212 protein-coding genes and 2 tRNA genes (2 of these 214 cut by a window edge) are annotated in these 226,123 nt (G+C 70.3%); 111 read left to right on the forward strand and 103 right to left on the reverse strand.

What is annotated here, in order from left to right; all coding sequences use genetic code 11:
- The 6 genes from E9232_RS20395 to E9232_RS20420 form a co-directional block, all read left to right on the forward strand.
- On the forward strand, positions 1–320 hold the 3' portion of the coding sequence (locus tag E9232_RS20395; protein WP_309796909.1) for an ABC transporter substrate-binding protein. Its footprint begins 889 nt before the window's first position; 320 of the gene's 1,209 nt are visible here — the last part of the coding sequence; its start codon lies off the left edge, out of view; its stop codon occupies positions 318–320.
- A 138-nt stretch (positions 321–458) separates the two neighbouring features.
- Complete coding sequence (locus tag E9232_RS20400) at positions 459–1,328, forward strand: branched-chain amino acid ABC transporter permease (RefSeq protein WP_309796911.1); 870 nt, start codon at positions 459–461, stop codon at positions 1,326–1,328.
- A gap of 38 nt (positions 1,329–1,366) precedes the next feature.
- On the forward strand, positions 1,367–2,395 hold the full coding sequence (locus E9232_RS20405) for a branched-chain amino acid ABC transporter permease (RefSeq protein WP_309796913.1): 1,029 nt from the start codon (positions 1,367–1,369) through the stop codon (positions 2,393–2,395).
- Between the two features lie 2 nt (positions 2,396–2,397).
- Positions 2,398–3,120 (forward strand): ABC transporter ATP-binding protein, encoded by a 723-nt coding sequence (locus E9232_RS20410; protein ID WP_309796915.1) that lies wholly within the window; start codon positions 2,398–2,400, stop codon positions 3,118–3,120.
- Positions 3,117–3,851 carry an ABC transporter ATP-binding protein gene (locus E9232_RS20415; RefSeq protein ID WP_309796917.1) on the forward strand — a complete coding sequence of 245 codons (735 nt, stop codon included), beginning with the start codon at positions 3,117–3,119 and terminating at the stop codon, positions 3,849–3,851. The genes E9232_RS20410 and E9232_RS20415 overlap by 4 nt, the downstream gene beginning before the upstream one ends.
- Before the next feature lie 23 nt (positions 3,852–3,874).
- Positions 3,875–5,170 carry a nickel-dependent lactate racemase family protein gene (locus E9232_RS20420; RefSeq protein WP_309796919.1) on the forward strand — a complete coding sequence of 432 codons (1,296 nt, stop codon included), beginning with the start codon at positions 3,875–3,877 and terminating at the stop codon, positions 5,168–5,170.
- Positions 5,171–5,321: 151 nt separating this feature from the next.
- Here the strand turns inward: E9232_RS20420 and E9232_RS20425 are convergent, their stop codons facing one another.
- Positions 5,322–6,077 carry a FadR/GntR family transcriptional regulator gene (locus E9232_RS20425; RefSeq protein ID WP_309796921.1) on the reverse strand — a complete coding sequence of 252 codons (756 nt, stop codon included), beginning with the start codon at positions 6,075–6,077 and terminating at the stop codon, positions 5,322–5,324.
- Positions 6,078–6,203: 126 nt separating this feature from the next.
- Here E9232_RS20425 and larC point away from each other — a divergent pair, with 126 nt between their 5' ends.
- Genes larC through larB form a run of 3 tightly spaced genes read left to right on the forward strand, consistent with a single transcriptional unit; the run spans position 6,204 to position 8,883 of the window.
- Complete coding sequence (gene larC, locus E9232_RS20430) at positions 6,204–7,403, forward strand: nickel pincer cofactor biosynthesis protein LarC (protein WP_309796922.1); 1,200 nt, start codon at positions 6,204–6,206, stop codon at positions 7,401–7,403.
- Positions 7,400–8,206, forward strand: coding sequence for an ATP-dependent sacrificial sulfur transferase LarE (larE, locus tag E9232_RS20435; protein ID WP_309796924.1), 807 nt, complete (start codon positions 7,400–7,402; stop codon positions 8,204–8,206). Before larC ends, larE begins: the two co-directional genes overlap by 4 nt.
- Positions 8,203–8,883 (forward strand): nickel pincer cofactor biosynthesis protein LarB, encoded by a 681-nt coding sequence (gene larB, locus E9232_RS20440; protein WP_309796926.1) that lies wholly within the window; start codon positions 8,203–8,205, stop codon positions 8,881–8,883. Before larE ends, larB begins: the two co-directional genes overlap by 4 nt.
- A gap of 4 nt (positions 8,884–8,887) precedes the next feature.
- On the opposite strand, the gene E9232_RS20445 is transcribed toward larB, so the two are convergent.
- The 4 genes from E9232_RS20445 to E9232_RS20460 form a co-directional block, all read right to left on the reverse strand.
- On the reverse strand, positions 8,888–9,664 hold the full coding sequence (locus E9232_RS20445) for a FadR/GntR family transcriptional regulator (RefSeq protein WP_309796929.1): 777 nt from the start codon (positions 9,662–9,664) through the stop codon (positions 8,888–8,890).
- Between the two features lie 4 nt (positions 9,665–9,668).
- On the reverse strand, positions 9,669–11,108 hold the full coding sequence (locus E9232_RS20450; RefSeq protein WP_309796932.1) for an FAD-binding oxidoreductase: 1,440 nt from the start codon (positions 11,106–11,108) through the stop codon (positions 9,669–9,671).
- A 127-nt stretch (positions 11,109–11,235) separates the two neighbouring features.
- Positions 11,236–12,549: a bifunctional folylpolyglutamate synthase/dihydrofolate synthase gene (locus E9232_RS20455; RefSeq protein WP_309796934.1), complete on the reverse strand. Its 1,314-nt coding sequence runs from the start codon at positions 12,547–12,549 to the stop codon at positions 11,236–11,238.
- Positions 12,550–12,592: 43 nt separating this feature from the next.
- Complete coding sequence (locus E9232_RS20460; RefSeq protein WP_309796936.1) at positions 12,593–12,994, reverse strand: hypothetical protein; 402 nt, start codon at positions 12,992–12,994, stop codon at positions 12,593–12,595.
- A 287-nt stretch (positions 12,995–13,281) separates the two neighbouring features.
- Between E9232_RS20460 and E9232_RS20465 the strand changes: the two genes are divergently transcribed.
- Complete coding sequence (locus E9232_RS20465) at positions 13,282–14,952, forward strand: MFS transporter (RefSeq protein WP_309796938.1); 1,671 nt, start codon at positions 13,282–13,284, stop codon at positions 14,950–14,952.
- Positions 14,953–15,061: 109 nt separating this feature from the next.
- On the forward strand, positions 15,062–15,706 hold the full coding sequence (locus E9232_RS20470) for a response regulator (protein WP_309796940.1): 645 nt from the start codon (positions 15,062–15,064) through the stop codon (positions 15,704–15,706).
- Here E9232_RS20470 and E9232_RS20475 read toward each other — a convergent pair.
- Together E9232_RS20475 and E9232_RS20480 are read right to left on the reverse strand one after the other, a co-directional pair.
- Complete coding sequence (locus E9232_RS20475; RefSeq protein WP_309796942.1) at positions 15,703–19,542, reverse strand: NahK/ErcS family hybrid sensor histidine kinase/response regulator; 3,840 nt, start codon at positions 19,540–19,542, stop codon at positions 15,703–15,705. The genes E9232_RS20470 and E9232_RS20475 overlap by 4 nt on opposite strands.
- A 93-nt stretch (positions 19,543–19,635) precedes the next feature.
- A complete protein-coding gene (locus E9232_RS20480) occupies positions 19,636–20,529 on the reverse strand; it encodes a LysR family transcriptional regulator (RefSeq protein WP_309796944.1) in 894 nt (297 codons plus the stop codon).
- Positions 20,530–20,649: 120 nt separating this feature from the next.
- Between E9232_RS20480 and E9232_RS20485 the strand changes: the two genes are divergently transcribed.
- The gene (locus E9232_RS20485; protein ID WP_309796946.1) at positions 20,650–21,069 is read left to right on the forward strand and encodes a DoxX family protein; all 420 of its coding nucleotides are present in this window, start codon (positions 20,650–20,652) and stop codon (positions 21,067–21,069) included.
- Between the two features lie 57 nt (positions 21,070–21,126).
- Here E9232_RS20485 and E9232_RS20490 read toward each other — a convergent pair whose 3' ends face one another.
- The 7 genes from E9232_RS20490 to E9232_RS20520 are packed head-to-tail and all read right to left on the reverse strand — an operon-like array spanning position 21,127 to position 28,502.
- A complete protein-coding gene (locus E9232_RS20490; RefSeq protein WP_309796948.1) occupies positions 21,127–22,899 on the reverse strand; it encodes an adenine deaminase in 1,773 nt (590 codons plus the stop codon).
- On the reverse strand, positions 22,896–23,846 hold the full coding sequence (locus E9232_RS20495; RefSeq protein WP_309796950.1) for a nucleoside hydrolase: 951 nt from the start codon (positions 23,844–23,846) through the stop codon (positions 22,896–22,898). Before E9232_RS20495 ends, E9232_RS20490 begins: the two co-directional genes overlap by 4 nt.
- Positions 23,847–23,851: 5 nt before the next feature.
- A complete protein-coding gene (locus E9232_RS20500) occupies positions 23,852–24,874 on the reverse strand; it encodes an ABC transporter ATP-binding protein (RefSeq protein ID WP_309796952.1) in 1,023 nt (340 codons plus the stop codon).
- Positions 24,867–25,640 carry an ABC transporter permease gene (locus tag E9232_RS20505; protein WP_309796954.1) on the reverse strand — a complete coding sequence of 258 codons (774 nt, stop codon included), beginning with the start codon at positions 25,638–25,640 and terminating at the stop codon, positions 24,867–24,869. The genes E9232_RS20500 and E9232_RS20505 overlap by 8 nt, the downstream gene beginning before the upstream one ends.
- Positions 25,640–26,470 (reverse strand): ABC transporter permease, encoded by an 831-nt coding sequence (locus tag E9232_RS20510; RefSeq protein WP_309796956.1) that lies wholly within the window; start codon positions 26,468–26,470, stop codon positions 25,640–25,642. The genes E9232_RS20505 and E9232_RS20510 overlap by 1 nt, the downstream gene beginning before the upstream one ends.
- A 29-nt stretch (positions 26,471–26,499) precedes the next feature.
- A complete protein-coding gene (locus E9232_RS20515) occupies positions 26,500–27,528 on the reverse strand; it encodes an ABC transporter substrate-binding protein (RefSeq protein ID WP_309796957.1) in 1,029 nt (342 codons plus the stop codon).
- Positions 27,525–28,502: a LacI family DNA-binding transcriptional regulator gene (locus tag E9232_RS20520; protein ID WP_309796959.1), complete on the reverse strand. Its 978-nt coding sequence runs from the start codon at positions 28,500–28,502 to the stop codon at positions 27,525–27,527. Before E9232_RS20520 ends, E9232_RS20515 begins: the two co-directional genes overlap by 4 nt.
- A 163-nt stretch (positions 28,503–28,665) precedes the next feature.
- Here E9232_RS20520 and E9232_RS20525 point away from each other — a divergent pair, with 163 nt between their 5' ends.
- The 8 genes from E9232_RS20525 (at position 28,666) to E9232_RS20560 (ending at position 38,129) form a co-directional block, all read left to right on the forward strand.
- Complete coding sequence (locus tag E9232_RS20525; protein ID WP_309796961.1) at positions 28,666–29,682, forward strand: LacI family DNA-binding transcriptional regulator; 1,017 nt, start codon at positions 28,666–28,668, stop codon at positions 29,680–29,682.
- 44 nt (positions 29,683–29,726) lie between these two features.
- Positions 29,727–31,049 carry an ABC transporter substrate-binding protein gene (locus E9232_RS20530; RefSeq protein WP_309796963.1) on the forward strand — a complete coding sequence of 441 codons (1,323 nt, stop codon included), beginning with the start codon at positions 29,727–29,729 and terminating at the stop codon, positions 31,047–31,049.
- A gap of 35 nt (positions 31,050–31,084) precedes the next feature.
- Positions 31,085–31,927 (forward strand): carbohydrate ABC transporter permease, encoded by an 843-nt coding sequence (locus E9232_RS20535; RefSeq protein ID WP_309796965.1) that lies wholly within the window; start codon positions 31,085–31,087, stop codon positions 31,925–31,927.
- Positions 31,924–32,757 (forward strand): carbohydrate ABC transporter permease, encoded by an 834-nt coding sequence (locus tag E9232_RS20540; protein ID WP_309796967.1) that lies wholly within the window; start codon positions 31,924–31,926, stop codon positions 32,755–32,757. The genes E9232_RS20535 and E9232_RS20540 overlap by 4 nt, the downstream gene beginning before the upstream one ends.
- 33 nt (positions 32,758–32,790) lie before the next feature.
- Positions 32,791–34,926, forward strand: coding sequence for an ADP-ribosylglycohydrolase family protein (locus E9232_RS20545; RefSeq protein ID WP_309796969.1), 2,136 nt, complete (start codon positions 32,791–32,793; stop codon positions 34,924–34,926).
- A gap of 519 nt (positions 34,927–35,445) precedes the next feature.
- On the forward strand, positions 35,446–36,987 hold the full coding sequence (locus E9232_RS20550) for a sensor histidine kinase (protein ID WP_309796971.1): 1,542 nt from the start codon (positions 35,446–35,448) through the stop codon (positions 36,985–36,987).
- Positions 36,984–37,628, forward strand: coding sequence for a response regulator transcription factor (locus tag E9232_RS20555; protein WP_309796974.1), 645 nt, complete (start codon positions 36,984–36,986; stop codon positions 37,626–37,628). The genes E9232_RS20550 and E9232_RS20555 overlap by 4 nt, the downstream gene beginning before the upstream one ends.
- 108 nt (positions 37,629–37,736) lie before the next feature.
- Positions 37,737–38,129: a response regulator transcription factor gene (locus tag E9232_RS20560; protein ID WP_309796976.1), complete on the forward strand. Its 393-nt coding sequence runs from the start codon at positions 37,737–37,739 to the stop codon at positions 38,127–38,129.
- 167 nt (positions 38,130–38,296) lie between these two features.
- Here the strand turns inward: E9232_RS20560 and E9232_RS20565 are convergent, their stop codons facing one another.
- The 4 genes from E9232_RS20565 to E9232_RS20580 form a co-directional block, all read right to left on the reverse strand.
- Positions 38,297–38,821: a GNAT family N-acetyltransferase gene (locus tag E9232_RS20565; RefSeq protein WP_309796977.1), complete on the reverse strand. Its 525-nt coding sequence runs from the start codon at positions 38,819–38,821 to the stop codon at positions 38,297–38,299.
- 256 nt (positions 38,822–39,077) lie between these two features.
- Positions 39,078–41,375 (reverse strand): FdhF/YdeP family oxidoreductase, encoded by a 2,298-nt coding sequence (locus tag E9232_RS20570; protein WP_309796979.1) that lies wholly within the window; start codon positions 41,373–41,375, stop codon positions 39,078–39,080.
- A 45-nt stretch (positions 41,376–41,420) separates the two neighbouring features.
- Positions 41,421–42,254 carry a formate/nitrite transporter family protein gene (locus E9232_RS20575; RefSeq protein ID WP_309796982.1) on the reverse strand — a complete coding sequence of 278 codons (834 nt, stop codon included), beginning with the start codon at positions 42,252–42,254 and terminating at the stop codon, positions 41,421–41,423.
- A 120-nt stretch (positions 42,255–42,374) separates the two neighbouring features.
- Positions 42,375–43,598: an oxalate decarboxylase family bicupin gene (locus tag E9232_RS20580; RefSeq protein WP_309796983.1), complete on the reverse strand. Its 1,224-nt coding sequence runs from the start codon at positions 43,596–43,598 to the stop codon at positions 42,375–42,377.
- Between the two features lie 605 nt (positions 43,599–44,203).
- On the opposite strand from E9232_RS20580, the gene mdcA reads away from it, so the two are divergent.
- From mdcA to E9232_RS20660, 16 genes are all read left to right on the forward strand, one after another.
- The gene (gene mdcA / locus E9232_RS20585; RefSeq protein WP_309796985.1) at positions 44,204–45,844 is read left to right on the forward strand and encodes a malonate decarboxylase subunit alpha; all 1,641 of its coding nucleotides are present in this window, start codon (positions 44,204–44,206) and stop codon (positions 45,842–45,844) included.
- A 5-nt stretch (positions 45,845–45,849) separates the two neighbouring features.
- Positions 45,850–46,725 (forward strand): triphosphoribosyl-dephospho-CoA synthase, encoded by an 876-nt coding sequence (locus E9232_RS20590; RefSeq protein WP_309796987.1) that lies wholly within the window; start codon positions 45,850–45,852, stop codon positions 46,723–46,725.
- Positions 46,713–47,006: a malonate decarboxylase subunit delta gene (locus E9232_RS20595; RefSeq protein WP_309796989.1), complete on the forward strand. Its 294-nt coding sequence runs from the start codon at positions 46,713–46,715 to the stop codon at positions 47,004–47,006. The genes E9232_RS20590 and E9232_RS20595 overlap by 13 nt, the downstream gene beginning before the upstream one ends.
- Complete coding sequence (locus E9232_RS20600; RefSeq protein ID WP_309796991.1) at positions 47,003–47,845, forward strand: biotin-independent malonate decarboxylase subunit beta; 843 nt, start codon at positions 47,003–47,005, stop codon at positions 47,843–47,845. The genes E9232_RS20595 and E9232_RS20600 overlap by 4 nt, the downstream gene beginning before the upstream one ends.
- Positions 47,842–48,675 (forward strand): biotin-independent malonate decarboxylase subunit gamma, encoded by an 834-nt coding sequence (mdcE, locus tag E9232_RS20605; protein ID WP_309796993.1) that lies wholly within the window; start codon positions 47,842–47,844, stop codon positions 48,673–48,675. The genes E9232_RS20600 and mdcE overlap by 4 nt, the downstream gene beginning before the upstream one ends.
- A gap of 92 nt (positions 48,676–48,767) precedes the next feature.
- Positions 48,768–49,454 (forward strand): malonate decarboxylase holo-ACP synthase, encoded by a 687-nt coding sequence (locus E9232_RS20610; protein WP_309796995.1) that lies wholly within the window; start codon positions 48,768–48,770, stop codon positions 49,452–49,454.
- Positions 49,436–50,383: a malonate decarboxylase subunit epsilon gene (mdcH, locus tag E9232_RS20615; protein ID WP_309796997.1), complete on the forward strand. Its 948-nt coding sequence runs from the start codon at positions 49,436–49,438 to the stop codon at positions 50,381–50,383. The genes E9232_RS20610 and mdcH overlap by 19 nt, the downstream gene beginning before the upstream one ends.
- A gap of 103 nt (positions 50,384–50,486) precedes the next feature.
- Positions 50,487–51,254: a superoxide dismutase gene (locus E9232_RS20620; RefSeq protein ID WP_309796999.1), complete on the forward strand. Its 768-nt coding sequence runs from the start codon at positions 50,487–50,489 to the stop codon at positions 51,252–51,254.
- Positions 51,255–51,435: 181 nt separating this feature from the next.
- Positions 51,436–51,810 (forward strand): hypothetical protein, encoded by a 375-nt coding sequence (locus tag E9232_RS20625; RefSeq protein ID WP_309797001.1) that lies wholly within the window; start codon positions 51,436–51,438, stop codon positions 51,808–51,810.
- Positions 51,811–51,832: 22 nt separating this feature from the next.
- On the forward strand, positions 51,833–53,197 hold the full coding sequence (tagH, locus tag E9232_RS20630) for a type VI secretion system-associated FHA domain protein TagH (protein WP_309797003.1): 1,365 nt from the start codon (positions 51,833–51,835) through the stop codon (positions 53,195–53,197).
- Positions 53,198–53,343: 146 nt separating this feature from the next.
- Positions 53,344–54,669, forward strand: coding sequence for a type VI secretion system baseplate subunit TssK (gene tssK, locus E9232_RS20635; RefSeq protein ID WP_309797004.1), 1,326 nt, complete (start codon positions 53,344–53,346; stop codon positions 54,667–54,669).
- Between the two features lie 11 nt (positions 54,670–54,680).
- Positions 54,681–56,051 carry a type VI secretion system protein TssL, long form gene (gene tssL / locus E9232_RS20640; RefSeq protein WP_309797006.1) on the forward strand — a complete coding sequence of 457 codons (1,371 nt, stop codon included), beginning with the start codon at positions 54,681–54,683 and terminating at the stop codon, positions 56,049–56,051.
- Positions 56,051–59,548 carry a type VI secretion system membrane subunit TssM gene (gene tssM, locus E9232_RS20645; RefSeq protein ID WP_309797007.1) on the forward strand — a complete coding sequence of 1,166 codons (3,498 nt, stop codon included), beginning with the start codon at positions 56,051–56,053 and terminating at the stop codon, positions 59,546–59,548. The genes tssL and tssM overlap by 1 nt, the downstream gene beginning before the upstream one ends.
- Complete coding sequence (tagF, locus tag E9232_RS20650) at positions 59,530–60,096, forward strand: type VI secretion system-associated protein TagF (RefSeq protein ID WP_309797009.1); 567 nt, start codon at positions 59,530–59,532, stop codon at positions 60,094–60,096. Before tssM ends, tagF begins: the two co-directional genes overlap by 19 nt.
- Complete coding sequence (locus E9232_RS20655) at positions 60,093–60,806, forward strand: PP2C family protein-serine/threonine phosphatase (protein ID WP_309797012.1); 714 nt, start codon at positions 60,093–60,095, stop codon at positions 60,804–60,806. The genes tagF and E9232_RS20655 overlap by 4 nt, the downstream gene beginning before the upstream one ends.
- A 175-nt stretch (positions 60,807–60,981) precedes the next feature.
- Positions 60,982–61,557, forward strand: coding sequence for a hypothetical protein (locus tag E9232_RS20660; RefSeq protein ID WP_309797014.1), 576 nt, complete (start codon positions 60,982–60,984; stop codon positions 61,555–61,557).
- Between the two features lie 82 nt (positions 61,558–61,639).
- On the opposite strand, the gene E9232_RS20665 is transcribed toward E9232_RS20660, so the two are convergent.
- From E9232_RS20665 to tssH, 3 genes are all read right to left on the reverse strand, one after another.
- Positions 61,640–62,293: a hypothetical protein gene (locus E9232_RS20665; protein WP_309797016.1), complete on the reverse strand. Its 654-nt coding sequence runs from the start codon at positions 62,291–62,293 to the stop codon at positions 61,640–61,642.
- Between the two features lie 155 nt (positions 62,294–62,448).
- Positions 62,449–62,925, reverse strand: coding sequence for an Hcp family type VI secretion system effector (locus tag E9232_RS20670; RefSeq protein ID WP_309797017.1), 477 nt, complete (start codon positions 62,923–62,925; stop codon positions 62,449–62,451).
- A gap of 21 nt (positions 62,926–62,946) precedes the next feature.
- Positions 62,947–65,559: a type VI secretion system ATPase TssH gene (gene tssH / locus E9232_RS20675; protein ID WP_309797019.1), complete on the reverse strand. Its 2,613-nt coding sequence runs from the start codon at positions 65,557–65,559 to the stop codon at positions 62,947–62,949.
- Between the two features lie 207 nt (positions 65,560–65,766).
- Here tssH and tssA point away from each other — a divergent pair, with 207 nt between their 5' ends.
- The 13 genes from tssA to E9232_RS20740 all read left to right on the forward strand — a co-directional run bounded on the left by tssA (position 65,767) and on the right by E9232_RS20740 (position 82,221).
- A complete protein-coding gene (gene tssA, locus E9232_RS20680) occupies positions 65,767–66,876 on the forward strand; it encodes a type VI secretion system protein TssA (RefSeq protein ID WP_309797021.1) in 1,110 nt (369 codons plus the stop codon).
- Positions 66,877–66,997: 121 nt separating this feature from the next.
- Positions 66,998–67,504: a type VI secretion system contractile sheath small subunit gene (gene tssB, locus E9232_RS20685; RefSeq protein ID WP_309797024.1), complete on the forward strand. Its 507-nt coding sequence runs from the start codon at positions 66,998–67,000 to the stop codon at positions 67,502–67,504.
- 3 nt (positions 67,505–67,507) lie between these two features.
- Positions 67,508–69,010 carry a type VI secretion system contractile sheath large subunit gene (tssC, locus tag E9232_RS20690; protein WP_309797026.1) on the forward strand — a complete coding sequence of 501 codons (1,503 nt, stop codon included), beginning with the start codon at positions 67,508–67,510 and terminating at the stop codon, positions 69,008–69,010.
- Position 69,011: 1 nt separating this feature from the next.
- Positions 69,012–70,574 (forward strand): type VI secretion system contractile sheath large subunit, encoded by a 1,563-nt coding sequence (gene tssC, locus E9232_RS20695; RefSeq protein WP_309797027.1) that lies wholly within the window; start codon positions 69,012–69,014, stop codon positions 70,572–70,574.
- Between the two features lie 57 nt (positions 70,575–70,631).
- Positions 70,632–71,417, forward strand: a complete 786-nt coding sequence (locus tag E9232_RS20700; RefSeq protein WP_309797030.1) for a type VI secretion system accessory protein TagJ — start codon at positions 70,632–70,634, stop codon at positions 71,415–71,417.
- The gene (gene tssE, locus E9232_RS20705) at positions 71,414–71,929 is read left to right on the forward strand and encodes a type VI secretion system baseplate subunit TssE (RefSeq protein ID WP_309797031.1); all 516 of its coding nucleotides are present in this window, start codon (positions 71,414–71,416) and stop codon (positions 71,927–71,929) included. Before E9232_RS20700 ends, tssE begins: the two co-directional genes overlap by 4 nt.
- A gap of 3 nt (positions 71,930–71,932) precedes the next feature.
- Entirely contained in the window at positions 71,933–73,756 is a 1,824-nt protein-coding gene (gene tssF / locus E9232_RS20710; RefSeq protein ID WP_309797033.1) for a type VI secretion system baseplate subunit TssF, read from the forward strand.
- Positions 73,753–74,922 carry a type VI secretion system baseplate subunit TssG gene (tssG, locus tag E9232_RS20715; protein WP_309797035.1) on the forward strand — a complete coding sequence of 390 codons (1,170 nt, stop codon included), beginning with the start codon at positions 73,753–73,755 and terminating at the stop codon, positions 74,920–74,922. Before tssF ends, tssG begins: the two co-directional genes overlap by 4 nt.
- The gene (locus E9232_RS20720; RefSeq protein ID WP_309797037.1) at positions 74,919–76,409 is read left to right on the forward strand and encodes a class I SAM-dependent methyltransferase; all 1,491 of its coding nucleotides are present in this window, start codon (positions 74,919–74,921) and stop codon (positions 76,407–76,409) included. Before tssG ends, E9232_RS20720 begins: the two co-directional genes overlap by 4 nt.
- A gap of 28 nt (positions 76,410–76,437) precedes the next feature.
- Positions 76,438–77,739, forward strand: coding sequence for a caspase family protein (locus E9232_RS20725; RefSeq protein WP_309797039.1), 1,302 nt, complete (start codon positions 76,438–76,440; stop codon positions 77,737–77,739).
- Between the two features lie 4 nt (positions 77,740–77,743).
- Positions 77,744–78,616: a Tll0287-like and HAMP domain-containing protein gene (locus E9232_RS20730; RefSeq protein ID WP_309797042.1), complete on the forward strand. Its 873-nt coding sequence runs from the start codon at positions 77,744–77,746 to the stop codon at positions 78,614–78,616.
- The gene (locus E9232_RS20735) at positions 78,609–80,147 is read left to right on the forward strand and encodes a serine/threonine-protein kinase (protein WP_309797044.1); all 1,539 of its coding nucleotides are present in this window, start codon (positions 78,609–78,611) and stop codon (positions 80,145–80,147) included. The genes E9232_RS20730 and E9232_RS20735 overlap by 8 nt, the downstream gene beginning before the upstream one ends.
- A gap of 124 nt (positions 80,148–80,271) precedes the next feature.
- Positions 80,272–82,221, forward strand: a complete 1,950-nt coding sequence (locus E9232_RS20740) for a type VI secretion system Vgr family protein (protein ID WP_309797046.1) — start codon at positions 80,272–80,274, stop codon at positions 82,219–82,221.
- Positions 82,222–82,372: 151 nt separating this feature from the next.
- Here E9232_RS20740 and E9232_RS20745 read toward each other — a convergent pair whose 3' ends face one another.
- Together E9232_RS20745 and E9232_RS20750 are read right to left on the reverse strand one after the other, a co-directional pair.
- The gene (locus E9232_RS20745; RefSeq protein ID WP_309797048.1) at positions 82,373–84,412 is read right to left on the reverse strand and encodes a beta strand repeat-containing protein; all 2,040 of its coding nucleotides are present in this window, start codon (positions 84,410–84,412) and stop codon (positions 82,373–82,375) included.
- A gap of 311 nt (positions 84,413–84,723) precedes the next feature.
- A tRNA-Met gene (locus E9232_RS20750) sits at positions 84,724–84,798 on the reverse strand.
- 172 nt (positions 84,799–84,970) lie between these two features.
- On the opposite strand from E9232_RS20750, the gene E9232_RS20755 reads away from it, so the two are divergent.
- Genes E9232_RS20755 through E9232_RS20765 form a run of 3 tightly spaced genes read left to right on the forward strand, consistent with a single transcriptional unit; the run spans position 84,971 to position 88,695 of the window.
- Complete coding sequence (locus E9232_RS20755; protein ID WP_309797051.1) at positions 84,971–86,413, forward strand: M16 family metallopeptidase; 1,443 nt, start codon at positions 84,971–84,973, stop codon at positions 86,411–86,413.
- A gap of 22 nt (positions 86,414–86,435) precedes the next feature.
- On the forward strand, positions 86,436–87,755 hold the full coding sequence (locus E9232_RS20760; protein WP_309797053.1) for a M16 family metallopeptidase: 1,320 nt from the start codon (positions 86,436–86,438) through the stop codon (positions 87,753–87,755).
- A gap of 28 nt (positions 87,756–87,783) precedes the next feature.
- Complete coding sequence (locus E9232_RS20765; RefSeq protein ID WP_309797055.1) at positions 87,784–88,695, forward strand: aldo/keto reductase; 912 nt, start codon at positions 87,784–87,786, stop codon at positions 88,693–88,695.
- 4 nt (positions 88,696–88,699) lie between these two features.
- Here E9232_RS20765 and E9232_RS20770 read toward each other — a convergent pair whose 3' ends face one another.
- Positions 88,700–89,617, reverse strand: a complete 918-nt coding sequence (locus E9232_RS20770) for a DMT family transporter (RefSeq protein ID WP_309797057.1) — start codon at positions 89,615–89,617, stop codon at positions 88,700–88,702.
- Between the two features lie 197 nt (positions 89,618–89,814).
- On the opposite strand from E9232_RS20770, the gene E9232_RS20775 reads away from it, so the two are divergent.
- On the forward strand, positions 89,815–91,347 hold the full coding sequence (locus E9232_RS20775) for a class I adenylate-forming enzyme family protein (protein WP_309797058.1): 1,533 nt from the start codon (positions 89,815–89,817) through the stop codon (positions 91,345–91,347).
- A 21-nt stretch (positions 91,348–91,368) separates the two neighbouring features.
- On the opposite strand, the gene E9232_RS20780 is transcribed toward E9232_RS20775, so the two are convergent.
- The 6 genes from E9232_RS20780 to E9232_RS20805 form a co-directional block, all read right to left on the reverse strand.
- Positions 91,369–91,671, reverse strand: coding sequence for an SCP2 sterol-binding domain-containing protein (locus tag E9232_RS20780; RefSeq protein WP_309797060.1), 303 nt, complete (start codon positions 91,669–91,671; stop codon positions 91,369–91,371).
- Between the two features lie 35 nt (positions 91,672–91,706).
- Complete coding sequence (gene mnmA / locus E9232_RS20785; protein ID WP_309797062.1) at positions 91,707–92,834, reverse strand: tRNA 2-thiouridine(34) synthase MnmA; 1,128 nt, start codon at positions 92,832–92,834, stop codon at positions 91,707–91,709.
- A 332-nt stretch (positions 92,835–93,166) separates the two neighbouring features.
- Positions 93,167–93,862 carry a hypothetical protein gene (locus E9232_RS20790; RefSeq protein ID WP_309797063.1) on the reverse strand — a complete coding sequence of 232 codons (696 nt, stop codon included), beginning with the start codon at positions 93,860–93,862 and terminating at the stop codon, positions 93,167–93,169.
- 197 nt (positions 93,863–94,059) lie between these two features.
- On the reverse strand, positions 94,060–94,626 hold the full coding sequence (locus tag E9232_RS20795) for a GNAT family N-acetyltransferase (RefSeq protein ID WP_309797065.1): 567 nt from the start codon (positions 94,624–94,626) through the stop codon (positions 94,060–94,062).
- A gap of 19 nt (positions 94,627–94,645) precedes the next feature.
- A complete protein-coding gene (locus E9232_RS20800; protein WP_309797068.1) occupies positions 94,646–95,002 on the reverse strand; it encodes a cupin domain-containing protein in 357 nt (118 codons plus the stop codon).
- A 223-nt stretch (positions 95,003–95,225) separates the two neighbouring features.
- Complete coding sequence (locus E9232_RS20805; protein WP_309797069.1) at positions 95,226–95,660, reverse strand: cupin domain-containing protein; 435 nt, start codon at positions 95,658–95,660, stop codon at positions 95,226–95,228.
- A gap of 538 nt (positions 95,661–96,198) precedes the next feature.
- Between E9232_RS20805 and E9232_RS20810 the strand changes: the two genes are divergently transcribed.
- Both E9232_RS20810 and E9232_RS20815 read left to right on the forward strand, forming a co-directional pair.
- Positions 96,199–96,681, forward strand: a complete 483-nt coding sequence (locus E9232_RS20810) for a VOC family protein (protein WP_309797071.1) — start codon at positions 96,199–96,201, stop codon at positions 96,679–96,681.
- A gap of 151 nt (positions 96,682–96,832) precedes the next feature.
- Entirely contained in the window at positions 96,833–99,160 is a 2,328-nt protein-coding gene (locus E9232_RS20815) for a P-loop ATPase, Sll1717 family (RefSeq protein ID WP_309797073.1), read from the forward strand.
- A 70-nt stretch (positions 99,161–99,230) separates the two neighbouring features.
- Here the strand turns inward: E9232_RS20815 and E9232_RS20820 are convergent, their stop codons facing one another.
- The 4 genes from E9232_RS20820 to E9232_RS20835 form a co-directional block, all read right to left on the reverse strand.
- Positions 99,231–100,403, reverse strand: a complete 1,173-nt coding sequence (locus E9232_RS20820; RefSeq protein WP_309797075.1) for a Gfo/Idh/MocA family protein — start codon at positions 100,401–100,403, stop codon at positions 99,231–99,233.
- A 180-nt stretch (positions 100,404–100,583) separates the two neighbouring features.
- Positions 100,584–101,393, reverse strand: coding sequence for an ATP-binding cassette domain-containing protein (locus E9232_RS20825; RefSeq protein WP_309797076.1), 810 nt, complete (start codon positions 101,391–101,393; stop codon positions 100,584–100,586).
- Entirely contained in the window at positions 101,390–102,532 is a 1,143-nt protein-coding gene (locus E9232_RS20830; protein ID WP_309797078.1) for an ABC transporter permease, read from the reverse strand. Before E9232_RS20830 ends, E9232_RS20825 begins: the two co-directional genes overlap by 4 nt.
- A 205-nt stretch (positions 102,533–102,737) precedes the next feature.
- Complete coding sequence (locus E9232_RS20835) at positions 102,738–103,685, reverse strand: sugar ABC transporter substrate-binding protein (RefSeq protein ID WP_309797080.1); 948 nt, start codon at positions 103,683–103,685, stop codon at positions 102,738–102,740.
- A 265-nt stretch (positions 103,686–103,950) separates the two neighbouring features.
- Between E9232_RS20835 and E9232_RS20840 the strand changes: the two genes are divergently transcribed.
- The gene (locus E9232_RS20840) at positions 103,951–104,601 is read left to right on the forward strand and encodes an NnrU family protein (protein WP_309797083.1); all 651 of its coding nucleotides are present in this window, start codon (positions 103,951–103,953) and stop codon (positions 104,599–104,601) included.
- 15 nt (positions 104,602–104,616) lie between these two features.
- Here the strand turns inward: E9232_RS20840 and pseC are convergent, their stop codons facing one another.
- The 5 genes from pseC to E9232_RS20865 form a co-directional block, all read right to left on the reverse strand.
- Positions 104,617–105,834 (reverse strand): UDP-4-amino-4,6-dideoxy-N-acetyl-beta-L-altrosamine transaminase, encoded by a 1,218-nt coding sequence (gene pseC, locus E9232_RS20845; RefSeq protein WP_309797084.1) that lies wholly within the window; start codon positions 105,832–105,834, stop codon positions 104,617–104,619.
- Positions 105,835–105,900: 66 nt separating this feature from the next.
- Positions 105,901–106,941 carry a UDP-N-acetylglucosamine 4,6-dehydratase (inverting) gene (pseB, locus tag E9232_RS20850; RefSeq protein WP_309797086.1) on the reverse strand — a complete coding sequence of 347 codons (1,041 nt, stop codon included), beginning with the start codon at positions 106,939–106,941 and terminating at the stop codon, positions 105,901–105,903.
- A 389-nt stretch (positions 106,942–107,330) separates the two neighbouring features.
- The gene (locus tag E9232_RS20855) at positions 107,331–108,350 is read right to left on the reverse strand and encodes a hypothetical protein (protein ID WP_309797087.1); all 1,020 of its coding nucleotides are present in this window, start codon (positions 108,348–108,350) and stop codon (positions 107,331–107,333) included.
- Positions 108,351–108,458: 108 nt separating this feature from the next.
- A complete protein-coding gene (locus tag E9232_RS20860; protein WP_309797089.1) occupies positions 108,459–109,340 on the reverse strand; it encodes a ricin-type beta-trefoil lectin domain protein in 882 nt (293 codons plus the stop codon).
- Positions 109,341–109,473: 133 nt separating this feature from the next.
- Entirely contained in the window at positions 109,474–109,971 is a 498-nt protein-coding gene (locus tag E9232_RS20865; RefSeq protein ID WP_309797091.1) for an anthrone oxygenase family protein, read from the reverse strand.
- 254 nt (positions 109,972–110,225) lie between these two features.
- Here E9232_RS20865 and E9232_RS20870 point away from each other — a divergent pair, with 254 nt between their 5' ends.
- On the forward strand, positions 110,226–110,873 hold the full coding sequence (locus tag E9232_RS20870; protein ID WP_309797092.1) for a TetR/AcrR family transcriptional regulator: 648 nt from the start codon (positions 110,226–110,228) through the stop codon (positions 110,871–110,873).
- Here E9232_RS20870 and E9232_RS20875 read toward each other — a convergent pair.
- Positions 110,870–111,016 (reverse strand): hypothetical protein, encoded by a 147-nt coding sequence (locus tag E9232_RS20875; protein WP_309797460.1) that lies wholly within the window; start codon positions 111,014–111,016, stop codon positions 110,870–110,872. The genes E9232_RS20870 and E9232_RS20875 overlap by 4 nt on opposite strands.
- On the opposite strand from E9232_RS20875, the gene E9232_RS20880 reads away from it, so the two are divergent.
- The gene (locus E9232_RS20880) at positions 110,981–111,187 is read left to right on the forward strand and encodes a zinc-binding dehydrogenase (protein ID WP_309797094.1); all 207 of its coding nucleotides are present in this window, start codon (positions 110,981–110,983) and stop codon (positions 111,185–111,187) included. The genes E9232_RS20875 and E9232_RS20880 overlap by 36 nt on opposite strands.
- Before the next feature lie 16 nt (positions 111,188–111,203).
- Here the strand turns inward: E9232_RS20880 and E9232_RS20885 are convergent, their stop codons facing one another.
- Complete coding sequence (locus tag E9232_RS20885) at positions 111,204–111,344, reverse strand: hypothetical protein (protein WP_309797096.1); 141 nt, start codon at positions 111,342–111,344, stop codon at positions 111,204–111,206.
- A gap of 447 nt (positions 111,345–111,791) precedes the next feature.
- On the opposite strand from E9232_RS20885, the gene E9232_RS20890 reads away from it, so the two are divergent.
- From E9232_RS20890 to E9232_RS20905, 4 genes are all read left to right on the forward strand, one after another.
- The gene (locus E9232_RS20890; protein ID WP_309797098.1) at positions 111,792–112,037 is read left to right on the forward strand and encodes a hypothetical protein; all 246 of its coding nucleotides are present in this window, start codon (positions 111,792–111,794) and stop codon (positions 112,035–112,037) included.
- 8 nt (positions 112,038–112,045) lie between these two features.
- Entirely contained in the window at positions 112,046–112,363 is a 318-nt protein-coding gene (locus tag E9232_RS20895; protein WP_309797100.1) for a YkgJ family cysteine cluster protein, read from the forward strand.
- A gap of 47 nt (positions 112,364–112,410) precedes the next feature.
- The gene (locus tag E9232_RS20900; RefSeq protein WP_309797102.1) at positions 112,411–112,887 is read left to right on the forward strand and encodes a tetratricopeptide repeat protein; all 477 of its coding nucleotides are present in this window, start codon (positions 112,411–112,413) and stop codon (positions 112,885–112,887) included.
- 171 nt (positions 112,888–113,058) lie between these two features.
- Positions 113,059–114,072 (forward strand): fatty acid desaturase, encoded by a 1,014-nt coding sequence (locus E9232_RS20905; protein ID WP_309797104.1) that lies wholly within the window; start codon positions 113,059–113,061, stop codon positions 114,070–114,072.
- Between the two features lie 30 nt (positions 114,073–114,102).
- Here the strand turns inward: E9232_RS20905 and E9232_RS20910 are convergent.
- Together E9232_RS20910 and E9232_RS20915 are read right to left on the reverse strand one after the other, a co-directional pair.
- Positions 114,103–114,189, reverse strand: a tRNA-Leu gene (locus E9232_RS20910).
- A 59-nt stretch (positions 114,190–114,248) separates the two neighbouring features.
- A complete protein-coding gene (locus E9232_RS20915) occupies positions 114,249–114,746 on the reverse strand; it encodes an Lrp/AsnC family transcriptional regulator (protein ID WP_309797106.1) in 498 nt (165 codons plus the stop codon).
- Between the two features lie 112 nt (positions 114,747–114,858).
- On the opposite strand from E9232_RS20915, the gene E9232_RS20920 reads away from it, so the two are divergent.
- The 4 genes from E9232_RS20920 to E9232_RS20935 all read left to right on the forward strand — a co-directional run bounded on the left by E9232_RS20920 (position 114,859) and on the right by E9232_RS20935 (position 117,456).
- Positions 114,859–115,839, forward strand: a complete 981-nt coding sequence (locus E9232_RS20920; RefSeq protein ID WP_309797108.1) for a threonine ammonia-lyase — start codon at positions 114,859–114,861, stop codon at positions 115,837–115,839.
- A 98-nt stretch (positions 115,840–115,937) separates the two neighbouring features.
- Complete coding sequence (locus tag E9232_RS20925; RefSeq protein ID WP_309797110.1) at positions 115,938–116,429, forward strand: disulfide bond formation protein B; 492 nt, start codon at positions 115,938–115,940, stop codon at positions 116,427–116,429.
- The gene (locus E9232_RS20930; RefSeq protein WP_445351990.1) at positions 116,426–116,977 is read left to right on the forward strand and encodes a demethoxyubiquinone hydroxylase family protein; all 552 of its coding nucleotides are present in this window, start codon (positions 116,426–116,428) and stop codon (positions 116,975–116,977) included. Before E9232_RS20925 ends, E9232_RS20930 begins: the two co-directional genes overlap by 4 nt.
- A 17-nt stretch (positions 116,978–116,994) precedes the next feature.
- Positions 116,995–117,456 (forward strand): CreA family protein, encoded by a 462-nt coding sequence (locus E9232_RS20935; protein WP_309797112.1) that lies wholly within the window; start codon positions 116,995–116,997, stop codon positions 117,454–117,456.
- A 238-nt stretch (positions 117,457–117,694) separates the two neighbouring features.
- Here the strand turns inward: E9232_RS20935 and E9232_RS20940 are convergent, their stop codons facing one another.
- Positions 117,695–118,258: an HNH endonuclease gene (locus E9232_RS20940; protein ID WP_309797114.1), complete on the reverse strand. Its 564-nt coding sequence runs from the start codon at positions 118,256–118,258 to the stop codon at positions 117,695–117,697.
- Between the two features lie 147 nt (positions 118,259–118,405).
- Positions 118,406–119,086, reverse strand: coding sequence for an alpha/beta hydrolase (locus E9232_RS20945; RefSeq protein ID WP_309797116.1), 681 nt, complete (start codon positions 119,084–119,086; stop codon positions 118,406–118,408).
- A 196-nt stretch (positions 119,087–119,282) separates the two neighbouring features.
- Here E9232_RS20945 and E9232_RS20950 point away from each other — a divergent pair, with 196 nt between their 5' ends.
- Both E9232_RS20950 and gluQRS read left to right on the forward strand, forming a co-directional pair.
- Complete coding sequence (locus E9232_RS20950; RefSeq protein WP_309797118.1) at positions 119,283–119,519, forward strand: hypothetical protein; 237 nt, start codon at positions 119,283–119,285, stop codon at positions 119,517–119,519.
- Between the two features lie 159 nt (positions 119,520–119,678).
- Positions 119,679–120,554: a tRNA glutamyl-Q(34) synthetase GluQRS gene (gene gluQRS, locus E9232_RS20955; RefSeq protein ID WP_309797120.1), complete on the forward strand. Its 876-nt coding sequence runs from the start codon at positions 119,679–119,681 to the stop codon at positions 120,552–120,554.
- Here gluQRS and clpS read toward each other — a convergent pair.
- The 3 genes from clpS to E9232_RS20970 all read right to left on the reverse strand — a co-directional run bounded on the left by clpS (position 120,532) and on the right by E9232_RS20970 (position 122,076).
- Entirely contained in the window at positions 120,532–120,837 is a 306-nt protein-coding gene (gene clpS / locus E9232_RS20960; protein WP_309797121.1) for an ATP-dependent Clp protease adapter ClpS, read from the reverse strand. The genes gluQRS and clpS overlap by 23 nt on opposite strands.
- A 107-nt stretch (positions 120,838–120,944) precedes the next feature.
- Positions 120,945–121,145 carry an SHOCT domain-containing protein gene (locus E9232_RS20965; RefSeq protein ID WP_309797123.1) on the reverse strand — a complete coding sequence of 67 codons (201 nt, stop codon included), beginning with the start codon at positions 121,143–121,145 and terminating at the stop codon, positions 120,945–120,947.
- Positions 121,146–121,158: 13 nt separating this feature from the next.
- Complete coding sequence (locus E9232_RS20970) at positions 121,159–122,076, reverse strand: NUDIX hydrolase (protein ID WP_309797124.1); 918 nt, start codon at positions 122,074–122,076, stop codon at positions 121,159–121,161.
- A 191-nt stretch (positions 122,077–122,267) separates the two neighbouring features.
- Between E9232_RS20970 and E9232_RS20975 the strand changes: the two genes are divergently transcribed.
- The 4 genes from E9232_RS20975 (at position 122,268) to E9232_RS20990 (ending at position 125,394) form a co-directional block, all read left to right on the forward strand.
- The gene (locus tag E9232_RS20975) at positions 122,268–123,353 is read left to right on the forward strand and encodes a hypothetical protein (RefSeq protein ID WP_309797126.1); all 1,086 of its coding nucleotides are present in this window, start codon (positions 122,268–122,270) and stop codon (positions 123,351–123,353) included.
- Positions 123,354–123,419: 66 nt separating this feature from the next.
- On the forward strand, positions 123,420–123,611 hold the full coding sequence (locus E9232_RS20980) for a twin transmembrane helix small protein (RefSeq protein WP_309797127.1): 192 nt from the start codon (positions 123,420–123,422) through the stop codon (positions 123,609–123,611).
- A 34-nt stretch (positions 123,612–123,645) separates the two neighbouring features.
- Positions 123,646–124,224: a cob(I)yrinic acid a,c-diamide adenosyltransferase gene (locus E9232_RS20985; RefSeq protein WP_309797128.1), complete on the forward strand. Its 579-nt coding sequence runs from the start codon at positions 123,646–123,648 to the stop codon at positions 124,222–124,224.
- A 297-nt stretch (positions 124,225–124,521) separates the two neighbouring features.
- A complete protein-coding gene (locus E9232_RS20990) occupies positions 124,522–125,394 on the forward strand; it encodes a 3-hydroxybutyryl-CoA dehydrogenase (RefSeq protein ID WP_309797130.1) in 873 nt (290 codons plus the stop codon).
- Between the two features lie 159 nt (positions 125,395–125,553).
- On the opposite strand, the gene E9232_RS20995 is transcribed toward E9232_RS20990, so the two are convergent.
- Positions 125,554–126,051 carry an Lrp/AsnC family transcriptional regulator gene (locus E9232_RS20995; RefSeq protein ID WP_309797131.1) on the reverse strand — a complete coding sequence of 166 codons (498 nt, stop codon included), beginning with the start codon at positions 126,049–126,051 and terminating at the stop codon, positions 125,554–125,556.
- A gap of 118 nt (positions 126,052–126,169) precedes the next feature.
- Here E9232_RS20995 and glyA point away from each other — a divergent pair, with 118 nt between their 5' ends.
- The gene (gene glyA, locus E9232_RS21000; protein WP_309797133.1) at positions 126,170–127,528 is read left to right on the forward strand and encodes a serine hydroxymethyltransferase; all 1,359 of its coding nucleotides are present in this window, start codon (positions 126,170–126,172) and stop codon (positions 127,526–127,528) included.
- Here glyA and proA read toward each other — a convergent pair.
- From proA to fsa, 5 genes are all read right to left on the reverse strand, one after another.
- On the reverse strand, positions 127,495–133,371 hold the full coding sequence (gene proA, locus E9232_RS21005) for an anti-phage protein ProA (protein WP_309797135.1): 5,877 nt from the start codon (positions 133,369–133,371) through the stop codon (positions 127,495–127,497). The genes glyA and proA overlap by 34 nt on opposite strands.
- A gap of 102 nt (positions 133,372–133,473) precedes the next feature.
- The gene (locus E9232_RS21010) at positions 133,474–134,685 is read right to left on the reverse strand and encodes a trans-sulfuration enzyme family protein (protein ID WP_309797137.1); all 1,212 of its coding nucleotides are present in this window, start codon (positions 134,683–134,685) and stop codon (positions 133,474–133,476) included.
- A 20-nt stretch (positions 134,686–134,705) separates the two neighbouring features.
- The gene (locus E9232_RS21015) at positions 134,706–135,689 is read right to left on the reverse strand and encodes a tyrosine recombinase XerC (RefSeq protein WP_309797138.1); all 984 of its coding nucleotides are present in this window, start codon (positions 135,687–135,689) and stop codon (positions 134,706–134,708) included.
- Positions 135,690–135,701: 12 nt separating this feature from the next.
- Positions 135,702–136,406 carry a DUF484 family protein gene (locus tag E9232_RS21020; RefSeq protein ID WP_309797450.1) on the reverse strand — a complete coding sequence of 235 codons (705 nt, stop codon included), beginning with the start codon at positions 136,404–136,406 and terminating at the stop codon, positions 135,702–135,704.
- Between the two features lie 19 nt (positions 136,407–136,425).
- Positions 136,426–137,118: a fructose-6-phosphate aldolase gene (gene fsa, locus E9232_RS21025; RefSeq protein WP_309797141.1), complete on the reverse strand. Its 693-nt coding sequence runs from the start codon at positions 137,116–137,118 to the stop codon at positions 136,426–136,428.
- Positions 137,119–137,230: 112 nt separating this feature from the next.
- Here fsa and E9232_RS21030 point away from each other — a divergent pair, with 112 nt between their 5' ends.
- Positions 137,231–139,417, forward strand: a complete 2,187-nt coding sequence (locus E9232_RS21030) for a primosomal protein N' (protein WP_309797142.1) — start codon at positions 137,231–137,233, stop codon at positions 139,415–139,417.
- Here E9232_RS21030 and E9232_RS21035 read toward each other — a convergent pair.
- The 5 genes from E9232_RS21035 to E9232_RS21055 form a co-directional block, all read right to left on the reverse strand.
- Positions 139,412–139,825, reverse strand: a complete 414-nt coding sequence (locus E9232_RS21035; RefSeq protein ID WP_309797452.1) for a type II toxin-antitoxin system VapC family toxin — start codon at positions 139,823–139,825, stop codon at positions 139,412–139,414. The two genes, E9232_RS21030 and E9232_RS21035, sit on opposite strands and share 6 nt — an antisense overlap.
- Positions 139,821–140,060 (reverse strand): type II toxin-antitoxin system VapB family antitoxin, encoded by a 240-nt coding sequence (locus E9232_RS21040; protein ID WP_309797145.1) that lies wholly within the window; start codon positions 140,058–140,060, stop codon positions 139,821–139,823. The genes E9232_RS21035 and E9232_RS21040 overlap by 5 nt, the downstream gene beginning before the upstream one ends.
- 93 nt (positions 140,061–140,153) lie before the next feature.
- Positions 140,154–141,662, reverse strand: a complete 1,509-nt coding sequence (locus tag E9232_RS21045; protein WP_309797147.1) for an MDR family MFS transporter — start codon at positions 141,660–141,662, stop codon at positions 140,154–140,156.
- Positions 141,659–142,093: a MarR family winged helix-turn-helix transcriptional regulator gene (locus E9232_RS21050; protein WP_309797148.1), complete on the reverse strand. Its 435-nt coding sequence runs from the start codon at positions 142,091–142,093 to the stop codon at positions 141,659–141,661. Before E9232_RS21050 ends, E9232_RS21045 begins: the two co-directional genes overlap by 4 nt.
- A gap of 87 nt (positions 142,094–142,180) precedes the next feature.
- The gene (locus tag E9232_RS21055) at positions 142,181–142,990 is read right to left on the reverse strand and encodes an AraC family transcriptional regulator (protein WP_309797150.1); all 810 of its coding nucleotides are present in this window, start codon (positions 142,988–142,990) and stop codon (positions 142,181–142,183) included.
- 96 nt (positions 142,991–143,086) lie between these two features.
- Here E9232_RS21055 and E9232_RS21060 point away from each other — a divergent pair, with 96 nt between their 5' ends.
- The gene (locus E9232_RS21060) at positions 143,087–143,524 is read left to right on the forward strand and encodes a hypothetical protein (RefSeq protein WP_309797152.1); all 438 of its coding nucleotides are present in this window, start codon (positions 143,087–143,089) and stop codon (positions 143,522–143,524) included.
- Positions 143,525–143,533: 9 nt separating this feature from the next.
- Here the strand turns inward: E9232_RS21060 and E9232_RS21065 are convergent, their stop codons facing one another.
- The 3 genes from E9232_RS21065 to gpmI form a co-directional block, all read right to left on the reverse strand.
- On the reverse strand, positions 143,534–144,022 hold the full coding sequence (locus E9232_RS21065) for an RNA pyrophosphohydrolase (RefSeq protein WP_309797153.1): 489 nt from the start codon (positions 144,020–144,022) through the stop codon (positions 143,534–143,536).
- Between the two features lie 17 nt (positions 144,023–144,039).
- Entirely contained in the window at positions 144,040–145,452 is a 1,413-nt protein-coding gene (locus tag E9232_RS21070) for a S41 family peptidase (protein WP_309797155.1), read from the reverse strand.
- A gap of 162 nt (positions 145,453–145,614) precedes the next feature.
- Positions 145,615–147,177 (reverse strand): 2,3-bisphosphoglycerate-independent phosphoglycerate mutase, encoded by a 1,563-nt coding sequence (gene gpmI / locus E9232_RS21075; RefSeq protein ID WP_309797157.1) that lies wholly within the window; start codon positions 147,175–147,177, stop codon positions 145,615–145,617.
- 111 nt (positions 147,178–147,288) lie between these two features.
- Between gpmI and E9232_RS21080 the strand changes: the two genes are divergently transcribed.
- Together E9232_RS21080 and E9232_RS21085 are read left to right on the forward strand one after the other, a co-directional pair.
- Positions 147,289–147,660, forward strand: coding sequence for a hypothetical protein (locus tag E9232_RS21080; RefSeq protein WP_309797159.1), 372 nt, complete (start codon positions 147,289–147,291; stop codon positions 147,658–147,660).
- A gap of 118 nt (positions 147,661–147,778) precedes the next feature.
- The gene (locus tag E9232_RS21085; RefSeq protein ID WP_309797160.1) at positions 147,779–148,237 is read left to right on the forward strand and encodes a hypothetical protein; all 459 of its coding nucleotides are present in this window, start codon (positions 147,779–147,781) and stop codon (positions 148,235–148,237) included.
- A 76-nt stretch (positions 148,238–148,313) separates the two neighbouring features.
- On the opposite strand, the gene rlmH is transcribed toward E9232_RS21085, so the two are convergent.
- From rlmH to E9232_RS21115, 6 genes are all read right to left on the reverse strand, one after another.
- A complete protein-coding gene (gene rlmH / locus E9232_RS21090; protein WP_309797161.1) occupies positions 148,314–148,772 on the reverse strand; it encodes a 23S rRNA (pseudouridine(1915)-N(3))-methyltransferase RlmH in 459 nt (152 codons plus the stop codon).
- Positions 148,773–148,784: 12 nt separating this feature from the next.
- Positions 148,785–149,213: a ribosome silencing factor gene (gene rsfS, locus E9232_RS21095; protein WP_510184261.1), complete on the reverse strand. Its 429-nt coding sequence runs from the start codon at positions 149,211–149,213 to the stop codon at positions 148,785–148,787.
- Between the two features lie 100 nt (positions 149,214–149,313).
- Positions 149,314–149,952, reverse strand: a complete 639-nt coding sequence (locus E9232_RS21100; RefSeq protein ID WP_309797164.1) for a nicotinate-nucleotide adenylyltransferase — start codon at positions 149,950–149,952, stop codon at positions 149,314–149,316.
- 90 nt (positions 149,953–150,042) lie between these two features.
- Positions 150,043–151,317 carry a glutamate-5-semialdehyde dehydrogenase gene (locus E9232_RS21105; RefSeq protein WP_374710645.1) on the reverse strand — a complete coding sequence of 425 codons (1,275 nt, stop codon included), beginning with the start codon at positions 151,315–151,317 and terminating at the stop codon, positions 150,043–150,045.
- 61 nt (positions 151,318–151,378) lie between these two features.
- Positions 151,379–153,322 carry a glycoside hydrolase family 15 protein gene (locus E9232_RS21110; RefSeq protein ID WP_309797167.1) on the reverse strand — a complete coding sequence of 648 codons (1,944 nt, stop codon included), beginning with the start codon at positions 153,320–153,322 and terminating at the stop codon, positions 151,379–151,381.
- 74 nt (positions 153,323–153,396) lie between these two features.
- The gene (locus E9232_RS21115; protein ID WP_309797169.1) at positions 153,397–154,560 is read right to left on the reverse strand and encodes an MFS transporter; all 1,164 of its coding nucleotides are present in this window, start codon (positions 154,558–154,560) and stop codon (positions 153,397–153,399) included.
- Between the two features lie 226 nt (positions 154,561–154,786).
- Here E9232_RS21115 and E9232_RS21120 point away from each other — a divergent pair, with 226 nt between their 5' ends.
- Positions 154,787–155,350 (forward strand): tetratricopeptide repeat protein, encoded by a 564-nt coding sequence (locus E9232_RS21120; RefSeq protein ID WP_309797171.1) that lies wholly within the window; start codon positions 154,787–154,789, stop codon positions 155,348–155,350.
- Between the two features lie 39 nt (positions 155,351–155,389).
- Positions 155,390–155,950, forward strand: a complete 561-nt coding sequence (locus E9232_RS21125; RefSeq protein WP_309797173.1) for a tetratricopeptide repeat protein — start codon at positions 155,390–155,392, stop codon at positions 155,948–155,950.
- Positions 155,951–155,999: 49 nt separating this feature from the next.
- Here E9232_RS21125 and E9232_RS21130 read toward each other — a convergent pair whose 3' ends face one another.
- The 5 genes from E9232_RS21130 to E9232_RS21150 all read right to left on the reverse strand — a co-directional run bounded on the left by E9232_RS21130 (position 156,000) and on the right by E9232_RS21150 (position 160,479).
- Positions 156,000–157,025: a MerR family transcriptional regulator gene (locus E9232_RS21130; RefSeq protein ID WP_309797175.1), complete on the reverse strand. Its 1,026-nt coding sequence runs from the start codon at positions 157,023–157,025 to the stop codon at positions 156,000–156,002.
- Positions 157,026–157,135: 110 nt separating this feature from the next.
- Positions 157,136–157,525, reverse strand: a complete 390-nt coding sequence (locus tag E9232_RS21135; protein WP_309797176.1) for a nuclear transport factor 2 family protein — start codon at positions 157,523–157,525, stop codon at positions 157,136–157,138.
- 6 nt (positions 157,526–157,531) lie between these two features.
- Positions 157,532–158,971, reverse strand: a complete 1,440-nt coding sequence (gene pyk / locus E9232_RS21140) for a pyruvate kinase (protein WP_309797178.1) — start codon at positions 158,969–158,971, stop codon at positions 157,532–157,534.
- Between the two features lie 231 nt (positions 158,972–159,202).
- Entirely contained in the window at positions 159,203–159,592 is a 390-nt protein-coding gene (locus E9232_RS21145; protein ID WP_309797179.1) for an ACT domain-containing protein, read from the reverse strand.
- On the reverse strand, positions 159,589–160,479 hold the full coding sequence (locus E9232_RS21150) for a DMT family transporter (protein WP_309797181.1): 891 nt from the start codon (positions 160,477–160,479) through the stop codon (positions 159,589–159,591). Before E9232_RS21150 ends, E9232_RS21145 begins: the two co-directional genes overlap by 4 nt.
- Before the next feature lie 164 nt (positions 160,480–160,643).
- Between E9232_RS21150 and E9232_RS21155 the strand changes: the two genes are divergently transcribed.
- Entirely contained in the window at positions 160,644–161,573 is a 930-nt protein-coding gene (locus E9232_RS21155; RefSeq protein ID WP_309797183.1) for a DUF6454 family protein, read from the forward strand.
- 49 nt (positions 161,574–161,622) lie between these two features.
- Here E9232_RS21155 and E9232_RS21160 read toward each other — a convergent pair whose 3' ends face one another.
- Entirely contained in the window at positions 161,623–162,408 is a 786-nt protein-coding gene (locus E9232_RS21160) for an SDR family NAD(P)-dependent oxidoreductase (protein ID WP_309797185.1), read from the reverse strand.
- Between the two features lie 151 nt (positions 162,409–162,559).
- Here E9232_RS21160 and E9232_RS21165 point away from each other — a divergent pair, with 151 nt between their 5' ends.
- The 5 genes from E9232_RS21165 to E9232_RS21185 all read left to right on the forward strand — a co-directional run bounded on the left by E9232_RS21165 (position 162,560) and on the right by E9232_RS21185 (position 165,973).
- Positions 162,560–163,348 carry an N-formylglutamate amidohydrolase gene (locus E9232_RS21165; RefSeq protein ID WP_309797187.1) on the forward strand — a complete coding sequence of 263 codons (789 nt, stop codon included), beginning with the start codon at positions 162,560–162,562 and terminating at the stop codon, positions 163,346–163,348.
- Positions 163,345–164,517, forward strand: a complete 1,173-nt coding sequence (locus tag E9232_RS21170; protein WP_374710641.1) for a carboxylate-amine ligase — start codon at positions 163,345–163,347, stop codon at positions 164,515–164,517. Before E9232_RS21165 ends, E9232_RS21170 begins: the two co-directional genes overlap by 4 nt.
- 16 nt (positions 164,518–164,533) lie before the next feature.
- Positions 164,534–164,836: a DUF1244 domain-containing protein gene (locus E9232_RS21175; RefSeq protein WP_309797193.1), complete on the forward strand. Its 303-nt coding sequence runs from the start codon at positions 164,534–164,536 to the stop codon at positions 164,834–164,836.
- 202 nt (positions 164,837–165,038) lie between these two features.
- Positions 165,039–165,287 carry a DUF2312 domain-containing protein gene (locus E9232_RS21180; protein WP_309797195.1) on the forward strand — a complete coding sequence of 83 codons (249 nt, stop codon included), beginning with the start codon at positions 165,039–165,041 and terminating at the stop codon, positions 165,285–165,287.
- Positions 165,288–165,430: 143 nt separating this feature from the next.
- Complete coding sequence (locus tag E9232_RS21185) at positions 165,431–165,973, forward strand: GNAT family N-acetyltransferase (RefSeq protein WP_309797197.1); 543 nt, start codon at positions 165,431–165,433, stop codon at positions 165,971–165,973.
- A 30-nt stretch (positions 165,974–166,003) separates the two neighbouring features.
- Here E9232_RS21185 and E9232_RS21190 read toward each other — a convergent pair whose 3' ends face one another.
- The 3 genes from E9232_RS21190 to E9232_RS21200 form a co-directional block, all read right to left on the reverse strand.
- The gene (locus tag E9232_RS21190; RefSeq protein WP_309797199.1) at positions 166,004–166,309 is read right to left on the reverse strand and encodes a hypothetical protein; all 306 of its coding nucleotides are present in this window, start codon (positions 166,307–166,309) and stop codon (positions 166,004–166,006) included.
- Positions 166,310–166,749: 440 nt separating this feature from the next.
- Positions 166,750–167,739 (reverse strand): alpha/beta hydrolase, encoded by a 990-nt coding sequence (locus tag E9232_RS21195; protein ID WP_309797201.1) that lies wholly within the window; start codon positions 167,737–167,739, stop codon positions 166,750–166,752.
- A 213-nt stretch (positions 167,740–167,952) separates the two neighbouring features.
- Positions 167,953–168,804: a helix-turn-helix domain-containing protein gene (locus E9232_RS21200; protein WP_309797203.1), complete on the reverse strand. Its 852-nt coding sequence runs from the start codon at positions 168,802–168,804 to the stop codon at positions 167,953–167,955.
- Positions 168,805–169,010: 206 nt separating this feature from the next.
- On the opposite strand from E9232_RS21200, the gene E9232_RS21205 reads away from it, so the two are divergent.
- The 3 genes from E9232_RS21205 to E9232_RS21215 all read left to right on the forward strand — a co-directional run bounded on the left by E9232_RS21205 (position 169,011) and on the right by E9232_RS21215 (position 171,778).
- Complete coding sequence (locus E9232_RS21205) at positions 169,011–169,451, forward strand: MarR family winged helix-turn-helix transcriptional regulator (protein WP_309797204.1); 441 nt, start codon at positions 169,011–169,013, stop codon at positions 169,449–169,451.
- A 226-nt stretch (positions 169,452–169,677) separates the two neighbouring features.
- Entirely contained in the window at positions 169,678–171,069 is a 1,392-nt protein-coding gene (locus E9232_RS21210) for an MFS transporter (protein ID WP_309797205.1), read from the forward strand.
- 76 nt (positions 171,070–171,145) lie between these two features.
- On the forward strand, positions 171,146–171,778 hold the full coding sequence (locus E9232_RS21215) for a LysE family translocator (RefSeq protein WP_309797206.1): 633 nt from the start codon (positions 171,146–171,148) through the stop codon (positions 171,776–171,778).
- 6 nt (positions 171,779–171,784) lie between these two features.
- On the opposite strand, the gene E9232_RS21220 is transcribed toward E9232_RS21215, so the two are convergent.
- Positions 171,785–172,561, reverse strand: a complete 777-nt coding sequence (locus E9232_RS21220; protein WP_309797208.1) for a FadR/GntR family transcriptional regulator — start codon at positions 172,559–172,561, stop codon at positions 171,785–171,787.
- Positions 172,562–172,701: 140 nt separating this feature from the next.
- A complete protein-coding gene (locus E9232_RS21225) occupies positions 172,702–173,541 on the reverse strand; it encodes an oxidoreductase (protein ID WP_309797210.1) in 840 nt (279 codons plus the stop codon).
- A 111-nt stretch (positions 173,542–173,652) separates the two neighbouring features.
- On the opposite strand from E9232_RS21225, the gene E9232_RS21230 reads away from it, so the two are divergent.
- Positions 173,653–174,558 (forward strand): LysR substrate-binding domain-containing protein, encoded by a 906-nt coding sequence (locus tag E9232_RS21230; RefSeq protein ID WP_309797211.1) that lies wholly within the window; start codon positions 173,653–173,655, stop codon positions 174,556–174,558.
- Here E9232_RS21230 and E9232_RS21235 read toward each other — a convergent pair whose 3' ends face one another.
- On the reverse strand, positions 174,559–175,536 hold the full coding sequence (locus tag E9232_RS21235) for a lysozyme inhibitor LprI family protein (RefSeq protein ID WP_309797213.1): 978 nt from the start codon (positions 175,534–175,536) through the stop codon (positions 174,559–174,561).
- 206 nt (positions 175,537–175,742) lie between these two features.
- On the opposite strand from E9232_RS21235, the gene E9232_RS21240 reads away from it, so the two are divergent.
- Entirely contained in the window at positions 175,743–176,687 is a 945-nt protein-coding gene (locus E9232_RS21240; RefSeq protein WP_309797215.1) for a methylenetetrahydrofolate reductase, read from the forward strand.
- A 195-nt stretch (positions 176,688–176,882) separates the two neighbouring features.
- Positions 176,883–178,058 (forward strand): IS481 family transposase, encoded by a 1,176-nt coding sequence (locus E9232_RS21245; RefSeq protein ID WP_309797217.1) that lies wholly within the window; start codon positions 176,883–176,885, stop codon positions 178,056–178,058.
- 126 nt (positions 178,059–178,184) lie between these two features.
- On the opposite strand, the gene bioD is transcribed toward E9232_RS21245, so the two are convergent.
- The gene (gene bioD, locus E9232_RS21250) at positions 178,185–178,832 is read right to left on the reverse strand and encodes a dethiobiotin synthase (RefSeq protein WP_309797219.1); all 648 of its coding nucleotides are present in this window, start codon (positions 178,830–178,832) and stop codon (positions 178,185–178,187) included.
- Between the two features lie 173 nt (positions 178,833–179,005).
- The gene (locus tag E9232_RS21255) at positions 179,006–180,043 is read right to left on the reverse strand and encodes a GlxA family transcriptional regulator (protein WP_309797221.1); all 1,038 of its coding nucleotides are present in this window, start codon (positions 180,041–180,043) and stop codon (positions 179,006–179,008) included.
- A 236-nt stretch (positions 180,044–180,279) separates the two neighbouring features.
- Here E9232_RS21255 and E9232_RS21260 point away from each other — a divergent pair, with 236 nt between their 5' ends.
- The 12 genes from E9232_RS21260 (at position 180,280) to E9232_RS21315 (ending at position 193,885) form a co-directional block, all read left to right on the forward strand.
- Positions 180,280–181,956, forward strand: coding sequence for a formate--tetrahydrofolate ligase (locus E9232_RS21260; RefSeq protein ID WP_309797223.1), 1,677 nt, complete (start codon positions 180,280–180,282; stop codon positions 181,954–181,956).
- A gap of 95 nt (positions 181,957–182,051) precedes the next feature.
- A complete protein-coding gene (locus E9232_RS21265) occupies positions 182,052–182,618 on the forward strand; it encodes a tyrosine phosphatase family protein (RefSeq protein ID WP_309797226.1) in 567 nt (188 codons plus the stop codon).
- 193 nt (positions 182,619–182,811) lie between these two features.
- Complete coding sequence (locus E9232_RS21270) at positions 182,812–184,062, forward strand: sarcosine oxidase subunit beta family protein (protein WP_309797227.1); 1,251 nt, start codon at positions 182,812–182,814, stop codon at positions 184,060–184,062.
- Between the two features lie 13 nt (positions 184,063–184,075).
- Positions 184,076–184,450, forward strand: coding sequence for a sarcosine oxidase subunit delta (locus tag E9232_RS21275; RefSeq protein ID WP_309797229.1), 375 nt, complete (start codon positions 184,076–184,078; stop codon positions 184,448–184,450).
- On the forward strand, positions 184,447–187,488 hold the full coding sequence (locus E9232_RS21280; RefSeq protein ID WP_309797232.1) for a sarcosine oxidase subunit alpha family protein: 3,042 nt from the start codon (positions 184,447–184,449) through the stop codon (positions 187,486–187,488). Before E9232_RS21275 ends, E9232_RS21280 begins: the two co-directional genes overlap by 4 nt.
- Positions 187,481–188,116: a sarcosine oxidase subunit gamma gene (locus E9232_RS21285; protein WP_309797233.1), complete on the forward strand. Its 636-nt coding sequence runs from the start codon at positions 187,481–187,483 to the stop codon at positions 188,114–188,116. Before E9232_RS21280 ends, E9232_RS21285 begins: the two co-directional genes overlap by 8 nt.
- A gap of 380 nt (positions 188,117–188,496) precedes the next feature.
- Entirely contained in the window at positions 188,497–189,387 is an 891-nt protein-coding gene (locus E9232_RS21290; RefSeq protein WP_309797236.1) for a hypothetical protein, read from the forward strand.
- Between the two features lie 378 nt (positions 189,388–189,765).
- The gene (locus E9232_RS21295; RefSeq protein ID WP_309797238.1) at positions 189,766–190,125 is read left to right on the forward strand and encodes a GFA family protein; all 360 of its coding nucleotides are present in this window, start codon (positions 189,766–189,768) and stop codon (positions 190,123–190,125) included.
- A gap of 113 nt (positions 190,126–190,238) precedes the next feature.
- Positions 190,239–190,694: a MarR family winged helix-turn-helix transcriptional regulator gene (locus E9232_RS21300; RefSeq protein WP_309797239.1), complete on the forward strand. Its 456-nt coding sequence runs from the start codon at positions 190,239–190,241 to the stop codon at positions 190,692–190,694.
- 23 nt (positions 190,695–190,717) lie between these two features.
- Positions 190,718–192,790 carry an FUSC family protein gene (locus tag E9232_RS21305; protein WP_309797240.1) on the forward strand — a complete coding sequence of 691 codons (2,073 nt, stop codon included), beginning with the start codon at positions 190,718–190,720 and terminating at the stop codon, positions 192,788–192,790.
- Positions 192,787–192,984, forward strand: a complete 198-nt coding sequence (locus tag E9232_RS21310; RefSeq protein ID WP_309797242.1) for a DUF1656 domain-containing protein — start codon at positions 192,787–192,789, stop codon at positions 192,982–192,984. The genes E9232_RS21305 and E9232_RS21310 overlap by 4 nt, the downstream gene beginning before the upstream one ends.
- Before the next feature lie 13 nt (positions 192,985–192,997).
- On the forward strand, positions 192,998–193,885 hold the full coding sequence (locus E9232_RS21315; RefSeq protein ID WP_309797244.1) for an efflux RND transporter periplasmic adaptor subunit: 888 nt from the start codon (positions 192,998–193,000) through the stop codon (positions 193,883–193,885).
- A 13-nt stretch (positions 193,886–193,898) separates the two neighbouring features.
- On the opposite strand, the gene E9232_RS21320 is transcribed toward E9232_RS21315, so the two are convergent.
- The gene (locus E9232_RS21320; RefSeq protein WP_309797246.1) at positions 193,899–195,743 is read right to left on the reverse strand and encodes an ABC transporter ATP-binding protein; all 1,845 of its coding nucleotides are present in this window, start codon (positions 195,741–195,743) and stop codon (positions 193,899–193,901) included.
- Between the two features lie 239 nt (positions 195,744–195,982).
- Here E9232_RS21320 and E9232_RS21325 point away from each other — a divergent pair, with 239 nt between their 5' ends.
- On the forward strand, positions 195,983–196,546 hold the full coding sequence (locus E9232_RS21325; protein ID WP_309797248.1) for a hypothetical protein: 564 nt from the start codon (positions 195,983–195,985) through the stop codon (positions 196,544–196,546).
- Between the two features lie 36 nt (positions 196,547–196,582).
- Here the strand turns inward: E9232_RS21325 and E9232_RS21330 are convergent, their stop codons facing one another.
- Together E9232_RS21330 and E9232_RS21335 are read right to left on the reverse strand one after the other, a co-directional pair.
- A complete protein-coding gene (locus E9232_RS21330; RefSeq protein ID WP_309797250.1) occupies positions 196,583–198,184 on the reverse strand; it encodes an OpgD/OpgG family glucan biosynthesis protein in 1,602 nt (533 codons plus the stop codon).
- Between the two features lie 324 nt (positions 198,185–198,508).
- Positions 198,509–198,712 carry a DUF1674 domain-containing protein gene (locus E9232_RS21335; RefSeq protein WP_309797251.1) on the reverse strand — a complete coding sequence of 68 codons (204 nt, stop codon included), beginning with the start codon at positions 198,710–198,712 and terminating at the stop codon, positions 198,509–198,511.
- Positions 198,713–198,808: 96 nt separating this feature from the next.
- Between E9232_RS21335 and htpX the strand changes: the two genes are divergently transcribed.
- Positions 198,809–199,684: a zinc metalloprotease HtpX gene (htpX, locus tag E9232_RS21340; RefSeq protein WP_309797253.1), complete on the forward strand. Its 876-nt coding sequence runs from the start codon at positions 198,809–198,811 to the stop codon at positions 199,682–199,684.
- A gap of 249 nt (positions 199,685–199,933) precedes the next feature.
- Positions 199,934–201,226 (forward strand): MFS transporter, encoded by a 1,293-nt coding sequence (locus tag E9232_RS21345; RefSeq protein ID WP_309797254.1) that lies wholly within the window; start codon positions 199,934–199,936, stop codon positions 201,224–201,226.
- Between the two features lie 101 nt (positions 201,227–201,327).
- Here E9232_RS21345 and purH read toward each other — a convergent pair whose 3' ends face one another.
- The 7 genes from purH to E9232_RS21380 form a co-directional block, all read right to left on the reverse strand.
- Positions 201,328–202,908 carry a bifunctional phosphoribosylaminoimidazolecarboxamide formyltransferase/IMP cyclohydrolase gene (gene purH / locus E9232_RS21350; RefSeq protein ID WP_309797453.1) on the reverse strand — a complete coding sequence of 527 codons (1,581 nt, stop codon included), beginning with the start codon at positions 202,906–202,908 and terminating at the stop codon, positions 201,328–201,330.
- 79 nt (positions 202,909–202,987) lie between these two features.
- On the reverse strand, positions 202,988–204,652 hold the full coding sequence (locus tag E9232_RS21355) for a heparinase II/III family protein (RefSeq protein ID WP_309797255.1): 1,665 nt from the start codon (positions 204,650–204,652) through the stop codon (positions 202,988–202,990).
- A gap of 3 nt (positions 204,653–204,655) precedes the next feature.
- Positions 204,656–205,321 (reverse strand): ribulose-phosphate 3-epimerase, encoded by a 666-nt coding sequence (rpe, locus tag E9232_RS21360; protein WP_309797257.1) that lies wholly within the window; start codon positions 205,319–205,321, stop codon positions 204,656–204,658.
- Positions 205,322–205,428: 107 nt separating this feature from the next.
- Positions 205,429–206,376, reverse strand: a complete 948-nt coding sequence (locus E9232_RS21365) for a sugar-binding protein (RefSeq protein WP_309797259.1) — start codon at positions 206,374–206,376, stop codon at positions 205,429–205,431.
- A 52-nt stretch (positions 206,377–206,428) separates the two neighbouring features.
- Positions 206,429–207,466 carry an ABC transporter permease gene (locus E9232_RS21370; RefSeq protein WP_309797261.1) on the reverse strand — a complete coding sequence of 346 codons (1,038 nt, stop codon included), beginning with the start codon at positions 207,464–207,466 and terminating at the stop codon, positions 206,429–206,431.
- On the reverse strand, positions 207,466–208,206 hold the full coding sequence (locus tag E9232_RS21375) for an ATP-binding cassette domain-containing protein (RefSeq protein ID WP_309797264.1): 741 nt from the start codon (positions 208,204–208,206) through the stop codon (positions 207,466–207,468). The genes E9232_RS21370 and E9232_RS21375 overlap by 1 nt, the downstream gene beginning before the upstream one ends.
- Before the next feature lie 211 nt (positions 208,207–208,417).
- Complete coding sequence (locus tag E9232_RS21380; protein WP_309797265.1) at positions 208,418–209,713, reverse strand: RsmB/NOP family class I SAM-dependent RNA methyltransferase; 1,296 nt, start codon at positions 209,711–209,713, stop codon at positions 208,418–208,420.
- A gap of 142 nt (positions 209,714–209,855) precedes the next feature.
- On the opposite strand from E9232_RS21380, the gene E9232_RS21385 reads away from it, so the two are divergent.
- Entirely contained in the window at positions 209,856–210,320 is a 465-nt protein-coding gene (locus E9232_RS21385; RefSeq protein WP_309797267.1) for a MaoC family dehydratase, read from the forward strand.
- Here E9232_RS21385 and E9232_RS21390 read toward each other — a convergent pair whose 3' ends face one another.
- The gene (locus tag E9232_RS21390) at positions 210,321–211,040 is read right to left on the reverse strand and encodes an HAD family hydrolase (protein WP_309797269.1); all 720 of its coding nucleotides are present in this window, start codon (positions 211,038–211,040) and stop codon (positions 210,321–210,323) included.
- Between the two features lie 41 nt (positions 211,041–211,081).
- Positions 211,082–211,720: a LysE family translocator gene (locus E9232_RS21395; protein ID WP_309797271.1), complete on the reverse strand. Its 639-nt coding sequence runs from the start codon at positions 211,718–211,720 to the stop codon at positions 211,082–211,084.
- A 145-nt stretch (positions 211,721–211,865) separates the two neighbouring features.
- On the opposite strand from E9232_RS21395, the gene E9232_RS21400 reads away from it, so the two are divergent.
- Complete coding sequence (locus tag E9232_RS21400; protein WP_309797273.1) at positions 211,866–212,657, forward strand: GNAT family N-acetyltransferase; 792 nt, start codon at positions 211,866–211,868, stop codon at positions 212,655–212,657.
- A 19-nt stretch (positions 212,658–212,676) separates the two neighbouring features.
- Here E9232_RS21400 and E9232_RS21405 read toward each other — a convergent pair whose 3' ends face one another.
- The 6 genes from E9232_RS21405 to E9232_RS21430 form a co-directional block, all read right to left on the reverse strand.
- On the reverse strand, positions 212,677–213,435 hold the full coding sequence (locus E9232_RS21405) for an SDR family oxidoreductase (RefSeq protein ID WP_309797275.1): 759 nt from the start codon (positions 213,433–213,435) through the stop codon (positions 212,677–212,679).
- A 75-nt stretch (positions 213,436–213,510) separates the two neighbouring features.
- Complete coding sequence (locus tag E9232_RS21410; protein ID WP_309797277.1) at positions 213,511–214,458, reverse strand: polysaccharide deacetylase family protein; 948 nt, start codon at positions 214,456–214,458, stop codon at positions 213,511–213,513.
- Between the two features lie 43 nt (positions 214,459–214,501).
- Positions 214,502–215,137, reverse strand: coding sequence for a CoA transferase subunit B (locus E9232_RS21415; RefSeq protein WP_309797279.1), 636 nt, complete (start codon positions 215,135–215,137; stop codon positions 214,502–214,504).
- Between the two features lie 16 nt (positions 215,138–215,153).
- Positions 215,154–215,858 (reverse strand): CoA transferase subunit A, encoded by a 705-nt coding sequence (locus E9232_RS21420; RefSeq protein WP_309797281.1) that lies wholly within the window; start codon positions 215,856–215,858, stop codon positions 215,154–215,156.
- A 137-nt stretch (positions 215,859–215,995) separates the two neighbouring features.
- Entirely contained in the window at positions 215,996–217,882 is a 1,887-nt protein-coding gene (locus E9232_RS21425) for a potassium transporter Kup (protein WP_309797283.1), read from the reverse strand.
- Between the two features lie 136 nt (positions 217,883–218,018).
- Positions 218,019–218,774 (reverse strand): SDR family oxidoreductase, encoded by a 756-nt coding sequence (locus E9232_RS21430; protein WP_309797285.1) that lies wholly within the window; start codon positions 218,772–218,774, stop codon positions 218,019–218,021.
- 327 nt (positions 218,775–219,101) lie between these two features.
- Between E9232_RS21430 and E9232_RS21435 the strand changes: the two genes are divergently transcribed.
- Positions 219,102–220,091 (forward strand): YncE family protein, encoded by a 990-nt coding sequence (locus E9232_RS21435; protein ID WP_309797287.1) that lies wholly within the window; start codon positions 219,102–219,104, stop codon positions 220,089–220,091.
- 30 nt (positions 220,092–220,121) lie between these two features.
- A complete protein-coding gene (locus E9232_RS21440; protein ID WP_309797289.1) occupies positions 220,122–221,120 on the forward strand; it encodes a sterol desaturase family protein in 999 nt (332 codons plus the stop codon).
- 7 nt (positions 221,121–221,127) lie between these two features.
- Here E9232_RS21440 and E9232_RS21445 read toward each other — a convergent pair whose 3' ends face one another.
- Positions 221,128–222,597: an aldehyde dehydrogenase family protein gene (locus E9232_RS21445; protein ID WP_309797290.1), complete on the reverse strand. Its 1,470-nt coding sequence runs from the start codon at positions 222,595–222,597 to the stop codon at positions 221,128–221,130.
- Positions 222,598–222,697: 100 nt separating this feature from the next.
- Here E9232_RS21445 and E9232_RS21450 point away from each other — a divergent pair, with 100 nt between their 5' ends.
- Complete coding sequence (locus E9232_RS21450; protein ID WP_309797292.1) at positions 222,698–224,119, forward strand: sigma-54-dependent transcriptional regulator; 1,422 nt, start codon at positions 222,698–222,700, stop codon at positions 224,117–224,119.
- Positions 224,120–224,165: 46 nt separating this feature from the next.
- On the opposite strand, the gene E9232_RS21455 is transcribed toward E9232_RS21450, so the two are convergent.
- A complete protein-coding gene (locus E9232_RS21455) occupies positions 224,166–225,389 on the reverse strand; it encodes an MFS transporter (RefSeq protein WP_309797293.1) in 1,224 nt (407 codons plus the stop codon).
- Between the two features lie 132 nt (positions 225,390–225,521).
- Positions 225,522–226,123: the 3' portion of an oxidoreductase gene (locus tag E9232_RS21460; RefSeq protein ID WP_309797295.1), read on the reverse strand. 226 nt of this gene lie beyond the right edge of the window; the window shows 602 of its 828 coding nt (coding positions 227–828); its start codon lies off the right edge, out of view — the gene reads right to left on this strand; it ends in the stop codon at positions 225,522–225,524.

A 226,123-nucleotide genomic window follows, 5' to 3' on the forward strand; every position in this document is an offset into this window, starting at 1 on the left:
AATCCTCGAACGCCAAGGCGAAGTCCTATTTCGACGCCTATTTCGCCGCGGGCGCGCCGAAGGGCGTCACCTCCTCGGTCTCGCTGCTCTACTACGACTATGTCCACATGCTGGCCGAGGCCTGGACCAAGGCCGGCAGCTTCGATCCGGACAAGGTGGTCGACGCGCTGCTGGTGCTGCACCACCAGGGCGTGGTGTCGGACGACCTCAGCTTCAACGCCCATCACCAGGTCACCCACGCGACCGAGGTCTGCGTCGCCGACCCCGCCGGCAAGCTCAGCTGCGCCATGCAGCAGCCGCCGGCCGATGCGCCGATGTGAGCCGGCGGAACTGACCTGACCGGTAGCCGGCGGCGCCTTTTCGCCTCGCCGGTCCCGGCCTGCCGGAGGGCAACCCCCACCCCCTCCGGCAGGCCGGCCCATCTCGCCCCGCCGATCCGTTTCTTCCGGGACCCCGCCTTGGACATCCTCCTGCAGCAGATCCTGAACGGGCTGTCGATCGCCAGCGTGATCACGCTGATCGCGGTCGGGGTCACCCTGATCTTCGGCCTGACCGGCATCATCAACTTCGCCCATGGCGAATTCCTGATGGTCGGCAGCATCGTCACCTGGCTGGCGGTCGGCGCTGGCTGGGGCTTCCCGCTGGCACTGGTCGCCGGCGTCGCCTCGGTGGCGCTGTTGGGGCTGGTGCTGGAACGCGGGCTGTTCCGCTTCACCCTGAACCGGCCGACCAACGGGTTCATCGTCTCGCTCGGCCTGATCGTGGTGCTCCAGCACATCGTCATCCTGTTCTGGAACGCCAACCAGAAGAGCATCCCGCGGCCGCTGAACACCATCTGGGACGTCGGCGGCGTGCGCATCGCGGCGGTTCGGGTGATGGTGATCGTGGTGACCACGGCGGTGGTCGCCCTGACCTTCTTCATGATCACCCGCAGCCGCTACGGCCGGGCGCTGCGCGCCAGCGTCGAGGACCGTGACACCGCGGCGCTGATGGGCATCCCGGTGCGGCGCTACATCACCGGCGTCTTCGTCTTCGGCAGCGCCCTGGCCGGCCTCGGCGGCGCCCTGCTGATCGCCCTGTTCCCGATCACCCCCTTCACCGGCGGCACCATCGTGATGAAGGGCTTCGCGGTGGCGCTGATCGGCGGCCTGGGCAACCTTACCGGCGCCGTGGTGGCCGGGCTGATCCTCGGCCTGGTCGAAGGCTTCAGCGCCGGCTACGGCCTGTCGGAGTGGACCGACGCCTATTCCTTCGCCCTGATGATCATCGTGCTCCTGGTCCGGCCCAACGGCCTGTTCGGCGGCACCAGCGGCCCGCGCGTCACGTGAACGTTCCCCCGGGCCCTCCGCAATCCAAGGCTTCCGCGATGCAGTCCCGCTCTCCCGCCGGCCGCCTGGTCCTGGCGCTCGCCTTGTTCGCCGCGCTGGCGCTGGTGCCGCTGCTGGGGCCCAGCAACCGGCTCTTGTCCCTGGCCATCACCGCCGGCATCAATGTGGTGGCGCTGTACGGGCTGTCGGTGCTGTTCGGCCAGACCGGCATTCTGTCGATGGGCCATGCCGCGCTGGTCGGGGTCGGCGCCTACACCGCCGCCATCCTGGCGCGCGACTTCGGCTTCGACTTCTGGACCGCGATCCCTTTCGCCGCCGGGACCACGGCGCTGCTGGCGGCGGTGGTCGGCTTCCCCTCGCTCAGGGTCAGCGGCCACCATTTCGTGATCCTGACCTTCGCCTTCGGCCAGCTGCTGACCATCGTCCTGACCAATGGCGGCGACTTCACCGGCCGCGCCACCGGGCTCGACCTGGGGCAGCCGGTATCGCTGTTCGGCCTGGGGCTCGACCCGCTGCCGCAATTCTACTTGCTGACCCTCGGCTTCGTGGCGCTCAGCGCCGTGGCCAGCTGGGCCATCGTCAACTCCTCCTACGGCCGCACGCTGCGCGCGATCCGCGAGAACGAGAAGCTGGCGGCGTCGCTCGGCATCAATGTCGGGCGGCACAAGATCGGCGCCTTCGTGGTCAGCGGCGTCTTCGCCGGTGTGTCCGGCGTGCTGCTGGCCTATTTCCTGCGCCACATCTCGCCCAACCAGTTCTCGTCCTTCCCCAGCATCTACCTCGCCTTGATGGTGATGATCGGCGGCGCCCGGCTGCTGCTGGGGCCGCTGGCCGGCGGCATCCTGGTCGCCTTCCTGCCCGAGATGTTCGCGCTCGACCCGGTGCAGTCCCGCATCCTCTACGGCGTCTGCCTGATCGCGGTGATCCTGCTGCTGCCGAACGGGCTGATCGCCGGCGCCATCGACGGCTGGCGCAAGCTGTTCGCCCAGCGTGGCCGGCTGTCGGATGGGGCCCAGGCCGAGCGGCTGCCCGCCGCCAAGGCACCCGCTTCGAAGGCAGGAGGCTGACTATGGGCGCGCTCGAAATCCGCGGCCTCCGCAAGCAGTTCGGCGGCGTCGCGGCCCTGGCCGGGGTCGACCTGACCATCGTCGAGGGCGAGATCCTCGGCATCGTCGGCCCCAACGGGTCGGGCAAGACCACGCTGTTCAACGTCATCACCGGCGTGCACAAGCCGACCGCGGGCACGGTGACCTGGCGCGGCCGCGACATGACCGGCACCCCCGCCCATGCCGTGTCGCATGCCGGCATCGCCCACACCTTCCAGCAGGCCATGGCCTTCCCCGGCCTCAGCGTGCTGGAGAATGTGCAGATCGCCACCGAGCATTGCCGCACCGACGGCGAGCGGCCATTCCCCTGGCCGACGCCGGACGACCTGATCGGCTTCGTCGGGCTGCAGGCGCTGCGCCACGAGATCGCCGGCGTGCTGCCCTTCGGCAACCTGCGCCTGCTCGGCATCGCCCTGGCGCTGGCGACGCGGCCGTCGCTGCTGCTGCTGGACGAGCCGGCGGCGGGACTGAACGACAAGGAGACGACGACGCTGGTCGAGCTGGTGCAGCAGCTGCCCGGCCACGGCATCAGCGTCTGCGTCATCGACCATGACATGAGCCTGATGCAGCGCCTGTGCCGCCGCCTGGTGGTGCTGGATTTCGGCAGCAAGATCGCCGACGGCCCGACCGCCGAGGTGCTGGCCGACCCCAAGGTGCTCGAAGTCTATCTCGGAGGCGCGCTGTGACCTTATTGCAGGTGTCCGGCGTCTCCACCGGCTATGGCCCGACCACGGTCAACCGCAACGTGTCCCTGACCCTGGGCCAGGGCGAGATCGCCACCATCCTCGGGCCCAACGGCGCCGGCAAGACCACGCTGCTGCGCACCATCGCCGGGCTGGTGAAGCCGCGCGGCGGCAGCGTCGTCTTCGACGGCCGCGACATGACCGGCCAGCCGCCCGACGTCATGGCCAAAAGCGGGGTCGTGCTGGTGCCGGAAGGCCGGCGCATCTTCGCCGACATGACGGTCGAGGAGAACCTGCGGCTGGGCGCCTATGCAAGGCGGGACCAGGGTGCGGTCGATGCCGACGTCACGCTGATGGAAGGGTTCTTCCCGATCCTCGCCACCAAGCGCCGCGACAAGGGCGGGTCGCTCAGCGGCGGGCAGCAGCAGATGCTGGCGATCGCCCGCGGGCTGATGGCGCGGCCGCGCGTGCTGCTGCTCGACGAACCCTCGCTAGGCCTGTCGCCATTGATGGTGAAGGAAATCAAGGCCATCATCCTGGCCATCGGCGAGCGGTTCGGCGCCTCGATCCTGCTGGTCGAACAGAATGCGGGGCTTGCCTTGGGCGTGGCCACGCATGGATATCTGATGCAGCAGGGCCGCGTCGTCGCCTCCGGGCCGATCGACGAGCTGAAGAGCGCGGACCTGATGCGGGACCTCTACCTCGGCGGCGCGCCTGCGGCGGCCACTGCCTGAGGTTTGCGAAGCGGAGCAGGGCTGTGACGACGGATCTCACCATCTCCTATGGCCGCGGCCATCTGCCCATCCGCCTGCCGGCGGGGGCGCAGGTGACGGTGGTGCGCAAGCAGCCGCTGCCGGCCATCGCCGACCCGCATGCGGCGATCGCCCGAGCGCTGGCGCAGCCGATCGGCGCACCGTCGCTGGCCGAACTGGCGCGCGGCCGGCGCAGCGCCTGCATCCTGATCTGCGACATCACCCGGCCGGTGCCGAACCGGCTGTTCCTGCGGCCGATGATCGAGACCATGGTCGCCTCGGGCATCCCGCTCGACCGCATCAGCGTGCTGGTCGCCACCGGCCTGCACCGGCCCAATCTGGGCGAGGAGCTGGCCGAGCTGGTCGGCGACCCCTGGGTCCTGGAGCATGTCCGGGTCGACAACCACGACGCCCGCGATGATGCCGCCCATGTCGATTTCGGCCGGACCGCGACGCGGGGTACCCCGGTCAAGATCGACCGCCAGTTCGTCGAGGCCGACCTGCGCATCGCCACCGGGCTGGTCGAGCCGCATTTCATGGCCGGCTGGTCGGGCGGGCGGAAGGTGATCGCCCCCGGCGTCGCCCATCACGAGACCATCCGCACCTTCCACTCCGCCCGCTTCATGGAAGATCCGCTCGCGGTCCAGTGCAACCTGGTCGGCAACCCGCTGCATGAGGAACAGCTGCAGATCGTCGGCATGCTGGGCGAGGTCTACGGGCTGAACACGGTGCTGGACGAGGACCGCAACCTGGTCTGCGTCACCTTCGGCGAGATCATCGCCAGCCATGCCGCGGCGGTTGACTTCGTCAGCGGCGCCACCCGGGTGCCGGTGCCGCGCAAGTTCAAGACGGTGGTGACCTCGTCGGCCGGCTATCCGCTCGACAAGACCTACTACCAGACCATCAAGGGCATGGTGACGCCGCTCGACATCCTCGAGCCGGGCGGCACGCTGATCATCGCCTCGGAATGCTCGGAAGGCTTCGGCTCGCCGGAGTTCCGCGACGCCCAGACCCGGCTGGTCGAGCTGGGGCCGGAGCGGTTCCTGGCGACGCTGACGGCGAAGACCCTGGCCGAGGTCGACGAATGGCAGACCGAGATGCAGCTGAAGACCCTGCGCCTCGGCCGGATCGAGCTCTTCACCTCGGGCCTGAGCGAGGCCGAGCGCGGCATCACCGGCACGGCGCTGGTCGGCGACCTCGACGCGGCGATCGCCGCCAGCGTGGCGCGGTCGAACGACCCGGCGGTGGCGGTGATCCCCGAGGGACCGTACGTCATCCCGTACCATGCAAACGGTCTCTGATACCGGCGAGCTTGCGATCAGCCTGAAAGAACCGTCATTGCGAGGAGGCGAAGCCGACGAAGCAATCCGGGGGCCACGCCAAGCGGCCCTGGATTGCTTCGCTGCGCTCGCAATGACGATCTTTTCTTGGGCTCGCTTGTCTGAGAGCCCCTCAGCCCGCCTTCACCTCGGACCGCAGGGCGGCGTAGCGGTCGCGGGCGCGGGTCAAGTGCACCCGCATCGCCCGGCGGGCGGCGGTGGCATCGCCGGCGCGGATCGCGGCGAGGATCGCCTCGTGCTCCTGCCCGACCCGGCGCAGATGGCGCTCGCGCTCCGTCTGCGACAGGGCCGCGACCGGGATGCGCTGGCGCGGGATGACCACGTTGAAGACATCGAACACCCGGGCGAAATAGGCGTTGCCGGTGGCGGCCAGGATGGCGCGGTGGACGGCCAGGTCCTCGCCCAGCCCGACGGTCTCGGCATCGGCCCCGGGCGCCGAGATCGCCGCCAGGAACGCCGCCTGCGCCGCCTCGATGCGCTCCAGCCCGGCCGGGTCGCGCCGCTCTGCGGCCAGCCCCGCGGCCTCGACCTCGATGCTCAGCCGCAGCTCCAGCACCTGCAGCACGTCGGCGATCGATTCCAGCTTGTCCGGCTCGATCGAGAAGGACCGGGGCAGGGCGGTCTCGGCGACGAAGGCGCCCAGCCCCTGGCGCGTGGTGATCATGCCGCGGGCGCGCAGCGAGGCCAGGGCCTCGCGCACCACCGTCCGGCTGACGCCGGTGGCGGAGACGATGGCCTGTTCCGTCGGCAGGCGCTGGCCCGGGGCCAGATCCCCGGATTCGATCTGCGCCACCAGGGTCTCGATCAGCCCGGCCGTCAGATTGGGGGCCTTTCGAATCGCGCCGAAAGCCGCCGGATCCCTGCTCATCCTGTCCTTCAAACCCATTGCTCAGCGGCGGCCAGGATCGCAGCGCCCGCCGGGCCGCGCAAGTGCGCGCGGCCCGGCCGTTGATGCCGCGTTGTGGCCGCCGGGACAATCTGGAACAGTCCGCCCATGGAATTGCATCTCGATCCGGTCGGCGGCCTCGCGGGCGACATGTTCATCGCCGCTCTGCTCGACCTGTTCCCGCAGCACGAGGCCGGGCTGCAGGACAGCCTGGCCCGCACCGGGCTGCTGGCCGGCGTCGCCTGCCGGCTGCTGCCGCACAATGACGGAATCCTGGTGGGCCGGCGCTTCCGGGTCGAATGGACGGACGGGCACCACCATCACGGCGCGGACCACCACCACACCGCCTGGCGCACGATCCGCGAGGCGCTGGAGCGGTCGGACCTCGACCCCGCGGTCCGGGGCCACGCCATCGCCATCTTCCGGCACCTCGCCGAGGCCGAGGCGCGGGTGCATGGCGTCGATGTCGAGGCGGTCAGCTTCCACGAGGTCGGGGCCTGGGATTCGATCGCGGACATCGTCGGCGCGGCGCATCTGATCGCGGCGGTGGATGCCGACCGCTGGACCGTCGGCGACATCCCGCTGGGGTCCGGCCGGGTGCGCACCGCGCATGGTTTCCTGCCGGTGCCGGCGCCGGCGACCGTGCTGCTGCTGCAGGGCTTCGCCACCATCGACGACGGCGTCGCAGGGGAACGGGTGACGCCGACCGGCGCCGCCATCCTGCGCCATCTCTGCGGCGACAACGCCCGGTCGACGCAGCGGCGGACGCTGTCGGGCTCGGGCATCGGCTTCGGCACCCGCATCCTGCCGGGCCTGAGCAATTGCGTGCGGGTGCTGCGTTTCGACGGGGCGGCGGGGCCGGAGATCGACGGCGATGCGGTGCTGGTGGTGGAATGCGAGATCGACGACCAGTCGGGCGAGGACCTGGCGCTGGCGCTGGACCGGCTGCGCGCCCACCCCGCGGTGCATGACGTGATCCAGGCCCCGGTGTTCGGCAAGAAGGGGCGGATGATGGCGCAGATCCGGGTGCTGGCCCGGCCGGAGGCGCAGGACGAGGTGCTGCGGCTGTGCTTCGAGGAAACCACGACGATCGGCCTGCGCCACCAGGTGCAGCGCCGCGCCGTGCTGGCGCGGAGCATGGTCGAGGTCGAGGCCGGCGGGCAGCGGCTGCGGGTCAAGGCGGTCGACCGCCCCGGCGGCCGCACGGCGAAGGCGGAGGCCGACGACGTGGCCGGCCTGTCCGGCCACGCGGCGCGCCAGGCGCGGCGCCGGGCGGCGGAGGATGCGGTGGAGCCGAAGAAGCCATGAGCAGCGAGCGCAAACGGCTGGAGGCGATCATCGACGGCTTCGGCCCGATCGCCGTGGCGGTCAGCGGCGGCGTCGACAGCATGACGCTGGCGGTGCTGGCGCACCGGCGTCGGGGCGGGGACGGCGCCATGATGGTCCATGCCGTGTCGCCGGCGGTGCCGCCCGCGGCCACGGCGCGGGTGCGCGACTGGGCCGGGCGCGAGGGCTGGGCCCTGACCGTGCTCGACGCCGGGGAGTTCGCCGACCCGCGCTACCGCGAGAACCCGGTCAATCGCTGCTACTTCTGCAAGACCAATCTGTACGGCGCGATCGCCGGGCGCATCGACCGGCCGATCGCCTCGGGCGCCAATCTCGACGATCTCGGCGAATATCGCCCGGGCCTCGACGCCGCGCGCGAGCACGGCGTGCGCCACCCCTATGTCGAGGCCGGGATCGGCAAGGCGGCGGTGCGCGCTTTGGCCCGCGACCTCGGCCTCGGCGACCTGGCCGAGCTGCCGTCGTCGCCCTGCCTGTCGAGCCGGGTCGAGACCCTGATCCCGATCGAGCCGGAGACCCTGCGCGCCATCGACGCGGTCGAGCGGCTGGTGGCGGGGCGCCTGCGGCCGCAGACGGTGCGCTGCCGCATCCGCGCCACCGGCGTGGTGGTCGAACTCGACGGCCACAGCCTCGCCGGGCTGGTCGGCGGCGACGCATCGGAGCTGGAGGCGTCGATCCGCGCCCTGCTGCCGGCCGGGGCCGCGGCGGGGCCGCTGGCCTTCGCGCCCTACCGCGTGGGCAGCGCCTTCGTCGGGGTGCCGCGATGACCGCGAAGGAAGAGATCACCCTCGATTTCGACCGTGGCGGGCGCATCGGCCTGGACGAGGCGATCTACTGCGCCGGCAAGTCGGCGGTGCAGATCGGCGCCATCCTGGACCAGGCGGCGGCGCGCGGCGCCGGGCTGCTGCTGACCCGGCTGGATGGTGCCGGGTTCGAGGCCCTGCCGGCCGCCCATCGCGAGCGGATCGACTATTGCGCGGTGTCGCGCACCGGCTTCTTCGGGCCGCTGCGGCCGGTGGCGGCGACCGGGCTGGTCGCCATCGTATCGGCCGGCACCTCCGACATCCCGGTCGCCCGCGAGGCGGAGCGGACGCTGCGCCACCAAGGCCAGCAGGCCAGTCTGATCGGCGATGTCGGGGTGGCGGGGCTGTGGCGCCTGACCGACCGGCTGGAGGAGATCCGCGCCCATCCGGTGGTCATCGTCGTCGCCGGCATGGACGCGGCGCTGGCCAGCGTGCTCGGCGGGCTGGTGGCGGGGCCGGTGGTCTGCGTGCCGACCTCGGTCGGCTACGGCGTCGCCACCGGCGGCCGCACCGCGCTGGACGCCATGCTGGCCAGCTGCGCGCCGGGGATCACGGTGTGCAACATCGACAACGGCTACGGCGCCGCCTGCGCCGCCCTGCGGCTGATCCACGGCGCCCGGCAGCTGGCCGGGCGGCTATAGCCACCTATGCCGGGGCGACGTCGCGCTTTCGCCGGCCCGTCGCCGGGGGCAGTGCCGGCGGCGGCGCGGGCCGGTCCTGGGACAGGCCGACGCGCTGCGCCGCGCCGTTCAGATGGCTCTGCATCGTCTGCTGCGCCGCGGCCTCGTCCCGCGCCTCGATCGCCGCCAGGATCAGGTCGTGCTCGCTCAGCGTGGCCTGGGCCATGTCCTCGGACGGGTGCTGGTCGCCGGCCGCCAGGATGCTCTCGCGGACGCGTTCGGCGACGAAGCCGATGAACTGGACCAGATAGTCGTTGCGGGTCGCCGCCGCGATCGCGCGGTGGAACTCCAGGTCGGCCTGCAGCCAGGCGACGCTGCCATAGGGGGCGGCGGCCATCGTCGTCAGCGCCAGGCGCATCGCGGCGAGGTCCGTCGGCGTCCGGCGGTCGGCTGCCAGGGCGGCGGCGCAGACCTCCAGCGCGCCGCGCAGCTCGAACAGGCTGCTGAACGCGTCGCCGTGCTGCATGGCGTCGTGGTCGATCTTCAGCACCGTCGACTTGCTGTCCTCGGAGACGAAGGCGCCGCGGCCCTGCTGCGACCAGACCAGCCCTTCGGAGGCCAGCCGGGCGATCGCCTCGCGCACCACGTTGCGGCTGACGCCGAAGGTCTCGGCCAGAGCCTGCACGGTCGGCAGCTGGTCGCCCGGCTTCAGCCGACCGCGGGCGATCTCACGCGAGATCGAGCTGGCGACCAGGGTCGGCAGATGCGGTCCGCGGCTGACCTTGTCGAGCTTCAGCGCCATGGCCTCACCTGTTCTTGATTATCGAATCGTCCCGCAGGATACGCCCGTTGCTCAGAATATGCTTCGGATCCAACGCATCCTTCAGCCGGGTCACCAGGTCCAGCGCCACCGGGTCGATGCGGGCCAGGAAGGCGTCCTGCTTGACCCGGCCGATGCCATGCTCGGCGCTGATGCTGCCGCCCAGGCGGTCGACCACGTCGAAGATCAGCTCCTCGGCGCCGTGGAACAGCGGGTCCAGCGCCTCGACCGCCAGGCCGGCCGGCGGGATCACGTTGAAATGCACGTTGCCGTCGCCGACATGGCCGTAGGCCAGCGGCATCGCCTCGGGATAGCGGCCGCGCACCGCGGCCAGCGCCGCGGCGATGAAGTCGGCGATGCGCGAGATCGGCACCGACACGTCGGTGCGCAGGTAGCGCCCGCCGCGGCCCTGCGATTCGACCATGGTCTCGCGATACAGCCACAGCCGGTCCGCCTGGGCCCGGCTGGTCGCGATCACGCCGTCGCGGATGATGTCGTCGGCGCCGCCGAGGAAGGTCTCGATCAGGCCGCGCAGGTCGACCGCGCCGCCGGCCGACGCCTCGATCAGGACATAGGCCGGATAGGCCTCGGCCAACGGGTCGGGAAAGTCCGGCCGGGTGCGCAGCGTCACCTCGATGCCGTCGCGCAGGATCAGCTCGAAGGCGGTTAGCAGGTCGCTGCAGGCCCGGCGGGCGCGGGCGTACAGCTCCATCGCATCCTCGACCGAGGCCAGCCCGACCAGCGCCGTCTCGACCTGGGTCGGCTTGGGGAACAGCTTGAACGCGACGGCGGTGACGATGCCCAGCGTGCCCTCGCTGCCGATGAACAGCTGCTTCAGGTCATAGCCGCGGTTGTCCTTGCGCAGCACCTTCAGCCCGTTCCACACCCGGCCATCCGCCAGCACCACCTCCAGGCCCAGCACCAGGTCCCGGGTCATGCCGTAGCGCAGCACGTTGAAGCCGCCGGCATTGGTCGCGACATTGCCGCCGATGCGGCAGGTGCCCTGCGCCCCGAAGGTGATCGGCAGCAGGCAGTCGGCGTCGTCCGCCGCGGTCTTGGCGTCCTCCAGGATGCAGCCGGCCTCGACCACCATGGCGAAGTCGATCGGGCTGACCTGGCGGACCGCGTTCATCCGCTCCAGGCTGACCACGATCTCGCCCTCCGGCGCCGCCACCGCGGCCCCGACCAGCCCGGTCAGCCCGCCTTGCGGCACGACGCGCAGGCCGGTGTCCCAGCAATGCCGCATCAGGGCCGAGACCTGCTCGACCGACCGCGGCCGCGCCACCGCCAGCGGCCGGCCGAAATGGTCGCCTGACCAGTCGCGGCTGTAACGCTCCACATCCTCGTCCGCGGTCAGCAGCGCGTCGCCGGGCAGAATCTCCGCCAGCGCGGCGATCGCCGCGGCGCGGGAGGAAGCAGCTGTCATCAACGAGGGTCCCGAGGCATGATGTGGCCGGACAGCAAACACTGTTATCCTGTTATCATACAACTATGATGTTAGGCATCAAGTCATGTTTGCGTTCCGGCGCGGACAATCGGTCGCCGGGCCCTGGTCAGCCGGCCTCCTGCGCCAGAAGCCGGCGGATGATCGGCCGCACCTCGCCGACCAGGTGCAGCGACCCGGTGACCAGGATCCAGCCTCCCGGCGCCGCGGCCGCCTCGGCGCGGGCCAGCGCCTCCCCGGGGTTCGCGATCGCCTCGGCGGCCAGCCCGGCGGCGGCGGCCAGATGGCGCAGCTCGTCCGGTTCATAGGCTGGCGGGCCGCCGGCCGCCCGGGTGCAGATCACGATGGCCGCCCGCCGCTTCAGCACGGCCAGCATCTCGGCCGCCTGCTTGTCGCGGCCCAGCCCCAGCACCACGGCGCAGGGGCCGGCCAGGTCGGGCATCGCCTCCAGGTCGGCCAGCACCGCCTCCAGGTTGAACGGCACATGGGCGCCGTCGAGGATCACCGGCACCGGCAGGTCGAACCGCTCCATGCGGCCGGGCAGCCTGGCGGCGTCGCGGGTCGGGCCGTCCAGCAGCCAGCCGGCGACCGGGCCGGGCGGCAGGCCCGGCCGCCGGAGGACGACGCCGCGGCGGCCGATCTCGTCCAGCACCGCCCGCGCCAGCCCGGCATTGCTGTCGGCGATCGTCAGCCCGGGCCCGGGCGCCGGGCGGAACAGGACCGGGCAGCCCAGCGCCTCCGCCTCGGCCCGGACCACCGCCCCGGCCTCGCTGTCCAGCGCCACGCCGGTGACCAGCGTCGCGCCGGGCTTGAGGATCCCGACCTTCTGGCCGGCGATGGCGGCGTGGCTGGTGCCCAGCACGGCGGTGTGCTCCAGCCCGACATTGGTCAGCACCGCCACCTCGCCGTCGACGACATTGGTCGAATCGGTGCGGCCGCCCAGGCCGCATTCCAGCACCGCCCAGTCGACGCCCGCGGCGGCGAAGGCCAGGATCGCCGCCAGGGTCTCCAGGTCGAAGCGGGTGGCAGCCTGGCCCGGGCTGCCGCGCCGCACCGCGTCCTGCCGCGCCGCCCAGGCCTGGTCCAGCGCCGTCGCGAAGGCGGCCTCGTCGATCTCCCGCCCGCCGAAGGTCACCCGTTCGGTGATGCGCTCGATATGCGGCGACGAGAAGCGGCCGACGGCGAAGCCCGCCCGATGCAGCCCGGCCTCGACCAGCGCGGACACCGATCCCTTGCCCTTGGTGCCGGCGACATGGACCGTGCGGAACCGTCGCTGCGGCTGCCCGAGGTGGTCGAGCAGGTCGCGCAGCGGGTCGAGCCCGACCGGCATGCCGGCGCGGCGGTCGCGGCGTTCCCAGTCGACCACGCCGTCGAGCTGCGAGAGCGCGGCGGCAAGCGCGCCGGTGGAGGCATCATGGGTCATCGCGGATGGTCCGGTGTCGACGGGACGGGAAGGGGAGGAGCCCTCACCAATAGGGGGCCCAGGGTCCCCAGGGGCCGTAACTCCAGTTCAGGGCGGCATTCTGGTTCAGCTGCGCCGCCTGTTCCTGCTCGTCCGCGATCCGCTTATCGAACACCAGCTTCTGGTAGCGGCCATAGGCGGCCTGGTCGCCGACATAGAGGCAACCGCAGATCGTCGGGTCGGCATAGACATAGGAGACGGTGCCGTTGTGCAGGCTGGAGACGAATTTGTGCGGCGGCAGCCCCTTCAGCGACGCGATCCGATCGGGCGTGTCGGCCGGCCGCAGGCTGAAGCCGGCGGCGGCCAGCATGTCCTCGCGCTGCCCGATCGCGGCCGGCGAGTTGGCGCAGGCGCCGAGCAGCAGGGCGGTGCCGACCAGGGTCGTCAGGTGAATGGGCTTGAGCATGTCCGGTTCCTCTCCTGCTGGGCGGGGGCGCCTGTCACCCCGCGCCCCGACACTGTCTGAGGATATCCCCGAGATGGGCGTCCGGCGATGCCCTTCCCAGCGGCCGGAATGCCGCATGGCCGTGAAGATCTCCCAGGATTCCTGCCGGCTGCGCGGGACATAGACGAACGTCGACTACGTCCTTGCCCGGTCCGCTTGGTAGGATTCGTCAACCCTGGCGCCGGGCCTTGTGCGGAATTCTGCCCGCGACCGGCACCAAGGACCGAACGATCAGGGAGGACCGGTCCATGACCGCCACATCGGACGTCGCCTACAGCGGCGCCGCCAGCGACCCTCTCACCAAGGGGGAAATACGCAAAGTCATCTTCGCATCGTCGCTGGGGACGGTGTTCGAGTGGTATGACTTCTACCTCTACGGCGCCCTGACCGCGGCGATCGCCAAGAACTTCTTCTCCGGCGTCAACCCGACCGCGGGCTTCATCTTCGCCCTGCTGGCTTTCGCCGCCGGCTTCTTCGTCCGGCCATTCGGCGCGCTGGTGTTCGGCCGCCTCGGCGACCTGGTCGGCCGCAAATACACCTTCCTGGTCACCATCGTGATCATGGGCGTGTCGACCTCGGCGGTCGGCTTCCTGCCGGGCTATGCGTCGATCGGTATCGCAGCACCTGCGATCCTGATCCTGCTGCGCCTGCTGCAGGGCCTGGCGCTGGGCGGCGAATACGGCGGCGCCGCGACCTATGTCGCGGAGCATGCGCCGCAGGGCAAGCGCGGCTTCTACACCGCCTGGATCCAGACCACCGCGACGCTGGGCCTGTTCCTGTCGCTGATCGTCATCCTGGCCTGCCGCATGTCGATGGACGCCGCGGCCTTCGACGCCTGGGGCTGGCGCATCCCGTTCATGGTCTCGATCGTCCTGCTGATCGTCTCGATCTGGATCCGGATGCAGCTGAGCGAATCGCCGCTGTTCCAGAAGATGAAGGCCGAGGGCAAGACGTCCAAGGCGCCGCTGACCGAGGCCTTCGCCAACCGGGGCAACCTGAAGATCGTGGCGCTGGCCCTGTTCGGCCTGACCATGGGCCAGGCCGTGGTCTGGTACTGCGGCCAGTTCTATTCGATGCTGTTCCTGACCAACACGCTGAAGGTCGACGCCCAGACCGCCAACCTGCTGGTGGCCGCAGCGCTGCTGGTCGCCACGCCGTTCTTCCTGGTGTTCGGCGCCTTGTCCGACAAGATCGGGCGCAAGCCGATCATCATGGCCGGCTGCCTGCTGGCGGTCCTGACCTACTTCCCGCTGTTCCAGGGTCTGACCCACTACGCCAACCCGGCGCTGGAGGCGGCGCAGGCGTCGTCGCCGGTGACCGTCATCGCTGACCCGGCCGAATGCAGCGTGCAGTTCAACCCGGCCGGCACATCGAAGTTCACCAGCTCCTGCGACATCGCCAAGGCCTCTCTGGTCAAGGCCGGCGTGCCGTACAGCAACCAGGCAGGCCCGGCAGGATCGAAGGCCGAGATCGATGTCGGCAGCACCCGCATCGCCGCCTATGACGCGACCGCGGCGGATGCGGCGACTGTCGGTCCCGTCTTCAACAAGGGCCTGGCCGACGCGCTGAAGACTGCGGGCTATCCCGAGAAGGCCGATCCGGCGCAGATCAACCACTTCATGGTGTGGCTGATCCTCTTCGTGCTGGTGCTGTACGTCACCATGGTCTACGGCCCGATCGCGGCGATGCTGGTCGAGATGTTCCCGACCCGGATCCGCTACACCTCGATGTCGCTGCCCTACCACATCGGCAATGGCTGGTTCGGCGGCACCCTGCCGGCGATCGCCGTCGCCATCGTGGCCGGCACCGGCAACATCTACAGCGGGCTGTGGTACCCGATCATCATCGCCGGCGTCGCACTGGTGATCGGCACGCTGTTCATCAAGGACACCCGGCACGTCGACATCCGCAACAACTGATACCAGGCCCCGCCGATCCCGGTTCGTCGGGATCGACGGGCCCCGGCCGGCGCTTGTGTCTTCCCTGAGGCCGCGCCCACAATGGGCGCGGCCTTTTGCTTGGGGGAAGATGACCGACGCCACCGTTGTCCTGATCGCAGACGACCATCCCATGGTCCGGCGCGCCCTCGCCGAGACGCTGGCCGAGGTGATGCCGGTCCCGGTCCGCGTCATCGAGGTCGGCAGCTTCGCCGAGATCGCGCCGGTGCTGGAGCGGCAGGCGGTCGACCTCATGCTGCTCGACCTGTCGATGCCGGGGATGAACGGCTATGGCGGCCTGGCCTCGCTGCGCGCGTCCTTCCCCACGGTGCCGGTGGTGATGGTTTCGGCCAATGAGGATCCCGGCGTGATCCGCCAGGCCATGGAGTTCGGGGCCTCGGGCTACCTGCCGAAATCGACGCCGCTGGCCGGGATCGGCGAGGCGATCGAGACCGTGCTCGGCGGCGGGCTGTGGTTCCCCGATGCCTTGGATGCGCCGCCGTCGCCGGGGGAGCTGAGCCGCCGCGTGGCCGAGTTCACGCCGCAGCAGCTGCGGGTCGTGCTGCTGCTGGCCGAAGGCAAGCTGAGCAAGCAGATCGCCTTCGAGATGTCGATCACCGAGGCCACGGTGAAGGCCCATCTGTCGCATGTCTTCCGCAAGCTCGGGGTCCAGAGCCGGACCCAGGCGGTGATCGCGATCAGGCAACTCGGTCTGTTCGGGCCGCTGCCCGATTAGACTGATCGCTCGGTCAGCGATTTCGCCGCGATCTGCACCAGCAGGGCCCGCAGCGCCGCCGGCTTCAGCGGCTTGTGCAGCAGCGGCAGCTTTCGGGCGGCGGCGGTGGCCTTCAGCGCGTCCGTGCGGTCGGCCGTGACCAGGGCGGCCGCCAGCGGAGCCCCGAACATAGCCTCCAGGGCATCGAGCACGTCCAGCCCGGTTTCCGTGCCGGCGAGGTGATGGTCCAGCAGCACGGCGTCCGGCGGCCGACCCTGGCCGGCCATGGCGTCCAGCGCGCCGGCGGCATCCGTCGCCGTGACCACGGCGCAGCCCCATTGCTCCAGCAGCGCCCGGGTCGCCGTCAGGATGCCGCGGTCGTTGTCGACGCACAGGACCAGCCGGCCGTCCAGGCTGGTCGCCGGCGACCGCCGCCGGGGCTGGGGTGACGGCCGGGCCGCCAGGGCGCCGTCCGCGGCCGGCAGGGCGATCTCGAACACGCTGCCGCGGCCCGGCCAGGACCGCACCGAGACCTTGTGTCCGAGCATCGCCGCGATGCGGTCGACGATGGCCAGGCCCAGGCCCAGCCCCGCCGGTTCGTCGTCGGCGGCGCCGTCGAGACGGCGGAACTCCTCGAAGATGGTGCCGATCTGCTCCGGCGCGATGCCGGGCCCGCTGTCCCAGACCTGGATCATCACCTGGCCGGCACGGCGGCGGCACCCGACCAGGACAGTGCCCTGGCGGGTGTAGCGCACCGCGTTGGACACCAGGTTCTGGACGATCCTTCGGATCAGCGCCGGATCGGTGACCGCCAGCGCCGTCGACGGCACCACCCGCAGGCGCAGGCCGCGGCGGCGTGCCACCGGCTCGAATGGCAACGCCGCACCGCGCAGGATCTCCTCGACCGCCACCGGCCGCGGCTGGGGCTGCAAGGCGCCGGCATCCAGCTTCGACATCTCCAGCAGTGCCTGCAGCAGCTCCTCGACCGCGCCGAGCGAGCCGTCGATGTGCCGCACCAGCGGCGCCTCGGGCCGTCGCGCCAGCCGTTCCGCCAGGGTCGCGGTCAGCAGCCGGGCGGCGTGGAAGGGCTGCAGCAGGTCGTGGCTGGCGGCGGCCAGGAATCGGGTCTTGCCCAGGTTGGCGGCCTCGGCGGCGGCCTTGGCCGCGGTCAGCTCCTGGTTCAGCGCGGTCAGCTCGCGGGTCCGCCCGGCCACCCGACGCTCCAGCGTTTCGGCGGTCTCGCGCAGGGCGGCCTCGGCCCGGCGCTGCTCGGTGATGTCCTGGTACAGGGTGAAGAAGCCGACGATGCGGCCGGTCTCGTCGCGATGCGGGATGTAGGTCCCGTGCGCCAGTTCGACCCCGGCGGACGTGAAGTCGATCTCGAACTCCTGGCGCCGCCCGGCCAGCACCGCGTCGACCCGCGGCTTCAGCCGGGCATAGCGTTCCTCGCCCAGCGCGGTGCGGATTGGCAGGCCGTTGGCCTGGCCGCGCTCCAGCCCCAGCGCTTCCTCATAGGGACGGTTGGTGAAGCGGTAGTGTTCGTCGCGGTCGACATAGGCGATCAGCACCGGGACGTTGTCGGTGTAGATGCGGATCCGGCGCTCGCTCTCGCGGAGCGCGTCCAGCGTCGTCACCCGCTCGGTGACGTCGGTGCAGACCAGCACGAAGCCGCCATCGGGCATCGGATTGGTCTGCAGCTCCAGCACCCGTCCGTCGGCGCTGCGCCGCTCATGGCTGTGGGTCTGGTGGCGCAGCGCCGGGTCGCGCTGTTCGTGCAGCAGCACCGACAGATCGAACAGGGCGTCCCTGCCATGGCCGGGCTCGACCAGGGCCTCCAGCGGCATGCCGGTCCGCACCAGCGGCTCCATCAGCTCCAAGAGCGCCACGAAGCGGCCGTTCCAGGCGGCCAGGCGCAGGTCGCGATCGAACACGCCGATGCCCTGGCCGATGTTCTCCAGCGTCGCGCTCAGCAGGTCGCGGTTGAACAGGATGGCTTCGGACGCCTGGCGCAGCAGGGTCTGCGACCGGCCGATCGAGGTCCGCTGCCGGCGGATGGTGGCGGCCACCATGATCCGGGCCGAGGCGGCGCCGATCGCGCCGCTGAGCAGGCGTTCGGTGTAGTCGGCCAGGTCGCGGTCGCGCAGCATGGCGGCCGGGCCGCCGAAGGCCAGGGCCGCCTTCTCCGCCCCGACGAAGCGGCCGACCAGCCGCTTCAGGTCGTCGAAGGCGGCGGCGCGGTGCGGGGTGCCGGGGCCGCGCCGGGCCTCGATCGCCGGCGCGACGAAGGCGTCGGCCTGCTGGCGGTCGCGCTCGCCGGCCCGCACCAGCAGCGACACGCCGACCAGCAGGGCGGTGTTGAGCGACAGGCTCCAGAAGGCGCCGCGGGTCAGCGCGTCGAAGCCGTCGACCATGCCCCACAGCAGCCCCTCGGTGCCCAGCAGCGAGGCCCCGTCGGCATCGGACACGGACGGCACCAGGAAGACCGCGACCCAGACCAGGAAGCCGCCGGCCATGCCGGCGAAGGCGCCGTGGCGATGCGCCCCCCGCCAGTACAGCCCGGCGATCAGGGCGGGGCCGAGCTGGGCCACGGCGCAGAAGGCGATCAGGCCGATCGCGGCCAGCGGCAGCCGCCCGCCGATCACGGCGTAATAGCCATAGGCCAGCAGCAGGATGGCGAGGATGGCGATGCGGCGGACGCGCAGCAGCAGCAGGCCCAGCGCGCCGTCGCTGCGCGAGGCGGCGCCGCTGCGCAGCAGCAGCGGCATCACCAGCTCGTTGCTGATCATGGTGCTGAGCGCGACGGTCTCGACGATCACCATGCCGGTCGATGCCGACAGCCCGCCCAGGAACACGGCCAGCGACAGCAGCGGCTGGTCCGCCGCCACCGGCAGCGCCAGCACGAACAGGTCGGGGTCGGCGGCGGCGCCGAGGGTCAGCATCCCGGCGACGGCGATCGCCGGCACGAACAGGTTGATGGCGCCGAGATAGGCCGGGAACAGCCAGCTGGCGGTGCGCAGGTCGGCCGGCCGGCCGGCCTCGACCACGGCGACATGGAACTGGCGCGGCAGGCAGATGAAGGCCAGCGCCGACATCACCGGGATCGACACCCATTCCGGTCCGATCGAGAACCCGTCCACCCGCGCCCGCAGGTCGGCATGGGCCATCAGCCGCGCGGCCAAGTCGCCCGGCCCATCGAACATGACGAAGGTGACGAACACCCCGGCCGCCAGCAGCGCGCCCAGCTTGACCAGGGATTCGAAGGCGATCGCCAGGATCATGCCCTGGTGCCGCTCATTGGCCTGGACGTGGCGGACGCCGAACAGGATGGCGAACACCGCCATGGTCAGGGCGACGTAGAGCGCGGTGTCGGCCCAGAAGGGTGGCGGCGCACCCAGCTGCCGGGCGGCCTCCGGCCCCGCCGCCAGGGCGCCGAAGCTGAGCGACACCGCCTGCAGCTGGAGTGCGATGTAGGGCAGCACCCCGACCAGGGCGATCACCGTCGCCATGGCGGCGACCACGCGGCTCTTGCCGTAGCGGGCGGCGATGAAGTCGGCCACCGAGGTGATGTTCTGGATCCGGGCGACGCGGATGATCTTCCGCATCATGGGATAGCCCAGCACGATCACCAGGATCGGCCCGACATAGATCAGGGTGAAGTCCAGCCCGTGCGACACCGACCGGCCGACGCCGCCATAGAAGGTCCAGGAGGTGCAGTAGACCGCCAGGGACAGGGCGTAGACCAGCGGCTCGCGCAGGCCGGACCGCCAATAGGGGGCGTTGCGGTCGCCGAGGAAGGCGACCGTGAACAGCAGCCCGAGATAGCCCAGGGCGATCGCCCAAAGCAGCCAGTCCGCCACCGCGCCCCCGTCCCTGACCCCGCCGGCTCCCGCGGCGTCCGCCCAGGCTAGCAGAATGCGCGGGCGGCCGAAGCCCGGACGTGGCCGGGCCGCTCAGGCCTGGCCGGCGAAGCGTTCGATCAGCCAGCGCGCCGCCGGCCCCGGCGGGGTGTCGGTGCGGTAGGTCATCTGGAAGGTGTAGACGCCCGGCCGCCAGTCCGGCAGGTCCAGCGCCACCAGCCGGCCGGCGTCGATGTCGCCGCGCACGATCGGCTCGGGCATGCCGCCCCAGCCGACCCCGGCCAGCAGCAGCGCGTGCTTGGCGCCGAGGTCGGCCAGCCGCCACGTCTTCACGCTGGCGACGGCGAAATCATGCCCCCGGGTCAGGGGCGAACGGTCGGTCAGCACCAGCTGGATATGGTCGCGCACCTCCCCCGGCAGGCGGGACCCCGGGCGGGCCAGCGGATGGAAGGGGGCGGCGACCGCCAGCATCCGGACCGCGCCGATCTGCAGCCGCTCGGTGCCCTCGGTGCGGATGTTCAGCGGCCCGGTGATGCCGATCGTGGCCGTGCCGTCGAGCACCAGCTGGGTGACCGCGCCCAGCGCCTCGACATGCAGGCGCAGCGGCACGGTCGGGAACTCCACCTGGAAGGCCTGCAGGGCGTCGACCAGCCGGGCGGTCGGCAGCATCACGTCGACGGCCAGCGAGACTTCCGGCTCCAGCCCCTCCAGCAGCCCCTTCACCCGCGCCCGCAGCTTGTCGACGCCATCGGCCACCGCCCGCGCCTCGGCCAGCACGGCCTGGCCCGCCTGGGTCAGTTCCGGCCTGCGGGTCGTCACCCGGTCGAACAGCGGCACGCCGAGCTGGGCCTCGAGATGGTCGATCGCGTAGGTGATGGCCGAGGTCGCGCGGTTCAGCCCGCGGGCGGCGGCCGCGAAGCTGCCGGCCTCGGCGACGGCGAGCAGCACCCGGATCTGGTCGAAGGTCGGGAGTCCGGGCTCTGGCATTTCTAATCTCTTGAAAAGATCATTCGATATTATACGGATTTTTCGAATATGCGAATGCCCCTAGGGTCCTCTGCCGCCGAACCCTCCGGTCCCTCAGAGCGAAACCCAGGACATATCGACATGAACCCCTCGACATCCCTCGTCCCGGCCGTCGGCCGGCTGCTGCTCGCCCTCCTCTTCCTGCTCAGCGGCTTCGGCAAGCTCGCCGCGCCCGAGGCGACCATGGGCTACATCAGCATGGTCGGCCTACCCCTGCCGCAGATCGCCTACGCCGTCGCCCTGCTGATCGAACTCGGCGGCGGGATCCTGCTGCTGGTGGGCTTCCAGACCCGCGCCGTCGCCCTGGTCCTGGCCGTGTTCTCGGTGGTCACGGCCCTGTCGTTCCACTTCGACTTCGGCGACCAGAACCAGATGATCCACTTCCTGAAGAACATCGCCATCGCCGGCGGCTTCCTGCAGGTCGTCGCCTTCGGGGCCGGCAGCTTCAGCCTGGATGCCCGCCTGGCCGCCGACAAGACGGCCGCCGCGGCCCGGGCTTGATCGGCTTCTGGTCCGGCCCGTCCCCGAACGCGTGGTTCGCGGACGGGCCGCCAGGGTTCAGACCGCCGCTTCCAGCGGCCGGATCTCGCCGGTGGTGCCGTCGGTGAGGCCGAGATCGGTGACATGCGGCCCCGGATTGCAGGCCAGGCTGGCGCCGGTCACGGCCTTGAAGGTGCGGTAGGGCGGCTGCCAGTCGGCAATCCCGCCCGCCGCCGCCTTCAGCGCGGCGAAATCGCTGGCCACCTCGGTCGCCGGCGCGTCCGACAGCAGGCCGCAGACCGGCAGCGCCACCAGCGCCGTCACCGCGCCACCCTCGGCCACCGCCATGCCGCCGCCCGCCGCGATCACCGCATTGGCCGCCGCCGCCATATCGGCCGGATCGCGGCCGAACACGGTCAGGTTGTGGCTGTCATGCGAAATGGTGGTGGCCAGCGCGCCGCGCCAATGGCCCCAATCGTCCAGGATGCCGATCTGCGGCACCGCCGGGCGCCGGCCATGGCGGTGGATCACCGCCATCAGGATCTTGTCGTCCGGCAGCACCACCGTGCCGTCCTGAACCGCCACCTCCAGCGCGCGCCATTCGGTGAAGCGCGGCCGGAAGATCGAATTCACCACGGCGGCGTCCCGGCCGGGCAGCCGCAGGACGAAGTCGTCGGCGGTCAGCGGCGCGACCTTGACGCTGTCGTGGAAGGCGTCCGCCGGCCGGCCGAGCGGCCCGGTGGTCAGCCGACCATCGACCGCGACCTCGCGGCCGGAGGCGAAGACCCGCTCGACGCCGAGCGTCTCCAGCCCATCAAGGATGACAAGATCGGCGCGGCGGCCGGGCGCGACCAGCCCGAGGTCGCGGCGCCCCAGCCGCATCGCCGCATTCAGCGTCGCCGCCCGGATCGCATCGATCGGTTTCATGCCGTAGCGGATCAGCCGCCGCAGCACATCGGCGATGCCGCCGACCGCGACCAGATCGTCCGGAAAGATGTCGTCGGTGCAGATGGTCAGGGTCTGCGGCAGGTGGGGCAGGGTGGCCAGCGCCGCCACCGCGCCGGGCAGCACATAGTCGTGCGACCCGCGCAGCTCGATGGCGAAGCCGGCGCGCAGCTTGGCCAGCAGATCGTCGCCGGAGGTGACCTCGTGGTCGGACTGGATGCCGGCGGCGGCGAAGCCCTGCAGCGCCGCGCCCTCCAGCCCGCGGGCATGGCCGCAGACCAGCTTGCCGCTGGCCAGGCCGGCGCCGACCACGCCCTGCATCGGCTCGCTGCGGTCCAGCACGCCGCGCATGTTCATCACCTCGGCGACGCCGGTGATCTCGGGCCAGCGCAGCATCTCCGCCATCTCGCCGCCGCCGAAATCGGCGCCGCCGACCTCCAGCCCGGGGGCGGAGGGCACGCAGGACGGTGCCAAAGTGAGGATGCGCAGCGGCAGGTCGCGCCCGGCATCGATCGCCCAGCGCACCCCCGCCAGCCCGGCGACGTTGCCGACCTCATGCGGGTCCCAGCAGATCGTGGTCGTGCCCTGCGGCACCACCACCTCGGCATAGCGCCGCGGCGTCACCATCGAGCTTTCGACATGCATATGCGTGTCGATCAGCCCGGGGGCGACGAAACGGCCGGTGGCGTCGATGGTGCGTGCCGCGTCGCTGCGGCTGCCCGGCGCATGCACGCTGGCGACCAGGGCGCCGACCAGGCCGATATCGGCGGCGCGGATCTCCGACGTCGCGACATCGACCACTTGGCCGCCGGTGATCAGGACATCGAAGGGCTCCAGCCCCTGGGCGGCGCGCACCGCACGGTCGCGCAGGTTGGAGTCGTCGAGGTCATGGGGTTCACGGGTCATGACGGCAGCCTCGGTTGGGCGGAAGACGCGGCGCGGTCGAGCGCGCCGAGCACCAGGGCGCGGATCCGCTCGACATCCGGCACGGTAGCGATATCGGCATTGGCCGGCGCCTTGCGCGGCACCCGCCATTCCACGACAGTCATGCCGCGGGTCAGGCGGCCGGACAGTTCGGCATCCAGCCGGGCCGGGCGGAAGGCGACCGTCTCCGGCTCCAGATAGGCGGCCGCGGCCACCGGGTCGTACAGCGTGTGCGGCGCCGATCCGTCGGGCTGGATGATGCGGGCATAGCCGTCCAGCAGGTCGCCCAGCACCGCGGCCTTGTCGCCGCCCACGGCGCGCAGGCGGTCGGCATCGGCCACCGACACCTGCACCGGCCGGCAGGCATCGAGCCCGACCATCGCGATCCGGACGCCGGCATCGATTACCAGCTGGATCGCCTCGGGGTCGACGGCAGCATTGAATTCGGCGGTCGCGGTGTGGTTGCCCGGTCCGGCACTGCCGCCCATCCAGACCAGGCGGCCGATGCGGGGCGCCAGATCCGGCCGCGCGGCCAGCAGCGCGGCGATGTTGGTCAGCGGCCCCAGCGTGAGGATGTCGCCGCCGCCGCTTTCGAGATAGCGCGCCAGGGCCGGCAGCGCGGGCTCGGCGGACAAGGCGGTGTCTGCTTCGGGGAAGCGGCGGCCGGTGCTGGGCATGCCGCTGTCGCCCAGCGCATAGGCGGCGGTCATCAGCGCGCCGACCAGCGGCCGGTCGCGGCCGGGATGGATCGGCATGGTCCAGCCGAAGAAGCCGGCGGCGTCGCTGGCGTTGCGCGTCACCCGCTCCAGCGGCGCGTTGCCGGCGACCAGCGACAGGCCGGCGATGGCCACGTCGGCCGCATCGGCGACCATGGCGATGGCGACGATGTCGTCGAAGCCCATGTCAGTGTCGATCCAGACCTGGCGCATGGCGGTCACTCCCGTTCCATCACGGCGGCGGCGGCGAGCGGCAGATCGAAGGCGATGTCCACCCCCGCCGCATGTCGGGGCGCCGCCGCCGGCACCTCGGCCTTCACCGGCCCGGCCGGCGTCTCCAGCAGGTATTCGACGGTCTGGCCGAGATAGGACACGCCGCGCACCCGGCCCTGGTGCGGCCCGGTGCCCAGCGCCACCGCCTGCGGCCGCCAGCCCAGCGCCTTCGCCGCCCCCGGCAGCGCGAAGCCGGGCGCCAGGCTGCCGCCCAAAGCGGCCAACCGGCCGTGCTCGACCGCGAAGGTGTTCTCGAAGCCCATGAAGCGGGCGACGAAGGGGGAACAGGGGGCTTCGTAGATCGCGTCGGGCGTGCCCATCTGTTCGATCCGGCCGGCGCGCATGACGATGATGCGGTCGGCCAGCGCCAGGGCTTCCGACTGGTCATGGGTGACATAGACCATGGTGATGCCGAGCTCGCGCTGCAGGCGGCTCAGCTCGCTGCGCATCTCCAGCCGCAGCCGGGCGTCGAGGTTGGACAGCGGCTCGTCCAGCAGCAGCAATTGCGGCTCGACCACGATCGACCGGGCCAGGGCGACGCGCTGCTGCTGCCCGCCGGACAGGGCCTTGGGCAGACGCTGGCCGAAATCGGCCAGGCCGACATTGGCCAGGGCCGCGGTGACGCGGCGGCCGATCTCCTCGCCCGGCAGGCGCTTCAGCCGCAGGCCGAAGGCGACGTTCTCGAGCACCGAGAGATGCGGGAACAGCGCGTAGGATTGGAACACCAGCCCGACGCCGCGCTTGTTGGCCGGCACGCGGGTGATGTCGCGCCCGGCCAGCGTGATCCGCCCGGCCGCAGGCGCCATCAGCCCGGCGATCGCCCGCATGGTCGTGGTCTTGCCGCAGCCGGAGGGGCCTAGCAGCGCGACCAACTCGCCCTGGCCGAGCGAGACGCTCAGGCTATCGACCGCGACCTGGCCGCGATAGGCGAGGGTCAGACCGTCGAGACGCAGGAAATCCTCAGACATAGCGCGACAGCCCCAGCAGGCGTTCGGCGACCAGCACGATCGCCAGCGACATCAGCGCCAGCAGACCGGACAGGGCGGCGACCGACGGGTCGTAGTTGAATTCCATGTAGAACATCATGTCGATCGGCAGGGTCGACACCCCCGGGCCGGACAGGAACAGCGACACCGGCACCTGGTTGAATGAGGTGACGAAGCCGATGACGAAGGCGGCCATCACGGCGCTGCGCACATTGGGCAGCACCACCCGGAAGAAGGCGCCGGCCCGGCTGGCGCCCAGCAGAACCGCCGCCTCCTCCATGTCGACGCGGAGATTGCGCAGGCTGGCCGACACGATGCGCACGGCATAGGGCACCAGGAGCGCGGTGTGGGCGACGAACAGCGCCGCGATCACGGGGATACCGGCCGGGATCACCAGATGCCGCAGCAGGGCCAGGCCGACGATGATGCCGGGCACGATGATCGGCGCGGTCACCACGGTGCGGATGATCTCGCGCCCCGGCACCTCATAGCGTTCCAGCGCATAGGCGGCGGGGATGCCGAGCAGCAGCGCCGCGCCGGTGGCGCCGAGCCCGAGCGCCAGCGACAGGGCGAAGCTGGACCGGAAGCTCTCGACCTCGAACACCTTGGCGACCCAACGCAGCGACAGCCCCTGCGGCGGGAAGGACAGGGTCTCGCCGCCCGACAGCCCGGCGACGCAGATCAGCAGGAACGGCCCGATCAGGAACACCATCACGGCAAGCAGCAGGGTGCGGCCGGCGATGCGCATCAGCCGACCCTCCGCCGCGCCGTGGCCAGCCGCTTCAGCACCACATTCGTCAGGATGCTCATGCCGATCAGGATCACCGCGATCACGCCGGCCGCGGCATAGTCGTTGGCGACCGAGACGCGCTGGTACATCAGTGTCTCCAGCATCAGCACCTTGGACCCGCCGAGGATCGCCGGGGTGACATAGGCGGTGAGCGAGCCGACGAAGACCAGCGTGCCGCCGACCACCAGCCCCTCGCGGGTCAGCGGCAGCAGGATGCGCCGGAACACGGTCCACCAGGATGCGCCCAGCACCCGGGCCGCCGGCACCACGTCCGGCGGCAGGTTCTCCAGCGCGCTGACCAGCGGCAGCACCATCAGCGGGAAGAACAGCTGGATCAGGCCGATGAAGATCGCGGTTTCCGAGAACAGGAAGCGGATCGGCTCGTCGGTCAGGCCGATCCCAGTCAGCGCCACATTGACGATGCCGGTGCGGCCCAGGATCACCAGCCAGGCATAGGTCCGCGCCACCGGCGAGATCATCAGCGGCAGCACCAGCAGGCCGACCAGCTTGCCCTTGGCACCGGGCGAGGCGTCGACGATCACCAGCGCCACGGCATAACCGACCACCGCCGACACCGCGGTGACCGCCAGGCCCAGGCGGAAGGTGCGGAAGAACACGTCGCGGTTCAGCGGCTGGGCGAAGAAGTTGGTGAAGTTCTCCAGCCCCCAGCCGGCGGCCGACTGGAAGCTGCCGGCCAGCAGGATCGCGACCGGCAGCAGGAAGCCGACCGCGACGAACAGCGCCGCGGGCGCCATCAGGGCCAGGCCGATGCCTCGTCGTTCGAACATGGCGCCCGTCCTCCGCGTCCTTCCGGGGCCTACTGGGTGACCTTGGCGTTCCAGCCGGCGACCCAGGCATCCCGGTTCTCCAGCATGTCCGCCGGCTTGATGAAGTGCAGGCTGGCGGCGGTCTCGGCGCCATAGGTCAGCGATTCCGCGGTCTCGGCCGGCACCTCGACATTCTTGTTCGCCGGGCTGTCGACCAGGTCGGTGGCCAGCCGAGTCTGCACTTCCTTGGACAGCCAGTAGTCGATGAACTTCAGCGCCAGCGCCTCGTTCTTCGTGCCCTTGACCAGGGTCAGCACATTCATGCCGCCGGTCTGGCCTTCGCTCGGCGTCGCCCATTTGATCGGCAGGTCCAGCTTGCGGATGTTGGCCCAGCCGAAGCGGCCGACCACCGCCGCCAGGATCTCCTCCTGCTCGAACAGCTGCGGGATCTGCGACCCGCGCTCATAGAAGGTGACGACGCCCTCGCGGTTGGCGGCGATCGCGTCGATCCCGGCCTTCAGGTCGGGCGTGGTGCCGCCCTCGGCCTTGTCGATCATGTAGATGGCGGACGGGCCCTGGGTGGTGGTGATGTTCGGCAGGGCGATGCGGCCGGCCAGCTCCGGCTTGAACAGATCCTTCCAGCTGGTGATCGACACCTTGTCCGAGCGGTAGACGATGCTGGTGGAATAGAAGGTGTAGCCGACCGCCACATGCCCGCCGAGCGGGTCCTGGGCGATGTCGTACAGCGTGTTGTAGTTGGCCAGCTTCGAGACGTCGATCGGCTGGACCAGGTCCTTGCGCACCGCCTCCAGCGCGTTGAAGTCGGCAATGGCGGCGACGTCGATCACCGGCGCCGCCTTGTTGGCCTCCAGCTTCGCCAGCCGCTCGCTGCTGTTGCCGGTCTCGACCACCAGGGTGCAGCCGCAGGTCGCCTCGAACGGGTCGTACAGGTCCTTCTTATAGGCGTCCTGCGCGATGCCGTAGACCGAGATGGTCAGGGTCGGGGTCTCGGCGAAGGCGGGCAAGGCCATGCCGAGAAAAGCCAGCGCAGCGCCGGCGGCAATCCGTGTCGTCCTCATGATGCACCCCCTGTCAGGTGTTGGTTCTTGTGGCGTGGCTTTGCCGTCGACGCCCGCAGCACGAGGTCGACGGGGAAGAGGCGGCTACCCTGGCGTTCGCCGGTGGCGACGGCCAGGGCATGGTCGGCGATGGCGGCGAGGTCCTGCCGCACCGTGGTCAGCGGCGGCGACACGATCCGGGCCCAGACCAGGTCGTCGAAGCCGGTGACCGAGATGTCCTGCGGCACCCGCACGCCCCGCGCGGTCAAGGCGGTGACGAAGCCGATCGCCAGCGCGTCATAAGCGGCGGCGCAGGCGGTGAAGCCGGCGGGGTCGACCGCCGCACCGATCTCGGCGCCGGCCTCGAAGCTGGTGGTGGAGTGCCGGACCTGCGGCGCGACGCCCGCGGCCGTGAAGACCTCGACCATGCCGGCGGTGCGTTCCCGCGCCACCTTCGAATCCGTCGGCCCCGCCAGCAGCAGGACGTCGCGGTGGCCGAGGTCGGCGAGGTGGTGGGCGACCTGCCGGCCACCGTCGCGGTGGTCGCTCGACGCGGTGTTGCCGCGGGTGGCGGCGCTGTCGATCACCGCGACCGGCACCGGCTGGCTGCCGGCTTCGACCGTCGTGCCGCGGGTCGGAATGATCACCAGCGCGTCGATGCCGCGGCCGATCAGGTTGTCGATCTCCGCCGCCTGGCCCTCCGCCGTGCCCAGGCTGTCGCCGACCAGCACGGCGAAGCCGCGGCGCTTGGCGGCGCGCTCGATCGCCTGGGCGAAGATCGGGAACAGCGGCTGGCCGAAATCCGGCACGATCAGGCCGATGGTGGCGCTGCGCCCGGTGCGCAGGGCGCGGCCGGCATGGGCGGGGATGTAGTGCAGCTCCGCCGCCAGCGCCCGGATCCGGCCGGCCAGCTCCGGCGACAGCCGGCCCTTGCCGCGCAGCGCGTTCGACACGGTCGCCCTGGACACGCCGAGGCGGCGCGCGAGGTCGAGCATGGAGGGCGGGCGGCCGGGCATCGGCTGGCCTGTCACAGCGGGTTGATTACACGATTAATCAACCATTTGGGCCGGATCGGCGCAAGCCGGAATCACAACCCCCTTGCCAGGTGCCACCGGATTCGGGATGATACGTATCAGTAATACGTATCACTAGGCCGAGATGGACAGCCCCAAAGCCCGGCGCATCACCCAGCGCGACGTCGCTCGCCTTGCCGGCGTGTCGCAGACGACCGTCTCGATGGTGTTGAACGGCACGCCCTCGCCCTCGATCCCGGCCGAGACCTGGGAGCGGGTGCAGAAGGCGGTGCGGGACCTCGGCTATGTCCCCAATCGCTGGGCCCAGGCGCTGAAGACCAGCCGGACCATGACCATCGCCTGCGTCGTGCCCGACATCTCGAACCCGTTCTACCCGGCGCTGCTGCGCGGGCTGCAGGCGGTGGCCGACGATGCCGGCTACGACGTCATCACCATCAACACCGACGGCACGGCCGAGCGGGAGCAGCGCTTCATCAACTGGAGCCTGGAGGGCCGCGTCGACGGCATCGTTGGCGTGTTCTTCACGCTGCGCGCCACCGAGTTCAAGCCGCTCACCGATGCCGATATCGGCGTCGTCCGCATCGAATCCCGGCCCAAGACGGGCGGGCCGCTGCCGGTCGACAACCTCTATGTCGACAATGAGGCCGCCGCCGCCGAGGTCACGCGCTATCTCGTCGGGCGCGGCTGCCGCCGCATCGCCATGGTCGCCGGCATCGGCGGGCCGCAGGACGGCCGCCGCCACGGCTACGAATCGGCGCTGGTCGCGGCGGGCGGCACCCCGATGATCGTCGCCGACCAGGAGTTCACCGAGGAGGGCGGCCATCGCGCCGCCCGGGCGCTGCTGGCGCTGTCGGACCGGCCGGACGCCATCTTCGCGGCCAACGACCTGATGGCGATCGGCGCCATGGCGGCGGCGCGAGAGGCGGGGCTGTCGGTTCCCGGCGACGTCGCCATCGCCGGCTTCGACGACATCTTCGCGGCCCGGCTGGTCACGCCGTCGCTGACCACCGTCTCGCAGTTCCAGTACGACCTCGGCAAGGCGGCCGCCGAAGTGCTGCTCGATCGCCTGCAGCGCGGGAATGCGGCCCCCGGCACGAGCCAATCGATGCCTTTTCGCCTGATCGAACGGGATTCGACCTGAAACGGGCCTGAACGCGCCCGGAGCACACAAGGGAGGAGCAAGCCATGTCGAGCCTGAAACACCTTGCCGCCGCGGCCGGTCTCGCCGCCGTGGCCCTGGCCGCCGCGACCGCATCGGCCCAGGACAAGAAGCCGATCACCTGGTGGTACGAGACCGCCGCACCGGAGAACCAGGAGAACCTGCAGACCATCCTGGTCGACCCGTTCAACGCCGCCCATCCCGACCAGAGCCTGTCGATCGACTTCCGCGGCGCGGAGCTCGACAAGCAGCTGCGCATCGCCATGCTGTCCGGGTCCGGCCCCGACGTCGTCTACACCGCCGGCCCCAGCTACGTCGCCGCGATGGCCCAGGCAGGGCAGCTGCTGCCGCTCGACGACTATGCCGCCAAGCTCGGCTGGAACGACCGGCTGCTGCCGATCTTCCTGGAGATCGGCAAATACGACGGCAAGCTGTACGCCCTGCCGAAGACCTATGAGACGCTGGGGCTGTTCTACAACAAGACGCTGTTCGACAAGAATGGCTGGCAGCCGCCGAAGACCATCGCCGAGTTCGAGACGCTGGCCGACGCCATGCTGGCGAAGGGCATCGTGCCCTTTGCCGCCGGCAATGCCGACTGGCGGCCGGCCAATGAACACTACGTCTCGATCGTCCTGAACTCGATCGCCGGGCCGGACAATGTCTACAAGGCGCTGACCGGCCAGATCCCCTGGACGGCGGAGCCCTTCGTCAAGGCGATCGACACGCTGAACAAGTGGTGGCAGGCCGGCTATTTCGGCCCGAACTACTTCTCGCTGACCGGCGAGCAGGCCTTCGCCCAGGTCGCCACCGGCCAGGCCGGCATGGCGCCGACCGGGACCTGGAACTTCACCAACGTCCCGCGCTACTTCCCGGCCAACAATGCCGAGCCGGCCTTTGTCGGCTTCCCCAGCGCCGAGGGCGTGCCCTATCCGATCTACGCGCTCGGCGTCGGCTCGACCTTTTCGATCGCTGCGACCTCGCAGAACCCTGATGGGGCGGCCGCCGTCATCGACATGGTGTTCAGCGACAAGTTCTACGGCGACATGAACTCGGCCTGGCAGGGCGAATGGAACACGCCGCTGAAGGACCTGTCCAAGGTGACGATGGCCGACAGCGTGCTGCCGCTCTACGGCCAGACCATGAAGAACCTGGCAGGGGCGGTTTCGGCCGGCCAGTACGGCTACACCACCTGGACGTTCCTGCCGCCGGCGACCGACACCTATGTGGTCAGCGGCATCGAGGAGGTGTGGCTGGGCAAGATCACCACCGCCCAGTTCCTCGAGACGCTCGACGCGACCTTCAAGCAGGACCGGGAGCAGGGCAAGGCTCCGGCGATTCCGAAGCGGTGAGCACTATCCGCCGCGCCCGACAGCCGGAGGCCGCCATGTGGCTGTACCTGGTCCCGACCTTGGCGATCAACCTCGCGGTCATCCTGATCCCGGCGCTGCTGACGGTGGCGCTGGCCTTCTTCCGCTGGGACGGGATCTCGACCCCGGTGTTCATCGGCCTCGGCAATTTCTCGGCCCTGCTGAACGACGGGGTGTTCTGGACAGCGCTGCAGAACAACCTGATCTGGACTGCGATCTTCCTGGTGGTGCCTATCGCGATGGGGCTGCTGGCCGCCGCCATGCTGCTGGTGGCCCGGCGCGGCAGCACCTTTTTCCAGGTGATCTACTTCCTGCCGGTGATCATCGCCACGGCGATCACCGCCCGGGTGTGGCAGGGCATGATCTACAGCCCGGTCACCGGCGTGTTCGGGCTGCTGCAGAAGACCGGGCTGCCGCTGACCAACCCGCTGTCGCAGCCATCGCGGGCGCTGTTCGGCGTGGCGACGGTCGATCTCTGGCACTGGTGGGGCTTCCTGTGCGTGATCTTCTTCGCGGCGCTGCGCCAGGTGCCGCAGGAGCAGATCGAGGCGGCCCGCCTCGAAGGCGCGAAGTTCTTCCAGATGATGCGCTACGTGCTGCTGCCGGCGATCCGCCCGACCATCACGCTGATGATGATCATGACGGTGATCTGGTCCTTCCTGGTGTTCGACTTCGTCTACATCCTGACCCAGGGCGGGCCGGCCTTCTCCAGCGAGGTGCTGTCGACGCTGGCCTACCGCAAGGCGTTCTACGACCTGAATGTCGGGCAGGCGGCGGCCGCGGCCCTGGTGATCAGCCTGTTCGGTCTGGTCGCGACCTTCTTCTACATCCGCCTGCAGTCGAAGGAGGGCGCGTCATGAGGCTGGTCGAAAGCCGGGCGACCCTTGCGGTCAGCTATGTCGTGCTCGGCATCGGCGCCTTCACCGCCCTGTTCCCGATCGCGCTCCTGGTCCTCAACGCGCTGAAATCGGCGCCGGAGATCCTGCTGAACCCGCTGGCGCTGCCGCAGACGATCCGCTGGGACAACTTCGCCCGGGCCTGGAAGGATGCGCGGTTCAGCCAGACCTTCGTCAATTCGGCGGTGCTGACCGCGCTCACCATCTTCCTGGTCTGCACCACCGGCTCGGCCTCGGCCTATGTGTTGGCGCGCAAGAAGATCAAGCGATGGAAGATCGTCACCTTCTACCTGCTGGCCACCACCACGGCGCCGATCCAGCTGTTCCTGTTCCCGCTGTATTTCGGCTTCGCCAAGCTGGGGCTGATCAACAACGTCTTCGCGGTGTCGCTGGTCTACACCGCGATCTACAGCCCCTTCGCGATCATGCTGCTGCACACCTATTTCCAGGCGGTCCCGCGCGAGATCGAGGAGGCGGCGCTGGTCGACGGCGCCACACATTGGCAGGTCTTCGTGCGGGTGATGCTGCCGATGGTCTCGCCCGGCATCCTGACCGTGGCGCTGATCATCGGCCTCTACTCCTGGAACGAGTTCCTGATCGCCACGACCTTCCTCCAGCGCCAGGACAAGCTGACGGCCGTGGTCTCCTTCTTCCTGCTGTCAGGCCAGTACAGCTCCGACTGGGGCGAGATCATGGCCGCGGCGCTGATCGTCGTGCTGCCCATCGTCGTCCTGTTCGTCGCGCTGCAACGCCGCTTCATCGAAGGCATGGCCGGCGGCTCGGTCAAAGGCTGAGCCCCTCTCCACCCCAAACCGGAAGAGCATCTCATGAGCACCGCCGCCCTCCCGAACGACTATCTCGAGCGCGTCTATGCCGGCGTGCTGGGCAAGCTGGTCGGGGTCTATCTCGGCCGTCCGTTCGAAGGCTGGACCTACCAGCGGATCATGCAGGAGCTCGGCCCGATCGAGTACTACGTGCATGACCGGCTGGGCGTGCCGCTGGTGGTCACCGACGACGACGTCGCCGGCACCTTCACCTTCGTCCGCGCGCTGGAGGATTACGGCATCACGCCGGACCTCTCCGCCGAAGACATCGGCAAGTCCTGGCTCAACTACCTGGTCGAGCACCGCTCGGTGCTGTGGTGGGGCGGCAACGGCAACTCCACCGAACACACCGCCTGGCTGAACCTGAAGCGCGGCGTCGCGGCGCCGGCCAGCGGATCGATCGAGGTCAACGGCGTGACCGTGGCCGAGCAGATCGGTGCGCAGATCTTCATCGACGGCTGGGCCATGGTGGCGCCCGGCCAGCCGGACCTCGCGGCCAAACTGGCGGAACAGGCCGGCAAGGTCAGCCATGACGGCGAATCCGTCCACGCCGCCGTGCTGTGGGCGGCGATGGAGGCGGAGGCTTTCGTGTCGTCCGACATCGACCACCTGATCGACACCGGCCTCGCCCGGATTCCCGGGGACAGCCGTATCGCCGCGCTGATCGCCGACATCCGCGCCTGGCACCGGCAGCATCCGGACTGGCGCGAGACCCGGCAGAAGATCGAGGACCATTACGGCTACGACAAATACCCCGGCAACTGCCATGTGGTGCCGAACCACGCGCTGATGATCATGGCAGTGCTGTATGCGCCGGACGACTTCCAACGCGCGCAGATGATCGTCAACACCTCGGGTTGGGACACCGATTGCAACGCCGGCAATGTCGGCTGCCTCCTCGGCATCATGCACGGCCTTGACGGCATCGAGGCCGGGCCGGACTGGCGCGGCCCCCTGGCCGACCGGCTGCTGATCTCGTCGGCCGACGGCGGCAACTCGATCAACGACGCGGTGCGGGTCGCCTACCAGCTCGCGGGGCTCGGCTCCCGGCTCGCTGGCGGCCCCGGCATCGCCGCGCCCAAGAATGGCGCGCAGTTCCACTTCTCGCTGCCGGGCAGTGTCCAAGGCTTCCGGGCAGAGCACGGCCACGGCCTGATCGACCATCTCGCCGTCGAGAACGTGCCGGTGCCGGGCGGCCGCGCCCTGGCGCTGCGCTATCGCGGCCTGGGGCCGGCCCAGGCCGCGGCGGTGACGACGCCAACCTTCAGCCCGCCGGAAGTCGTCAATATGCGCACCTACGACCTGATGGCGACGCCGCTGCTGTATCCCGGCCAGACCTTGTCGGCCAAGGTTGCGGCCGAACCGGGCAACCGCGGCGACGTCACGGTCGCGCTGCGGCTCAAGGTCTACACTGCCGAGGATGCGCTGCGCACCGTGGACGGCACGCCGATGACGCTGAAGCCGGGCCGGACGGAAACCCTGTCCTGGGTCCTGCCCGATCTCGGTGGCCAGCCGATCGCCGAGATCGGCCTGGTCGTCACCGCCGCCGGCCCGCGTGCCGACGGCGCGGTCATCCTCGACCACATGCGCTACGACGGCGCCCCCGACCTGCATCTCCGCCGCCCGGCCGAGACCGGCGATTTCTGGCGCCAGGCCTGGGTCAACGGCGTCAGCTTCTTCTCCAAGCGCTTCCCGCCCTCGTTCCGCATCTCGCAGGACCGCGGCGAGGGCATCATTATCCACGGCACAAGGCAATGGACCGACTACAGGGTCGCCGCCGACGTCATGATCCATCTCGGCAGCGAGGCCGGCATCGCCGTCCGCGTCCAGGGCCTGCGCCGGTACTACGCCGCCCTGCTGTCGCGCGACGGCATGCTGCGGCTGGTGCGCCAGCGCGACGAGGAGCGGACGGTGCTGGCCGAGACGCCCTTGGCCTGGTCGCTCGAGACGGCCTACGAGATCGTGGTCGAGGCGGCCGGCGGCCGGATCGCCTGCACCATCGGCGACACGGTGCTGTCGGCGCAGGACGGCTCGCCGGAGGCCTTCAGCGACGGCGGCATCGGCCTCCTGGTCCATGAGGGGGCGCTGTCCAGCAACGATGTCCGCGTCACCGGCGTCCCACCGCGCCCCGGAGTCTGACCAAGGCTGTCCGGTTGAGGCGGGTCTCAATTTCTAGTGTCATTGCCCGGCTCGACCGGGCCATCGAGAGCGGCTCTTGCCACCCTGGATGCCACGGTCAAGCCGTGGCATGACATCTGGAAATTGTGAGTGCCCTCAGCCGATGACATCCGCCCCTGTCGATGCGATGCCGGAGCCGCGGACGGCCCGGATCGTCCTGGTGACGCCGGCCGATGCCGTGGTCGGCAGCCTGGCGCCGGTCCCGGTGTCGACGCCCTGGTGGCAGGAGGCCGGGCCGGTTGGTCCGCGCGGTTCGCGACCACCATCGCGTCGAGGTCACGATCCTGCCGCTGCTGGAGACGCAGCGCGACCGGCGCGGGGCGGGGCCTGGCGCCTGGGGCGATGGGTGAACAACGGATTTTCCTTGCCACGCTTTTCGCTTCGGAGGTCACATCCGCCGATCCGGTCGAGACGGCCTGCCAGCGACGGTCCGAGAATGCCCAGAGAGCTTGCCCCGCACCACAGCCCCATGGAGGCGGATTGAACGCGGACATCCGCGACGGTCGCCACCGGCACGGCCGCGTCCTGCCGCTTCTCACCATCGCCCTCGCGCTGGCGATCTTCCTGTTCGACACCTTCAGCCCGATGAAGATCGCGGTGGCCGTGCTCTACGCCATCGTCATCTTCATGGCGGTCGGCTTCGTCGACCGGCGGGGCATCGTCACCGTCGCGCTGGCCTGCGTCGCGCTGACCATCGTCGGTTTCGCCGCCGGGGCGGAACGTCCCGGCTTCGAGGCCCATCTGCTGCGCGGCCTGGTCAGCCTGTCGGCCATCGCCATCGCCACCCTGCTTGCCATCCGCAACCAGGCGGCGGCGGCCGTGCTGGGCGAGAGCGAGCGGCGCTGGCGCACCATCTTCCAGTCGGTCGGCGTGTCGATCTGGGAGGAGGATTTCTCGCGCGTCCGCCGCGCCTTCGACGATCTCGCGCGGCAGGGCGTGTCCGACTTCCGGCGCCATCTGGAGGATGATCCGCATTTCGTCGAACGCTGCATCTCGCTGGTCGAGATCGTCGACATCAACGACGCGGTCATCCGCCTGCTGGGCGCCAGCGACAAGGCCGAGGTCCTGACCCAGCGGCGCCGCTTCTTCCTGCCCGAAACCGTGGTGGCGTATCGCGAGCTGCTGATCGCCCTGGCGGAAGGCCGGCCCTCCTATGCCGGGGAGAGCGCGCTGCAGACCATCGCCGGCGAGCGGCGGTCGATCCTGATCACGGCGACCTTCCCGGCCGACGGCACGCGCATCAGCGGCCTGATCAGCGCCGTCGACATCACCGAGCGCAACCGGGTGGAGCGGGCGCTGGCCCAGGCGCGGGCGGAGCTGGCGCATGTCTCGCGCTTCATCACGCTGGGCGAGCTGGCGGCCTCGATCGCCCATGAGGTGAAGCAGCCGCTCGCCGCGATCGTCACCAACGGCCAGGCCTGCCTGCGCTGGCTCGACCGCCCGGTGCCCGACCTGGCGGAGGCCCGGGCCTGCGCCGAACGCATCGTCGGGGAAGGCGGGCGCGCCGACCATGTCATCCAGCGGCTGCGCGGCCTGGCCCGCAAGGCGGATCCCGAGCGGCTGGCGGTCGATGTCAACGCGGTCGTCGACGAGGTCGTCGAACTGATGCAGCGGGACATCGCCGACCATCAGGTGGCCCTGCGGCTGGACCTGTCGCCCGACCTGCCGCCGGTGCCGGCCGACCGCGTCCAGCTGCAGCAGGTGCTGATCAACCTCGTGATCAACGCCCTCCAGGCCATGGCGGCGGTGTCGGGCCGCGAACTCACCGTCGAAACCCGAGAGGATCAGGCGGGGGATGTGCTGGTGTCGGTCGGCGACAGCGGCGTCGGCCTGGACGAGGAAGCGATGGCGCATCTCTTCGCGCCGTTCTACACCACCAAATCCGACGGCATGGGCATGGGGCTGTCGATCTGCCGGTCGATCATCGAATCCCATGGCGGGCGGATCTGGGCCACGCGCAACGCCGGCGCCGGGGCCGCCTTCCACTTCGTGCTGCCCGTGACGCGGAGGAGGGCCGCTTGACCCAGGATCCCGCCGCGGCGCCGCTGGTGCTGGTCGTCGACGACGAGGCGGCGGTGCGCGACGCGCTGGACAGCCTGCTGCGGTCGGTCGGCTTCCGCGTCGCCACCTACGCCTCGCCCCAGGAGTTCCTGCGCAGCGACCTGCTGCAGGCCGCCAGCTGCCTGATCCTCGACATCCGGCTGCCGATCGTCAGCGGGCTCGACTTCCAGGTGCAGCTGGCCCAGTCGGGCATCCATGTCCCGGTCATCTTCATGACCGGCCATGGTGACATCCCGATGAGTGTGCGGGCGATGAAGGCCGGGGCGGTCGATTTCCTGACCAAGCCGTTCCGCGACCAGGACCTGCTCGACGCCGTCGCGGCGGCGATCGAGCGCGACCGCCAGCGGCGCGCGGCCGAGCACCAGTTCTCCGGCATCGAGAGCCGGTACGAGACGCTGACGCCGCGCGAACGGCAGATCATGGCGCTGGTCACTTCCGGCCTGATGAACAAGGAGATCGCCGGCCGGCTGGGCCTCAGCGAGATCACGGTGAAGATCCATCGCGGCCATGTCATGAAGAAGATGATGGCGCGGTCGATCACCGACCTCGTGCGCATCGCCGATGCGCTCGAGGCCCGGCATCGCAACCGGTCGGTCGACTAAAACCTCCGTATGATTTTCGGGGCCGCCCGGCCGGCGCATCATCGCCTGGATCGGTCGCTCTCTGTCCGCCGCGCGGCCGCCGGTCGCGCCCAGTGTGGAGACGGGCCCATGCCGCGGTCCCCCGTGGTTGCGATTGTCGATGACGACGCCTCGGTCGGCCGGGCGACCGGCAGCCTGGTGCGGTCGTTCGGCTTCGCCGTCCGGACCTTCCCGTCGGCGGAGCAGTTCTTGGCCGCGCCAGACCGGGACGAGGTCGCCTGCGTCATCACCGACGTGCAGATGCCGGGCATGAGCGGGATCGACCTCTATTGCGAGATGCACGGGCGCGGATCGGCGGTGCCGTTCATCTTCATCACCGCCTATTCCGAGGCGCGGGTGCGGCAGCATGCCGGGCCGGCCGCCCGCATCCTGCGCAAGCCCTTCGACGGCCAGGTCCTGGCCGACTGGATCGAGGCGGCGTGCGGGCGTGCCGGAGTGGCGCCGGTGGGGTCGGGGCGGTGATCGGGGATGGCGCGGGTGAAATCGTTGTCTCTGGGCGGAAAGCGGTCACTGTCGGACGTCACGGCCGCGTCTGCCTCGCACCATTGGCGGACATCGCCCGTGGCTCTCCAAAGAGAACCTGACCAGTCAAGCCGGGTTCGGCCTAACGCGGCCGAGCTTGGCGGAGTCTACCTTGACCTTGCGTAGGCGAAACAGTCACGCGGCTCGCTGCTGACATTCGGATGCATGATCCATCGGCGAAGCAGCCCTTCGCGCTCCAGGCCGACCTTCTCCATCACCCGGGCGGAGCCGATATTCTCGCAGTCGCAGACGTCTCCGATGCGCCAGATATCGCGCTGATCCAGCGCCCACTGCGTCGCATGTGACAGCACTTCGGTCATCAGCCCCATCCCCCAGAACGGGCGCGCAAGGACATATCCGTATCCGAGACGATGCGGGGCGGGGTGCCGCAGGGCGAATGAGCCAATGATCTTCCCGTCACGCTTGCCAACCAGCACATAGGTCTTCGACTGCGCCTCAACCTGGCAGCGAGCGATGTGCGCCTCTGTCTCCGTGATCGCGACGTGAGGTCGCCATGTCAGAAAGCGGGTCACCTCCGGATCCTGAGCATATCCGTCGAAGATGGCCGCGGCATCGCCCGGCGCGATCGGCCGAAGCATCAGTCTGGCGGTCTCGAGGCGCTCCGGGAACATGCATGCCACCCTGCCACGAAGCTGACGATCTGTCAGCCGATCGGGATTGCGTTGACAGTGCACTTTTAGCGATCTTCTTGTCTTCCCTCGCGGTCGCAATGGCGTTCGAGAAATCGCATGTGCCGGCCGGTCCCACCAGACCCGCCGATGCCCCAATTGAAAACGTTGCCCCGCAGGCCGGCGAAAACCAGTAGGAAAAGGCCGACATTCACCTCGACATAGCGGGCAAGTCTTCCAGCTTTGATCGAGCCTCGACCTAGGCGGCCCGGCGGATCGTCACCGGGATCGACTTGTAGGCCGGGGTGCCGCTGCGCTCGTCATACTGGCCCAGCGCCACCAGCCCGTTGGCCTCCGGATAATACGCCGCGGCCGACCCGGCGGCGATGTCGTGCGCCACGGCGGTCATGCCGTGCAGCACGCGGGGCCGGTCCTCGCCTTCGGCCACGGTCTCGATGTCGATGCGGTCGCCGTGGCTGAGGCCCAGCGCCGCGAGGTCCTGCTGGTTCAGGAAGATCACGTCGCGCCGGCCGGTGATGCCGCGGTAGCGGTCGTTCAGCCCGTAGATCGTGGTGTTGTACTGGTCGTGGCTGCGGATGGTGGTCAGGCGCAGCGCGCCGGCGCCGCTGGCCCGCGGATCCTCCTCGACCCCGGCGCAGACCAGGAAGTTCGCCTTGCCCGATGGCGTCAGCCACTTGCGGTCCGACGCCGCGACGGTCAGTCGGAAGCCGCCGGGGGTGGCGATGCGGGCGTTGAAATCGTGGAAGTCGGGGTAGACCGCCTCGATCTTGTCGCGGATGCGGGCATAGTCGGCGACCAGGCCGGCCCAGTCGACCTTGGTGCCCGGCAGCGTCGCCAGCGCCAGCCCGGCGACGATCGCCGGCTCCGACCGCAGCTGGTCCGAGGCCGGGGGCAGGGTGCCGCGCGAGGCGTGCACCATCGACATCGAATCCTCGACCGTGACGGATTGCGCGCCGGTCTCCTGGATGTCGATCTCGGTGCGGCCGAGGCAGGGCAGGATGATCGACTCCCGCGCCAGCAGCAGGTGCGAGCGGTTCAGCTTGGTGGCGATGTGCACAGCGAGGTCCAGCTTGCGCATGCCGGCGAACACCGCCTCCGGGTCGGACATCGCGACGGCCAGGTTGCCGCCCAGGCAGATGATCGCCTTAGACCGGCCCTCGCAGATCGCCTGGATCGATTCCACCGCGTTGTGGCCCTTCCCGCGCGGCGGGTCGAAGCCGAAGATCTGCTGGATCGCGTTCAGCAGCCCGTCCGACGGGATCTCGGTGATGCCGACGGTGCGGTCGCCCTGGACGTTGGAATGGCCGCGCAGCGGGCAGATGCCGGCGCCCGGCCGGCCGATGTTGCCGCGCAGCAGCAGCAGGTTGGCGAGCTGCTGCACGTTCGAGGTGCCGTGCAGGTGCTGGGTCAGCCCCATGCCGTAGCAGATGATGACGTTCTTGGCGGCGGCATAGACCTGCGCCGCGGATTCGATGGCCGCGCGCGGCAGGCCGGACTGGGCCTCGATCACCTCCCAGGACACGGTCTCCAGATCCGCCGCCAGCGCCTTGAAGCCGGTGGTGTGCTCGGCGATGAAGGCCCGGTCGAGCAGGCTGTCGCCGCCGGCGGCGATGGCCGCAGCGTCTGCGGCCAGCAGGGCCTTCATCATGCCCTTGAACACCGCGACGTCGCCGCCGACCTTGACCTGGTGGTAGGCCGAGGCGATCGGGGTCGAGCCGAGGGTCAGCATCTCCAGCGGGCTCTGCGGCGCGGCGAAGCGCTCCAGCCCCCGTTCGCGCAGCGGGTTGAACACCACGATGGGCACGCCGCGCTTCGCCGCCTCGCGCAGGGTGGTCAGCATGCGCGGGTGGTTGGTGCCGGGGTTGTGGCCGATGCAGAAGATCGCGTCGCAGAGGTCGAAATCCTCCAGCGTCACGGTGCCCTTGCCGACGCCGATCGACACCGGCAGGCCGACGCTGGTCGCCTCATGGCACATGTTCGAGCAGTCGGGGAAGTTGTTGGTGCCGTATTCCCGGACGAAGATCTGGTACAGGAACGCGGCCTCGTTCGAGGTCCGGCCCGAGGTATAGAACTCGACCACGTCGGGGTCGTCATAGCCCTGCAGCGTCTCGCCGATGCGCCGGAACGCGTCGTCCCACGAGACCGGCAGGTAGCGGTCGGTGGCCCGGTCATAGGCCATCGGATGGGTCAGCCGGCCCTCATCCTCCAGCGCGTAGTCCGACCAGGTCCACAGCTCGGCAACGGTGTGCGCGACGAAGAACTCCGGCGTGGTGCGCTTGCTCGTGGTCTCCCACGACACCGCCTTGGCGCCGTTCTCGCAGAACTCGAAGGACGAGGTGTGCTTCGGGTCGGGCCAGGCGCAGCCGGGGCAGTCGAACCCCGCCGGCTGGTTCATCCGCAGCAGCGCCCGGGTGTCCTCGGCGATCGCCATCTGGTCCTTGATCGCCCGGGCCACCGCGCCCAGCGCGCCCCAGCCGCCGGCCGGCCCGTCATAGGCTTTGACGCCGGGAACGTCCTGATCCTTGGTCTTGGCCATGGCACTGCTCCTTGAACAAGATCGACTACCGCCGACGGAACCCCGTCACGCCCGGGGCATGGCATTCGACGGCCGGGATGCCGCCGGGGCTGCAACACCGGCTTCGGCCTCGCGGCCGCTGCCGCGCTCCTGCGCCCAGTATCCCAGCCCGACCATCAGGCCGCCGCCGACCAGGTTGCCGAGCGTCACCCACAGCAGATTGTGGACCGCGCCGCCGAAGGTGACAGTGTCGGGATGTTCGCCCAGCAGCGCCAGCGCGAACACGAACATGTTGGCGACCGAATGCTCGAAGCCGCAGGCGACGAAGATGGCGATCGGCCAGAAGATCAGCGCGATCTTGGCCGCGTCGTTCTCGGTGCGGCCGCACATCCAGATGGCGAGGCAGACCAGCCAGTTGCACAGCAGGCCGCGGGCGAACAGCTCATAGCCCGGCGCGGCCATCTTGGCCGCGACCACGCCGAAGAACTCGCTGCTGCCGTCGGTCAGCAGGGTACCGCCGCCGGCCATGTGCAGCAGCGCCGCCAGCACCACGGCGCCGACCAGGTTGCCGACCCAGCAGGAGATCCACACCAGCACCATGTCCAGCGTGGTGCTCGCGCCGCGCAGCACGGCGAAGGGCATGTACATCGCGGTGCCGGTGAACAGCTCCGACCCCGCGAAGATCACAATGGTCAGGGCCGAGGCGAACACCGCCCCCATGACCAGATGCGCCCAGGCCGGGTCGGCATGGGCGCCCACGGTGAACATGAAAATGTCGCCGAAGCCGATATAGGCGCCGGCCAGGGCCGACCCGATCAGGAAGCTGACCAGGTGCAGCCTGACCATCTCGGCCTTGTGCGCGCCGGCGTCGGCGTATTTGGCAATCGTGTCGCGGTACATCGCCCACTTTCCTCATCTGCGGCATCGGGAACCCGAGCAGGCCCCGCTGGCGGTCTTCCCCCTCCCGATGCCGGCCCTGTCGCATGGGGGACAGGGCCGGGCGCTGTCATGGCGCCGGCGTCAGCTGGGAACCACCGGCGACTTCTGCTTGCGCAGCGCGTCCATGACTGTTTTGTCGAGGTTCAGATGGCCCTGCACCAGCTCCGGCGGCGTCAGGGCCAGCCACTGGTTCAGCGAGACGTCGGCGTAATAGCCGCTCTTGAACATCTCGAGGAAGCGCAGCGTCGTGGTGCCGGTGTTCTCGATATAGTGGCCCATGGCGAAGGGCACGTAGCCGACGTCGCCGGCCACGTAGTCGATGGTGCGGGCGGACCCGACCGCGCCGAACACGCCCATCCGGGCCTGGCCTTCGATGTAGTACTGCCACTCATCGGCGTTCGGGTGCCAGTGCAGTTCCCGCATCCCGCCCGGCTCGATCTCGACCAGCGCCGCCGCGATCGTCTTGGAGGCCGGGAACACCGAGGAATCGGTGATGCGGACCGTGCCGCCCTTGGTCCGGATCGGCTCCTGCGCCATCATCTTGTGGCTGAAGACCTGGGGCACCTGCTTCGCGCCGGCGATCTTGTCGCCGGCCAGCGGGCCCGGCACCGGCAGGTTGAAGATGTAGCGCTCATGCGGGTCCGGCGTGTGGCCGAAATACTTCGGATCGACACCGAAATTCTTGCCCAGCACGTCGGTCGGCACATGCTTGAACCAGTCGCTCAGCAGGAAGGTGCCGTCCTCGTCAAATTCGCCGTCGTCGAAGACGAGCAGGAATTCGCAGCCGTCCTTCCCAAGACCCTGGATCGAATGCGGGATGCCCGAGGGGAAGTACCAGAGGTCGCCGACGCCGACATCGTCGACGAAGTTGTTGCCCGCGGCGTCGACCGCGGAGATCCGCGCCTCGCCATAGAGCATGTAGGCCCACTCCGCCTGCTTGTGCCAATGCAGCTCGCGCGTGCCGCCGGCGTTCAGGCGCATGTTCACGCCCGCGATGTTCTTGGAGACGCTGAGCTCACGGATCGTGACCTGACGGGTCCAGCCGCCCTCTTCCTGGCGCATATGCGAGTCGGAGAACGAGTAGCGCAGGTTCTGGAACGTGCCGCTGTCGGTCCGCGGCGGGTTCAGGAAGCTCGGATTCTCCTGGTCGCGCACCAGATCGCGCGGGCCCGGATCGGTGCCGCCGCGACCGGGGGTCTTCGGCTGCAGGGCGTCCGCGCCTTGGGCATGCGCGGCGGTGGCGGCGACGGCGAGGCCGCCGGCGGCCATCGTCGTGAGCGCGTTGCGGCGGGTGAACATGGTCATGACTTTCCTCCAGTCAGTGTCGTGGTCCCGGCTTTTGAGGAGCCGGACCGCACGCCGTCGCGCCGGCCTGGCGCGGCGGCGTCGTGGGATCCACGCGTCGATCGTCTTCTCGGGGAGGCGGCGAGGCGAGGGCCGGGACATGGGGTGTCCGGGGCTTCTTCCGCGCCGTCGGCCAAGGCCGATTGGCACGCTTGCTCAAGGGTCGGGATCCGGCCGGCGGTGCGATCTGCAATTCAGGGGGAACGTTCAGCTTCCCGGCGCTGGCCATGATGGCGATCCCGACATTGATGCGCCGGAGAAGCAGACGCCTTCGGCGCGATCGCCGCCACTATATTGGCGGTCATTGCGGTAACCATGTGGGGTGCGGCGATCATACTTGTGTATAGGGCGCGGCTCATCGTCCCGGCTGCGCGGCCAGGGGGCCGGGTTCGGCGGCGTATCCAGACGCGCCTGACTTATGGTGTTGTGTGCTCATAAACTCGATTTAATGGGCTATGTGTATTTTTAAGGCTTGCGGATCGTCACTCCGGTATTCATATTGAGGAAACGACAATCGCATCGGTACACGGTGGGCCTCGGGTCCGCCAAGCCTGCGGAGATTGCGCATGGATGCCGCCCAAAGCTGGTCGAAGCTGCCCCTCCGCAAGCAGCGACGCGTCGAACGGATGGCCGCCTTCGCCGACGGCCGGGTGCTGCGGCCGGACCGCATCGTCGCGGCGCTAGAGGCGCTGATCGAGCCGGGCGACCGGGTCGCGCTCGAGGGCGACAACCAGAAGCAGGCGGACTTCCTGTCGCGGTCCCTGGCCGAGGTCGACCCCGGCAAGGTGCACGACCTGCACCTGCTGATCTCGACGCTGGGCCGGCGCGAGCATCTCGACCTGTTCGAGCGCGGCATCGCCCGCAAGGTCGACTTCTCCTTCGCCGGGCCGCAGAGCCTGCGCGTCGCCCAGCTGCTGGAGGACGGCAAGCTCGAGATCGGCGCGATCTACACCTACATCGAGCTCTACGCCCGGATGTTCGTCGACCTGACGCCGCAGGTGGCCCTGGTCTGCGCCGAACAGGCCGACCGGCACGGCAACCTCTACACCGGCGCCAACACCGAGGACACGCCGACCATCGTCGAGGCCACGGCCTTCCGCCACGGCGTGGTGGTGGCCCAGGTCGACCGGATCGTCGACGAGCTGCCGCGGGTCGACATCCCGGCCTCCTGGGTCGATTTCGTGGTCGAGGCCGACCGGCCCTTCGCGGTCGAGCCGCTGTTCACCCGCGACCCCCGCCACATCAACGAGCTGCAGATCCTGATGGGGATGATGATCATCCGCGGGATCTACGAGCGCCATGGGGTCACCGCCTTGAACCATGGCATCGGCTTCGACACCGCGGCGGTGGAACTGCTGCTGCCGACCTATGGCGAGAGCCTGGGGCTGAAGGGCAAGATCTGCCGCAACTGGGCGCTGAACCCGCACCCCACGCTGATCCCAGCGATCGAGAGCGGCTGGGTCGAGAGCATCCACTGCTTCGGCAGCGAGGTCGGCATGGGCGAATACATCCGCGCCCGGCCCGACATCTTCTTCGTCGGCAGCGACGGCAGCCTGCGGTCGAACCGCGTGTTCTGCCAGCTCGCCGGGCAGTACGGCGTCGACCTGTTCATCGGCTCGACCCTGCAGATGGACGCCGACGGCAACTCCTCCACCGTCACCCTCGGCCGGCTGGCCGGGTTCGGCGGCGCCCCCAATATGGGGCATGATCCGCGCGGCCGCCGCCATGCCAGCGAGGCCTGGCTCAGCCTGATGACCTCGAAGGAACCGGTCGCCCGCGGCCGCAAGCTGGTGGTGCAGACGGTCGAGACCTTCAAGGCGGGCGGCGTGCCAGCCTTCGTCGACACCCTCGACGCGGTCGAGGTCGGCCGCAAGAACGGCATGCCGATCGCGCCGGTGATGATCTATGGCGACGACGTCTCGCATGTCGTGACCGAGGAGGGCATCGCCTATCTCTACAAGGCCGAGGGCGGGGAGGAGCGGCGGGCCGCCATCGCCGCGGTGGCCGGCGCCACCGAGATCGGGCGGCGGGCGGAGGCGAAGCGCACCGCCGACCTGCGGGCGCGCGGCATCGTCGCCTTCCCCGAGGACATCGGCGTCAGCCGGCTGCAGGCCAACCGGTCGCTGCTGGCTGCGCGCTCGATCGACGATCTGGTGACCTGGTCCGGCGGCCTCTACGACCCGCCCGCCCGGTTCCGCGGCTGGTGAGCGTCATGGCCGCCGCTGCTCTCGCTCTGGTCGATCGCGCCGAGGCCTGGCCCGGCGTGGACGGCCTCGCCGACCTCGCCGTCTGGGCCCTGATCGAGGAGGCCGAGCTGACCCCCAAGCCGGGGCTGGTCGACCGCCGCGGCTCCGGCGCCCACCACGATCTCGACCTCGCCCTGCTGCACCGCTCCGCGCGGTCGCTGCGGCCGGCCTTCCGGGATATGGCCGAGGCCGCGGCCGGCCGCGTGCCGGACCGGTTCCTGCGCGAGGACCTAGCCGCGATCGGCCGCGACGGCGAGCGCGCCATGATGGCGGCGACCGGCGGCAGCAACGCCCATCGTGGCGCGATCTGGGCCCTCGGCCTGCTGCTGGCCGGCGCGGTGATCGCGGGCGGTGCCTCTCCCCGGCGCATCGGCGGCATCGCCGGCGCCATCGCCCGCAACCCCGACCGTTTCGCGCCCCGGGCCGCCAGCCACGGCACCCACGTGCGGGACCTGCACGGGGTATCCGGCGCCCGCGGCGAGGCCTGGGACGGCTTCCCCCATGCGGTCGCGGTCGGCCTGCCCGCCCTGCGCGCCGCCCGCGGCGCCGGGGCCGGCGAGACGGAAGCGCGGCTCGACGCGCTGCTGGCGATCATGGCGTCGCTCGACGACACCTGCCTGCTGCATCGCGGCGGCCAGGGTGCGCTCGACGCGGCGCAGGCCGGCGCGCGCGCCGTGCTCGCCGCCGGCGGCACCGCGCATCCGGCCGGGCGGGCGCGTCTCGCCGTGCTCGACGCCGACCTGCTGGCGCGCTGGGCCTCGCCCGGCGGGTCGGCCGACCTGCTGGCCGCCACCCTGTTCCTCGACTGCATCGACCGGAGGTTCGCCCCATGGAACGCCTGACCTTCGACTATCCCGCCACCGCCCCGGTGCCGAAGCGCGCCCATGTCGGCGTCGTCGGCTCCGGCAACCTCGAAGTGCTGATCGAGCCCTCGCCGGACGGGCGGGCGCGCGTGGTGGTCAGCACCAGCGTCGACGGCTATGGCGCGGTGTGGAAGGCGGTGCTGGACCGCTTCTTCGAACGCCATGCCGTCGCCGCGGCGGTGGAGATCAACGATTTCGGCGCGACGCCGGGGATGGTGGCGCTGCGCCTCGAACAGGCGGTGGAGGCGACGAGATCATGAACGCCATCGTTTCGCGCGACAGCTTCATCGAGCTGACCGCCCGCGACCGCGCCCGGGCGCTGCTCGACGACGGCAGCTTCCGCGAGATCCTCGGGCCGTTCGACCGGCTGACCTCGCCCTGGCTGCCGTTGCAGGGCATCGTCACCCAGGCGGATGACGGGGTGGTGCTGGCCCGCGGAACCATCGACGGCCAGCCCGCGGTGGTCGCCGCCATCGAAAGCGCCTTCCAGGGCGGCAGCATGGGCGAGGTCGCCGGCGCCAAGATCGCCGGCGCGCTGGAGCGGGCCCTGGCCGACCACCGCAAGGGCGTGCCGACCCGGCCGGTGATCCTGTTCGAGACCGGCGGCGTGCGGCTGCAAGAGGCCAATCTGGGCCTTGCCGCCATCGCCGAGATCCACGCCGCCATCCTGGCGCTGCGCCCGCATGTCCCGGTGGTCGGCGTCATCTCCGGCCTGGTCGGCTGCTTCGGCGGCATGTCGCTGGCGGCCGCGCTGTGCAGCACGCTGATCGTGACCCGGCAGGGCCGGCTCGGCATGAACGGGCCGGAGGTGATCGAGCAGGAGGCCGGAATCGAGGAGCTCGACTCGTCGGACCGCCGGCTGATCTGGAGCCTGATCGGCGGTGAGCAGCGGCACGCCGCGGACCTGGTGGACACGCTGGTCGGGGACGATGTCGCGGCCATTGCCGCCGCCGTCCGCGCCGCCTTCGCCGCGGGCGTTCCGGCCCGGCCCCGCAGCGCGGCGGTCGAGACCTGGCGGGCCCGGCTGGCGGCGATCGACCCGGCCGCACCGCCATCGCCGAACGACCTGCGAACCCTGTGGGGCGAGGACATGCCATGAGCACCAGCGCATCCCTGAGCAGCCGCGGCCGGACCTGGCTGGCGGCCCTGACCGGGCAGGCCCCGGCCACGGTCGCCGGCACCTCCACGGTGCTGACCGCCGACGCCGATCTCGGCGGCGAGACCGCCCGCTTCATCGCGGTGGTGCCGGACCCGGCCAACCGCTTCCCCCGTGCCCGCCAGGGCGAGGTCGGGCTGGAGGAGGGGTGGGGGCTGGCCGCCGCGGTCCAGGCGGTGATCGCCGCGGACCGGGACGGATCCCGCCGCCCGATCGTGGCGCTGGTCGACGTCACCAGCCAGGCCTATGGCCGGTTGGAGGAACTGCTGGGCGTCCACCTCGCCTGCGCCGCGGCGGCGGACGCCTATGCCGCCGCCCGGCTGGCCAGCCATCCGGTGGTGGCGCTGCTGGTCGGCAAGGCCATGTCCGGCGCCTTCCTGGCCCATGGCTACCAGGCCAACCGCCTCCTGGCGCTGGATGATGACGGTGTGCTGGTCCATGCCATGGGCCGCGAGGCCGCCGCCCGCGTCACCCGCCGCACGGTGGCGGAGCTGGACCGGCTGGGCGAGCAGATCCCGCCGATGGCCTATGGCGTGCGCAGCTTCGCCAAGCTCGGCCTGCTGCACCGGCTGATCGAGGGCGTCGCGGCGGATGCGCCAGGGCCTGCGGACGTCGAGCGGGTGCGGACGGAGCTGGCGCAGGCCGTGGCCGACATCCGCGCCCGGGGCGATCGCGATCTGTCCTGCCGGCTGGACTCGCCCGCCGCCCACGACACCCGCGCCGCCTCGATCGCGGTGCGCCAGCGGCTGGCGGAGCAATGGGACGCGGCCTGACCGTGGTGAAGGGCGAGGGGGCCTCGCCTGAGGGGTCTCCCCAGGAGCCCCCACCCCGTCATTGCGAGGAGGCGAAGCCGACGAAGCAATCCATGGCGCCGCTTGGACGGCCCGATGGATTGCTTCGCTACGCTCGCAATGACGATGAAGGGCGTGGGGGAGGGGACGCATCAGTCCTTCCCCATGACCTGCTACGGATCGATCCCGGGCGGCTCGGCGAGTTGCCGAATTGGGCCGTCGCCTCGCTCGACGCCGTCCCCTGGGTCGTGGTCCGGCGCGCCCCGCCGCGCGACGGCCAGCTGCCGGTCGGCATCCGCGGTGCCGGGCGCGGCGAGCGCTGCGCCGCCTGGCTGCCGGCCGATGCGGTCGTGGCCGTCCGCACCCCCGAAGATCTCGCCACCGCCGCCGCGTGGCGCGGCCATGCCCGCCGCGGCGATGTTCCGGCGCTGGCCATCCTCGACCCGGTGGCGGAGCTGCTGGGCGGCCGGGCCTGGGGGCCGGCCGGCAGCGTCGGCTTCGAACTCGCCACCGGCCATCCCGCGGCGCATCGGGACAGCGATCTCGACATCGTCCTGCGCGCGCCCCACCGGATCGGCCGCGACCTGTCGGATCGTCTGGTCTCCGCCCTGGCGCGGCTGCCGGTGCGGGTCGATGTCGTGCTGGAGACGCCGCTGGGCGGCTGCAGCCTGGCGGAGGTCGCGGCCGGCGGCCGGCCCCTGGTGGTGAAGACGCTCCACGGCCCACGGCTGGTCGACGACCCGTGGCCGGCCTCGCCATGAGCATCGCCTTCCTGTGTCCGGGGCAGGGGGCGCAGAGCCCGGGGTTCCTGCACCGCCTGCCCGACCATCCCGCCATCGCCGCGACGCTCGACGAGGCCGGCGGCGTGCTCGGGCGCGACGTGCGCGACCTCGACGGTGAGGTCGCGCTGCGCTCGACCGTGGCGGTGCAGCTCTCCGTGGTGATCGCCGGTGTCGCCACCGCCCGCGCCCTCGCCGCCGAAGGGGTGGTGCCGGACGCGGTCGCCGGGCTGTCGATCGGGTCCTTCACCGCCGCGGTGGTGGCCGGCGCGCTGGCCTTCGCCGATGCCCTGCCGCTGGTCGCCTTGCGTGGGCGGTTGATGGAGCAGGCCTACCCCGCCGGATACGGGCTCGCCGTCCTGGTCGGCCTGCCGCAGCGGCGGGTGGAGCAGATCGTCGCCGCGACCGGCGGGGCGGCCGCGCCGCTCTATCTCGCCAACCTCAACGGGCCGGCCGAATTCGTGCTCAGCGGCGCCGACGCGGCGCTGGATCGCGCGATCGAAACGGCGCGGCAGGCGGGCGCGCGCCGGGCCGAGCGGCTGGCCGTGGCGGTGCCGTCGCATTGCCCGCTGATGGATGGGCCCGCCGCGGCGCTGACCGCCGCGGTCGCCGCCGTGCCGATCGCGGCGCCGCGCCGGCTCTATGTCGGAAACCGCCGGGCCCGGGCGCTGCGCGACGCCGCCGCGGTGCGCGAGGAGCTGGCAACCAACCTGGCGCATCCGGTGCGCTGGGACGACGCCACCACCCTGCTGGCCGAACACGGCGCCACGCTGTTCCTGGAGCTGCCGCCCGGCGACGTGCTGACCCGCCTGGCCGCAGCGACCTTCCCCGACAGGGTCGCGCGATCGGGCGACGGCCTGTCCGTCGCCGGGGCCAGGGCACTGGCGGCACGCTGCAGCAACGCTCGATGATGCCTCACGGCGTTACAGCAGTAGCCGGGTTCCGCAGGGGTGAAATCGTCCGGTAACGGCCCGGGGCAATGCTTTCAGCATGTCCTGAAGCCGAGAAATCCCGATGAATCGACGCGAAGCCCTGATCCTCGGCGGCACTGCCGCCTTCGCCGCCGGGACCGTGCTTTCCCGTCCGGCCGGGGCCGCGGTCACGACCGGCGGCATCCCGCATGCGCTGCCCCGGCCGATCACCATCGGCGACCGCCGCCTCGCCGCGGCGGCGTCGGTCAACGCCCCCGGCCCGTTCGTGCAGCCGAAGCTGCCCTTTGCCGAGAGCGCGCTGGCCCCGACCATCAGCGCCGAGACCGTCGGCCTGCACTACGGCAAGCACCACAAGGCCTATTTCGACACGCTGAACAAGCTGGTGCCCGGCACGCCCTATGAGTCGATGACCCTGGCCGAGGTGGTGGTGAAGGCCGCCACGGCCAAGGACACCGCGATCTTCAACCAGGCCGGCCAGGCCTGGAACCACGATCTGTACTGGGAGCAGTTCACCCCCGGCGGGCCGAAGGCGCCGCAGGGCCAGCTGGCCGCCGCCATCGCCGACGCCTTCGGCGACCAGGCCGGGCTGGTCAAGGCCACCACCGAGGCTGCCGGCAAGGTGTTCGGCAGCGGCTGGGTCTGGCTGGTGGCCGATGCCGGCAAGCTCAGCCTGGTCGGCAGCTCGAACGCAGACTCGCCCTTCGCCCATGGCGGCCAGCCGCTGTTCGGCATCGATGTCTGGGAACACGCCTACTACCTGGACTACCAGAACCGCCGCCCCGACCACGTCAAGGCCGTGCTCGAGACCATCGTCAACTGGTCGGTCGTCTCGGACCGGCTGGGGGCTTGAGTGCTCAAGCGGGCAGGGGCTGCATGTGTTGCAGCTGTAGCATTTTCCCTCGGGTCTGAAATCAAGCCGTAGCCTCAGACCTGGATGGTCTCCGCTCATTGATGTCGTGGTTTTGACCTGTGTGACTGGGTCTGTTTGCGACAACACATTGCCTGGACTGGCCGAGTTTACGGAGATCTGCATGATCAGGTTGGGAGTCGCGGTCGCCCTTGTCGTCCTGCTGGCAGGCTGCGATCAGCGCGGAGCGGGCCTTGGCGCGCGGGAAACGGCCACCTATCAATGCGTGCCGTCGGACCAGGCCCCGGCCAAGGGCGGTGCCGTTGCCTCCGGCCAGAAGGGCCGGCGCCTCACGGTCACCTATGACGACCGCAGCCAGCAGGCGCTGGTCAGCCTCGACGGCGGCAGCATCAACTATCTGAAGCTGGTGCCCGACGTGAAGGACCGCCTCTACGCCAACGAGAAATACGCGTGGAAGACCAGCGGTAACGCCAGTGTCCTGACCGACATCGCGGACGTCCAGGTCTACAGCTGCGCCCGTTCGGCGAATGGGCCGTAACCATGCCGGCCGGAACGGTGCCATGACGCTGACGCTGAGCATCCTGCGCTGCCCCGACGGGGTGCCGCCGGAAACCCGCACCGTGGGCGGCGGCGAGTTCACCATCGGCCGCGGCACCGAATGCGACTGGGTGTTGCCGGATCCGGAGCGGGTGCTGTCCAAGCGGCATTGCGTGGTGGCCTTCGACGGCAACGCCTGGCGGGTCACCGACACCAGCACCAACGGCACCTTCCTGAACCAGCTGACCGACCGGGTGGACGCCGATGCGCCGCGCCTGCTGCGGGACGGCGACCGGCTGGTCTTCGGCGCCTATGAGATCGAGGCGGTGTTCGACCGCCAGCCCTCGGCCCTGCCCCGCGACGCCCCGGCCCGCGACAGCCGGCCCGAATCTCTCAACAGTGACCGGTTCACCAGCGATCCCTTCCCGGTGCTGGGGGCCGATCCGCTGGCCGTCGCGCTGCCGTCCGACGACGTGGCCCTGGATGCGGCCGAGCCGGGCGGATGGTCGGTGGGCAAGTTCCTCGACACGCCCCGGGCGATCTCCGATCACGCGCCGGTGATCCAGGAGAGTTTTCGCGCGCCGCGCACCACCCTAGAGCTGCTGCCCGACGACTGGGACCTGGACGACGCCGCGCCGGCGCCGGCCGGACCGGCCACAGCGGAGCAGATCGCGGCCGTGCCACCGGCCATTGCGGAGGTGGCCGAGGCGGAGCCCGCGGCCACCCAGCCGACTCCCGCCCCGTCGATCCTCCCACCCCCTGTCCAGCAGGCGCCTGTGGCCGCCTATCAGGGCGGATCGCTGGAGGAGGCGCTGGCCGCCTTCATCGCCGGCGCCGGGGTCCAGGGCGTCGCCCAGGGCGATCCGATCGAAACGCTGCGCGGCCTGGGCGGGGCGTTCCGCGCCATGGTCACCGGCCTGCGCCGCATGATGATCGCCCGCGCGGCGGTCAAGGGCGAGTTCCGCATCGAGCAGACCCTGATCCGGCCCGCCGGCAACAACCCGCTGAAGTTCTCCGCCGACGACGAGGACGCGCTGGCGGCGCTGCTGGGGGTCGGCCGCCGCAGCGACATGACGGCGAAGGACGCCGTGGCCGACGCCTTGCGCGACATGCGGCTGCACGAGCTGGCGATGTCGTCGGCGATGCAGCAGGCGGTCCAGCACCTGGTGGCCGAGCTGGCCCCGGCCCGCGTGACGGCCAAGGTCGAGCCCGAGACGCTGGACCTGCTGCCGGGCCGCCGCAAGGCCCGCAGCTGGGACGCCTACGAGGCGCTGTACGGCGGCATCGTGCAGGCCCTGGCCGATGATTTCGACAGCGTGTTCGGCAAATCCTTCGCCCGCGCCTATGAGCTCGCGATGACCGAGATCGCGGAACAGCTCGGCGAATAGCCATGCGCCGCCGGTCGGTGCGCCGCCCGCAGGGTCCGGGGCCGGCCCCGGATGTCCGGCAATGACATCGGCCGCGACTGGCCTCCGCAGGGCGGAGCCGCGCGGCCGCAACGGGCGACGCAGGATGCGTTTCCGAGGAGAACGACGTGACGTGGAGCAGTCGGATCGCGTGGCAGGAAGGAATGTTCCTTCGCGCCCAGCATTTCCAGCAGCAGGACCGCTGGGTCGAGGCCCAGATCCGGGGCAGCTTCATGGCATTGCGGCCCCATCCCTGGGGCCTGATCGAGATGACCCTGTCGCGCGACCTGCTGGCCACCGGACGCTTCGCGATCGCCTCCGCGGTCGGGGTGTTCGAGGACGGCACGCCGTTCGCCACGCCGGGCGAGGCCGACCTGCCGCCGCCGCTGGAGGTGGCCGACACGGCCCGCAACGTGCTCGTCTACCTCGCGGTCCAGGTGCGCCAGCAGGGCTCGGTCGAGATCGGCGCGGTCAATGAGGAGGGGCGTTACCGGTCGCGCCCGTTCGAGGCCTACGACACCCATTCCGGCACGCCGCAGCCGGCCGAACTGCAGATCGGGCAGCTCCGGCTGCGCTACATGCTCGAGACCGACGACCGCGACGGCTACATCTGCCTGCCCCTGGCGCGGATCACCGAGGTGACGCCGGACCGGCGCGTGGTGCTGGACGACCGCTGGATCCCGCCGGCCCTGACCTGTTCCGCGGTGGCGCCGCTGGCCGGGCTGATGGTAGAGCTGGCCGGCATGCTGAGCCAGCGCGGCGAAGCCATCGCCGGGCGCCTGACCGCGGTCGGCACCAAGAGCAACACCGAGGTCGCCGACTTCCTGCTGCTGCAATCGGTCAACCGCTGGCAGGCCCTGGTCAGCCATCTCGCCGATGCCGCGAACATCCATCCGGAGACCCTGTACGGCATCCTGGTCCAGATGGCGGGCGAGCTCGCGACCTTCACCGACGCGCGGCGCCGGCCCAACACCTATCCCGCCTATCGCCATGAAGACCTGCAGCGCAGCTTCACCCCGGTGATGGCGGATGTCCGCCGGTCGCTCTCGGCGGTGCTGGAGCAGACGGCGATCCGGATCCCGCTGCAGGAGCGCCGGCACGGCGTCCGGGTCGGCCCGATCCTGGACCGCACCCTGCTCAACGGGTCGAGCTTCGTGCTGGTGGTGCAGGCCGATATGCCGGCGGAGGCGCTGCGGCGCACCTTCCCGGGCAAGGCCAAGATCGGGGCGGTGGAGCATATCCGCGAACTGGTCAACGTGGCCCTGCCGGGCATCGAGCTGCAGGCCCTGCCCGTGGCCCCGCGGCAGATGCCGTTCATCGCCGGCGCCCAGTATTTCGAACTCGACCGCAACAGCCCGCATTGGCAGCAGATGCAGGCGTCCGGCGGCTTCGCCGTCCATGTCTCGGGTGACTTCCCGAACCTGGCGCTGGACCTCTGGTCGATCCGGGGCTGAGGGACGCGCGCATGAGCGATAATCCCTTCGCCGAGCCGGACGACGACGAACGCACCGTCATCCGCCCGATTCCAGGCGGCCGGCCGGCCCCCGCTGCGGCCCGGCCCGCAGCATCCACAGCCCTCCAGACCGATGCCGGCGAGGCGCCTGCGGAAGCCCCCGGGGCGGGGGTCGAGTTCGCGGAGCTGCCGCCGGTCGGCGTCTCGCCGATCACGGCCGCCGCGGCGCCGCTGCTGTCGCTGCTGGCCCGGCTGCGCAACGTCTTCACAGTGCCGGATCCCGCCGCCCTCCGCGACAGCACGATCCAGGAGATGCGCCGCTTCGAGAAGGCCCTGCGCGACCAGAGCCTGCCGATGGAGCAGATCCGCCTGTCCCATTACGCGCTGTGCGCCAGCATCGACGATGTGGTGCAGAACACGCCCTGGGGCAGCCGCGGCCCCTGGGCGGACGCGTCGCTGGTCTCGACCTTCCACCAGGAGGTGCGCAGCGGCGAGCGCTTCTTCGACCTGCTGGGGCAGCTGCGTCAGAATCTCGGCATATTCCTGCCGGTGGTCGAGCTCATGTACCTCTGCATGTCGCTGGGGATGCAGGGCCGCTACCGGCTGACCGCGCGCGGACCCGCCGAACTCGACCGGGTGCGGGAAGAGACCTATGTCGCGATCATGCGGCAGCGGCAGCCGGTCGAGCGCGGCCTGTCGGTCCATTGGAAGGGCGTCACGGCGCCCTATCGCCCGCTGCGCAGCCTGCTGCCGGTCTGGGTCGCGGCGCTGCTCGGGATCGGCTTCGTGGTGCTGCTCTACGTGCTGCTGTCCTACGGCATCAACGGCGCCTCGGACCGGCTGTTCGACGCCGCGCGCAGCCTGCCGCCGGGGCAGATGCCGACCATCGAGCGCACCGCGCCGCCGAAGCCGCTGCCGCCCGCACCGCGCCCGGTGGCCAGCGAGCTCGACAAGCTGGCCGGCTTCCTGGCGCCCGAGATCAAGCAGGGGCTGGTGACCATCGCCGGCACCGATGCGGTGCCGATCGTGCGGATCCTCAATCTCGGCATGTTCAAGTCCGGCAGCGCCACGGTCGAGGCCCAGTACCTGCCGATCCTGACCCGCATCGGAACCGCGCTGCGGACCGAACCCGGCGCCGTGGACGTGGTCGGCTACACCGACAACCAGCCGATCCACACCGTCCAGTTCCCGTCGAACTTCCAGCTGTCCCTGGCCCGTGCCAAGGCGGCCGCGACGGTGATCTCGGGCGGGATCGACGACCCCTCCCGGCTGACGCCCTCGGGGCGGGCGGATGAAAACCCGATCGCCGCCAACGACACGCCGGACGGGCGCCAGCAGAACCGGCGCATCGAGGTGGTCTTGCATCGGAAAAGTGCCGACTGATGGATAACCTGCAATATCTGGGCGCGTTCTTCGTCAACCGCTGGACCTACAGCTTCGCCGGCGTCGGCATGGCCAGCATGCTGGTCTGGTACCTGGCGCCGCTGGTCCCGGGCTTCGACAGCTACCTCGCCCGCACCATCCTGATCCTGGTGCTGGTGATCCTGTGGGCCGGGATCAACGCGGTGCTGAGCTGGCGGCGGCGGCGGCGCGAGAACACCCTGGCCTCCGCCATGACCGCGGATTCCGGCGTGGACGAACGCGACGTCCGGGCCGCCACGGCCGAAGAGGTCGCCCGGCTGCGCGAGCGGGTCCGCGGCGCGCTGACCCGGCTGCGGGCCGGCCGCCGCCGCGGCTATCTGTACGAACAGCCCTGGTACGTGCTGATCGGGCCGCCGGGGTCGGGCAAGACCACCGCCCTGCTCAATTCCGGGCTGCACTTCCCCCTGGCCCAGCCGGATGGGACGGACATCGCGGTCGGCGGCGTCGGCGGCACCCGCCTGTGCGACTGGTGGTTCGCCGACGAGGCGGTGCTGATCGACACCGCCGGGCGCTACACCACCCAGGATTCCGATGCGGCGGTCGACCGCGCCGGCTGGCAGGGTTTCCTCGACCTGCTGCGGCGCACCCGCCCGCGCCAGCCGGTCAACGGCGCCATCGTCGTCGTCTCGCTGACTGACATCGCGTCGGCCGATCCGGCCATGCGGGCGGCCCATGCCCGGGCGGTGCGCCGGCGCGTCACCGAGATCTCGGACCGGCTGCGCCTGCGCGTGCCGGTCTACATGGTGTTCAGCAAGGCCGACCAGCTGACCGGCTTCAACGAGTATTTCGACGACCTCGACGTCGAAGGCCGCGGCCAGGTCTGGGGCATGACCTTCCCCCTGGCCAAGGGGACCGAGGCGTTCGCGCCCGAATTCCGGCTGCTGCTGGAGCGCCTCGACCAGCGCGTGTTCGAACGGCTGCAGGCCGAGCGCGCCCCCGACCGCCGCGCGCTGCTGGGCGGCTTCTCGCTGCAGCTCGCCAGCCTCGAACGGCCGCTGACCGAATTCCTCGCCCAGGCCTTCGGCGGCACCCGGATCGACCCGGCGCCGTTCCTGCGCGGCGTCTACATCACCTCCGCGACGCAGGAGGGCACGCCGGTCGACCGGCTGACCGGCATGCTGGCGCGGTCCTTCGGGGTCGACCAGAAGCGGACCCCCAGCCTGCGGCCGGTGGCCGGGCGCAGCTATTTCCTGAAGCGCCTGCTGGGCGAGGTCGTCCTGGGCGAGGCGCTGCTGGTCTCCACCGGCTCGGCCCGGATGCGGCGGCGGCGCCTGCTGCGCATCGCCGGCCTGAGCGTGATCGGCCTGGCGACGCTGGCGGTGTCGCTCGGGCTGTGGCGGGCGGAGGTGACCAACCGCGTCGCCGTGGAGCATGCCGACGAGGCGATCGCCGGCTACCGCCAGCAACTGGCCGGCGCCAAGCTGGACCCGGTGACGGATGACGACCTGCAGCATATCGTGCCCCTGCTGGATGCGGCGCAGAGCTTGCCGCGCGAGCAGGAGGACTGGCTGACCGGCATCTCCGGCCTGTCGCAGGGCGAGAAGCTGGAGGCGGTCGAGCGGTCGATCTACCACCGCGCGCTGGAGCAGATCCTGCTGCCGCGCCTGGTGTGGCGAATCGAGCAGCAGATGCGCGGCCAGCTCGACAATCCAGACTTCCTGTACGAAGCGACCCGCGTCTACCTCATGCTCGGCGGCGCTGGGCCGCTGGATCCCGCTTTGGTGCGCGACTGGATGGTGCTGGACTGGCAGGCCCGGTTCCCCGGCGTGCTGAACGCCCAGATGCGCGACCATCTGCTGATGCATCTCAACGCGCTGCTGGCCGACCCGCTGCCCACGGTGACCCTGGACGGGGCGCTGGTGGAAACCGCCCGGGCCGCCTTCAGCCGGGTGCCGCTGGCCGACCGCGTGTACAGCCGGATCCGCCCCGAGGCTTCGGCCAAGAAGATCCCGGACTGGACGCCGGCGGCGGAGCTGGGGTCCGCCGGGGCGCAGCTCTTCACCCGGGTCTCGGGCAAGCCGCTCACCGAAGGGGTTCCCGGCTTCTACACCGCCGCGGGCTTCCAGACCGTGCTGCTGAGCAACCTGGCCGGGGCGACCCGGGCGGTGGCCGATGAAAGCTGGGTGCTTGGGCGCAGCGAGGCGATCCCGACCGACGGCGCCGGCATCGAAGGCCTCGAGCACGATGTCGTCGCGCTCTATGTCGCCGACTTCCAGAAGCAATGGGACACCATGCTCGGCGATCTCACGCTCACCCCCTTCGCCGACCGGGCGGCGGCGATCCAGGGCTTGTACGTGCTGTCGTCGCCGCAATCGCCGATGCGCGACCTGCTGATCTCGATCGCGCATGAGCTGACCCTGGTGCCGGCCCCGCCGCCCGCCGGCGACGCGGCCGCGCCGGCCGCCCCCACCACGCAGCAGAAGTCGCTGGCCGCGGTGATCGGCAGCACGGCCGCGCCCGACGCCGGGGCGATGCCCGCCATCGCGGCGCTGGACCAGCACTACGAGCCGCTGCGCGACTTCGTGGGCAATGACGGCCAGGCGGCGCCGATCACCGGGGTGCTGCGCCTGATCAACGCGCTGCAGCAGGAGCTCGCCCAGCTCGGCCCCGATGCCGCCAACGTGCCGGCGACGCTGCAGGGCAGCGGCGACCCGGTGCAGCTGCTGCTGGCGGAATCGCAGCGCCAACCCCCGCCGGTGGCGCGCTGGCTGCAGCAGATGGCGACCTCGGGCAAGAGCCTGATCGGCGGCAGCGTCCAGCATGCCGCGGCGGCGGCCTTCTCGGCCACCGACGGCCCGGGCAAGCTGTGCCAGACCGTGGTGACCCGGCGATATCCGTTCTCGCCGTCGTCCAGCGACGACGCGCCGCTGGATGATTTCGCCCGGCTGTTTGGGCCGGACGGGATGTTCGACAGCTATTTCCAAAGCCAGATCCGGCCCTTCGTGAACACCAGCGGCACGGTCTGGCAGCTGCAGCCGGTCGGCGGCGTGGCGCCGCCGGTCAGCCCGGCCACCCTGGCCCAGTTCCAGCGCGCCGCGGCGATCCGCGACGCGTTCTTTCCGGCCGGCGGCAACCAGCCGCAGATCCGCTTCGACGTCACCCCGCAATCGGCCGGCGACGGGGCGGCGACGCTGACCCTAGGCGGCGCGACGATCGGCACCACCGGCGACACGGCGCGCCAGACCTCGCTGACCTGGCCGGGCGGGGACGGGCTGAACCCGGCGCGCCTGGTGTTCGGCGAGGCGGGCGAGGGCGGATCGCTCGGCGCCAGCGGCCCCTGGGCGCTGTTCCGCCTGCTGCAGCAGGCGCAGGTCTCGCCATCCGGCCGGCCCGAGGAATTCGTCGTGTCCTTCCGGTCCGGTGCGGATTCGGCCAGCTACACCCTGCGGGCCGGGTCGTCGCGGAACCCGTTCGGCCGGAACCTGCTCAAGGATTTCCGGTGTCCGGTGCTGCAATGAACGGTCGGCAGGCGATGCCGCCCGCGGTCGGCTTCTTCGGCAAGATCCCGGCCCGCGGCGACTTCCTTCAGGCGGGCCTGTCGCTCGGCTTCGTCCGGGCCTGGGACGGCTGGCTGCAGCGCGTCCTCGCCGAGGCGCAGCGGGTGCTGGGCGAGGCCTGGCCGGAGGTGTGGCATGTGGCGCCGGTCTGGCGCTTCGCCCTGCCGCCCGGCCTGTGCGGATCGGGCCCGGTGCTGGGCCTGTGGATGCCCAGCGTCGACCGGGTCGGCCGCCAGTTTCCCCTGACCTTGGCCGCGGAAGGGGCAGGGGGCGGGGATGATTTCCTCGATGCGGCAGAGCAGATCGGCCGCGATGCGATCGCCTTCGACCTGGCGCCCGACGCGATGATGGCGCGGCTGCGCGAGGCCACGCCGCCGGAGCCGGCGTCGCCGGGTCCCGGGCGGCAAGGGCGGTGGTGGAGCGCGGGCGGTCCCTTCGCCGCGGCGGCCGAGCTTGTGCTGGACGCCCTGCCGGACGGCGCCGGCTTCGTGCGGATGCTGCGGCAGTGACCGAGGAGCTTCGCCACTGGGCCGCCTCGCATCCCGGCGCGGTCCGCATCCAGAACCAGGATTCCTACATCTGCCGCCCCAGGCTCGGCCTGTTCTCGGTGGCCGACGGCGTGGGCGGGCACAGCGAGGGGGATGTCGCCTCGAGCCAGGTGGTCACCCTGCTCGGCGAGATCTCGGAGACGGCGCCGCCATCGGAGCGGCTGGCGGAGGTCCGCACGCGCCTGCACGCCGCGCATTGCAAGCTCCTCGCGGAGGGGCAGGCCCGGGCCCCCCAGGTGACGCTGGCGACCACGGTCGTCGTGCTGATGCTGCATGAGGACCATTTCGCATTCCTGTGGGCCGGGGATTCGCGCGGCTACCTGCTGCGCGACGGCACGCTGCACCGTCTGACCTCGGACCACAGCGTGGTGCAGGAGCTGGTGGATTCAGGGGCGATCACGCCCGCGGAGGCCGAGACCCATCCGCAGGGCAATGTGATCACCCGGGCGATCGGCGCGGGCGGTCCCGAGCTGCTGATCGACAAGGCCCTGGGCGCGGTGCAGCCGGCCGACCGGATCCTGCTGTGCAGCGACGGCCTGTACAAGGCGCTGGGGGTGGACGAGATGGTCGAGATCATGGCCCAGGACGGCGATGTCGCCCAGATGCTGGTCGCGGCCGCCCTGGCCCGCCGCGCCCGGGACAACATCACGGCCGTGGTGGTCGCGCTCTGACGGTCGAAGGCGATCCGGATCGGTCCTGCGGGAAGATCCGGGTGCTGATCGGCGCAATGGCAATGCACAGCGGAAAAGGATGGCGGTCGTGACAAAGAACTTCGTCGATGCAGTCAAAGGTCATTTCGACCAGCCGGGGGCGAAGTGGCTCATCCTGGGGGATTCGGGCCACGGGATGAAAAGCCTGATCGATCTTGCGCATGCCGCCGACCAGGGGACGCTGAAGCTGAAGGATCTCGGCATCAAGGCCATCCTCTTCGAGGGCGCTCGGAAGGGGCAGGAGGCGACGGCCGATAGGGGCAAGTACAACGCCGCGGTCACGGTTCTCAGAAAGCACGTGGCGATCGTGGCCGGCTGCGAGGATGACAAGAGCCTCGCCACGGAGGCGGAGTTCACCCAGTTGCTGGAAAATCCGGTGCCGGACATCGGGGTCCGGTCGCAGAATCTGCTCGACCGCCGGGTGGGTGAGGCGAACGACACCTGGACCAGCGCCCTGACGCCTTACACCCGTGCCATCCTATGCTGCGGCAGCTCCCATCTGTCGCATTTCGACAATGGCCAGGGCATGAATGATCTCGGCCTGGTCAAGCGCCTGGGCTTCAAGGGAATGACGGCGGGATATGTCGTCGAAGAGTCCAACAGCGGCGCCGGCGACGGCCTCTACTATCCGGAATGGAGCGGGCAGGGGGCGAAGAAATTCGGCGCCGTCGAGGCGATCCATCCGTATCCCGGCCGGTCCGCGGCCCTCTGAGGATTTCCGCGGCCTCTCGCGGGGCCGCACCATTCTCTCGTCACGTTCCGCCTGCGGCCAGCAGGCGGGACGCCGGACGCCTCTAGTTCAGCATGCTGCTGACGTCCTGGAAGGACCGGGCCTTGGGGATGCCGTATTCCGACACGAACTCGTTCAGCATCACGCTGCGCTCGATCGTGTTCATGCCGTTGGCCATCGGCATCCACCCGAAATTGGGGTCGAACATCCCGTCCTCGGCGACCGCGATGGCGTGCGCGCCGATGGTCCGCATGCGGCCGCCGTCGCAGGTGAAGACCAGCATGAACAGCTTGGGCTGGCAGGGAAGGGGCGCCGTCAACAGGTCCTTGGCCATCATCAGGCGGTCGGCCTGGGGCGACGAGCCGGCGGGATTCAGGAGAACATTCTTGGACGAGGACTGCCTCTTCTCGAGAAGATGGGCGTTGATGTCCTTGAACAGGCCGTTGATGGTTGAGTTGTCCTGCATCTCCACCAGCGAGCCGTCGCTGAATCCGCCATTCTGATATTTTTCATGGGCGGCGATCACATACTGGGTGAACGCGCTGCTTTTCAGATAGAGGATGATATCCGAGGCATCCAGGCCTTCCCGCTTGAGGTGAATGAAGGCGCAGGACAGGGCCAGGCACATGCCACCCATCTGGCTTTTCTTGGCCTGCTTGAGGATGGCCGACTGGTTGAACTTGTTCTGGGGATTCTTGACGAGCAGATCCAGCGGCATGGTCTTCGCCCTTGTGCGTGTGGGTTCGATGCGGCCGATGCGGGAGATCCCGAGCCCCGAAAAGGGCGCCACGGATGCTTCGGGCCAAAATCATGGCTATCGGGGGATCGGACCGCCGACAGCCATGAGACAAGGACGGACGGGCGACCGAGCCGTCAGGTCAGCTCGGCCGTCTCCAGGTCGTAGGTCACGTTGAAGGGCTGGCCCTCGGTGGCGTCGTCCTTCATCTGCTTGGTCTTGAACAGCACCTTGGTGAAGTTCAGCGACAGGGTCTCCATCGGCCGGTCGCCGCCGCCCGAATGGGAATAGCCGCTGATCAGCGTGTTGGTCAGCTCGAGCGACAGGTACACGTCCTGCTTGCTCTTGTCGGTGCGGGTGAAGTCGATCTTCACCGTCTTGCCGTGGCCGCCCAGCGCCTCCTGCATCAGCTTGCCGGTGGCGATGTCGTTCTCCTTGCTGACCACCACTTCGCTGACCGACGGCGCGGAGGATTCACGCTCGGCCGCGGAGCCGACCGAGGTGGTGATGCCACGACCGACGCCCCACTGGAACGAGTGCAACTCGATCCACTTGGTGTGGCCGGTCTCGGTCACGTCGCCGTCGACGCCGTCATACTTCATATAGATCGCCATAATGCACCTCAGCCTTTCATTCTATTGCAGGTGGCACAGGAAGGAGCCGGAGCCATCGATCTCGACCGTGGCCTGTTCCACCGGCTTTCCTTCCGCCATGCGCGCCAGGAACTGTGCGGACAGATCCGGCAGCAGGGTCTTCGTCAGCAGGCTTTCGATGCCGCGGGCGCCGGCGCTGGCATCGGTGCAGCGCGCGACGACCGCATCGGTCAGCTCCGGGCTGTAGCGCAGGGTCGCACCGAACTTCCGTTCGATCCGCCCGGCGATACGTTGGAGTTGCAGGGTGGCGACCTGCCGCAGCGTGTCTTGGCTGAGCGGCAGGTAGGGCACGACCGTGACGCGGCCGAGGAAGGCGGGCTTGAACGACTTGGCCAGCTCCTCCCGCAGCGCCACCGCCAGGCCGTCCGCATCCGGGGCCGTCTCGGGGTCGGCGAACAGCCGCGAGATCAGGTCGGTCCCCGCATTCGACGTCATGATGATGATGGTGTTCTTGAAGTCGATGTCGCGGCCTTCGCTGTCCTTCATCGTCCCCTTGTCGAAGGCCTGGAAGAAGATGTCGTGGACGCTGGGATGCGCCTTCTCCATCTCGTCGAGCAGGATGACGGAGTAGGGACGGCGGCGGACCGCCTCGGTCAGGATGCCGCCCTCGCCATAGCCGACATAGCCGGGAGGGCTGCCCATCAGCAGGCTGACTTTGTGCTCCTCCTTGAACTCGCTCATGTTGATGACGGTGAGGTTCTGCTCGCCGCCATAGAGCTGTTCGGCCAGGGTCAGCGCCGTCTCGGTCTTGCCGACGCCTGACGTGCCGACCATCAGGAACACGCCGATCGGCTTGCGTGGATCGGTCAGGCCGGCGCGGGAGGTGCGGACCGACTGGGCGATCGCCTCCAGCGCATGGGGCTGGCCGATGACCCGGCGCTCCATGGTCTCGCGCAGGGCCAGCACGGTGTTGATCTCGTCCGCCCGCATCCGCCCGGCCGGGATGCCGGTCCAGCTTTCGACGATCTCCGCCACCGCCTGGGCGTCCACCACCGGGAACACCAGCGGCTGTTCGCCCTGCAGCGTCTGCAGTTCACCGGCCAGCCCGGCCAGGTCGCGCTGCAGCGCCGCCGGCTCCTGCTCGGTCTCGACCCGGATCCGGGTCTCGGCGATCGCGGTGGCCAGGCGGCGTTCCTCGCCCCAGCGCGCTTCCAGCTCCTGCAGCCGCAGGGCCAGCTGCTCGGATTCGGCGTCCAGCGCCGCGATGCGCGGGTCGTGGTCGGCGCCGGACAGCAGCTCGCGCCGCAGCACGCGCAGCTCGGTGGCGATCAGGTCGATCCGCCGCCGCACATCCTCCACCGCCGGCGGCGGGGCGGCTTGGCTCATCGCCACCCGGGCGCAGGCGGTGTCGATCAGGCTGACGGCCTTGTCCGGCAGCTGCCGGCTGGGGATGAACCGGGCCGACAGCCGGACCGCGGCCTCGACCGCCTCGTCCAGGATGCGGATGCCGTGATGCTGTTCGAGGGTGGAGAGCAGGCCGCGCACCATGGCGATGGCCATGTCCTCGGACGGCTCCTCGACCTTGACGGTCTGGAAGCGCCGGGTCAGCGCCGCATCCTTCTCGAAGTACTTCTTGTACTCGGCCCAGGTGGTCGCCGCGATCACGCGCAGCTCGCCGCGCGCCAGGGGCGGCTTCAGCAGGTTGGCGGCATCGCCCTGACCGGGCTGGCCGCCGGCGCCGATCATGGTGTGGGCCTCGTCGATGAACAGCACGACGGGGTTGGGGCTGGCCTGGCTCTCCTCGATCACCGACTTCAGGCGGTTCTCGAACTCGCCCTTGATCCCGGCGCCCGCCTGCAGCAGGCCGAGGTCGAGGGTGCGGATGGCGACCTTGGCCAGGGCCGGGGGCACGTCGCCCGCGGCGATGCGCAGGGCCAGGCCTTCCACCACCGCGGTCTTGCCGACGCCGGCTTCGCCGGTGAGGATCGGGTTGTTCTGCCGGCGCCGGGTCAGGATGTCGACGACCTGCCGGATCTCGCCGTCCCGGCCCAGGATCGGATCGATGCGACCGGCCCGCGCCCGGGCGGTGAGGTCGACGGTGTAGCGGTCGAGCGCCGCGCCGCCGGCCGTGGGCGCCGGCGCCCCGGCCGCGGCGGTGCTGTCCTCCTGGGCCGGGGTCTCCGTGCTGTCGGCGACGATGGTCGCGAAGTCGCGGCGCAGGATGTCGGGGACGATGCGCTGGAGATCGCGCGCCGCGTCTTGCAGCCGGCCGCCGACCGCCGTGTCGGTGAGGGCGGCGCAGATCAGGTGGCCGGAGCGCAGATGGCGCGCCCCGTCCTCGATCGAGGCGAGCAGCCAGGCTTCCTTGACGATGCGGACCAGGTCCGGCGACAGGCTGGGGGCGCGGCCGTTCCCGGTCGCCATCCGGTCCAGCGCCGCGGTCAGCTGCGTGGTCAGGCGGTCGGGCGCGATCTCGAAGTGGCGCGCGATCAGCACGACGTCCGATTGCGGGGTGTCGAGCAGCTGAAGCAGCCAGTGCTCGATCTCGACGTTGTAGTGGGTGCGTGACAGCGTCCGTCCGGCTGCCGCCTCCAACGCGTGGCGGCAGACACCGTTCAATCGATCGACCAGCAACCTCAAGTCGATAGCCGGCATCGTGACTCCTTCGGATTCCGCGCAGGTCAAGGTCTGCACGCTCTGGAGATTTATGATTCGCCGGCGGCTTCGTCCAGTTTAGTTGGGTTACGGCCGTAACCCATTTGAGAATTAATGAAATAGTTTTGTAACGCTTATAAGAAATATTGAGAAACGGAATATGGACTCTGTCTAGATGTACTCTAGATATACTGACGAGAATGGACGATGGCTGCAACAGATCCAGAGGAATTGCTCGATCTGGAAAAGGTTCTGGGGGCCATCTCGGAAGATGCCGCGGCTGGAAGCGATCCCCGACTCGATGTAACGCCGCAGTCTCTCTATTTTCGCCTGCGCGATGCGCGCTCCGAAGCGCGCGCCGAGGAGCGCCTTGCCGACAATGACCCGGGCGCCGATACGGGCGTGTCGCGCCATTGGGCCGCGGTCGGTGATCTCGCGGTCGAGGCGCTCTCCACCAAGGCCAAGGACATCGAGATCGCGGCCTGGCTGACCGAAAGCCTGGTCCGCCGGGACGGGCTCGCCGGGCTGACAGCCGGGGCCAAGGTGCTGTCCGGATTGGTGTCGCGATACTGGAATGACGGCCTGTTTCCCATGCCGGACGAGGATGGCCTGGCCGGCCGCGTGGCCCCGGTCGCCGGGCTGAGCGGCGAGGGCGGTAACGGCACCCTGCTGCAGCCGCTGCGCAAGCTGGTGCTGTACGAGCGGGCCGACGGGACGCTGGTCACCTACTGGCAGTTCGAGCAGTCGGAAGAGGTCGAGGCGCTGGAGCCGCAGCGCAAGGCCCAGCGGCTGGCGTCCGGCGTGCTGCCCTTCGCCGATCTGGAGGCCGAGGCCAAGACCATCGGCCGAGAGCCGCTGTCCCGCATCCTGGGGGCGGTCACCCAGGCGATCGAGGCCTGGCGCGGCGTCGACGAGGCACTGACCGCCGCGGCGGCGGACTCCGCCCCGCCGACCGGCCGCGTGCACGACCTGCTGGAGAAGCTGCGGCGCATCGCCGAGCGCTATGCCCCGCTGCCCGAGACGCCGGCGGCGGGGCCCGCCCCGGAGGTCGAGCAGGCCGCCGGCGATAACGGGGCCGCGGCCGCTCCGGCGCCGGCGAACCGCGCGCCGACCCGTGAGGAGATGCTGCAGGAGATAACGCGGATCGCCGCCTATTTCAGGGTCAGCGAGCCGAACTCCCCGCTCAGCTACACCCTGGAAGACGCGGTTCGCCGGGCCCGGCTGGCCTTGCCGGATCTCCTCAAGGAGATGATGCCCGAACTGGCAACCAGATCCGCGGTCCTGTCGGGCCTCGGCATCAAGCCACCGTCCGACTGAGGCGAGTCGTGCCCCCTGTCCCCAACGCCCATGGCGACGCCGCGGCCGGACACCGGTTCGTCGGCCGGTCGCCGGGTTCGTGCCGTCGCCCGGCGCGTCCCATTGTCCGAGGAGAGACCTTATGAGCGCCAGCATCCATGAGAAGCTCGGCCGCGTCCGCCGGCCGCGTGTCCACATCACCTATGAAGTCGAGACCGAGGGCGCGCAGATCGTGCGCGAGCTGCCCTTCGTGGTCGGCGTGCTCGGTGACTTCTCGGGCGACCCCAGCCAGCCGCTGCGTCCGCTGGCCGACCGCAAGTTCATCCAGATCGACCGCGACAATTTCGACGAGGTCATGCAGCGCCTGACGCCCGGCCTGCACCTCAAGGTCGACAACAAGCTGAGCGAGGAGGGCGGCGCCATGGCGGTCGACCTCCGCTTCAACGGCATCGAGGATTTCGAGCCGGGCCGCGTGCTCGACCAGGTCCCGGCGCTGAAGTCGCTGCTCGAGGCCCGCAACCGTCTGCGCGACCTGATGAGCAAGGCGGACCGCTCCGAGGAGCTGGAGACGCTGCTGGAGCAGGTGCTGAAGAACAAGGACGACTTCGAGGCGCTCTCGGGTCAGCTCGGCATCAAGAAGGAGGGCTGAACCATGGCCGACAAAGCCCGCGCCCCGGAGGCCTCGGCCTCCGAGACAACAACCACCACCACCGAGACGCTCGGCCTGCTCGACCAGGTCGTCTCCGCGACCAAGCAGACCGAGCCCGACCGTGCGCAGGACCTCGTCCGCACCCTGGTCGAACAGGCCCGCGTCGGCACGGTCACCTTCGACCGCAACCTGACCCGGACGATCGAACGGGCGATCGCGATCATCGACCGCAAGCTGTCCGACCAGCTGAACGAGATCGTGCACGACCCGAAGTTCCTGAAGCTGGAAGGCAGCTGGCGCGGCCTCCACTACCTCGTCATGAACAGCGAGACCGGCACCAGCCTGAAGATCCGGCTGATGAACATCTCGAAGCGCGAGCTCAACCGCGACCTCACCCGCGCCGTCGAGTTCGACCAGAGCCAGCTATTCCGCAAGATCTACGAGAACGAGTTCGGCACGCCGGGCGGCGAGCCGTACGGCGCCCTGATCGGCGACTACGAGTGGACCAACCATCCCGACGACATCGAGACGCTGCGCCTGGTCTCCAACGTCAGCGCCGCGGCCTTCGCGCCGTTCATCTCGGCGGCCGGCGCCGGGATGATGGGCTTCGACCAGTGGACCGAGCTGTCGCGGCCCCGCGACCTCGCCAAGATCTTCGACACCGTCGAATACCTCAAATGGCGCGGCTTCCGTGACAGCGAGGACAGCCGCTTCGTCTCGCTGGTCATGCCCCGCGTGGTGGCCCGCCTGCCCTATGGCGCCCGCACCAAGCCGATCGAGGAGTTCTCGTATGAGGAGGCCCCGAACGACGCGTCCGGCGCCCCCCTGCCGATGGACCACGAGCATTATTGCTGGATGAACGCGGCCTTCGTGATGGGCACGCGGCTGACCGAGGCCTTCTCGAAATACGGCTTCTGCACCGCGATCCGCGGCGCGGAGGGCGGCGGCAAGGTCGACAACCTGCCGCAGCACATCTTCATGTCCGACGACGGCGACATGGACGCGAAATGCCCCACTGAGATCGGCATCACCGACCGGCGGGAATATGAGCTGTCCAATCTCGGCTTCCTGCCGCTGTGCCACTACAAGAACCACGACTACGCCGTGTTCTTCGGGGCCCAGACCGCGCAGAAGGCCAAGGAGTACGACCGGCCCGACGCCACGGCGAACGCCCGGATCTCCTCGCGCCTGCCCTACATCATGGCCACCGGCCGTTTCGCTCATTACCTCAAGATCATGGCGCGCGACAAGATCGGCAGCTTCATGGAGGCCGAGGACTGCGAGGCCTGGCTGAACCGCTGGATCACCAACTACGTCAACACCAACGAGAATGCGGGCGCCGAAAGCAAGGCGCGCTACCCGCTGCGGGAAGCGCGGGTCCAGGTTCAGCCCATTCCCGGGCGGCCCGGCGCGTACAACGCCGTCGCCTACATGCGTCCCTGGCTGCAGATGGAAGAGCTGACGGCCAGCCTGCGGATGGTGGCGCGCATCCCCGAGCGCGTCTGACATGTCGGAGGCGCTGCAGCTGCAGGGCGAAGTGGAGGTGCCGCGGCCGGGTCCGCGCCCTCTGCGCGCCGAGGTGCTGGCCGGGCGGATCGGCACGGCCGGGGGCGGGTCGACCGCCTCCCGGCTGGCCGTCTTCCTGCGCCAGGACCCCGGTGCGCTGGCGTCGTGGTTCGGCGCCCCGCTCGCCCGGCAGCTGCAGCGCGACCCGGATCGGCTGCGGGCGCTGCTGGACCGGGACATCGTCGCCATCGATGCCCTGATCTCGGCGCAGCTCGACGAGATCCTGCACCATCCGCGCCTGCAGCGGCTGGAGGGATCGTGGCGCGGTCTCGCCTGGATGGTCGAGGGGTTCGACCCGACTTCGCGCCTGAAGACGCGGCTGCTCTCCGCCTCGTGGCAGGAGCTCAACCGCGACATCGCCAAGGCCAGCGAGTTCGACCAGTCCGCGCTGTTCCGGCTGATCTACGAGAACGAGTTCGGCACCGCCGGCGGCGAGCCGTTCGGCCTGATGGTCGTGGACCATGAGCTGCGGCACATGCCGGACCGGCGGCGTCCGGGCGATGCCGCGCCGGTGGACGACGTGTTCGTGCTGTCCGCCCTGGCCTCGATCGCCGCCGCGGCCTTCATGCCGATCGTCACGGCGGCCGCGCCGGCCCTGCTCGGCGTCGACCGGTTCGAGGAGCTGGCCCTGTCCAACGACGTGACCGCGGCGGTGCGGGATGACGACCACGCCCGCTGGCGTGGGCTGGCGATGCGCGAGGACACGCGGTTCCTGTGCGTGACCCTGCCGCGCGTGCTGGCGCGCCCCCGCTGGCGCCCGGACGCGGCACGCGACGGGCTGCGCTACGAGGAGCATGCGCCGGAGGCCCGGCACCGCACCTGGTCGGTCGCCTGCTACGCCTTCGCCGCGACCGTCGGGCGGGCCCAGGCCCTGCACAACTGGCCGGCCGATGTCCGGGGCGTCAGCGCCGACCGGGTCGGCGGCGGGCTGGTGCTCGACCTCCCCACCGAACCCTTCACGCTCGGCCCCGAGACCGTCTGGGACCGCCCGTCGCCCGACATCGCCTGGACCGACCGGCAGGAGCGGGACCTGGTGGCGGCCGGGCTGATGCCGTTGAACACGCTGCCCTATGGCGAAGCGGTCTTCGCCGCGGTGCACAGCCTGCAGACCCGCCCGACCGACCCGCCCGGCCGCGACCCGACGGCCGCGACCGCCAACCGGCGGCTGTCGGCCCAGATCAACGCGATGCTCTGCGTGTCGCGCTTCGCCCATTACATCAAGATCATGGGCCGCGAGATGACCGGCTCGTCCCTCACCGCGAGCGAGGTCGAGCGCCGGCTGCAGACCTGGCTGTCCGGTTACACCAATGCCAGCCTCAATGCCGGGGCGGACAGCCGGGCGCGCCACCCGCTCGTGTCCAGCAGCATCAAGGTGCATGAGCTGGAGGGCAAGCCGGGCTCGTTCGGCTGCGTCATCCACCTGCAGCCCTACTACCAGCTCGATGACGTGTCGGCGGTGTTCCGGCTGGTCACGGGCCTGTCCCCCCAAGATGCCAAGAGCTGACGCGATGGGCCGCACCACCCGCGCCACGCGCCCCTCGCCCAGCCGCAGGAGAAGTCGATGCTGACCAAAGCCGGAGACCTGTTCCGCCAAGGCGACCTCGGAGCCGCCATCGAGGCGGGCAACGCCGCGGTCAAGGCCAACCCCGCCGACACCGGGGCGCGGCTGCTGCTGGCCGAGCTGCTGCTGTTCGCCGGGATCTTCGAGCGCGCGGATTCGGTGCTGGACGCGGCGAGCACCATCGACCCGGCCTCGGCGCTGGTGGTCAGCGAGTTCCGCCAGCTGCTGCGTGGCGAGATGGCGCGCCGCCAACTGGTCACCGACGGCCGCCTGCCGGAATTCCTCGGCGAGCCGACGACCACCCAGAGCCACGTGCTCCGCGCGCTGGTGGCGCTGCGGGCCGATGACGCCGCCACGGCGGCGGAAGCGGTGCAGGAGGCGGAGCAGTCGAGGCCGGTCGTCGCCGGCCTGCGGGACGGCACGGCCTTCAGCGACTTCCGCGATGCCGACGACCTGTCGATCGGGACCTTCGAGGTGCTGACCACGACCGGCAAGTACTTCTGGATCCCGACCGAGCGGGTGGAGAGCATCGAGTTCCACCCGCCGAAGCGGCCGCGCGACCTGTTCTGGCGCCGCTGCACCATGGTGGTGCGCGAGGGGCCGGATGGCGACGTCTACCTGCCGGCGCTGTACCCCACCGACGCGGCCGCCGGCGACAGCCTGCGCCTCGGCCGCGCCACCGAATGGACCGAGGGCGAGCCGGTGCGCGGCATCGGCCAGCGCCTCTACCTCGCCGGTGAGGAGGGCGTGCCGGTGCAGCAGCTCGCCGTACTGGAATTCTCATGATCCAGCGACCCACGCCATCACGCCAGCGCGTCACGCGCCCGGCGCAGACGCCCCTGCTGGACCGCCTGATCGATGAGGAGCCGGGGCGCGGCGCCGACGAGTCCGTGTCGGCGAGCGAGACCGTGGAGCGGCTGCGCCGGTCGGTGCATCGCGACCTCGAGGCGCTGCTCAATGCCCGCCGCCCCTGGCGGTCGGTGTCGGACGAGCATGCGGCGCTGCGGCTGTCGCCGGTCGGCTACGGCATCCCGGACTTCACCGCCGGGGCGTTCAACGACCGCCGCCAGCGCGAGGTGCTGCGCATGGAGATCGAGGAGGCCATCCGGCGGTTCGAGCCGCGGCTGACCCAGGTCCAGGTCCAGCTGGCCGACGATGTCGACCTGCTGCGCACCACGCTGCGCCTGCGGATCGACGCGCTGCTGCGGGTCGATCCGGCGCCCGAGCCGATCGTCTTCGACACCATGGTCGACACCACGACCGCGGACGTCACCTTGCGCCCGCTGTATGAAGCCTAGCCGATGTCGGACGCCTTTCTCCCGTACTACAACCGCGAGCTGGCCACGCTGCGCAAGCTGGCGGGCGACTTCGCCGAGGCGCATCCGAAGGTCGCCGGCCGGCTGAGGCTGTCGGGCGACGCGGTCGACGACCCGCATGTGGCGCGGCTGCTCGAAGGCGTCGCGTTCCTGGCCGCCCGCGCGCAGCAGCGGCTGGACGACGAGCTGCCGGAGATCACCGACGCCCTGCTGGGCGCGCTGTTCCCGCATTACCTCGCGCCGGTCCCCTCGGCGGCCATCGTCCAGTTCGCCTGCCAGCCCGAACTGCGCGTGCCGGTTGTGGTGCCGGCCGGCACCGGGCTGAAGACCGACCCGATCCAGGGCGTGCCCTGCCGCTTCCAGACCGTCTACGACACCGCGCTGTGGCCGGTGGAGATCGAGAGCGCGCGGCTGACCGGGCTGCCGCTCGCGGCGCCCGCGCATCCCGACGTGCAGGGCGCGCGCAGCAGCCTGCGCATCGTGCTGCGCACCAGCGATCCCTCGACCACCTTCGCCGAGCTGGGGTTGGACCGGCTGCGCTGCTTCCTGCGCGGCGCCTTCGAGCAGAGCCTGCCGCTCTACGAGCTCCTGTGCGGCCACACCGTCGGCGTGGTGCTGGCGGACGGTCCGAACGACGCCAGCCCGACGCTGCTGCCGTCCGGCGCCATCCGCCCCGTCGGCTTCGCGCCGGGCGAGGCGCTGTATCCCTGGTCGGCGCGGTCGTTCTCCGGCTTCCGCCTGCTGACCGAATACTTCGCGCTGCCCGAGAAGTTCCTGTTCGTCGATCTCTGCGGCCTGGATGCGCGGACCCTGATCCACGAGAAGAACCGGCTGGAGATCTTCGTCTATTTCGACCGGCCGGCGCAGGACCTGGAACGCCGTCTGCAGCCGGACTGCCTGGCCCTGGGCTGCACCCCGATGGTCAACCTGTTCGCGCAGCAATGCGAGCCGGTGCCGCTGACCCATCAGGAGACCGAATACCACATCGCGCCGGACAACCGCCGGCCCCGCGCCTTCGAGATCTGGAGCATCGAGCGCGTGCGCGAGCTGCGGGGCGACGGCTCCTCGCGGCCCTGGCGGCCCTTCTACCGGCATCCGGCAGAACAGCCGGCGGAGGAGGAGCCTAGCGGCTTCTACAACATCGTGCGCCGCCAGAGCCCGGGCACGCTGACCGGCACCGACGTGCTGCTGGCGCCATTCGACCCCGACCTCTCGGTCGAGCGGCCGGCGGACACGGTGCTGTCGGTCGACGCGCTGTGCACCAACCGCGACCTGCCCGGCGAGCTGCCCTTCGGCGGCGGGCAGCCACGGCTGCACCTGGCCGAGGGCCTGAGCGCGGTCCGTGGCGTCACCTGCATGACCGCGCCGACCCCGTCGCTGCGCGCGCCGCTGCGGGAACATCGCAGCTGGCGGCTGATCTCGCACCTCTCGCTCGGCCATCTCTCGATCGTCGGCGGCCCGGCGGCGGCCGAAAGCCTGCGCGAGGTGTTGCGGCTGTACGATCTCCGCGACACGGTCGAGACCCGCACCCTGATCGCCGGCCTGGTCGGCGTGCGCTCGACGCCGGGCACCGCGCGCGTGCCGGGCGCCCGGCCCGGCGGCTTCTGCCGGGGCATCGATGTCACGCTCGAATTCGACGGGCGGGTGTGGGAGGCGTCCGGCCTGTTCCTGCTGGCGACCGTCCTCGAGCGGTTCCTGGCGCTGCATGCCACGGTCAACTCCTTCGTGCGCACCTCCGCCGTGCTTCAGGGCCGGTCGGGCCTCGCCGCGAAATTCCCCCCGCGCGCCGGGGCCCGCGTGCTGGCATGACCGCCGCCTCCGTCCTGCCGGGCCAGGAGCCCGGTCCTGAGCCGACCGCGCCGGCCGTCGAGGAGACGGTGACGGCGCCGATGGCGATTCCGGAGGAGGACGAGGATTTCGCGGCGATGCCCGCGCCTTTGCCCGGGCGGACGCTGCTGCAGACCCTGATCGAGGAGCCGGCGCGGTTCACCTTCGACGCCGCCGTGGCCGTGCTGATGCAGGCCGCCGGCCGCGCCGAGCCGGGCGAGGCGGTGCGCTTCCACGCGACCTCGGGCCTCGGCTTCGTCCCGGCCGATGTGCTGGCGGTCGAACGCGACGGCAACGGCGCCCGGGCGACGATCGGCCTGATCGGGCTGACCGGCCCGTCGGGCGTGCTGCCGCGCCCCTACACCGACCTGGTCAACACCGAGCAGCGCCGCCGGTCCCCGGCGCTGGGGGAGTTCCTCGACCTCCTGGCCCAGCGGCCGATCGCGCAATTCGCCGAGGCCGGCATCAAATACCGGCCACACCGGTCGGCGGCCGCCGCCGCGCTGGCGGATGGCGGCATGGCGGGCGCGCCGGCCGACGGGCTGCGGCAGGTGCTGCTGGCGCTCACCGGCTACGGCACGCCACATTTGGCGCCCCGTCTGGCGGTCGGCACCGATCCGCTGCTGTTCTATGCCGGGCTGTTCGCATCCTGGCCGCGATCGGCCGACCGGCTGGCCGCGATCCTGTCGGATTGGCTGGGCCGGGCGGTGGAGGTCGAGCAGTTCGCCGGTGAGTGGCTGCCGCTCAAGCCGGACGAGATGTCGGCCTTCCCGGTCGGCGACCGGCCCGGCCAGTTCTGCCAGCTGGGGGTCGACGCCGCGGCCGGCAGCCGCGCCTGGGACGTTCAGGCGCGCATCATCCTGCATATCGGCCCCCTGGACCTCCCCGGCTTCGAGGCGATGCTGCCGGACCGCGACCTGCTGCAGCGCATCACGGCGCTGACCCGGGCGTTCCTGGGGTTCGAGACCGATTTCGCGGTCAATCCCATCCTGGCCGCGGCCTCGGTGCCGGCGCTCGAGGTCTCAGCCGCGACCCCGCCGCGCCTGGGCTGGAACAGCTGGCTGCCCACCACCGGGACCCGCCGGCACGACGCAACCGAGGCACTGTTCGAGGCAGGCCTGATAGAGAGCTTTGGAGAAGGGTCATGACCTGGAACAGCGGCTACGTCACCGACGTCGTCTACACCACGGGCTATTATGAGGAGCAGTCGCCGTCCCGCATCGCCCTGTCCTGCCTGCTCGGCAACGTGGCGCCCGGCTTCGGCCGGCGGTCGGACCGGCTGACCTATCTGGAGATGGGCTGCGGCCGCGGCCGTGGGGCGCTGTGCCTGGCCGCCAGCAATCCGGACTGGCGGGTCATCGCCATCGACTTCATGCCGGCGCATATCGCCGAGGCGCGCGAGCTGGCGGAAGAGGCGGGGATCGACAACATCGAGTTCCTGGAAGCCGACCTGGCGACCCTCGACCCGAACACCCTGCCCGAGGTGGATGTCGCCAGCGCCCATGGCGTGTGGAGCTGGGTGTCGGACGAGGTGCGGGCCGGCATCGTGCGCATCCTGGCCAGCCGGCTGCGCCCCGGCGGCGCCTTGCATCTGAGCTACAATTCGCTGCCGTCCTGGCAGGGTGCGCTGGGGCTGCAGCGGCTGATCCACACGGCGGGTCGGCGGATCGGCGGCCGCAGCGACCGCCAGGCCGAAGGCGCCCTCAAGCTGGTCGAATCGCTCGGCGCGGCCGGCGCCTACCATCTCGACCAGGCCGACCTGGTGCGCACGCTGAAGAAGAACCTGCCCAACATGCCGCCGGAATATGTGGCGCATGAATACATGAACGACGACTGGCGGCCGTGCTTTCACGCGGATGTGGCCGCGGCCCTGGCCGATGCGAAGCTGGACTATGTCGCGTCGGGGGAGATCCTCGAGAACTTCCCCGAGCTGATGCTGAGCGAGGAGCAGCGCGCCGTCTGGAAGGGGATCGAGGATCCCGGCCTGCGCGAGCTGGCGAAGGATTTCTGCCTGGCGCGCGGCCTGCGCCACGACGTCTATGTCCGCGGGCCGCGGCGGATTTCCAGCGGTGCCCGCAATGCGGCGCTCAATGACCTCCACCTCATGCTGGCGCGGCGGCCGGAGGACTTCGTCTACAAGGTCGACTTCCCGGCCGGGCACGCCGCGCTGGAGCGCAGCTTCTACGAGCCGGTGGTGGAAGCGCTGGGGCAGGGGCCGCGGCGGGTCGGCGACCTGCTGTCCCTGCCGGGGCTGGCCGGCAAGCGCGAGAACCCGGCGGAACTGGTCGGCATGCTGGTCGGCACCGGGCAGGCGGCGATCATGACCCGGCCGGAGGCCGGCAGCGGCGAGGCGGCGGGCCGGCTCAACGACCGGATCGCGACGCGCGTGCTGCAGGGCGATTCGCCCCATGGCTCCCTGGCCAGCCTGCGCCTGGGCAGCGGCATGCGCTGCAGCGGCGACCATTACGTCACGGCCTCGCTGATCCGCCGGCTCGGCGTCGACTCGCCGATCGAGCAGTGGCCGGCCGCCATCGGGATGCCGGCGGACTCGCCGGCCTACGACCAGTTCCTCAAGGCGGCGGAGGCCACGCGTCACAGCCAGACACCGGTCTGGACGCAGGCGGGGATCATCTGAGATGCGAGCGAAATCGAAAGGACCGACCATGCGCCATTCCTGGCTTTCGGCACTCCTGGCGCCGGCGCTGTGCGCCCTGGCCCTGGTCCCGCAGCAAGCGTCGGCCGAGGCCGCCAAGGTTGCGCTGGTGATCGGCAACAGCGCCTATCAAGGCGGGCCGCCGCTCGCGGCCTGCGACCAGTCCGCCCGCGGCGTCGGCACTTGGCTGCAGCGCCAGGGCTTCCAGGTGGAACAGGCGATCGACGTCTCGTCGGTGGCGATGCGCAGCGCGATCGGCAACTTCGTGACCCTGGCGTCCGGGGCCCCGCAGAAGACGGCGATCATCTATGTCTGCACCTATGCCGCGGTCTCGAACCAGCGGCTGTTCATGCTACCGGTGGACACCGATCCGCGCCAGCCGACCCGGCTGGAAACCCAGGGCATCATCGTCAAGGCCCTGCTGAACACCCTGGTCGGGACCAACGGCGTGCTGTTCGCCGATCTGGGCATGGCGCCAGACAAGAACGCCGCCGACGCGGTCGACCTGCTCCAGTCCGGCCTGTCGCCGGGGGTGCACTTCGCCTTCGTGGCGCGCAACGACGGCGGCATCGGGCAGCTGGGCCACGGCCTTCCCGGGCTGCTGGGGAATTCGGGCCAGGATTGGGGCCGGCTGGCCTCGGCCTTCCAGGCCCAGAACGGCCCGTCGCGGGCGGACCGGCTGACGGTGTTCGCGCCGCCCACCGGGCCGATGACGACAGCGCAGGACATCACCGGCGGGTCCGCGCCGGTGCCGCCGCCCGCGGTCGTGGCCGTGGCGGCGCCGCCGCCTCCGAGCCCGCCGCCGCCGGCCGTCGTCGCACCGCCCCCGGCGCCGGCCGCCGCTCCCGAAAAGGCGCCCGAGCCGCCGGCCGCACCGGCCCCGGCCGCCGCCGAGGTCGCGCCCCCGCCGGCACCGCCGTCGGCCGAGCCGCCGAAGCCGGCGGTCCCGATGCCCCTGCAGCTGGTGCCGCCGCATCCCTTGGCGGGCACGCCCCCGGTGGAAACGACCACCGCGGCGGCGGACCAGCCCACGCCGCCTGCGCCGGCGACTTCAGGCGTGGGGGCCCCTACGCCCCCGGACGCGGCGGTGGCCACGCCTGCGGCCGTCCCGCCGACGCCGCGGGCGGACGCCCGGACCAGCCGGATCCAGACGGCGCTGGCCCGGCGGGGCTTTTACGCCGGGGCGCCCAGCGGCCGCATGGACAGCCGGACCAAGGACGCCATCCGCGCCTTCCAGACCACGCTCGGCGACCGGCCGACCGGCGTCCTGACGCAGATCGAAATCGCCAAACTCCTGAATATCGGGCAGTAATTCGATGACGCTTCGCCTCAAATTCAATCTGGTGATGCTGGCGGCGTTCCTCGCCGGCCTGGGGCTGGCGGCGATCTTCGTCAACGTCGTCAGCGAGCGCGAGGCGCGGCGGGCGGTCCTGGCCGAGGCGGCGGCCATCATGGGCGCCGCCAACGCCACCATCCACTACACCGACACCCAGGTGTCGCCGCTGCTGAACGGCCAGGTGAAGACCCAATTCCTGCCGCAGAGCATCCCGTTCTTCGCGGCCCAGCAGATCTTCGACCAGATGGCCAAGGACTTCCCGGACTACGCCTTCCGCCAGCCGACGACCAACCCCACCAACCCGGCCGACCGGCCGGTGCCGTGGGAGGCCGACATCATCAAGGCGCTGGCGGCCCAGCCGGAGCTGGACCATCTGGTGACGGAGCGGAAGACCGACAACGGGACCGTCCTGTCCTATTCACAGCCGATCCGGGTGACCAGCGAGAGCTGCCTTGCCTGCCATTCGACGCCCGACGCCGCGCCGGCCTCGATGGTCGACATCTACGGCCGCGACAACGGCTTCGGCTGGAAGCTCGGCAACACGGTCGGGGCCCAGGTGGTGTCGGTTCCCGAGCGAGTCCCCCTGTCACAGGCGCGGTCCAGCCTCTATGTGATCATGGGTGGGTTGACGATCGTGTTCGCCGTGATGCTGGCCATGCTCAACCTGATGCTGCATTTCTTCATCATCGTGCCGGTCCGACGCATCTCCAAACTCGCCGACGAGGTCAGCCTGGGCAACATGGACGTTCCGGAATTCCAGGTCTCCTCCGCCGACGAGATCGGCTCCCTCGCGGTGTCGTTCAACCGCATGCGCCGCAGCCTGGTCACGGCGATGGGAATGCTGGGTGACTGACGAGGCCTCCGGGCCGGCCCTTCCCGAGGCCATCGGACGATTCCGCATCGAAAGCCTGCTCGGCCGCGGCGCGATGGGCGTGGTCTACAAGGCCCACGACCCGCATATCGAGCGCCCGGTCGCGATCAAGCTGGTGCGCGCCGACCTGCTGGAGGGGGAGGACCGCGAGGAGTACCTGCGGCGCTTCCGCAACGAGGCCAAGATCGCGGGCCGCTGCATCCACGCGAACATCGTCGGCATCTATGATTTCGCGGTGCATGAGGGCAACCCGTTCCTGGTCATGGAGTATGTCGAGGGGGTCAGCCTCAACCAGGCGTTCCGCCGCGGCACCAAGGCCGGCATCGCCGAGGTCGTGCGCATCTCGCTGCAGGTGCTCGACGCCCTGGCCTATGCCCATGGCTTCGGCATCATCCACCGCGACATCAAGCCGGCCAACATCCTGCTCACCGCCAACGCCCGGCTGAAGGTCACCGATTTCGGCATCTCGCGGCTCACCAGCACCGATTCCACGCTCGGCGCCATGATGGTCGGCACGCCGAGCTACATGTCGCCCGAGCAGTGCCGCGGCGGCGACATCGACCAGCGCTGCGACCTGTTCTCCCTGGGTTGCGTGATGTACGAGCTGCTGGCCGGCGAGCGCGCCTTCAGCAGCGTCAACTACACCGACGTCATCTACAAGCTGATCAACGCCCCGCATCCGCCGCTGCAGGACAAGCGCCCCGACCTGCCCGCGGAGCTGGTGCGGATCGTGGACCGCGCTTTGGCCAAGCGGCCCGAGGATCGCTTCCCCGGCGCGGAGGAGATGGCGGCGGCGCTGCGCGCGCTGTCCGACGCCGGCACCGGCGCCAGCCCGGCATCCCGCCCCCCGGACGCGACGGCGGACGACCACGCCACCATCGTCGTGCCGTCCGCCGGGGCGCCGCGGCCGCGGGCGACCGACTCCCCGCCCTCGACGATCGGCGATTTCGACGGCCTGGACGAAGCGTCCCTGTCGACGATCGAGCGCAGCCTGGCGCGCCACATCGGCCCGATGGCGCGCTTCCATCTGCGCCGGGCCATGCAGGACGCCCACTCTCCGGATGAACTCCTCCGCCTGCTCGGCGACCTGGTCCCGCAGCCGGAGCTTCGCGAGCGCTTCGTCGAGGAGGCGCTCCAGGTGATCGCGGCGCGGCCCGACCGGAGCCTGCTGCGCGCGCCGGTGCCGGAGATCGCGGAGCCGGGATCCCTGGCGACGACGGGATCTTTGGCCACCGGGTCCCTGGCCATGGGCTCCCTGGTCCCGGGCCAGCCGCGGCCCGGGGTGGCGGCGGTGGAGGCCGTGACCCGCGCCCTGGCCCATTCCATGGGGCCGGTCGCCCGCCACCTGGTGAAGCGCGCGCTGGCGCGCGCCGCGACGCTCGACGAACTGCGGGAGCGGTGCCTGGAGCTGATCGACAACGCCGATGAGCGTGCCCGCTTCCAGAAGCTTCTCGCGGACATGCCCCATCCCGGAACCCTCGCGGTCTCCGTCCGCGACCTGTCGCGCGATTAAACCGGTTTCATCCGTAACATTTCCCCGCCGTCCTGAAATCAAGCGGTAGGCGGGGTCGGCCATCTTCCGGTTCGCATGGGAATCCGAGGGGCGCCGAATGTCATCGAGTGGTCGGAACGAGCCGTTGTTGCTGCTCACGTCGCCCCTGGGCGACGACACGCTGCCGGTCCAGCAGGGGACTCTGCACGCCATTGCCCTGGAGGCGGTGGAAGAGCTCAGCTGCCCGTTCGAACTGACCCTGACCGTCGTCTCCAGCGAGCGCAGCATCGACCCGCAGGAGCTGCTCTACCAGCCGGTGGGACTGACCATCCGCAGGCCGCCCCGGGGGGAGCAGTCGTCAGGCGGCGGCACGGAAAGCGCGGCGACGCAGCGGAACGAGGACCGGTTCTTCAACGGCCTGGTCCGCAGGATGGAATCCATCGGGCTGCCGCGGCGGGACCGCTGGACCTACCGGCTCGAGGTCGTGCCACGGCTGTGGTTCCTCAGCCAGGTCGAGGACAGCCGCATCTTCCAGAACATGAACGCGCAGGAGATCCTGGAGAAGATCTTCAACGAGCACGGCGTCCAGCCGGTCGATTTCCGCATCTACCGCAACAAGCCGGTGCGCGAATACACCACGCAGTACAACGAGACCGATCTGGCCTTCGCGCAGCGGCTGCTGCAGGAGACCGGCTGGTTCTATTTCTTCGAGCACACCAAGACCACGCACACTCTGGTGATCACCGACGGCAACGAGGCGTTCCAGCCGGTGTCGGTGCCGCCGCACTGGGTGATCCACGCCGGCAACAATGTCGACGTGTTCGACCAGTGGGAGGAATCGCATGCGACCGCCCATGGCGAGGTCTGGCTGCAGGACTATGATCCGACCAAGCCGACCACCCCGGTGGAGGGGCGGGAGGACACCACCCTGCCGACCGCAGGCGCCGCCCAGCGCGAGGTCTACAACTGGCCGGCGCTAACCACGGAGAACCAGATCGCGGCCGACCGGGCGAAGTTCCGCATCCAGCATGCCGAGGTCCGGTCGGCCCTGTGCCACGGCCATGGCAGCGACTACGAATTCTCCCCGGGGCGCCGCTTCACCCTGGCACGGGACCCGTTCACCCAGGCCGAGGGCATCGAATACGCCGTGCAGGCCGTCCGCCACCAGGCCGCCGACGACACCTGGATCGCCGGCGCCGAGAAGGGGCGCTACGAGAACAGCTTCACCTGCTTCCTGCAGAAGACGCCGTGGCGCGAGGACGCCCGCAACACCCGGCCGGTGATGGCCGGCATCTTTCCCGCCATCGTCCTGGGCGAAGGCGGTGAGGAGATCCACGCCGACCCGCTGGGGCGGGTCAAGGTCCGCCTGATGTTCGACCACCGCAAGGACACGGTGGCCGGCATGGCGGTGTGGGTCCGGGTGATCCAGCCCTGGGCGGGCAACACCTGGGGCTGGCAGCACCTGCCGCGCGTGGGGACCGAGGCGGCGGTCGCGTTCATGAGCGGCGATCCGGACAATCCGGTGATCGTGGGCGGGGTCTACAACGAGGTGATGCAGCCGGTGTTCCCGGTCCCGTCCGAACAGACCAAGAGCGGCATGCGCAGCCGCTCGACCCTGCAGGGCGGCACCCAGGACTATTCCGAATTCTCGATCGACGACAAGAAGGGCCAGGAGTTGGTCCTGCTGCACGCCCAGAAGGATCACAAGATCGAGGTCGAGCACAACCAGGACGCCACGATCGGAAACGATCGCACGGTGACCACCCACCGCAACGACAGCCTGACCAGCGAGACCGGCGCCATCACCATCACCGCCGCCGAGTCGATCACCCTCCGCGTCGGGACCAGCATCATCGAGATGACGCCGGAGTCGATCCTGATCACCGCCACGGAGGTCTCGGTCATCAGCAAGGCCGCCATGACCATCAACGCCGGGGCGGCCATGGAGATCGGTGCAGGGGCGGCCATCGAGGTTGCGGCCGGCGCGGCGATGAACTTCTCGGTCGGTGCGGCGTTCATCGTCGAGGCGGCCGTCAACGTCACCCTGCTGACGCCGATATTCTTTGCCATGCCTCCGATCCCGCCGGTGGCCTGACGCCAAGCACGCCGAGGAAAGGGAACGGATGCAAACACCAGGGGCGGGACGATGCATCGGCACCGGTCCCGCCCTTGATGCTTCGTATGGCCAACCGCCCCGCGCCAACCCCACCTTGCGGATCGCAGGGTGGGGCCGCGGGGTCAGAGAGTTAGAGAACGAAGTCGCTGGCGGTCAGGGTGTGGTCGGACAGGACGGTGATGGCGAAGTCGGCGACCTTGTCGCCATTGGTGTCGCCGAAGACGCCCTGATAGCCGTTCGGCAACTGGAGGATCCGGAGCTCGCCGGCCGTGCCGGTGAAAGCGCCGGTGCCGAGGGTGAAGGCGCCGTCGCCGGCCCCCGCGCCATTGGCATCGATCGGCGACAGGTCGATCTTGTCGCCGGTGGAGAAGTCCTCGATCACGTCGCGGCCGGATCCCGCCACGGTGCTGTCGCTGACGGCGTTGTAGACGAAGGTGTCGTTGCCGGCGCCGCCCTGGAAGGTGTCGGCCCCGCCGCTGCCGGTGAGGACGTCGTCCCCGCCCCGGCCCCACAGCCGGTTCGCACTGTCGTCCCCGGTCAGGACGTCGTTGAAGGCCGAGCCGCTGACCTGTTCGATGCCGGCCAGGGTGTCGCCGGCGGCATCGCCGCCGGACACGGCGCCGGTCGCCAGGTTGACGTTGACCGCCGCGGAGCTGCTGGAATAGGCCGCGACATCGATGCCGTCGCCGCCGTCGAGATGGTCGGCGCCGACGCCGCCGGTCAGGACGTCGTTGAAGTTGTTGCCGTTCAGGGTGTCGTCGCCGGCGCCGCCATAGACGACGTCGTTGCCGTCGCCGCCGTTGACCGTGTCGTTGTCGTCGCCGCCGTCGATGGAGTCGTTGCCGGTGCCGCCGGTGATGGTGTCGGTGCCGGCGGCACCGACGAGACGGTCGTCGCCGTCGCCGCCGTCGATGATGTCGTTGCCGGCCTCACCATTCAGGGCATCGTTGCCGCCATTCCCGTTGAGCGTGTCGTCGCCGAGTTCGCCGCCCAGGACGTTGGCGTTGTTGTCGCCGGTCAGGACGTCGTTGTGGCTCGACCCGTACAGGTTCTCGATGTTGGCCAGCGTGTCGCCGGCGGCGTCGCCGCCGGTGTTGACGTTGGTCAGCAGGTCGACATTCACGCCGGCCGCCGAGCCCTGGTAGTTGGCGACGTCCGATCCGGCGCCGCCATCGATGGCATCGGCCCCGGCCCCGCCGCGAAGCGTGTCGTTGCCGTCGAGGCCGAGGATGATGTTGTCCGATGCGTCCCCGAACAGGTGGTCGACGAACGCCGTGCCGGTCAGATTCTCGATGCCGGTCAGCGTGTCGCCCTGGGCGTCGCCGCCGGTGCCGGTGCCGGCGATCAGGTCGACGGTCACGCCGGCGCCCGAGCCGGAATAGTCGGCCGTATCGACGCCGCCATTGCCGGTGATGACGTCGGCCCCAGCGCCGCCGATGAGGGTGTCGTTGCCGGCCGAGCCGATGAGGGTGTCGTCGCCGGCCGACCCGATCACGCGCTCGATGCCGGTCAGGGTGTCGCCCTGGGCGTCGCCGCCGCTGCCGGTGCCTGTGGTCAGGTTGACGGTGACCGGCGCGGCGGAGCCGGAATAATCCGCGGTGTCGTTGGTGCCGGCGCCGCCCTGCAGCGAATCGGCCCCGCCGCCGCCGATCAGGGTGTCGTCCCCGGCGCCGCCGAGGAGGATGTCATTGCCGCCCTGGCCATTCAGCGTGTCGTCGCCGCCCTGGCCGTTCATGGTGTTGGCGGCCGCGCTGCCGGTGAGGCTGTCGCCACCGGTGTTGGAGCCGATCAGGTTCACGATGCCGACCAGCCAGTCGCCCTGGGCGTCGCCGCCGAAGCCCTGGGAGGCGCCGGTCAACTGGATGTTGAGGCCGAGGATCGGGAGGGTGAGGCTGAGCAGCACCGAAAGGTCGATGGTCACGCCGTCGACGGAGGTGGTGTAGTCCGCCGCGTCGATGCCCGACAGGGTGATGATGCCGGCGGCGTTCAGCAGGCCGCCGATGATGACGTCCGCCCCAGCGCCGCCCCGGATCACGTCATCGCCGGACCAGCCGATCGCGATGTCGTCGCCGCCCAGCGCATCGATGAAGTCGTTGCCGATGCCCTGGATGGGGCCGATGATAAGATCCGGAAGGATTTCCGCACCATTGGTGCCGGTAAACGTGGCCACGATCGAAACCTCATTAAATGTGAGACGAGCTGAATGCACTTATGGTGCATTACAATTGAAATAGATCAACCAAAAATTACCCGGATGGGGGTCTTTACAAACCTTCCATTTTGGGTATGGCCGGCTCTGGTCGCCCCGCCAAGGCGTCGGCGCCCCATACTCGCTCGGCAAATGATGTAAGGCAGGAATGCCGCGAAGCGCCGGCAAAGGAACGGATGCAAACGAAAAGGGCCGGAAGATGCGTCGGCACCGTCCAGCCCTCGAAGCCTTGTCTCGCAAGGGAGAACCGCAGCGCTCCGCGGTTCGAATCTTGGTAGCTGGGGAGGGATTTGAACCCCCGACCAAGGGATTATGATTCCCCTGCTCTACCACTGAGCTACCCAGCCATCGGGGCCGAGCGTATACGCGGCCGGCGCCGCTGCTGTCAAGCCGTGGGGCGCCTCCGTCGGCCTCCTTTCTTGCACCCTCGACGGACGGTCACGCTGCCGCCACAGTGTCGCGCTTCCTGGAGGCCCGGCCTGCTTGCGGTGCCGGCGCCGCTTCCGCTACCAAGGCTGCATGACCGCGATGCGCTTCTCCCTCGCCCGATCCGCTGCGGCCTTGGCCTCGGCGCTGGCCGTTTCCGCAGCCCTGGCCGCCGCCCCGGCCTTCGCCCAGACCTCCGCCTCGCCGCTGCAGGCCGCGCCCGCGCCGCTGCCGGCCGATTTCCGGATCGCGCCCAAGGCCGAGAGCTTCACCCTGGACAACGGGCTGCAGGTCATCGTCATCCCGTCCGGCTCCGCCCCGGTGGTGACGCAGATGGTGTGGTACCGCGTCGGCGCGGCGGACGAGGCGCCGGGCCAGTCCGGCATCGCCCATTTCCTCGAACACCTGATGTTCCACGGCACCACGTCCAAACCCCGCGGCTATTCGCAGGAGCTGGCGGCGCTGGGCGGGGTCGAGAACGCCTTCACCACCGCCGACTACACCGCCTACTTCCAGTCGGTGGCCAAGCAGAACCTGCCCTGGGTGATGCGCTACGAGGCCGACCGGATGCAGAACCTCGTGCTTGAGGAGAAGCGGGTCAATGCCGAGCGCGACGTGGTGCTGGAAGAGCGGCGGATGCGGATCGAGAACGAGCCGTCGTCCCGGCTGGCCGAGGCGATGAACGCCATCCTCTACCTCAACCACCCCTACCGGGCGCCGGTGATCGGCTGGCCGGAGGAGATCCAGGCGCTGCGGCGCGAGACTGCGATCGCCTTCTACGACCGCTTCTACACCCCGAACAACGCCACTGTGGTGATCGCCGGCGACGTCCAGCCGGCGGCGGTGCGCAAGCTGGCCGAGGAGATCTACGGCCCCGTCCGCCGCCGGGCCGACCCGCCGCCGCGGCTGCGCCCGCAGGAGCCGCAGCCGCCGGCGCCGCGCCGGATCGAGCTGGCCGACGCCCGTGCCGGACAGCCCTATCTGCGCCGCGACTACCTGGCCCCCTCCGGCGTCTCCGGCAAGCCCGGGGAGGCCGCGGCGCTGCAGGTGCTGTCGGCGGTGCTGTCGGGCGAGACCGGGCGGCTGTACCGCGCCCTGGTGACCGACCACAGCATGGCGGCGATGGCCGGCGCCTCCTACGACCCCGACATGCTCGACTACAGCGCCTTCGCCGTCTACGCGGTGCCGCGCGCCGGGGTGACGATGACGGATCTGGAAACCGCGATGGATGCGGTGCTGGCCGACATCCGCGACGGCACGGTGCCGGAGGAGGAGCTGGCCCGCGCCAAGCGCCGCCTGCTGGCCGGCGCGGTCTACGGCCAGGACGACCCGGGGACCCTGGCGCGGGCCTTCGGCGAGGCCGCGGCGCTGGGCCGCCCGATCTCCGAGGTGCAGGACTGGCCCGGGCGGATCGCCGCGGTCCAGGCCGCCGACGTGCAGAAGGTCGCGCGCACCTACCTGCAGCCGCCGCGCTCCGTCACCGGCATCCTGACCACCGCCCCGGCCCCGGCCGCGGGCGAGGCGAAGCAGCCCTGAAGCGCCAGCGAGGACGATACCGATGAAGCCGATCTTCGCCCACCCGCTGCGCGCCGCCCTGGCCGCATTCGGGTTCCTGCTCGCCGCCGCTTCCCCCGCCGCCGCGACCACCATCGACAAGGTGGTCAGCCCCGGCGGGATCGAGGCCTGGCTGGTGGAGGACCACACCGTCCCGGTCATCACCCTGTCTTTCGCCATGGCCGGCGGGTCCGCCCAGGACCCCGACGACAAGCTCGGCCTGGCCTCGCTGCTCAGCGACATGCTGACGGAAGGGGCAGGGCCCTATGACGCCGCCGGGCTGAAGGCGGTGCTGGCCGACCGCTCGATCCAGCTCGGCTTCGGCAGCTCGCAGGATTATTTCACCGGCCGGCTGAAGACGCTCAGCACCGAACGCGACGCGGCCTTCGAGCTGCTGCGCCTGACCCTGGCCGAGCCGCGGCTCGACTCCGCCGACCTCGACCGGATCAAGGCCGGGCGGCTGGCCGACCTGAACTTCCAGGAGAACGACCCCGGCACCATCGCCGACGACCGCTGGTCGGCCGCTGCCTTCCCCGGCCATCCCTATGGCCGCCCGACCATCGGCACCAAGGCGACGGTCGCCCCGATCGGGCCGGACGACCTGCGCGGCGCCCAGCGTCGGCTGATCGCCCGCGACGGGCTGCGGCTGGCGGTGGTCGGCGACATCGACGCCGCGACGCTGGGGCCGGCGCTCGACCGCATCTTCGGCGACCTGCCGGCGACCAGCACCCTCCGCGACGTGCCGGAGATCCAGGCCGTCGCCGCCGGTCAGACGGCGGCGGCGATGCCGGTGTCGCAGGCGGTGATCCAGCTCGGCTACGCCGCGCCCCGCCGCGACGATCCCGCCTATTTCCCGTCGATCGTGATGAACCACATCCTCGGCGGGTCGACCTTCACCTCGCGGCTGTACACCGCGGTGCGCGAGCAACGGGGCCTGGCCTATTCGGTCGACAGCAACCTGATCCAGCTGCGGCGCAGCGGCGTCCTGGTCATCACCGCCGGCACCCAGGCGGCGCGGGCGGGGGAGAGCCTGAAGGTGATCCGCGACGAGATCGCCCGGCTGGCGAAGGACGGCCCGACCGCGCAGGAGGTGGCCGAGGCCAAGAGCTACCTGATCGGCAGCTACCCGCTCGGCTTCGCCTCCTTCGACGCCCTCGCCAGCTACGTGCTGCAGCTGCAGCTGGCCGGGCGTGGCCGCGACTTCATCGAACGCTATCCCGGGCTGATCGAGGCGGTGACGGCGGACCAGGTCAAGGCCGCCGCCGCGAAGATCCTCGAGGTCAAGGACCCGACCGCGATCGTGGTCGGCGGCCCGGCGGGCTGACATCGCCGCCACAGAGGGGGACCATCCCATGGCTCATGACCGGCGCATCGTCCTGACCGAGGGCGGGCCGACGCTGTCGCGGCTGGTGTTCGGCGCCTGGCGGCTGCTGGACGGCCCGACCCGGCCCGACGCCGATGCGGTGGCGCGGCTGATCGCCGGCGCAGTCGATCTCGGCCTGACCAGCTTCGACCATGCCGACATCTATGGCGGCTATGCGGTCGAGGAAGCCTTCGGCGAAGGGCTGGCCCGCTGGGGCGGCCGGCGCGAGGCGATCGAGCTGGTCAGCAAATGCGACATCATGCTGGCCACCGCCAACCGCCCGGCGAACCGGCTGAAGCATTACGACACCAGCGCCGGCCACATCCGCGCCTCGGTCGACCGGTCGCTCGCCAACCTGCGCACCGACTATCTCGACCTGCTGCTGCTGCACCGGCCGGACCCGCTGATGGATGGGGACGAGACCGCGGCGGCGCTGGACGGGCTGGTCAAGGCCGGCAAGGTCCGGGCGGTCGGGGTGTCGAACTTCACCCCATCGCAGATCGACCTGCTGGCCTCGCGGCTGTCGGCCCCGCTGGCGACCAACCAGATCGAGATGTCGGTGCTGCGCACCGCGCCGCTGGTCGATGGCAGCCTCGACCACGCCCAGCGGCTGCGCTACGCGCCGATGATCTGGTCGCCGCTCGGCGGCGGCAGCCTGTTCACCGGCACCGGCGCGCGGGAGCAGGCGGTGCGCGCGGCGCTGGAAGCGGTGGCCGGCGGGCGGGACCTGTCGGCCGTCGCCCTGGCCTGGCTGCTGCGCCACCCGGCCCGGCTGGTGCCGGTGCTGGGCAGCCTGAAGCCGGAGCGGCTGGCGGCGATGGTGGGCGCCCTGGACATCACCCTCGACCGCCAGCAGTGGTTCGCCATCCTCGAGGCCAGCGAGGGGCGGGAGGTCGCTTGAGGCCTCAGGCCGGCTGGGCCTTGGCCGTCTTGCGCCCCGGCAGGGTCATGGCGGCGACGCCGAGGACCACCAGCACCAGCCCGATCATCGCGGTCGAGGCCGGGGTCTCGCCCAGGAAGACCACGCCGATCGCCACCCCGACCGGCACCCGCAGATAGGCCTGCGCCATGGTGCCGACCGAGCCGAGCGACGCCAGCAGCCGGAAGTAGATGACGAAGGCCAGCGCGGTCGAGACCAGCGCCAGGCCCAGCAGCGCGCCGACCGAGCTGGCGGAGGGCGCCAGCGCCCAGGGCCGGTCCAGCACCAGGCTCAGGGGGATCAGCATGGCGGCGCCGGACAGCATTGACCCCGCGGCCGGGACCATCGGGTCCAGCCCCTTGAAGTTGCGGCCGAAGATGGCGGCGACGGCGTAGCACACGGTGGCGGCCACGATCGCGAGCTGCGGCAGCAGCTGCCGGCCGGCACCACCCAGCGCGTCCAGCCCGATCACCAGGGTGATGCCGGCGACCCCGGCGACGACGCCGAACAGCTTGCGCCCGGTCACCGGCTCGTGCCGGGTCACCGCCCAGGTGATCAGGAAGGTGAAGATCGGCGAGGTCGAGTTCAGGATCGCCGCCAGGCCTGCGTCCAGGCTGGTCTCGGCCCAGGCGATCATGGTGAAGGGGATGACGCTGTTCATCACCGCCTGGAAGCCGAACAGCCGCCAGGTCCGGCCGTCGGCCGGCATGCGGATGCCGCGCAGCCGCAGCACCAGCAGCAGGACGCCGCCGGCGATGACGGTGCGCGCCGCGATCAGCGTCACCGGCGGGATCGTCGCGACGCCCAGCTTGATGAAGGTGTAGGAAGCGCCCCACAGGGTGGCCAGCAGCGCCAGCAGCAGGTAGTCGCTCAGCGGCGGGCTGGCGCGGTCGGTGGCGGACATGAGGGCCTCCTTCGGTCTTGGTGGCCCGACCATGCCCTGCGCGCGGGCGACTGTCGCGCGCGGACGCTGCGGCTTCCATCGAAGTGTCGCGGGCGGGGCGGCTACGGTCGTAACCCATCAGCCGGGCGCCGACATCATCGTGCAATCGCGAGCGCCCAGCTTTCCACCGTCGCAATGCCTCCTTTGAGGATGATGAGATGGCGGATCAGGATATCTGGGCGGCCTTGGCCGCCGGGACCGGCGCGTCCGGGCTTCACGGCCTCATGGCCGCGAAGGCGGCGGAGACGCCGGACGCCTTTGCCTTCCGGTTCGGCGACGACGTCTGGACGCGGGGTCGCTTCGCGGCCGAGGTCGAGCGCGTCGCCCGGCGCCTGCTGGGGCTGGGCCTGCGCCCTGGCGACCGGCTGGCCTTCCATCTGAAGAACGGGCCGGAGCTGGCGATCGGCTATTTCGCCTGCTTCGCCACCGGCATCATCGCGGTGCCGCTGAAGCCGGAATGGAAGACAGCGGAGCTGGCGGCCCTGCTGCGCCGGCTGACGCCGGCCTTCTACATCGGCCACCGAGATCTCCATGAGAGGATCGCCCGCCTCGACGAGTCGATCCTGCGGGTCGAGCGGCGGCTGGTGGTCGATTCTCCCGGGGATTTCCAGGCCTGGTCGCGCGACGGCGCCGGCGGCCCGGCCTTGCCGGCCACGGTGGATCTCGACGCGCCGGCGGTCCTGCTCGGCACCTCCGGCACCACGGCGGAGCCGAAATTCGTCACCCATTCCCAGGCCACGCTGGCCCACGCCATGCAGATGACGGCGGCCATCGTCCCGGACGGCGAGGTGACGCTGGCGATCGCCAATCCGATGACGCACATGTCCGGCTTCTTCACCACGGTCCGCTGCCTCACCCTCGGCGCGGGCTTCGTGCTGATCGAGCGCTACGACCCCGAGCTGATCCTCGATGTGGTCGAGCGCCATCGCTGCACCTTCGTGCTCGGCATGGCCTACATGTTCGGCGAGCTGATCGAGGCGCAGAAGCGGCGGCCGCGCGACGTCAGCTCGGCCAAGGTGTTCATCTCGACCGGCGATGTCGTGTCGATCGAGCTGCAGCAGCGCTTCAGGGCCGCCTTCGGCATCCGCCTGCTGTCGGTGTGGGGCGCGACGGAGGTGGTGGGGGCGGTGACGGCGGGCCCGGTCGACGGCCCGGTCAGCACCCCGCTGCCCGGCCTCGAGTTCCGCCTGGCCGACGATGACGGCGAGCCGGTGGTGCCGGGACAGGTCGGCGAGCTGCTGCTGCGCGGCCCGAACATCGCCATCGGCTACTGGACCGGGCCGGGGCAGGTCGAGAGCGGCCGGCGGAACGGCTGGTTCCATACCGGCGACCTGATGCGCCGGGACGCGGACGGCAACCTGTGGTTCGTCTCGCGCAAGAAGGAGATGATCATCCGTGGCGGGGTGAACGTCTCGCCGGTGGAGGTCGAGCTGGTGCTGATGTCGCATCCGGCGGTGCGCGACGCCGCGGTGATCGGCATCCCCGATGCCGTGCTGGGCCAGCGCGTCCGGGCGCTGGTGCAGCTGGCGGACGGCCATGGCAACGACAATTTCCCCGGCATCATCGACCATGTCAGCGAGCGGCTGGCCGACTACAAGGTCCCCGAGACGCTGCAGGCGGTGGAGTCGATCCCGCGCAACACGCTGGGGAAGGTCGATCGCCGCGCGGCCTCGGCGCTGGGCCGGGCCTGATCGCCCGGCCCGGCCGGACCCTCAATCGTCCAGCAGCGCCGCCAGCTTCATGCCGACGGTCAGGGACCCGTTGGCTTTGATCTTGCCGGTCATGTAGGCCATGGTCGGGCTCAGACTGCCGTCGACCATGCGCCGCAGCGTCTCCGACTTCATGGTCAGGGTGACGTCGGCCGGGGCGTCGCCGATGGTCACGGCCGGGGCCGGGCCGGTGCCGTCCAGCACGATGAACCCGTCGGCGCCGAGGTCGAACTTGACGCGGGCGTCGAGCGCGGGGCCACCGGCGGCGCGGCCGCGCACGGCTTCGGCGAGGGCGTCGAGCGACATGGGCAAAAGATCCTTTCTGTCCCCAGGAATCGGTGTCACGCGGCGGCGCGTTCGGCCCGGGCGATGAAGCCGCCGCCGAGCATCCGGTCGCCGTCATAAAGCACGGCGGCCTGGCCCGGCGCCACCCCGTGCTGCGGCGCATGCAGCTCCAGCACCGCGGTGTCCGGGCCGGTCAGCATGACCGTCGCCGGCACCGCCGCCTGGGCCGACCGCAGCTTGGCCTCGACCAGCCGGCCCTCGGGCCCCGGCGGCACGTCCAGCCAGTTCAGCTCCTGCAGCGCCACGCTGTGGCGGGCCAGCGCCGAGCGCGGGCCGACGATCACCTGTTTCGCCTCGGGGTCGAGCCGGACGACGTAGAGCGGCTCGTCGTCGCTGCGGCGGCCGCCGATGCCCAGGCCCTTCCGCTGGCCGATGGTGTAGTGGACGATGCCGGGGTGGCGGCCCAGCACGGTGCCGTCGAGATGCACGATCTCGCCGGGGCCGACCGCGCCGGGGCGCAGCCGCGCCACCACCTCGCCGTAGCGGCCCTCGGGCACGAAGCAGATGTCCTGGCTGTCCGGCTTGTCGGCCACCACCAGCCCCAGCCGCGCCGCCTCGGCCCGGGTCGCGGCCTTGGGATTGCCACCCAGCGGGAAGCGCAGGAAACCCAGCTGCTCCGCCGTGGTCGCGAACAGGAAATAGCTCTGGTCCTTGGCCGCGTCGACGGCGCGGTGCAGCTCCGGCCCGGCCGGCCCCTCGACCCGGCGGACATAGTGGCCGGTGGCCAGGCAGTCGGCGCCGAGGTCGCGGGCGGTGTCCATCAGGTCGCGGAACTTCACCCGCTGGTTGCAGCGGATGCAGGGGATCGGGGTCTCGCCGCGCAGGTAGCTGTCGGCGAAATCGTCCATCACCGCCTGGCCGAAGCGGCTCTCGTAATCCAGCACGTAATGCGGGAAGCCGATGCGCTCGGCCACGGTGCGGGCGTCGTAGATGTCGGCCCCGGCGCAGCAGGCGCCCTTCCGCTGGATGGCGATGCCGTGGTCGTAGAGCTGCAGCGTGATGCCCACGACGTCGTAACCCTGCTCGGCAAGCTGGGCCGCGACGACGGAGCTGTCCACGCCGCCGGACATGGCGACCACGACGCGGGTCGCGGCCGGGGGCTTATCGAAACCGAGTGAGTTCATGGCGGGGTGAATATAGGGATCGCCGCCGGTTTCGGAAACCTGCCCGTTCGGGGGCCGGGTATTCGGGTGGTGGGGGCGGGGAGGGGGAGGGACGAGATTGAACGAGAGTCCTCCCCCTCCCCCTGCGGGAGGGGGCAGGGGGAGGGGGTTCTCCCGGCCAGAACCGGCCGGAGCCCGCCGCCGATTGCCGGGTGCCAAAGCGCCATCGGCGCGCGGACGCGCGCAGACCCCTCCCCCTACCCCCTCCCGCAAGGGGAGGGGGGTGAGGAAGGTGCTGCCGGTCGAGCGGATGGACGGCGAATGGACGAAATGAGCGCAACCATCCTGTCGGCTCAACTGCTGTCCGGCTGCGGCGGTTTCCGGCCGGGCGGAGCGGGCTTGCCGGGTTCGGGCGCTTCGGGGGCCGGGTCGGGCGGTTGCTCCGCGCCGCGATCGTCCTGCTTCAGCAGCCGGTAGGACTCCCAGTCGGCGCCGGAATACCCCGGGTCCAGCCAGGCCGGGTCGGGGTGGATGCCCATGTCGCGGCACAGGTGGAAGACGATCTCCTCCAGCGGATGCTCGGCCAAGGCGAGATCGGCGTCGATCTCGGGGTCCTCGACCAGCCGTTCCCACAGCCCGGCCACGGAGGCCTTGGCCTGCTCGGTGTCCGGTCCGCGGTCGTCGGCGAGCGAGCAGACGACGGCGCGGGCCACCTGGTGGCGGCGCTTGGTCTTGTCCTCGGCCCGGGCGCGGCCGGCGGCGGCGGCCTTGTCGGCCGCCTCGCGGCGCTGGCGGGCGAGCTGGGCCTGCAACGCCACCGCGCGGCGCACGCCGCGGGCGGCACGGTCGAAGGCCAGCCCGAACTCCTTGGCCCTGGCGGCGTCATCGGCCTTGGCGGCGGCCAGCAGGGCCTGGTGCATGATCTCCGCCTGCTCCATCGCCATCTCGGCCAGCCGGTCGAGTTTTTGCGCACCCCGCTCCGCCCGATCCCGGTCGGGATCGGCTGGGGCGGCGTCGGGGCCTGCGGTGACGGAGTGCGGCTCGTTCATGGAACATATCATGAACAAACCGAACCGCTTGCGCAATGAACAAAGTGTTTACGCGCTGGCGCACAACCCCCACATCGTCATTGCGAGCGCAGCGAAGCAATCCATCGGGCAGCCCAAGCGGCGCCATGGATTGCTTCGTCGGCTTCGCCTCCTCGCAATGACGAAGAGGGGCGCGGGCTGCGCCTATCGCTCGCCGGTCACGGGTATTGCATCAGATAGGCCTCGCCGGTCACCCGCAGCATCGGGTGCGGCACGATGGTGCAGGAACCGACGATGCGGAAGCCGTGGCGCTCGTAGAAGCGCCGGGCGCCGGTGTTCGAGGCGTAGTCGATCAGGCTGAGGCCGGCGAGGCCGAGCGCCGCCGCGCGCTGCCGGGCCGCGTCCAGCAGCCGGGTGCCCAGCCCCCGGTTCCGCCAGCCCTCGTACAGCGCCAGGCTGGAGATGTAGAGCGTGCCCGGGATCTCCAGCCGGGCATAGGGCGCCAGCACCGGGTCGGTGGGCGGGGAGGGGTCGGGGGCCGCCACCATGGGATAGCTGTGCAGCATGCCGGCGACCTGCCCGTCCGCCGTCGCCATCACGCAGTTCTGGTAGGAGAAGTCGGTGTTCTCCCTGGCATAGCGGCCGGTGCCGACCTCCAGCAGGTCCTGGCCGGGCGCCGCCAGCTTGCTCCAGATGTAATCCGCCGCCCCCTCCGAGGAGATCCGGAACAGCGCGGCGATGTCCCTGGCATCCGCGCGCGTGGCGGGGCGCAGTTCGAACGGCATGGTCGACTCCCGGCCGGTGTCAGGCGAGCTTGATGGCGAAATGCTTCTGCACGGCCTCTTCGATCCGCCACACGCCGGTGAAGCCGGGCTCGACCGCGAAGGCGTCGCCGGGGCCGACCTGCACCGGGGTGCCGCCGTCGGGGGTGATGGTGATGCGGCCGCGGATGATGTGGACGAATTCGTAGCGGGCATAGGTGGCGTGCCAGCTGCCCGGGGTCGCCTCCCAGGTGCCGGAGATCATCGACCCGTCGGCCGATTTGTGCTGCACCCAGGTCTTCATCGTCGGCTTGCCCTCGACCACGCGCCAGCCTTCGAGGTCGGTGGTGATGGGCTCGCCGCCGGGGGCCCCCAGCTTCACGATCGTCTCGGTCGCCATGACTGTCTCCGCATCTGGGTCGGCCGGCGCCGGATGCGCCGCTCATGCCCGGCCACGACTGTGCCGAGGACCGGCGCGAAAGGCCACCCCCGGCGCGACCATGACTGGCGCGGGATCGTCATGCCGCCGTCGCCGAAGGCGATCGGCTTCTCTCGGGAGGGGCCGGAGCCACCCCCTCACCCGGAACCGCGCAGGATTTCCGGGTGAGGGGGGAGAGCCGCCCTCAGACCTTGGGCGCGGGCACCACCGGCACCAACCCGTGGCGTAGCATGACCTCCTTCATCCGTGCCGGGTCCGGCGCGCCGCTGTCGATCAGGGCGGCCATCTCGCGGAAATAGCCGGGGCCGAGCACGCCGGGGGTCAGCACCGACAGGCAGACGGCCGGCGCCTGGCTGTCGTTGCGGAAGGCATGGACGATGCCGCGCGGGATGAACAGGGACTGCCCGGGTCCGACCGCGACGTCGCGGCCGTCGACCTGGAAGGTCAGCGTGCCCTCCAGCCCGTAGACGGCCTCGTCCCAGCTCTCATGGTAGTGGGGCACCGGCATGCGGGCGTTCGGCTGCACGATCATCCGGAACATGTCCAGGCTGCCGCCGGTGTCGTCCTTGCTGTGCAGGAACTCCAGCACCAGCCCGCCCATCCCGATCGTCTCGGCCATCTCGGTCACCTCCCCTGGGCCGCGGTTGCCTCCGCGCGTCCGGCCAGGGTGCGCGCTCCCGCCGGCGCCGGCAATGGGCGGGGCAGAGCTGTTGCCGGCCTATCGCGTGGCCTCTTCCGCAAGCGAGAGCTTTTCAGAATAGACCGAGCCCGCTTTTTTCTTGTCCCCCCTCCCCTTGCGGGAGGGGGCTAGGGGGAGGGGTCTGCGCGCGCCCGCGCGCGAATGCGTAAAGGACAGGCTTCGCCGTCGGAGCCAAATTGCCAGAGTTCGGGCCGGTTCTGGGCATCGAGAACCCCCTCCCCCTACCCCCTCCCGCAAGGGGAGGGGGGACTCTTTTTTGACTGCGGCCGATATCGTTGCGAGCCTCCAAGACGATGCAGGGGAATTCTGAAAAGGTCCCGCAAGCGGGAGAGGCCACGCGGGCGCCCGGGCGCCATTCCGGCCTCCGGCTGCGGCCGGGCCGGGACAAAGCCGCCCGGCTTGGCCACCGCCCCGCCGCGGCGGTATCATGGGCCGCAGGCAACCGGAGGACACCGTGATGGCCGAGGCGACGGAGGCGGGCGCGCCCAAGGCCGGGGCGGCCAAGGCGCGCGCCATCGGGTTCAACCATGTCGCGCTCGAGGTCGGCGACATCGACGCGGCGCTGGCGTTCTACGGCCGGCTGTTCGACTTCACCCTGCGCGGCCGGTCGAAGACCATGGCCTTCATCGACCTCGGCGACCAGTTCCTGGCGCTGCAGCAGGGCCGCCGCCAGGGGCCGGACGACGGGCGGCATGTCGGGCTGGTGGTGGACGACAAGGCGGCGGTGCGCGCGGCGCTGGACGCGGCGGGGGTGGCGGTGCTGCCCGGCCGGTTCCTGGATTTCCTCGACCCCTGGGGCAACCGCATCGAGATCGTCGGCTACGACGCCATCCAGTTCACCAAGGCCCCCGACGTGCTGCGCGGCATGGGGCTGCTGCACCTGGAAAAGACTGACCAGGCGATCAGGGAATTGACGGAGAAGGGGATGGGGCCGGGGTGAAGGGGCTCACTAAGTTTCTCCTATGCGCCTAGGGCTGGTTGTTTCCGGTCCGCGCCCTCCCAATCCCGAAGAATGACATATATTGACGGTGCGGGTTTACGGGCGGACCGCTTGATGCCTATTCTGTCGGAATAGAGGGGGGACGAAATAAATGTCTACCAAATTCAGGAAGGCTTTTTTTGCATTTCCGAGTACTCCGAACGATCTTACGGCTCCAATCAAGGCAGCTGCCGAGGCCATAAAACGCTCCGATGATCATATATCAGTCCAAATTTGGCCTCAGATGGAGGTTTTCGGAGCTTCTATACCTGATGAGATAAAATCCGAAATACAGGAAGCGGATATTCTTATATGTGATATAACAAAACCTAATATGAATGTTTATTATGAAGCAGGATTTGCCATTGGGCAAGGAAAAACGGTAGCGCCAGTTATAAATACTTCGTTCGCAAACGTAGTCTCTGAAATACAGCGAGATGGTCTTTTTGATAATATAGGATTTAAAACGTACGATAATTCTTTGCAGCTAACTCAAATTATGAGAAATTTGCCATCAACAAATTTGATTGATTTATATTCGAGGCCGGTGAATTTTCAGCAGCCATTATTCTTATTAGATTCTTATCGGAAAACCGATTTTAGAAATGCTATTGTTTCTGCCGTTAAAAGCTCCAGAGTATTTTATAGAAGCTTCGATCCTGCTGAGGTGCCGCGTTTCTCAACTGTCCCGATCATTGGAGAGGTCACCTCATCATCTGGAGTAATCATTCCGATATTGGCCGATCACGTAGACGATGCGCAACGTCACAATCTACGAGCCGCATTTTTGTCTGGCCTGGCTTATGGTTTAGGACGACAGGCTCTTTTAATCCAACTGGAGCGGCAAGACCAGGTTAACCCGGCTGACTATCGGGATTTTATCTTATCTGTCAGAAGTGAGGGAGATGTCACAGATTCGGTTATAGATTTTAGCAAGAATGCTTTATTAGCTACCCAATCAATTGGGAAAACTTATATACGTACTGATAAAAGTGCCCTTCAGCGACTCACCCTTGGTGCTTCCGCTGCGGAGAATGAATTTCGCACCCTGGAGGAGTATTTTGTAGAGACAGCAGAGTTTGGGAAAACTTTACGAGGGGAAATCAATATAGTTGCTGGGCGGAAAGGATCTGGGAAGACTGCCATATTTTTTCGTGTGCGCGATAAATTGCGCCAAGATAAATCTTCAATAGTAACGGATCTTAAGCCTGAATCTCATCAGCTCAGCTTATTTCGAGAGGAGTTACTTAAATTAGTTGGCTCTGGTGTATTTGAACATACGTTGGCAGCTTTTTGGCAATTTGTGATGTTGACCGAGATACTATTTGCAATTAAGAAATATCACTCCGTAAGAGCCAGAAACGATAGCAAATCTCTCGCTATAACGCGTGAGATAGATGAGACAATCGCAAAGTTTGAATTCAATGATAGTGGTGATTTCACCTCCAGAATAAATAGGCTTGGAACTTTTATCCTTCTAGAGATAGAAAGAGCGACATCGAGAAGAGAAACTCTATCCCCCGAGAGATTGACAAATATAATATTTAAGGACGGGATATCACAAGTCAAATCTCTCGTGCAAAAACATACAGATGGTCATTCAAAAATTATTTTGCTTTTTGATAATATAGATAAAGGTTGGCCGGCTAGCGGAGTTGATGCTTTTGATATTAGATTGGTGAGGTTGCTAATAGAATCTCTTGATAAGATACGCCGAGATTTCGATGCGCATGGAAGAGAATTTTTTTCGGTTGTTTTTCTGCGCAATGATATTTATGAGCTTCTTGTAGAAGAAACTCCCGATCGAGGAAAATCTGGGCAAACTAGAATAGATTGGACCGATCGCGCAAAATTGAGACAGGTGATATTTAGAAGAATGCAATCTTCATTACGAGATAATAAGATAAGTTTCTCTGATATATGGGATAAATATTTTGAATCGACAGTAAAAAATCGAGACTCATTTGAATATTTTGTTGATCATTGCTTAATGAGGCCGCGATTTCTCATAAATATTATAGAAAACGCCATAGCGAACGCAATCAATAGAGGAAATTCAAAAGTAGTTGAAAATGACTGCATAGACGCTGTGCGCCAGCATTCATATTATCTCGTAAATGATTTTGGATACGAGATTCGAGACGTATCTGGACTGTCGGCTGATCTATTATATTCTCTGGTTGGAACCGAGAGAGTACTTAATAGAGATTCTGTAATAAAATACTTAAAGGATTTCGGACTTTTAGACATAGATCTAGATAATGCTTTTAGATTGTTGACATGGTATGGCGTCCTCGGGATTTTGACAAAAAGTGGTCAGGAAAAATACGTGTACGATTATGAGTATAACATGAAACGCCTGGATGCTGAGATACGAGTACTGGGAGGAGAAGCGCAATACGTTATAAATCCAGCACTACATGTTGCTTTAGATGAATGAGTATCGGATTTTATTGCATTTCTCAAACCGATCAATCCATGTGTAGGCGCCTAAGCGATGTGGTCCGGCCTTAGCTCTCCACCCCCACCCACCGCCGCTCCGCCGCCGACCGGCCGATCGCCTCGCTCACCCGCTCCAGCGCCGCGGCTGCGGCAAAATCGGGATAGGCGGCCGGGCCGCCGGCGATGGCGTCCAGCAACTGCGCCACCTCGATCACCTTGAGGTCGTTGAAGCCCAGGCCGTGGCCGGCCGCCGGGCTGAAGGCGCCGTAATGCGGGTGGGCCGGGCCGGTCAGCACCGTGCGGAAGCCGTTGCGGTCGCCCGGGGCCAGCGCGCGGTCGTAGAGCTGCAGCTCGTTCATCCGCTCCTGGTCGAACAGGATGGCGCCCTCGGTGCCGAACACCTCGAAGGCCAGGTGGTTCTTGCGGCCCCAGGCGACGCGGCTGGTCGCCACCGTGCCCATGGTGCCGTCGGCGAAGCGCAGCAGCGCGTGGGTCTGGTCCTCGTTCTCCACCGTTGCGGTGCCCGATGTGGTGGCGGCGGCGCCGTCGCGGCGCTCGCGGCCCTCGCCGGCGGCGGGCAGCGGGCGTTCGGCGATCACCGTCTTCTGGTCGGCCGAGACCTCGGCCACCGGGCCCACCAGGTGCAGCGCCACGCTGAGGATGTGCGAGCCGATGTCGCCCAGGGCACCGCTGCCCGCCTGGTCGCGCCGGCAGCGCCACGACATCGGCACGGCGGGGTCGGCCATGTAGTCCTCGTCGCTGACGCCGCGGAAATAGGTGACGCGGCCGATGGCGCTGTCGCGGATCAGCTGCGCCGCGAAGGCCACCGCCGGGCTGCGCAGGTAGTTGTAGCCGACCATGGTATGGACACCCGCCTGGGCGGCGGCCGCGGCCATCTCGGCGGCGTCGGCGGCGTTCAGGGCCAGCGGCTTCTCGCAATAGACATGCTTGCCGGCCTGCAGCGCCGCCAGCGCCATCGGCTTGTGCAGCAGGTTGGGCGAGGTGATGGCGACCAGGTCGATCTTGGGGTCGGCCAGCAGGTCCTGCCAGTCGCCGGTGGCGCGGGCGAAGCCGAAGCGGTCGGCGGCGCGCCGGGCGGCGCCGGCGTCGATGTCGGCCACCGCCTCCAGCCGCGCGCCGAGCCGGGTGCGGAACACGGCGGGCGCGGCGCGGAAGGCCAGCGCGTGGCATTCGCCCATGAAGCCGGTGCCGATCAGCCCGACGCCGATGCTGGTGGTCATGTCAGACCCTTGTCCGGTTTTTCTGGTCCCCCCTCCCCCTGCGGGAGGGGGTAGGGGGAGGGGGTTGTCGATGCGGGGAGCAGGGGCGGCATCCCTCTGGCGGCGCCGCCCCCTCCCCCTAGCCCCCTCCCCCTGCGGGAGGGGGGACTCAGGAATTGAGGGTCGGGGGACCCGACAGGCCTAAGCCGCCGCGTCGCTGCGGTCGAACTCGGCCAGTTCGGCGGTCAGGCTCGCCAGCTCCTGGCCGCCGGCCATCATCTCCAGCACCTGCTCGCGGGTGACCTCGCTCTTGGGGAAGGTGCCCAGCGACTTGCCGCGGTTCAGCAGGGTGAAGGTGTCGGCCACGGGGTAGGCGTGGTGCACGTTGTGGGTGATGAAGATCACGCCGAGCCCGCGCGCCCGCGCCTGCACGATGTAGCGCAGCACGCCCGAGGCCTGCTTGACGCCGAGCGCCGAGGTCGGCTCGTCCAGGATCAGCACCTTGGCGCCGAAATGCACCGCGCGGGCGATGGCGACGCATTGCCGCTCGCCGCCCGACAGCGTGCCCACGGCCTGGCCGGGGTCGCGCACGTCGATGCCGATCTGGCGCATGGCGTCCAGAGCCACCGCATTGGCCTTGTGCATGTCCATGCGCCGGGTCGGGCCCCAGCCCACCGTCGGCTCGCGGCCCATGAAGAAGTTCCGGGTCACGCTCATCAGCGGCACCATCGCCAAATCCTGGTAGACCGTGGCGATGCCGTGGTCGAGCGCGTCGCGCGGCGAGCGGAACTTGACCTCGCGGCCCTCGACCAGCACCTGGCCCGAACTGGGCTGGTGCACCCCGGCCAGGGTCTTGATCAGGGTCGACTTGCCGGCGCCGTTGTCGCCCAGGAGGGCCAGCACCTCGCCGGCGCGGACCGACATGGCGATGTCCTTCAAGGCCACCACCGAGCCGAAGTATTTGGAGACGGAGCGGAGTTCGATCAGAGGAGTGCTGGTACGGTCGATCACGAGCGGCCTCCCGTCGCCTTGCGGCGGATGTAGTTGTTGACGATCACGGCCAGCAGAAGCATGGCGCCGAGGAACACCTTGAACCAGTCGGTGTTCACGCCGGAATAGAAGATGCCCATCTGCACCACGCCGAAGATCAGCGCGCCGAAGGCGGCGCCGATCACCGAGCCGTAGCCGCCGGTCAGGAGCGTGCCGCCGATCACCGCGGCGATGATGGCCTCGAACTCCTTCAGCAGGCCGCGGTCGGCGGCGGCGGAGCCGAATTCCATCACCTGGCAGGCGGCGAAGACGGTGGCGCAGAAGGCGGTGCCCATGAACAGCAGGATCTTCACCCGGGCGACGGGCACGCCCATGTTGCGCGCGGCCACCTGGTCGCCGCCGACCGCGAAGATCCAGTTGCCGAAGCGGGTGCGCAGCAGGATCCAGGCGCCGAACAGGGTCAGCGCCGCCCACCACACCACCAGCACCGGCAGGCCGGGCACCAGCGGGCTGCCGTCGGGGAAGGTCTCGATCAGCCCCTGGCTGCCCATCCAGCGGAACAGCCCGTCCAGCACGGTGCCGCTGAACAGCGGCGCCAGCCAGTCGGCGGCCGCCGGGTCCTTGACGCCGCCGACGATGGTGCGGTTGGTGAACAGGATCGACAGCGCGATGGTCATGCCGCGCAGGATGAACAGGAAGGCCAGGCTGACGATGAAGCTGGGCAGGCCGGTGCGCACCACCAGCCAGCCGTTGAAGGCGCCGATCGCCAGGGCGCCGCTGAAGGCGAAGACCAGCGACAGCCAGACCGGCCAGCCGAAGAACACGGTCGGGATGGCGATCATCATGCCGGCGAAGCCGATCATCGAGCCGATCGACAGGTCGAACTCGCCGGCGATCATCAAGAGGCTGGCGCCGACCGCGAGGATGCCGAGCTGGGCCGAGACCACCAGCCAGTTCGAGATGCCGTCGGCGCTGAACATGCCGGAGCTGCCGGCGGTGATGCCGAAGAACACGAACACCAGCACGGTGCCGGCCATGGCGCCGAGCTCGGGGCGGGACAGCAGGCGCGACAGCAGCGAGACCGAGCGCACCCGCTCGTCGCCGGCGGGCAGGGGGGACCGGCCTTGCGGCATCCTGGCGTCAGTCTGGATCGAGGTCATGGCGTCTTCCGGGCTGTGGAAGAGGAGAGGGGCGGGGGCAGGGCCGCCTCAGATCAGTCCCCCCTCCCCCTGCGGGAGGGGGGTAGGGGGAGGGGGTTGTCGATGCGGGGTACCGCTCCCGCCGAGATTGCTCGACCGGCGCGACCCCCTCCCCCTGCCCCCTCCCGCGAGGGGAGGGGGAGGTCTTTAGAAAACGCCGGTTCGCTTACCGGTATTCGCCGGCCAGCTTCTCGACCAGGGCCAGGTTGTCCTTGGTGATGAAGCCGGGGCCGGAGTTGATGTTGTTGCTGGGGATCACGCCGTAGCGGACGTAGTTGGTCAGCAGCACCACCGGCAGGTAGCCCTGCAGGTAGGGCTGCTGGTCGATGGCGAAGGTCACCGTGCCGTCCTTGATGCCGGCGGCGATCGCCGGGCTCAGGTCGAAGGTGGCGAAGAACATCTTGCCGGCCTGCTTGTTGGCCTGCAGCACGGCGATGGTCGGCTCGGCCGAATTCGGCCCGAGGGTCAGGATGCCGTTGGTATCAGGGTGGGCGCGCAGGAAGGCCGAGACCTTGGTCTGGACCTCGCTCGGGTCCATGCCCGAATCGACCATCTGGTCGCCCAGCTTGACGCCCAGCGCGTCGGCGAAGCCCTGGCAGCGCTCCACCGAGGCCGGGTTGGTGATGTAGTGGTTGACGCACAGGAACTTGGTCACCCCGGCGGCCTTGGCCTTCTCGCCGGCGCCCTTGCCGGCGTCGTATTCCGGCTGGCCGATATGCATCAGGGCGCCGAGCTGCTTGCTCTGCTCCGCCGTGCCGGAATTGATGGTGATGACCGGGATGCCCTTCTTCACCGCATCGGTGATCGGGCCCTTCAGCACGTCGAAATCGGCGATGGTGATGATGATGCCGTCGGGCTTCGACGCGGTGGCCTGCTGCACGATGCGGGCCATGTCGGCGAGGTCGCCGGTCGACGGGTTCTGGTAGTCGACCGTGGTGCCGGTCTGCTTGCCGGCGTCGCGGATCGCCGTCTTGATGGTGTTCCACCAGCTGTCGGAATCGGGCGCGTGGCTGATCAGCACGAAGCGCTCATTGGCCGCCTGCGCCGCGGGTGCGGCAAGGCCCAGCACCATGGCGGCGCCCATCGCGGCACCGCAGAGCAATTTATGAAGCATCTGGTGTCCTCCCTAGGATTCGTCGCCCGATTCTCGAGGCCGGGATGCGGCATGCGCCGGGCCTGGCACCGGTGTCGGTTGATCGCCGGAATTGAACAGGATTTTTAGAACGAAGGCAATTCAGAATTTCTGTTCTATTTTCGATCCGGCCGTTTCAACCCGCCGGAACGCCAGATCATGCCGCCATCGCCGCAAGCGCCGCAACAAAGCGCCCCGCTGCTGTGCTAGACCGGAGGCCTTCGGAAGCTCAACGCAGGTCGCGCCGATGCTCTCGCTGATCCTCGCCGCATTGTTCTGGGTGGTCCTGCATCTCGGGGCGGCCGGTCCGCTGCGCCCGGCGCTGGTGGCGCGGCTGGGCGAGGGCGGCTATCGCGGCCTGTTCGCAGGCCTCAGCGCCGTCGGCCTCATCTGGCTGGTCCTGGCCTATCGCGGCGCGCCCTATGTCGCGCTGTGGCCGCCAGCGCCCTTCGCCGTGGCGGCGGTGCTGGTCTTCGCAGGATTCCTGCTGCTGGCCTACAGCCTCGGGCCCACCAACCCGACCCAGGTGGCGTCCGAGCGGCTGGGGCAGGGCGGGCTGCAGGTCGCCGGCATCACCCGCATCACCCGCCACCCGATGCTGTGGGCCTTCACCCTGTGGGCGCTGGCGCATCTGCTGGTCAACGGCCATGTGGCGGGGCTGCTGCTGTTCGGCGCCATCCTGGTGACCGCGCTGAACGGCATGGTCTCGATCGACCGCAAGCGGGCGGCCAGCCTGGGCGCCGCCTGGGACGACTTTGCCCGCCGCACCTCGCGCCTGCCCTTCGCCGCCATCCTGGCCGGGCGCGGCGAGCTGCATCCGGGCGAGCTGGCGTCCTGGCGCCTCGGCCTGGGCGTCGCGCTGTTCGTCGCCGCGCTGTGGCTACACGGCTTCCTTTAGGAGAGTCGCGTTGGTTCAGCCGATCACGTCCCGCAGCGCCTCGACCACCCGCTCGACGTCGCCGTCCTGCATGCCGGGGAACAGCGGCAGCGACAGGCAGCGGTCGTAGAAGCCGGTGGCGCCGGGCAGGCCCTGGCGGCCGTACTGGTCCTCGTAGTAGGGCTGGCGCTGCACCGGGATGTAATGCACCTGGGTGCCGATGCCCTTGGCGGCCAGTGCCTTGACCACCTGGCCGCGGGTCTGGCCGATCTGAGCGAAATCGACCAGCACCTCGTAGAGATGCAGCACCGGGTTGCAGCCCGGTGCCTTGGCGATCGGCCGCACCACGGGGGCCAGCGGCGCCAGCACCTCGTCGTAGCGGGCGGCCAGCGCCCGGCGCCGCGCCTTGAACCAGTCCAGCTTGCGCAGCTGGCTGATGCCCAGCGCCGCCTGGATGTCGGTCAGGCGGTAGTTGAAGCCCAGCGCCTGCATCTCGTAGTACCAGGGGTTCACCCCGGCCTGGGCCTGGTCGACCGCCATCTCGGTGTTGACGAAGGCGTCGGGGTCGCGGGTCAGGCCGTGCGAGCGCAGCTGGGCCAGCTTCTTCTGCAGCTCCGGCTTGGACGAGGTGATCATGCCGCCTTCGCCCAGCGCGATGGTCTTGACCGGATGGAAGGAGAAGCAGGCGAGGTCGGAGTCGCGGCAGGTGCCGACCTGGGTCCAGCCTTCCGGCGTCTGGTATTCGGTGCCCAGCGCGTGGCAGGCATCCTCGATGACATAGGCGTCGTGGCTGCGGGCGATCTCGGCGATCGGCGCCAGCGGCACGGTCTGGCCGGCGAGGTGGACCGGCAGCACGGCGCGCAGCCGCCCCTCCGGAAACCGCTCCGGGATCCGGGCGATCGCCGCTTCCAGGTCCTGCGGCCGCATCAGCCCGGTCTCGGGGTCGACATCGGAGAACACGACGTCGGCACCGACGAAGCGGGCGCAGTTGGCGGTGGCCACGAAGGTCACCGCCGGCACGACGCAGACGTCGCCGGGCCCGAGGTCGAGCGCCAGCGCCGCCAGGTGCAGCGCCGCGGTGCCGTTGGAGCAGGCGGCCGCGAAGGTCGAACCGGTCGCGGCGCAGAAGGCGCGCTCGAACTCGCCGACCGTCGGGCCGGTGGTCAGGTAATCCGCCTGCAACGCCTGGACGACGGCATCGATGTCGTCCTGGTCGATGAATTGGCGGCCATAGGGCAGGAACGTCACGGCCATCGCCTCCGAACCGCGCAGACTCTCAAGACGGGTTGAAACACCGGGGGAACGGCCGGGGCCGTTCGGTCAGCTGGCGTGCTTGTCCAGGATCTCGAGCAGCTCCGGCGCATCCAGCCATTCGGTGTTGTTGTCGCTGCCGTAGCTGAAGCGGTCGACCACCAGCTTGCCGCCGCCGTCCTCGGTGAAGGACTTGCGGACATACTCGCCGAACTGCGGCTCGATCACGTAGCGGTCCGCCAGCTCGACCGTGGCATAGGCGTCGTCGACCGCGATCATCGCCTCGTGCAGCTTCTCGCCCGGGCGGATGCCGACGGTGCGGTGCGGCAGGCCGGGGGCCAGCGCCTGGGCCAGGTCGGTGATCTTCATGCTCGGGATCTTCGGCACGAAGATCTCGCCGCCACGCATCAGCGAGAAGTTCGACAGGGTGAAGTTCACGCCCTGCTGCAGGGTGATCCAGAACCGGGTCATGCGGTCGTCGGTGATCGGCAGGAACTCGGCCTTCTCCGCCAGCAGCTGGCGGAAGAACGGCACCACGCTGCCGCGCGAGCCGACGACGTTGCCGTAGCGCACCACCGCGAAGCGGGTGCCGATGTCGCCCGACAGGTTGTTGGCGGCGACGAAGGTCTTGTCCGAGGCCAGCTTGGTCGCGCCGTACAGGTTGACCGGGTTGCAGGCCTTGTCGGTCGACAGGGCGATGACCCGCTTGACCCGGTTCTGCAGCGCGGCCGCGACCACGTTCTCGGCGCCGGTGATGTTGGTGCGGATGCACTCCGACGGGTTGTGCTCCGCCGCCGGAACCTGCTTCAGCGCCGCGGCATGGATGATGTAGTCGACCCCGCGGGTCGCCAGCGTCAGCCGCTCGCGGTCGCGCACGTCGCCGATGAAGTAGCGCATGCAGGCGCGCACTTCGGGCGGGTAGGCCGCGTTGACGGCGTTCTGCATGTCGTACTGCTTCAGCTCATCGCGCGAGAAGATGATCAGTTTCCGCGGCTTGTAGCGCTGCAGGATGGTGGAAACGAACTTGCGACCAAAGGAGCCGGTGCCGCCGGTGACAAAAATGACCTTGTCGTTCAGGTCGATGATGTCGTCGTCAAAAGTGCGATACATGAATCACCAGCGCTGTTGAATAACACGGCCCGAAGTCTTGAAGCCCCCCGCAGGCAGAGCCTGCAATCGTCCCGGCCCCCCGGACATACGCTTCAGGCTATAGCCGTCCCGCCGGCGTTTTGCAACGCGGTGCGGCAACGATTCTGGCCGAACGGAAGGACCGGAGGCAGACGGCCGCCGGACCCGAGCCAGCGGATAAAGCACTCGAAAAAGGGCGAGAAAGCGGCACGAAGCGGTCTTTTCGTCGATTGCCGCGTCGCCGGCAGGTCCTTGACAGCACAGCCCATGAAGACGGCAGGGCCGATCATTGGGAGAGGGCGCCGGCCGAAACCCGGCATCTGTGACCGGTCCCCGGCCCCGCCCTGGGGCCGGGCCTCCCGGTCCGTCGGTCAGGCCTGGCGGATCCGCGCGCCGAATTCGGCCATGCGGCGCACCATGGCCGCCGGGTCGATCAGCAGCTCGGGCAAATGCAGCCCCGGTGCCGGCGGCGCCCCGCCGGCGAGGCCGAGCATCCGCTCGACGGCCATGGCGATGCCCAGTGCGGTCAGCGGCGCCTGCCCGGCCGGGTGGACGATCTCGTGCCGGGTGCGCCCCGCCGACCCGTCCGGCAGCGTGCCGGCGAGGTCGATGGTGATCTCGGTCGAGAACGGCTCGCCGCGCCGGCGGCTGGCCGACTGGCCCAGCACCAGGTCCAGCCGGACCGAGCGGGCGGCGGTTGCCGCCGCCAGGCTGACCACGTCCATCGGCGAATAGGGCTGCGCCGCCATCGCGGTGCCGTCGACGCTGCGGTACCGGCCCGGCGTCGGGTCGCCGGGGATCCAGACCCATTGCCCGTCCTGCAGGATCTGGACGCGGGACGTGGCCTGGACGATGCGGTCGTAATCGGCATAGGCCGCCGGCCCGCCCATGTCCTCCTCGTCCAGCAGGGCGCCGATCGCGATCGTCTCGACGGTGCGGAACGTCTTGGCGAAATGCAGCGCCGGCAGCAGCGCCGCACCGGCCAGCCAGTGGCTGGCCAGCAGCACCGGGGCGGTCGGCCGGTGCAGCGCCTGCGCCACCTCCGGCCCGATCTCGAACACGCCGCTCGATGTGCTGACATGGGGCACGCCGCGCGCCTGGGCGAAGCGCAGCGAATTCAGGCCGGCATCCTTGACGAACGCCACGACGGCGCTGAAGGCCCGGTCCGGCTGGCCCGGATCGGGTTGCCCAAGGTCGGGTCTGGCCAGGTCGATCGCCGCCGCATCGGCGCCGCCGACCGCACGGGCCACCGCCTCGGCCTTGGCCAGGTCGCGCCCGCCGATGGTGATCGGCAGGTCCGGCTGCAGCCGGCGCAGCGCCTGGGCCGCCTGGGCGCCGACGATGCCGGATCCGCCGATGATGAGGACGGGCTGTTGCACGGGTGCGGGCATGGGGATGGCTCCAGGGCTGGGCGGGCATCGGGCGCGGCGCGCGACGCCGGCCGAAGTGAATTACCATTAGTAAGTTACCAATGGTAATGTCAAGTCCTGGAAGCCGGTTCAGGCCGGGACGGCGTCGTCCGGCGAATCCATGCCGAGGGTGAAGGATTGCTGCGACGAGCCGCTGATCGGCCCCGTCACGATCGGGCCGGCCAGGCCGGGCGGCACCATCAGGGCCTCCTGGTTCGACGCGTTGATCAGCAGCACCGTGCCGTCGCCGTCCGGCTGGATCGCCCATTGCCGGCCGGCGCTGTCCGGCGCCTGCTTCGGGGCCAGCACCACGCTGGTGCCGTAGGGGCCGCTGGGGCCGAGGCCGAGCACCAGCCCGGGGGCCCGCGCGTTCACCAGGCAGCCGTCATCGGTGTACATCCACAGCGTGGCGGCCAGGGCTCGGTCGGCCGTGCCCGACCCCAGGGCGACGGTCGCGGCCGCCCGGGGGCCGGCGATCTCGACGACCAGCGGGGCCCCCCCGAAGCGGAGCTGGAGCCATTGATGGGTGGCCGGGATCCGGGGCTGGACCTGCCACAGCATCTCCTCCGGAATCCGGGGCGGCAGCGCCTCCAGCCAGATCTCCTGGCCGCTCCACAGCTGGTTGCGGGGCACCGTGGTGCAGGCCAGGCCGGTGTCCGGATTGACGATGGCGACCAGGGCGGGATTGTCCGGATCGGCCATGACCGTCCAGGCCTGCCCGGGGTCGGCGCCGGCCGGCTGCCGCGGCGCCAGGCCCAGGGTCCAGCGGCAGGAGGTGGCCTGCGGCCCGGCGGTCAGGACCATGGCGGTGTCGACCGCGCTGACGACGAGGCCGTCGGCCGTCAGCTGCCACAGCTGCCGCTTGTCCGGCAGGACGCCCCATTCCTCATAGAGGATCCGGGTGCCGGAGTTGACGTTGCTCAGCGCCCAGGGCGAGGACACGCCGTTGGCAAAGGTGAGCCACTGGGTCATGGAAACCGCCTCGGGTCGAACATGGCATGGGCCATTGACACCCTAGGTCGCTTCGGCGGCATCCCTTAGATCCAGATCAGCCCTTTCGATGGTGCCAGTTGGCTTGCATTCGATGGATGCCCGGCGGTGGCGGTCAGGCCGAGGCCGCCGGCCAGCGCAGGGCGATGGTGAAGCAGGCCGCCGCCGCCAGGGCCGCCGCGGTGCGCACATGGTTCCAGGCGGTCCAGCTGGTGAGGTACCGGGCCCAGTACGCCGCGGCATCGGCGCTGGCGGGGTCCAGCGCGGCCAGCGCGTCGTTCCGCGGCACGTTGAACACCATGGTCACCAGGAAGGTGCCGACCACATACAGCACGGCACCGGTCAGCATCAGGGTCGGGTGGGGGCCCGCCCAGCCGAACAGCGCACCGGCCGCCAGCAGGGCGCACAGCACCGCCGCGCCGACGAAGACGCCCAGGAACAGCGGGTTGATCACCACGATGTTGATCGACTGCATCGCGGCGATGCCCTGCGGCGCCGGCAGCCGGCCCAGGGCCCCCATCACGAAGGTGGAGAAGGCGTAGAACACGCCGGCGACCAGGCCGCAGCCCAGCGCGGAGCAGACGGTCACGACGGTCAACAGGCGATCACCCATCTCGAGGCTCCATGATGAAGGGGGAGGAGGGGGATGAAGGGGAGAGGAGAGGCGAGGGCGATTCAGCCGGCCCAGATCCCGGTGGCGGCGACGGTCTTGCCGGTGCCGCCGATCACCAGGATCGGTTTCCGCTCTTGCGCGTTGCCATCCGAGGGGGTCATGATCGCCTCCTAATGTGAGGATAGCTCGTGTCTGATAAAGTGATAAATCCTCATATTCGTGAGGTCAAGCGGATTCGGTCGAAAGGAGAGGCGATGCCTGCGCCCGCATTGGACGCGCCGGTCGCGGCAGAGGACCAGGCGACCGCGCTGCGCCGCGCGCCGACCCAGCGCCGCAGCCGCGAGCGGGTGGAGCGGATGCTGGCGGTGGCGACCGAGCTGATCGCGGCCAAGGGCAGCGACGCCATGCGGATGGGCGAGGTGGCGGAGAAGGCGGGGGTGTCGATCGGGTCGCTGTACCAGTACTTCCCGGACAAGGCGGCGATCATCCGCACCCTGGCCGAGCGCTACAACGCGCAAGGCCGGGCCTGCATCGCCGACGGGCTGGCGGATGTGCGCGACGCCGCCGGCCTGCGCGACGCCTTCGGCCGGCTGATCGACATCTATTACGGCCAGTTCCTGGCCGAACCCGTGATGCGCGACATCTGGTCGGGCACCCAGGCCGACAAGGGCCTGCGCGACATCGACCTCGAGGACAGCCGGATCAACGGCGCGGTGCTGGCCAAGATCCTGGCCCGGCTGCGGCCCGGCGCCGACCCGGCGGCGCTGGCCGCCAGCGCGTTCCTGGTGATGCAGCTGGGCGAGGCGACGATGCGCCTCGCCATCTCGGTCGACCGCCGCGAGGGCGATGTTCTGGTCGAGGCCTACAAGCGCATGGCGCTGCGCGAGATTGCGCCGGACTAAAGCGGCTGTGTGGTGGGCTCGGGCTCGGCGCCGGCGGTTGTCTTGCGCTCCTTGCGCGGGCGGATCACGCAGTCGGCGACGCGGTCCAGCTCGTTCAGCGCGGTGGCGTGGCGCTGGCCCCATTCGCACAGGGCCAGCAGCACCGGCTCCAGGCTCACACGGTGCGGGCCGATCTGGCGGAGCTGTTCGGCCTGGCGGCCGATGGCGGCCTGACGGTGGTGCGGGGCGGGCGCTACCCGTTCGCCCAGGCGGCCGCGGCGCATGCGGCGCTGGAAAGCCGGCGGACCACCGGCAAGGTCGTGCTGGTGCCGTGATGCCGAGGTGGCCGCGTCAACCCTTGTTGGGCTTCAGCGTGGGGCCGCCGCGGCCTTCGCGATGGGCGGCGGCGGACGCCTCGAGGTCCTTCGCCGCCTGCAGCGAGACCGCGTACATCTCCTTCTTGCCGCGCTTGGCGTAGCGCTCCGCATCCATGCGGGCCTCTCGCGCCTGGCGGTCGGCCGCCGCTGCCGCATCCTGGGGTTGAACGCGGGGCGGAAGGCGGGCGTCGCCTGCTGACATGTCGATAATCCCTGTCGGTGTGAGCGCGAGCATGGGCGCGCACCATGGCTTTGACCAGTTAAATCGCAGGTTCCGGAAGTGGCGGCCGGTCATCGCCAAATCCCGGATCGCCTGCGAAAAATCAAACCCGGCCCCGCTTCCGAAACGTTCGCGATCCCTTGGAACAGGGAGCCGGCGTCGATTTTTGCAGACGGCGGCAGGGGTTTCGGATTATGCTGGACTTCTCAGATTTTCTTGAGAAAGCGATAAGGCAGCGTTCCGGAATCATGGAAGCGCTAATATAATCATGCCTGTCCCATAGCAGGCAATCGTGGTGGCCAGGCCTCAGCGGGGCTCCTTCGAGAGCCCGGAAATGCAGAGATGTCCAATCGATACGAGATAGGCACGACGGTCTATGTCTGGCGCCGGTCGGTGTCCGGACCATCCGTCGCCGGGGCGTTCACCGTGGTGGCGCACTACCCGAGCGAGACCTCCGGCCGGCTCTACCGGATCCGCAGCGCCACCGGAAACGAGGAGCGGATGGCGCCCGAGCACGAGCTATCGGTGGTGCCGCGTCCACCGGCCGCCGTCACCGCCCGCACGTCCGGCAAGCGGCAAAGCGCCTAGAGTACGGGATGGACGCGACCGTTGCCTTCGAACCCATCGCGGATTTCGACTGCCAGAGCTGCGGCGCCTGTTGCGCGTATTCCCGCGAATGGCCGCGGTTCTGGACCGATGACGACGACGCCATCGACCGCATCCCGGCCCGCCATGTCGACCCGTCGCGGGCGCGGATGCGGTGCGACGGCGAGCGCTGTTCGGCGCTGACCGGCGACATCGGCGTCGCCACCGGCTGTTCGATCTATGCGGTCAGGCCCCAGGTCTGCCGCGACTGCATGCCGGGCGACGACGCCTGCCTGATGGCGCGGGCCGCCCACGGGCTGCCGTCCTAGACCAGGCGCCGGCGCGACGCTTTCCGCCCTCACGTTGTGGAGTGTTCATGACCGACGATCTGAAGGGGCTCAAACGCGCGGCCGAGGCGGGCAACGCCGCGGCGCAGTTCAACCTCGCCATCCTCTGCGACAGCCGCGAGGACGACAACGGCTATGCCGTTCCGGGCGACCGCGCCGAAGCGCTGCGCTGGCTGCTCGAGGCGGCCAGGGGCGGCCTGCCGCGGGCCCAGCTCAAGCTGGCGGAATTCTATGCCGAGGGCCGCAAGGTCTCCGGCGACCTGGTGCGGGCCTGCGTCTGGTTCCTGGTGGCGATGGCGAAGCTGAACGGCGCCGAGCGCGCCCGGGCCGAGATCGGCTATCGCGCGCTGGCCGGCCGCCTGACCGCAGGCCAGATGGTCAAGGCGCGCCGCCTGGCGGAAACCTGGCTGAAGCCGGCCGCCGCATCGCGGAAATCCCGCGCCGCGGATGCCGGGGCCGCCTTGATTCCGCCGAATCCGATATCGCCCCGCCCGCAAAGCGCGTAGAGTCGTTCGCAGCGCTGCACAACGGCGCGACGATCCGCGCGGCGGAACCGGACCGGGGCCTGGCTGCCCCTCCGAAATCAGCGCGGCGCCGGTCAGAGACGGCGAGCACCCCGACCAGACGTATTCAGACGGCACATCGGCGCAGCCCAGGCTTCGCCCTTTGGAGCGATGATGGCCAAATCCGAAAGCGCCGCCCGTGAGCGGGTGGCAATCCGGGCCGCCGTTTCGGCGCATCGGGTGCCCAGTCTCGGCCGCAGCCTATGGCAGGTGGCGAACAGCTTCCTGCCCTTCCTCGGCGTCTGCGCCGTGATGTACTGGACCTATGGCGCCGTGCCCTACTGGGCGACGCTGCTGGCGGCCCTGCTTGCCGGCGGGCTGGTGGTGCGGATCTTCATCATCCAGCATGATTGCGGCCACGGCTCGTTCTTCCGGGCGCGCTGGGCCAACACGCTGATGGGCAGCGTGTGCAGTCTGGTCACCTTCACCCCCTACGCCGCCTGGCGCCGCCAGCATGCCGGCCACCACGCGCATTGGAACAATCTCGACCACCGCGCCAGCGGCGCCGACATCTATTCGTCGTGCCTGACCCTGGCGGAGTACCGGGCCCTGTCGCCCTGGCGCCAGCGCGCCTACCGCGCCGCCCGCCATCCGCTGGTGTCGCAGCTGCTGCTGCCGCCGCTGGTGTTCCTGCTGCTGTACCGCGTGCCGTTCGACACGCCGGCCTCCTGGCACGGCGAACGCCGGGCCGTGTACCTGACCAATCTCGGCCTCGGCGCCGTGTTCCTGCTGCTGGGCCTGACCCTCGGCTTCGGCGCGACCGCGATGGTGCAGCTGCCGATCATCATGACCGCCGCCATCGTCGGGGTCTGGCTGTTCTCGGTGCAGCATCGGTTCGAGGACACGCTGTGGGCGCGGCGCGACGACTGGGATTTCGTCTCGGCCTCGATCGAGGGCAGCTCGTTCCTGAAGCTGCCGCGGGTGCTGCAGTGGTTCACCGGCAACATCGGCTTCCACCACATCCACCATCTCGACCCGCGGATCCCGAACTACCGGCTGGAGGCGTGCCACAACGCCAACCCGATCCTGCAGCGGGCGCCGGTGCTGACGCTGCGCACCAGCCTCGGCGCCGGGTCGCACGCGCTGTGGGACGAGGAGCAGGGCCGGATGGTGCGGTTCCCGGACTGACCGGCCGTATCCACGATGATCTGAGGAAGCTGGTGCGGGCGGTCGGGGTCGAACCGACACTCTGTCACCAGAACTGGATTTTGAGTCCAGCGCGTCTGCCAATTCCGCCACGCCCGCGCGGGGCCGCATCTTAGGCAGCGCCGAAGCGGCGTCAACGAAATTGCGGGCGCCCGCCGTCAATCTCCCGCGGACGGCCCCGCGGTCGGCAGCGTCAGGCCGGTCTTGACCGCGTCGAACACGAAATGGGTGTCGAAGCGCTTGACGTTGGCATCGGTCATGAACAGCCGGTCGAGGATGTCGCGGCAGGCCCGCATGCCGGTGGCGGCCAGGATCACCAGATAGTCCCGGCTGCCGGCCAGCTCGTAGCATTGCTGCACCTCCGGCGCCGCCCGCATGCGCTCGCGGAAGGCGCGGTGCAGGGCAGTCGATTCCTGCTCCAGCGTCACGAACACCGTGGCCAGCACGATGCCGTCGAAGCGGCCGGGGTCCAGCACCGCGACCTGTCGCAGCAGCAGCCCGTCGGCGCGATAGCGGGCGATGCGGCGCTGCACCGCGCTGGGCGACAGGCCGATGGCGTCGCCCAGCGCCTCCAGCGTCTGGCCGCTGTCAGCCTGCAGCTGCGCCAGCAGCCGGTGGTCGAGCCGGTCGAGCGCCGGCGGAGGTTTCGTGCTCATGCAAGAATTTTGCGTCGGCGCGCATGACATGACAACAACCGTCGGGGCGAGGGCGGCTAGACTCCGGCCAGTGCAATCGACGCCAATACAATCGACGGGAAGGGACGCGGCCATGGATGCGCAGCCGGAGACGATGATCACGCCGCAGGAGATCCTGGCGGCCCGCGCCGCGATCGACCCGGTGTTCCTCGATTCGCCGGCGATGCGGCACGGCGCGCTCGACGCCGCGCTGGGCTGCGCCGTCACGCTGAAGGTCGAGAGCCTGAATCCCGTCCGCTCCTTCAAGGGCCGCGGCACCGAGGCGCTGCTGGCGTCGCTCGATCCGCTCCCCGCCTCGGTGGTCGCGACCTCCAGCGGCAATTTCGGCCAGGGGCTGGCTCGGGCCGCGGCCCGGCGGGGCGTGGCGGCGACCATCCTGGCGCCGTCCTGGGCCAATCCGCTGAAGCTCGACGCCATGCGCCGGCTCGGCGCCACGGTGCGGCTGGCCGACCCGGCCGACGGCGCCGGCAAGGATTTGGCCCGCCGCATCGCCGCCGAGACCGGGGCCCTGTTCGTCGAGGATGGCGGCCACCGCATCATCACCGCCGGCGCTGGCGTGATCGGGCAGGAGCTGACCGCCGGCGGCCACGAGGTCGACGACGTCATCGTCCAGATCGGCGACGGCGCGCTGGCCACCGGCATCGGCTCCTGGTTCAAGGCCCAAGGGCGTAGCGCATCGCCGGGGGTGCGCATCATCGGCGTGGTGGCGCGCGGCGCCCCGGCCATGGCCCAGTCCTTCGCCGCCGGCAGGGCCATCGACACGCCCGATGTCGACACCATTGCCGACGGCATGGCGATCGCCCGGCCGGTGTCCTCGGCGGTGGCGCAGCTGCGCGCCTGCGTCGACGAGATCCTGCTGGTCGACGACGACGCCATCGTCGAGGCGGCGCGGCTGCTGCTGCGCACCGCCGGGGTGCTGGCCGAGCCGTCGGGCGCCGCCGGCCTGGCCGCGGTGATGACGCACCGCGCCCGCTTCGCCGGCCGCCGGGTCGCCGCCGTGGTCACCGGCAGCAACCTCGACGCCGCGTTCCAGGCCAAGCTGCTGGTGGCTTAGGAGCGGGCGCAGGCCGAGCGTCCGGGGCATCGCAGCCCTGCCGGGTCGCGACATTTCTTCACTGGGCGGCGCACGGGCGGCACGGCATGATCCGCGCCATGTTGCGCCGACTCGATCTTCTCGCCTGGCTGACGGCCGCTCTCGGCGTCGTCGTGCTGGGCACCGTCCTCGCCTCGCAATATCTCGGCGGGCTGCAGCCCTGCGAGCTGTGCCTGTACCAGCGCTGGCCCTGGGCGGCGGCGATCGCGCTCGGCCTGCTGGCCGCGCTGCTCCGGCCGCTGCGCCGGGGCCTGGTGCTGCTGGCCGGCATCGTCATCCTGCTCGGCGGGGCGCTGGCGGTCTACCACGCCGGGGTCGAATACCAGTGGTGGCCGGGCTTCACCGCCTGCACCTCCGCGATCTCCTTCGGCACCGGCAACGCCGCGTCGCTGCGCGACCAGCTGCTGGCCGCCCCGGTGGTGCGCTGCGACGTGCCGGGCTTCGTCCTGTTCGGGATCTCGATGGCGGGGTACAATGCCATCGTCTCGGTGGTCGCCGGCCTCGTCCTCCTGGCCGCCGCGACCCGCCGCACCAGCGCGAGAGCCGTGTGACCGCTTCCCGCCGCCGCGCCCTGCCGGGCGACCCCTCCGGCCCCGACCGGATCGCCCGCATGATCCGGGTCGACCATGCCGGCGAATACGGCGCCAAGCGGATCTACGAAGGCCAGCTCGCGGTGCTCGGCCGCGGCCCCAAGGGGCCGGTGATCGAGCACATGGCCGAGCAGGAGCGCGAGCATCTCGAGACCTTCGACCGCATGGTGGTGGAGCGCGGCGTGCGCCCGACCCTGCTGCACCCGCTGTGGCATGTCGGCGCCTTCGCCATGGGCGCGGCCACGGCGCTGCTGGGCGAGCGGGCGGCGATGGCCTGCACCGTCGCGGTCGAGGAGGTGATCGACGACCACTACGCCCGCCAGGCCGAGGCGCTGGGCAGCGACGAGCCGGAACTGAAGGCGGTGATCGAGCGTTTTCGCGCCGAGGAGCTGGAGCACCGCGACATCGGGCTGGAGCACGAGGCCGAGCAGGCCCCGGGCTACCGCATCCTGTCCGGTGCCGTGAAGGCGGCGACGCGCACCGCCATCTGGCTCTCGGAGCGGGTATAGAGACAATGCGGATTTCGATGCTTCTGGCGGCCGCCACGGCGGCGCTGCTGGCCTCGGCCGGGGCGCGGGCGGAGGATGTCGGCTGCGTCAACACCGCCTTCAAGCTGATCGGCCCGGACCACAAGGTCTGCGTCGAGGCCTTCACCGACCCCGACATCCCCGGCGTCGCCTGCTATCTCAGCCAGGCCCGCACCGGCGGCGTCTCCGGCTGGCTCGGCCTGGCCGAGGATCCGTCGCGCTTTGCCCTGTCCTGCCGCCAGGTCGGCCCGATCACCCTGCCGGACCGCATCGACCGGCAGAAGGAGGTGTTCGACAGCGCCACCTCGATCCTGTTCAAGGAGACGCAGGTGGTGCGGATGTTCGACCGGCCGCGCAACACGCTGGTGTACCTGTCCTATTCGACCAAGCTGGTCGACGGGTCGCCGATGAACAGTGTCGCCGCCGTGCCGGTGATGCCCTGGACGGAGACCGTCCGATAACGCTACTGGTGCGGCCGTCTGATGGCGGTTTCTGCGCTTCCGGTGCTCACGGACCAACGTCCGCTGCGCGCCGGTTCTCGAAACCACCACCAGCCGACTCACACCAGCGCGTTCTCGAACGATCTCCGGATCGGCACTGTCGTGGTCACGGGACAACACAAGCAGGGCGCCCTGCCCAAGAAACACTCCCCCTCCCCTTGCGGGAGGGGGTAGGGGGAGGGGGCAGCCCGAGCCGGCGTCAGTGCTCCAGCTCGGAATCCCAGTACAGGAAGTCGCGCCAGCTCTGGTGCAGGAAGTTGGGCGGGAAGGCCCGGCCGTTCTCCTGCAGCTCATAGGTGGTCGGCTGCTGCGGCGGGATCAGCGGATGCATGCCGCAGCTGTGCGACAGCTGGTGCCCCTTGCGCAGGTTGCAGGCGGAGCAGGCCGCGACCACGTTGGTCCAGCTGGTGCGCCCGCCGCGGGCGCGCGGCACCACATGGTCGAAGGTCAGCTCTTGCGACGGGAAGCGCTCGCCGCAATACTGGCAGCTGAAGCGGTCGCGCAGGAACACGTTGAACCGCGTGAAGGCCGGTCGCCGCGCCGAGGGGATGTACTCCTTCAGCGAGATCACGCTGGGCAGCCGCATCTCGAAGGACGGGCTGCGCACCACGCGGTCGTATTCGGCGATGATGTTCACCCGATCGAGGAACACCGCCTTGATCGATTCGTACCAGGGCCACAGGGACAGCGGGAAGTAGCTCAGCGGCCGGAAATCGGCGTTGAGGACGAGAGCCGGGCAATTATCGGGTGGGGGAGACACCATCCCACTCCTTCACCGTCACCTCTGGCCGCGGATGGTCCGCGAATGCCCATGGATATACGGTGAAACCCTGTTGACCGCAACATGCTGCGCCGAAAGCGGCGGAAATGTCACGATCTCGTCACTCCGTCATCCCTGGTGGCCAGCGGCCTACCCCGGGCGGCCGGCCGCCTGCGGCAGGTGCCGGACCAGGGTGTCGAGGCCGGCGGCCAGCCCTTCCGGGTCGATGCCATGGCCCAGTCCCGGCCGGGCCAGGGTCTCGACCGCCACCCCGGCGCCCTGCAGCGCCGCGGCCGCCAGCGCCATGGCGCCGAACGGCACCACCGGGTCGTCCTGGCCGTGCACCAGCAGCACCGGCGGGCGCGAGCGGATGTCGCGGGCCAGGGTGGCGGCGCCCAGCAGCGCGCCGGAATAGCCGATCACCGCGGCGCAGGCGGCCGGACGGCGCAGCGCGGTGTACAGCGAGGTCATGGTGCCCTGGCTGAAGCCGACCAGGGCCAGGTCGGCATCGGTCAGGCCGCGTTCGGCCAGTGCCTGGTCGAGGAAGCCGTTCAGGATCGGCAGGGTGGCCTGCAGCCCGGCCTCCATCACCGCCGGCGTCCGGTCGGACAGGCTGAACCACTGCCGGCCGTAGGGCGCCATGTCGCAGGGCTCCGGGCCATCCGGCGACAGGAATTCGGCATCGGGCAGGTGGCGGGCCCAGTGCGGCGCCAGGCCGATCAGGTCCTGGCCGTCGGCGCCGACGCCGTGCAGCAGGACGACCAGGGCCTTGGGCGCGAGGCCGCTGGCGGGGGCGAGGCGGGGGCCCGAGAGGGTGGGGATCTTGGACATGGCGCCATCTCTCCCGGTCGCGGCCCGGCTGTCAACCATCCGCCCGGCCGGGTGGTCCATGTCGAGATCGAGCTGGGCTTCGCGCCGGACGCGCCGGTGGCCGCTGAATTGGTTGGAAGGGAACGGCCACGCCTCTATATTGGAATGCCTTTCCTGGGATTTCCCTGCGATGCCGTTACTGCAGGAGAACAAGTAAATGACGTTCTGGTCTTGGCTAATAAATATTGTGATTAAATCGGCCGCTTATCTTTTTGTCGGCTGCTCATTCAGTATAATATTGCTAGCATATGCGTTATTTCAGGAAAAAGGCAGATATGAATATGTAATGAAGGCAACGCCATATCCAATCTATATTGGAGCTGTAGCGGCGTTGGCCTTCGTTGTCGTTGGGTTGGTCATCTATCTTCTCAAAAATATGCGAATGACTCGCTGATTTGATGGCAGGCGCCATCGTCCGCAAGGAGTCGAGCCTGGCTCATTAGTGAGCTGCCTGGTCGAAAGGCGGCTCGTGCCGATCGCGCCTCGATCTCGGCGCCGCGTGGTGTCGACCCGGGCTTGACGCCGCCGCCCGCCTTCGCCTTTGCTCGGCGCCATGGCCGACGTCACCCGCTTCGCCCCCAGCCCCACCGGGCTCCTGCATCTCGGCCACGCCCATTCGGCGCTGGCCGGCCGGCGCCGGGCGGGCCCGGCGGGGGCAGGGGGCGGTCGCTTCCTGCTGCGCATCGAGGACATCGACCAGGGCCGCTGCCGGCCGGAGTTCGAGGCCGCGATCCTGGAGGATTTGGCCTGGCTCGGCCTCGACTGGGACGGGCCGGTGCGGCGCCAGTCGGAGCATTGGGACGACTACCGGGCCGCGCTGGCCACGCTGGAGGGGCAGGGGCTGGTCTATCCCTGCTTCTGCACCCGGCGCGAGATCCAGGCCGAGATCGCGGCGATGGACGGCGCGCCGCATGGACCGGACGGCCCGCTGTATCCCGGCACCTGCCGCCATCTGTCGCCGCAGCAGCGCGCCGAGCGGCTGGCCGAGGGCCGGCCCTATGCGCTGCGGCTGGACGTCGCCGAGGCCGTCCGGCGCAGCGGCCCCTTGTCCTGGACCGACGAGCTGGCCGGCGAGCAGGCGGCGCGGCCGGAGCTGCTGGGCGATGTGGTGCTGGCGCGCAAGGACACGCCGACCAGCTACCATCTGGCGGTGACGGTGGACGACCAGCTGCAGGGCGTCACCGTGGTGACACGGGGGCAGGACCTGTTCGACGCCACCCATGTCCACCGCCTGCTGCAGGCGCTGCTGGGCTATCGCGTGCCGGTGTGGCGGCACCACGCGCTGCTGACCGACGCGGCCGGCAAGCGCCTGGCCAAGCGCAACGACGCGGTCGCGATCCGCACCTTGCGGGACGAGGGGAAATCCCCCGCCGCAGTGCGGGCGCTGGCGGGGTTTCCGGACGGGGCTACTGCTCCGGCTCGGTCGTGAACAGCAGCGGATAGCCGTTGTTGCGCCCGGCCTCGGTGGCCCGCGTCGCCCGGGTCTCGGCCACGTCCTTGGTGTAGACGGCGACGACGCAGGTCCCGCGGGTGTGTGCGGTATACATCACCTGGTGGGCCTGGCTCTCGCTGACCCGGAACTCCGACTTCAGGACCTTGACGACGAAGTCCCGGGGCGTGAAGTCGTCATTGACCAGGATCACCTTGTGCAGGCGCGGTCGTTCCGTCTTGGTCACGACCTTGGGGGTGGGGCTGATCTTGATGTCACTCATCGGACAGGCAACTCCCGATGACGGCGCGGCGGCAGCGTCAAGCGCCGGCACCTTCTCACGTTCGCCGCCATCCGTCCATTCGCGGCCGGTCTGGTCCGACCGTGCCGCTACTTGTTCAGGATCTTCTCGCGCTGGTCTTCGTACTCGTCCTGGGTGATCGCGCCCTTGCGGTAGGCGTTGTCCAGGTCGATCAGCTCCTGCCCCGTGGTCGCGCCCGCGGTGCCGGGCGGCGGCGTGTGGCTGCTGCCGCCGCAGGCGGCGACGGGAAGGGCCAATCCGAGGGCGAGGGCGAACGGCAGAAGTCGCATGGAAGCTCCGGGGTCAAACGCTAGCGGTTGAACGCCATGAGGGACGGTTTGTTCCGATCCGTGGTGGTGCCGCCGGCAGGTCGGTCGGCTCGTGCAGCCCACGGCACAGCAGGAGATAATCGGGTTCTTCCGGATCGATCAAGCCGCGCCGGATCGCCAGGTCGATGATGACGAGCGCGACGTTGAACTTGAAGTCCTCGGTGTCGCGGATCCGCTCCAGCGCCGCGGCCAGCGGCCAGCGCTCGAACGCCTCGACCTCGCCGTCGGTGTTCTCGGGCGTGAAGTCGGGGGCCAGCGCCAGGTCGTAGACGAACAGCGTGTCGCGCCGCAGCCCCTCGGCCGTGCCCATCATGTAGGTGATGGCGCTGGCCGGGACGGCCTGCCGCGCCAGCGCCGCGGGGATCCCGGCCTCCTCGGCGCATTCCTTGACCACGTTCTCGGCCAGCGACAGGCCGTGGGGCTGGCCGCCGGCGACGATGTTGTCGAGCTTGCCGGGGTCCAGCGCGCGGTCGGCTGACCGCCGGCCGATCCACAGCAGCGGCCCGTCCGGCGACTCGACCACGCCGTTGATGTGGACGCCGAAGGATTTTATGCCCAGCGCCACCGCGGCGCCGCGGTCGACCGTCGCCAGCAGCGGGGCGCCCCATTCGGCCAGGACGGGATAGCGCTCGTCCCGCCGCTTGCGCACCAGCCCGGCTTCGATCAGCCGGTCGGTGACCGCTTCCAGCGCCTCGGCCCGGGCCTCGGGGCTGTCCAGCCGGTCGTCCAGGCGCCAGCCCATGCCCTCGGCCCGCAGCGGGTCGGGCCAGCGGTCCAGCACCGCGGCCACGGGCGGCGCGACCCAGCCGGCGACGGTGTCGCCGATCCGCCAGGGGCGGAGCGGTGCGGGGTCGTGGGCGGTGCAGGCGAGGACTCGGTCGAGCAGGCTCATCCGCTCCGGTCTAGAGCATGTCGGGCGCAGGGGGAACCGCGAACACGAGCGGCCCGGGACACCGCCGGGGCATCGGGGGGTGCAAGCACCGATGGGAAGGCTTAACCTTGAGCCCGACCCCGGTCTCGGTGTTAATGGGCCGGTTCGGGGGTGGAGGAACGCTGGTGCGGCAGGCGCGGATCGGTCGGATCATGACGGCAGGCGGGGCGGCGTTGGTGGCGCTGGTCCTGGCGTGGCCGGCCGCGGCGGCCGTCGACCTCGGCAATCTCTCGGCCGACGACATGCGGGCGCTGCAGCGCATCCTCGAGACCGAACGCACCAATTCGCCGAAGCGGCTGCCCTCGGGCATGGCCGTCACCGTGGTCCAGACCCAGACCTCGCCGCGCGTCTGCCGCATCTTCCGCATCGGCCGCCAGGGCCAGGAAGGCCAGGCGGTGGGCTGCCGCATCGGCGCCCAGCGCTGGGCGTTGAACGCCTCGATCGAGGCGGCCCGGGCCGTGCCGGCCGATGTGGCACCGGCCGACGTGGCGCCAAATGGGCCGGCGGCGCGGCCGAAGGTGGTGGCGCAGTCGCGACCGGTCCCGTCCGAGGATGAGGGCGTGGAGGAGGCGGGGGCCGACAGCACGCCGTCAACGCCACCGCGCCGTGGCGGCGCCGAGACCGGCACGGCGCCGGCCGAGGCCCAGGTGGCGGCGCTGCCGCCGCCGCGGGCGCCGTTCCAGCCGCCGCGGCCGCTCGACCGCCCGCGCAGCGCCGCCGCGCCCGACACGCCGGTGACGGCGCCGACTCAGGCGCCGGTGCCCCGCGCCCGCCCGGGCGCCGCCGGCCAGGCCCCGGTCGCCGCCGTCGCCCCGCAGGCCCCACGGCCGGCGGTGGTCGAGATCGACCCGAATCTGCGGGTGCTGACCACGCCGCCGGTGGCGCCGCGCCCCTTGCCGCGGCCCGGCGCGGCCCAGCCCGCCCCGGCCGTCGCACCGGCGCCGGTTGCGGCCGCCGCCCCGCCGCCGTCCCCCGCGGTCGCCGCGGCGCCGGCGCCGAAGCCGGCGGAATCGTTGATCAGCGTGCCGCCCGCCGCCATCCTCGCGCCGTCGCCGGTCGAGGCGCTGCTGCCGCGCACTGCGGCGCCCGCCCCCTTCGCCGTGCCCGCGCCGCGGGCCCGCCCGATGGTGGCCGCGGCGCAGCCGGCCGCGCCGGCCCTGCCGGTCGTCGTCCCCGGCGCCCGGCCGGTGCCGCGCGGCCTGTCGGATGTGCCGGTGCCCCGCCGCCGGCCCGGCTGAGCCGCCGGGTGACCCGCCCCTGCAATCGCGCTGGGCGAGGCCGGGCCGGCGTCTTATAATTGTCGCATGAGCATCGTCTTCATCATCCTCGCCGTGATCTGCATGGCCGGGGTCCTCGCCTCGCTCGCCACCGGTGTGGTCGGCATGGCCCAGCACGGACCGTTCAACCGCAAATGGGGCAACCGGCTGATGCAGGCCCGCATCGGCTTCCAGGCCCTGGCGATCCTGTTCTTCATGCTGGCGCTGTGGACGGCCTGAGCGGCGCGCTCGCCTGCGCCCAGGGCGCGCGGCCATGGTGACGCTGACCCGGATCTACACGCGCGGCGGCGACGCCGGGCAGACCTCGCTGGTCGGCGGCCGGCGGGTGGACAAGCACGACCTGCGGGTCGAGGCCTACGGCACGGTGGACGAGGCCAATGCCGTGATCGGCCTGGCCCGGCTGCAGACCGCCCAATTGCCGGGGGAGGGCGAAGCCGACGCCATGCTCGGCCGCATCCAGAACGACCTGTTCGACCTCGGCGCCGACCTGGCGACGCCGGAGGAGAAGGACCCCAGATACCCGCCGCTTCGGGTGACGGCGGGGCAGGTCGACCGGCTGGAGCGCGAGATCGACGCCATGAACGCGGTGCTGGCGCCGCTCAACAGCTTCGTCCTGCCCGGCGGCAGCGCCGCCGCGGCCCATCTGCACCTCGCCCGCACCGTGGTGCGGCGGGCGGAACGGCTGGTCTCGGCGCTGATGGCGGCCGAGGCGGTGAACCCGGAGGCGCTGAAATACGCCAACCGGCTGTCGGACCATCTGTTCGTGCTGTCGCGCCATCTGAACGGCGACGGCGAGAAGGATGTGCTGTGGGTGCCCGGCGCCCATCGCTAAGAGACCGTTTGGAAACGCTACTGGTGCGGCCGTCTGACGGCGGTTTCTGCGCTTCCGGTGCTCACGGACCCAAACGTCCGCTGCGCGCCGGTTCTCGAAACCACCGCCAGCCGACTCACACCAGCGCGTTTCCAAACGGTCTCTAAGGGCTTGTGCTCATGACTTGAGCAAGATGCTTGCGTCGGCGGCAGTCGCGTTGACAAGCTATGTCGGACATCACTATCGTTCGACCTCTTTGCTGCACCGCACCAATGCGGGCGGCGCAAGATCCAGGGACGTTCGGAGCGGAACCGCGGCATGATCCAGACGATCGGGGTGATCGGCGCAGGGCAGATGGGCAGCGGCATTGCCCATGTCGGCGCGCAGAACGGCTTCACCATCCGGCTCCTGGATGTCGATCCGAAGGCGTTGGCGCATGCGGTCGAACACATCGACGGCAACCTTGAGCGGCTGATCGCCCGCGGCAAGCTGACGGCCAAGGAAAAGGCCGAGACCCTCGGCCGCATCCACGGCATCACCGACTACCGCGACTTCAAGGATTGCGACCTCGTGATCGAGGCGGCGACCGAGAACGAGCCGATCAAGCGCGAGATCTTCAAGCATCTGGTGCCGCATCTGAACGAACGTGCGATGGTGGCGACCAACACCAGCTCGATCTCGATCACCCGGCTGGCGGCCACGACCGACCGTCCGGAACGCTTCATCGGCATGCACTTCATGAACCCGGTGCCGGTGATGAAGCTGGTGGAGATCATCCGCGGCATCGCCACCGACGACGCGACCTACGAGGCGATCCACGAGCTGTCGGTCAAGCTGGGCAAGACCCCGGCGGTGTCCGAGGATTTCCCGGCCTTCATCGTCAACCGCATCCTGCTGCCGATGATCAACGAGGCGGTCTACACCCTCTATGAGGGGGTGGGGTCGGTCGAGGCCATCGACACCTCGATGAAGCTCGGCGCCAACCACCCGATGGGGCCGCTGGAGCTGGCCGACTTCATCGGCCTCGACACCTGCCTGTCGATCATGAACGTGCTGTATGACGGCCTGGCCGACAGCAAGTACCGGCCCTGTCCGCTCTTGGTGAAATACGTCGAGGCCGGCTGGCTCGGCCGCAAGACCAAGCGCGGCTTCTACGACTATTCCAAGGACGTCCCGGTCCCCACCCGCTGAGACCGTCCGATAACACGCCCGGCGCGGCCGTCTGACGGCGGTTTCTGCGCTTCCGGTGCTCACGGACGACCATGTCCGCTGCGCTCCGGTTCTCGAAACCATCGCCAGCCGACTCGCGCCGAGCGCGTTCTCGAACGGCCTCCGAGCCGGTGAAAGCTCTTAGGCCCCGATCGGCACCTTGGTCTCGTACTTCACGCGCGACAGGTTGAAGCTGGTGCGGAAGCGCTTGATGTTGTGCTCATTGGCCAGCACGCGGCGGCAGAACAGGTTGTAGGCCTCCATGTCGCGGCAGGTCACGACCAAGAGATAGTCGGTCTCGCCGGACACGAAATAGCATTGCTGCACCTCCGGCTCGGCGGCGATCTTGCGCTCGAAGGCGGCCAGCACGTCCTCGCGTTGGCGGTCCAGCTCGACCCCGACGAAGGCGACGATGGTCTGGCCGACCTTCTCGGGATCGACCAGCGCCACATCCTTCACCACCACCCCGTCCTGGCGCAGCCGCCGCACCCGCTTCAGGCAGGCCGGCGGCGACAGGCCGACGCGTTCGGCCAGGGCCAGGTTGGTGACCTGGTTGTCCTCCTGCAGCAGGTCGAGGATGCGCCGGTCGATGGCGTCGAGCACGATCGGGGCCGGTTTACCGGCAGCAGGACTTTTCATGGATTTCTCCGAACGGGACCCAAGGCGATCCAAAACGGAAACTCCGGGCCTGTAAATCGAAATCCGGTCCCATTGATTCTGCCCTAGCCTGGATTCGCTCGAACCAGGGGAGGCCGGGATGGCGCAGACGGATCTGACGAACCGTATCGAGGTGCATGACCGCGACACGCTGGCCACGGCGCGCGCCGTGCTGGACGCCTGCGTCGACCCCGCGGCGATGGGCGAGGCGGTCAAGGCCGCGGTCGGGCGCAACGCGCAATGGCGCGGCGAGGACTGCATCAACCTGCTGGCGCCCGAGGCGCCGACCAGCCCGGGCGTGCGGGCGCTGCTGGCGGCCGAGATCGGCACCCGGGCGGCGGAGGGCCATATCGGCCGGGTCAACCGCTGGTTCGCCGGCACCCGCCACATCGACGAGGTCGAGGCGCTGTGCGTCGAGCTGCTGAAGCGGCATTTCCGCTGCAATTACGCCGACCACCGGATGTGCGCCTCGATGATCGGCAACGCCGTGGTCTACACCGCGCTGACTGCGCCGGGCGACGTGGTGATGACCGCGCCGCAGCCCACCGGCGGCCATTCCTCGAACCGGCTCGACGGCCCGGCCGGCGCCATGGGCCGCACCGTCGTCGACATTCCGATGGACCCGGACGAGCTGGTGGTCGACCTCGACCTGTTCCGGCGGGCGGCGCCGCTGGCCCGGCCGAAGCTGGTGGCGCTGGGCCTGTCGATGACGCTGTTCCCGCAGCCGGTGGCGGCGATGCGCGAGGTCATCGCCGATTGGGGCGGCCGGTTCTTCTTCGACGCGGCGCACCAGCTCGGCCTGATCGGCGGCGGCCAGTTCCAGGATCCGTTGGGGGAGGGGGCGGACATCGTCACCGGCTCGGCCGGCAAGACCTTCGCCGGCCCGCAATCCGGCATCATCCTGTGGAACGACCCTGAGATCACCGAGGCGGTGACCACGGCGGTGTTCCCGGTCTGGGCCGCGACCCACCAGGTCAACCGGGTGGCGGCGCTGGCCCTGGCGACGGCGGAGGCGATCGAATTCGGCGCGGCGCTGCAGGCGCAGATCGTCGCCAACGCCAAGGCGCTGGCCCAGGCGCTGCAGGATCGTGGCATTCCGATGCTGGGCGCGCACAAGGGCTTCACCACCACCCATCAGGCCATCGCCGATGCCCGCGGCTTCGGCCGGGGCCTGGCGGCGGCGCAGCAACTCGAACGGGCGAACCTGATCGTCAACAAGAACCTGCTGCCGGCCGACCGCAAGGAAGACTGGGACTACCCCGGCGGCCTGCGCATCGGCACCATCGAGGTCACCCGCTTCGGCATGCGCGAACGCGAGATGGAGGCGATCGCCGAGCTGATCGCCCGCGTGCTGGTGCGCGGCGAGGCGCCGGAGGCGGTGCTGCCCGATGTCGTCGCCCTGCGCCACAGCTTCCCGACGATCCACTACTGCTTCGAGAACGGGCTCCCGCCGGGCTGAGCCTGCGCCTGGGCCTCGTCCGGCCCGGCGGCCAGCGCCGCCTCGATGCGCTGGCGGGCCGGGGCGGTGAGGCGGCGGATGCCGAACAGCCGCGCGATCTCGACCGCTGCGTCCTCTGTCCCTTGGCCAGGGGCCGCGGCCCGGATCTCGGCCAGCGCGATCTCCTCGATCTGGCGGATATCGTCCGGCGTGGCCGGTGTGCGCCAGCCCTGCCAGCGCGCCGGCACCTCGCGGTCGGGCCAGACGAACAGCCCGGCCGTCCCGTCCGGCGCCGTGTGGTGCCGCTGTGCCACGATGCCCATCACCCGCTCCCGGATCAGGCGTCCAGCACGCTGGAAGCCATGCGCCCGGGCGATTCGCTGCACCAGCAGGCTTTCCGAGATCGGCGCCTCGCCGTCGAGCACATGCCCGACCAGCGCCGCCAGCGTCGAATCATAGGCGGGCTCGTAGAACGCCACCGGGTCGATCGCGGCTTGGTGAGGTGTGAAGTCGGTCACCCGGTAGGGGGCCGGTGCCGGGGCGATGCCGTCGGCGGGCACCTGCCGCGCCAACCGCGCCGGCGCCTCGTCCGGAACATGCGCCGCGGCACCGTTGGCGGTGGCAGAGGCCGGCGGCAGCTCCACTGTCGGCACGATGTCGGCCTCGGGCGGCGGGGCGACCAGGATCGGCTCGGGCGGCGTCGGCGTCGCTGCGGCGGCTGCCACCGCGGCCTCGGCGCGAGAGGCGTCCAGCGCCGCCTCCAGCGCGCGGTGCAGCCGGTCGGCGGACCCGGCCTTGTCGATCCACCAGTCGGTGGACCAGATCCGCATCAGCGTCCAGCCCAGGCCTTCCAGGATGCCGGCGCGCACCTTGTCACGGTCGCGGGCGGTCGCGGCGCTGTGATAGGCGGCGCCGTCGCACTCCACCCCGGCCAGATAGTCGCCGGGCCGGTCGGGATGGACGATGCCGAGGTCGATGCGGAAGCGCGACACGCCGATCTGCGGCACCACGGTCCAGCCACGGCGGGCCAGTTCCCGGGCCACGGCCACCTCGAACGGCGATTCGGGCCCGCCGACCGACCCGTGCACGGCTTCGGCCAGCGCGGCCGGGCCGCGTTCGGCGAATTCGATGAAATGCTTGAGGTCGCGCACCGCGCGGGCACTCGTCCGGTTCAGGTCGATCATGCCGGGGTCGAAGGAGGTGAACACCATCATCTCCTGCCGCGCACGGGTCACCGCCACGTTCAGCCGCCGCCAGCCGCCTTCGCTGTTCAGCGCGCCGAAAGACATCGACATCGTCCTGGCCCCCGGCTCGGTCGGGCCGAAGCCGATGCCGAGCATGATCAGGTCGCGCTCGTCGCCCTGCACCGTCTCCAGGTTCTTCACCACCACCGGCTCGGTGCGGTCTTCGCCGAAATGGGGCTCGATCTCGGGGTGCTGGCGCCGGGCCTTGTCGAGCAGGTCCTCCACCAGCCGCTGCTGGTCGGCGTTCAGGGTGATGATGCCCAGGGTCCGGCCGGCGGCGACGAAGGCGGGGTCGGTCAGGCGGCGCACGGCCTCGTCGACCAGCGCCTGCGCCTCGATCGGGTTGGTGCGGCCTTTGCCGCGGGCGTAGACTCCGTCGACCCGACGCCATTCCACCGCGCTGGCCCGCGTCACCGGCGCCGGGAAGGTGACCAACCCGCTCTCGTAATAGCGGTGGTTGGAGAATGCGATCAGGCTTTCGTGCCGGCTGCGGTAGTGCCAGGACAGGCTGTGCATCGGCACTCCGGCGGCCAGGCATTCGTCGAGGATGCTCTCCATGTCCTCTTCAAGGTCGGCGTCGCTGTCGGTCGCGGTGGCGGACCGGGTGAAGAAGCTGGTCGGCGGCATCTGCCGCGGGTCGCCGGCGATCACCACCTGGGCGCCGCGGGCGATCGCGCCGACCGCGTCCCAGGGCGAGATCTGCGAGGCCTCGTCGAAGATCACCAGGTCGAACAGCGCCTGGTCCGGCGGCAGGTACTGCGCGATCGACAGCGGGCTCATCAGCATGCAGGGGGCCAGCCGGGTGAAGGACTCGCCCATCTCCGCGGCCAGCTGGCGGATCGGCTTGTGCCGGCGCTGCAACTGCAGCTGATGCTTCAGCACGGCATAGCCGTCGCCGCGCCCGACGCTGTCCTTCGCCGGGATCAGGCCGCAGATCCGGGCGCGGATGTAGCGCACCGCGAGTTCGGACAGCCGGCCGTCCAGCCGGCGGAAGGATTCGATGTTGTCCATATGGACCGAGGCGGCGAAGCGCGACAGCAGCGGCTCGGCGTCGATCCGCCCGCTGGCGAACCAGCGGGCATAGCCGGTCTCGAAGGCGTCGGACGTCTCGCGCGGCGCGATCGCGCCGGTCTCCAGCGCCGTGACCAGCGGCCCCAGCTCCGACTGCATCGCCTCGTCGCGCACCCGGCGCCAGTCGGTCCAGGCCTTCAGCCGGGGCGCATGGCCGGCAACCATCCCGGCGTGGCCGCGGACCGCGGCGAAGTCGCCGGCGGGGACGGGTGGTTCCGCCAGTTCGTCGAAGCGCTGCACCGCGGCATCATAGCTTGCAGCGGCCTCGCCCAGCCGGGCCTGGGCGCGGGCGATGGCGCCGCCATCCGCCAGCAGGTCGTTGGCGTCGACCACCAGGGTGGTCATGGCGCCGCGCAGCGCGGCCAGATGTTCGGGGCCGGTCGCCGCCGCCGAGATCGCCGCGCGCAGGGCCTCGGCCAGGGCCAGGGCGGATTCGACCGCCGCGCCGTCGCTGGCCAGCCCGGCCCAGCCGGGCACGCCGGCCAGGCGCGGGGCCAGCCCGTCCAGCTCCGCCAGCGCGGCGGCCATGGCGTCGAGATGCGGCAGGTCGGCCGGCACGTCGACCGGGCCCGCGGCGCCGCCCTGTTGCGCCAGGTCGCGGCCGACGCGCTTCCGGGCAAGGCCGGCGAGCGGCCAGATCTTCGCCTCGGCCCCCTGCCAGGCCGCCCGGATCGCCGCCAGGCCGATGCGGCGTGCCGCCTCCGGCGCATAGCGGGCGGACAGCGCCGCCTCGTCGCGGCGATAGCGCTCGACCAGGCCGATGGCCTGGCGCGCGGCGGCGATCCGGTCGGCGGCATCCGGCGCGAAGGCCAGGCGCAGGTCGCGGCGCAGGCGGGCCAACTGCGCCGGATCCTCGGCGGCCAGCGGCAGGCGGGTGGCGGCCAGCACCTCGTCGCGCGCGGCCTGCATGGCGTCCAGCGCCGGGGGCAGCGCCCGCGCCGCGGCGACGATCGCCTCCTGCCAGCCATTCGACCAGTCGGCATGGCCGATGCCATCGAGCGCGCCGGACAGGCCATCTGCATCGGTCCGGGCCAGCCCCAGGCGGCGGGCGATGTCGCGCAGCCTGGCGAGGTCGGCCTCGCCATGGTCGCGGCCCGGTGCGAAGGCGAAGCGCGGGCTCGTCTCGGTCCAATCGCGGACCACCCGGCCGATGGCATCGCGGATGGTCAGGCCGTTGGCGGCGCGGCGGTGCAGCAGCGCCACCAGGTCGTTCAGCCCGTCGCGCAGGCGCTTCACCTCCGCCCCCTCGCGCGCCCACTCCTCGGCGTTCATGGTCTCGCGGGTGGTCCAGGCGCGGTCGAGCTGCTTCAGCACCTCGGTCTTCGTCGCCTTGGCCGAATGCAGTTCCAGGCAGAACTCGCCCAGGCCGCGCTCGGCCAGCCGGCGCTGCACCACGTTCAGCGCCGCCATCTTCTCGGCCACGAACAGCACGCGCCGGCCGAGCGCCAGGTTGTGGGCGATCATGTTGGCGATGGTCTGCGACTTGCCGGTGCCCGGCGGGCCGTCCAGCACGAAGTCATGGCCCTGGCCCGACGCCACCACCGCGGCGATCTGCGAGCTGTCGGCCGGCAACGGCACGAACAGGTCGGCCGGGTCGACCGACTGGTCCAGCCGGTCCGGCCGCGGGAACTCGCCCCGCACCGGGAAGCTGGTGCCGTCGCGCTCGATCAGGTGGCGGACCGTCGGGCTCTGCTTCAGCCGGTCGGCGCGGTCGACCAGATCCTTCCACATCAGGTATTTGGCGAAGGAGAAGGTGCCCAGTACCAACTCCTCGGTCACCTCGAAGCCGGGCAGGTCGCGCACCGCGCGGCGCACCGTGGTCCAGATCCCGGCGACATCGACGCCGCGCTCATCGGTCGGCAGCGGCCCGTCCAGCGCCGGGATGGTGAACTCGAAATCCTGGCGCAGCAATTCGAGCAGGGTCAGGTTGAAGCGTGGCTCGTCCTCATGCTGGGTCATGATCACGCCGGACAGCGCGCTTTTCCGCTCCAGCCGGACCGGCAGCAGGATCAGCGGTGCCCGGAAGCTGCGCGGGTCGGTCGCGGCCTTCTTCCACTTCAGGAAGCCCAGCGCCAGGAACAGCGTGTTGGCGCCGCCTTCGGCCATGTCGCTCCTGGCCTTGCGGTAGAGGTCGACCAGCGTGGTGTCGAGCGTCTGCTTGTCCAGCAGCGACAACACCTCGCCGCGCTCCATCGCCGCCTGGGCGTACTGGTCGCGCAGGTTCTCGTTGGTCTGGGCCTCGAACAGCTTCTCGTCCCGGCCACCAGCGGCCAGGTCGGGCATGGCGACGATGCGGACCTTACCGCCTGCGGCCAGGCGGTCCTCCAGCGACCCCGGTTCGGGGCATTGCAGCCGCACCACCTTGCCGCCTTCCGGCAGATTCAGCAGGCGGTTGCTGGTGGTCAGGTTCAGAAGCTTGCGCTGCCACAGCGCGATGCGGCCGGCGGCCGTGGTCGGCGCCTCCGCCACCTCGACGTCGAAGCCCGGCAGGACCGGCGCCGCCTCCAGCGCCTCGGCGACCGGGACGGCTTCGGCCGGTGCCCCCGCCGGGGCGGTCCCCGCCAGGCTGAGCGGCCGGATCTTCTGCATCCGGGCGCGGCGAATGTCGACCGCCAGCTCGAACGGGGCGACGGCGTCCTCGGCGATCTGGCGCAGCGCGGTGCGCTCGGCCTGGCTGAAGCTCGGCGGCGGGGCCTGGGTCGCCAATGTCGTCTCGAACACCAGCAGGTCCTTCAGGTCGATGCGGCGGCGCAGGGCCGCGGCCTCGTCGATGATCAGGGCCGAGAATTCGACCGGCTGCAGCCATAAGCCGGCGAAGGCGTGGCCCCGGGTCATGATGATCAGCGGATTCAGGCCGGCCTGTTCGAGGGCGGCGGCGAACAGCAGGGCGGTGTCCAGGCAGGTCGCCACCTGGCCGTCCAGGATGGCGCCCGGCGTTCGCACCTTCTGGCCCTGCTGTTCGAAGCTGGCCGGGGGCAGGGCATAGGCGATGCGGAAGCCGGCGATCGCCGACCAGATCGCCGAGGCCAGCTCCCACACCCGCTCCCGCGATCCGGCGCCGTAGCCGTCGAGGCCGGAGGGCCGGCCGGCGCGGCGCAGCACATCCGATGCCGCCTTCAACACGCGGTCGACCGCCGGATCGTTCGGCATCACGAAGACCGGCAGCAGTTCCGCCATCGTGCCGGCCCCGCCCCATTCGCTGCGGGCCAGCAGCTCGATCGGATGCGCGGATTCGGCCAGGACCTGCCCGGCGGCGGCCAGGCGCAGCGTCACGGTCCCACGGATGCTTTCGGTCAGCTCGCCCAGGAAGCCGGCATTCAACGCCACGTCGCGGTCGGCGACATGCAGCGGGCCGTCCGGCGCCAGGCGGTCGATCCGCCAGGTCTTGGGCGCGAGGAAGGGCGGATCCGCGGTCAGCGTCAGCTCGAGGTCGTTCATCGCCGACTCGGCGGTGCTGGCGATCTCCAGCTCGCGCAGCACCGGCACGGCGTTCTGATGCGACGCGAAGCCGACCTTGCCGGCGACGACGGCGGTGATCTCGAATGTCATGGATCAGGACTCCCCTGGCGCGGGAGTCTGCCGACGCCATCCGCGCATCGTCAATGCCCCGGAATTTGCGGCGATGGCTTGTCTATATGGGCCCTGGGCCCGCTACAGGTTGCCCAGCGCCTGTTCGATGTCGGCCAGGATGTCCGACGTGTTCTCCAGCCCGATCGACAGGCGCACCAGCCCCTCGCAGATGCCCTGCGCCGCCCGTTCCTCCGGCGTGTAGTTCGCGTGGGTCATGCTGGCCGGGTGCTGGACCAGCGATTCCGCGTCCCCCAGGCTGACCGCCAGCGTCACCACCCGCAGCCGGTCCATGAACTTCCGGCCGGCCTCGATCCCGCGCCTCAGCTCGAACGCGATCAGCCCGCCGGACGCCTGCATCTGCCGCCCGGCCAGCGCGAACTGCGGGTGCGATTCCAGCCCGGGATAGAACACGCGCTCCACCGCCGAATGGCTTTCCAGCAGCTGCGCTACGGCGGTGGCGGATCGGGAGTGCTGCGCCATCCGTATCTCCAGCGTCTTTAGCCCGCGCAGCACCAGATGGGCGTTCATCGGCGACAGCGTCGCGCCGGTGAGGTAGCGAAGCCCTTCGTTGCGCACCCGGGCGATGATGTCGGCCGGGCCGACCAGCACGCCGCCGAGCACGTCGCCATGCCCACTCAGGAACTTGGTCGCGGAATGCAGCACGAGGTCGGCGCCATGGTCGAGCGGCCGCTGCAGGATCGGGGTGCAGAAGGTGTTGTCGACCACCACCAGCACCTCGGGCGCGGCCCGCTTGGCCAGCTCGGACACGGCGCGGATGTCGATCACCCGCAGGTTCGGGTTGGCCGGCGTCTCGAAATAGACCACCCGGGTCCGGGCCGTCAGCGCGGCCTGCAGCGTGTCGAGCCGGGTCATGTCGACCTTGGTGACCTTGACCCCAAACCGGGTCAGGCCCTGCATGAAGAAGGCGTAGGTGTTGCCGTACAAGGTGTGGTCGATCACCACCTCGTCGCCGGCCTGCAGCAGCGTCCACATCGGCGTGGTGATGCAGGCGATGCCCGACGCCATCGCCACCGCCGCGGCGCCGCCCTCGAGGCGCGCGATGCGGTCTTCCAGGATGGTCTGGGTCGGGTTGTGGCGGCGGCCATAGACATAGCCCTGGGCCTCACCCCGGAACACGGCCGCGCCGGCCTCGGTGTCGGGGAAGGCGTAGGTCGAGGTCATGTAGATCGGCGGCGTCAGGGCGCCCTGCGCATTGGCCGGGTCATAGCCGTGGTGGATCGCGGTGGTGGAGGGCCCCCAGGAGTCCTCGTCGTGATCGGGACGGTCGGTCATCGAATGCTCCTGGTCGCGGCCTACCCGCCGGTGCGCCGGGCCCTTGGGTGGGCGTCGGCATAGACGGTCATCAGCCGCTCGGCGTCGACGCCGGTGTAGCGCTGGGTGGTCGACAGGGCGGCGTGGCCCAGCAGCTCCTGGATGGTGCGCAAATCGCCGCCGCCGGCCAGCAGATGGGTGGCGAAGCTGTGCCGCAGCGCGTGCGGCGTCGCCGATTCGGGCAGGCCCAGCACCACGCGCAGCTGGCGCATCTGGCGTTCGGCCACGGCCGGGTTCAGCGGGCCGCCGCGGGCACCCAGGAACAGCGGGCCGCCGGCCGGCAGCGGGAACGGGCAGGCGGCGATATAGGCGTCGACCGCCTCGCGCACCGCCGGCAGCACCGGGACCATGCGCTGCTTGCGGCCCTTGCCGGTGACCACCAGCGTGTCGCCCGCCGGCGCCTCGCGCCGGGTCAGCCCCAGCGCCTCGCCCAGGCGCAGGCCGCAGCCATACAGCAGGAACAGCAAGGCGCGGTCGCGCTGACCGATCCATTCCTCGTCGCTCAGCGTCGCCACGGTGTCGACCGCGGCCAGCGCGTCGGCGACGGCGAGCGGGCGGGGCAGGCGCTTCGGCAGCTTGGGGTTGCGCAGGGACCCGATGGCGGCGTTGTGCAGCACGCCGATGCGGTCGAGATGGGTCAGGAAGTTGCGGACGCCGGACAGGCCGCGGGCCCGGGTGGCGGCCCCGGCGCCGCCCGCGGCGCGGCGCGACTGGAAGGCGCGCAGGTCGGCCAGGGCGGCGGCGGACAGGTCGTTCAGGCCGGGCGGCCGGCCGAGATGGTCGGACAGGAAGCCGACGAAGCGGCCGACATCGCCGAGATAGGCCCGCAGCGTGTGCGGCGACACCCGCTTCTCATCCTCCAGCCAGGCCCGCCAGCGCCCGGCCGCGTCGCGCAGATCGGCCGCGGCCGGCCAGCCCGCCATGGCCTCCGCCGATGGGGACGCCATGTCGGGCGTGGCGGTCATGCGGGGATGTGCCTAGCCGTCCTGGCCGGCCGTGGTCAGCCAGGAGCGGATGCAGCGCTCCAGCACCCGGCCGAGGAAGCCGACCAGCTCGGTCCGCATGCCGGGATGGAACATCTCGGGGTCGCGGCTGCCGAGCGCCAGCAGGCAGGACGGTGTCTCCGGCGACACGTTCAGGCGAATCAGCGCCTGGCTGCGCACCAGCCCGGCACCGGCGCCGAACACCGTCTCGTCCCCGGCCATGTCGGATTCGAGGGCAAGCTCCTGCGCGCCCAGGCGGCGGGCGATCTCCCCCGGCCCGACGATGCGGACCTCGGCACTCTGCGCCGCCGACTCCTCACCCTCAGTCGCCTCGACCAGCAGGGTGACGACATCGAGGTCGAGCAGCACGGCGAGGTCGGTCGACACCGTGTGGATCAGCTGCTCGAAGCTTTCGGCGTCGAGCAGGAACAGGATCGCGGCATGGACCCGGTTCTGGGTGTTGTGGTTGGCCCGGCTGGCGGTGATGAAGGCGCGCTGCTGGTCCTTCAACCGGTCGACCTGGCCACGCAGCCTTTCGGTCTGGTAGCCCTGCAGGTCGATCACGCCTTCGCCGCGGTCGCGGGGCGGCAGGGCGAGGCGCCCCACCAGCTCCGGATGCTGGACCAGGAAGTCCGGGTGCGCCAGCAGCCATGCCGACACGTCCCCCGCGCTCAGCGCGGGGGAGTCCGGACGCTTCACTTCCTGTGCCAATCGACCCTCACGCCGTCTTTTTGACGGCCGCGAGCTCCTGCTCGGTGAGGATGCTCTGGCCGGTCTTCGCCCAGTCGGCGACGAAGGCGGACAGGCCCTTGTCGGTCAGCGGGTGGCTATACAGCGCGCGCAGCGCCGCCGGCGGCAGGGTGCCGACATGGGCGCCCAGCTTGGCCGCCTGGATCACGTGCTGCGGCCCACGGATCGAGGCGACCAGCACCTCGGTCTTCAGCGCGGGATAGTTGCGGTAGATCTGGACGATGTCATGGATCAGCTCCATGCCGTCCTGGCCGGTGTCGTCGAGTCGGCCGACGAAGGGCGACACGAAGGTCGCGCCCGCCTTGGCCGCCAGGATCGCCTGGCCGGCCGAGAAGCACAGCGTGACGTTGACCATGGTGCCCGCGTCGGACAAGGTGCGGCACACCTTCAGGCCGGCGGGCGTCAGCGGCACCTTGACCGCGATGTTCTTCGCGATCTTGGACAGCTTGCGGCCCTCGGCCATCATGGTGTCGAAGTCGGTCGCGGCAACCTCGGCCGAGACCGGGCCCGAGACCACCTCGCAGATCCGCGGGATCAGGTCCAGGAACTGGGCCCCGGACTTGGCGATGAGCGAGGGGTTGGTGGTCACCCCATCGACCAGGCCGGTGGCGGCCAGGTCACGGATTTCGTTGAAGTCGGCGGTATCGATGAAGAACTTCATGGGCCTCGTTCCAATGGCCGGCGATCGCTTCGGGCCGATGCGCGGCGCCGAATTCGGCCCGCGGGACCGAGTTTAGCCCATGGCGGAGTCCGAGGCCACATCAGCGACAGCGATGGCGGAAGACAGTGGCCCGATCGCCACGGTGCGGGTGCTGCTGCCCCTGCCGCTGGCCGACGCCTACGACTATGCGGTGCCCGACGGCATGGACCTGCCGCCCGGCGCCTATGTCGAGGTGCCGCTGGGCCGGCTGCAGCGGATCGGCGTGGTCTGGGGCCCCGGCAGCGGCCAGGTTGCGCGGTCGCGGCTGAAGCAGGTCGCGCACCGGTTCGACCTGCCGCCGCTGCCGGAGGTGGCGCGCAGCTTCGTCGACCGGGTCGCCCGCTACACAGTGTCACCCCCCGGCGCCGTGCTGCGGATGAGCCTGTCCTCGACCGGCGCGCTGGAGCCGCCGAAGCCGGTGCTGGCCTACCGGCGCGCCGGGATGCCGCCGGAAGGGGTGAAGCTCAGCGCCGCCCGCCGCCGGGTGCTGGCGGTGCTGGAGGACGGGCCGCCGCGGCTGCCGGCCGAGCTGGCGCGCGAGGCCGGCTGCGGCGGCAGCGTGGTCAAGGGCATGGCCGAGGCCGGTCTCCTGGAGGTGGTGCTGCTGCCCGGTTTCGACCCGGTGCCGCAGCCCGACCTGGCCCGGCCGCGGGCCAATCTCGGCGAGACCCAGCGCGAGGTTGCCGACACGCTGATCGACACCGTCGCGATCGACGGCTACTCGACCACGCTGATCGACGGCGTCACCGGATCGGGCAAGACCGAGGTCTATTTCGAGGCGGTGGCGGCGGCGCTGGCGCGCGGCAGGCAGGTGCTGGTGCTGTTGCCGGAGATCGCGCTGTCCGGCCATTGGCTCGACCGCTTCGCCGCCCGCTTCGGCGTGCGCCCGGTCGAATGGCATTCCGAGCTGACCCCGGTGCAGCGCCGGCGCAACTGGCGGGCGGTGGCGCTGGGCGAGGCGCGGGTGGTGGTCGGCGCCCGCTCGGCCCTGTTCCTGCCCTATGCCGAGCTCGGCCTGATCGTGGTCGACGAGGAGCATGAGAGCGCGTTCAAGCAGGAGGACGGCGTCGTCTACCAGGCCCGCGACATGGCGGTGCTGCGCGGGCATCTCGGCGGCTTCCCGGTGATCCTGGTCTCGGCCACGCCGTCGCTGGAGACGCTGGCCAATGTCGAGGCCGGGCGCTACGCCGTGCAGCACCTGCCCGACCGGCACGGCGTGGCGCAGATGCCGGCGGTGACGGCGATCGACATGCGCCGCGAATCGCCGGCGCGCGGCCGCTTCCTGTCGCCGACCCTGCGCGAGGCGGTGGCCGAGACGCTGGCGAAGGGGGAGCAGGCGATGCTGTTCCTGAACCGCCGCGGCTACGCCCCCCTGACCCTGTGCCGGCATTGCGGCCACCGCATGGAATGCCCGAACTGCACCGCCTGGCTGGTCGAGCACCGGCTGGCCGGGCGGCTGGAGTGCCACCATTGCGGCCACCGGGCCGCGTTGCCGAAGACCTGCCCGTCCTGCCAGTCCGAGAGCAGCTTCGCCGCCTGCGGCCCGGGGGTGGAGCGGATCGCCGAGGAGGTCGACGCCACCCTGCCGGAGGCGCGCTGGACCATCGTCGCCTCCGACACCTTCTCCGGCCCCCAGGCGATCGCCGACCTGACCGCCGATCTCGACAGCGGCGCGGTCAACCTGCTGATCGGCACCCAGATCCTGGCCAAGGGCCACAACTTCCCCGGCCTGACCCTGGTCGGGGTGGTCGATGCCGATCTCGGCCTCGCCGGCGGCGACCTGCGCGCGGCGGAGCGGACCTGGCAGCTGCTGCACCAGGTCGGCGGCCGGGCCGGGCGGGCCGAGAAGCCGGGGCGGGTGCTGCTGCAGAGCTTCATGCCCGACCATCCTGTGATGCAGACCCTGGTCGCCAACGACCGCGACGGCTTCCTGGCGTCGGAGGCCGAGGCGCGGCGGTCGCGCGGCCTGCCGCCCTACGGCAAGCTGGTGGCGCTGATCGTCTCCGGCCCCGACCGCGGCGCGGTCGACCGGGTGGCGCGCGAGCTCGGGCAGGCGGCGCCGCAGGGCGACGGCATCATGGTGCTGGGGCCGGCCGAGGCGCCGCTGGCCCTGCTGCGCGGCCGCCACCGCCGCCGCCTGCTGTTCAAGGCCGACCGCCGCATCGCGGTGCAGCCGCTGGTGACGGAGTGGGTGGCGCGGGTGCAGGTGCCGGGCATCGTGCGGGTGCAGATCGACATCGATCCGTACAGCTTCCTATAGGGCGGTGCCGGCCGCGCGGATGTCCGTCTTCGAGAAGTCGTCGCCCTTGAACAGCAGCGGCACGCCATGCGTTCGGGCGCAGGCATAGGACATGCAGTCGGCGAGGTTGAGCTGTGCCGGATGGCCCCGGCCTTTGCCATAGGCGGCGAAGGCGGCGACGGCAGCGGTCGCTGTCTTGCCGTCGATCGGAACGACCGTGATCCCGGCATCATCAAGAAGGGTCCGGATGCGGGTCTCGACCAGGATCGGATCGACATCCAGCATGCTCGACAGCCGCATCGCCGCTTCCAGGACGACGAGGCCTGATGTGAGGGGCGTCTCGGCCCGGTCGATCAGGCCGGCATAGCGGGCGCGTCCGGCTGGTCGGCGAGAAGGGCCACGATCGCCGACGTGTCGATGAACATCAATGGCCCCACATGGCGTTGATCTCTTCCTTGCTCATCACATGGCGGTTCGGGCCGGCCTCTGCGGCTAGGGTGGCCGCGATCCGTGCGATGCGATCGGCGAGGGGCTCCTTCTCCGCCTCGCGGCGCAGTTCGGCCTCCAGGGCCTGAATGACGGCCTCGGTCATGGTCACCTTGCGCCTGGCGGCCAGTTCCCGGGCGAGCGCACGCGCGCGGTCGTCACGGATCTGCAGCGTCACGGTATGAACCCTCCTGGTGGGCCGGCAATCCATACAGAACTATATCGCTATCCATACTCAAGTTGTGAAGGGTGCTGCTCAGGCCTGCCGACATCAGCCTTTCGCCGGTGCGTGGCTCGACCGCAGCGGCAGCTCCGGTAGGAACAGGATCGCGGCCAGGGCCAGCGCCACGATGGCGGCGCCGGCGGCGAAGGTGCCGGCGATGGCGTGGCGGTAGACCGCGACCGCGGCGGCATGCGCCTCCGGCGGCAGCGCCGCCAGCTGGCGCAGCCCCTCCTGGGCCAGGCCCTCGGTGCCGGGCGCGCCGGTCCCCAGCCGCGCGGCGAGGATGGCGCCCGCGCCGGCCACCCCGATCGCGCCGCCCAGGGAGCGGCAGAAGGCGAGGGTGGCGGTCGCCGCGCCCATGTCCTCGCGCGGCACCGCGTTCTGCACCGCGATGGTCATGTTCGGCATCACCAGGCCCAGGCCGATGCCGATCGCGATCAGCGCCGGCTCGATCACCGCCAGCCCCTGCACGCTGGCCACCGCCCAGGCCAGCACGGCGAAGGCCAGCGCCGCCAGCGCCAGCCCGCCGGTCTGGGCCGGCTTGTAGCGGCCGGAGCGCGGCAGCAGCACCCGGCCGTTGACGATCGCGGCGGCGACCAGGCCGATCATCAGCGGCCCGGTCAGCAGGCCCGAGCGGGCGGCGCCGATGCCCAGCACCAGCTGGAAGAACAGCGGGAAGAACACGCTGGCGCCCAGCAGCCCCATGAAGGTCAGGGCCAGCACCAGGCAGGCGACGGCGAAGACCCGGTTGCCGCGCAGGTGCAGCGGCAGCACCGGCTCCGGCGCGCGGCGGGCCTGGACCGCGAACAGCAGGGCCAGGATCGCGGTGGCGGCGGCGATGCCGAGGATCTCGGGCGAGGCCCAGGGAAATTGCGACCCGCCCAGGGTCAGCACCAGCAGGAAGGCGGTGGTCGCCCCGGTCAGCAGCACGGCGCCGGCATAGTCGATCCGCCGCCGGCGGGCCAGATGCGGCCGGCGCAGCGCCCGGCTGACCACCGCCAGGGCGACGGCGCCGATCGGCAGGTTGACATAGAAGATCCAGTGCCAGGACAAGAGGTCGGTGATGGCTCCGCCCAGCGCTGGCCCGACCACGCTGCAGACCGCGAACACCGCTGCGACCGACCCCTGCTGGCGGCCGCGCCGGGCCGGCGGCACCAGGTCGCCGATGATGGTCTGGGCCAGCGGCATCAGGCCGCCGGCGCCCAGCCCCTGGATGGCGCGGAAGACGATCAGTTGGGTCATGCTCTGGGCCGCGCCGCTCAGCGCCGATCCCAGCAGGAAGGCCAGGATCGCGACATACAGCATCGGCTTGCGGCCGTACTGGTCGCTCAGCTTGCCGTAGAGCGGCATGACGCTGGTCGAGGCCAGGACATAGGCCGTCACCACCCAGGACAGGTGGATGCCGCCGCCGAGGTCGCCGACGATGCTGGGCAGGGCGGTGGCGACGATGTTCTGGTCGAGCGCGCTGAGCCCGAGCACGATCATCAGCCCCAGCAGCACGAAGCGGATCTCGCGCGCCGTCGCCTCGGCCGGCGCGGCCGCCTGCGGGCCGCTCATCGGTCGAGTGCCGTCAGCGCCGGGATCGCCGCCTGGATTGCCTGCCGCTCCTCCGGCGACAGCGCCGCCAGCTGACGCGCCAGCCAGTCGGTGCGCTGCTGCCGCAGCGCTTCGGCCCGGCGGCGGCCCTCCTCGGTCGCCACCAGGCCGGTGCGGCGGCGGTCGGCCGGGTCCGGCGGGGCGCGCCCGACCAGCCCGGCCGCCTCCATCTGCTTGACATGGCCGCTGATGGTCGGGCCGCGCAGCCCCTCCATCTCCGCCAGGGCGCCGACGCCGATGCCGGGATGCTTGATGATCAGCACCAGCAGCAGGTTCTGCAGCGGGGATATGGCCGGATCCTGGGTCTCGCGCCGCATCCGGCGGTACAGCCGCAGCAGCGGCTGGCGCAGCGCATCGGCCAGGGCATCGGTGTCGTCGGGGGCGGCGGGCATCTCGGCAGGTTCATCCAGGTAGATAGGCTACCTATCTATATCGCCGACGCTGGTCCCTGGCAATGGTGCTGCGACGCTGGGCAGTCCTCAGGCCGCAGCGATGGTCCGGTACCGCGCCGGGGTGGTGCCCAGACTGCGGCGGAACATGGCGATGAAGGCGCTGGGGCTGTCATAGCCCAGCTCCAGCGCCACCGCGGTGACGCCGCGGCCGCGGCCCAGCAGGTCCAGCGCCGCCAGCAGCAAAGCGCGGCGCTGCCAGGCCGCCACCGACAGGCCGGTCTCGGCCCCGAACAGCCGCTCCAGCGTGCGCGGGCTGGCGGCGGCGATCCGGGCCCATTCCGCCAGCGGGCGGCGGCTGCCGGGGGCGGCCAGCAGCGCCTCGGCCAGGCGTCGGGCGCGGCGGTCCCTGGGCATCGGCAGCAGCAGCGGGGTCGGCGTGGCCGCCGCCATCTCGTCCAGCATGACGGTGGCCACCCGGCGCTGGCGGTCGTCCAGCGGCCAGGCCTGGGGCCAGGTCGCGGCGCGCAGCGCCAGCTCGCGCAGCAGGGGCGAGAAGGGCAGGATCCGGCAGCCGGCGGGCAGTCCGGCTGCCGCCTCGATCGGGACCTGGATGCCGTGCATGTGCAGGCCGCCCTCGGTGCTGGCCTCGTGCATCAGGCCGGGCGGCATCCACAGGGCGCAGCCGGTGGGCACGCACCAGCGGCCTTCGGCGGTGCCGACCGTGGCGCTGCCGGCCTCGGGCCAGAACAGCAGGCCGCCGCGATGGGCATGGGTCGGAGCCTCGAAGGCGGTGTCGAACCGCACCTCCAGCCGGACCATCTCGTCCGCCATCCGGTCGAGCGCCGCCGCCTCGGCGGAGCCCGGCCGCATGCGAATGGCCGTTTCGCGATACTCCATGGCCCGGCCTCGTGCGATCGCGCCGCCGCCGCCCGCTAGGGTGGATCTCCCTGGGGCCGGTCACCGGCTCAGACTGAGAATGCGAGTTGTTATCACATGAACATGATTTTGGCCACCGACATACCCCTGCCGGCCGTGTTCGATCTTGCCGCCTTTCCACTGGTGCAGATGCCGGTGCCGCAGGCCGAGATGCCCGGCTATGGCGACCGCTGGGCCGTCGAACTCGACGCCATCCTGGCGCGCGAGACCCGCTTCGTGATGCTCAGCATCGGGCCGATGCCGGATGGCGAGCGGCATGACGACCGCAAGGCGCGGACGCTGTGGCTGAAGCGGCGGCGGGGCGACCTGGCCCGGCTGTGCCTGTCGCATCTGCATGTCGAGCCGGACCCGCTGCGCCGCGCGGCGATGCAGGCAATGGTCGTGACCGCCAGGGTGGCAAAGGCCTTCCCCTATCCGATCGCGCTGTTCGCCGACGAGGAGGCGGCGCTGGAGCGGGCCTGGTCGCTGCTGCGCTCGGCGCCGCTGGCGCTGTAGCCGAGCGCTCTAGCCCCGCGTCAGCAGCGGGGCGAAGGCGGCCAGCACGGTGGTGTAGACGTCGCGCTTGAACGGCACGATCTCGGCCAGCACCCGGTCCGGCTCCGACCAGCGCCAGGCGTCGAATTCGGGATGCTCGGTCTCGATGTCGATCTCGCCATCCTCGCCCAGGAAGCGCAGCGCCACCCAGCGCTGCTCCTGGCCGCGGTAGCGCCCGCCCCAGACCTTGCCGACCAGATGGTCGGGCAGGTCGTAGCGGGTCGCATCCGGCGCCTCGGCCAGGAATTCGGCGTGGTCGGTGCCGATCTCCTCCTTCATCTCGCGGAAGGCGGCCTCGCGCACGCTCTCGCCCCGGTCGATGCCGCCCTGCGGCATCTGCCAGCCATCGGGTGTGTCGCGGCGGCGCGCGACGAAGACGCGGCCGCCGCGGTCCAGCAGCATGATGCCGACGCAGGGCCGATAGGGCAGCCCGTCCCGTCGCTTGTCCGGCGTCGACATGGCGGTTCCAGGCGGGATCAGTCCGCCTGTCCCTTCTGGAACAGGGCAAGGCCGCGCAGCAGGTCGAGCGCGCGGGACAGCTGGTAGTCGACATCCGCCGGCTTGGTGGCATCGGCCGCGCCATCGGTCGGCGGCACCACCGCCTTGTCGGGGGTCGCGGTCTTGTCCGGCACCGCACCCGGGGCCGGCGGGGTCTTCTGGGCGTCGCCGTCCTGGCCCGGCAGATTCTTGTTGTTGTCGTTGTTCAGCGCGCCCTTCAGGTCGGCCTCGCGGTAGCCGCGCAGCTGCGCGATTTCCTCGATCTTCGCCTGCTGGACCTCGATGTCCGGCGTGATGCCGAGCTGCTGGATCGACCGGCCGGACGGGGTGTAGTAGCGCGCCGTGGTCAGGCGCATGGCGCCATGGCCCGGCAGCGGGATGATGGTCTGGACCGAGCCCTTGCCGAAGCTCTGCGTCCCCATCAGCACGGCGCGGTGGTGGTCCTGCAGGGCGCCGGCGACGATCTCGGAGGCCGAGGCCGAACCGCCATTGATCAGCACCACCAGCGGCAGGCCGTCGGCCAGGTCGCCCGGGGTGGCGTTGTAGCGCTGGGCCTGGTCGGCCTTGCGCGACCGGGTCGAGACGATCTCGCCCTTGTCGAGGAAGGCATCGGACACGGCGATCGCCTGGTCCAAGAGGCCGCCCGGATCGTTGCGCAGGTCGAGGACATAGCCCTGCAGCTTGTCGCCGAGCTTCTTCTTGATGTCGGCGATGCCGCGCTTCAGCCCGTCCTCGGTGCGCTCGGTGAAGCTGGTGATGCGGATGTAGCCGACATTGCCCTCGGTCCGCCACCGCACCGATTCGACCGGGATGGTCGCGCGCGCCATGGTCAGGTCGTAGGGGTCGGCGTCGCCGCGGCGCAGGGTGATGGTGATGTTGCTGCCCACCGGGCCGCGCATCTTATCCACCGCCTCGTTGAGGCTCATATTGACGATCGGCTTGCCGTCGATGGCGATGATCAGGTCGCCGGCCTGGACGCCGGCCTTGGCGGCGGGGGTGTCGTCGATCGGCGACACCACCTTCACCACCCCGTTCTCCATCGTCACCTCGATGCCGAGGCCGCCGAAGCTGCCGCGGGTCTGGGACTGCATGTCCTGGAACTCGTCGGCGTTCAGGAAGTTGGAGTGCGGGTCCAGCGAGGTCAGCATGCCGTTGATCGCGGATTCGATCAGCTGCTTGTCGCTGACCTCCTCGACATATTCGGCGCGCACCCGCTCGAACACCTCGCCGAACAGGTCCAGCTGCTTGTAGGTGTCGTTGGCGTCGCTGCTCGTCGCGGCCTTGTCCGGCGCCTTGTCCTGCGCCCAGCCCTGGAAGGTCAAGGTATGTCCGCCGACGAAGGCGAGGCCCATCAGGGCTCCGATGGCGACGGCGTTCAGGTGCTTCTTCATGCTTGCCCTCGCTGGCGGCGAACCGCCAGGCGCTCGAGTCAATCGGCCGACCGGCCGTCTCCGGAACCGGAGGGGAGGCTGGCCAGGGTGGACGCCATTCGATGATATCTGCCGGGTTTCGGCGGGATCAAGTTACCTGACGTCCATATTTATATCTTCGCGTCACTGCGCCGCCCCATCCGAGGCCGATATCAGGCTCCTTCCGGTCATCTCCTCGGGCTGCGGCAGGCCCATCAGGGACAGGAGAGTCGGCGCCACATCGGCCAGCCTGCCGTCGTGCAGCGTGCGGCGCGGGGCCGGCGCGTTGACCAGGATCACCGGCACCTTGTTGAGCGTGTGCGCGGTGTGCGGGCCGCCGGTGACCGGGTCGCGCATCAGCTCGGCATTGCCGTGGTCGGCGGTGACCAGCATGGCGCCGCCCTGGCGCCGCACCGCCGCCTCGACCTGGCCGAGGCAGCCATCGACCGTCTCGCAGGCCCTGATCGCCGCCTCCAGGATGCCGGTGTGGCCGACCATGTCCGGGTTGGCGAAGTTGACCACCACCAGGTCGTATTTGCCGCTGTCGATCGCGGCGACCAGCCTGGAGCACACCTCGGGCGCCGACATCTCCGGCTGCAGGTCGTAGGTCGCGACCTTGGGGGAGGGCACCATGATGCGGTCCTCGCCGGGGAATTGGGTCTCCTCGCCGCCGTTGAAGAAGAAGGTGACGTGCGGGTACTTCTCGGTCTCGGCGGTGCGCAGCTGGGTCTTGCCGGCCGCGGCGACGACCTCGCCCAGCCCCTTGGCAATCGATTTCGGCGGGAAGATCGCCGACATCAGGCCGTTCAGCTGCTCGGAATACTCGACCAGGCCGCAGGCATCGGCGAAGCGCACCGGGGTGCGGGCGAAGCCGTCGAAGGCGGGGTCCAGCAGCGCCTGCAGGATCTCGCGCACCCGGTCGGCGCGGAAATTGGCGCACAGCACGCCGTCGCCATCCTTCATGCCGGCGTAGCCGCCGATCACGCTCGGCAGGATGAACTCGTCGCCCGTGTCGGCACGGTAGGCGGCCTCGACCGCGGCGACGGCGTCGGATGCGGTCTCGCCCTTGGCCTCGGCCACGGCGCGGTAGGCCTTCTCCACCCGCTCCCAGCGCTTGTCGCGGTCCATGGCGTAGTAGCGGCCGTCGACGGTGGCGATGCGGGTGTGCGGCAGCCCGTCGATGTCCCTCAGGAAGCGGCGGAGATAGTCGGCGCCGGCGCGGGGCGGGGTGTCGCGGCCGTCGGTGTAGGCATGGACCGCGACCGGCACCCCGGCTTCGGCGACGATCTTCGCCAGCGCCGCGATCTGGTCCTGATGGGCATGGACGCCGCCGGGCGACAGCAGCCCCATCAGGTGGCAGGTGCCGCCCGAGGCCTTCAGCGCCTCGATGTGCCGGCGCAGCGCCTTGGCCTTGGCCAGCGAGCCGTCGGCGATGGCGTTGAAGATCATCTGCAGGTCCTGGAACACCACCCGGCCGGCGCCCAGGTTCATGTGCCCGACCTCGGAATTGCCGATCTGGCCGTGCGGCAGGCCGACCGCCTCCTCGCTCGCCTGCAGGAAGGCGTGCGGTTCTCCGGCCCACAGCCGGTCGAAATTCGGGGTGTCGGCCAGGCGCACGGCGTTGTCCGCCTCCTCCTCACGCCAGCCCCAGCCGTCGAGGATGCACAGGACCACAGGGCGGGACGGGGGGGTGGCTGCGGCGCTCATCGCATGTCCTTTCACGGAATCTGCCCTTCATGTATCGATTGACGCCACCGGCACAAGGGAGTTCCGCCTGACATGCGCGACCGAATGGCACCAAGTGGCGGCCGCTGGTTGGTGACCGCCCTGCTCCTGGCCGGTTGTGGCGGGCCCGTGGTCACCGCCGCCTATGATACCACCGACCCGGTCGACCGCTGGCAGGCGGTGCTGCGCGCCAACGCCGCGCGCTATGTCTGCGGCGCCCCGCTCGAAGGCGGCGAGACCCGCTTCGCCGACGTCATGGTCGACGCCCAGCGCCAGGCCACCGCGGCGCTGGCCCGGCGCGAGGACGCGCCGGCGACCGATCCGGAGGTGCTGGGCGACCTCGCCCGGCGCCGGACCGCGCAGGAGCGGGCGGTGCGCGATGTGGTCGCACAGCGCGGCTGCCGCGATCCGCAGATCATGGCGCTGACCGCCCTCGCCGACCGTTTGTCCGCCGGGCAGGGGTGACGCGGCGGGGCGGCACCCTATCTCAGAGGGAAAGGGGAGGCGGGCCTGGGAGCGGACGGTCGCATTTCCGACCTAAAGGCTTGGTTAGGTCGATCGGTCCGAGGACGAAGAGGACGAGATGAAGCGAGTGAACGGCGCGGCGCTGGCCGCGGTCCTGGCGATGCTGGCCCTCGGGGCCTGCGCGGAGCAGGGCTACATCGATCCCGGATACCCAGGCTATGGCGGGCCGGGGGCGGGGCCGCAGCAGGCGGCGGCGGGCCACGCCGGCGATTCGCTGCAGCGCTACGACGCCATCGTCCGGGCCGATGCCGCCGCCCGGTCCTGCCGCGTCCGTCTCGACCCGCAGCAGGCGCAGCGCTTCGACGCGGTGTTGCAGCAGGCCGAATCCGAGGCCGCGGCACAGCTCGCCGGCGGGTCGGGCGCCCCCACCGACCAGTCCGTGATCTGGCAGGAGCTCGGGGCCCGGCGCTCGGCGAACGAGAAGGACGCGGCGACCGTGGTCCGCCAGCGCGGCTGCCGCTCCGGCACGGTCGAGGAGCTGATCGGCAGCTACCGGAACTTTGCGGCGACGGGCTGAGAGCCCGGCGCCCGGGCGATGACCGCAAACCGCCTTCTACTTTGGGTGTCGTGCCACGGCAATGACAGGTGAAGCCTCACGCCCTGTGATACGGGTGGCCGCTGAGGATGGTCTGGGCACGGTAGATCTGCTCGGCCAGCATGGTCCGGGCCAGCATGTGCGGCCAGGTCAGGCGGCCGAAGGACAGCAGCAGGTCGGCGCGGTCGCGCACCGCATCGTCATGGCCGTCGGCGCCGCCGATCAGGAAGGCGGCATCGCCGCGGCCCTCGTCGCGCCAGCGGCCCAGGATGCGGGCGAGGCCGGCGCTGTCGAGGTCGCGGCCGCGTTCGTCCAGCACCACCGCGGCGGCGCCGGCCGGCACCGCGGCCAGCAGCAGGGCGGCTTCCTCGCGCCGCAGGGTCGGGCCGGCGAGGCCCTTGCGGGCCTCGACCTCACGCAGGGAGATCGGCCACGCCGACCGGCCGACATACTCGTCGAACAGGTCGCGCAGCGGGCCCGCCTTGGCGCGGCCGACCGCGGCGATGGTCAGCCGCATGCCGGGTCCGGCTTAAGCGGTGCCGGCGATGCGCGTGACCCGCTCGGAATCGTCGTCCCACATCTTCTCGAGGGCGTAGAAGTCGCGCACCTCGGGGCGGAACAGGTGGACGATCACGTCGCCGGCGTCGAGCAGCACCCAGTCGCCGCGCGCCTGGCCTTCGACCAGGATCGGGCCGGGGGCCAGCGCCTTCAGCTTCTCCATCAGGTGGTCGGCCATGGCGGCGACCTGGCGCGAGGAGCGGCCGGTGGCGATGATCAGGCTGTCGGCGATGGAAGACCGGCCGGTGAGGTCGATCACGACCAGATCTTCGGCCTTGTCGGCGTCGAGCGACGTCAAGGCGGTCTCGAGAATGGGCCGGGCAAGGCTGGCTGCGAGACCCGGCGGCAGACGCCCGGCTTCGGCCCGGGGCGTCTCGGTGTTCGGTCGTATGGCGTTCACCTCAAGGTTGCACGATGGTCACGGCGCTGACGCCGCCGCGACGATGCTACCATAGTCGTGGCTCGTCAGCGCCACGGGGACTCGGCATAGCCATCGCGCGTCAGCGGCGCGATGGTGACGGACCTTGGCGAAGCGATCGTGCGGCCCGCAGCGCCGTGGCCGAGGCCGGATGGCGCTTTGCCAGGAAGAACACCCAGGCCGGCGTTTTCATTCCCGCCAGCGACCGGGCGTGATCCTGGTCGATCCGCGCCCGCACGAACCGCTGCGCCGCCAGTCCCGACAGCGCCCTTAGAGAATAGGAAGGCCGGTCGTAGACGGCAACCGGCACGGTCTCGAAGATTTTCGTCCAGCGCTGCCAGTGGCGGATCTGGGCCAGGTTGTCGGCACCCATCAGCCAGACGAACTGGGTCTTGGGGAACCGGGCGACCAGCGCCTTCAGCGTGTCGGCGGTGAAGCGGGTGCCCAGCTCGGCCTCGATCCCGGTGGCGACGATGCGCGGATGCCGCGCCGCCTGCCGGGCGGATTCGATGCGCTCGGCGAAGGGCGCCATGCCGTTGACCGGCTTCAACGGGTTCTGCGGCGACACCAGCCACCACACCGCGTCCAGCCCCAGCCGCTTCATCGCCTCGACGCTGATGTGGCGGTGGCCGTCATGCGCCGGGTTGAACGACCCGCCGAGCAGCCCGACCCGGCAGCCGTCCCAGATCCGGCCGTGACGGGGATTGGGCACGGTCAGCACCGACGCTTCTTCCCGTAACGAGAAGAAGAGTCGGTCGAGGGTGTGGGGCGATCCTGCTGATGCAATCGGGAGGGGTCCTTGGTCCGGCCGTCAGGGCCGGGTCTGGCCGGTGCCGCGGACGAGGTATTTGTAGCTCGTCAGCTGCTCGGTGCCGACCGGGCCGCGGGCGTGCAGCCGGCCGGTGGCGATGCCGATCTCGGCGCCCATGCCGAATTCGCCGCCGTCGGCGAACTGGGTCGAGGCATTGACCAGCACGATGGCGCTGTCGACCCGCCCCAGGAAGGCCTCGGTCGCCGCCGGATCGGCGGTGACGATGCAGTCGGTGTGGTGGCTGCCGTGCAGGTTGACGTGCTCGATCGCGGCATCCACCCCGTCCACCGTCTTCACCGACAGGATGGCGTCGAGGTATTCGGTGTCCCAGTCGTCATCCGATGCCGCGACCACGCGCGGGTCGATCGCCTGCACCGCGGTGTCGCCGCGGATCTCGCAGCCGGCCTCGATCAGGTCGTCCAGGATCGGCCGCAGCATGGTCCCGGCGACGCTGCGGTCGATCAGCAGCGTCTCGGTGGCGCCGCACACGCCGGTGCGCCGCATCTTGGCGTTGAACACGACGCGGCGCGCCATCTCCGGGTCGGCGGCCTCGTGGACATAGGTGTGGTTGATCCCGTCCTCGTGCCACAGCACCGGGATCCGGCTCTCCGCCGCCACCCGCGCCGTCAGCGACTTGCCGCCGCGCGGGATGATGACGTCGACGAATTCGGTCAGGCCCAGCAGCTCGCCCACCGCGGCGCGGTCGCGGGTCGGGATCAGCTGCACCGCGCTGCGCGGCAGGCCAGCCTTCTTCAGCCCATGGCCGATCGCCGCGGCCAGCGCGGTCGAGGTCTGGAAGCTGTCCGACCCGCAGCGCAGGATGCAGGAATTGCCCGATTTCAGGCACAGCGCCGCGGCGTCGGCGGTGACGTTGGGCCGGCTCTCGAAGATCACGCCGACGACGCCCAGCGGCACCCGCACCCGCTGGATGCGCATGCCGTTCGGCTGGATCCAGTCGGCCAGCACGCTGCCGATCGGGTCGGGCAGCGCGGCCACCGCCTCCAGCCCCTGGGCCACCGCCTCGATCCGTTTGTCGTCGAGGACCAGCCGGTCGAGGAAGGCGGGGCTGGTGCCGTTCTGCCGCGCCAGCGCCATGTCCTGGGCGTTGGCCGCCAGGATCAGCGCCTTGTCGTCGCGGATCGCCGCCGCCGCCGCCACCAGCGCCGCGTCCTTCTGCGGTCGCGGCGCCAGGGCCAGCACGGCGGCCGCGGCGCGGGCGCCGGCGCCAAGGCGGCGGAGCAGGTCTGCAGTGGTCTCGATCTCGGCGTCGAACAGGGCGGTCATCACGGCGTCTTTCACGGTCGATGCCGCAGCCTAGCGCAGAGTTCGGCCGATTTCACCGCGCGTCCGCCGCAGGGGCGCTATTCCCGTCCTCGCTGCGGTCCTCCGCCGGCCCGCGGATCTCGGCCAGGTTCAGCGCGGTGTTGATCACGCCGATATGGCTGAAGGCCTGCGGGAAATTGCCGAGCTGCCGCCTGGCGATCGGATCGTACTCCTCGGCCAGCAGCCCGACATCGTTGGTCAGGCTCAGCAGCCGCTCGTACAGCGTGGTGGCGCGGTCGACCGCGCCGATCATGGCCAGGGCGTCGGCCAGCCAGAAGCTGCAGACCAGGAAGGTGCCCTCCTCGCCGGCCAGCCCGTCGACGCCGTGCTCGGTCTCGTAGCGCCGCGCCAGCCCGTCGACCGTCAGCTCGCGCTCGATCGCCTCGACCGTGCCGATCACCCGCGGGTCGTCCGGCGGCAGGAAGCCGACCATCGGGATCTGCAGCAGCGCCGCGTCCAGCATCTCCGACCCGTAGGACTGGGTGAAGCTGTTGCGCGTCGGGGAAAAGCCCTTCTCGCAGATCTCGGCATGGATGCGGTCGCGAAGCTTCCGCCAGGCCTTGACCGGCCCCTCCAGCCCGAACTGCTCGACCGCCTTGATCGACCGGTCGAAGGCGACCCAGGCCATCACCTTGGAATGCACGAAATGCCGGCGCGCGCCGCGCACCTCCCACAGCCCCTCATCCGGCTTGTCCCAGATCTTCTCGAGGAAGCCGAGCAGCACCCGCTGCACCCGCCAGGCGTCGTGCGGATGGGTCAGGTGCTTCTTGCGGGCGACATGGATGGCGTCCAGCAGTTCGCCATAGACGTCCAGCTGCAGCTGGGAATGGGCGCCGTTGCCGATGCGCACCGGCTTGCTGCCCTCGTAGCCGGCCAGCCAGGGGATCTCCAGCTCGGTCAGCCGGCGCTCGCCGGCCAGGCCGTACATGATCTGCAACTGCTCCGGCCGTCCCGCCGCGGCCCGGCGCAGCCAGTCGCGCCACGACGCCGCCTCCTCGGTGAAGCCGGCGCCGAGCAGGGCGTAGAGGGTCAGGGTAGCGTCGCGGATCCAGCAGTAGCGGTAGTCCCAGTTGCGCTCGCCGCCGATCTCCTCGGGCAGCGAGGTGGTGGCCGCGGCGACGATGCCGCCGGTCGGGGCATAGGTCAGCGCCTTGAGGGTGAGGGCGGAGCGCAGCACCGCCTCGCGGTAGGGGCCCTGATAGGTGCAGTGATGGGCCCAGCCGTGCCACCAGGTCTCGGTGTCGGTCAGCGACCGGAACGGGTCCAGCCCGCCCGGCTCGGGCATGTGCGAGGGGTACCAGGTCAGGATGAACGGCACCCGCTCGCCGGCCGCGACCGTGAAGTCGCCGACCGTCTTCATCGATTCGCCGTGCAGCGCGATCGGCGACCGGAAGCGCAGCGCGTCGGCCCCGGCGATGGCGACGATGCCGTCCGGACGGTGCCGCACCCAGGGCACGATGCGGCCGTAGTCGAAGCGGAACGCCGCCTCCATCCGCATCGCCACCGACCCGCTGCGGCCTTCGACCACGCGCACGATCGACAGCTCGTCCTCGCGATGCGGGAACGGCATGAAGTCGATCAGGGCGACGGTGCCGCCCTCGGTCTCGAATTCGGTCTCCAGCACCAGGGTGTTGTCGCGATAGCGCCGGCGCGTGGTGACGACGGTGCCGGGCTCGGGCGCGATCTGCCAGTGGCCGTTCTCGACGTCGCCCAGCAGCCGGGCGAAGCAGGCGTCGGAATCGAAGCGCGGCAGGCACAGCCAGTCGATCGATCCGTCGCGCCCGACCAGCGCCGTGGTCCGGCAGTTGCCGATGATGGCGTAGTCCTCGATCCGCCCGGCCGGGCCTTTGAACCGTCCCTCGGCCCGGGTGCGCGGCTGCTTGCCGCTGGCCTGCCCCTCGATGCCCTCGGGGCCGGGGTTGTGGACTGCATCCGGGTGCCCTGTCGCTGCCGCCATTTCGTGCTCCGCTATGGTCACAGGTCAGGGAAGGAACGAAGGCCGGCTTGGTTCCGCCGGCGCGGCGGAAAGACCTATATCGCGGCCTGGCGACGCTCCGTCGCCAGCAGCACCGCGAAGCCCGCCGCCACCCCCGCCGCGGCGACTCCGATGGTCGCCTCGATCCCCAGCGTATCGAAGAATCGCCCGGCGCCAAAGGCGACGACGACGATGCCCAGATTGACCAAGCTGGCGGTCAGGGCGACGGTGGTGCCGCGCAGCGACGCCGCCATCCCCGCCAGCACCGCCTGGTGGGTCGGCCCGGCGACGCCGTAGCCCAGCGCCCACAGCGCCCCGGCCGCCACGGCCAGCGGCGCCGGCAGGGTCGGCAGCACGCCGAGCACCAGGATGCCGGCGAGGGTGCCGGCGATGCCCGCCAGCACCGCCCGCGACGGGCTGCCCAGGCGGCGCACCGCCGCCGGGATCAGCAGGTTGCCGGCGATGGTGACCAGGCCGAACAGGCCGAGCGCCAGACCCAGCGCCTCGGTCGACAGGCCGTAGCGGCGGCGCAGGATCTCGGCCATCACCGTGATCACCCCGATCGACACCCCGAGCCACAGGAAGGTGGCGGCCAGCCGCGGCGTGGCCCCGGCTTGGCGGAATGCTGCGCCGATGCTGACCGCGACCCCGGCGCGCGGCCGCGCCTCCGGCCGCTGGAGCGGCATGGTGGCGACGGCGGCCAGCAGGGCGCCCACGGCCATCGCCACATAGGCGACGCGCCAGTCCAGCCGCGCCGCCACCAGGGCGGCGCCGGCCGGGGTCAGGACGAAGCTGACGGTCAGCCCGGCCAGGATCCGGCCCATGGCGGCGGGCTGGCGCGGCGCGTCGACGGTGTCGGCGACGATGGCGACGGCGTTGGGCGCCATCGCCGCGGCGCTCAGCCCCGCCAAGGCGGCGCAGGGCAGCGCGACGGCGAAGACCGGCGCCAGGGCGATCCCGGCATTGGCGACGCCGAAGCCGACCAGGGCGGGCAGCAGCAGCGCCTTGCGTCCCAGCCGGTCGGACAGCGGGCCCAGCAGCGGCGCCAGCACGGCATAGACCAGGGCGTAGCTGGCGGGCAGCCAGGCGATCCGCGCCGCCGGCACGCCGAAGCTGTCGCCCATCGGTGCCATCATCGGGCCGGCCACCACCTCGGCGCCGCCGATCAGGAACATCACGAGCATGAGCGGCAGCAGGCGCCGGCCGGGCAGGGAGGTCATGGCGGGCCGTATCGGACAGCGATGGCCCGAAGCTGGGCACGAGAACGCAGGCGAGCTTCGAGCGAGGAGTCCTGCGTGGCCGGCGGAGGCGATCCGATCGACCCGGGGACTATAGCGGGCCCGGCCGCGATGTCGATTGCGACCCCTGTGCTGGACGCAGGACAGTGCGCCGCTTGTTGCATCTTTTGACGTTGCCTTCTCAGGAATCGGCACCAATCTGTTGATCATGAAGGCGTTGCGCATTCTGGCCCTGATCGCGGCCATTCTTGCGGCGCCGTGCGGGACCCTCTCGGCGGCAGACGCCCCGACGCGTCTCGACACCCTCCTCGACCAGCTGCAGACGACCGCGGATGCGGCGGAGGCACAGCGGCTGGAGCGGCAGATCTGGACGATCTGGCTCGACTATGGCGGCGCCGACGAGCTGGTGCCGCAGCTGATGCGGCGGGGCAGCGCCGCTCTCCTGAGCCGCGACTACGCGGTGGCCGAGGCCGCCTTCACCGCCGTGGTCGACCGGGCGCCGGATTTCGTCGAGGCCTGGGACCGCCGGGCGGTAACCCGCTTCCTGCGCGGCGACTGCGCCGGCGCCATCCGCGACATCGACCGCACCCTGGCGCTGCAGCCGCGGCATTTCGGGGCGCTGTTCGGCCTTGGCCTGTGCCGGGCCGCGCTCGGCGACTACCAGGCGGCGCTCGACGCCTTCGATCGGGTGCTGGCGGTCGACCCGCATTACGCGCCGGCGCTCAGCCAGGCCGAGCGGGTGCGAAAATTCCTCGCGGGCTACCCGCTCTGAGCCCTTGCCGGCGGCCACCGCACGCCCGATCTCCATGGGATGCGGCGCATTCTCGCCTTTCTGCTCTCCGTCTTCCTGATCGCCGCGGCCCTGCCGGCGGCGGCGGCCGATGATCGCGCCGCCCAGCTGGACGCACTGTTCGCCCAGCTGAAGACCGCGGCGCCGGAGGAGGAGCCGGCGCTGCAGATCGCGATCTGGCATCTCTGGTTCCGCTATGAGGGCGCCGACACCGAGATCCCCGGGCTGCTGGAGCGCGGCAACACCGCGATGGCGAAGGACGACTACGCCGTGGCCGAAGCCGCCTTCTCCGCCGTGATCGAGCGCGACCCGGCCTATGCCGAGGGCTGGAACCGGCGGGCGACGGTGCGCTACCTGCGCGGCGACATCCGCGGCTCGATCGCCGACATCGACCAGGTGCTGGCGCGCGAGCCCCGGCATTTCGGCGCGCTGTCGGGCCTGGGCCTGTGTCGGATCAAGCTCCGCGACTATGCCGGCGCGATCGAGGCCTATCAGCGGGCGCTGGCGATCGACCCGCAGATGGCCGCCGCCCGCGACCAGATCGAACAGCTCAAGAAGCTGCAGGCCGGCGACCCGATCTAGGGGCGGACCACCCAGACCAGGCCGCGCCACGTTCCGATGCGCGCAGCCATCACGCCGCTGCGGGCTGGCCCGCCGCCAGCCGTGCCCGCACCGCGGGCGAGGCCAGGCAGGTGGCGACGGCCTCGTAGCCGGGTGCGCCGGGATAGGGGGTGACGAGGGTCGGCGGGCTATGGTTGGCGGGGCAGAGGAGGATGGCCTCGTCGGGGCCCACGGCGGCCAGGTCCAGGATGGCGCAGGAGCGCGTCATCAGGAACAGCGGCCGCTCGCCGGGCCCGCGGCGGCGCAGCCAGGCGATCAGGGCCTCCTGGGTGGCGTGGTCCAGCCCCTGTTCCACCATGTCGACGACCAGGACGGACGGGCCGTCCGATTCCAGCCCGGCGAGCAAGGCGACGAGGGCGCCCGACACCGTGGCGCCGTCCTCGACCAGCCAGGCCAGGGTGCGGTCGACCCGCGACCCGAGCGCCGGATCGGCGTCCAGCCGGGCCCGGGCGGCCGCGCCGCCGTCTGCCAGCCGGTCCAGGTCCAGGAAGGCGGCGCCCGGCAGGGTCTCGGCCAGACGCTTCGCCAGCCTTGTCTTGCCGCTGCCCAGCGGGCCGATGATGTAGGTCAGCGGCCGGATGCCGTGCAGTTCGAACCGCTCGCCGCCCCAGGGCCAGGGCAGGTCGAAGGCGACGCTGGGTTCGGCGGCCGGGCCGAACAGCCGTGCCAGCTCTCCGGCCGCCGGCGCCTGGCCACGGGCGAGGTCGACCCGCAGGCCGCGGATCGTCTCCACCGCGCCGGCCAGGTCCCGGATGCGGCCTTCGAGGGTCGACTGGTGCGCGGCCAGGGCCGGCTCCAGGCCCTGCGGGTCTCCCCCGAGCACCCGCGCCACCTGGGCCAGGCTGAAGCCGAGCGCGCGCAGGGCCGCGATCTCGGCGGCCCGGGCCATCTCGCCGGGGCCATAGGCACGCCATCCGGCCGCGGTGCGGATCGGGGCGACCAGGCCGCGCTGCTCGTAGAGCCGCAGGGCCTTGGCGGAGACGCCGAGCCGCCTGGCGGCCTCGGACGGGTTCAGGAAGAGGGCGGAGGGACTCACGACTCACCTCGTTGATCGCTGACCGCTCCCCTTATCGGGGCTGTCCCAGGGACCGAGTCAACCGGGTGTTTCGCGATATCCGGTGGTTCTCGCCGACGACGGCGCCAGCCTCAGTGGATGGTGCCGGCCGGGCGCGGCTGCTGTGGCGTGGCCTCGCGGGTCGGCCCGGCCTGGTGATGGACCATGCGCCAGCCCTCGGCCTCGCGGATGAAGACGTTGGTGGCGGCCAGCCGGTTGTCGCCGATCCGCTCGATGCACAGCACCACCGCGGTGTCGCCGTATTCCAGCACCCGCGCCGCCTCGGCCACGATGCGTGGCGGGGTGCGCAGGATCGACTCCCAGCTCCGCATCACCGCTTCGCGGCCGGCCAGCACCGGCCAGCCCGGATGGATGCAGGCGACCGGGCGCTTGTGCGACCACAGCGCCGTCATGGCGGCGGTATCGCCGCGCGCCAGGGCGGCATAGAAGGCTTCGTTGGCGGCGAGGGCGGACTCGGCCATGCAACCTCAGTCCTCGATCCAGGCGATGCGCAGGACGTTTGTATTGCCCGGGGTCCCGAACGGCACGCCGGCGGTCACCACGATGCGCTGGCCCGTGGTGCCGAAGCCGTCATGCTTGGCCAGGCGGCAGGCCTTGCTGACCATCTCGGTGAAGTTGTTCACATCCTCGGTGTGCACCGCGTGGACACCCCAGCACAGCCCCATGCGGCGGGCGGTCTGCAGGTTCGAGGTCAGGCACAGGATCGGCACCTCCGGCCGCTCGCGCGCGGCGCGCAGCGTGGTCGACCCCGAAGTGGTGTAGGTCGCGATCGCCACCGCGCCGATGGTGTGCGCCACCTGCCGCGCCGCCGCGGTGATGGCGTCGGCCGCCGTGCTCTCCGGGTCGTAGTGCACCGCGTCGAGGATGGTGCGGTAGATCGGGTCCTTCTCCACCCGGCGGGCGATGCGGTCCATCATGGTCACCGCCTCGATCGGGTAGTCGCCGGAGGCGGTCTCGGCCGACAGCATCACCGCATCGGCGCCGTCGAACACCGCGGTGGCGACGTCCGAGGCCTCGGCCCGGGTCGGGGTCGGGGCCGTGATCATGCTCTCCAGCATCTGGGTCGCCACGATCACCGGCTTGCCGGCATGGCGCGAGGCCCGGATGATCTTCTTCTGCAGCGACGGCACGTCCTCGGCCGGCATCTCGACGCCGAGGTCGCCGCGGGCGACCATCACCGCGTCGGTCATCTCGACCAGCGCGTCGAGATGCTGGATCGCCGCCGGCTTCTCCAGCTTGACGATCACCTGGGCCCGGCCGGCGATCAGCTTGCGCGCCTCGGCCACGTCCTCGGGCCGCTGCACGAAGGACAGCGCCACCCAGTCGACCCCGATGTCGAGGGCGAAGCGCAGGTCGTCGAGGTCTTTGGGGGTCAGCGGCGACAGCGGCAGCACCGCGTTCGGCACGTTCACGCCCTTGCGGTCGGACAGGCGGGACCCCGCCTCGACCACGGTGTCGGCATAGCCGGGGCCGCAGGCGGTGACCTGCAGCCGCACCTTGCCGTCGTCGAGCAGCAGCAGCTGGCCGGGCTCGATCGCGGCGAAGATCTCGGGATGCGGCAGGGTCACGCCGGTGACGTCGCCCTCGCGCTTGTCCAGGGTCAGGCGGAAGCTCTGGCCTTCGGTCAGCTGGACCGGGCCGTTGGCGAAGGTGCCCAGGCGCAGCTTCGGCCCCTGCAGGTCGGCCATCACGGCGATCGGGTGGTCGAAGTCGCGCTCGACCTCGCGGATCAGGGCCAGCCGGGCGGCGTGGTCCTCCTGCTTGCCGTGGCTGAAATTGAGCCGGAAGACGTCGACGCCCGCCTCGAACAGCCTGCGGATCCCTTCGGCCGTGCTGGTGGCGGGGCCCAGCGTGGCGACGATCTTGGTCTGGCGCGTTCGGCGGAACGACGGGCGCTTCTTGGGCATGGCTGACTCCCGGATCACGGGGCCGGTTCGCCGTGGACCGGGGCCTGAAGCCCGGCCCCGCATGCGCCGGCCGCCCGGGAAGAAATCACATCCGGGGGCTTTCGCCAATGTCGAATGTGCGCCGAGCTTCGGATGTTACGCGGACTTAATATTTCAATCCGGCACCGGCTAGCTAGTCCGAACGTGCTGGATCGGCTTGGTTTTTGGCGCGTTTTCGTCCTGCGGGAGCAGTCAGATCCGCACGGTGTTTGTCTGCTGCAGCACCGCGGTCGCGGCGTCCAGGTCGCCGCCGCGCACCAGGAGATAGTCGGTATCGTAGGTCGAGATCGCGAAGATGCTGATGCCGGCCTCGGCCAGCGGCGCGGCGAGTCGGGCGAGGATTCCGGTCAGGGCGAAGTCGAGTGGCCCTTCAACCTTGAAGCCGCGCCAGCCGCGCTCGGCCTGCACATCCGCCGGCAACCGCGCTTCCGGGCATACCACCGACAGCTCGTCGCGGGTGCGGCTGACGGTGACGAAGGGGTCGGTCCAGTCGATCCAGCCGGGCAGGGCGGCGCCGGCTGGCAGCCGGGCCACCGCCAGCGTCTCCGGCAGCAGGCTGAGGACGAGGCGAGCTTCGCTCATGCGCGGCGCGCCAGCAGGATGCCGGCCAGCACCAGCACACCGCCGATGCCCTGGGCCGGCCCCAGCGGTTCGGACAGGATGATCCAGGCCAGCGCGGCCGCCGCCACCGGCTGGATCAGCAGGGTCAGCGAGGAGAAGGCGGGGGGCAGCCAGGCCAGGGCGTAGGTGATCAGGCTCTGGCCGCTGACCTGCGAGATCCAGGACAGGCCGAACAGCACGGCCCAGCCGGCCAGCGTCGACGGCAGCAGCACCGGCTCGGTCAGCAGCGCCAGCGGCAGCGTCACCGCCGCGGCGACGGCGCTGGTCCACAGCATCACCGTGGCCACCGAGAAGCGGTCGCGCAGCCGGCCGACCGCCAGGATGTAGCCGCCGTAGAACACCGCCGCCAGCGCGGCCATGCCGTCGCCGGCCAGGTGGCCGTCGCCGAACGCGCCCGGGCCGCCCTTCAGCACCACGACGCCGACGATGGCGACGGCCAGGCCGGCGGCGAAGATCGGGCGGATCGGGGTGCGGAACAGCACGAAGGCGCCCAGGGTGACGAAGATCGGCGCCAGGTTGGCCAGCAGCGTGGCATTGGCGACCGAGGTGACGGCGATGGCCCAGTGCCAGGCCACCAGGTCGGCGGCAATGAACAGGCCGGGCAGCGCCAGCGCGGCATAGTCGGCCAGGCCCCGGGGCCGCGCCGCCTCGCCCCGGGCGCGTTCGGCCCGGTACCACAGGAACAGGATCGGCAGGGCCAGGGCCACGCGCCACACCGCTGTCGCGATCGGCCCGACCTCGGACAGCCGGACGAAGATCGGCGAGCTGCCGATCGCCAGCCCGCCCAGGATCAGGGCGGGCAGCGCCAGGCGCTGGGCGGGGGAAGGGGACAGGACGGCCTCGCTCATGATGGGCCGGAGCTTAGTCCGGCCGCCGCGCCGCGGCCATGCCCGGCGGTGCAAGGGAGGCCGGCGCGCGGCGCGGGCTATCCGCCGGGCTCTGTCTGCGGCCATCATCGAATCGTCACGGCTCCACGCCAGAATGGATCGACGTCAAGAACCGGGGATCCAGCATGCATCGTTTCGCCAGTCTCGTGGCCGGAGCCGTCCTGGCCCTGGCCGCCACCGCCGCCATGGCCGGGCCGGACGACCTGGCCCGCAAGATCGAAGGGCTGTCGCGGTCGACCCAGTGGCAGCTGGTCGAGACCATCCCGGTGCCGTTCGACACCCAGCACCCCCAGGGCTTCGCCCGGGTCGGCGACGCAATCTTCGTCACCTCGGTCGAGATCACGGTGCCGACCAAGCGCTATCCCCAGCCGCAGGACGGCTACGACCGCGACACCGGCCAGGGCGTCGGCCACCTGTTCAAGCTGGACGCGCAGGGCAAGCTGGTCGGCCAGATCACCCTGGGCGAGGGCGCGATCTACCATCCCGGCGGGATCGACTATGACGGCCGCTGGCTGTGGGTGCCGGTGGCGGAATACCGGCCGAACAGCCGGTCGATCCTCTACCGGGTCGATCCGCAGACGCTGGAGGCGGTGGCGGTCGGGCGCATTGCCGACCATGTCGGCGGGCTGGTGCACGACACCGACCACCAGACGCTGCACGGCGTCAGCTGGGGTTCGCGCCGCTTCACCACCTGGCATCTCGACGCCGACGGCCGGGTGACCGACCCCGAGGCCAAGCCGACCCTCAACCCCGAGCACTATCTCGACTATCAGGATTGCGCCTACCTGCCGGTCGGCCGCGCCATCTGCACCGGCATCACCGAATTCCGCCGCACGCCGGATGCCCCGGTGTTCGGCCTCGGCGGCATCGAGATCGTCGACCTCGCCGCCGGCCGGCCGGTGTTCCAGGTGCCGGTGCTGCTGTGGACCGAGGACGGCACCGCCATCACCCGCAACCCGGTGCTGGTGGAGGAGACGGCGACGGGCCTGCGGCTGACGGCGATGCCGGAGGACGACCATTCCCGGATCTTCGTCTACGAGACCACCGTGCCCTGATCCGTGGGGCGGCGGGGCGTCTGTGTCGGTCGGACGCCTCGACCCGTGGTCACGGCATCGACTGGCCGCCATTGACCTCGATCATCTGGCCGGTGACGTAGCCGCTCGCGATGCTGGAGGCGAGATAGAGGAAGGCGGCGGCGCAGTCGTCGGCGACGCCCAGCCGCTTCATCGGGATGGTGGCCTGCATCGCGGCCAGCTGCTCCGGCGTCGAATAGCGCTCGTGGAACGGGGTCATGATCACGCCGGGCGAGACGGCGTTGACCCGGATGTTGTCCTGGACCAGCTCCTTGGCCCAGCCGCGGGTGGCGACGGCGACGAAGCCCTTGGCCGCGGCGTAGATCACCGAGCCGGTGCCGCCGCCGCTGCGCGCGGCGATCGAGCTGAGATTGATGATCGACCCGCCGCTTCCCTGCCGGCGCATCTGCGCCGCACCCTCGCGCAGGAAGCGGACGACGTGGCGGACATTGAGGTCCAGCACGTCGTCGACGAATTCGTCGCTGTAATCCGCGACCGGTGTCCGCTTGACCAGGGCGCCGGCGTTGTTGACCAGCACGTCGAGGCCGCCGAAGGCCGCCACGGTCTGCTCGACCAGGCGCTGTGCCGTCTCCGGCCTGGTCACATCGCCCGGGGCCAGGATGGCCTCGCCGCCGGCCTCCTGGATGTCGGCCACGACGGCTTCGGCCGCCGCGCGGCTGGCGTTGAAGTTGACCGCCACCCTGGCGCGATTGTGGCCGAAGGCGCGGGCCGCGGCGGCGCCGATGCCGGTGCTGGCGCCGGTGATCAGCACCGCCTTGCCGGCGAGGTCGGGGAAGACGGGCAGGGGGCTGGTCATCGGGCTCACCTCGGTTTGTGCGATCCGTCCATCTTGTCAGACAACATCATGTCAGACAATTTGCCGGGATGCATACGAGCCACGATATGCGCGAGGCCGCCGCATCGCGCCGCTCTCCACAGCGTCGCGGCGCCCTGCTAGGGTTTGTCGGATGACGCTCCTCAGCCCCGACGATCCGCCGGCCTTCGAGCTGGTCAACCCCGACGGCAAGGCCTGCGCCCTGCTGGTGGCCGATCATGCCGGCCGCGCCTTTCCGAAATCCCTCGGCCGGCTCGGCCTGGGGCCGGAGGCGCTCGACCGCCATGTCGCCTATGACATCGGCATCGCCGCCTTTTCCCGCCGCCTGGCCGAACGGCTGGACGCGCCGCTGCTGCTGCACGGCTATTCCCGGCTGGTCCTCGACCCCAACCGCCAGCTCGACGACCCGACCTCGATCTGCGCCATCAGCGACGGGGTGATCGTGCCGGGCAATGCCAGGGTCAGTGCCGAGGATGCGGCGGCCCGGGCGGCGGCGCTGTTCCATCCCTACCACGACGCCATCACCCGGCAGCTCGAACGGGTGCAGGCGCGCTGCCCGGCGCCGGCGCTGCTGTCGCTGCACAGCTTCACCCCCGTGATGCGCGGTTTCGCCCGGCCCTGGCAGGTCGGGGTGCTGTGGCGCGACGACGGCCGCATCCCGCTGCCGCTGATGGAGGCGCTGCGCCAGGACCCGGAAATCACGGTCGGCGACAACCAGCCCTATTCCGGCCGCAACGCCCATGGCTACACCATGCATTCGCATGCCGAGCCGCGCGGCCTGCCCCATGTGCTGATCGAGATGCGCCAGGACCTGATCGCCGCCGACGCGGCGGCCGAGGCCTGGGCCGACCGCATGGCCGACATCTTCACCCCGATCCTGGCCGATCCGGCCCTCTACCAGCCGCTGCAGGCCGTCGCATGAGGCACACCGTGTCCGGGGAACCCGCCTTCACCCTCGGCATCGAGGAAGAGTACCTGCTGGTCGACCCGGTCAGCCGCGACCTGGTGGCCGACCCGCCGCCCGAGCTGGTCGAGGCGCTGGAGCACCGGCATGCCGGCAGCGTCGCCCGCGAATTCTTCCGCTGCCAGGTCGAGGTCGGCACCCCCGTCTGCCGGACCATCGGCGAGGCGCGGACCGAGATCAAGCGGCTGCGCCGGTCGGTGGTGGAGGAGGCGGAGCGGCACGGCCTCGCCATCATCGCCGCCTCGACCCATCCCTTCGGCACCTGGCGGCCGCAGAAGCACACCGACCGCAGCCGCTACGACCAGCTGGCGCGCGACCTCGGCGTGCCGGTGCGGCGCCTCCTGATCTGCGGCGCCCATGTCCATGCCGGGATCGAGGACCCCAACCTGCGCATCGACCTGATGCGGCAGATCCGCTACTTCCTGCCCCACCTGCTGTCGCTGACCACCTCCTCGCCGTTCTGGCAGGGCACCGATACCAAGCTGAAATCTTACCGCCTGGCCGTGTTCTCCGAACTGCCGCGCACCGGCATGCCGGAGGAGTTCCAGAGCTATGGCGAATACGAATCGGCGCTGGCCTCGCTGGTCCAGGCCGGGGTGATCGAGGACGGCAGCAAGATCTGGTGGGACATCCGCCCCTCCGCCCGCTTCCCGACGCTGGAGATGCGGGTGTCCGACGTCTGCACCCGGGTCGAGGACGGGCTGACCGTCGCCGCGCTGTACCTGTGCCTGCTGCGCATGCTGTGGCGGCTGCGCGCCCAGAACATCGCCTGGCGCCGCTACCGCAGCGTGCTGATCGAGGAGAACCGCTGGCGCGCCATGCGCTACGGCTTCGAGGAAGGGCTGATCGACTGGGGCAAGGGCAAGCTGGTGCCCTATGCCGAGCTCTTGGAGGAGGTCATGGTGCTGGTGGCCGAGGACGCCGCGGCGCTGGGCTGCGAGGCCGAGATCGCCCAGGCGCGCGACATCCTGGCCCGTGGCACTTCCGCCCACCGCCAGCTCGCCACATATTATGAGGCCCTGGCCCAGGGCGTCGACGAGGCCGAGGCGCTGCGCCGCGTCGTCGACTGGCTGATCCTGGAGACCAAGACCGGGCTGTCGGAAGACCCGCCCGCCACCGCATCCTGACCCCGTGGACCCCGCCATGACCGAGATCGACGCCAAGACCCGCACCGAGCTGGAGGCCGCCGCCTTCCGCACCCTGGTCGAGCATCTGCGCGGGCGGACCGACGTGCAGAACATCGACCTGATGAACCTGGCCGGCTTCTGCCGCAACTGCCTGTCGCGCTGGTACCGCGAGGCGGCGGAGCAGCGGGGCATTCCGCTGTCCGACCCGGCGGCGCGCGAGGCGGTCTATGGCGAGCCGTATGAGAGCTGGAAGGCCAAGCACCAGAAGGATGCCTCGGCCGGCCAGCAGAAGGCCTTCGACGCCTCGCACAAGCACTGACCCCGATCCCGGGCGCGAATCGCTCCCGGCCGGTCCCGGCGGCACTCTGCCGGGCGCAATCCCGCGCCGGCGCTGGCCCCGTCCGGCCGCGCTTGCCGGCCCGGCGGCGGCGCTTTATGGTCCCGCGCCCTGAGCAGGCCCGATCGCCTCGCTCTGTTGCCAATTTCGTCGCCCGTTGCCAATTTCGTCGAAGGACCAGCCCATGTCGGATGTCGGTGGTATCGCCGCGGATCGCCTGAAGTCGTTCATCGAGCGCATCGAGCGCCTCGAAGAGGAGAAGGCCGGGATCGCGGGCGACATCAAGGATGTCTATGCCGAGGCCAAGGGCACCGGCTTCGACAACAAGATCATTCGCCAGATCATCCGCCTGCGGAAGATGGAGCAGGATGACCGTCGCGAGCAGGAAGAGCTGCTGGACCTCTACAAGCAGGCCCTCGGCATGCTGGAGTAGGACGGGACCGCGCCTTCGGCCCTCCCGGCCTGTGCGCTGACGTCGGCGCCGGCCCATCGGCAGAATACCGGACAAGGCCGGCCTGAGACTCGCGGGTCCGGGCCGGCGCTTCGAGGGCCGGCGCGACCGGCGAGAGGCGAACCATGAGATTCGAGACTCCCAGGCTGATCCTGCGCCCCTGGGAAGATTCCGACCGCGTCGACTTCGCGGCGATCAACGCAGACCCCGAGGTCCGGCGGTACTATCATCCCAGCCTGCTGAGCTTTGCCGAGACCAGCGCCGTGATCGACGACGCGATCGCGGCGCTGGCGGAATGCGGCTTCGGCTTCGTGGCGGTCGAACGCAAGGCGGACGGCGCGCTGGTCGGGGGCGGCGGGCTGTCCCGCCCCGGCCCCGAGGTGCCGGGCGACCACCCGGCCGAGATCGGCTGGATCCTCGGCCGCGCCTTCTGGCGCCAGGGCTATGCGACGGAGATCGGCCAGGCCTGCCTCGGCGCCGCCTGGTCCCGCTTCGGCCTGCCGGAGGTGATCGGCTACACCTCGGCGATCAACCTTCCGTCGCGCCGCGCCATGGAACGCCTGGGCCTGGCCCATGTCCGCGACAGCGACTTCGAGGACGTCACGGTTCCGCCGGGCGACGAGCTGCGCCCGCATGTGCTTTATCGGATCGCCCGCCCGGGACTGTGACCGGGCGGGGTCCGACGATGTCGCGGCCTCTCAGGTCCAGGCTGCGATGAAGTTGACGACATAGATGTCCATCGGGTTGTTGCTGCCCTGATCGGTGTAGCCCGTTATCAGGCTGAAGCTGGGCTGCCTGCCGTTTCCACCATCTGTCGACGGGATGACGATCGACGCGGTCACGTATTGGTCGCCCGGGGTAGCCGCCACGACCGGGGGGATCGAAGACGAGCCCTGCAGCGTGATCGTGAACGTGCCCTTGCCGGTCTTTTCGACCGAGAAATTTCCGGAACCGCACAGGATCGAGCCGTCGCTGCCGCTGATGCTGCCGAATGCTTGCTGCATAATAATATGTCCTCATTGTCATAATAAAAATGAAATTTATGATAGTATGGCGACTTCGGATAGTCAATATTTTGCATTTTGACGTATCAAAAAATTGATCTGTATTTTCGATATTTGATAGATGGACTTGTGTATTGGGCTGATCTGTCGAGGTGACGCGGTCCGCCTCTTCCTGGCAGATCCCGCGCCGGTTCGCGATGGGCGGCCTGGACAGCGCTGGCGGAATGCGCCCTGTTCATGGGCAAACAACGAACAAGATATGGGGCACGCAATGAACGTTGCGTCCGTCCCGCGCCTGGGGGCGGACGCCGTCGTCGATGTCGCGAAGGTCGCGATGCCATTCCTCGCCTGGGGCGCGCGGGCGAGGACCGGCTTCGCGGACTGCCGTGTCGCGACACAGGCGCGGCGGAGCAGCCCCGCCGCGCCGAGTCCGTCGTTGGTTACGGCTCGAGATGCCGGCGAAGGCCTTCGCTGGCCTGCTCGATGGCCGCCTCGGTAGAGGGCACGTGGCGCAGCGCGTTCAGCAGTACGAAGTCATGGATCGTGCCGTTGTAGCGGACCGCCGCGACCTCGACGCCGGCCGCCTTCAGCTTCCGGGCATAGGCCTCGCCCTCGTCGCGCAGCGGGTCATTCTCCGCGGTGATGACCAGCGCGGGGGGCAGGCCCTTGAGCTGGTCGATGGTCGCCCGCAGCGGCGACACATAGGGGTTATCGCGCGTCTTCGCATCGGGCGCGTAGAGGTCCCAGCCATACTTCATGAAGGCGCGGGCCAGGAAGCGGCCGGTCCCGTAGTCGTGATAGGATTCGGTATCGACGCTGGCGTCGGTCGCCGGAATGAACAGCACCTGGTAGCTGATCTTCGGCCCGTTGCGGTCCCGGGTCATCAGCGTCAGCGCCGCGGCCATGTTGCCGCCGACCGAGTTGCCGGCCACGGCGACGCGGCTGCCATCCGCGCCGAATTCGCCGGCATGGGCGGAGGCCCATGTCAGCGCGGCGTAGCTCTCCTCCAGCTGGGTCGGAAACTTCGCGGCCGGAAGCGAGGTGTATTCGACGAACACGCCGACCTGCCCGGACCCGACGACGAGGTCGCGCAGCAGGCGCTGATGGTTCTGGAAATTGCCGACGATCCAGACGCCGCCATGGATGAACAGCAGCACGCCCGGCTTCGCGGCCGGGTGGTCGGGCGTCATGACGTACAGCTTCACCGGCCGCCCATCCACGGTGACGGTGCGCTCGGTCGTGGTGACGCCGGACATGTCGACCGCGGTCTGCGACTGCAGGCCGGTCAGGATGTCCTGCGGCTTCGGCTGGGGCAGCTCCCAGAACGGGCTGGGGTCCTTGTTGATCTCGGCCAGGAACGACCGGACCTGGGGATCGATGCGCGGGTCGGTGGCGGGGTCCGGGGACGCGGCCGCGGCAAGCTGGGTCATGAGACAGGCTCCGGTAATCAGGGCTGCGAGTTTCGGTAAGCGGGTCATGGGGGATCCGGTTGTTCGTCCTGGGAGGGGCCGGCTGCGGCCTTGGGCGCGGAACCGGCTTTGAATGCCCCAGGCTAGGAAGGCCGGCCGAGGCGCGTCTTTCCCGAGCCTGCTGTGGTCTTGACCGTGCTTGCGATCGGCCCGGAAATCCGGCCCGGCGGCGGCCTAGCGGACGAGGCGCCGGTATTCGCCCGGGGGCATGCCGGTGGCGCGGCGGAACGCGCGGCTGAAGCTCGCCTGTGAGGAGAAGCGGGACCGGTGCGCGATTTCGCTGAGCGGCAGCCTGCCGACGGCGAGCATGGCCATCGCATTTTCAAGGCGCCGGCGGCTGACATAGCGATAGGGCGGGATGCCGATCGCGGCCGTGAACATCCGGGTGAAATGGAAGGTGCTCAGATGGGCCATCTCAGCCAGGCCTGCGACGACGATCTCATCCTCCAGATGCCGCTCGATGTGGTCCAGCACCCGGCGCAGCCGCGCATTGTCGAGCCGATGCGAACGGCCCGGGCCGGGATCGAGGGCGCTGCTGTCGGCATAGTCGTGCGCCAGCCTGGCTGCGAGCATCAGGGACGAGACCTCCGCGAACATGCGGCCGGTCGAGGTTTCCCGCATCATCTCCGTCAGCACGGACAGGCCGATCTGGCGGATCAGCTCGTCGTTCAGGCCGCCCCGGTACTGGATGGCGTGAACCGGTGATCCGGCGAGGTTGTACCGATCCGCCAGCAGGTTGAACTGCCGGGCCGGCAGATACAGGTGCAAGGCCTCGGGAATCGGGGCGGTGATCGTGATCTCCTCGTCGCCGATGCCGATCGGGGCCAGCCAGATGGTGCCCGATGTCGGCCGGGCCTGCTGCCGCCGCCCCGCACCGGTGCGGATGACGAAGCCGTCATCGGCGCCGCAGACGGCGATGACGATCTCGACGCTCTGCTGGGCGACCGAGACGATCCGGCCGGCGGGATGGGAGCGGAGCTCGGCGGCGATCGTCGACCAGCCGCGGCCGGCGGATGACGCCAGCAACTTCGATCTCGGATATTTCCGTCGGCCATCGGCATGCAGGTCCATGGCGGACACCTCGGGGATACATTAATATCGTGAGCGATATAATCGCTCGATAAATAAATGTGCCCACCGATCGGCGATGTCAATAGCTTGCGATATGATCGTGCGCGATCTATCTAAGGGATGGCGAGACAGGGCTCGCCCGATCAGCCTGGAGTCCCCTCATGTCCGACACAGCCTTGGTCCCGGACGATTTCATCTGCTTCGCGGTCTATTCGGCGGGCCACGCATTCAACCGCGTCTACAAACCGCTGCTGTCGGCCCTGGGGCTGACCTATCCGCAATACCTCGTGCTGGTCGCGCTCTGGGCCAAGGACGACCGGACCGTCGGCAGCCTGGGCGAGACGCTGTTCCTCGAATCGAGCACCTTGACGCCGTTGCTCAAGCGGCTCGAAGGGATGGGGCTTCTGGCGCGCCGTCGCGACCCGGACGACGAGCGCCAGGTGCGCGTGCGCCTGACCGAAGCGGGCGCGGCCTTGCGGGACAAGGCCCGCGACTTCCCGTCCTGCGTCGATGGGGCCACCGGGCTTTCCGAGGATGCCTTGCGAAGGCTGCGGAGCGACATCCTCTCGGTCCGGACGGCTCTGCTGAAGACCGGCGGCTAGTCGGACGGCGCAGGAGCGCCGGATCGCGGCCGCCCCACGCAACGGCCGGCTGCGGCCGATGACGGGTGCCACGGTCGGCAGCGACCGCTTTTGAACGGTACGCTCTGCGGCCTCACCGACCTATCCTCCCTCTCCAGATCGACGTTGCCGGTCACGCATTTTCAAAGCAGTTGCTTTTTTAATCGGCCGGATATAGCAAGAGCCAACTTGCAAAAAGGACGAGACCATGGAGGAGACGATCGGTGGCCGGTGGGGTGAGCTGTTCACCCGGCGCTACGGCGCGGCCGTCGCCACCCTGTGCCTCGGCGTGGCGCTCTACGCCCTCAACGGCTTCCTGGTCTCGACCTCGCTGCCGACTGCGGTGACCGAACTCGGCGGCGTCGACCTGATCAGCTGGGCCTTCACCGTCTATCTGGTGGCGGCGATCGTCGGCGGCGCCGCCGCGGCGATGATCAAGCACCGCATCGGCACCCGCCCGGCGTTGATGGCCTCGGCCGCCGCCTTCCTGGTCGGCACCCTGGTCGCCGGGCTGGCCGGGTCGATGCCGATGGTGCTGGTCGGGCGGCTGTTCCAGGGCGCCGGCGAAGGGGTGATCGCCGCGATCTGCTACGCCCTGATCCCCGAGCTGTTCCCGTCGCGCCTGCTGCCCAAGGTGTTCGGGGCCGAGGCGATCGTCTGGGCGGCCGCCGCCTTCGGCGGGCCGCTCCTGTCCGGCGTGCTCACCGAGACCGTGTCGTGGCGCGCCGCCTTCCTGATCAACGTGCCGCTGATCCTGATCTTCGTCGCGCTGGTCGCCGTGGTGGTGCCGCCGGACCGCGGCGAGCGCAAGCGGGTCGCGGTGCCGTTCCTGCGCCTGTCCGGCTGCGCCGTCGGCATCATGCTGGTCTCGGTCGCCGGCATCGTGCCGCACAGCTGGCAGGCCGCGCTCTGCGTCGCCGCGGCGATGGCGGTGCTGGCCGGGGTGGTGCTGCTCGACCGCCGCAGCGGCGACCGGCTGTTCCCGTCCGACGCCTTCACCTTCCGCTCGACGGTCGGGGCCGGACTGTGGGTGGTGCTGCTGATGCCGCTGGCCCAGGCCGCGACCTCGGTCTACCTCAACATCACCATCCAGCATCTCTGGGGCTACGGCCCGACCATGGCCGGCTATGTCAGCGCCCTGATGGCGCTGTCCTGGAGCGGCTCGGCCATCCTGGTCGCCAATGTCGCCCGGCCCGCGGTGCAGGCGCGGCTGATCCGGGTGGGGCCGTTCCTGCTCGCCGTCGGCCTGCTCGGCGTGATGGTCGCGCTGGTGTCCGGCCAGCCCTGGCTGCTGATGCTGTGCCAGATCCTGATCGGCACCGGCTTCGGCCTGTCCTGGGCCTTCCTCAGCCAGGCGGTGATGGAGGCGGCGCGGCCGGGCGAACGCGACGCCGCCTCGGGCCTGCTGCCGACGCTGCAATCCGGCGGCTATGCCATCGGCGCGGCGGTGTCGGGGCTGGTCGCCAACGAGGCCGGCATGGCCGGGGCCGGCGGCGCGGCCGAGATCATCCATGCCGCCGCCTGGGTGTTCGGCGTCGCCGCCGTGCTCGGCACCCTCGGTTTCCTCGCCAGCTTCGGCGTGCGCCGGGGCGGGCGGTGACGCCGGCGACTCGACACCCGGCGGGCCGCCCCGCTACCGTCGGGACTTCGGCTCACGGGCGCGGAGGAGAGAGGACATGGTGACGGGGTCGATCCTGGCGTTTCTCGGCGTGTCGCTGCTGGTCATCGTCACGCCCGGGCCGGACACCGCGGTGACGGTGCGCAACGCCCTGCTCGGCGGCCGCGCCGGCGGCATCTTCACTGCACTCGGCGTGTCGCTCGGCCAGGCGGTCTGGGCCTTCGCCACCAGCCTCGGCATCGTCGCCCTGCTTGTGGCGTCCGAGCCGCTGTTCCTGGCGGTGAAATACGCCGGGGCCGCCTATCTGGTCTGGCTCGGCCTGCACGCCCTGCGCGCGGCTTGGCGCCCCGGCATGGCCGACGCCGCAACCACGGCGCCGGCGCGGCGGCTCGGCCGGGGCACGGCGTTCCGCCAGGGGCTGGTCAGCGATCTCGGCAATCCGAAGATGGCGGTGTTCTTCGCCAGCCTGCTGCCGCAATTCGTGCCGGACGGGCAGCCCGCCTTCATTGCCTTCCTGGCCCTCGGGCTGGTGTTCAGCCTGATGACCTTCGCCTGGCTCGCCGCCTATGCCGTCGCCGTGGCCAGGGCCGGCGACGTGCTGCGCCGGCCGCGCATCCGTCGCGCCATCGAGGGCATCACCGGCGTGCTGCTGATCGCGCTCGGCCTGCGCATCGCCGCCGAACAGCGCTGATCGGGATCACGACCCGGCGTCGGGCTCGTCGCCCGGCGCCGGGTCGCCGCGGCCCAGCACGCGCAGCCGGGCGTTCTCGATGTGGCGGCGCATGGCGTTGCGGGCGCCGTCGGGGTCGCGCCGGCGGATGGCCTCGACCACGGCGACATGCTCGTCCTGCACCAGGCGCAGCCGCGACCGGTTGTGCGCCAGCGACAGGATGCGGGCGACATGGATGCCGTTCAGCACATGCCGGCCCAGGCTCTCCAGCGCCGTGGTGAACAGGTCGTTCTGCGCCGCCCGGGCGACGGCGATGTGGAAGGCGTTGTCCTCCTCCGCCCCCAACGCGCCGGTCTCGATCACCCGGTCCAGGGCGGCCAGCGCCTCCTCGATCGCCGTCAGCTCGGCCGCGGTGTGCCGCTCGGCGGCCAGGCAGGCGGCCTCGCCCTCCAGCGCCACCCGGAACTCGAAGCAGCGCATCAGGTCGGCGATGCTGCCGATCGGCGCGACGCTCTGGAACTCGGTGCGCGGCCGGTGGCGGACGAAGCTGCCGGCGCCGTGGCGGGCGGCGACCAGCCCGTCCGCCTGCAGCCGCGACAGCGCCTCGCGCACCACCGGCCGCGACACGCCGAACAGGCCGCCCAGCCGGGTCTCCGACGGCAGCTTGTCGCCCTCCGCGAACTCGCCCGAGACGATCTTGGCCAGCACCTGCTCATAGAGCTGGTCTGCCAGCTTCGCCGACCGCACGGGGGGCTGGAAGTCGGGGGTCGGTTCGGGCGCGGCGTCGCGGGTCGGCCGGGGCAAGGGACGGGTGCTCCTGTGTGTCGGGCGCCGGCGGCGCCCGCGCCCACTGTGCCGCGGCGCCCGAGGCTTCGACAATGGCCGGTCCTTGGCTTCTCCTTCACGATAGAGGCGGTGAACTCCGTGGAGGGGCTGCCGATCGGCTAGGCCCCGATCGCTTCGACCCGGGTCGCCAGCGCCACCGCCTCCCAGGCCTTCAGCTCGGCCAGCAGGGTCTCGGCATGCTCGCGCACCATGGCCACGGCATCGGCGCCCAGCTGCAGCCGCAGCGGCGTCCGCGCCGCCGCCAGCGCCCGTTCGACCGCGGCGGGGACCTTGCGCGGGTCGCCCTCCTGGGCCTCGTGCAGGCCGCGGGCGAAGTCGCGGGTCTTGCCGACCGTCTCAGCATAGGCGGCCATCACCGGCATGGGACGCAGGGCGCCGCCATGGAAGCCGGTGCGGAACGCGCCGGGCTCGACGATCAGCACCTTGATGCCGAACGGCGCCAGCTCCTGCGCCAGAGCCTCCGACAGGCCTTCGAGCGCGAATTTCGAGGCCGAATAGGCGCTGAACCCGGCGAAGGACAGCTGCCCGCCCAGGCTGGAGATGTTGACGATCGCCCCGCGGCGCTGGGCCCGCAGCACCGGCAGCGCGGCACGGATCACGGCGGCGGCGCCGAAGAAATTGGTCTCCATCTGCGCCCGCAGCTCGGCCTCCGGCGTCTCCTCGACCGCGCCGACGATGCCGTAGCCGGCGTTGTTGACCAGCACGTCGATGCCGCCGAAGCGCGCCACCGCCGCATCGACCGCCGCCTGGGCGGCGCCCGGCCGGTCGACGTCGAGCGGCAGGACCAGCACCCGGTCGGGCGCCTGCGCCGCCAGGTCGTCCAGCTTCGCGACGGTGCGGACCGCGGCGACCACGGCGTCGCCCTGGGCCAGGGCATGGTCGGCGAAGGCGCGGCCGAAGCCGGACGAGGCGCCGGTGATGAACCAGGTCTTGGGCATGATGCTCTCCGGATCGGACCCCGGAATGGGGGTGTGCGGAGAAGGATGGCCTGCGATCGGTTCGTTGATAATATGGTTCAGTTCGTAATGACTGTGCGATCGGGTGCATGAATGGATCGTGACCTGCTGCCCCATCTGCCGGTGGTCCTGGCCGTGGCCCGGCGCGGCGGCTTCGCGGCGGCGGCGGGGGAGCTGGGGATGAGCCCGTCCGCGGTCAGCCACGCCGTGCGGATGGTCGAGGACCGGATCGGCGCGCCGCTGTTCGCCCGCACCACCCGCAGCGTCGCGCTGACCGAGGCGGGGCAGGGCTTCGTCGCCACCCTCGGCCCGGCGCTGCAGGACCTGCAGGACGGGCTCGAACGGCTGCGCCTGGCCGGCGGCCGGGTGACCGGGGTGCTGCGCCTCAACGTGCCGCGCATCGCCCAGCCGATCGCGCTGACCCCGATCCTGCTGGAACTGGCCCGGCGCCATCCGGAGCTGGTGGTCGAGGTCACCAGCGATGACCGGCTGGCCGACATCGTCGCCGAAGGCTTCGACGCCGGGGTGCGCCTGGGCGGCATGATCGCGCAGGACATGGTGGCGGTGCGGCTGACCCCGCCGTTCCGGGCGATCATGGTGGCGGCGCCGGCCTATCTCGCGGCGCGGGGCGAACCGGCCGCCATCGCCGAGCTGGCCCGGCACAACTGCATCGGCTTCCGCCTGCTCGCTTCCGGCGGCGTCTATGCCTGGGACCTGGTGCAGGATGGCGAGGACGTCGCGGTCGGCGTGACCGGCACGGTGCGGGTCACCGATTCCAGCTACGCCAAGGACCTCGCCTTGGCCGGCGCCGGCATCGCCTATGTGTTCGAACCGCTGGTCCGGCAGGAGCTGCGCGACGGCCGGCTGCGCTGGCTGCTGCCGGCGACGGCGATCGAGGAGGCCGGGCTGTTCCTCTACCACCCCCGGCGCGCCGGCACCGCGCCGAAGCTGCGCGCCTTCATCGACGTGGCGAAGGAAATCCTGGCCGCGGCGGCCTAGCTAGCTGCGGGGCAGCGGCGCGTCGGGCTTCGCCGCCTTGCGCAGCACCGGCCAGGGAATGGTGCAGTCATACGACCCTTCGGCATAGGCGCCGATCTCATAGGCGTCGTAATGGATGGCGGCCCCGTCGCGGCGGAACTGCCACGACTCGATGGTCCGGATGCCGTCCCCCACGGCCTTGTCGGTCAGGTCGCCATCGACCGCATCGGCGTCCGCGCCGCGGCGGATCTTTTCCTGGCGCAACTGGGCACGGCAGAGATTGGTCAGGGCCGTGACGCCCTTGTCGTCGACCAGGTCGTCGGCCTTCAGCGCCCGCCCCAGCATCGGCGCGTAATTGGCGGCCGCCTGCACGCCCTGCCCATGCGCGCCGCCATGGTCGACGTAAATATCGAACAGCACCGATACCAGCTCGCCGCTGTCATAGGTGATGGTGTAGCCGGCGTCGTAGCTGTAGTGCGGATCATCGTCGACCGGGTCGTCGGCGGTCTTTGCTGCCGCCTGCAGCAGCGCGTCGAGCCCGGGCGCAGGGCCTGCCCCGGCCGCGAGCTGCGGCACGGCGATCGACACCTCGACCTTGTGCGCCGGCTCGATCCGCTCGCTGAAGCTCGGGCGGAAGGGCAGGGCGCCCGGGCCGGCATACTCCGCTTCGCCGGTCAGGAGGCGGTGGCGGGACTCGGTCTCCCGTGCCAGGCAGGCGCCGTCGATCCTGACCGTTTCCTGGCTCCAGTCGCGGCAGCGCGCCTCACGCTGCTGCAGCCAGCTGCGCTGGTTGCGCAGCAGCACCTGGCCGTGGGCTTTGTCCATCCCGGCTTGCAGGGCGGCATAGGCGGCGCTCATGGCGTCATCGGCCCGCTTGGCCTCCGGCGTGGCGCAGATCGTGGTCTCGATCGGGGATTTCGCCTTGGCGCAATCGAAGGCCAGGGCAGGGGCGGTGGTGCCGGCCAGCAGCAGGGCGGCGAGCAGAAGCGGGGCGCGCATGCGGTCCTCCGGGCGTGGTGACCGGCCCAGGTCACCAGCCGACCATGTCGAAATTGGGGATGGCCGCCCGGCCGGACCTGTCGCAATCGCGCCGCGGTGTCGCCTTCCGGACAGTTCCGGTCGTCGCCGATGCAGCAGGAAAGCCCCGTCATCACCATCTTCTATTCACGCGCCGGTGCTGGCGCCGTGCCCATGGAGGTCGGTGAATGCTCGGGTTCAATCGGTCGACCGCGAAGATCGTCTCCCTGCCCACGCCGAAGACGGCGGTGGTCGATCTGTTCCGCGGCTTGTCGATCGAGACCGCCCCAGGCATCGCCGCCAAGACCGCCAGCTACGGCGCGCATCTGGCGCCCCAGACCCCCGTCTACATCACCATGCTGCCGGGCGCCGATCTCGGCGAGATCGTGCAGACCGCGGCGCGGCTGCGCGGCGAAGGCCTGGTGCCGGTGCCGCACATCGCCGCCCGCAGCCTGGCAAGCCACGCCCAGCTCGACGACCATCTGCGCCGCCTCGCCGGCGAAGCGGCGGTCGACCAAGTGCTGGTGATCGGCGGCGGCGTCTCGACCCCCGCCGGCCCGTTCGACCGCAGCATGCAGGTGCTGGAGACCGGGCTGCTGCAGAAGCATGGCATCAAGACCATCGGCGTCGCCGGCCACCCCGAGGGCAGCAAGGACATCCCGGCCGACGAGATCGCCCGCGCCGTGGCCGAGAAGAACGCCTATGCCAAGGCGACCGGCACGGCGATGTATATCGCCACCCAGTTCTGCTTCGACCCCGAGGCGATCATCGCCTGGGATCGCAGCCTGCGCCGCGCCGGCAACGAGCTGCCGATCCATCTCGGCCTGGCCGGCCCGGCCAAGCTGAAGAGCCTGATCCACTATGCCGCGATGTGCGGCGTCGGCCCGTCGATCCGCTTCCTGACCCGCCAGGCGATGAACATCGCCAAGCTGGCCTCGGTGTCGGTGCCGGACAAGCTGCTGGTCGAACTCGCCGACTACCGCACCAAGGAGGCCGATTGCGGCCTGGCCCAGCTGCACCTGTTCGCCTTCGGCGGGCTGGAGCGGTCGGCGCGCTGGGTCAAGGCGATGCAGGATGGCCGCTTCACCTTCGACGGCCGCGGCGGCTTCGCCATGGACGAGTCGCTGGACTGATCCGTCCCGTCCTTCCGGAACGAAGACGGGCGCCCCTGGGGCGCCCGTTCTGTTTCTGTGTGGCTGGGCTAATGTCGCCGTCCCTACACTCTGTCATTGCCCGGCTTGATGTATGGCCCGGGGAGATCCCTGACAGGTGTTCGGAGACATGACTGACACATAGTGCCGTGGCATTGGCTTCTGAGGAGGCGAGCCATGGCGTGGCAGGAGATGTCGGTCATGGAGCAGCGTCGGGAGTTTGTCCGGCTGGCGGGACAGGAAGGGGCGAACCGGCGGGAGTTGTGCCGTCGGTTCGGGATCAGCCCGGATGTGGGCTACAAGTGGCTGGGTCGCTGGCAGTCGGGCGATGCCGAGCTGGCGGACCGGTCGCGCCGGCCGCATGAGAGCCCGGGGCGCAGCGCGGCGGCGACGGAAGCAGCGGTGCTGGCGGTGCGCGATGCGCATCCGGCCTGGGGCGCCCGCAAGATCGCGGCCTGCCTGATCCGCGACGGGAGCAGGCCGCCGGCGATCTCGACCGTGCACGAGATCCTGCGCCGGCATGGCCGGATCGATCCTGAAGCCGCCGGCTCGGGCCAGCCCTTCCAACGCTTCGAGAAGGACGAGCCCAACCAGCTCTGGCAGATGGACTTCAAGGGCTGGGTGCCGCTGGTCGGGGGCCAGCGGTGCCATCCCCTGACCATGCTCGACGACCATTCGCGCTATGCGCCCAGCCTGCAGGCCTGCGCCGATGAGCAAAGCCGGACCGTGCAGGGCCATCTGCGGGCGGCCTTCCGCCGCCACGGCCTGCCGCAGGCGATCTTCGTCGACAACGGCTCCCCTTGGGGCGACGCCTCGGGAGAGCGCTGGACCCGGCTCGGCGTCTGGCTGCTCAAGCTCGGCGTCCGGGTCCTGCACAGCCGGCCCTATCACCCGCAGAGCCGGGGCAAGATCGAGCGCTTCCACCGCACCCTCGCCGCCGAGGTCTTCGCCCTCGAAGCCTTCTCCAACCTCGCCGCGGTCCAGCGCGCCTTCGATCGCTGGCGCGAGGTCTACAACTGGCAGCGCCCCCACCAGGCGCTCGATCATCGGGTCCCGGGCAGCCGCTACCGCTCCAGCCCCCGCGCCATGCCCAGGCACCTGCCCGAGGTCGAGTACGACAGCCACGACATCGTCCGCACCGTCGGCACCACTAAGGCTTATGTCAGCTTCCGCGGCCGGCCCTGGAAAGTGCCGCAGGCCTTCCGGGGCGAGCGCGTCGCCATCCGACCACTCACCACCGATGGCCACTTCGGCGTCTTCTTCGCCAGCCACCTCATCGCCACCATCGACTTGACCAACACCAAACCTGTCAGCCATGTCTCCGAACAGGTGTCCGCCATGTCACCGGGCTGAACACTTGACCGGGCAATCCAGGGGCCACCAAAAGCCGCTCTGGCCGCCCCTGGATGCCACGGTCAAGCCGTGGCATGACAGAGTAAGAGCTGAGTTTCGGTCGAACTGAGCGTCGCTCAACCCAACCTAAGCGGCGATGGCTTCGGCCAGGATCTCGCCCAGGGGCGGCACGGCATGCGCCAGCTCGGCGATCACGGCGCGGGTGACGCGCTGCAGCTCCGGGATCTCGAAGATCACCGGCACGCCGCCATGCTTCTCGATCGCGGCGCGGTTGCCGCCGTTCAGCGGGCCGTTCATCACCACCCCGGCGATCGGGATCTTGCGGGCGCGCAGCGCCTCGATCGTCAGCAGGGTGTGGTTGATCGTGCCGCGGGCGCTGCGCGCCACCACGATGGTGGGGTAGCGCCACACCGACAGCAGGTCGACCGCCAGGGTCGAGCAGTCCAGCGGCACCATCAGCCCGCCGCCCGGGCCTTCGATCAGCAGCGGCCGGGTCGAGAACGGCGGCACGATCGCGGCCGGGTCGATCTCGCTCTCCTCCAGCGCGGCGGCGGCCACGGGGGCCAGCGGCGCCTGGAAGGAATAGCGCGGCGCCTGCAGCCGGTCGGCGGACATGCCGGTCAGCGCGGCGATGGTCGCGGTGTCTCCCGGCTCCTCGGCCAGGCCGGTCTGCACCGGCTTCCAGTAATCCGCGTCCCAGGCGACGGCCAGGCAGGCGCAGGCGAGGGTCTTGCCGACATCGGTGTCGGTGCCGGTCACAAAGAATCTTGTCATGGGGTGCTGCAGGTCTCGACGACGGGGCGGGCGGCGGCCAGAAAGGCCTGCCAGGTCCGGTCTACGGGCATTCGGGTCCGGGATGCCGTTACGCGAAGCCACGGACTATGCACAGAACCATCCTCCGATGCGAGTCCCCTCATGACGCAGCGCAGCAAAGCTGGGCTGCGTCGTCAAGCGGGGATCTTCTGGCGCACCGGCCGTTCCGGCATCGGCACCCCGCGCAGGATGGCGTTCGCCCGCTCCTCGCGCGGCGACCGGCCATAGAGCTGGCGGTAGCATTTCGAGAAATGCGACGCCGAGACGAAGCCGCAGGCCAGGGCCAGATCGACGATCGGCAGGTCGCTCTGGTTGATCAGGTGCTGCGCCCGTTCCAGCCGCAGCTCGAGGTAGTAATGCGCCGGGCTGTGGCCCAGCTGCTTGCGGAACAGCCGCTCCAGCTGGCGGCGCGACAGCCCGACATGGGCGGCCAGCTCCTCCTGCGGCAGCGGTTCGGCGATGTTCGCCTCCATCAGCTCGATCGCCGAGACCAGCTTCGGGTTGTGCACGCCGAGCCGGGCGCGCAGCGGCAGGCGCTGGCGGTCGTGCGGGCTGCGGATGCGGTCGACCAGGCACTGCTCGGACACCTTGGTGGCGAGGTCGCGGCCCTGCCGCAATGCGATCAGGTGCAGCATCATGTCGATCGCCGCGGTGCCGCCGGAGCAGGTGAAGCGGTTGCGGTCGACCTCGAACAGGTCGCTCGACACCGGGATCTCGGGGAAGGTCTCGGCGAAGCCGGGCAGGTTCTCCCAATGGATGGCGCAGCGGTGGCCGCCCAGCAGGCCGGCGCGGGCCAGCAGGTGCGAGCCGGTGCACAGCGCGCCGATGCCGACGCCCTGGCGCTCGGCCCGGCGCAGCCAGGCGAAGACCTCGTCGTCGCGGTAGCGCTCGATGCCCAGGCCGGAGCAGGCGAAGATCATGTCGAGCGGCTTGGAGATACCGGACTGGCGGCTCAGCTCGGCCAGCGCGGTGTCGACGCCGACGCTGATGCCGTTGCTGGCCTTGACCGGCTGCCCGTCCTTGGACAGCACGATCCAGCGGTACAGCGTCTTGTCGGCCATGCGGTTCGCGATGCGCAGCGGTTCGACCGCCGAGGTGAAGGCGATCATCGAGAACTGCGGAATCAGCAGGAACCCGATGGTCTCGGTGTCGAACCCTGAATCCTGGCCCATTGGTCCCTCTGCCTCCCGGCGGCGTTTGCGCCTGCCTGCCGAATCGGTAGCACGGGTCGCAAATTCGACAAAGAGGCTACATGCGACGGGCTGGATGGGGGCGGACAGCGGAAACGCATGGCTCGCGGCCCGATCCGCGGGGTGTCGCATCGGGGTCGCGCAATGTCGCCGCAGACGGGGCCGCCTTCGGGATGCTATGCGACGATGGCTCAAAACGCTGGCTTGGGGGCAGATTCATGTCGGTACCGTCGGATATCGAGGTCGCGCGCGCCGCGAAGATGCGGCCGGTGGTCGAGATCGGGGCGAAGCTCGGGATCCCGGCCGATGCGCTCTACAGTTACGGCCCGAACATCGCCAAGCTGGCCTCCGGCTTCGTCGACGGGCTCGGGGACCGGCCCGACGGCAAGCTGATCCTGGTCACCGCCATCACCCCGACGCCGGCGGGCGAGGGCAAGACCACCACCACCGTCGGCCTCGGCGACGGGCTGAACCGGATCGGCAAGAAGGCGGCGATCTGCCTGCGCGAGCCCTCGCTGGGGCCCTGCTTCGGGGTCAAGGGCGGCGCCGCCGGCGGCGGCTATGCCCAGGTGGTGCCGATGGAGCAGATCAACCTGCACTTCACCGGCGACTTCCACGCCATCGGCAGCGCCCACAACCTGCTGTCGGCCCTGCTCGACAACCACATCTACTGGGGCAACGCGCTCGACATCGACACCCGCCGGGTCACCTGGCGGCGGGTGATGGACATGAACGACCGGGCGCTGCGCGGCATCGTCACCAGCCTGGGCGGCGCCGCCAACGGCTTCCCGCGCGAGGACGGGTTCGACATCACCGTGGCGTCGGAGGTGATGGCGATCTTCTGCCTGGCGAAGGACCTGAAGGACCTGGAGGCGCGGCTGGGCCGCATCATCGTCGGCCACACCCGCAGCCGCAAGCCGGTCACGGCCAAGGACCTGAAGGCGGACGGGCCGATGACCGTGCTGCTGAAGGACGCGTTCATGCCCAACCTGGTGCAGACGCTGGAGAACAACCCGGCCTTCGTCCATGGCGGCCCCTTCGCCAACATCGCCCATGGCTGCAACTCGGTGATGGCGACCAAGACGGCGCTGAAGCTGGCCGACTACGTCGTCACCGAGGCCGGCTTCGGCGCCGATCTCGGGGCCGAGAAGTTCTTCGACATCAAGTGCCGCAAGGCCGGCCTGAAGCCGGTGGCGGCGGTGATCGTCGCCACCGTCCGCGCCCTGAAGATGCATGGCGGCGTGGCGAAGGAGGATCTGGGGCGCGAGAACGTCGCGGCGCTGAAGAAGGGCCTGGCCAATCTCGGCCGCCACATCCGCAATGTCGGCCAGTTCGGGGTGCAGGCGGTGGTGGCGATCAACCGCTTCGTCGCCGACGCCGAGGCCGAGCTGCAGGCGGTCGGCGACTATTGCGCCGAACATGGCGTCGAAGCGCAGGTCTGCACCCATTGGGCCGACGGCGGCGCTGGTGCCGAGGATCTGGCGCGCAAGGTGGTGGCCCTGGCCGATGGCGGCCATTCGCAGTTCCGCACCCTGTACGACGACGACGTGCCGCTGTGGGAGAAGATGCGGACCATCGCGACCTCGATCTACGGCGCCGACGACGTCATCGCCGACAAGCAGGTGCGCGACCAGTTCGTCCAGTACCAGAAGGGCGGCTACGGCCATTTCCCGATCTGCGTCGCCAAGACCCAGTACAGCTTCTCCACCGACCCGGCGCTGAAGGGGGCGCCGTCGCACCATGTCGTGCCGGTGCGCGAGCTGCGGCTGTCGGCCGGGGCGGAGTTCCTGGTCGCGGTCTGCGGCGACATCATGACCATGCCCGGCCTGCCCAAGGTGCCCGCCGCCAACGCCATCCGGCTGGACAGCGACGGCCAGGTGGAAGGGTTATTCTAGGGCGCATTCCGGCCCCGCACGGCTGACGCACCCCTTCGGCGTTTGACCCGGCGGCGGCCGGGCGGGGACAATGCGGCAGACACAAGGGAAGACCGATGCTGCTGCACCCCGACCGCCATCTCACCGTCTGCGGGCTCGACGAGATCGCCGGCTTCAGCGCCGCCGGCGTCACCCATGTGCTGTCGATCGCCGATCCCGGCACCCCGGCCGAGACCTATTTCGACGGCTTCGCGGCGCATCGCCGGCTGGACCTGCGCTTCCACGACATCATCGACGAGCTGCCGGGCCACGTCTTCCCGACGCCGGACCATGTCGCCTCGATCCTCGAATTCGGCGAGGCGATGGCGGCCGAGGGCGAAAGCCTGCGGCACCTGCTGGTGCATTGCCACATGGGCGTGTCGCGCTCGACCGCGGCGATGCTGATGCTGATCGCCCAGCGCCATCCCGGCGAGGAGGAGAAGGCGGTGGCGCGGCTGGCCGCGATCCGGCCCCAGGCCTGGCCGAACACGGTGATGATCGACTACGCCGAGGCCCAGCTCGGCACCCAGGGCCGGCTGCGCGAGGCGCTGCGCCCGCAATACCGCCGCGTCGCGGTCGAGCAGCCGGAGCTGATGGCGCTGCTGCGCCGGGTCGGCCGCACCCGCGAGATCCCGACCGACTGAGGCCGCCGCCTCGCTTCTTTGCGACATCGCCGCACCGGCCGGCCGGCGCCGGCGGTCCCAGCCGGGCCGCGGGCCGCGGGCCGCCCGCCGCCGGCCTTGGCGCAGGGCGACGCCTCGATGTCGCGCCTAAGCTCGCGACCGGCGGCCCGCTTCTGCACGATGCCCACGCTCTCCCCGGACCGGCCACGGATCGATGACGCGCTATTCCCTCTTCGCCCTCGCGCGCAATGCGCTGTCGCACCATGAAGGCTGGCAGAAGGCGTGGCGTTCGCCCGAGCCCAAGCCGGCCTACGACGTGGTCATCGTCGGCGGCGGCGGGCACGGCCTGGCCACCGCCCACTATCTGGCGAAAGAGCACGGCATCACCAATGTCGCGGTGCTGGAGAAGGGCTGGATCGGCGGCGGCAACACCGGCCGCAACACCACCATCGTCCGCTCCAACTACCTGTTCGACGCCTCGGCCTTCATCTACGAGCACGCGCTGAAGCTGTGGGAAGGCCTGTCGGCCGACCTCAACTACAACGTGATGTTCAGCCAGCGCGGCGTGATGAACATCTGCCACGACCCGCATGAGGCGCGCGAGCTGATGCGCCGGCTGCACGCCAACCGGCTGAACGGCATCGACAGCGACTGGCTGACCCGCGAACAGGTGCTGGAATTCTGCCCGGCGCTGAACCCGGACCAGAGCATCCGCTTCCCGGTCTATGGCGGCACCGTGCAGCGCCGCGCCGGCACTGCCCGGCACGACGCCGTGGCCTGGGGCTATGCCCGCGCCGCCGACAGCCGCGGCGTCGACATCATCCAGAACTGCGAGGTCACCGGCTTCCGCACCGAACAGGGCCGCGTCGTCGGGGTCGAGACCAGCCGCGGCTATATCGGCGCCGGCAAGGTCGGGGTGGTCGCCGCCGGCCACAGCTCGGTGCTGGCCAACCTCGCCGGCTTCCGCCTGCCCTTGGAAAGCCACCCGCTGCAGGCGCTGGTGTCCGAGCCGATCAAGCCGGTGATCGACTGCGTGGTGATGTCGAACGCGGTGCACGCCTATGTCAGCCAGTCCGACAAGGGCGAGCTGGTGATCGGCGCCGGTATCGACGGCTACGTCTCCTATTCCCAGCGCGGCGGCTTCGCGGTGATCGAGGAGACGCTGGGCGCGATCGTCGAGATGTTCCCGATCTTCAGCCGCATGCGCATGCTGCGGCAATGGGCCGGCATCGTCGACGTGTCGCCGGATGCCAGCCCGATCATCGGCAAGACCCCGGTCGAGAACCTGTTCATCAACTGCGGCTGGGGCACCGGCGGCTTCAAGGCCACCCCGGGATCCGGCCACGTCTTCGCCCACACCATCGCCCGGGGCGAGCCCAACGCCATCGCCGCCCCCTTCGCGCTCGACCGCTTCAGCTCCGGCGCGCTGGTGGCCGAGCACGGCGCCGCCGCCGTGGCGCATTGAAGAGGGTCGCCCGATGTTCCTGATCGACTGCCCCTGGTGCGGCACCCGCGACCAACGCGAATTCCGCTGCGGCGGCGAGGCCCATATCCGTCGCCCGGCGGCCCCGGCCGAGCTGAGCGACGCCGAATGGGCCGACTACGTCTTCATGCGCTCGAACCCCAAGGGGCTGCATTACGAGCGCTGGGTCCACATCCATGGCTGCCGCCGCTGGTTCAACATCGCGCGCAACACCGCGACCGATGAGATCCTGGCGATCTACGGCGCGGGCGACCCGCCGCCGGCGATCGAGGGCCAGTCGATCCCGACCCCGTCCGGCGAACCGGCGCGGGGCACCGCCAACACGCCGCTGGTCGATTCCGCCAGCGCTTCCGGCTCGCAGACCCCATGACCCAACGCTATCGCCTGGTCGGCCGCGGCGCCGACATCGACCGCAGCCAGAGCGCCGACTTCGCCTTCGACGGCAGGTCCTACCGCGGCTATGACGGCGACACCCTGGCCTCGGCCCTGCTGGCCAACGGCGTGCACCTGCTCGGCCGCAGCTTCAAGTACCACCGGCCGCGCGGCGTGGTGTCGGCCGGGCCGGAGGAGCCGAACGCCCTGGTCCAGCTGGGCCCCGACGCGGCGCGGACCGACCCCAACACCCGCGCCACCCAGGTCGAGCTGTTCGACGGGCTGGTGGCGCGCAGCCAGAACCGCTGGCCGTCGCTGCGCTTCGACCTGCAGGCGGTCAACGACCTGATCGCGCCGATGATCCCGGCCGGCTTCTACTACAAGACCTTCATGTGGCCGCGCTCGCCCAAGGCCTGGATGGTCTATGAGCGCTTCATCCGCAAGGCCGCCGGCCTCGGCGTGTCGCCGCGCCAGCCCGACCCCGACCGCTACGACCACGTCAACGCCCATTGCGACGTGCTGGTGGTCGGCGGCGGCATCGCCGGCCTCGGCGCCGCGCTGGCCGCCGCCCGCGCCGGCGCCCGGGTGATCCTGGCCGAGGACCAGGCCCGCTTCGGCGGCTGGCTGCGGTCGGAACCGACCGCGTCGGTCGGCGACGTCGCGGCGCTGGACTGGGTCGCGGCGACGGTGGCGGAGCTGTCGTCGATGCCCGATGTCCGGGTGCTGCCGCGCACCACCGGCTTCGGCTACTACGGCCACAACTGGCTCGGCCTGCTGGAACGCGTCGCCGACCACATTCCGCCGCATGCGGTGCCGGCCGGCACGCCGCGGCAGCGGCTGTGGAAGGTGCGGGCCAAGCAGGTGGTGCTGGCCACCGGCTCGATCGAACGCAGCCTGGTGTTCGCCGAGAACGACCGGCCGGGCATCATCCTGGCCGGCGCCGTTCGCGCCTATCTCAACCGCTGGGGCGTCAAGGTCGGCGAACGCGTGGTGGTCGCGACCGGCGACGATGCCGCCTACGCCACCGCGCTGGACCTCGCCGCCGCCGGCGTCGCCGTGCCGGCGATCGTCGACACCCGGCCCGACCCCGACGGGCCGCTGGTCCGGGCGGCCCGCGCCGCCGGCCTGCCGGTCTATGCCGGCCATGCCATCGTCGGTACCTCCGGCCGCCTCAGGGTGAACGAGGTGCGGCTGATGCCGCTGGCCGCCGACGGCCTGTCGGTGCGGCGCGGCGCCGAGACCACCATCGCCTGCGACGCCGTCGCCATGTCCGGCGGCTGGAACCCGGTCCTGAACCTGCAGTCGCAGTCGCGCGGCCGCCTGCGCTGGGACGAGGCGCGGTCGACCTTCATGCCCGGCGACAGCTTCCAGGCCGAGCGGTCGGCCGGCGGCTGCACCGGCACCATCCGCTTCGCCGACGCGCTGCAGGAGGGCCTGGTGGCCGGCGCCGGCGCGGCCGAGGCCGCCGGGCTGACCGCGGTGGCGGTGGCGGTGCCGGCGGTCGAGACCGCGCAGGAGGAGCCGGAGGCCGACGACAGCAAGCCGCTGTGGTACGTGCCGTCGGACCGGCCGGCCAATGCGGTGCGCGCCTTCGTCGACTTCCAGAACGACGTCACCGCCAAGGACCTGCGGCTGGCGCTGCGCGAGGGCATGGTCTCGGTCGAGCACGTCAAGCGCTACACCACCACCGGCATGGCCACCGACCAGGGCAAGACCGGCAACGTCAACGCGCTGGGCATCGTGGCGCAGACCATGGGCCGGACCATTCCGGAGATCGGCGTCACCACCTTCCGCCCGCCCTACACCCCGGTCACCTTCGGCGCCATCGCCGGGCGCAGCGTCAAGGCGCTGTACGCCCCGATCCGCCGCACCCCGATGCATCGCTGGGCCGAACGGCACGGCGCGGTGTTCGAGAATGTGGGCGGCGGCTGGAAGCGGGCCTGGTACTTCCCCAAGCCGGGCGAGGACATGCACGCGGCGGTCAACCGCGAGGTCAAGGCGGCGCGGACGTCGGTCGGCGTGATGGACGCCACCACCCTGGGCAAGATCGACGTCAAGGGCCCGGACGCGGCGGAGTTCCTGAACCGCGTCTACACCAACGCCTGGGCCAAGCTGGCGATCGGCGGCTGCCGCTACGGCCTGATGCTGGGCGAGGACGGCATGGTCAAGGACGACGGCGTCACCACGCGCCTCGCCGACGACCATTTCCACATGACCACCACCACCGGCGGCGCCGCCACCATCCTCGCCTGGCTCGAGGAATGGCACCAGACCGAGTGGCCGGACCTCAAGGTGTTCCTGACCTCGGTCACCGAGCAATGGGCGGTCGCCACCATCTCCGGCCCCAGGAGCCGCGAGCTGCTGGCGCGCCTGACCGACATCGACCTGTCGAACGAGGCCTTCCCGCATCTGTCGATGCGCGAGGGCGTGGTGGCCGGGCTGAAGGCGCGGGTGTTCCGCATCTCCTTCACCGGCGAGCTGTCCTACGAGATCAATGTCCCGGCCGCCCAGGGCATGGCCCTGATCGAGGCGATCGAGGCGGCGGGGCAGGGGCTCGACCTCGTCCCCTACGGCACCGAGGCGATGCATGTGCTGCGCGCCGAGAAGGGCTTCATCATCGTCGGCCAGGAGACGGACGGCACCGTCACCCCCGGCGACCTCGGCATGGACTGGATCGTCGGCAAGAAGAAGCCGGACTTCATCGGCAAGCGCTCGCTCGACCGTACCGACACGGCGCGGGGCGACCGCAAGCAGCTGGTCGGCTTGCTGACCGACGACCCCAAGCTGGTGCTGGAGGAGGGGGCGCACATCATCGACACCGCGACGCCGGGCGCCCCGCCGGTGCCGATGCTGGGCCATGTCACCTCGAGCTACTGGAGCCCGAACCTGCAGCGGTCGATCGCCATGGCCATGGTCAAGGGCGGCGCGGAGCGGCTGGACGGCACGGTCCACATCGCCATGCCCGACCGCACCATCCCGGCCAAGGTGGTGAAGCCGGTGTTCGTCGATCTCGAGGGAGCGCGCCTCCATGGCTGACACGGCCTACGCTCATGACGACGCCCCGGCCGACCTGCCGGCCCGCCGCACCGCCACCGAAGGCCTGGTCCGGCCGCTGGTGGCGCCGGCCGATCCCGGCCTCCGCCTGGCCGAGATCGCGCATGAGGCCAAGCTGAACCTGCGCGGCGACGCCGGCGATGCCGGCTTCACCGCGGCGGTCTCCGGCGTGCTCGGCCTCGGCCTGCCGGCCCGGCCCGGCGTGGCCGCGGCGGACGGGCTGGCGGCGCTGTGGCTCGGCCCCGACGAATGGCTGGTGGTCGGTGGGGTGGACCGCGAGGCCGATCTCGCCGCCCGGCTGGGCGATGCGCTGGCCGGCCATCACGCCGCGGTGACCAACGTCACCGACAACTGGACCGTGTTCGCCCTGTCCGGGCCGAAGGCGCTGGACGTGCTGGCCAAGGGCTGCCCGCTGGACCTGCACCGCCGCGCCTTCCCGGCGGGGTCGGTGGCGCAGAGCGTGGTGTGCCACGCCGACGTGATCCTGCACCGGCTGGACGATGCCGACGGCGCCCTGCGGCTGCGGGTCTATGTCCGACGGTCCTTCGCCCAGTACCTGTGGGACTGGCTGGCCGACGCCGGCCAGGAATACGGCGTCGGCGAAGGCTGAGGCGGCGGGGCGGGGCTGCGAGGCCGCTAGCTAAGCCCTTCGCTAGGCCTCATCCCCCTTCGTCATTGCGAGGAGGCGCAGCCGACGAAGCAATCCATGGGCCCGCACGAGCGGTCCGATGGGTTGCTTCACTGCGCTCGCAATGACGGTGTTTGAGGCCGGGACGCGAAGCCAGAAAACCGCTCAGATTGCCTCTCCCGCGTGGCGGGAGAGGTCGGGCTCGCGCAGCGAGACCGGGTGAGGGCGGGCCCCGGCCTCGACAAAATCCCCTCACCCGGAGCCGCTTCGCGTCTCCGACCTCTCCCGTAAACGGGAGAGGCAATCGGCGTAAGCAAAACGTGCATTGTGTTAACTGGAACGACTCGTTCATGATACGTTCCATGAAAACGCCACCAGAAGGTTTCGACATCCAGGCCCACTGCCGCAGCCTCGCGCTGCAGCAGATGGAGATGCTCACCGAGATCGCCGAGCTCAGCATGCAGCTGGTCAGGGGCGAGGGCGCCCGCGCCCTCGACGCCCAGGCCAAGGTGAGGGCCGCGGCGCCCGGGACCGACGAAGCGGTCGCAGCAAGAGCCGAGGCGCGGGAGGCCGGGCTGGCCTTCGCCCGCTTCACCCGCACGGTGCATCAGTCGCTGGCCCAGCGCGCCCGCACCGCCGACAAGCTGTGCGCCCAGGACCGGGCCGAGACCCCCGACCGCCTGGCCGCCCGCAAGGTCCGCCGCGAGCGGCACCGCGACGAGGTCCGGGACACCCTGCAGGACATGATCTGCGAGGAGATCGAGGATGAGGGCCGCTTCAACGCCCTGAAGGACGATCTCGAGGAGCGGGTCGATGGGCTCTACGAGGACCAGGATGTCCAGGTCGAGGACCGGCCGGTGGGGTCGGTGATGGCGGGGGTGGCCTGCGGCCTCGGCCTGTCGGAGACCTGGCAGCGCTGGCGCGGCGAGGAATGGCCTGCCACGCCGCGCCCCACGCGGCCGGCGGGCAGCCCGGCGGAGATCCAGGCGATCCGGGCCAAGCGCCGGAAGGCAGTGACCGCCGCGGTCGAGCGGGACTTTGCGGAATGCGCCGATCCCGCCTGGATCCCGGGGCTCCGGGCCGGGCTGGCGGTGCGGCTGCAGGAGCCCGATGTGATCGAGATGCTCGACACCGAGACCATCGCCACCGTGGCCCAACGCCTCTGCCGGTCGCTCGGGCTCAGCCCGATGATCTTCGGCTTCAAGCCGAAGGCCCTGGACGGCCCGGACGCGGATGTCCACGACACCGGGTAACGGATGGGCCGACCAAAGCCGAAGCAAATCAAAACGACCTCCCCCTCCCCTTGCGGGAGGGGGTAGGGGGAGGGGGTTATCGCCGCCGGAACCGGCCTCGACTCCGACGGCCCAGCGTCGATGGTGAAGCCTGCCCTTTGCCCATTCGCGCGCGGACGCGCGCAGACCCCTCCCCCTGACCCCCTCCCGCAAGGGGAGGGGGATGACTCTTAATGGCCGCATCGATGATGACTTCGGGGCGCAAGCACCCGTGCCCTCAATCCCAAAATGGCGCTGCGGATCCGCGATCGCGGGTGGACATGGCGCTCGTCCCGGACGACTCTCGGGCCCGAACGCCGTCGTGACGCGCGGCGATCCAAAGCGCCGGAGGAACGCCCCATGCCCGAGATGAAGACCTATGAGGGTGGCTGCCATTGCGGCGCCGTGCGCTACCAGGTCGAGACCGACCTGGCCAAGGTCGTGAGCTGCAACTGCTCGAACTGCTCGAAGCGCGGGCTGCTGCTCAACTTCGTCATGCCCGACCGGTTCACCCTGCTGTCGGGCGACACCGACCTGGTCGATTACCGCTTCAACAAGAAGGTGATCGAGCACCTGTTCTGCCCGTCCTGCGGCATCGAATCCTTCGCCCGGGGCCGCAAGCCGGACGGCACCGCCATGATCGCGATCAATGTGCGCTGCCTCGACGGCATCGACCTCGCCATGCTGCAGACCATCCCGGTCGACGGCGCCAGCTCCTGATCCGCCCGGCCCGGCCGGCATCGCGCCAGCCGGGCCAGCGTGACGCCAGCCGGGATGGCTGGCATACGGCAATCGCGGTTTCGCCCCGCCATGAGGAGGCTATGAAGGTGCCCATGCCCCAGACGCCTCCCGCCCGCGCCGATTTCGGCTATCGCCTGTTCCTGATCGCCCGCCTGTGGCGGCGCGAGATCGATGACGTGCTCGGCCGCTACGGCCTCAGCGCCGCCACCTGGCAGCCGCTGCTGCATGTGACGCGGCTGGGCGACGGCATCCGCCAGCGCGACCTGGCGGATTCGCTCGGCGTCGAAGGCTCCTCGCTGGCCCCGCTGCTCGACACGCTGGAGGGCCAGGGCGTGATCGAACGGCGCGAGGCCGGCGCCGACCGCACGGTGCATCTGACCGCCGACGGCCGCACCCTGGTGGAAGGCATCCAGGGCGTCGTCGCGGAGGTGCGCGAACGGCTGCTCGACGGCGTCTCCGACCAGGATATGATCGTCTGCCTCGACGTGCTCAGCCGGATCGAGGCGACCATCGCCGCCGGCCGGCCCGAGGCTGCGGGCGGCCGCTAGGCGACGAGGGACGCGGGGGACGCATGGACTGGCCGACCTGGCGTGATGGCGTGTTCTCGCTGCGCACCTTCTGCGCCGCGATCCTGGCCGCCTGGATCGCCCTGCGCATCAACCTGTCCTCGCCCGGCACGGCGATGCTGACCGCCTACATCGTGTCGCAGCCGCTGACCGGGATGATGCTGTCGAAGAGCGTCTACCGCGTGATCGGCACTGCCGCCGGGGTCATCGCCAGCATGACCTTCATCGGCCTGTTCGCGCAGGAGCGCGAGCTGTTCGTGCTGGCCAGCGCGCTGTGGTTCGGATGCTGCATCTACGTCTCGGTGCTGCTGCGCGACGCGCCCAGCGCCTATGCGCCGCTGCTGGCGGGCTACACCGCCGCGATCATCGGTTTCCCCGCGATCACCGCGCCGGACACGGTGTTCGACATCGCCACCAACCGCTGCGTCGAGATCCTGCTGGCGATCGGCTGCGCCGGCGTGCTCAGCGCCATCGTGCTGCCACGCCCGGTCGGGCCGGTGCTGCTGGGCCGGATCGAGGCGCTGCTGGCGGCCACCGCGACATGGGCGGTCGGCATCCTGCGCACCGAGGGCACCGACGAGGCGCCGCAGGCCGACCGCGCCCGGCTGATCGGCGATGCGGTGGCGCTGGAGACCCTGCGCGCCCATGCCGTGTTCGACACACGGGCCATCCGCTTGGCCAATGACGTGGTCCGCCAGCTGCAGGGGCGGCTGTTCACCTTCCTCGCCGTGCTGGTCTCGGTGCAGGAGCGCGGGCGGCTGCTGCGCTTCCGCGACCCGGCGCGGTGGCAGGAAATCCGTCCGGCCTTCGAGGCGGTGGCGCGGATCATGGACCGGTCGCCGGGCCCGGACCAGCCGGATGACGGCGAGAGCATCGGCGCCGCCCGGCGCCTGATCGACACCCTTCAGCCGACGCTGGAGGAGCTGCGCCAGAGCCAGACGGCGATGGTCGTGCGCATCCTGCTGGACCGGCTGCAGGACGTGCTGACGCTGCGCGACGACTGCCGGCGGCTGCGCGACCATGTTGCCGCCGGCACCCGGCCGCGCAGCATGGGGTCGGCGCCGTCGGTCAGCCGGCACCGCGACCAGGCCGCCGCCATCATGGCCGGGATCACCGCCTTCACCGCGCTGGTGGTGGCTTGCAGCTTCTGGATCCTCACCGCCTGGCCGAACGGCGCCGCGGCCGCCACCATCCTGGTCGTGGTCTTCGGCTTCTTCTCCGGCGCGGACGAGCCGGCGCTGCCGGCCAAGGAATTCCTGCGCATGGCGGCGGTCGCGTCCATCGTCTACCTGCTCTATTTCGCGCTGGTGCTGCCCCGGGTCGACGGCTTCCCCATGCTGGCCCTGGTGCTGGCCACGGTGCTGGTGCCGGCCGGCGTCCTGATGCCGGCGCCGCGGATCGGGGCCTCGGGGCTGCTGCTCTGCATCAACTTCCTGACCCTGCTCGGGCTGTCCGATCGCGCCTCGCTCGACTTCGCCGGCGCGGTCAACAACAGCCTCGCCACCCTGGCCGGCATCGCCCTGGCGGTGCTGCTGTTCCGGCTGATCCGGCCGCTCGGCGTGCGCTGGATGGCGCAGCGCTTCGTCACCGGCATCATGGCCGACCTGTCGCGCATGGCGTCCGGCGCCGGCCTGTCGCAGGCCGAGTTCGAAAGCCGGATGTTCGACCGCATCAACGGCCTGTTCGCGCGGCTCGACCACGCCTTGCCCGGCGACCGGCCGATCCTGGATGGCAGCCTGGCCAGCCTGCGCGTCGGCCACAACATCATGATCCTGCGCCGTCTGTCCGACCGGCTGCCGCCGCCGGGGATTCGGGCGGTGGAGGCGGCACTGGCCGCGCTGGAGCGCCATTTCGGCCAGGCCTGGCGCCACCGCGGCCCCAGCGGCTCCGAGGCGCTGGCGGCCCTGGCCCGCGCCGGCGAGGCGCTGCAGGGGCTCGAGGTCGACCGCAACACCGTCGCCGCCCTGGTCTCGGTCACCGCGATCTGGGTGACGCTGTCCTACCAGTCCGAATTCTTCGCCCTGCCGCAGACCGGCGGACCGGCCCTCATCCATGACCTGATTGTGCCGACACCATGATCAAGGAAATCGACTTCGCCGGCGTCTACCTGTCGCCGATGCTCGGCTACCTCGTGGTGGCGCTCCTCCTCACCGGCGTGCTGCGCTTCGTGCTGGCGCGCGTCGGCGCCTATCGCTGGATCTGGCATCCGGCGCTGTTCGACCTGTCCCTGCTCCTGATCATCATGACCACCCTCGTCGCGCTGACGATGTGAGGCGAAGAAAGCCATGAAAACCGCAGCCCTCGCCCTCCGCATCTTCATCACCCTGGTCGTGGCGGCCGGCGCCGTCGTCGCCGGCGTGCTGCTGTGGCAGTACTACATCGACAGCCCCTGGACCCGGGACGCCCGGGTGGCGGCGGAGATCGTGCAGGTGGCGCCCGACGTCTCCGGCCTCGTCACCGAACTGCACGTCACCAACAACCAACTGGTGAAGAAGGGCGACGTGCTGTTCGTGATCGACCTGGACCGGTTCAAGCTGGCGATCCAGCGGGACCAGGCGGCGCTGGACAACCAGCAGGCCCAGGCGGACCAGCTGGAGGCGGATGCGGAGCGCCGGGCCAAGCTGGGCCTCAACGCGATTTCGGTCGAGGCCAAGCAGCAGGCCGAATCGGCGGCCGAGGCCGCCCGCGCGGCGGTGGAGCAGGCCCAGGCGGCGCTGGACACGGCGAAGCTGGACCTCGAGCGCGCCACGGTGCGCTCGCCGGTCAACGGCTTCGTCTCGTCGCTGATCCTGAGGCAGGGCGACTACGCCACCGCGGGCAAGCAGGTGATGGCGATGGTCGACGCCGACAGCTTCCACGTCCGAGGCTATTTCGAAGAGACCAAGATCCCGCGCATCCATCCGGGCGACAAGGTCGAGATCAGGCTGATGGGGATGTCGGCGCCGCTGCAGGGCCATGTCCTCAGCATCGACCGCGCCATCGCCGACCGCGAGATCGCGCTCAACTCGATCTACCAGATCGTCGACGTCAACCCGACCTTCAGCTGGGTCCGGCTGGCCCAGCGCATCCCGGTGCGGATCGCGATCGACTCGATGCCCGACGGCGTGCTGCTGGCCTCGGGCATGACCGCCACGGTCGAGGTGATGCCGGCGGCGACCGCGCCGGCGAAGTAGAGGGCGGGGCCGCCTACTCCGCCGCCTGTTCCTCCTCGCCCAGGAAGCCGCCGGACTGGCGGCGCCAGAGCGCGGCGTAGTGGCCGTTGGCCTTCAGCAGCTCCTCATGCGAGCCCAGCTCGACGATGCGGCCGCGCTCCAGGATCACCAGCCGGTCCATCCGGGCGATGGTCGACAGGCGGTGGGCGATGGCGATCACCGTCTTGCCCTCCATTAGATCCTCCAGCTGCTCCTGGATCGCCGCCTCGACCTCGGAATCCAGCGCCGAGGTGGCCTCGTCCAGGATCAGGATCGGCGCGTTCTTCAGCACCACCCGGGCGATGGCGACGCGCTGACGCTGGCCGCCGGACAGCTTGACCCCGCGTTCGCCGACATGGGCCTCGTAGCCGCGGCGGCCGCGCCAATCCTCGACATTCAGGATGAAGTCATGGGCATGGGCCTGCTTGGCCGCGGCGATCACCTCGTCCTCGGTCGCGGTCGGCCGGCCGTAGTTGAGGTTCTCGAAGATCGACCGGTGCAGCAGCGAGGTGTCCTGGGTCACCACCGAGATCTGCTCGCGCAGGCTCTCCTGCGTCACCCCGGCGATGTCCTGGCCGTCGATCAGGATGCGGCCGCTCTCCAGGTCGAAGAAGCGCAGCAGCAGGTTGACCAGGGTCGACTTGCCGGCGCCGGAGCGGCCGACCAGGCCGATCTTCTCGCCGGGGCGGATCTCCAGGTTCATGTCGTCGATCACGCCGCCGGGCCGGCCGTAGTTGAAGCTGACATGGTCGAAGCGGATGCCGCCTTCGCTGACCGCCAGCCGCTTGGCCTCCGGCTTGTCGACCAGGCGCAGCGGGTTGGCGATCGAGATCATGCCCTCCTGCACCACGCCGATGTTCTCGAAGATCGTGGTGACCTGCTGCGCCACCCAGCCGGCCATGGTCACGATCTGCCAGGTCAGCGGCAGCACCATGGCCACGGCGCCGATCGCCACCTGGCCCCGGCTCCACAGATAGATCGCGATGGTCGCGGTCGACACCACCAGCAGCGCGTTGGTGGTGGACAGGCACAGGTTGAACAGGCTGATCAGCCGCAGCTGGCTGCGGAAGATCAGGGTGTGGTCGTCGACCGCCTCGCGGACGTAGTCGTCCTCCTCCTTCGCGCGGGCGAACAGCTTCACCGTCAGGATGTTGGTGTAGCTGTCGACGATCCGGCCGGTCAGCAGCGACCGCGCCTCCGACATCTCGACCGAGCGCTGCTTCAGCCGCGGCACGAAATAGATGAGCAGGACGATGTAGACGGCGAACCAGGCCACGGTCGGCAGCGCCAGCCACAGGTCGGCGGTGGCCAGCAGGATCAGGGCGCTGGTGCCGTAGATGGTGAGGTACCAGACCGCGGCGATGGTCATCACCGTGCTGTCGCGCAGGGCCACGCCGGTCTGCATCACCCGGTTGGCGATGCGGCCGGCGAAGTCGTTCTGGAAGAAGCTCCAGCTCTGCCGGACGATGTGCCAGTGGCTCTGCCACCGGATCAGGTTGGTGAAGCCCGAGGCGATGATCTGGTTGATCACCAGCGCCTGCAGGAACAGCGCCGCCGGCCGGCACAGCAGCAGCACCGCCGCCATGCCCAGCAGCAGGCCCCAGTGTTCGGCCAGCAGCGATTCGGGCGATGTGGTGCTGAGCAGGGTGACCACCCGGCCGATGAACACCGGGATCAGCGCGTCGAGCAGCGCGACGAGCAGCCCGACCCCGAGCAATCCGACGTAGTACCAGCGGACCTGACGCAGGAAGAACCAGTAGAATCGCAGCAGCGTGCCCGGCGGTTGGCCAGGCATGCCCGTGGCGGTCGGGCGCACGCGGGCTTCGAAAAAGCGGAACATGGGTGGGCCTTCCGGCGGCGTTTCTTGTTTGGACGGCAGGCTTCCAGCCTGCGACGGTAATGTGTCGTCGAAAAGACCGGACAATTGGACACAGGAATTCGCCCAGCGCAGGGCTCGGGATATTTTCTGCGCTGTGCGCATGGTCACTGGCGGTTCCGCAGCCGCCGCTAGGATCGGGCGGCATGGATGCAGGGGCGCGGCCGGACCGTCCGGGCGCGAGGCATCCGAAGGGGACCGACATGAAGTACATCATCGTGCCGCTGCTGGTGGCGCTGGCCGGGTGGGGCATCCGGCCGGCCCTGGCGGACGACATCCACGACGCGCTGGGCCAGGCGGAATCGGCCTACAGCAGCGCCGACTACGGGCGGGCCAAACGGGCGGCCGACCTGGCGGCGACCTTGCTGGGCCAGCTGGCGGCGGAGCAGCTGGCCAAGGCCCTGCCCGGGCCGCTCGACGGCTGGACGGCGGAGGACGCGTCCGGCGATTCGAGCGCTGCGGCGATGTTCGGCGGCGGCGTCCAGGCCGAGCGCGGCTACACCAACGCGGACAGCCAGCAGGTGCGCATCCAGGTGATGGTGGATTCGCCGCTGGTGGCGCAGATGGCCGGTCTCTACGCCAACCCGGCGATGGCGGCGATGATGGGCAAGCTGGTCAAGATCGGCGACCGGCAGGCGGTGCAGAACGAGCAGGGCGAGCTCCAGATGCTGGTCGACAACCGCGTCCTGGTGACTGTCACCGGCGACGCGCCGGCCGAGGCGAAGCAGGCCTATGCCACGGCGGTCGACCTGTCGAAGCTGAAGTGACCGGCCGGCGGGGAACCAGGGTTCCCCGCGCCGGGCTCAGGCCGGCGGCGGCTCCGGGTGAAACTGGTACAGCCAGGTCTCGGTCAGCGGCTTGTCGTTCAGTCGCAGGAACAGGCGCAGCTCCACCGGGTCGGTGCCGTCGACCGCGAGATCGAAGGTGGCGCGCCAGACATTGCCGTTCGGCACCGGCTCGCTGAACGGCCGGACGATGGTGCCGCGCGACGCCGTCACCACCACGTCGGGGAACACGCCGTAGGGGATCTGCCGCATCACCGCCGGGTTGTCGAATTCGGCGACGATCTTGTACACGCCGGGCGGGCGGGGCTTGCCCGGTTCGCCGCCGCGGCCCATCCGGGTGGCGATGGTGCGGGCCACGGCCTGGTCGGGATAGGGCTCGTCCGCCAGCCAGTGCAGCCGGTAGCTCAGGTCCAGGCGCGACCCGGCGGCGGGCCGGTCCTCCGGCACCCAGAAGGCGACGATGTTGTCGTGGATCTCGTCGTCGGTCGGCAGTTCCACCAGCTGGATCGCGCCGCGACCCAGCGGCGCCAGCGGTTCGACCCACACGCTCGGGCGGCGGTCGTAGAACACGCCGTCGAGATAGTGGTCGAAGTTGCGGTCGCGCTGCATCAGGCCGAAGCCGCGCGGGCTGTCGCCGCCGAAGCTGGACACCATGATCTCGCGCGGATTGTTCAGCGGCCGCCAGATCCGCTCGCCGCCGGCGGTCCAGATCGCCAGCCCGTCGGAATCATGCACCTCGGGCCGCCAGTCCAGCATCCGGCCGCGACCGTATTCGCCGTACCAGAACATCGAGGTCAGCGGCGCCAGCCCCAGCCGGGTCACCGCCTTGCGCAGGAACACCGCCGCCTCGACCTCCATCACCACCCCTTCGGTGCGGTGCAGGGTGAAGCGGTAGGCGCCGCTGACGCTGGGCCCGTCCAGCAGGGCGCAGACCACCACCGGCTGCGCCGGGTCGGGCGCCTCGGCGATGAAGAACTGGGTGAAGATCGGGAACTCTTCCGGGCTGCCCTTGACCGCGACGTCGATGGCGATGCCCCGCGCCGACATGCCGTACTGGCCCAGCGCGCCGATCGCCCGGAAGTAGGAGGCGCCGAGGAAGGCGACCCAGTCCTGGGTGCGCCAGTCGTCGCGTTTGTTCGATTCCTGCAGGCGGAAGCCGGCGAAGCCGGAATCGGCGGGCAGCTTGCGGGCCGGGCTGTCCTCCGGCATGTCGAAATAGCGCGGCCGGTACAGGATCTCGCGGGAATCGTCGCCGACGACCAGATTCATCCGCACCGCCTCGCCGAAGAAGCGGCCGAGATGGAAGAAGGTGGCGGGATAGGCGCCGGTGCCGTCGGCATAGGGCGCGAGGTCGGTCTTGAACTTGATCTTGCCATGGGCGTCGTAGTCGATGGCCTCGACGATCTCCGGCGCCGGCCGGTAGGGCGGCTGGTAGGGCTGCGCCGCCAGCGCCTGGGCCCGCGCCGTCAGCAGGTCGTAGGAGAACGGCGTTGCGGCGCCGAGGGCCAGGCCCTGCTCTTCCGCCGCCGCGGCGCGCTGCGCGGCCGGCAGCCCGGCCAGCAGGGCGGCGGCGCCGGCGGCGCGGAACAGGGTGCGGCGGTGGAGCGGGGTGGCGATCATGCGACCTCCCGAAATCTCTTTGGCCGGAATCTCTTGGGCGGGCCACTGCAGCGGAACCGCCGATCCGGCACATAGACCGCCGGCCGGGGGATGACAAGGCCAGGGCGACAAACGGCGCCGGCGATCAGGCTCTGACCGCGGCCACGCCTCGTCGTGAGATGGCAGGGGCAAAGGGGAGGGGCGGATAGGCCTGGTGCAGTCGATCGCCTGCCTGCCGACCTGCCTGGCCCGGGCGAGGCGCCGAAGCACCCGCCGGTGCCGTCCGGCCCGCATCCGGCATCGAAGTTCAGATCGACCGTGACGCTGCCGGCAGTGTCCTAGGGTTTAGAAATCCGAGCAGCGGCCGTTGACTTCCCAGTCGCCGTAGCGGGTCGGCTCGGGGCCCTTGGGGCCGCCGATCTCGCCGGGCTTCTGCGGCACGGCCTCGATCGGCGCGCCGGTGCGGACATCGATGCGTTCGGCCAGTGTCTTGGCGGCCAATGCATCGGGTACGGGCGGCTTGGTGGGGGTGGGGTCGTGATCGCTCATTCCCCTGATATGGCGAGGCGGGGGCCTCGCGTCCAGCCTTGATCGGGGGGACGATAGGGCCATTTGATCCGGGGCGAGAACCAACGGAGGATTCGGATGTCGGGGTATGTCCGCACGGCGCTGCTTCTGGCGGCCCTCACCGCGCTGTTCATGGTGGTGGGCGGTCTGCTCGGCGGGCGGGGCGGAGTCGTCATCGCGCTGCTGGTGGCGGTGGGCATGAACCTGTTCGCCTATTGGAACGCCGACAAGATGGTGCTGCGCATGCACAATGCGCGCGAGGTCGACGCCCGCAGCGCGCCCGACTTCTACCGGCTGGTGGCGCAGCTGGCGGAACAGGCGCAGCTGCCGATGCCGCGGGTCTACCTGATCGACGCCGACCAGCCCAACGCCTTCGCCACCGGCCGCAACCCGCAGAATGCGGCGGTCGCGGCCACCACCGGCCTGCTGCAGCGGCTGTCGCCGGAAGAGGTGGCGGCGGTGATGGCGCATGAGCTGGCGCATGTCCGCAACCGCGACACGCTGATCATGACGATCACCGCCACCCTGGCCGGCGCGCTGTCGATGCTGGCCAATTTCGGGCTGTTCTTCGGCGGCGGCAACAACCGCAACAACCCGCTGGGCTTCATCGGCGTGATCCTGACCGTGATCCTGGCGCCGCTGGCCGCCATGATGGTGCAGATGGCGATCAGCCGCAGCCGCGAATACGAGGCCGACCGGGTCGGCGCCGAGATCTGCGGCCGGCCGCTGTGGCTGGCCGCGGCGCTGGAGAAGATCGAAGCCTTCGCCAAGGGGATCGACTACGCTGCGGCCGAGCGCAACCCCGCCACCGCGCCGATGTTCATCATCAATCCGTTGCATGCCAATGCGGTCGACAGCCTGTTCTCGACACATCCCTCGACCGCCAACCGCGTCGCCGCGCTGCGGCGCATGGCCGGCGTGGCCGACACCCCGGCCCGCGGGCCCTGGGGGTAAGGCGAGGGAATCCGCCCCATCAAGTCCCCCCTCCCCTTGCGGGAGGGGGCTAGGGGGAGGGGGCTGTCGAGCGAAGGGCGCGGCCCGGGCTGATTCGACAGCCGTCGCCGGCCGGATCCTGAGGCCGGGTTCTGCTCCTCCGGCACGAACCCCCTCCCCCTACCCCCTCCCGCAAGGGGAGGGGGGACCAGGATTGCTTGCCGCCGCTGATTCCGGACTCTGGACTTTCCGTCGCCGAGGAATTTCCAAGTGACCGCTGACGCCGCCCCCGCCGCCGCGCCGGCCTCCTCGCGGTCCGCGATCTTCGGCTGGTGCCTCTACGACTGGGCGATGAGCGCCTTCAACACGGTCATCGGCACCTTCGTGTTCTCGGTCTATTTCGCCAAGGGCATCGTCGGCGACGCCGACCATGGCGCGGCGCTGTGGGGTGTCGTCGCCGGCAGCGCCGGCATTGCCATCGCGCTGCTCAGCCCGGTCCTCGGCGCCGTGGCCGACCATGGCGGGCGGCGCAAGGCCTGGTTGGCCACCTGCGTCGCGGTGTCGGTGGTGCCGACCGCGCTGCTCTGGTTCATGGCGCCGGAGCCGTCGTCGATCGTACCGGCGATGCTCCTGGTCGGCATCGCCACCATCGCCTTCGAACTGTCCTACGTCTTCTACAACGCGCTGCTGATCGACGTGGCGCCGCCCGGGATGCTCGGCCGCGTCTCCGGCTGGGGCTGGGGCCTCGGCTATTTCGGCGGGCTGTTCTGCCTGGTCATCGCCCTGTTCGGGCTGATCGGCTTCGGTGGCGCCGCGCCGCTGTTGCCGCTGCCGGACGTGGCCCAGGCCGGGCCGCGCGCCACCGGGCCGCTGGTGGCGCTGTGGTGGGTGGTGTTCGCCCTGCCGCTGCTGCTGCTGGTCCGCGAACGGCCGGGCGGGGCCCCGATCGGCACCGCGATCCGCCGCGGCCTGGCCGATCTGGGGCGCACGCTGAAATCGCTGCCCGCCCAGGGCAACATGGTCCGCTTCCTGGTCGGCAGCGCCATCTACCGCGAAGGCTTCAACGTGCTGTTCGCCTTCGGCGGCATCTACGCCGCGGGCGCCCTGGGCCTCAATTTCGGGCAGATCGTGCTGTTCGCGATCGGCCTCAACGTGACCTCGGGCATCGGCGCGTTCCTGTTCGCCTGGGTCGATGACGGGATCGGGTCGAAGCCGACGATCCTGATCGCCATCGTCGGGCTGGTCGCCATCGGCGTGCCGCTGATCCTGGTCACCGACCCGGTCTGGTTCATCGGCCTGGCCCTGGTGCTGGGCCTGTTCCTCGGCCCGGCCCAGGCGGCCAGCCGGACCCTGATGGGGCGGCTGGCCCCGGCAGGCGGCGAGGCCGAGGCCTATGGCCTGTACGGCCTGACCGGCCGCGCCACCGGCTTCGTCGGCCCCTGGCTGTTCGCGGCCGCGACGGCCGTGTTCGCCAGCCAGCGCGCCGGCATGGCGGTGGTCATCGCCCTGTTCGCGATCGGCGGCCTGATCGTGGCGACGGTGCGGGAACCGGCTCGGGGGTAAGCCTCTCCGCGTAGGTTGGGTTCGCGGGTGCGAACCCAACATCCCACGATCGGATGCGTGTGGGTTCGCCAGGGCGAACCCAACCTACCCGCGATGGCCGCTCAGTGCCGGAAGTGCCGGCGCCCGGTGAACACCATGGCGATGCCGGCGGCGTCCGCGGCGTCGATCACCTCGCGGTCGCGCATCGACCCGCCGGGCTGGATCACCGCGGTGGCGCCGGCCTCGACCAGGGCCACCAGCCCGTCGGCGAAGGGGAAGAAGGCCTCCGACGCCGCCACCGACCCGGCGATGCGAGACCCGGTCTCGCCGGCCGCCGTCGCCGCCTCGGCCGCCTTGGCCACCGCGATCTTGACGCTGTCCACCCGGCTCATCTGCCCGGCGCCGATGCCGACGGTGATGCGGCCCTTGGCGAAGACGATGGCGTTGGACCGGACATGCTTGGCCACCTGGGTGGCGAACAAGAGGTCGTCGATCTGCCCTGCGGTCGGCGCCTTGCGTGTCACCACCTTCAGTTCCGATGCCACCGGGGCCGCGTCGTCGCGGGTCTGAGTCAGGAAGCCGCCGGCGACGCTGCGTAGGATGCGGCGGCGCTGCTTCGGGTCTTGCATGCCCCCGGTCTTCAGCACCCGCAGATTGGCCTTGGCCGCGAACACGGCGGCCGCTTCCGGCGTGATCTCCGGGGCGATCACCACCTCGGCGAACAGCGCGGTGATAGCCTGGGCCGTGGCGCCGTCGATCGGCCGGTTGGCAGCGATGATGCCGCCGAAGGCGCTGACCGGGTCGCAGATCAGCGCCTTGGCATAGGCCTCGCCCAGCGTTGCGGCGACGGCGACGCCACAGGGGTTGGCGTGCTTGACGATGACCACCGCCGGCTCGGCGAATTCCGACACCGCCTCGAACGCCGCGTCGGCGTCCAGGATGTTGTTGTAGCTCAGCTCCTTGCCCTGCAGCTGCTCGGCCGTGGCCGGGCCGGGCACCGGCGTGCCGGTCAGGTACAGGGCGGCGGCCTGGTGCGGGTTCTCGCCGTAGCGCAGGGTCTCGGCCAGCTTGCCCGACAGCGACAGCCGCGGCGGGAAGGTCTCGCCCTCGACCTCGGCGAACCAGCCGGCGATGGCGGCGTCATAGGCGGCGGTGCGGGCGAAGGCGGCCGCGGCCAGGCGGCGGCGGGTGGCGCCCAGCGTGCCGCCGTTGGACGCGATCTCCAGCCGCAGCGGCTCGTAGTCGACCGGCGAGGTGACGACGGCGACGAAGGCGTGGTTCTTGGCCGCGGCGCGGGTCATGGCCGGGCCGCCGATGTCGATGTTCTCGATGCCGTCGTCGAAGCTGGCGCCGCGCGCGATCGTGGCCTCGAACGGGTAGAGGTTCGACACCAGCAGGTCGATCGGGGCGATGCCGTAATCGGTCATCGCCTCCAGGTGCTCGTCGCTGTCGCGCCGGGCCAGCAGGCCGCCATGGATCTTGGGGTGCAGGGTCTTGACCCGGCCGTCCATGATCTCGGGGAAGCCGGTGTGGGCCGAGACCTCCTTGACCGGGATGCCGGCGTCGGCCATCGCCTTGTAGGAACCGCCGGTCGACAGGATCTCGACGCCGCGGTCGGCCAGGAACCGGGCGAACTCGACGATGCCGGCCTTGTCGGAAACGGAGATCAGCGCGCGGCGGATCGGAAGGGCGGCTTCGGTCATCATCGGACGGCTCCTGAACGGGATGCGCCCGTCTTTAGACCCGACGGGGAGGGATGTCGACCCGCGCGTGGCTTGGGGGCTAAGCTAAACGCCGCTCGCGGCGCAGGATCCACTGCACGCCGGTGCTCTCGGGCCCGACCTCGCCCCAGATCACCACCTGGGTGGTCTTGCGGCGGTCGGCGCCGCGGCCGGCATAGACGCCTTCCTCCAGCGCCACCTCGCCGCCATAGCCGCGCAGCCGCCAGCCGTCGCCGCCGGGCAGCCGGATGATCACCGAGCTGCCGCCCTGCACCGGCGACAGCTGCAGCGCCGGGTGCAGGTGGAAGCGGATGGCGAAGGGCAGGCCGCGCGAAGTCTCGTTCTCGGCGAACAGGATGTCCTCGCCGCGCAGCTCGTCGCCATTGGCCGACAGCTCCAGCCGGCGGCGGTGGATCAGCCCCATCGCCTCGCGATAGCCGTCATGCCAGGCGTCGATCAGGATCGACTGCGGCGTCTCCTGGCGGTCGATCTCGATGTCGCGCGGTCGCTTGCCGATGCCGCCGTCGCGCAGGATCTCGGCCGAATCGCGGCCGGCGACCGACAGGGTGGAATGCGCCGGCGTGCCGCGCAGCGCGGTGTGCCAGGCGCTGTCCTCGGGCGTGCCGCGGCCGGTCCAGGCGCCGCAATTGACGATCATGCGCTCGCGCCCGACCGACAGCTCGAAGCTCAGCAGCCCGGCATGGCTGCCGCCGTCCAGCCCGGCGGGCGGCGGGGCGCCGACATCCATCAGCAACAGGGTGCGGCCGGCCATGGCGCGTTCGAAGCCGCTGTGCCGCGCGCTCTTCGGCGCCCGGTTCTTGGAATCGGCCTGGGCCAGGACGGCGTCGATCAGCACCGGCTCGCCCTCCTGCGCGTCGTTGAACAGGGCGAAGCCGCCGTCGCCGTGGCGGAACAGGCGCAGCGCCGGCGCCATCCGGTCGATCGCCAGGTGCAGCGCGTCCGGCACATGGCTCTGGGCGGCGCGGAAGGCGGCGCGGATGTCGATCAGGTGCCGCAGCATGGTCAGGTGGATCGACGGGTTGCGCTGGACGTGCCCGCCATCCGGCAGCACCTGGCGCGGCAGGCATTTGCCCAGGATGCGCTGGGCCAGGTCCAGCCGCGCGCGGCCCTGCGGCAGGGCGACGGCGCCGTAGACCAGCCCCTTCACCGTCTGGATCTGGCGCGGGTCCAGCGGGTCGCCGTCGGCGACGCGGGTCAAATGGCGCAGCTGTCGCGACAGGCTGGCGAAGACGCGGGCGCGGAAATCGTCGTCGGCGCTGGCGCAGAAGAAATCATGGGCGCCCAGCCAGCTGGCGATGCGCAGCCCCAGGATGTCCGGACGCCACATCAGCGGGTGCCAGCGGTCGTAGCGCTCGATCCAATGGTCGATCAGCCGCCGCGCCTGGCGCCGGGCCTGGTCGCCGCCGGCGGCGCGCAGGTCGCGCAGCCATTCGAAGCCGTGCAGCGCCTCGGTGAAGCTGGGGTCGGCGCCGAACGGCTCCCATGGCGCCGCGGCCGCCGCCTCATAGGTCTGGCCGCCCAGCCGGTAGACCCCGGCGATCAGCGCCGCGCCGCGCTCGGCGTCGCCCGGCCAGGGGTCGGGCGGCACCATCAGCAGGTCGCGCGGTCCCTTGCGCCCGAGCGCCACGGAGTAGAGCGGATTTGAATAGGCGATCCGCGTCAGCTGGTCGTGGACGTTGCGGGTGAGGGTGCGCGGGCTCCGCATGTATCAGCCGTTGCCGCGGATGGCGGCGATGTTGGCGGCGTAGGCCGCGGGCCCGCCGCGGAATGCCGCGGTGCCGGCGACCAGGGTGTCGGCACCGGCGGCGACCACACGCGGCGCGGTCTCCGGCGTCACCCCGCCATCGATCTCGATCCGCACGTCCAGGCCGGCCTTGTCGATCATCTCGCGCAGCCGGGCGACCTTGTCGACCTGGCTTTCGATGAAGCTCTGCCCGCCGAAGCCGGGATTGACCGTCATCACCAGCACCAGGTCGATGTCGCCCAGCAGCTCCTCGACCATGGCGATCGGCGTGCCGGGGCTCAGCACCACGCCCGGCGCCTTGCCGAGCGAGCGGATCAGCTGGACGGTGCGGTGCGGGTGGGGGCCGGCCTCGGGGTGGAAGCTGATGCGGTCCGCCCCGGCCTCGGCGAAGGCCGGGATGTAGGGGTCGGCCGGGCCGATCATCAGATGCACGTCGAAGGGCAGGGCGGACCAGGGCCGCAGCGCCTTCACCACGGACGGGCCGAAGGTGATGTTGGGCACGAAATGCCCATCCATGATGTCGAGGTGGAGCCAGTCGGCCCCGGCCTCGGTCATGGCGCGGGCTTCCTCGCCCAGGCGGGCGAAATCGGCGGAGAGGATCGAGGGGGCGATCAGGACGGGTTTGACCATGATCGTCCCTGAATAACAAGGGACCGGGCCCGTCACAACCATGACGAGGCCGGGGGCAGGAAACCGGGGCCGGCGCGCAGCTGCGCCCGGCCCCGTCCGACCGCGGCCTACTTGGCCTTGGCGAGGAATTCCTTGACGTTGTCGGGGGTCACGACGTCGAGGCCGACATAGGTGATCTCCTGCACCTTCTCGCCCTTCTTCAGCTTGAACAGCGTCTCCATCGCCAGCGCGCCCATCTCATGCGGCTGCTGGCCGATCAGGGCGTTGGCGTAGCCGTCGCGCAGCAGCTCCAGCTCGGTCTTCAGCGTGTCGGCCGAGACCAGCACGACCTCCTTCGACGCCAGCTTGGCCTTGATCGGCTCGGCGAAGTTGCGGAAGGCGTCCGGCACGAACAGCGGCCAGCCGCCGACCGGCAGCAGGGCGTCGATGTCGGGATGCGCGGTCAGCGTGTCCTGCAGCTGCTGCACGGCCAGCGCCGCGTCGTCGTTGCAGTACAGCGGCGACCCGGCGACCTGGGTCCAGCCGGCGCCCAGCCCGTCGATGGTGCCGCGGACGCGGTCGTTCAGATTGGCCGCGGCCGGGCCGCCCGAGACCAGGGCGAAGGTGCCGCCCTTCGGGTGCAGCTTGGCCGCCATCTCGCCGATCGCCTTGCCCATGGCGTAGTTGTCGGTGCCGACGAAGGCCTGGCGCTTCGACCCCGGCGCGTCGGCGTCGAAGGTGATGGTCGGGATGCCGGCCGCGACCGCCTGGTTGATCACGTTGGTCAGCGCGTCGACATCGGCGACCGAGATCGCCAGCCCGTCGATGCCCTGGGTGATCAGGTCCTGCACGATCTGCGCCTCGCTGGCCGGCTCATGCTCGACCGGGCCGATATAGACGCATTCGATGTCGAGCTTCTTGGCGGCTTCCATGCAGCCGTCGCGCGACAGGTCGAAATAGGGGTTGTTCATGGCCTTCGGCACCAGGGCGAAGCGCAGCTTGTCCGCCGCGTTCGCGCCGCCGGTCATCGCCGCCAGTGCGCCCAATGCCACCGCCGCCAAAAGAAGCTTCTTCATAATGTCGTCCTCCCAGGTTGAATGCTTGTTGTCGGAACGGACGGGCGGGGCGTCAGCCCGCCCGCTTGGATCGGATGCGGTCGAGCAGGACCGCCAGGATGATGAACACGCCGACGAAGAAATCCTGCCAGTAGGGCTGCACCCCGCTCAGAATCAGGCCGTTGCGGATCACCTCGATCAGCGCCGCGCCGGTGACGGCGCCCAGCGGGCCGCCGATGCCGCCGGTCAGGTTGGCGCCGCCGATCACCGAGGCGGCGATCACCCGCAGCTCATAGCCGACGGCGGTGTTGGCGGGGGCGGAGCCGAGCCAGGACAGCAGAAGCACCCCGGTGAAGCCGGCCAGCGCGCCGCAGAACACGTAGACCGAGATCTTGATGCGCTCGACCGGCACGCCGGTCAGCGCCGCCGCCCGCTCGTTGCCGCCGATGGCGAAGACGTGCCGGCCCCATTGCATGTGGCGCAGCAGGAACCAGATCATCAGCGCCAGCGCCACCATGTAGATCAGCGACGGCGGCACCGCGCCGAGGATCGGTTCGTTGCCCAGCGTCCGGAACAGGTCCTTGGCCGGACCTGCGGTGGGCGACCCGCGACCCTGGGTGACGACATAGACCAGGCTGCGGCAGACGCTGAGCATGCCGAGCGTGGTGACGAAGGGCGACAGGCCCAGCCGGGCGATCAGGATGCCGTTGATCAGCCCGACGAACCCGCCGGCGGCCACCCCTGCCAGCACGGCGAAGGCCAGGGCCAGGCCGGGCCAGTCGATGAAGACCCCCCAATCGGCGCTGCCGTCCATCGCCAGGCTGGTGGCGACGGCGCCGACCGCCATCACCGACCCGACCGACAGGTCGATGCCGGCCAGGATGATCACCAGCGTCTGGCCCAGCGCGGCAATGGCGATGTAGGAGAAGTTCTGGGCGACGTTCTGCAGGTTGCGCTCGGTCAGGAACTTGTCCGACCCGATGGTCATCACGATCATCAGGATCACCAGCGCCGCCAGGACATAGGTGATCTGGGACGACAGGATGCGGTGCAGCGGGCCCGGCTGGCGGACGTTCTCGAAGCCCATCGGGCTGGTCGTGGTCGTCGCCATCACGCCGCCTCCAACGCGCCGGTGATCAGCCCGGTCACCTCTTCCGGCGAACTGGACGCGATCCGCTTGTCGGCGACCTTGCGGCCGCGGCGCATCACGATCACCCGGTCGCAGACGTCGAACACGTCGGGCATGCGGTGGCTGATCAGCATCACCGCGATGCCGCTGTCGCGCAGCCGGCGGATCAGCTCCAGCACCTCATGCACCTGGCGCACGCTGATCGCCGCCGTCGGCTCGTCCATCAGGATCAGCTTGGCGTTGGCCAGCCGGGTGCGGGCGATCGCCACCGCCTGGCGCTGGCCGCCCGACATCAGCCGGACCAGGTCGTTCGACCGGGTCTCCGACTTCAGCTCGGCGAACAGCGCCTGGGCCCGCCGGTTCATGGTGCCGTGGTCGAGCCGCCGGAAGGGCCAGGGGCCCTTCTTCAGCTCGCGGCCGAGGAAGACGTTGGCGGCGGCGGTCAGGTTGTCGGCGATGGCGAGGTCCTGGTAGACCACCTCGATCCCGGCATGGCGCGCGTCGACCGGCTTGTGGAAATGCACCGGCTTGCCGTCCAGCAGCATCTCGCCGGCGGTCGGCGGGAAGTTGCCGGCCATGACCTTGACCAGGGTGGATTTGCCGGCGCCGTTGTCGCCCATCAGCCCGACCACCTCGCCGGGCTCGATCGTCCAGCTGACGCCGTTCAGGGCGTGGATCGCCCCGAAATGCTTGGTGATGTCTCGTAGCTCCAGAAGCGCCATCCGCTTCGGTCCTCCCTGGTCCCGGGTTGCCCCGCAGGGTCCCGGCTCGTTCGGGCGGAACTGTGAAAGAGCGCGCGCTCGAGTGCAATCCCTTTTGTATGATTAATGCATCGAAAGGTCAGTGCGGCGGCCGACGGCTTGCAGCCGCGGCGTGCCGACGGCCTTCAGCCGCGACGTGCCGACGGCATCAGCCGCGCCGTGCCGACGGCTTTCAGCCGCGGCGTTGCAGCCGGGCGATGTGGAAGCCGTCGAGGCCGCCGAGGTCGGGCCAGTGACATGGCAGGCTGCGGACGTCGCCGGCCGGGGTCAGCACCTCGTCCGACCCGCCGACCTCGGTCGGCGTCACCGGCAGCCGGACCATGCGGTCGTCGGTCGCCAGCAGCCGGTCGATCTGGGTCTCGCCCTCCTCGGGCAGCAGCGAGCAGGTGCACCACACCAGGATGCCGCCGGGCCGCACCAGCTCGACCGCATGGCGCAGCAGGCGGGACTGGGCCCCGATCAGCTTGGCGACGTCGTCCGGGCCTTTGAGATAGGGCACGTCGGGGTGCCGCCGGATGGTGCCGGTGGCGCTGCAGGGCGCGTCCAGCAGCACCGCGTCATAGGGCTCGGCCGCGGTGAAGGTCTCGGCATCCGCGGTCTTCATGGTGGCGGGCAGGCCGAGGCGTTCGAGGTTCTCGGCGACGCGGGCCAGCCGCCGGGTCGAGCGGTCCAGCGCGGTGACGTCCGCACCTGCGGCGACCAGCTGGGCGGTCTTGCCGCCGGGCGCGGCGCACAGGTCGAGCACCCGCTTGCCGGCAACCGGGCCGAACAGCCTGGCGGGCAGGGCGGCGGCGGCGTCCTGCACCCACCAGGCGCCCTCGGCAAATCCGGGCAGCTCCGGCACCAGGCCGCCGGCCTCGCGCCGCAGCGTGCCGCTCGGCAGCAGCCGGGCCTCCAATTGCGGGGCCCAGACCTCGGGGTCGGCCTTGACCGACAGGTCCAGCGGCGCCTCGTGCAGATGCGCCGCGGCGATGGCGGCGGCGGTCTCGGCGCCATAGGCCTCGGTCAGGCGCGACCACAGCCAGGCCGGGGTGTTCAGCCTGGCCGCGTCCTGCGCGGTCAGCAGCGCCGGGCCGTCCTCGGACAGCCGGCGCAGCACGGCGTTGACCAGCCCCTTCATGCCGGCGAAGCCGGTGATCCCCGCCAGCTCGACCGAGGTGTCGACCGCGGCATGCGACGGGGTGGCCAGGAACAGGCGCTGCGCCAATCCCAGCCGCAGCACGTCGCGCACCGTCGCGGCGGCGCGCGGCAGCGGCGACTTCAGGGCGCCGTCGATCAGCGCGTCCAGCTGGCCCAGCCGTCGCAGCGTCGTGCTCAGCAGCAGGCGGGTGAAGGCGCGGTCGCGCGGCTCCATCCCGCGCAGGTCGAGATGGCCGTCGAGGGCCTCGTCGATCGGGCGCCTCTGCGACAGCACGGCACGGAGAAGTTCGAGGGTCGCCTTGCGGGCGGCCAGTCCGGGATCGGTCATGCCGCCGGGTGTAGACGATCGGGCCGGGCCGGGCCAGTGCCGTCGACACCTGCGACATCCATATCGAGCCGGGCGCCATGGCAGGAGGCTTCCGCGATCGCCGCCGCCGGGCCATGCTAGGCAACTTGCGAGGAGACACGCCATGCCGTCCGAAGACGCCGCCCGCCTGTATCTCGAAGACCTGCATGTCGGTCAGCGCTTCGGGTCCGGCACCGTCGCGGTCACCACCGAGGCGATCAAGGCCTTCGCCGCCGAATTCGACCCGCAGCCCTTCCATCTCGACGAGGCGGCGGCCAAGGCATCGCTGTTCGGCGGCCTGGCCGCCAGCGGCTGGCACACCGCGGCCCTGACCATGAAGCTGCTGGTCGGCGGCGAGTTCCTGCCGGTGGGCGGCCTGATCGGGGCGGGATCGGACGAGATGCGGTGGCCGCGGCCGGTGCGCCCGGGCGACGTGCTGCGGGTCGAAAGCGAGATCCTGGAGATCCGACCATCGCAGTCGCGTCCCGACCGCGGTATGGCCAAGGCCCGGATCACCACCCTGAACCAAGCCGGCGAGCCGGTGCAGGTCCTGGTGGTCAACATGGTCATACCGCGCCGGCCCACATGATCAGCCGGCCAGCTTCGCCACCAAGCCCGGCACGTCGCGGATGGTCTCCAGGGTGTGGAAGCCGGGCGGGGCGATATCGGGCCGGCTGACCGCTTCATGCGCCCAGGTGATGCGGTAGGGAATGTGCACGGCGCGGCCGCCGAGGTCGAGCACCGGCAAGATGTCCGACCGCATCGAATTGCCGATCATCAGAAAGTCTTCCGGCGCGGTGCCGCTGCGCTGCAGGATCCGGCGATAGGTCGCCTCGTCCTTCTCGGCCACGATCTCAATCCGCTCGAAGCGCTCGGCGAGGCCGGATCTGGCCACCTTGCTCTCCTGATGGAACAGGTCGCCCTTGGTGACCACCATCAGCCGGATGCGCCCGGCCTCGGCCTCCGGCGCCAGCGCATCCAGGGTCTCGACCACACCGTCCAGCAGCTCGACCGGGTGGTCCATCATCGCCTTGCCGAGGTCGAGGATGGTGCGGATGTCCGCCGCGGGGATGCGCCCCTGCGTCAGGTCGATCGCGGTCTCGATCATCGACAGGGTGAAGCCCTTCACCCCGTAGCCGAAGGTCTTGAGGTTGCGGCCTTCGGTGTCGAGCAGGGTGCGGTCCAGCGCCTCGGCCTCGACCCAGGGGGCGAGCAGGGCGCGCAGGCGGCCATGCGTCTCCTCGAAGATCGATTCGCTGTGCCACAGGGTGTCGTCGGCGTCGAAGGCGATGGTCAGGATCGAAGGCATAGGGGGCAGGTGACTCACGGAAAGGGGAAGAAAGTCGCGGCTCAGCTGCGCCGGACGGCGAAGCCGGAGACGGACTGGACCAGGGCGTGCAGGGCGAAGCCGATGAACACCAGGCCCGAGGCGCGGACGAACCAGATCTCGTGCCGGCGGTAGAAGCCGCGCACGGCCGCAGCACCGGTGACGGCGACCAGGATGGCGTAGGCGCAGACGGCGCCCAGGCAGGCGGCGAAGACCAGCGCCGGGAAGGACGACCAGGACAGGCTGGCGGCGTAGCTGGTCAGCAGCGCGGTGAAGGTCGCGACCGCCACCGGATAGCCCTTCGGGTTGGTGACGCCGAACACCAGGCCGCGCAGCAGTGGCCGGCGCACCACGGTGTCGACCCCGCCATCGGCGCGGCGGCGCACCGTGACCGCGGCCCAGCCGAGCCACAGCAGATAGGCGCCGCAGATCAGCCCGAGCGCGTCGAACACCGCCGGCCCGACCGCCTGGGCGCCGATGATCGCGACCAGCGCCAGCGACGACCACAGCGCGTCGCCGACCAGGTGGCCGCTCAGGAACACGGCGCCGGCCTTCCGTCCCTGGCCGGCGGAGATGCCGAACAGGGCGAGCACGGCCGGCCCCGGCGAGATGCCGTAGGCGAAGCCGGCGAGGCCGCAGGCCAGAAACAGGGTCGCGTTCACGATATCTCCGTCACCACAGGGCCGCGGTCGTGCCGATTCTCAAACATGACAGGGCGCGCGGTCGCGCCCCGGGCCAAAATCAGCCATAAGGGGCGCCTGGGGCAAGCCTGACGGATCGACGCGGGCGGCAGCGAGCGAGGACGAGATGGACCAGGCCGAGATCCTGAGACGCTTCGACGCCGAGATGCGGCGCGCCCCGGTCCCGCCCGACCCGGCCTATCGGGTCGAGCAACTGGCCGAGGTGACGCGCTCCGTCGGCCCGGACACGGGGGCATATGACAACTGCATCCTGTGGAGCGGGCTCGACGCCGCCTCCGCCGACGCGGTGATCGCGCGTGAGGCCGCGTTCTTCGCCGGCCAGGGCCGGGCGCTGGAGTGGAAGCTGTACGGCCACGACGCGCCGGCCGATCTCGGCCGTCGGCTCGAGGCCGCCGGCTTCGTGCCGGAAGGGCTGGAGACGGTGGTGGCCCTGGACCTCGACGGCGCATTGCCGCCGCCGGTCGAGCCGCAGGGCGCCACCATCGAGCGGGTGGTCGACCCGGTCCGCTTCGGCGCCATCGACGACCTGATGGCCGCGGTCTACGGCGCCGACGAGGACTGGCGGTCGGAGGTGCTGGGGGCGGAGATCGCGGCGGCGCCGGACCGGCTGTCGGTCTACCTCGCCATGGCCGATGGTCATTGCGTCTCGGCCGGTTGGGTGCGCTTCCACCCCGGCACCGGCTTTGCCGATCTGTGGGGCGGCGCCACCCGGCCGCATTGGCGCGGCCGCGGCATCTACCGCGCTTTGGTCGCCCGCCGCGCCGCCGAAGCCAAGGCGCGGGGCTTCCGCTTCCTCACCGTCGACGCCTCGTCCGAGAGCCGCCCGATCCTGGAACGGCTCGGCTTCCGGGCGCTGACCACAACCACGCCCTATATCCGGGAGGCCGGGGCGGCTTGAACCGCCCGGCCGCCCCGGTTTAGCCGCGGCCGATGAAGGGCATGTTGGTGGCCATCACGGTCACGAACTGGATGTTGGCGTCCAGCGGCAGGTTGGCCATGGCCAGCACCGTGCTGGCGACATGGGTCGCGTCCATCAGCGGCTCGGGCTTGATCGACCCATCGGCCTGGGGCACGCCCTTGGCCATCCGCGACGCCATCTCGGTGGCTGCGTTGCCGATATCGACCTGGCCGCAGGCGATGCCGTATTTCCGCCCGTCCAGCGAGGTCGACCGGGTCAGCCCGGTGATGGCGTGCTTGGTCGAGGTGTAGGGGGCGGAGTTCGGCCGCGGCACATGGGCCGAGATCGAGCCGTTGTTGATGATGCGGCCGCCGCGCGGGTCCTGGTCCTTCATGATCCGGAAGGCTTCCTGGGTGCACAGGAACGGCCCGGTCAGGTTGGTGTCGACCACCGCCTTCCACTGCTCGAAGGTCAGCTCCTCCAACGGCACGCCGGGGGCATTGACGCCGGCATTGTTGAACAGCACGTCCAGCCGCCCGAACTTCGCCTTGGTGGCGTCGAACAGCGCCCGGACGCTCTTCGGGTCGGTGACGTCGGTCGGCACCGCCAGGGTCCGGTCCGCGGGCGCGCCCGACTGCTGGATGGTCCCGGCCAGCGCGTCCTGCCGCCGGCCGGCCAGCACGACGGTGTAGCCATCCTTCAGGAAGGCCAGCGCCACCGACCGGCCGACGCCCGATCCGGCGCCCGTGATCAGGGCCACCTTGGTTTCCGATGCCATCTGCGTCTTCTCCCGTGTCGATCCTGGGGCGCTTTCGCCCGTCTGCGGCCGAGACCCTAGCGCATTATGTCCGACCTAGTCAGCCGGATTGGTGGCCGTGCCTGCCGGAACATCGCCCGGCACTGTCCCCGCCGGCAGCGCGGCGGCATGGGCGGCGATGGCGCCGGCGGTGGTGATCCAGATGTCGCCGCGCCGGGCGGCGATGTGGGCCAGGGCGCGGCGCAGCTGGCGCAGCCGATAGGGCTGGCCGACGATGTAGGGATGCAGCGCCACCCCCATCACCAGGGCTTGGCCCCGCGCCTGCTGCTCCAGCATCTCGTCGAAATTGCCGATCACCATGTCGGCGAAGGCGTCGGCGTTCATCTTGCGCGCCACGATCGCCGGAATGTCGTTCAGCTCCTGCGGATAGGGCACCGACAGGATGCGCCCCACCCGGGTGCGCATCCACACCGGCTGGTCGTCATGGCACCAGTCCAGCAGATAGGAATAGCCGGCCTCCTGCAGCAGGTCCGGCGTCCGGTGGCTCTGCGAGATCCACGGCCCCAGCCAGCCCTGCGGCGGCGCCCCGGCATGGCGGGCGATGGCGTCGGTGGCGCGGCGGATCAGTGCCGCCTCCTCGGGCTCGGCCAGGGCGCCCTGGCGCTCGGCATTGCTATGGCCATGGCCGACGATCTCGTCGCCGCGGGCCTGGAAGGCGGCCGGCAGCTCCGGGCAATGGTCGTAGACCGCGGCGTTGACGATCAGCGAGCAGGGCAGGGCCAGGCGGTCGAACAGCTCCAGCAGCCGCCAGGCGCCGACCCGGTTGCCGTAGTCGCGCCAGGCGTAGTTCAGCACGTCGGGCTGCGGCCCGGCGGGCGCCAGCTCGGCGCCCAGGCCCTCGCCGAAGGCGAAATGCTCGAGGTTGAGGCCGAGATAGACGGCGAGACGGGTGCCGTTCGGCCAGGCATAGCCGGGCCGGTGGACGATCGCGCTATAGTCGTAGCGGTCGTGGCCGGCCAGCGGCCCCGCACCCGTCTCGTCCATCGCAGGCTCCAGCGGCCGGCGCCCGGGGCGCCGGCGGAAGAGATCAGAGCCGGGTGGCGAAGGGAGCTTCGGTCTTGGCCCGGATCTCGTCGACGGTGACGCCGTCGGCGACCTCGGTCAGGGTCAGGCCCTGCGGCCCGATCTCGAATACGCCGAGCTCGGTGATGACGAGGTCGACCACGGCCTTGCCGGTCAGCGGCAGGTCGCAGGCGTTCAGCAGCTTCGGCGTGCCGTCCTTGGCGTTGTGCTCCATGATCACGACGACGCGCTTGACGCCGGCGACCAGGTCCATCGCCCCGCCCATCCCCTTCACCATCTTGCCGGGGATCATCCAGTTGGCGAGGTCGCCCTCCTTCGACACCTGCATGGCGCCGAGGATCGACAGGTCGATGTGCCCGCCGCGGATCATGGCGAAGCTGTCGGCCGAGCTGAAATAGCTCGACTGCGGCAGCTCGGTGATCGTCTGCTTGCCGGCGTTGATCAGGTCCGCGTCCTCCTCGCCCTCATAGGGGAAGGGGCCCATGCCCAGCATGCCGTTCTCGCTCTGCAGCGCCACGGTGATGCCGTCGGGGATGTAGTTCGCCACCAGCGTCGGGATGCCGATGCCGAGGTTGACGTAGAAGCCGTCCTCCAGCTCGCGGGCGGCGCGGGCGGCCATCTGCTCACGGGTCCAGGCCATGATGCTCTCCCTGGGTTCAGGCGGCGCGCGGCCGGGTGGTCCGCTGCTCGATGCGCTTCTCGTAGTTCTTGCCCTCGAGAATGCGCTTCACATAGATGCCGGGGGTGTGGATCTGGTTCGGGTCCAGCCCGCCGACATCGACCAGCTCCTCGACCTCGGCGACCGTCACCTTGGCTGCGGTGGCCATCATCGGGTTGAAGTTCCGCGCCGTCTTCCGGTAGATCAGGTTGCCCTCGGTGTCGCCCTTCCAGGCCTTGACGATGGCCAGGTCGGCGAACAGCCCGCGCTCCATCACATACTGGGCGCCGTCGAACTCGCGCACCTCCTTGCCCTCGGCAACGATGGTGCCGACGCCGGTCTTGGTGAAGAAGGCGGGGATGCCGGCGCCGCCGGCGCGGATGCGCTCGGCCAGCGTGCCCTGCGGGTTGAACTCCAGCTCCAGCGCGCCGGACAGGTACTGCTGGGCGAACAGCTTGTTTTCGCCGACATAGGACGAGATCATCTTCTTGATCTGGCCGCGCTCGAGCAGCTTGCCCAGGCCGGCGCCGTCGATGCCGCAATTGTTGGAGATCACGGTCAGCCCGGTGACGCCGCTGTCGGCGATCGCGTCGATCAGCTTCTCCGGAATGCCCGACAGGCCGAAGCCGCCGGCCATGATCATCATCCCGTCGCGGAGCACGCCGGCCAGCGCCGCCGTCGCATCCGGATAGACCTTCTTCATCCCGTCACTCCCGTCAGGCGTCGATTGGGCAGGCGTCAACTGGGCGCCGGGGGACTAAAGCGGGGCCGCGGGCGGGTGTCAATCGAGGCCGCGCCGCACCCCGGCCGGTTTGCGGCAGGGCCCTCCCGGACGGGCTCTCAGATCTCGAGATGCGAGCCCAGCTCCACCGCCCGGTTGGCCGGGATGCGGAAGAACTCGGTGGCGCTCAGGGCGTTGTTCGACATCAGGATGAACAGCCATTCCTGCCACGGCGGCAGCTCCGGCCGCGACGACGGCACGAAGTATTCCCGGCTCATGAAGAACGAGGTGTCGGCCATGTTGAAGCCCAGGCCCTTGCCGGCGCAGGCGGCGAGCGCCCGGGGCACGTCGGGCTGCTGCTGGAAGCCGTAGCGCACGATGATGGTGTAGAAGCCGTCGCCCAGGTCCTTGATCTCGATGCGCTGCTCGTCGTCCACCCGCGGCTCGTCGGTGGTCTCGACCTTCAGCAGCACCACCCGCTCGTGGATGATCTTGTTGTGCTTCAGGTTGTGCAGCAGGGCGAAGGGCACCACGCCGACATTGCCGGTCATGAAGATGCCGGTGCCGGGCACCCGGTGCGCCCGCTTGTACATCTTGCCCTCGACGAAGGTCGACAGCGGGATGGCGTCGCGGTAGCGGCGGCGGAACAGGATCTCGCGGCCCTTGCGCCACACCCACATCATCGTCGTCAGCCACACCGCCAGCACCAGCGGGAACCAGCCACCATGGAACAGCTTGATGGTGTTGGCGCCGAACAGCACCACGTCGATGAACAGGAACAGGGCGAACAGCGGCAGCGCGGTCCAGCGGCTCCAGCCCCAGCGGTGACGGGCCACCAGATAGGCCAGCACGCTGGTCACCGCCATGGTGCCGGTCACGGCGATGCCATAGGCCCCGGCCAGGGCGCTGGAGGAGCCGAAGCCGACCACCAGCACCACCACCGCGAGGTACAGCGACCAGTTGACCCGCGAGATGTAGATCTGGCCCTTCTCCTCGGCCGAGGTGTGGCGCACCTCCAGCCGCGGCATGTAGCCCAGCTGCGCCGCCTGCTGGCTGATCGAGAAGGCGCCGGAGATCACGGCCTGGGCCGCGATCACGGTGGCGATGGTCGACAGGATCACCATCGGATACAGGCCCCAGGACGGGGCCATCAGGTAGAAGGGTGATTCGATCGCGCCCGGATTCTCCAGCAGCAGCGCCCCCTGGCCGAAATAGTTCAGCAGCAGGGCCGGCCAGACGAAACCGAGCCAGGCGACGCGGATCGGGCCGCGGCCGAAATGCCCCATGTCGGCGTACAGCGCCTCGCCGCCGGTCACCGCCAGCACCACCGACCCCAGCACCACCACCGCCGCCCAGGGATGGGTGAAGAACAGCTCCACCGCATGGTTCGGCCAGATCGCGGCGATGACGTCGGGCCGGTTCACGATCTGCGCCGCGCCGAGCACGCCGATGGTCAGGAACCAGATGCACATGATCGGACCGAAGGCCCGGCCGACCTTGGCGGTGCCATGCGCCTGGACCATGAACAGCAGGGTCAGGATCACCAGGGTCAACGGGATGATGTAGGGGTCGAACACCGGTGTCGCGATCTTCAGCCCCTCGACCGCGCTGAGCACCGAGATCGCCGGGGTGATCACGCCGTCGCCGTAGAACAGCGCCGCGCCGATGATGCCCAGCATGACGATCAGCTGGCCGCGCTTGGCGCCCTTGCGCGAGCGGAAGGCCAGCGCGGTCAGGGCCAGCACGCCGCCCTCGCCGCGGTTGTCGGCGCGCATCACGAAGGAGATGTACTTGATCGTGATGATCAGCGTCAGCGCCCAGAAGATCAGCGACAGCACGCCCAGCACCGCACCCTCCGTGACGCCTGGGGCGCCCGGATGGGTGAAGCATTCGCGGATGGTGTAGAGCGGGCTGGTGCCGATGTCGCCATAGACGACGCCGATGACGCCGAGCAGCTTGGGGGCGAGCGATTGGCCGTCGCGCGAGTCGGAAGCGAGGGTCGTCATCGCGCCTTCCTAGTCGGATGGCGCGCCGCCGGCAACCCGGCCATTGCTGGCATGTTCATCGCCCCCTTGCTGCGATCCGTGGTGCGGAGGGTGCGGTGATCCCGTCCGGCAAGCAAGCCCGCGCTGTGCCGGATCCTCAGATGCAGCGGCCGCCGTCGACTTCCAGCGCCACGCCGGTGATCATCGAGGCTTCGTCGGAGGACAGGTACAGCGCCGCATTGGCGATGTCCTCGGGCGTGCTCATGCGGCCCAGCGGGATGGTCGCCAGGAACTGGGCCCGACGCTCCGGCGTGTCCTCGCCCAGGAAGGTCGAGGTCATGCCGGTCTGGCCCAGCACCGGGCACAGGCAGTTGACCCGGATCTGCTTCGGCGCCAGCTCGACCGCCATCGACTTGGTGGCGGTGATCACGGCGCCCTTGGAGGAGTTGTACCAGGTCAGGCCCGGCCGCGGCCGCAGCCCGGCCGTGGAGGCGATGTTGAGGATCGACCCGCCCTTGGCCGCCAGATGCGGCGCGGCGTGGCGGACCGACAGGAAGATCGACTTCACGTTGACGGCGAAGATGCGGTCGAACTCGTCCTCGGTGACCTCGGCCATCGGTTTGTTGCGATGGGTGTAGCCGGCGTTGTTGACCACGATGTCCAGGCCGCCGAAGGCCTCGATCGCGGTGGCGATGGCGACGGCGGTGTCGGCGTCGCGGGACACGTCGGTGCGGACGAAGCGGGCGGCGTCCGGCCGTTCCGCGTTCAGCGCCGCGGCCACCGCCTCACCGGCCTCGGCCGACAGGTCGGCGATCAGCACGCTGGCGCCTTCCCGCACGAAGCGCTCGGCGATGCCCTTGCCGAACCCCGACGCCGCGCCGGTGACGATGGCCACCTTGCCTTCGAGCCGCATGCCAGTCCCTTCTCGCTTGTTTCGGATCGTGTGGTGGTCGCGCCGCGGGGGCGATGGCCCGAAATCCTGGCCTGCGACGCCGGTCCCGGGGCTGCCCGGGGGATCGAATGGCCGGACTATAGGGGCAGGGCCGCCGGGGCAGCAGGCGAATGTCCGCCGAGGAGGTATGACCCGGGCGCGGATCTTCCACCGCCGGAATCCAAGGTTCCGACTCGCCGCATTGCCTTTTTGTAATGCTTTTCGGCATCGCGTCCGGCCGCGCGGTGGCCTACATCCAGGACAGGTCGCCGCCGCGCTTGGCGGCGCCTGTCGTGCTGGAGGAATGTCGTGCTGCGCCTTTGGGCTTTGATGATTGCGGTCGCAGTGCCGGTGTCGGCGATGGCCAACACCGTGATCGTGCTGAACTCCGACGACGACACCATGAGCGTGATCAGCGGCACCGACCTCAAGGAGCTGTCGCGCGGACCGATCGGCCGGGCGCCGCATCATCTGATGCTGACGCCGGACGGGCAGGACCTGATCGTCGCTAATGCCGGCGGCAACGAGCTGGTGTTCGTCGACCCGGCGACCGGCGCGATCCGCCGTCGCCTGCCGAAAATCAGCGACCCCTACCAGGTCGGCTTCAGCCCCGACGCCAAATGGTTCGTCACCACCTCCGACCGGCTCGACCGGGTGGACATCTACAACGCCGCCGATTTCACCCTGGCGCACCGGCTGTCACTGCCGCGGATGCCCAGCCACATCGCCTTCCTGCCCGACAGCAGCCGGGTCTTCATCACCCTGCAGGCGACCGACAGCGTCGCCGCCATCGACCTCGCCACCGGCGCCGTGGCCTGGACCCAGCCGGTCGGGCCGCAGCCCGCCGGGATCTGGATGACCCCGGCGGGGACCCTGGTGGTCGGGATCATGGGGTCGAACCATGTCGCCGAGATCGACCCGGCCGACGGCCATGTCATCCGCACCATCGAGACCGGCAGGGGCGCGCACAACTTCCTGGCGGCGCCGGACGGCAAGGCGCTGTACGTCAGCAACCGCGTCGCCAACACCATCTCGGTGCTCGACCCCGCGACGCTCGCCGTCACCCGCACCCTGACCGCGCCGGGTGGGCCCGACGATATGGCGTTCTCGGCGGGCGGCACCGAGCTGTGGGCCACCGGCCGCTGGCGGTCCCAGGTCGATGTCATCGACCTGGCGTCGGGGTCGCTGAAGGGCACCATTCCGGTCGGGCGCTCGCCGCACGGGATCTACATCCATGACGAGCCGCCGCAGGCGGCAGAGAATGACGCGCCACCGGCGCCGGCGCATGATGTGCCGTAGGCGCGGGGGCACAGGGCAGGGACCGGGGCGATGATCGACGATCTGCTGCACCAGCTCGGACTGCTGCAGGGCTGGATCTTCGAAACGGCGATCGAGCCGCTGCTCTACGCCCTCGGCCTGATGGACTATGCCGAGGACGTGTTCGACTGGATGTGGGTGGCGATGTTCGGCGGCGTCGCCGTGATCGCCGCCTATGTCATCTGCCGCCCGCTGGAGCTGTGGCGGCCGGTCGAGCCGCGGGCCGACCGCAAGGCGATCCGCACCGACGTCACCTACACCCTGGTCCACCGCCTCGGCCTGGTGCCGCTGATCGTCTTCGTCCTCCTGACGCCGGCCGGCTACGCCATCGACCGGGCGCTGATGTTCCGCGGCATCCTGCCCGAGGCGATCGACCAGTACGTCCCGGCGCTGGCCGACTGGCCGCTGCTGACCCTGGCGATCTACCTGGTGATCCTGGATTTCGCGGAATACTGGCGGCACCGGCTGCAGCACCGGCTGCGCTGGTGGTGGGCGCTGCACAGCCTGCATCACGACCAGCGCCAGATGACGCTGTGGAGCGACGACCGCAACCACATCCTCGACGACGTGCTGCAGGCGGTGTGGCTCGGCGCCATCGCCCTGCTGATCGGGGTCGAGCCGGCGCAGTTCCCGATCATCGTCATCGTGCTGCGGCTGGTCGAAAGCCTGTCGCACGCCAATGTCCGGCTCGGCTTCGGCCGGTTCGGCTCCTGGCTGCTGGTCAGCCCGCATTTCCACCGGGTGCACCACGCGCTGGACCATGCCGACGGTGCCGCCTCGGCCCGCGCCCATGGCTGCAACTTCGCGGTGATTCTGCCGGTCTGGGACGTGCTGTTCGGCACCCGCCGGGTCGACCCGGACTTCCCGCCCACCGGTATCCGCGCCGCCGACGCCCGCTGGGCCGGGCTCGGCTACATCAGGCACCAGATCGAGGGCTTCCGCCGGCTGGCCAAGGCGCTGGCGCCACGGCGGCGCCAGCCCGGCCCGGCGATCACCGAGCCGGGGGAGTAGTCCCAGCTTACCCGTGCCGGACCGCGATGGTCTTGGTCACGCTGAAATGGTCCAGCCCTTCCATCGCCTTCTCGCGGCCGAAGCCGGAGCGCTTCATGCCGCCGAAGGGCAGCTCCACCCCGCCGCCGGCGCCGTAGTTGTTGACGAAGACCTGGCCGGCGCGGATGCGGCGGGCGCAGCGCATCTGGCGGGCGCCGTCGCGGGTCCAGACCCCGGCGACCAGGCCGAATTCGGTGCCGTTGGCCAGGCGGATCGCCTCCTCCTCGTCGTGGAAGCGCAGCACCGCCATGACCGGGCCGAACACCTCCTCCTGCGCCAGCGGATGGTTCGATGGCACGTCGCCGACCAGCGTCGGCACCTGGTAGAAGCCGCCGGAAGGGGCGTTCGGGCTCAGCTTTCCCTCGGCCAGCACCGGCAGGCCGTCGGCGCGGGCACGGTCGAGATGGCCGCGGACCCGGTCGCGCTGCCGGGCGCTGATCAGCGGGCCGCAATCCGGGTCGCGGTCCCAGGGCCCGGTCTCCAACGCCCGGAAGCGGCCGGCCAGTGCGTCGAGGAAGTCATCGGCGATGCCATCCTGCAGCAGCAGGCGGCTGCCGGCCGAACAGGTCTGGCCGGCATTCTGCACGATCGCCGCGGTGACGAAGGGCAGGGCGGCCTCGGCATCGGCATCGTCGAACACCAGCTGCGGCGACTTGCCCCCCAGCTCCATCGTCACCGGCCGGTTGAACGCGGCCGCGGCGGCCTGGATCGCCGCGCCGGTGGCGGGCGAGCCGGTGAAGCTGATGTGGTCGATGCCGGGATGCGACGCCAGCGCGGCCCCGGCCTCGGCCCCCAGCCCGGTGACGATGTTCAGCACGCCCGGCGGCAGCCCGGCCTCCAGCGCCAGCTGGGCGATGCGCAGCGGGGTCAGGCAGGCATCCTCGGCCGGCTTCAGCACACAGGCATTGCCGGCGGCCAGGGCGCCGCCGATGGTGCGGCCGAAGATCTGCGCCGGATAGTTCCACGGGATGACGTGGCCGGTGACGCCGTAGGGCTCCTTCACCGTCAGCACGGTGTAGCCGTCGAGATAGGGGATGGTGGTGCCGTGGTGCTTGTCGCAGGCGCCGCCATAGAACTCGAAATAGCGGGCGCAGGCGGTGATGTCGGCCTTGGCCTGCTTCACCGGCTTGCCGGCATCCGCGGCCTCCAGGCGCCACAACGTCTCGAAATCGGCCTCGATGGCGCGGCCCAGCCGGGCCAGGATCCGGCCGCGCTCGACCGCCGGCATCCGGCCCCAGGGGCTCTCGTCGAAGGCGCGCCGCGCGGCCCGCACGGCGGCGTCGATCTCGACCGCGCCGCCGCGGGCCAGGCTGTCGATCTCCGCCCCGGTCGACGGATCGATCACCGGAATCACCCGCCCATCCGCGGCCGGGTTCCAAATTCCATCGATCAGAATCGTTTTCGGTCCTATCATGGTATTCTTTCTGTCTCGGGGCATCGTCGCGATGGATGCACGCTTGGAACGTCGTTGCTGTTAAGCTGAATTGTTCTTGCGGATAGTATTGAAGATGGATGCCCCCATGGGCCACGATATAGCCATGGCTCCGATTGCCGAAACGCCCACGATCGACCGTGCGGCCGTCCTCCTGGTCGAGGACATGCCGGCCCTGGCCCGGCTCTATATCGAGACCCTGTCGAAGGTCGGCATCGCGGTGGATCATGCCGAGACCGGGGCCGAAGCGCTCGCGGCGCTGGCACAAGGGCGCTATGCGACCGTGCTGCTCGACCTCAACCTGCCCGACATGAACGGCATGGACATCCTGCAGCACATCCGCGACCAGCAGATCCCGGTGGCGCCGATCGTCATCACCGCGCATGGCTCGGTCAACACCGCGGTCGACGCCATGCGGCTCGGCGCCTTCGACTTCCTGGTCAAGCCGTTCCCCGGCGACCGGCTGACCGTCACCGTGCGCAACACGCTGGAGCGGATGCGGCTGCAGCGCGAGGTCGATGCCTGGCGCGAGGATCTCGGCCGCGACCGCTACTATGGCTTCATCGGCCGGTCGCCGACGATGCAGGCGGTCTACCGCATCATCGATTCGGCGGCGGCCTCCAAGGCCACGGTGTTCATCACCGGCGAGAGCGGCACCGGCAAGGAGCTGTGCGCCGAGGCGATCCACCGCCGCAGCCCGCGCCGCGACCAGCCCTTCATCGCCCTGAACTGCGGCGCCATCCCGCGCGACCTGATGGAATCCGAGATCTTCGGTCATGTGAAGGGCGCCTTCACCGGCGCGGTGGCCGACCGCGAGGGCGCCGCGGTGCGGGCCGATGGCGGCACCCTGTTCCTGGACGAGATCTGCGAGCTGCCGCCGGAGCTGCAGACCAAGCTGCTGCGCTTCCTGCAGACCGGGCAGGTCACGGCGGTGGGCGGCAGCCGCGACCGCAAGGTCGACCTGCGCATCGTCTGCGCCACCAACCGCGACCCGGCCGAGGAGGTGCGGCGGGGCCGCTTCCGCGAGGATCTCTACTACCGCCTGCTGGTCATCCCGGTGACCCTGCCGCCGCTGCGCGAGCGCGAGGACGACGTGCTGCTGATCGCGCGGCAGTTCCTGCACGACTATGCGGCGGAGGAGGGCAAGACCTTCGGCGATTTCGACATCGAGGTGGCCGAGGACCTGCAGCGCTACGCCTGGCCGGGCAATGTCCGCCAGCTGCAGAACGTGGTCCGCAACATCGTCGTGCTGCACGATGGCGGCCGGGTGTCGCGGGCCATGCTGCCGTCGCCGGTGCGGTCGCTGATCCCGGCGGCGCAGCCCAGCCGGCCGATCGAGTTGCCGCCGCCCATGCCGAGCGGCGCGACGTCCCCGGTGCGGCCGCTGTGGATGGTCGAGAAGGAAACCATCGAGGCGGCAATCACGGCCTGCGACGGGCATGTGCCGCGGGCCGCGGCCCTGCTCGGTATCAGCGCCTCGACGATCTACCGCAAGCGGCTGAACTGGGAAGCCGAGGGCCACGACTGAGACCGGGCCTGGCTCCCTGCCTTCGTCCTCGCCCTCGGCGTTCCCGTCAAGCGCAGCGCGGCGCTGCCCGGCGGCGCAGCAGCTCGGTGCTGTAGAACAGCAGCGCCGCGACTGGGAAGACCAGGCCGACCAGGGTGACCAGGCTCCAGCCGCCCTGGCCGAAGGTGCCGCTGGCGATGGCCGACCCGACGGCGCCGCCGGCGAAGGCGCTGGCGACATAGATGCCGTTCAGACGGCCCCGCGCCTCCGGCGCCAGGGCGTAGATCGTGCGCTGCCCCAGCACCATGTTGGCCTGCACCCCGAAATCCAGCAGGATTCCGGCGGCGGCCAGCACCACCACCGACCCGGCGGCGCCGCCGGCCCAGGCCATGGCGAAGGCGAGCGCGACCGAGGCCAGGGCGCCGCCGGTGGCCGGCCGGGTCCAGCCGCGGTCGGCGACGCGCCCGGCCAGGGGGGCGGCAAGGGCGCCGGCCGCGCCGACCAGCGCGAACAGGGCAATGCCGGACTGGCTGTAGCCGAAGCGCGGGCCCGCCAGCTCCAGCGGCACGGCGGTCCAGAACAGGCTGAAGGCGGCGAACATCGCCGCCTGGTAGGCCGACCGTCGCCGCAGCAGCGGGTTGCGCCGGAACAGGGTGCCGAGCGAGCGCAGCACCTGGCCGTAGCGCGGCCCCGGCGCCGGCTGCCACTTTGGCAGGCGCCAGGCCAGCACCAGCAGCAGCCCGACCATCATCAGGGCGGACAGGAAGAATATGGCGCGCCAGCCCGCCACGTCGGCGACCACGCCGGCGATCGGCCGGGCCAGCAGGATGCCGATCAACAGGCCGCTCATGACGTTGCCGACCACCCGGCCGCGGATGGCGTCGGGCGACATGTGCGCCGCCATCGGGATCAGGATCTGGGCGGCGACCGAGCTGATGCCGATCAGCAGGGCGGCGAACAGGAACAGGCCGGCGCCGGGGGCGACGGCGGCGATCGCCAGCGCCACCACGGTGCCGGACAGGGTCACGATCACCAGCCGGCGGTTCTCGATCATGTCGGCCAGGGGCACCAGCAGGATCAGCCCGACGCCGTAGCCGATCTGGGTCAGGGTGACGACCAGGCTGGCGGCCACGGTGCCCAGGCCGACCGACGGCGCGATCAGCGCGATCAGCGGCTGGGCGTAGTACAGGTTGGCGGCGATGGCACCGCAGGCGACCGCCAGCAGGACCGTCAGCGCCCGGGTGATCGTCGGAGCGGCGGGATGCGCGCGACCGGGTTCGCCTGTGGCCATGGCGACGCCTCTCGGAAAACAGGATGGATGATAAGGATCAAATATAGAACATCCCATCCTGTTGCGGTGCACAAAAGTCGGACATGGCAGTGTTGAGCGTTCGGCGCGGCTGCTGTAGAGGCGACCGCCGCCTTACCGGTTCGCCTGCGAGATGCGCCACATCAGCCGGTCCTGCATCCGGTCGGTCAGGAAGCGCTGCAGGAACAGGATCATCCGGGCGCCGCCGCCGGCGGCATAGCGCGTGCGCGGCCGCCGGGCCGCCACCGCGCGGCCGATGATGTCGGCCACCACCTCGGGCGGCGAGGGCATCTTCGACGCCGCCGCCGCCTCGAACATCTTGGCGTGACGGCGGGCGTAGGGGCCGTAGGCGGTGTCGCCGGACATGCGCAGCATGCTCTCATGGGCGATGCCGCCCCATTCGGTCCGGATCGCGCCGGGCTCGATCACGACGACGTCGATGCCGAAGGGGATCAGCTCCATCCGCAGGCTGTCGCTCAGCCCCTCCAGCGCGAATTTGGTGGCGTGGTACCAGGCGCCGAACGGCTCGCCGCCCTTGCCGCCGATCGAGCTGACATTGACGATCCTGCCGCGCTTCTGCGCCCGCATCATCGGCAGGGCCAGCTGGCACAGCCGGGCGGCGCCGAACAGGTTGACCTCGAACTGGCGGCGGGCCTCCTCGACCGGCACATCCTCCAGCGCGCCGTAGCTGCCGTAGCCGGCGTTGTTGACCAGCA

Source organism: Inquilinus ginsengisoli, from assembly GCF_031453975.1.
GTDB classification, from domain to species: Bacteria; Pseudomonadota; Alphaproteobacteria; order DSM-16000; family Inquilinaceae; genus Inquilinus; species Inquilinus ginsengisoli_A.

Coding starts and splice junctions, on each gene's coding strand:
- E9232_RS20405 (WP_309796913.1), top strand. CDS start 1,367: ATGCAGTCCCGCTCTCCCGCCGGCCGCCTGGTCCTGGCGCTCGCCTTG.
- E9232_RS20410 (WP_309796915.1), top strand. CDS start 2,398: ATGGGCGCGCTCGAAATCCGCGGCCTCCGCAAGCAGTTCGGCGGCGTC.
- E9232_RS20425 (WP_309796921.1), bottom strand. CDS start 6,077: ATGAGCAGGGATCCGGCGGCTTTCGGCGCGATTCGAAAGGCCCCCAAT.
- larC (WP_309796922.1), top strand. CDS start 6,204: ATGGAATTGCATCTCGATCCGGTCGGCGGCCTCGCGGGCGACATGTTC.
- larE (WP_309796924.1), top strand. CDS start 7,400: ATGAGCAGCGAGCGCAAACGGCTGGAGGCGATCATCGACGGCTTCGGC.
- larB (WP_309796926.1), top strand. CDS start 8,203: ATGACCGCGAAGGAAGAGATCACCCTCGATTTCGACCGTGGCGGGCGC.
- E9232_RS20445 (WP_309796929.1), bottom strand. CDS start 9,664: ATGGCGCTGAAGCTCGACAAGGTCAGCCGCGGACCGCATCTGCCGACC.
- E9232_RS20450 (WP_309796932.1), bottom strand. CDS start 11,108: ATGACAGCTGCTTCCTCCCGCGCCGCGGCGATCGCCGCGCTGGCGGAG.
- E9232_RS20455 (WP_309796934.1), bottom strand. CDS start 12,549: ATGACCCATGATGCCTCCACCGGCGCGCTTGCCGCCGCGCTCTCGCAG.
- E9232_RS20460 (WP_309796936.1), bottom strand. CDS start 12,994: ATGCTCAAGCCCATTCACCTGACGACCCTGGTCGGCACCGCCCTGCTG.
- E9232_RS20465 (WP_309796938.1), top strand. CDS start 13,282: ATGACCGCCACATCGGACGTCGCCTACAGCGGCGCCGCCAGCGACCCT.
- E9232_RS20470 (WP_309796940.1), top strand. CDS start 15,062: ATGACCGACGCCACCGTTGTCCTGATCGCAGACGACCATCCCATGGTC.
- E9232_RS20480 (WP_309796944.1), bottom strand. CDS start 20,529: ATGCCAGAGCCCGGACTCCCGACCTTCGACCAGATCCGGGTGCTGCTC.
- E9232_RS20485 (WP_309796946.1), top strand. CDS start 20,650: ATGAACCCCTCGACATCCCTCGTCCCGGCCGTCGGCCGGCTGCTGCTC.
- E9232_RS20490 (WP_309796948.1), bottom strand. CDS start 22,899: ATGACCCGTGAACCCCATGACCTCGACGACTCCAACCTGCGCGACCGT.
- E9232_RS20495 (WP_309796950.1), bottom strand. CDS start 23,846: ATGCGCCAGGTCTGGATCGACACTGACATGGGCTTCGACGACATCGTC.
- E9232_RS20500 (WP_309796952.1), bottom strand. CDS start 24,874: ATGTCTGAGGATTTCCTGCGTCTCGACGGTCTGACCCTCGCCTATCGC.
- E9232_RS20505 (WP_309796954.1), bottom strand. CDS start 25,640: ATGCGCATCGCCGGCCGCACCCTGCTGCTTGCCGTGATGGTGTTCCTG.
- E9232_RS20510 (WP_309796956.1), bottom strand. CDS start 26,470: ATGTTCGAACGACGAGGCATCGGCCTGGCCCTGATGGCGCCCGCGGCG.
- E9232_RS20515 (WP_309796957.1), bottom strand. CDS start 27,528: ATGAGGACGACACGGATTGCCGCCGGCGCTGCGCTGGCTTTTCTCGGC.
- E9232_RS20520 (WP_309796959.1), bottom strand. CDS start 28,502: ATGCTCGACCTCGCGCGCCGCCTCGGCGTGTCCAGGGCGACCGTGTCG.
- E9232_RS20525 (WP_309796961.1), top strand. CDS start 28,666: ATGGACAGCCCCAAAGCCCGGCGCATCACCCAGCGCGACGTCGCTCGC.
- E9232_RS20530 (WP_309796963.1), top strand. CDS start 29,727: ATGTCGAGCCTGAAACACCTTGCCGCCGCGGCCGGTCTCGCCGCCGTG.
- E9232_RS20535 (WP_309796965.1), top strand. CDS start 31,085: ATGTGGCTGTACCTGGTCCCGACCTTGGCGATCAACCTCGCGGTCATC.
- E9232_RS20540 (WP_309796967.1), top strand. CDS start 31,924: ATGAGGCTGGTCGAAAGCCGGGCGACCCTTGCGGTCAGCTATGTCGTG.
- E9232_RS20545 (WP_309796969.1), top strand. CDS start 32,791: ATGAGCACCGCCGCCCTCCCGAACGACTATCTCGAGCGCGTCTATGCC.
- E9232_RS20560 (WP_309796976.1), top strand. CDS start 37,737: ATGCCGCGGTCCCCCGTGGTTGCGATTGTCGATGACGACGCCTCGGTC.
- E9232_RS20565 (WP_309796977.1), bottom strand. CDS start 38,821: ATGTTCCCGGAGCGCCTCGAGACCGCCAGACTGATGCTTCGGCCGATC.
- E9232_RS20570 (WP_309796979.1), bottom strand. CDS start 41,375: ATGGCCAAGACCAAGGATCAGGACGTTCCCGGCGTCAAAGCCTATGAC.
- E9232_RS20575 (WP_309796982.1), bottom strand. CDS start 42,254: ATGTACCGCGACACGATTGCCAAATACGCCGACGCCGGCGCGCACAAG.
- E9232_RS20580 (WP_309796983.1), bottom strand. CDS start 43,598: ATGACCATGTTCACCCGCCGCAACGCGCTCACGACGATGGCCGCCGGC.
- mdcA (WP_309796985.1), top strand. CDS start 44,204: ATGGATGCCGCCCAAAGCTGGTCGAAGCTGCCCCTCCGCAAGCAGCGA.
- E9232_RS20590 (WP_309796987.1), top strand. CDS start 45,850: ATGGCCGCCGCTGCTCTCGCTCTGGTCGATCGCGCCGAGGCCTGGCCC.
- E9232_RS20595 (WP_309796989.1), top strand. CDS start 46,713: ATGGAACGCCTGACCTTCGACTATCCCGCCACCGCCCCGGTGCCGAAG.
- E9232_RS20600 (WP_309796991.1), top strand. CDS start 47,003: ATGAACGCCATCGTTTCGCGCGACAGCTTCATCGAGCTGACCGCCCGC.
- mdcE (WP_309796993.1), top strand. CDS start 47,842: ATGAGCACCAGCGCATCCCTGAGCAGCCGCGGCCGGACCTGGCTGGCG.
- E9232_RS20610 (WP_309796995.1), top strand. CDS start 48,768: ATGGCGCCGCTTGGACGGCCCGATGGATTGCTTCGCTACGCTCGCAAT.
- E9232_RS20620 (WP_309796999.1), top strand. CDS start 50,487: ATGAATCGACGCGAAGCCCTGATCCTCGGCGGCACTGCCGCCTTCGCC.
- E9232_RS20625 (WP_309797001.1), top strand. CDS start 51,436: ATGATCAGGTTGGGAGTCGCGGTCGCCCTTGTCGTCCTGCTGGCAGGC.
- tagH (WP_309797003.1), top strand. CDS start 51,833: ATGACGCTGACGCTGAGCATCCTGCGCTGCCCCGACGGGGTGCCGCCG.
- tssL (WP_309797006.1), top strand. CDS start 54,681: ATGAGCGATAATCCCTTCGCCGAGCCGGACGACGACGAACGCACCGTC.
- tssM (WP_309797007.1), top strand. CDS start 56,051: ATGGATAACCTGCAATATCTGGGCGCGTTCTTCGTCAACCGCTGGACC.
- E9232_RS20660 (WP_309797014.1), top strand. CDS start 60,982: ATGAAAAGCCTGATCGATCTTGCGCATGCCGCCGACCAGGGGACGCTG.
- E9232_RS20665 (WP_309797016.1), bottom strand. CDS start 62,293: ATGCCGCTGGATCTGCTCGTCAAGAATCCCCAGAACAAGTTCAACCAG.
- E9232_RS20670 (WP_309797017.1), bottom strand. CDS start 62,925: ATGGCGATCTATATGAAGTATGACGGCGTCGACGGCGACGTGACCGAG.
- tssH (WP_309797019.1), bottom strand. CDS start 65,559: ATGCCGGCTATCGACTTGAGGTTGCTGGTCGATCGATTGAACGGTGTC.
- tssA (WP_309797021.1), top strand. CDS start 65,767: ATGGCTGCAACAGATCCAGAGGAATTGCTCGATCTGGAAAAGGTTCTG.
- tssB (WP_309797024.1), top strand. CDS start 66,998: ATGAGCGCCAGCATCCATGAGAAGCTCGGCCGCGTCCGCCGGCCGCGT.
- tssC (WP_309797026.1), top strand. CDS start 67,508: ATGGCCGACAAAGCCCGCGCCCCGGAGGCCTCGGCCTCCGAGACAACA.
- tssC (WP_309797027.1), top strand. CDS start 69,012: ATGTCGGAGGCGCTGCAGCTGCAGGGCGAAGTGGAGGTGCCGCGGCCG.
- E9232_RS20700 (WP_309797030.1), top strand. CDS start 70,632: ATGCTGACCAAAGCCGGAGACCTGTTCCGCCAAGGCGACCTCGGAGCC.
- tssE (WP_309797031.1), top strand. CDS start 71,414: ATGATCCAGCGACCCACGCCATCACGCCAGCGCGTCACGCGCCCGGCG.
- tssF (WP_309797033.1), top strand. CDS start 71,933: ATGTCGGACGCCTTTCTCCCGTACTACAACCGCGAGCTGGCCACGCTG.
- tssG (WP_309797035.1), top strand. CDS start 73,753: ATGACCGCCGCCTCCGTCCTGCCGGGCCAGGAGCCCGGTCCTGAGCCG.
- E9232_RS20720 (WP_309797037.1), top strand. CDS start 74,919: ATGACCTGGAACAGCGGCTACGTCACCGACGTCGTCTACACCACGGGC.
- E9232_RS20725 (WP_309797039.1), top strand. CDS start 76,438: ATGCGCCATTCCTGGCTTTCGGCACTCCTGGCGCCGGCGCTGTGCGCC.
- E9232_RS20730 (WP_309797042.1), top strand. CDS start 77,744: ATGACGCTTCGCCTCAAATTCAATCTGGTGATGCTGGCGGCGTTCCTC.
- E9232_RS20755 (WP_309797051.1), top strand. CDS start 84,971: ATGACCGCGATGCGCTTCTCCCTCGCCCGATCCGCTGCGGCCTTGGCC.
- E9232_RS20760 (WP_309797053.1), top strand. CDS start 86,436: ATGAAGCCGATCTTCGCCCACCCGCTGCGCGCCGCCCTGGCCGCATTC.
- E9232_RS20765 (WP_309797055.1), top strand. CDS start 87,784: ATGGCTCATGACCGGCGCATCGTCCTGACCGAGGGCGGGCCGACGCTG.
- E9232_RS20770 (WP_309797057.1), bottom strand. CDS start 89,617: ATGTCCGCCACCGACCGCGCCAGCCCGCCGCTGAGCGACTACCTGCTG.
- E9232_RS20775 (WP_309797058.1), top strand. CDS start 89,815: ATGGCGGATCAGGATATCTGGGCGGCCTTGGCCGCCGGGACCGGCGCG.
- E9232_RS20780 (WP_309797060.1), bottom strand. CDS start 91,671: ATGTCGCTCGACGCCCTCGCCGAAGCCGTGCGCGGCCGCGCCGCCGGT.
- mnmA (WP_309797062.1), bottom strand. CDS start 92,834: ATGAACTCACTCGGTTTCGATAAGCCCCCGGCCGCGACCCGCGTCGTG.
- E9232_RS20790 (WP_309797063.1), bottom strand. CDS start 93,862: ATGAACGAGCCGCACTCCGTCACCGCAGGCCCCGACGCCGCCCCAGCC.
- E9232_RS20795 (WP_309797065.1), bottom strand. CDS start 94,626: ATGCCGTTCGAACTGCGCCCCGCCACGCGCGCGGATGCCAGGGACATC.
- E9232_RS20800 (WP_309797068.1), bottom strand. CDS start 95,002: ATGGCGACCGAGACGATCGTGAAGCTGGGGGCCCCCGGCGGCGAGCCC.
- E9232_RS20805 (WP_309797069.1), bottom strand. CDS start 95,660: ATGGCCGAGACGATCGGGATGGGCGGGCTGGTGCTGGAGTTCCTGCAC.
- E9232_RS20810 (WP_309797071.1), top strand. CDS start 96,199: ATGGCCGAGGCGACGGAGGCGGGCGCGCCCAAGGCCGGGGCGGCCAAG.
- E9232_RS20815 (WP_309797073.1), top strand. CDS start 96,833: ATGTCTACCAAATTCAGGAAGGCTTTTTTTGCATTTCCGAGTACTCCG.
- E9232_RS20820 (WP_309797075.1), bottom strand. CDS start 100,403: ATGACCACCAGCATCGGCGTCGGGCTGATCGGCACCGGCTTCATGGGC.
- E9232_RS20830 (WP_309797078.1), bottom strand. CDS start 102,532: ATGACCTCGATCCAGACTGACGCCAGGATGCCGCAAGGCCGGTCCCCC.
- E9232_RS20835 (WP_309797080.1), bottom strand. CDS start 103,685: ATGCTTCATAAATTGCTCTGCGGTGCCGCGATGGGCGCCGCCATGGTG.
- E9232_RS20840 (WP_309797083.1), top strand. CDS start 103,951: ATGCTCTCGCTGATCCTCGCCGCATTGTTCTGGGTGGTCCTGCATCTC.
- pseC (WP_309797084.1), bottom strand. CDS start 105,834: ATGGCCGTGACGTTCCTGCCCTATGGCCGCCAATTCATCGACCAGGAC.
- pseB (WP_309797086.1), bottom strand. CDS start 106,941: ATGTATCGCACTTTTGACGACGACATCATCGACCTGAACGACAAGGTC.
- E9232_RS20855 (WP_309797087.1), bottom strand. CDS start 108,350: ATGCCCGCACCCGTGCAACAGCCCGTCCTCATCATCGGCGGATCCGGC.
- E9232_RS20860 (WP_309797089.1), bottom strand. CDS start 109,340: ATGACCCAGTGGCTCACCTTTGCCAACGGCGTGTCCTCGCCCTGGGCG.
- E9232_RS20865 (WP_309797091.1), bottom strand. CDS start 109,971: ATGGGTGATCGCCTGTTGACCGTCGTGACCGTCTGCTCCGCGCTGGGC.
- E9232_RS20870 (WP_309797092.1), top strand. CDS start 110,226: ATGCCTGCGCCCGCATTGGACGCGCCGGTCGCGGCAGAGGACCAGGCG.
- E9232_RS20885 (WP_309797096.1), bottom strand. CDS start 111,344: ATGGATGCGGAGCGCTACGCCAAGCGCGGCAAGAAGGAGATGTACGCG.
- E9232_RS20890 (WP_309797098.1), top strand. CDS start 111,792: ATGTCCAATCGATACGAGATAGGCACGACGGTCTATGTCTGGCGCCGG.
- E9232_RS20895 (WP_309797100.1), top strand. CDS start 112,046: ATGGACGCGACCGTTGCCTTCGAACCCATCGCGGATTTCGACTGCCAG.
- E9232_RS20900 (WP_309797102.1), top strand. CDS start 112,411: ATGACCGACGATCTGAAGGGGCTCAAACGCGCGGCCGAGGCGGGCAAC.
- E9232_RS20905 (WP_309797104.1), top strand. CDS start 113,059: ATGGCCAAATCCGAAAGCGCCGCCCGTGAGCGGGTGGCAATCCGGGCC.
- E9232_RS20915 (WP_309797106.1), bottom strand. CDS start 114,746: ATGAGCACGAAACCTCCGCCGGCGCTCGACCGGCTCGACCACCGGCTG.
- E9232_RS20920 (WP_309797108.1), top strand. CDS start 114,859: ATGGATGCGCAGCCGGAGACGATGATCACGCCGCAGGAGATCCTGGCG.
- E9232_RS20925 (WP_309797110.1), top strand. CDS start 115,938: ATGTTGCGCCGACTCGATCTTCTCGCCTGGCTGACGGCCGCTCTCGGC.
- E9232_RS20935 (WP_309797112.1), top strand. CDS start 116,995: ATGCTTCTGGCGGCCGCCACGGCGGCGCTGCTGGCCTCGGCCGGGGCG.
- E9232_RS20940 (WP_309797114.1), bottom strand. CDS start 118,258: ATGGTGTCTCCCCCACCCGATAATTGCCCGGCTCTCGTCCTCAACGCC.
- E9232_RS20945 (WP_309797116.1), bottom strand. CDS start 119,086: ATGTCCAAGATCCCCACCCTCTCGGGCCCCCGCCTCGCCCCCGCCAGC.
- E9232_RS20950 (WP_309797118.1), top strand. CDS start 119,283: ATGACGTTCTGGTCTTGGCTAATAAATATTGTGATTAAATCGGCCGCT.
- gluQRS (WP_309797120.1), top strand. CDS start 119,679: ATGGCCGACGTCACCCGCTTCGCCCCCAGCCCCACCGGGCTCCTGCAT.
- clpS (WP_309797121.1), bottom strand. CDS start 120,837: ATGAGTGACATCAAGATCAGCCCCACCCCCAAGGTCGTGACCAAGACG.
- E9232_RS20965 (WP_309797123.1), bottom strand. CDS start 121,145: ATGCGACTTCTGCCGTTCGCCCTCGCCCTCGGATTGGCCCTTCCCGTC.
- E9232_RS20970 (WP_309797124.1), bottom strand. CDS start 122,076: ATGAGCCTGCTCGACCGAGTCCTCGCCTGCACCGCCCACGACCCCGCA.
- E9232_RS20975 (WP_309797126.1), top strand. CDS start 122,268: ATGACGGCAGGCGGGGCGGCGTTGGTGGCGCTGGTCCTGGCGTGGCCG.
- E9232_RS20980 (WP_309797127.1), top strand. CDS start 123,420: ATGAGCATCGTCTTCATCATCCTCGCCGTGATCTGCATGGCCGGGGTC.
- E9232_RS20985 (WP_309797128.1), top strand. CDS start 123,646: ATGGTGACGCTGACCCGGATCTACACGCGCGGCGGCGACGCCGGGCAG.
- E9232_RS20990 (WP_309797130.1), top strand. CDS start 124,522: ATGATCCAGACGATCGGGGTGATCGGCGCAGGGCAGATGGGCAGCGGC.
- E9232_RS20995 (WP_309797131.1), bottom strand. CDS start 126,051: ATGAAAAGTCCTGCTGCCGGTAAACCGGCCCCGATCGTGCTCGACGCC.
- glyA (WP_309797133.1), top strand. CDS start 126,170: ATGGCGCAGACGGATCTGACGAACCGTATCGAGGTGCATGACCGCGAC.
- proA (WP_309797135.1), bottom strand. CDS start 133,371: ATGACATTCGAGATCACCGCCGTCGTCGCCGGCAAGGTCGGCTTCGCG.
- E9232_RS21010 (WP_309797137.1), bottom strand. CDS start 134,685: ATGACCGACCGTCCCGATCACGACGAGGACTCCTGGGGGCCCTCCACC.
- E9232_RS21015 (WP_309797138.1), bottom strand. CDS start 135,689: ATGACCGCCACGCCCGACATGGCGTCCCCATCGGCGGAGGCCATGGCG.
- fsa (WP_309797141.1), bottom strand. CDS start 137,118: ATGAAGTTCTTCATCGATACCGCCGACTTCAACGAAATCCGTGACCTG.
- E9232_RS21030 (WP_309797142.1), top strand. CDS start 137,231: ATGGCGGAAGACAGTGGCCCGATCGCCACGGTGCGGGTGCTGCTGCCC.
- E9232_RS21045 (WP_309797147.1), bottom strand. CDS start 141,662: ATGAGCGGCCCGCAGGCGGCCGCGCCGGCCGAGGCGACGGCGCGCGAG.
- E9232_RS21050 (WP_309797148.1), bottom strand. CDS start 142,093: ATGCCCGCCGCCCCCGACGACACCGATGCCCTGGCCGATGCGCTGCGC.
- E9232_RS21055 (WP_309797150.1), bottom strand. CDS start 142,990: ATGGAGTATCGCGAAACGGCCATTCGCATGCGGCCGGGCTCCGCCGAG.
- E9232_RS21060 (WP_309797152.1), top strand. CDS start 143,087: ATGAACATGATTTTGGCCACCGACATACCCCTGCCGGCCGTGTTCGAT.
- E9232_RS21065 (WP_309797153.1), bottom strand. CDS start 144,022: ATGTCGACGCCGGACAAGCGACGGGACGGGCTGCCCTATCGGCCCTGC.
- E9232_RS21070 (WP_309797155.1), bottom strand. CDS start 145,452: ATGAAGAAGCACCTGAACGCCGTCGCCATCGGAGCCCTGATGGGCCTC.
- gpmI (WP_309797157.1), bottom strand. CDS start 147,177: ATGAGCGCCGCAGCCACCCCCCCGTCCCGCCCTGTGGTCCTGTGCATC.
- E9232_RS21085 (WP_309797160.1), top strand. CDS start 147,779: ATGAAGCGAGTGAACGGCGCGGCGCTGGCCGCGGTCCTGGCGATGCTG.
- rlmH (WP_309797161.1), bottom strand. CDS start 148,772: ATGCGGCTGACCATCGCCGCGGTCGGCCGCGCCAAGGCGGGCCCGCTG.
- E9232_RS21110 (WP_309797167.1), bottom strand. CDS start 153,322: ATGGCGGCAGCGACAGGGCACCCGGATGCAGTCCACAACCCCGGCCCC.
- E9232_RS21115 (WP_309797169.1), bottom strand. CDS start 154,560: ATGACCTCCCTGCCCGGCCGGCGCCTGCTGCCGCTCATGCTCGTGATG.
- E9232_RS21120 (WP_309797171.1), top strand. CDS start 154,787: ATGAAGGCGTTGCGCATTCTGGCCCTGATCGCGGCCATTCTTGCGGCG.
- E9232_RS21125 (WP_309797173.1), top strand. CDS start 155,390: ATGCGGCGCATTCTCGCCTTTCTGCTCTCCGTCTTCCTGATCGCCGCG.
- E9232_RS21135 (WP_309797176.1), bottom strand. CDS start 157,525: ATGGCCGAGTCCGCCCTCGCCGCCAACGAAGCCTTCTATGCCGCCCTG.
- pyk (WP_309797178.1), bottom strand. CDS start 158,971: ATGCCCAAGAAGCGCCCGTCGTTCCGCCGAACGCGCCAGACCAAGATC.
- E9232_RS21145 (WP_309797179.1), bottom strand. CDS start 159,592: ATGAGCGAAGCTCGCCTCGTCCTCAGCCTGCTGCCGGAGACGCTGGCG.
- E9232_RS21150 (WP_309797181.1), bottom strand. CDS start 160,479: ATGAGCGAGGCCGTCCTGTCCCCTTCCCCCGCCCAGCGCCTGGCGCTG.
- E9232_RS21155 (WP_309797183.1), top strand. CDS start 160,644: ATGCATCGTTTCGCCAGTCTCGTGGCCGGAGCCGTCCTGGCCCTGGCC.
- E9232_RS21160 (WP_309797185.1), bottom strand. CDS start 162,408: ATGACCAGCCCCCTGCCCGTCTTCCCCGACCTCGCCGGCAAGGCGGTG.
- E9232_RS21165 (WP_309797187.1), top strand. CDS start 162,560: ATGACGCTCCTCAGCCCCGACGATCCGCCGGCCTTCGAGCTGGTCAAC.
- E9232_RS21170 (WP_374710641.1), top strand. CDS start 163,345: ATGAGGCACACCGTGTCCGGGGAACCCGCCTTCACCCTCGGCATCGAG.
- E9232_RS21175 (WP_309797193.1), top strand. CDS start 164,534: ATGACCGAGATCGACGCCAAGACCCGCACCGAGCTGGAGGCCGCCGCC.
- E9232_RS21180 (WP_309797195.1), top strand. CDS start 165,039: ATGTCGGATGTCGGTGGTATCGCCGCGGATCGCCTGAAGTCGTTCATC.
- E9232_RS21185 (WP_309797197.1), top strand. CDS start 165,431: ATGAGATTCGAGACTCCCAGGCTGATCCTGCGCCCCTGGGAAGATTCC.
- E9232_RS21190 (WP_309797199.1), bottom strand. CDS start 166,309: ATGCAGCAAGCATTCGGCAGCATCAGCGGCAGCGACGGCTCGATCCTG.
- E9232_RS21195 (WP_309797201.1), bottom strand. CDS start 167,739: ATGACCCAGCTTGCCGCGGCCGCGTCCCCGGACCCCGCCACCGACCCG.
- E9232_RS21205 (WP_309797204.1), top strand. CDS start 169,011: ATGTCCGACACAGCCTTGGTCCCGGACGATTTCATCTGCTTCGCGGTC.
- E9232_RS21210 (WP_309797205.1), top strand. CDS start 169,678: ATGGAGGAGACGATCGGTGGCCGGTGGGGTGAGCTGTTCACCCGGCGC.
- E9232_RS21215 (WP_309797206.1), top strand. CDS start 171,146: ATGGTGACGGGGTCGATCCTGGCGTTTCTCGGCGTGTCGCTGCTGGTC.
- E9232_RS21225 (WP_309797210.1), bottom strand. CDS start 173,541: ATGCCCAAGACCTGGTTCATCACCGGCGCCTCGTCCGGCTTCGGCCGC.
- E9232_RS21230 (WP_309797211.1), top strand. CDS start 173,653: ATGGATCGTGACCTGCTGCCCCATCTGCCGGTGGTCCTGGCCGTGGCC.
- E9232_RS21235 (WP_309797213.1), bottom strand. CDS start 175,536: ATGCGCGCCCCGCTTCTGCTCGCCGCCCTGCTGCTGGCCGGCACCACC.
- E9232_RS21240 (WP_309797215.1), top strand. CDS start 175,743: ATGCTCGGGTTCAATCGGTCGACCGCGAAGATCGTCTCCCTGCCCACG.
- E9232_RS21245 (WP_309797217.1), top strand. CDS start 176,883: ATGGCGTGGCAGGAGATGTCGGTCATGGAGCAGCGTCGGGAGTTTGTC.
- bioD (WP_309797219.1), bottom strand. CDS start 178,832: ATGACAAGATTCTTTGTGACCGGCACCGACACCGATGTCGGCAAGACC.
- E9232_RS21255 (WP_309797221.1), bottom strand. CDS start 180,043: ATGGGCCAGGATTCAGGGTTCGACACCGAGACCATCGGGTTCCTGCTG.
- E9232_RS21260 (WP_309797223.1), top strand. CDS start 180,280: ATGTCGGTACCGTCGGATATCGAGGTCGCGCGCGCCGCGAAGATGCGG.
- E9232_RS21265 (WP_309797226.1), top strand. CDS start 182,052: ATGCTGCTGCACCCCGACCGCCATCTCACCGTCTGCGGGCTCGACGAG.
- E9232_RS21270 (WP_309797227.1), top strand. CDS start 182,812: ATGACGCGCTATTCCCTCTTCGCCCTCGCGCGCAATGCGCTGTCGCAC.
- E9232_RS21275 (WP_309797229.1), top strand. CDS start 184,076: ATGTTCCTGATCGACTGCCCCTGGTGCGGCACCCGCGACCAACGCGAA.
- E9232_RS21280 (WP_309797232.1), top strand. CDS start 184,447: ATGACCCAACGCTATCGCCTGGTCGGCCGCGGCGCCGACATCGACCGC.
- E9232_RS21285 (WP_309797233.1), top strand. CDS start 187,481: ATGGCTGACACGGCCTACGCTCATGACGACGCCCCGGCCGACCTGCCG.
- E9232_RS21290 (WP_309797236.1), top strand. CDS start 188,497: ATGAAAACGCCACCAGAAGGTTTCGACATCCAGGCCCACTGCCGCAGC.
- E9232_RS21295 (WP_309797238.1), top strand. CDS start 189,766: ATGCCCGAGATGAAGACCTATGAGGGTGGCTGCCATTGCGGCGCCGTG.
- E9232_RS21300 (WP_309797239.1), top strand. CDS start 190,239: ATGCCCCAGACGCCTCCCGCCCGCGCCGATTTCGGCTATCGCCTGTTC.
- E9232_RS21305 (WP_309797240.1), top strand. CDS start 190,718: ATGGACTGGCCGACCTGGCGTGATGGCGTGTTCTCGCTGCGCACCTTC.
- E9232_RS21310 (WP_309797242.1), top strand. CDS start 192,787: ATGATCAAGGAAATCGACTTCGCCGGCGTCTACCTGTCGCCGATGCTC.
- E9232_RS21315 (WP_309797244.1), top strand. CDS start 192,998: ATGAAAACCGCAGCCCTCGCCCTCCGCATCTTCATCACCCTGGTCGTG.
- E9232_RS21320 (WP_309797246.1), bottom strand. CDS start 195,743: ATGTTCCGCTTTTTCGAAGCCCGCGTGCGCCCGACCGCCACGGGCATG.
- E9232_RS21325 (WP_309797248.1), top strand. CDS start 195,983: ATGAAGTACATCATCGTGCCGCTGCTGGTGGCGCTGGCCGGGTGGGGC.
- E9232_RS21330 (WP_309797250.1), bottom strand. CDS start 198,184: ATGATCGCCACCCCGCTCCACCGCCGCACCCTGTTCCGCGCCGCCGGC.
- E9232_RS21335 (WP_309797251.1), bottom strand. CDS start 198,712: ATGAGCGATCACGACCCCACCCCCACCAAGCCGCCCGTACCCGATGCA.
- htpX (WP_309797253.1), top strand. CDS start 198,809: ATGTCGGGGTATGTCCGCACGGCGCTGCTTCTGGCGGCCCTCACCGCG.
- purH (WP_309797453.1), bottom strand. CDS start 202,908: ATGACCGAAGCCGCCCTTCCGATCCGCCGCGCGCTGATCTCCGTTTCC.
- E9232_RS21355 (WP_309797255.1), bottom strand. CDS start 204,652: ATGCGGAGCCCGCGCACCCTCACCCGCAACGTCCACGACCAGCTGACG.
- rpe (WP_309797257.1), bottom strand. CDS start 205,321: ATGGTCAAACCCGTCCTGATCGCCCCCTCGATCCTCTCCGCCGATTTC.
- E9232_RS21365 (WP_309797259.1), bottom strand. CDS start 206,376: ATGAAGAAGCTTCTTTTGGCGGCGGTGGCATTGGGCGCACTGGCGGCG.
- E9232_RS21370 (WP_309797261.1), bottom strand. CDS start 207,466: ATGGCGACGACCACGACCAGCCCGATGGGCTTCGAGAACGTCCGCCAG.
- E9232_RS21375 (WP_309797264.1), bottom strand. CDS start 208,206: ATGGCGCTTCTGGAGCTACGAGACATCACCAAGCATTTCGGGGCGATC.
- E9232_RS21380 (WP_309797265.1), bottom strand. CDS start 209,713: ATGACCGATCCCGGACTGGCCGCCCGCAAGGCGACCCTCGAACTTCTC.
- E9232_RS21385 (WP_309797267.1), top strand. CDS start 209,856: ATGCCGTCCGAAGACGCCGCCCGCCTGTATCTCGAAGACCTGCATGTC.
- E9232_RS21390 (WP_309797269.1), bottom strand. CDS start 211,040: ATGCCTTCGATCCTGACCATCGCCTTCGACGCCGACGACACCCTGTGG.
- E9232_RS21400 (WP_309797273.1), top strand. CDS start 211,866: ATGGACCAGGCCGAGATCCTGAGACGCTTCGACGCCGAGATGCGGCGC.
- E9232_RS21405 (WP_309797275.1), bottom strand. CDS start 213,435: ATGGCATCGGAAACCAAGGTGGCCCTGATCACGGGCGCCGGATCGGGC.
- E9232_RS21410 (WP_309797277.1), bottom strand. CDS start 214,458: ATGGACGAGACGGGTGCGGGGCCGCTGGCCGGCCACGACCGCTACGAC.
- E9232_RS21415 (WP_309797279.1), bottom strand. CDS start 215,137: ATGGCCTGGACCCGTGAGCAGATGGCCGCCCGCGCCGCCCGCGAGCTG.
- E9232_RS21420 (WP_309797281.1), bottom strand. CDS start 215,858: ATGAAGAAGGTCTATCCGGATGCGACGGCGGCGCTGGCCGGCGTGCTC.
- E9232_RS21425 (WP_309797283.1), bottom strand. CDS start 217,882: ATGACGACCCTCGCTTCCGACTCGCGCGACGGCCAATCGCTCGCCCCC.
- E9232_RS21430 (WP_309797285.1), bottom strand. CDS start 218,774: ATGCGGCTCGAAGGCAAGGTGGCCATCGTCACCGGCGCGGCGTCGGGG.
- E9232_RS21440 (WP_309797289.1), top strand. CDS start 220,122: ATGATCGACGATCTGCTGCACCAGCTCGGACTGCTGCAGGGCTGGATC.
- E9232_RS21445 (WP_309797290.1), bottom strand. CDS start 222,597: ATGCCCCGAGACAGAAAGAATACCATGATAGGACCGAAAACGATTCTG.
- E9232_RS21450 (WP_309797292.1), top strand. CDS start 222,698: ATGGCTCCGATTGCCGAAACGCCCACGATCGACCGTGCGGCCGTCCTC.
- E9232_RS21455 (WP_309797293.1), bottom strand. CDS start 225,389: ATGGCCACAGGCGAACCCGGTCGCGCGCATCCCGCCGCTCCGACGATC.